General features: G+C 72.3%; 189 protein-coding genes, 1 pseudogene and 1 riboswitch (2 of these 191 only partly in view). Of the genes and pseudogenes, 118 read left to right on the top strand and 72 right to left on the bottom strand.

What is annotated here, in order from left to right:
• Together Dvina_RS05805 and Dvina_RS05810 are read left to right on the top strand one after the other, a co-directional pair.
• Window positions 1-1018: the 3' portion of a nucleotide disphospho-sugar-binding domain-containing protein gene (locus tag Dvina_RS05805; RefSeq protein ID WP_223101311.1), read on the top strand. 209 nt of this gene lie to the left of the window's left edge; the window shows 1018 of its 1227 coding nt (coding positions 210-1227); its start codon lies beyond the left edge, outside the window; it ends in the stop codon at window positions 1016-1018.
• Between the two features lie 174 nt (window positions 1019-1192).
• Window positions 1193-2785, top strand: a complete 1593-nt coding sequence (locus tag Dvina_RS05810) for an MFS transporter (protein ID WP_223101312.1) — start codon at window positions 1193-1195, stop codon at window positions 2783-2785.
• 48 nt (window positions 2786-2833) lie between these two features.
• On the opposite strand, the gene Dvina_RS05815 is transcribed toward Dvina_RS05810, so the two are convergent.
• On the bottom strand, window positions 2834-3133 hold the full coding sequence (locus Dvina_RS05815) for a hypothetical protein (protein WP_223101313.1): 300 nt from the start codon (window positions 3131-3133) through the stop codon (window positions 2834-2836).
• A 153-nt stretch (window positions 3134-3286) separates the two neighbouring features.
• Between Dvina_RS05815 and Dvina_RS05820 the strand changes: the two genes are divergently transcribed.
• Genes Dvina_RS05820 through Dvina_RS05855 form a run of 8 tightly spaced genes read left to right on the top strand, consistent with a single transcriptional unit; the run spans window position 3287 to window position 14255 of the window.
• Complete coding sequence (locus Dvina_RS05820) at window positions 3287-4324, top strand: ketoacyl-ACP synthase III family protein (RefSeq protein WP_223101314.1); 1038 nt, start codon at window positions 3287-3289, stop codon at window positions 4322-4324.
• Window positions 4317-6722 carry a non-ribosomal peptide synthetase gene (locus Dvina_RS05825; protein WP_223101315.1) on the top strand — a complete coding sequence of 802 codons (2406 nt, stop codon included), beginning with the start codon at window positions 4317-4319 and terminating at the stop codon, window positions 6720-6722. Before Dvina_RS05820 ends, Dvina_RS05825 begins: the two co-directional genes overlap by 8 nt.
• A 33-nt stretch (window positions 6723-6755) precedes the next feature.
• On the top strand, window positions 6756-8258 hold the full coding sequence (locus Dvina_RS05830; RefSeq protein WP_223101316.1) for an aldehyde dehydrogenase family protein: 1503 nt from the start codon (window positions 6756-6758) through the stop codon (window positions 8256-8258).
• Window positions 8258-8797 (top strand): flavin reductase family protein, encoded by a 540-nt coding sequence (locus tag Dvina_RS05835; RefSeq protein ID WP_223101317.1) that lies wholly within the window; start codon window positions 8258-8260, stop codon window positions 8795-8797. The genes Dvina_RS05830 and Dvina_RS05835 overlap by 1 nt, the downstream gene beginning before the upstream one ends.
• A gap of 37 nt (window positions 8798-8834) precedes the next feature.
• The gene (locus tag Dvina_RS05840; RefSeq protein ID WP_223101318.1) at window positions 8835-10658 is read left to right on the top strand and encodes a non-ribosomal peptide synthetase; all 1824 of its coding nucleotides are present in this window, start codon (window positions 8835-8837) and stop codon (window positions 10656-10658) included.
• Window positions 10658-11422 (top strand): thioesterase II family protein, encoded by a 765-nt coding sequence (locus Dvina_RS05845; protein ID WP_223101319.1) that lies wholly within the window; start codon window positions 10658-10660, stop codon window positions 11420-11422. Before Dvina_RS05840 ends, Dvina_RS05845 begins: the two co-directional genes overlap by 1 nt.
• Entirely contained in the window at window positions 11419-12636 is a 1218-nt protein-coding gene (locus Dvina_RS05850) for a cytochrome P450 (protein ID WP_223101320.1), read from the top strand. Before Dvina_RS05845 ends, Dvina_RS05850 begins: the two co-directional genes overlap by 4 nt.
• Before the next feature lie 26 nt (window positions 12637-12662).
• Window positions 12663-14255 (top strand): tryptophan halogenase family protein, encoded by a 1593-nt coding sequence (locus Dvina_RS05855; protein WP_223101321.1) that lies wholly within the window; start codon window positions 12663-12665, stop codon window positions 14253-14255.
• Between the two features lie 59 nt (window positions 14256-14314).
• On the opposite strand, the gene Dvina_RS05860 is transcribed toward Dvina_RS05855, so the two are convergent.
• Complete coding sequence (locus Dvina_RS05860; protein WP_223101322.1) at window positions 14315-15484, bottom strand: DUF711 family protein; 1170 nt, start codon at window positions 15482-15484, stop codon at window positions 14315-14317.
• A 128-nt stretch (window positions 15485-15612) separates the two neighbouring features.
• Here Dvina_RS05860 and Dvina_RS05865 point away from each other — a divergent pair, with 128 nt between their 5' ends.
• The 8 genes from Dvina_RS05865 to Dvina_RS05900 all read left to right on the top strand — a co-directional run bounded on the left by Dvina_RS05865 (window position 15613) and on the right by Dvina_RS05900 (window position 25888).
• Entirely contained in the window at window positions 15613-16626 is a 1014-nt protein-coding gene (locus Dvina_RS05865) for a Gfo/Idh/MocA family protein (protein ID WP_246656056.1), read from the top strand.
• A gap of 27 nt (window positions 16627-16653) precedes the next feature.
• Window positions 16654-17889, top strand: a complete 1236-nt coding sequence (locus Dvina_RS05870) for a nucleotide disphospho-sugar-binding domain-containing protein (RefSeq protein ID WP_223101323.1) — start codon at window positions 16654-16656, stop codon at window positions 17887-17889.
• A 74-nt stretch (window positions 17890-17963) separates the two neighbouring features.
• Window positions 17964-19154 (top strand): dTDP-4-amino-4,6-dideoxygalactose transaminase, encoded by a 1191-nt coding sequence (gene rffA / locus Dvina_RS05875; RefSeq protein WP_223101324.1) that lies wholly within the window; start codon window positions 17964-17966, stop codon window positions 19152-19154.
• The gene (locus Dvina_RS05880) at window positions 19151-20353 is read left to right on the top strand and encodes a nucleotide disphospho-sugar-binding domain-containing protein (RefSeq protein ID WP_223101325.1); all 1203 of its coding nucleotides are present in this window, start codon (window positions 19151-19153) and stop codon (window positions 20351-20353) included. The genes rffA and Dvina_RS05880 overlap by 4 nt, the downstream gene beginning before the upstream one ends.
• Window positions 20350-21705 (top strand): lipopolysaccharide biosynthesis protein RfbH, encoded by a 1356-nt coding sequence (rfbH, locus tag Dvina_RS05885; RefSeq protein WP_223101326.1) that lies wholly within the window; start codon window positions 20350-20352, stop codon window positions 21703-21705. The genes Dvina_RS05880 and rfbH overlap by 4 nt, the downstream gene beginning before the upstream one ends.
• A complete protein-coding gene (locus Dvina_RS05890) occupies window positions 21702-22892 on the top strand; it encodes a cytochrome P450 (RefSeq protein WP_223101327.1) in 1191 nt (396 codons plus the stop codon). Before rfbH ends, Dvina_RS05890 begins: the two co-directional genes overlap by 4 nt.
• 17 nt (window positions 22893-22909) lie before the next feature.
• Entirely contained in the window at window positions 22910-24310 is a 1401-nt protein-coding gene (locus Dvina_RS05895; RefSeq protein WP_223101328.1) for an NDP-hexose 2,3-dehydratase family protein, read from the top strand.
• Between the two features lie 126 nt (window positions 24311-24436).
• On the top strand, window positions 24437-25888 hold the full coding sequence (locus Dvina_RS05900; protein ID WP_223101329.1) for a pectinesterase family protein: 1452 nt from the start codon (window positions 24437-24439) through the stop codon (window positions 25886-25888).
• A 55-nt stretch (window positions 25889-25943) separates the two neighbouring features.
• On the opposite strand, the gene Dvina_RS05905 is transcribed toward Dvina_RS05900, so the two are convergent.
• Both Dvina_RS05905 and Dvina_RS05910 read right to left on the bottom strand, forming a co-directional pair.
• Window positions 25944-28490, bottom strand: coding sequence for an ABC transporter permease (locus tag Dvina_RS05905; protein WP_223101330.1), 2547 nt, complete (start codon window positions 28488-28490; stop codon window positions 25944-25946).
• 5 nt (window positions 28491-28495) lie between these two features.
• Window positions 28496-29293: an ABC transporter ATP-binding protein gene (locus tag Dvina_RS05910; RefSeq protein WP_223101331.1), complete on the bottom strand. Its 798-nt coding sequence runs from the start codon at window positions 29291-29293 to the stop codon at window positions 28496-28498.
• 139 nt (window positions 29294-29432) lie between these two features.
• Between Dvina_RS05910 and Dvina_RS05915 the strand changes: the two genes are divergently transcribed.
• From Dvina_RS05915 to Dvina_RS05925, 3 genes are all read left to right on the top strand, one after another.
• Entirely contained in the window at window positions 29433-30635 is a 1203-nt protein-coding gene (locus tag Dvina_RS05915; protein WP_223101332.1) for a sensor histidine kinase, read from the top strand.
• Window positions 30635-31297 (top strand): response regulator, encoded by a 663-nt coding sequence (locus tag Dvina_RS05920; protein WP_223101333.1) that lies wholly within the window; start codon window positions 30635-30637, stop codon window positions 31295-31297. Before Dvina_RS05915 ends, Dvina_RS05920 begins: the two co-directional genes overlap by 1 nt.
• 198 nt (window positions 31298-31495) lie before the next feature.
• On the top strand, window positions 31496-32272 hold the full coding sequence (locus Dvina_RS05925) for an AfsR/SARP family transcriptional regulator (protein WP_223101334.1): 777 nt from the start codon (window positions 31496-31498) through the stop codon (window positions 32270-32272).
• Here Dvina_RS05925 and Dvina_RS05930 read toward each other — a convergent pair.
• Window positions 32262-33134 (bottom strand): metallophosphoesterase family protein, encoded by an 873-nt coding sequence (locus tag Dvina_RS05930; protein ID WP_246656057.1) that lies wholly within the window; start codon window positions 33132-33134, stop codon window positions 32262-32264. The genes Dvina_RS05925 and Dvina_RS05930 overlap by 11 nt on opposite strands.
• 807 nt (window positions 33135-33941) lie before the next feature.
• Between Dvina_RS05930 and Dvina_RS05935 the strand changes: the two genes are divergently transcribed.
• On the top strand, window positions 33942-36536 hold the full coding sequence (locus tag Dvina_RS05935) for an ATP-binding protein (RefSeq protein ID WP_223101336.1): 2595 nt from the start codon (window positions 33942-33944) through the stop codon (window positions 36534-36536).
• On the opposite strand, the gene rfbB is transcribed toward Dvina_RS05935, so the two are convergent.
• Window positions 36525-37514, bottom strand: coding sequence for a dTDP-glucose 4,6-dehydratase (gene rfbB, locus Dvina_RS05940; RefSeq protein ID WP_223105356.1), 990 nt, complete (start codon window positions 37512-37514; stop codon window positions 36525-36527). The genes Dvina_RS05935 and rfbB overlap by 12 nt on opposite strands.
• A 66-nt stretch (window positions 37515-37580) precedes the next feature.
• Between rfbB and Dvina_RS05945 the strand changes: the two genes are divergently transcribed.
• From Dvina_RS05945 to Dvina_RS05955, 3 genes are read left to right on the top strand one after another with little or no spacing between them, the layout of a single operon-like run.
• A complete protein-coding gene (locus Dvina_RS05945) occupies window positions 37581-38636 on the top strand; it encodes a Gfo/Idh/MocA family protein (RefSeq protein ID WP_223101337.1) in 1056 nt (351 codons plus the stop codon).
• 36 nt (window positions 38637-38672) lie between these two features.
• Window positions 38673-39596 (top strand): RNA polymerase sigma factor SigJ, encoded by a 924-nt coding sequence (gene sigJ, locus Dvina_RS05950; RefSeq protein WP_223101338.1) that lies wholly within the window; start codon window positions 38673-38675, stop codon window positions 39594-39596.
• Window positions 39593-40762: a phytoene desaturase family protein gene (locus Dvina_RS05955; RefSeq protein WP_223101339.1), complete on the top strand. Its 1170-nt coding sequence runs from the start codon at window positions 39593-39595 to the stop codon at window positions 40760-40762. The genes sigJ and Dvina_RS05955 overlap by 4 nt, the downstream gene beginning before the upstream one ends.
• Here Dvina_RS05955 and Dvina_RS05960 read toward each other — a convergent pair.
• Window positions 40733-41881, bottom strand: coding sequence for a glycosyltransferase (locus Dvina_RS05960; RefSeq protein ID WP_223101340.1), 1149 nt, complete (start codon window positions 41879-41881; stop codon window positions 40733-40735). The genes Dvina_RS05955 and Dvina_RS05960 overlap by 30 nt on opposite strands.
• Before the next feature lie 177 nt (window positions 41882-42058).
• On the opposite strand from Dvina_RS05960, the gene Dvina_RS05965 reads away from it, so the two are divergent.
• The 13 genes and pseudogenes from Dvina_RS05965 (at window position 42059) to Dvina_RS06020 (ending at window position 64433) form a co-directional block, all read left to right on the top strand.
• Window positions 42059-49600, top strand: a complete 7542-nt coding sequence (locus Dvina_RS05965) for a non-ribosomal peptide synthetase (RefSeq protein ID WP_223101341.1) — start codon at window positions 42059-42061, stop codon at window positions 49598-49600.
• The gene (locus tag Dvina_RS05970) at window positions 49597-54843 is read left to right on the top strand and encodes a non-ribosomal peptide synthetase/MFS transporter (RefSeq protein WP_223101342.1); all 5247 of its coding nucleotides are present in this window, start codon (window positions 49597-49599) and stop codon (window positions 54841-54843) included. The genes Dvina_RS05965 and Dvina_RS05970 overlap by 4 nt, the downstream gene beginning before the upstream one ends.
• Window positions 54840-55028 carry an MbtH family protein gene (locus Dvina_RS05975; RefSeq protein ID WP_223101343.1) on the top strand — a complete coding sequence of 63 codons (189 nt, stop codon included), beginning with the start codon at window positions 54840-54842 and terminating at the stop codon, window positions 55026-55028. Before Dvina_RS05970 ends, Dvina_RS05975 begins: the two co-directional genes overlap by 4 nt.
• Entirely contained in the window at window positions 55025-55321 is a 297-nt protein-coding gene (locus Dvina_RS05980; protein WP_223101344.1) for a phosphopantetheine-binding protein, read from the top strand. Before Dvina_RS05975 ends, Dvina_RS05980 begins: the two co-directional genes overlap by 4 nt.
• Window positions 55322-55331: 10 nt before the next feature.
• Window positions 55332-56378, top strand: coding sequence for a glycosyltransferase family 4 protein (locus Dvina_RS05985; protein WP_223101345.1), 1047 nt, complete (start codon window positions 55332-55334; stop codon window positions 56376-56378).
• Window positions 56375-57250, top strand: a complete 876-nt coding sequence (locus tag Dvina_RS05990) for a thiamine pyrophosphate-dependent dehydrogenase E1 component subunit alpha (protein ID WP_246656058.1) — start codon at window positions 56375-56377, stop codon at window positions 57248-57250. The genes Dvina_RS05985 and Dvina_RS05990 overlap by 4 nt, the downstream gene beginning before the upstream one ends.
• On the top strand, window positions 57247-58188 hold the full coding sequence (locus Dvina_RS05995) for an alpha-ketoacid dehydrogenase subunit beta (protein WP_223101346.1): 942 nt from the start codon (window positions 57247-57249) through the stop codon (window positions 58186-58188). Before Dvina_RS05990 ends, Dvina_RS05995 begins: the two co-directional genes overlap by 4 nt.
• 11 nt (window positions 58189-58199) lie before the next feature.
• A pseudogene (locus tag Dvina_RS55650) lies at window positions 58200-58337 on the top strand (lipoyl domain-containing protein); the annotation flags it as partial.
• A 219-nt stretch (window positions 58338-58556) separates the two neighbouring features.
• Window positions 58557-59291 (top strand): 2-oxo acid dehydrogenase subunit E2, encoded by a 735-nt coding sequence (locus Dvina_RS06000; RefSeq protein ID WP_246656059.1) that lies wholly within the window; start codon window positions 58557-58559, stop codon window positions 59289-59291.
• Window positions 59292-59301: 10 nt separating this feature from the next.
• Complete coding sequence (locus Dvina_RS06005) at window positions 59302-60357, top strand: NADPH:quinone reductase (RefSeq protein WP_223101348.1); 1056 nt, start codon at window positions 59302-59304, stop codon at window positions 60355-60357.
• Between the two features lie 322 nt (window positions 60358-60679).
• Window positions 60680-62539, top strand: coding sequence for an SCO2524 family protein (locus tag Dvina_RS06010; protein ID WP_223101349.1), 1860 nt, complete (start codon window positions 60680-60682; stop codon window positions 62537-62539).
• 2 nt (window positions 62540-62541) lie between these two features.
• The gene (locus Dvina_RS06015) at window positions 62542-63465 is read left to right on the top strand and encodes an SCO2523 family variant P-loop protein (protein ID WP_223101350.1); all 924 of its coding nucleotides are present in this window, start codon (window positions 62542-62544) and stop codon (window positions 63463-63465) included.
• Window positions 63462-64433 (top strand): SCO2522 family protein, encoded by a 972-nt coding sequence (locus tag Dvina_RS06020; protein ID WP_246656060.1) that lies wholly within the window; start codon window positions 63462-63464, stop codon window positions 64431-64433. The genes Dvina_RS06015 and Dvina_RS06020 overlap by 4 nt, the downstream gene beginning before the upstream one ends.
• Here Dvina_RS06020 and Dvina_RS06025 read toward each other — a convergent pair.
• The gene (locus Dvina_RS06025; protein ID WP_223101351.1) at window positions 64430-65365 is read right to left on the bottom strand and encodes an SCO2521 family protein; all 936 of its coding nucleotides are present in this window, start codon (window positions 65363-65365) and stop codon (window positions 64430-64432) included. The two genes, Dvina_RS06020 and Dvina_RS06025, sit on opposite strands and share 4 nt — an antisense overlap.
• Before the next feature lie 176 nt (window positions 65366-65541).
• On the opposite strand from Dvina_RS06025, the gene Dvina_RS06030 reads away from it, so the two are divergent.
• The 14 genes from Dvina_RS06030 (at window position 65542) to Dvina_RS06095 (ending at window position 85997) form a co-directional block, all read left to right on the top strand.
• A complete protein-coding gene (locus Dvina_RS06030) occupies window positions 65542-66516 on the top strand; it encodes an NAD(P)/FAD-dependent oxidoreductase (protein ID WP_223101352.1) in 975 nt (324 codons plus the stop codon).
• A gap of 30 nt (window positions 66517-66546) precedes the next feature.
• A complete protein-coding gene (locus Dvina_RS06035; RefSeq protein ID WP_223101353.1) occupies window positions 66547-70911 on the top strand; it encodes a HEAT repeat domain-containing protein in 4365 nt (1454 codons plus the stop codon).
• Window positions 70912-71237: 326 nt separating this feature from the next.
• Entirely contained in the window at window positions 71238-72002 is a 765-nt protein-coding gene (locus Dvina_RS06040; RefSeq protein ID WP_223101354.1) for an SCO2525 family SAM-dependent methyltransferase, read from the top strand.
• A gap of 386 nt (window positions 72003-72388) precedes the next feature.
• Window positions 72389-72739 (top strand): hypothetical protein, encoded by a 351-nt coding sequence (locus Dvina_RS06045; RefSeq protein WP_223101355.1) that lies wholly within the window; start codon window positions 72389-72391, stop codon window positions 72737-72739.
• Window positions 72736-73740, top strand: coding sequence for a phosphate ABC transporter permease subunit PstC (pstC, locus tag Dvina_RS06050; RefSeq protein WP_223101356.1), 1005 nt, complete (start codon window positions 72736-72738; stop codon window positions 73738-73740). The genes Dvina_RS06045 and pstC overlap by 4 nt, the downstream gene beginning before the upstream one ends.
• Window positions 73741-73742: 2 nt before the next feature.
• Window positions 73743-74966: a phosphate ABC transporter permease PstA gene (pstA, locus tag Dvina_RS06055; RefSeq protein WP_246656061.1), complete on the top strand. Its 1224-nt coding sequence runs from the start codon at window positions 73743-73745 to the stop codon at window positions 74964-74966.
• Window positions 74963-76693 (top strand): phosphate ABC transporter substrate-binding protein PstS, encoded by a 1731-nt coding sequence (locus Dvina_RS06060; RefSeq protein ID WP_223101357.1) that lies wholly within the window; start codon window positions 74963-74965, stop codon window positions 76691-76693. Before pstA ends, Dvina_RS06060 begins: the two co-directional genes overlap by 4 nt.
• Complete coding sequence (locus Dvina_RS06065) at window positions 76693-79353, top strand: hypothetical protein (protein WP_223101358.1); 2661 nt, start codon at window positions 76693-76695, stop codon at window positions 79351-79353. The genes Dvina_RS06060 and Dvina_RS06065 overlap by 1 nt, the downstream gene beginning before the upstream one ends.
• Before the next feature lie 226 nt (window positions 79354-79579).
• Complete coding sequence (locus Dvina_RS06070; RefSeq protein WP_223101359.1) at window positions 79580-80806, top strand: substrate-binding domain-containing protein; 1227 nt, start codon at window positions 79580-79582, stop codon at window positions 80804-80806.
• Between the two features lie 174 nt (window positions 80807-80980).
• Window positions 80981-82273, top strand: a complete 1293-nt coding sequence (locus Dvina_RS06075; RefSeq protein WP_223101360.1) for an Ig-like domain-containing protein — start codon at window positions 80981-80983, stop codon at window positions 82271-82273.
• Window positions 82274-82409: 136 nt separating this feature from the next.
• Window positions 82410-83531, top strand: coding sequence for a WxL protein peptidoglycan domain-containing protein (locus Dvina_RS06080; RefSeq protein ID WP_223101361.1), 1122 nt, complete (start codon window positions 82410-82412; stop codon window positions 83529-83531).
• A complete protein-coding gene (locus tag Dvina_RS06085) occupies window positions 83528-84481 on the top strand; it encodes a sortase (RefSeq protein WP_223101362.1) in 954 nt (317 codons plus the stop codon). Before Dvina_RS06080 ends, Dvina_RS06085 begins: the two co-directional genes overlap by 4 nt.
• Before the next feature lie 14 nt (window positions 84482-84495).
• Window positions 84496-85365, top strand: coding sequence for a phosphate ABC transporter ATP-binding protein (locus tag Dvina_RS06090; protein ID WP_425516529.1), 870 nt, complete (start codon window positions 84496-84498; stop codon window positions 85363-85365).
• Window positions 85365-85997: a hypothetical protein gene (locus tag Dvina_RS06095; protein WP_223101363.1), complete on the top strand. Its 633-nt coding sequence runs from the start codon at window positions 85365-85367 to the stop codon at window positions 85995-85997. The genes Dvina_RS06090 and Dvina_RS06095 overlap by 1 nt, the downstream gene beginning before the upstream one ends.
• A 439-nt stretch (window positions 85998-86436) precedes the next feature.
• Here the strand turns inward: Dvina_RS06095 and Dvina_RS06100 are convergent, their stop codons facing one another.
• On the bottom strand, window positions 86437-86877 hold the full coding sequence (locus tag Dvina_RS06100) for an MSCRAMM family adhesin SdrC (RefSeq protein ID WP_223101364.1): 441 nt from the start codon (window positions 86875-86877) through the stop codon (window positions 86437-86439).
• Here Dvina_RS06100 and Dvina_RS06105 point away from each other — a divergent pair.
• The 4 genes from Dvina_RS06105 (at window position 86870) to Dvina_RS06120 (ending at window position 88639) form a co-directional block, all read left to right on the top strand.
• The gene (locus Dvina_RS06105) at window positions 86870-87010 is read left to right on the top strand and encodes an LPXTG cell wall anchor domain-containing protein (RefSeq protein ID WP_223101365.1); all 141 of its coding nucleotides are present in this window, start codon (window positions 86870-86872) and stop codon (window positions 87008-87010) included. The genes Dvina_RS06100 and Dvina_RS06105 overlap by 8 nt on opposite strands.
• Window positions 87011-87225: 215 nt before the next feature.
• Window positions 87226-87675, top strand: a complete 450-nt coding sequence (locus Dvina_RS06110) for a hypothetical protein (RefSeq protein ID WP_223101366.1) — start codon at window positions 87226-87228, stop codon at window positions 87673-87675.
• A gap of 61 nt (window positions 87676-87736) precedes the next feature.
• Window positions 87737-88201 (top strand): hypothetical protein, encoded by a 465-nt coding sequence (locus Dvina_RS06115; RefSeq protein WP_223101367.1) that lies wholly within the window; start codon window positions 87737-87739, stop codon window positions 88199-88201.
• A gap of 39 nt (window positions 88202-88240) precedes the next feature.
• Complete coding sequence (locus Dvina_RS06120; RefSeq protein WP_223101368.1) at window positions 88241-88639, top strand: hypothetical protein; 399 nt, start codon at window positions 88241-88243, stop codon at window positions 88637-88639.
• Here the strand turns inward: Dvina_RS06120 and Dvina_RS06125 are convergent.
• Entirely contained in the window at window positions 88623-89435 is an 813-nt protein-coding gene (locus tag Dvina_RS06125; protein ID WP_223101369.1) for a heavy metal-binding domain-containing protein, read from the bottom strand. The genes Dvina_RS06120 and Dvina_RS06125 overlap by 17 nt on opposite strands.
• 20 nt (window positions 89436-89455) lie before the next feature.
• On the opposite strand from Dvina_RS06125, the gene Dvina_RS06130 reads away from it, so the two are divergent.
• Window positions 89456-90289, top strand: a complete 834-nt coding sequence (locus Dvina_RS06130; RefSeq protein ID WP_223101370.1) for a TIGR02452 family protein — start codon at window positions 89456-89458, stop codon at window positions 90287-90289.
• Here Dvina_RS06130 and Dvina_RS06135 read toward each other — a convergent pair.
• Both Dvina_RS06135 and Dvina_RS06140 read right to left on the bottom strand, forming a co-directional pair.
• A complete protein-coding gene (locus Dvina_RS06135) occupies window positions 90279-91832 on the bottom strand; it encodes a glycosyl hydrolase family 79 C-terminal domain-containing protein (RefSeq protein ID WP_223101371.1) in 1554 nt (517 codons plus the stop codon). The two genes, Dvina_RS06130 and Dvina_RS06135, sit on opposite strands and share 11 nt — an antisense overlap.
• 41 nt (window positions 91833-91873) lie before the next feature.
• Window positions 91874-93391, bottom strand: a complete 1518-nt coding sequence (locus tag Dvina_RS06140; protein ID WP_223101372.1) for a glycosyltransferase family 39 protein — start codon at window positions 93389-93391, stop codon at window positions 91874-91876.
• Between the two features lie 70 nt (window positions 93392-93461).
• Here Dvina_RS06140 and Dvina_RS06145 point away from each other — a divergent pair, with 70 nt between their 5' ends.
• On the top strand, window positions 93462-94487 hold the full coding sequence (locus tag Dvina_RS06145; RefSeq protein WP_223101373.1) for a glycoside hydrolase family 26 protein: 1026 nt from the start codon (window positions 93462-93464) through the stop codon (window positions 94485-94487).
• Here the strand turns inward: Dvina_RS06145 and Dvina_RS06150 are convergent.
• The 10 genes from Dvina_RS06150 to eccB form a co-directional block, all read right to left on the bottom strand.
• On the bottom strand, window positions 94472-95386 hold the full coding sequence (locus tag Dvina_RS06150; RefSeq protein WP_223101374.1) for a glycosyltransferase family 2 protein: 915 nt from the start codon (window positions 95384-95386) through the stop codon (window positions 94472-94474). The genes Dvina_RS06145 and Dvina_RS06150 overlap by 16 nt on opposite strands.
• Entirely contained in the window at window positions 95383-96759 is a 1377-nt protein-coding gene (locus Dvina_RS06155) for a lipopolysaccharide biosynthesis protein (RefSeq protein WP_223101375.1), read from the bottom strand. The genes Dvina_RS06150 and Dvina_RS06155 overlap by 4 nt, the downstream gene beginning before the upstream one ends.
• A 3-nt stretch (window positions 96760-96762) precedes the next feature.
• Complete coding sequence (locus tag Dvina_RS06160; RefSeq protein WP_223101376.1) at window positions 96763-97560, bottom strand: DUF1616 domain-containing protein; 798 nt, start codon at window positions 97558-97560, stop codon at window positions 96763-96765.
• A 2-nt stretch (window positions 97561-97562) separates the two neighbouring features.
• Window positions 97563-99599 (bottom strand): hypothetical protein, encoded by a 2037-nt coding sequence (locus Dvina_RS06165; protein ID WP_223101377.1) that lies wholly within the window; start codon window positions 99597-99599, stop codon window positions 97563-97565.
• On the bottom strand, window positions 99596-100771 hold the full coding sequence (locus tag Dvina_RS06170; protein WP_223101378.1) for a glycosyltransferase family 2 protein: 1176 nt from the start codon (window positions 100769-100771) through the stop codon (window positions 99596-99598). Before Dvina_RS06170 ends, Dvina_RS06165 begins: the two co-directional genes overlap by 4 nt.
• Window positions 100768-101709 carry a glycosyltransferase family 2 protein gene (locus Dvina_RS06175; protein WP_246656498.1) on the bottom strand — a complete coding sequence of 314 codons (942 nt, stop codon included), beginning with the start codon at window positions 101707-101709 and terminating at the stop codon, window positions 100768-100770. The genes Dvina_RS06170 and Dvina_RS06175 overlap by 4 nt, the downstream gene beginning before the upstream one ends.
• A gap of 5 nt (window positions 101710-101714) precedes the next feature.
• Complete coding sequence (locus Dvina_RS06180; RefSeq protein ID WP_246656062.1) at window positions 101715-102587, bottom strand: glycosyltransferase family 2 protein; 873 nt, start codon at window positions 102585-102587, stop codon at window positions 101715-101717.
• Between the two features lie 201 nt (window positions 102588-102788).
• Complete coding sequence (locus Dvina_RS06185) at window positions 102789-103085, bottom strand: WXG100 family type VII secretion target (RefSeq protein WP_223101381.1); 297 nt, start codon at window positions 103083-103085, stop codon at window positions 102789-102791.
• 19 nt (window positions 103086-103104) lie between these two features.
• On the bottom strand, window positions 103105-103446 hold the full coding sequence (locus tag Dvina_RS06190; protein ID WP_223101382.1) for a WXG100 family type VII secretion target: 342 nt from the start codon (window positions 103444-103446) through the stop codon (window positions 103105-103107).
• 124 nt (window positions 103447-103570) lie between these two features.
• Window positions 103571-104977, bottom strand: coding sequence for a type VII secretion protein EccB (gene eccB / locus Dvina_RS06195; protein WP_223101383.1), 1407 nt, complete (start codon window positions 104975-104977; stop codon window positions 103571-103573).
• A gap of 88 nt (window positions 104978-105065) precedes the next feature.
• On the opposite strand from eccB, the gene Dvina_RS06200 reads away from it, so the two are divergent.
• A complete protein-coding gene (locus Dvina_RS06200) occupies window positions 105066-105797 on the top strand; it encodes an SUKH-3 domain-containing protein (RefSeq protein ID WP_223101384.1) in 732 nt (243 codons plus the stop codon).
• A gap of 498 nt (window positions 105798-106295) precedes the next feature.
• Here Dvina_RS06200 and eccD read toward each other — a convergent pair whose 3' ends face one another.
• The gene (gene eccD, locus Dvina_RS06205) at window positions 106296-107681 is read right to left on the bottom strand and encodes a type VII secretion integral membrane protein EccD (RefSeq protein WP_223101385.1); all 1386 of its coding nucleotides are present in this window, start codon (window positions 107679-107681) and stop codon (window positions 106296-106298) included.
• Window positions 107682-107788: 107 nt separating this feature from the next.
• Here eccD and eccCa point away from each other — a divergent pair, with 107 nt between their 5' ends.
• From eccCa to Dvina_RS06220, 3 genes are all read left to right on the top strand, one after another.
• Window positions 107789-111742, top strand: coding sequence for a type VII secretion protein EccCa (gene eccCa / locus Dvina_RS06210; RefSeq protein WP_223101386.1), 3954 nt, complete (start codon window positions 107789-107791; stop codon window positions 111740-111742).
• Between the two features lie 79 nt (window positions 111743-111821).
• On the top strand, window positions 111822-112463 hold the full coding sequence (locus tag Dvina_RS06215; RefSeq protein ID WP_223101387.1) for a hypothetical protein: 642 nt from the start codon (window positions 111822-111824) through the stop codon (window positions 112461-112463).
• Window positions 112464-112476: 13 nt separating this feature from the next.
• Window positions 112477-114237: a hypothetical protein gene (locus Dvina_RS06220; protein ID WP_223101388.1), complete on the top strand. Its 1761-nt coding sequence runs from the start codon at window positions 112477-112479 to the stop codon at window positions 114235-114237.
• A gap of 62 nt (window positions 114238-114299) precedes the next feature.
• Here Dvina_RS06220 and mycP read toward each other — a convergent pair whose 3' ends face one another.
• Window positions 114300-115625: a type VII secretion-associated serine protease mycosin gene (gene mycP, locus Dvina_RS06225; RefSeq protein WP_246656063.1), complete on the bottom strand. Its 1326-nt coding sequence runs from the start codon at window positions 115623-115625 to the stop codon at window positions 114300-114302.
• A gap of 92 nt (window positions 115626-115717) precedes the next feature.
• Here mycP and Dvina_RS06230 point away from each other — a divergent pair, with 92 nt between their 5' ends.
• The 8 genes from Dvina_RS06230 to Dvina_RS06265 all read left to right on the top strand — a co-directional run bounded on the left by Dvina_RS06230 (window position 115718) and on the right by Dvina_RS06265 (window position 128995).
• Complete coding sequence (locus Dvina_RS06230) at window positions 115718-116152, top strand: YbaB/EbfC family nucleoid-associated protein (protein ID WP_223101389.1); 435 nt, start codon at window positions 115718-115720, stop codon at window positions 116150-116152.
• A gap of 67 nt (window positions 116153-116219) precedes the next feature.
• Complete coding sequence (locus Dvina_RS06235) at window positions 116220-116546, top strand: hypothetical protein (protein ID WP_223101390.1); 327 nt, start codon at window positions 116220-116222, stop codon at window positions 116544-116546.
• 38 nt (window positions 116547-116584) lie between these two features.
• Complete coding sequence (locus Dvina_RS55105) at window positions 116585-125590, top strand: WXG100-like domain-containing protein (RefSeq protein ID WP_223101391.1); 9006 nt, start codon at window positions 116585-116587, stop codon at window positions 125588-125590.
• A 248-nt stretch (window positions 125591-125838) separates the two neighbouring features.
• Window positions 125839-126582, top strand: a complete 744-nt coding sequence (locus Dvina_RS06245; protein ID WP_223101392.1) for a hypothetical protein — start codon at window positions 125839-125841, stop codon at window positions 126580-126582.
• Complete coding sequence (locus tag Dvina_RS06250; RefSeq protein ID WP_223101393.1) at window positions 126566-127168, top strand: HD domain-containing protein; 603 nt, start codon at window positions 126566-126568, stop codon at window positions 127166-127168. The genes Dvina_RS06245 and Dvina_RS06250 overlap by 17 nt, the downstream gene beginning before the upstream one ends.
• Complete coding sequence (locus tag Dvina_RS06255) at window positions 127165-128028, top strand: SUKH-3 domain-containing protein (protein WP_223101394.1); 864 nt, start codon at window positions 127165-127167, stop codon at window positions 128026-128028. The genes Dvina_RS06250 and Dvina_RS06255 overlap by 4 nt, the downstream gene beginning before the upstream one ends.
• A gap of 14 nt (window positions 128029-128042) precedes the next feature.
• Window positions 128043-128516, top strand: a complete 474-nt coding sequence (locus Dvina_RS06260) for a DUF6301 family protein (RefSeq protein ID WP_223101395.1) — start codon at window positions 128043-128045, stop codon at window positions 128514-128516.
• Window positions 128513-128995: a TY-Chap domain-containing protein gene (locus tag Dvina_RS06265; protein ID WP_223101396.1), complete on the top strand. Its 483-nt coding sequence runs from the start codon at window positions 128513-128515 to the stop codon at window positions 128993-128995. Before Dvina_RS06260 ends, Dvina_RS06265 begins: the two co-directional genes overlap by 4 nt.
• Window positions 128996-129076: 81 nt before the next feature.
• On the opposite strand, the gene Dvina_RS06270 is transcribed toward Dvina_RS06265, so the two are convergent.
• Both Dvina_RS06270 and Dvina_RS06275 read right to left on the bottom strand, forming a co-directional pair.
• The gene (locus tag Dvina_RS06270) at window positions 129077-129691 is read right to left on the bottom strand and encodes a hypothetical protein (protein ID WP_223101397.1); all 615 of its coding nucleotides are present in this window, start codon (window positions 129689-129691) and stop codon (window positions 129077-129079) included.
• The gene (locus tag Dvina_RS06275) at window positions 129688-131397 is read right to left on the bottom strand and encodes a right-handed parallel beta-helix repeat-containing protein (RefSeq protein ID WP_246656065.1); all 1710 of its coding nucleotides are present in this window, start codon (window positions 131395-131397) and stop codon (window positions 129688-129690) included. The genes Dvina_RS06270 and Dvina_RS06275 overlap by 4 nt, the downstream gene beginning before the upstream one ends.
• Before the next feature lie 33 nt (window positions 131398-131430).
• Here Dvina_RS06275 and Dvina_RS06280 point away from each other — a divergent pair, with 33 nt between their 5' ends.
• Together Dvina_RS06280 and Dvina_RS06285 are read left to right on the top strand one after the other, a co-directional pair.
• On the top strand, window positions 131431-132345 hold the full coding sequence (locus tag Dvina_RS06280; protein ID WP_223101399.1) for an SUKH-3 domain-containing protein: 915 nt from the start codon (window positions 131431-131433) through the stop codon (window positions 132343-132345).
• Window positions 132342-133202, top strand: coding sequence for an SseB family protein (locus Dvina_RS06285; protein ID WP_223101400.1), 861 nt, complete (start codon window positions 132342-132344; stop codon window positions 133200-133202). Before Dvina_RS06280 ends, Dvina_RS06285 begins: the two co-directional genes overlap by 4 nt.
• Here Dvina_RS06285 and Dvina_RS06290 read toward each other — a convergent pair.
• The gene (locus Dvina_RS06290; protein ID WP_223101401.1) at window positions 133199-134242 is read right to left on the bottom strand and encodes a hypothetical protein; all 1044 of its coding nucleotides are present in this window, start codon (window positions 134240-134242) and stop codon (window positions 133199-133201) included. The genes Dvina_RS06285 and Dvina_RS06290 overlap by 4 nt on opposite strands.
• Window positions 134239-135480: a type VII secretion protein EccE gene (locus Dvina_RS06295; protein WP_223101402.1), complete on the bottom strand. Its 1242-nt coding sequence runs from the start codon at window positions 135478-135480 to the stop codon at window positions 134239-134241. Before Dvina_RS06295 ends, Dvina_RS06290 begins: the two co-directional genes overlap by 4 nt.
• 154 nt (window positions 135481-135634) lie before the next feature.
• On the opposite strand from Dvina_RS06295, the gene Dvina_RS06300 reads away from it, so the two are divergent.
• Together Dvina_RS06300 and Dvina_RS06305 are read left to right on the top strand one after the other, a co-directional pair.
• On the top strand, window positions 135635-136273 hold the full coding sequence (locus Dvina_RS06300; protein ID WP_223101403.1) for a Dps family protein: 639 nt from the start codon (window positions 135635-135637) through the stop codon (window positions 136271-136273).
• Window positions 136274-136295: 22 nt separating this feature from the next.
• The gene (locus tag Dvina_RS06305; protein WP_223101404.1) at window positions 136296-138650 is read left to right on the top strand and encodes an Hsp70 family protein; all 2355 of its coding nucleotides are present in this window, start codon (window positions 136296-136298) and stop codon (window positions 138648-138650) included.
• A gap of 9 nt (window positions 138651-138659) precedes the next feature.
• On the opposite strand, the gene fabG is transcribed toward Dvina_RS06305, so the two are convergent.
• The 10 genes from fabG to hisN all read right to left on the bottom strand — a co-directional run bounded on the left by fabG (window position 138660) and on the right by hisN (window position 149518).
• Window positions 138660-139358 carry a 3-oxoacyl-ACP reductase FabG gene (fabG, locus tag Dvina_RS06310; protein ID WP_223101405.1) on the bottom strand — a complete coding sequence of 233 codons (699 nt, stop codon included), beginning with the start codon at window positions 139356-139358 and terminating at the stop codon, window positions 138660-138662.
• A 2-nt stretch (window positions 139359-139360) separates the two neighbouring features.
• Window positions 139361-140524: a thiolase family protein gene (locus tag Dvina_RS06315; protein ID WP_223101406.1), complete on the bottom strand. Its 1164-nt coding sequence runs from the start codon at window positions 140522-140524 to the stop codon at window positions 139361-139363.
• A 106-nt stretch (window positions 140525-140630) separates the two neighbouring features.
• A complete protein-coding gene (locus tag Dvina_RS06320) occupies window positions 140631-140951 on the bottom strand; it encodes a helix-turn-helix domain-containing protein (RefSeq protein ID WP_223101407.1) in 321 nt (106 codons plus the stop codon).
• Window positions 140948-141373, bottom strand: coding sequence for a type II toxin-antitoxin system RelE/ParE family toxin (locus tag Dvina_RS06325; RefSeq protein ID WP_223101408.1), 426 nt, complete (start codon window positions 141371-141373; stop codon window positions 140948-140950). Before Dvina_RS06325 ends, Dvina_RS06320 begins: the two co-directional genes overlap by 4 nt.
• Window positions 141374-141388: 15 nt before the next feature.
• The gene (locus Dvina_RS06330) at window positions 141389-141805 is read right to left on the bottom strand and encodes a YybH family protein (RefSeq protein ID WP_223101409.1); all 417 of its coding nucleotides are present in this window, start codon (window positions 141803-141805) and stop codon (window positions 141389-141391) included.
• Window positions 141806-141890: 85 nt separating this feature from the next.
• On the bottom strand, window positions 141891-143171 hold the full coding sequence (locus Dvina_RS06335; protein ID WP_223101410.1) for an MFS transporter: 1281 nt from the start codon (window positions 143169-143171) through the stop codon (window positions 141891-141893).
• Window positions 143168-144460 (bottom strand): aminotransferase class I/II-fold pyridoxal phosphate-dependent enzyme, encoded by a 1293-nt coding sequence (locus Dvina_RS06340; protein ID WP_223101411.1) that lies wholly within the window; start codon window positions 144458-144460, stop codon window positions 143168-143170. Before Dvina_RS06340 ends, Dvina_RS06335 begins: the two co-directional genes overlap by 4 nt.
• A gap of 62 nt (window positions 144461-144522) precedes the next feature.
• Window positions 144523-147552, bottom strand: a complete 3030-nt coding sequence (locus Dvina_RS06345; protein WP_343217150.1) for a putative bifunctional diguanylate cyclase/phosphodiesterase — start codon at window positions 147550-147552, stop codon at window positions 144523-144525.
• Window positions 147553-147741: 189 nt separating this feature from the next.
• On the bottom strand, window positions 147742-148617 hold the full coding sequence (locus tag Dvina_RS06350; RefSeq protein WP_223105363.1) for a hypothetical protein: 876 nt from the start codon (window positions 148615-148617) through the stop codon (window positions 147742-147744).
• Window positions 148618-148699: 82 nt separating this feature from the next.
• Entirely contained in the window at window positions 148700-149518 is an 819-nt protein-coding gene (gene hisN, locus Dvina_RS06355) for a histidinol-phosphatase (protein ID WP_223101412.1), read from the bottom strand.
• Between the two features lie 52 nt (window positions 149519-149570).
• On the opposite strand from hisN, the gene Dvina_RS06360 reads away from it, so the two are divergent.
• Window positions 149571-150107, top strand: a complete 537-nt coding sequence (locus Dvina_RS06360; protein ID WP_246656066.1) for a DUF2087 domain-containing protein — start codon at window positions 149571-149573, stop codon at window positions 150105-150107.
• On the opposite strand, the gene rsgA is transcribed toward Dvina_RS06360, so the two are convergent.
• The gene (gene rsgA / locus Dvina_RS06365; protein WP_246656067.1) at window positions 150084-151082 is read right to left on the bottom strand and encodes a ribosome small subunit-dependent GTPase A; all 999 of its coding nucleotides are present in this window, start codon (window positions 151080-151082) and stop codon (window positions 150084-150086) included. The genes Dvina_RS06360 and rsgA overlap by 24 nt on opposite strands.
• Window positions 151083-151089: 7 nt before the next feature.
• On the bottom strand, window positions 151090-152388 hold the full coding sequence (locus tag Dvina_RS06370) for a 3-phosphoshikimate 1-carboxyvinyltransferase (protein ID WP_246656068.1): 1299 nt from the start codon (window positions 152386-152388) through the stop codon (window positions 151090-151092).
• Window positions 152389-152446: 58 nt separating this feature from the next.
• Here Dvina_RS06370 and Dvina_RS06375 point away from each other — a divergent pair, with 58 nt between their 5' ends.
• From Dvina_RS06375 to Dvina_RS06405, 7 genes are all read left to right on the top strand, one after another.
• Window positions 152447-153169, top strand: coding sequence for an SOS response-associated peptidase (locus tag Dvina_RS06375; protein ID WP_223101415.1), 723 nt, complete (start codon window positions 152447-152449; stop codon window positions 153167-153169).
• Between the two features lie 167 nt (window positions 153170-153336).
• On the top strand, window positions 153337-153771 hold the full coding sequence (locus Dvina_RS06380) for a WhiB family transcriptional regulator (protein ID WP_223101416.1): 435 nt from the start codon (window positions 153337-153339) through the stop codon (window positions 153769-153771).
• Window positions 153772-153854: 83 nt separating this feature from the next.
• The gene (locus Dvina_RS06385) at window positions 153855-154397 is read left to right on the top strand and encodes an alpha/beta hydrolase family protein (protein ID WP_223101417.1); all 543 of its coding nucleotides are present in this window, start codon (window positions 153855-153857) and stop codon (window positions 154395-154397) included.
• Between the two features lie 153 nt (window positions 154398-154550).
• Entirely contained in the window at window positions 154551-155420 is an 870-nt protein-coding gene (locus tag Dvina_RS06390) for a sigma-70 family RNA polymerase sigma factor (protein ID WP_271189081.1), read from the top strand.
• Window positions 155421-155426: 6 nt separating this feature from the next.
• Window positions 155427-155711, top strand: coding sequence for a mycothiol system anti-sigma-R factor (gene rsrA, locus Dvina_RS06395; RefSeq protein ID WP_223101419.1), 285 nt, complete (start codon window positions 155427-155429; stop codon window positions 155709-155711).
• Window positions 155712-155959: 248 nt separating this feature from the next.
• Window positions 155960-156175: a biotin/lipoyl-binding carrier protein gene (locus Dvina_RS06400; protein ID WP_223101420.1), complete on the top strand. Its 216-nt coding sequence runs from the start codon at window positions 155960-155962 to the stop codon at window positions 156173-156175.
• A gap of 300 nt (window positions 156176-156475) precedes the next feature.
• Window positions 156476-156964, top strand: a complete 489-nt coding sequence (locus Dvina_RS06405; protein WP_223101421.1) for a GNAT family N-acetyltransferase — start codon at window positions 156476-156478, stop codon at window positions 156962-156964.
• A gap of 201 nt (window positions 156965-157165) precedes the next feature.
• Here the strand turns inward: Dvina_RS06405 and Dvina_RS06410 are convergent, their stop codons facing one another.
• Window positions 157166-157804, bottom strand: coding sequence for a TetR/AcrR family transcriptional regulator (locus tag Dvina_RS06410; protein WP_223101422.1), 639 nt, complete (start codon window positions 157802-157804; stop codon window positions 157166-157168).
• A gap of 98 nt (window positions 157805-157902) precedes the next feature.
• Between Dvina_RS06410 and Dvina_RS06415 the strand changes: the two genes are divergently transcribed.
• A complete protein-coding gene (locus tag Dvina_RS06415; RefSeq protein ID WP_223101423.1) occupies window positions 157903-159456 on the top strand; it encodes an MDR family MFS transporter in 1554 nt (517 codons plus the stop codon).
• Window positions 159457-159582: 126 nt separating this feature from the next.
• Entirely contained in the window at window positions 159583-160611 is a 1029-nt protein-coding gene (locus Dvina_RS06420; protein ID WP_223105365.1) for an SIS domain-containing protein, read from the top strand.
• Here the strand turns inward: Dvina_RS06420 and Dvina_RS06425 are convergent.
• Window positions 160586-161062: a hypothetical protein gene (locus Dvina_RS06425; RefSeq protein ID WP_223101424.1), complete on the bottom strand. Its 477-nt coding sequence runs from the start codon at window positions 161060-161062 to the stop codon at window positions 160586-160588. The two genes, Dvina_RS06420 and Dvina_RS06425, sit on opposite strands and share 26 nt — an antisense overlap.
• A 23-nt stretch (window positions 161063-161085) precedes the next feature.
• On the opposite strand from Dvina_RS06425, the gene Dvina_RS06430 reads away from it, so the two are divergent.
• The 6 genes from Dvina_RS06430 (at window position 161086) to Dvina_RS06455 (ending at window position 166622) form a co-directional block, all read left to right on the top strand.
• Window positions 161086-162582 (top strand): sensor histidine kinase, encoded by a 1497-nt coding sequence (locus Dvina_RS06430; protein WP_223101425.1) that lies wholly within the window; start codon window positions 161086-161088, stop codon window positions 162580-162582.
• Window positions 162583-162993: 411 nt separating this feature from the next.
• Window positions 162994-164679 (top strand): nitrite/sulfite reductase, encoded by a 1686-nt coding sequence (locus Dvina_RS06435; RefSeq protein ID WP_223101426.1) that lies wholly within the window; start codon window positions 162994-162996, stop codon window positions 164677-164679.
• Entirely contained in the window at window positions 164676-164843 is a 168-nt protein-coding gene (locus Dvina_RS06440) for a hypothetical protein (protein WP_223101427.1), read from the top strand. Before Dvina_RS06435 ends, Dvina_RS06440 begins: the two co-directional genes overlap by 4 nt.
• Window positions 164840-165556 carry a phosphoadenylyl-sulfate reductase gene (locus Dvina_RS06445; protein WP_223101428.1) on the top strand — a complete coding sequence of 239 codons (717 nt, stop codon included), beginning with the start codon at window positions 164840-164842 and terminating at the stop codon, window positions 165554-165556. Before Dvina_RS06440 ends, Dvina_RS06445 begins: the two co-directional genes overlap by 4 nt.
• Window positions 165553-166272 (top strand): sirohydrochlorin chelatase, encoded by a 720-nt coding sequence (locus Dvina_RS06450; RefSeq protein ID WP_223101429.1) that lies wholly within the window; start codon window positions 165553-165555, stop codon window positions 166270-166272. The genes Dvina_RS06445 and Dvina_RS06450 overlap by 4 nt, the downstream gene beginning before the upstream one ends.
• Window positions 166273-166307: 35 nt before the next feature.
• On the top strand, window positions 166308-166622 hold the full coding sequence (locus tag Dvina_RS06455; RefSeq protein ID WP_223101430.1) for a TFIIB-type zinc ribbon-containing protein: 315 nt from the start codon (window positions 166308-166310) through the stop codon (window positions 166620-166622).
• Window positions 166623-166707: 85 nt separating this feature from the next.
• Here the strand turns inward: Dvina_RS06455 and Dvina_RS06460 are convergent, their stop codons facing one another.
• Together Dvina_RS06460 and Dvina_RS06465 are read right to left on the bottom strand one after the other, a co-directional pair.
• Window positions 166708-166965 carry a WhiB family transcriptional regulator gene (locus Dvina_RS06460; RefSeq protein WP_190257048.1) on the bottom strand — a complete coding sequence of 86 codons (258 nt, stop codon included), beginning with the start codon at window positions 166963-166965 and terminating at the stop codon, window positions 166708-166710.
• A 381-nt stretch (window positions 166966-167346) separates the two neighbouring features.
• Entirely contained in the window at window positions 167347-168285 is a 939-nt protein-coding gene (locus Dvina_RS06465; RefSeq protein WP_223101431.1) for a diacylglycerol/lipid kinase family protein, read from the bottom strand.
• A gap of 72 nt (window positions 168286-168357) precedes the next feature.
• Between Dvina_RS06465 and Dvina_RS54045 the strand changes: the two genes are divergently transcribed.
• Together Dvina_RS54045 and Dvina_RS06470 are read left to right on the top strand one after the other, a co-directional pair.
• Window positions 168358-168753, top strand: coding sequence for a hypothetical protein (locus Dvina_RS54045; protein ID WP_246656069.1), 396 nt, complete (start codon window positions 168358-168360; stop codon window positions 168751-168753).
• A 137-nt stretch (window positions 168754-168890) separates the two neighbouring features.
• Window positions 168891-169592, top strand: coding sequence for a FadR/GntR family transcriptional regulator (locus Dvina_RS06470; RefSeq protein ID WP_246656070.1), 702 nt, complete (start codon window positions 168891-168893; stop codon window positions 169590-169592).
• A gap of 13 nt (window positions 169593-169605) precedes the next feature.
• On the opposite strand, the gene Dvina_RS06475 is transcribed toward Dvina_RS06470, so the two are convergent.
• The 3 genes from Dvina_RS06475 to sodN are packed head-to-tail and all read right to left on the bottom strand — an operon-like array spanning window position 169606 to window position 171010.
• Window positions 169606-170025, bottom strand: a complete 420-nt coding sequence (locus Dvina_RS06475) for an ATP-binding protein (protein ID WP_223101433.1) — start codon at window positions 170023-170025, stop codon at window positions 169606-169608.
• A gap of 35 nt (window positions 170026-170060) precedes the next feature.
• Window positions 170061-170546, bottom strand: coding sequence for a GNAT family N-acetyltransferase (locus tag Dvina_RS06480; RefSeq protein ID WP_223101434.1), 486 nt, complete (start codon window positions 170544-170546; stop codon window positions 170061-170063).
• A gap of 59 nt (window positions 170547-170605) precedes the next feature.
• Window positions 170606-171010, bottom strand: a complete 405-nt coding sequence (gene sodN, locus Dvina_RS06485; RefSeq protein ID WP_223101435.1) for a superoxide dismutase, Ni — start codon at window positions 171008-171010, stop codon at window positions 170606-170608.
• A 69-nt stretch (window positions 171011-171079) separates the two neighbouring features.
• On the opposite strand from sodN, the gene Dvina_RS06490 reads away from it, so the two are divergent.
• The 3 genes from Dvina_RS06490 (at window position 171080) to Dvina_RS06500 (ending at window position 173648) form a co-directional block, all read left to right on the top strand.
• Window positions 171080-171394, top strand: a complete 315-nt coding sequence (locus Dvina_RS06490; protein ID WP_223101436.1) for a S24/S26 family peptidase — start codon at window positions 171080-171082, stop codon at window positions 171392-171394.
• 80 nt (window positions 171395-171474) lie between these two features.
• A complete protein-coding gene (locus Dvina_RS06495) occupies window positions 171475-172683 on the top strand; it encodes an NAD(P)-dependent malic enzyme (RefSeq protein WP_223101437.1) in 1209 nt (402 codons plus the stop codon).
• A gap of 20 nt (window positions 172684-172703) precedes the next feature.
• Complete coding sequence (locus Dvina_RS06500; RefSeq protein WP_223101438.1) at window positions 172704-173648, top strand: zinc-binding dehydrogenase; 945 nt, start codon at window positions 172704-172706, stop codon at window positions 173646-173648.
• 4 nt (window positions 173649-173652) lie between these two features.
• Here the strand turns inward: Dvina_RS06500 and Dvina_RS06505 are convergent, their stop codons facing one another.
• Window positions 173653-174540 carry an alpha/beta hydrolase family protein gene (locus tag Dvina_RS06505; protein WP_223101439.1) on the bottom strand — a complete coding sequence of 296 codons (888 nt, stop codon included), beginning with the start codon at window positions 174538-174540 and terminating at the stop codon, window positions 173653-173655.
• 54 nt (window positions 174541-174594) lie between these two features.
• On the opposite strand from Dvina_RS06505, the gene Dvina_RS06510 reads away from it, so the two are divergent.
• Window positions 174595-175218, top strand: coding sequence for a Pr6Pr family membrane protein (locus Dvina_RS06510; RefSeq protein ID WP_223101440.1), 624 nt, complete (start codon window positions 174595-174597; stop codon window positions 175216-175218).
• Here the strand turns inward: Dvina_RS06510 and Dvina_RS06515 are convergent.
• From Dvina_RS06515 to Dvina_RS06555, 9 genes are all read right to left on the bottom strand, one after another.
• The gene (locus Dvina_RS06515) at window positions 175177-176706 is read right to left on the bottom strand and encodes an FAD-binding oxidoreductase (RefSeq protein ID WP_223101441.1); all 1530 of its coding nucleotides are present in this window, start codon (window positions 176704-176706) and stop codon (window positions 175177-175179) included. The genes Dvina_RS06510 and Dvina_RS06515 overlap by 42 nt on opposite strands.
• Window positions 176707-176849: 143 nt before the next feature.
• Window positions 176850-177908: an alpha/beta hydrolase family protein gene (locus tag Dvina_RS06520; protein ID WP_223101442.1), complete on the bottom strand. Its 1059-nt coding sequence runs from the start codon at window positions 177906-177908 to the stop codon at window positions 176850-176852.
• Window positions 177909-178381: 473 nt separating this feature from the next.
• Entirely contained in the window at window positions 178382-179389 is a 1008-nt protein-coding gene (locus Dvina_RS06525; RefSeq protein WP_223101443.1) for a S1C family serine protease, read from the bottom strand.
• Complete coding sequence (locus Dvina_RS06530) at window positions 179386-180870, bottom strand: sensor histidine kinase (RefSeq protein WP_246656071.1); 1485 nt, start codon at window positions 180868-180870, stop codon at window positions 179386-179388. Before Dvina_RS06530 ends, Dvina_RS06525 begins: the two co-directional genes overlap by 4 nt.
• A gap of 14 nt (window positions 180871-180884) precedes the next feature.
• On the bottom strand, window positions 180885-181574 hold the full coding sequence (locus Dvina_RS06535) for a response regulator transcription factor (RefSeq protein WP_246656072.1): 690 nt from the start codon (window positions 181572-181574) through the stop codon (window positions 180885-180887).
• A gap of 128 nt (window positions 181575-181702) precedes the next feature.
• Window positions 181703-182341 (bottom strand): PadR family transcriptional regulator, encoded by a 639-nt coding sequence (locus tag Dvina_RS06540; protein WP_223101445.1) that lies wholly within the window; start codon window positions 182339-182341, stop codon window positions 181703-181705.
• On the bottom strand, window positions 182338-183159 hold the full coding sequence (locus Dvina_RS06545) for a DUF4097 family beta strand repeat-containing protein (RefSeq protein WP_223101446.1): 822 nt from the start codon (window positions 183157-183159) through the stop codon (window positions 182338-182340). The genes Dvina_RS06540 and Dvina_RS06545 overlap by 4 nt, the downstream gene beginning before the upstream one ends.
• A 61-nt stretch (window positions 183160-183220) precedes the next feature.
• On the bottom strand, window positions 183221-184054 hold the full coding sequence (locus tag Dvina_RS06550) for a lysophospholipid acyltransferase family protein (protein ID WP_223101447.1): 834 nt from the start codon (window positions 184052-184054) through the stop codon (window positions 183221-183223).
• A gap of 5 nt (window positions 184055-184059) precedes the next feature.
• Window positions 184060-184821, bottom strand: a complete 762-nt coding sequence (locus tag Dvina_RS06555) for a GNAT family N-acetyltransferase (protein ID WP_223101448.1) — start codon at window positions 184819-184821, stop codon at window positions 184060-184062.
• A gap of 92 nt (window positions 184822-184913) precedes the next feature.
• Here Dvina_RS06555 and Dvina_RS06560 point away from each other — a divergent pair, with 92 nt between their 5' ends.
• The 5 genes from Dvina_RS06560 (at window position 184914) to Dvina_RS06580 (ending at window position 191408) form a co-directional block, all read left to right on the top strand.
• Window positions 184914-185315, top strand: a complete 402-nt coding sequence (locus Dvina_RS06560; protein ID WP_223101449.1) for a DUF3052 domain-containing protein — start codon at window positions 184914-184916, stop codon at window positions 185313-185315.
• 60 nt (window positions 185316-185375) lie between these two features.
• Window positions 185376-186314 carry an ABC transporter ATP-binding protein gene (locus Dvina_RS06565; protein ID WP_380028499.1) on the top strand — a complete coding sequence of 313 codons (939 nt, stop codon included), beginning with the start codon at window positions 185376-185378 and terminating at the stop codon, window positions 186312-186314.
• Entirely contained in the window at window positions 186311-187219 is a 909-nt protein-coding gene (locus tag Dvina_RS06570) for an ABC transporter permease (protein WP_223101451.1), read from the top strand. The genes Dvina_RS06565 and Dvina_RS06570 overlap by 4 nt, the downstream gene beginning before the upstream one ends.
• A 240-nt stretch (window positions 187220-187459) precedes the next feature.
• A complete protein-coding gene (locus Dvina_RS06575) occupies window positions 187460-191152 on the top strand; it encodes a multifunctional oxoglutarate decarboxylase/oxoglutarate dehydrogenase thiamine pyrophosphate-binding subunit/dihydrolipoyllysine-residue succinyltransferase subunit (RefSeq protein ID WP_223101452.1) in 3693 nt (1230 codons plus the stop codon).
• A gap of 76 nt (window positions 191153-191228) precedes the next feature.
• A complete protein-coding gene (locus Dvina_RS06580; RefSeq protein ID WP_223101453.1) occupies window positions 191229-191408 on the top strand; it encodes a DUF6104 family protein in 180 nt (59 codons plus the stop codon).
• 49 nt (window positions 191409-191457) lie between these two features.
• Here the strand turns inward: Dvina_RS06580 and glpK are convergent, their stop codons facing one another.
• The gene (glpK, locus tag Dvina_RS06585; protein WP_223101454.1) at window positions 191458-192933 is read right to left on the bottom strand and encodes a glycerol kinase GlpK; all 1476 of its coding nucleotides are present in this window, start codon (window positions 192931-192933) and stop codon (window positions 191458-191460) included.
• A gap of 140 nt (window positions 192934-193073) precedes the next feature.
• Between glpK and Dvina_RS06590 the strand changes: the two genes are divergently transcribed.
• The 3 genes from Dvina_RS06590 to Dvina_RS06600 all read left to right on the top strand — a co-directional run bounded on the left by Dvina_RS06590 (window position 193074) and on the right by Dvina_RS06600 (window position 198347).
• Entirely contained in the window at window positions 193074-196448 is a 3375-nt protein-coding gene (locus Dvina_RS06590) for a cyclic nucleotide-binding protein (RefSeq protein WP_223101455.1), read from the top strand.
• Between the two features lie 262 nt (window positions 196449-196710).
• Window positions 196711-197781 (top strand): hypothetical protein, encoded by a 1071-nt coding sequence (locus Dvina_RS06595; RefSeq protein WP_223101456.1) that lies wholly within the window; start codon window positions 196711-196713, stop codon window positions 197779-197781.
• A gap of 113 nt (window positions 197782-197894) precedes the next feature.
• Window positions 197895-198347: a hypothetical protein gene (locus tag Dvina_RS06600; protein ID WP_223101457.1), complete on the top strand. Its 453-nt coding sequence runs from the start codon at window positions 197895-197897 to the stop codon at window positions 198345-198347.
• A gap of 74 nt (window positions 198348-198421) precedes the next feature.
• Here the strand turns inward: Dvina_RS06600 and Dvina_RS06605 are convergent, their stop codons facing one another.
• From Dvina_RS06605 to Dvina_RS06615, 3 genes are all read right to left on the bottom strand, one after another.
• Complete coding sequence (locus Dvina_RS06605) at window positions 198422-200539, bottom strand: putative bifunctional diguanylate cyclase/phosphodiesterase (RefSeq protein WP_223101458.1); 2118 nt, start codon at window positions 200537-200539, stop codon at window positions 198422-198424.
• 11 nt (window positions 200540-200550) lie between these two features.
• Window positions 200551-201363: an SAM-dependent methyltransferase gene (locus Dvina_RS06610; protein WP_223101459.1), complete on the bottom strand. Its 813-nt coding sequence runs from the start codon at window positions 201361-201363 to the stop codon at window positions 200551-200553.
• Between the two features lie 94 nt (window positions 201364-201457).
• Window positions 201458-203308: a bifunctional metallophosphatase/5'-nucleotidase gene (locus tag Dvina_RS06615; RefSeq protein ID WP_223101460.1), complete on the bottom strand. Its 1851-nt coding sequence runs from the start codon at window positions 203306-203308 to the stop codon at window positions 201458-201460.
• Between the two features lie 225 nt (window positions 203309-203533).
• Here Dvina_RS06615 and Dvina_RS06620 point away from each other — a divergent pair, with 225 nt between their 5' ends.
• The 3 genes from Dvina_RS06620 to Dvina_RS06630 all read left to right on the top strand — a co-directional run bounded on the left by Dvina_RS06620 (window position 203534) and on the right by Dvina_RS06630 (window position 207022).
• A complete protein-coding gene (locus Dvina_RS06620; protein WP_223101461.1) occupies window positions 203534-204460 on the top strand; it encodes a glycoside hydrolase family 16 protein in 927 nt (308 codons plus the stop codon).
• 300 nt (window positions 204461-204760) lie between these two features.
• Window positions 204761-205741 carry an NAD-dependent epimerase/dehydratase family protein gene (locus tag Dvina_RS06625; protein WP_223101462.1) on the top strand — a complete coding sequence of 327 codons (981 nt, stop codon included), beginning with the start codon at window positions 204761-204763 and terminating at the stop codon, window positions 205739-205741.
• Between the two features lie 357 nt (window positions 205742-206098).
• Window positions 206099-207022 (top strand): sigma-70 family RNA polymerase sigma factor, encoded by a 924-nt coding sequence (locus Dvina_RS06630; RefSeq protein WP_223101463.1) that lies wholly within the window; start codon window positions 206099-206101, stop codon window positions 207020-207022.
• 85 nt (window positions 207023-207107) lie between these two features.
• Here Dvina_RS06630 and Dvina_RS06635 read toward each other — a convergent pair whose 3' ends face one another.
• From Dvina_RS06635 to Dvina_RS06645, 3 genes are read right to left on the bottom strand one after another with little or no spacing between them, the layout of a single operon-like run.
• A complete protein-coding gene (locus tag Dvina_RS06635) occupies window positions 207108-207518 on the bottom strand; it encodes an Rv0361 family membrane protein (protein ID WP_223101464.1) in 411 nt (136 codons plus the stop codon).
• A gap of 54 nt (window positions 207519-207572) precedes the next feature.
• Window positions 207573-208406, bottom strand: coding sequence for a methyltransferase domain-containing protein (locus Dvina_RS06640; protein WP_223101465.1), 834 nt, complete (start codon window positions 208404-208406; stop codon window positions 207573-207575).
• 59 nt (window positions 208407-208465) lie between these two features.
• Entirely contained in the window at window positions 208466-209410 is a 945-nt protein-coding gene (locus Dvina_RS06645) for a C40 family peptidase (protein ID WP_223101466.1), read from the bottom strand.
• A 7-nt stretch (window positions 209411-209417) separates the two neighbouring features.
• A riboswitch (cyclic di-AMP (ydaO/yuaA leader) is annotated at window positions 209418-209554 on the bottom strand.
• Between the two features lie 330 nt (window positions 209555-209884).
• On the opposite strand from Dvina_RS06645, the gene Dvina_RS06650 reads away from it, so the two are divergent.
• Genes Dvina_RS06650 through Dvina_RS06675 form a run of 6 tightly spaced genes read left to right on the top strand, consistent with a single transcriptional unit; the run spans window position 209885 to window position 216474 of the window.
• Window positions 209885-210619: an ABC transporter ATP-binding protein gene (locus tag Dvina_RS06650; protein ID WP_223101467.1), complete on the top strand. Its 735-nt coding sequence runs from the start codon at window positions 209885-209887 to the stop codon at window positions 210617-210619.
• Window positions 210616-211383: an ABC transporter ATP-binding protein gene (locus Dvina_RS06655; RefSeq protein WP_223101468.1), complete on the top strand. Its 768-nt coding sequence runs from the start codon at window positions 210616-210618 to the stop codon at window positions 211381-211383. Before Dvina_RS06650 ends, Dvina_RS06655 begins: the two co-directional genes overlap by 4 nt.
• The gene (locus Dvina_RS06660; RefSeq protein WP_223101469.1) at window positions 211380-213173 is read left to right on the top strand and encodes an AMP-dependent synthetase/ligase; all 1794 of its coding nucleotides are present in this window, start codon (window positions 211380-211382) and stop codon (window positions 213171-213173) included. The genes Dvina_RS06655 and Dvina_RS06660 overlap by 4 nt, the downstream gene beginning before the upstream one ends.
• Window positions 213170-214057 carry a branched-chain amino acid ABC transporter permease gene (locus Dvina_RS06665; RefSeq protein WP_223101470.1) on the top strand — a complete coding sequence of 296 codons (888 nt, stop codon included), beginning with the start codon at window positions 213170-213172 and terminating at the stop codon, window positions 214055-214057. Before Dvina_RS06660 ends, Dvina_RS06665 begins: the two co-directional genes overlap by 4 nt.
• Window positions 214054-215154 carry a branched-chain amino acid ABC transporter permease gene (locus Dvina_RS06670; RefSeq protein WP_223101471.1) on the top strand — a complete coding sequence of 367 codons (1101 nt, stop codon included), beginning with the start codon at window positions 214054-214056 and terminating at the stop codon, window positions 215152-215154. The genes Dvina_RS06665 and Dvina_RS06670 overlap by 4 nt, the downstream gene beginning before the upstream one ends.
• An 18-nt stretch (window positions 215155-215172) precedes the next feature.
• Window positions 215173-216474, top strand: a complete 1302-nt coding sequence (locus Dvina_RS06675) for an ABC transporter substrate-binding protein (RefSeq protein WP_223101472.1) — start codon at window positions 215173-215175, stop codon at window positions 216472-216474.
• Here Dvina_RS06675 and Dvina_RS06680 read toward each other — a convergent pair whose 3' ends face one another.
• Both Dvina_RS06680 and Dvina_RS06685 read right to left on the bottom strand, forming a co-directional pair.
• Window positions 216475-217293, bottom strand: coding sequence for a DUF5753 domain-containing protein (locus Dvina_RS06680; protein ID WP_223101473.1), 819 nt, complete (start codon window positions 217291-217293; stop codon window positions 216475-216477).
• Window positions 217294-217371: 78 nt separating this feature from the next.
• Entirely contained in the window at window positions 217372-219513 is a 2142-nt protein-coding gene (locus Dvina_RS06685) for a vWA domain-containing protein (RefSeq protein ID WP_223101474.1), read from the bottom strand.
• A 374-nt stretch (window positions 219514-219887) separates the two neighbouring features.
• Here Dvina_RS06685 and Dvina_RS06690 point away from each other — a divergent pair, with 374 nt between their 5' ends.
• Complete coding sequence (locus Dvina_RS06690; RefSeq protein ID WP_223101475.1) at window positions 219888-222590, top strand: putative bifunctional diguanylate cyclase/phosphodiesterase; 2703 nt, start codon at window positions 219888-219890, stop codon at window positions 222588-222590.
• A 138-nt stretch (window positions 222591-222728) separates the two neighbouring features.
• Here the strand turns inward: Dvina_RS06690 and Dvina_RS06695 are convergent, their stop codons facing one another.
• A complete protein-coding gene (locus Dvina_RS06695; RefSeq protein ID WP_223101476.1) occupies window positions 222729-223361 on the bottom strand; it encodes a hypothetical protein in 633 nt (210 codons plus the stop codon).
• 125 nt (window positions 223362-223486) lie between these two features.
• On the bottom strand, window positions 223487-224221 hold the full coding sequence (locus Dvina_RS06700) for a M50 family metallopeptidase (RefSeq protein ID WP_223101477.1): 735 nt from the start codon (window positions 224219-224221) through the stop codon (window positions 223487-223489).
• Window positions 224222-224233: 12 nt separating this feature from the next.
• Here Dvina_RS06700 and Dvina_RS06705 point away from each other — a divergent pair, with 12 nt between their 5' ends.
• The 3 genes from Dvina_RS06705 (at window position 224234) to Dvina_RS06715 (ending at window position 226833) form a co-directional block, all read left to right on the top strand.
• Window positions 224234-224728, top strand: coding sequence for a GNAT family N-acetyltransferase (locus Dvina_RS06705; protein WP_223101478.1), 495 nt, complete (start codon window positions 224234-224236; stop codon window positions 224726-224728).
• A 90-nt stretch (window positions 224729-224818) separates the two neighbouring features.
• Entirely contained in the window at window positions 224819-226405 is a 1587-nt protein-coding gene (locus tag Dvina_RS06710) for a serine/threonine-protein kinase (RefSeq protein ID WP_223101479.1), read from the top strand.
• A 65-nt stretch (window positions 226406-226470) separates the two neighbouring features.
• Entirely contained in the window at window positions 226471-226833 is a 363-nt protein-coding gene (locus Dvina_RS06715; protein WP_223101480.1) for a DUF1801 domain-containing protein, read from the top strand.
• On the opposite strand, the gene Dvina_RS06720 is transcribed toward Dvina_RS06715, so the two are convergent.
• The 3 genes from Dvina_RS06720 to Dvina_RS06730 are packed head-to-tail and all read right to left on the bottom strand — an operon-like array spanning window position 226819 to window position 229576.
• Window positions 226819-227598, bottom strand: coding sequence for an FAD:protein FMN transferase (locus Dvina_RS06720; RefSeq protein ID WP_246656074.1), 780 nt, complete (start codon window positions 227596-227598; stop codon window positions 226819-226821). The genes Dvina_RS06715 and Dvina_RS06720 overlap by 15 nt on opposite strands.
• Window positions 227598-228182, bottom strand: a complete 585-nt coding sequence (locus Dvina_RS54050) for an FMN-binding protein (protein WP_246656075.1) — start codon at window positions 228180-228182, stop codon at window positions 227598-227600. The genes Dvina_RS06720 and Dvina_RS54050 overlap by 1 nt, the downstream gene beginning before the upstream one ends.
• Window positions 228183-228196: 14 nt before the next feature.
• Window positions 228197-229576: a ferredoxin reductase family protein gene (locus Dvina_RS06730; RefSeq protein ID WP_223101481.1), complete on the bottom strand. Its 1380-nt coding sequence runs from the start codon at window positions 229574-229576 to the stop codon at window positions 228197-228199.
• Window positions 229577-229694: 118 nt separating this feature from the next.
• Between Dvina_RS06730 and Dvina_RS06735 the strand changes: the two genes are divergently transcribed.
• On the top strand, window positions 229695-230219 hold the full coding sequence (locus Dvina_RS06735; protein WP_223101482.1) for a hypothetical protein: 525 nt from the start codon (window positions 229695-229697) through the stop codon (window positions 230217-230219).
• A 181-nt stretch (window positions 230220-230400) separates the two neighbouring features.
• Here the strand turns inward: Dvina_RS06735 and Dvina_RS06740 are convergent, their stop codons facing one another.
• Window positions 230401-230686, bottom strand: the 3' portion of a protein-coding gene (locus tag Dvina_RS06740) for a GNAT family N-acetyltransferase (protein ID WP_223101483.1). 191 nt of this gene lie beyond the right edge of the window; 286 of the gene's 477 nt are visible here — the last part of the coding sequence; its start codon lies off the right edge, out of view — the gene reads right to left on this strand; it ends in the stop codon at window positions 230401-230403.

A 230686-nucleotide genomic window follows, 5' to 3' on the forward strand; every position in this document is an offset into this window, starting at 1 on the left:
CCGCGCGGAGACGGGGGAGGGCCCGGCCCCGACCGGTGACCTGTCCGCCATGTCCCCGGCCGCCCGGCACCGCTACGCCGAGCTGCGCACCGCGCCGCACGTGCGGGCGGCCGCCGCGATGGCCGCCGACCTGACCGGGCTGGCCCGGCACTGGGCCCCCGACCTGGTGGTGTCCGACCCGATCACGATGGTCGCCCCGCTCGTCGCGGGCGTGGCCGGCGCGCCACTGGTGCACCACCTGTGGGGCCCGCAGCCCACGTCGCTGCCGAAGTTTCCGGGCTACGGCGCACCGCTCGAACGCTGGCCGCTGGAGCTGCTGCGGCTGTACCGCGAGCACGGCGTCACGCCGCGCGAACGGCACGGGATCGCCACCGTCGACCCCGGCCCGGCGAGCCTGCAGCCGGCGAGCGTGCCGGACCGGATCGCGGCCCGGTACATGTGCTACAACGGCCCCGGCGCACTTCCGGACTGGCTGCTCGCCCCGCCGTCGCGCCCGCGCGTGGTCATCTCCTGGCTCACCGCCAACACACTTACCGACACGGCCGCCGAGCACCCGGTCGCGGCGCTCGCCCGGGCCATCGGCCGGCTCGACGTGGAGGTCGTCGTGACCGTCCGCGCGGCCGACCGGGCCGCGCTCGACATCGCCCAGGACCGGGTGCGGGTGGTGCAGGACCTGCCGCTCAACGCCCTCATGCCCGGCTGCGCGGTCGCGGTGAACCACGGCGGCACCGGCACGGCACTGACCGCCGCCTGCCACGGCGTGCCGCAGGTCATCGCCCCCTACAACCCCGGCCTCAGCCTCAACGCGGAGGCGCTCGGCGCATCGGGCGCGGCGATCGCGCTGCCGGCCGCGAGCTTCGACCCGCAGGCCGTGGCCGACGCCGTGGCCACCGTCCTCGCCGACGAGGTCTACGCCAAGGCGGCGGACACCCTGCGCGCGGAGAACCAGGCCCAGCCCACGCCCATCGACGTGGTCCGCACCATCGAAGACATGATCCACTCGGAGGCGACGGCATGAGCGGTACGGAGCGAAGCGGAGTGGCCGGTCATCAGAAGCACAGGGTGGAGCTCAGGCCGACGCCGGAGCTTGCGGAGGTGTTGGCATGAGCGGTACGGAGCGAAGCGGAGTGGCCGGTCATCAGAAGCACAGGGTGGAGCTCAGGCCGACGCCGGAGCTTGCGGAGGTGTTGGCATGAGCGTCTGGCAGGCCCGGGCGGCCACCATCGGGGCCGTCATCTCCATGATCCTCGGCATCATCGACACCAACATCGTCGCCACCGCGGTCTGGCCGATCGCCAAGAGCCTCGACCCGGCCCACGGCCTGGAGCGGCTGCCCTGGCTGATCAGCGCCTACGCGCTCGCGGCCACGGTTGTGCAGCCGCTCTACGGCAAGCTGGCCGACCTGTTCGGCCCGAAGCGCATCTACGTCTTCGCGCTCGGCGTCTTCCTGGCCGGCTCCGCGCTCTGCGGCCTGAGCCAGGACATGGGCCAGCTGATCGCGTTCCGGGCGCTGCAGGGCATCGGCGGCGGCGGGCTCATGAGCGTCACGCTGCTCGTCGTCGTCAGCATCTGGCCGCCGAAGGAGGCCGACGCCCAGGGCCGCGGCGGCGGCGCCGGGGCGGGCGCCGGGATGGGCGGCGTCATGGCCGGCATCGGCATCGTCGTCGGCCCGCTGATCGGCGGGCTCATCAACGACCACCTCTCGTGGCGCTGGATCTTCTACATCAACCTGCCGCTCGGCGTGGTCTCCTGGGCCCTGGCCGTCACCTGCCTGCGCCTGCCGGTCCGGGCGACCTCCCAGCGGATCGACTTCGCGGGCGCCGGCCTGATCGCCGGGGCCGCGAGCGCGCTGCTGCTGGTCACCGAGTGGGGCGGGCGGCGCTACGCCTGGGGCTCGGCCACGATCCTGCTTCTCGGCGCGGCCGGTGCGGTGCTGCTCGTGGCGTTCCTGCTGCGCCAGGGCATCGTCCCGCGGCTGCGGAGGTTCACGGCGCCGGAGCCCATCTTCCCGCTGTCGCTGTTCGGCAACCGGGTCTTCCGGGTGGCCAGCCCGGTCGAGTTCCTGGCCGGCATGGTGACCATCGGCGCGGTCGTCTACGTGGCGCTCTACCTCCAGGCCGCCCAGAACGTGGCGCCGACCCGGGCCGGGCTGCACCTCATCCCCCTGGCGATCGGCATGGTCGCCTCGGCGATCGTGGCCGGGAAGCTGGTCGGGCGCTCGAAGCGGTACCGCCCCGTGATGATGGCCGGCATGCTGACCGTCGCCGCCGGGCTGGGCCTGCTCAGCCGGCTCGACGCGGACACGTCGGCCGGCGCGCTCAACCTCTACCTGTTCGTCTTCGGCGCCGGACTGGGCCAGGTGCTCGGTGTGGCCGTGACAGCGGTCCAGCTGACCGCGCCCGAGGGGCAGACCGGCGTGGCGATCACCGCCGTCCGGTTCAGCCAGACGCTCGGCGGCGCGATCGGCAGCGCCGTGCTCGGCACCGTCCTGGTGCGCGCCTACGCCTCCCGGGCTCCGTCCGACGCGGCCGCGGGCGGCGGCGAGGTGAGCGCGACCCAGATCCACCAGCTGCCGGCGAGCATCCGCCCGGCCGCGATCGACGCGCTCGTGTACGCCACCGACCGGGTCTTCCTCACCGGCATGGGCATCGCCCTGCTCGCGGTGGTCCTGCTGGCCTTCCTGCCGCAGCCCCAGCGGGCCCGGGAGCCACTGCCGATACCCGTGAGCCCCGCACCGCAGGGGTGGCTGGCCAAGCGCAGGGAAGCGTTCCAGAAGGCCAGGTAGGCAAAAAGGGCCGGCTCCCTCGGGGAGCCGGCCCTTCACGCTGTGCGCTCAGGCGCGGGAACCGCTGAAAGCACGCCGCCCGTACGCGCCCATGTCGAGCTCGCCCCGGATGCCGTCACCGTCCACAGTGGCCTTGCCCCGGACCTTCACCTTCATCGGCCGGGCGGCCAGCATCGAGACCCAGGTGAGCTCGTTGCCCGCGACGGTGCCCTGCTCGACCTCCATGGAGCCCGACGTGGTCGTCATGGTGCCGTTGAACGCGGCCCCGGCCTCCGTGATGTCGAACTGCCAGTCCTTGACGCCCTTGCCGGTCTCGACCTGGAGCCGGTAGCTGCCATCGATGCTCATGCCTTCTCCTCTGCCGCGCAGTCGGTTGCCGCCCGACACGCTAGGTGCGCGGCCCAAGCACCCGCTAAAGGCCGTCTGACTTGGCAAAGCGTTAGTTCGCCTTAAGTCCGCGCAGACAGGCTCACGGCCGAGTCCAGAGCTGAGGAGGCGGCAATGCGCGTGCAGGACGTGTACGTCAACGGCATCGGAGTGTTCCTGCCGGAGCCGGTGAGCATCGAGTCCGCCGTCCGACAGGGTTTCTACCCGGCCGAGGACGTCGAGCGGTACGGCTGGACCGGCTGCACCATCGCCGGTGACATCTCCGCGCCGGAAATGGCGCTGCGGGCGGCCCGCGACGCCATCGAGCACAGCGGGCGCGACCCGCACTCGCTGGATCTGCTCGTCTACACCGACTGCTGGCACCAGGGCCCGGACGGCTGGCAGCCCCAGGCCTACCTGCAGCACCACCTGGTCGGCGGCGACCTGCTCGCGATCGAGCTGCGCCACGGCTGCAACGGCACCTTCAGCGCCCTCGAGATCGCGGCCAGCTACCTGGCCGTCGACCCGGGCCGCGAGGCGGCGCTGATCGTCGCCAGCGACAACTTCGGCACCCCGCTGCTGGACCGGTGGAACCCCGGCCCCGGCTTCGTCGCCGCCGACGCGGCCGCCGCGCTCGTCATCAGCAAGCGGCCCGGCTTCGCGAAGCTGCTGTCGGTCGGCTCGATCACGATCCCGGACGTCGAGGAGATCCACCGCTGCGGCGAGCCGCTGTTCCCGCCGGGCGCCACCACCGGCCGCGTCGTCGACTTCACCGCGCGCCTGGAGGCGTTCCGCACCAAGCTCTTCGCCGACGGCACCGGCATGGAGGCCGCGGCGGCGTTCCACGAGAAGACCCAGGAGTGCGTCGAGCGCACCCTGGCCGAGGCCGGCATCCAGCTCGACGACGTCAAGAAGGTCGTCATCACCAACAGCTCCCAGGACGAGGCCGAGGTCGAGTTCATGGGCGTGCTCGGCCTGCCGCTGTCGATGTCCACCTGGGACTACGGCCGCACGATCGGCCACATGGGTGCCGGCGACCACACCATCTCGCTGCGCTACCTGCTGCAGTCCGGGCAGGTCGGCCCGGGTGACCACGTGCTGATGATCGGCACCGCCCCCGGCCTCACCTACTCGTGCGCGGTCCTGCGGATCCTGGAGGGTTTCGATGCCTGACCTGAGCCTGTCGACGGCCGTCGAGGACGTCGTCGTCGGCCTGCCGGTCGACCGGCCCGGCCCCGAGGGCTTCGCCCGGGTGCACCGGGAGGCGCTCGTCGGCCCTGCCGCCGGCCGCCCGGCGCACTGGTGGTCGGGGGTGTTCCTGGCGCTGCTGCACCGCTACACCGCGGCCGAGCAGCTGCACCTGCTGGCCGCGGCCGACGCCGACGGCGCCGTCGTCGTGCACGCCTTCCCGGTCGCCGCCGACGACACCGTCGCCGACCTGGCCGCCCGGGTCGCCACCGGCCTGGCCGTGCCGCCCCCGCCGACCCGCCTGGTCGACCGGGTCACCGGGCCCGGGCGCCCGGCCTGGTTCAGCCCCGTCCTCGCCGGCCTGCCGGTCGGCGGCCCGGAGGCGGCCGGGCACGCGGACATCGCGCTGTCCATCGCGGACGGCACCGTACGCCTCCTGGCCAACGCGGCCCGCTGGGACGCCGGCACCGCGGTCCGGATGGCCGGGCATCTCGCCCTGCTGGCCGCGGCCGCCGAGGACGGGCCGATCGGCCGGCTGCCGATGGTCGGCGAGGCCGAGCGGGCGCTGATGCTGACCGGCTGGAACGCCACCGAGGCCGACTGGTCCGACGCCGGCTACCTCACGCTGCTGCGGGCCCGCGTGGCCGCCCAGGGCGCGGAGACGGCCCTGGTCCACGGGGACCGCACAGTCACCTTCGACGAGCTGGAGACCGGGAGCAACCGGGTCGCCAACGCCGTCATCGGCCTCGGGGCCGGGCCCGGCGAGCGGGTCGCCCTGCTGTGCCCGACGAGCGCCGACTTCGTCATCGCGGCCATCGGCGTGCTCAAGACGGGCGCCGCCGTGGTGCCGATCGACCCGGTCAACCCCGACCCGCGGGTCGAGTTCATGCTCGGTGACGCCGAGCCGGTAGCGGTCCTGGCCACCGCGGCACTGCGCTCCCGGGCCACGACCGGCGCGCCGGTGCTGGTGCTGGACGGGCCCGAGATCGCGGCCGCGTCCGCCGAGCCGGTGCTCGCCGCGATCACGCCTGACACCGTGAGCCACCTGATCTACACCTCCGGCTCCACCGGCGAGCCGAAGGCGGTCCTGGAGCGCCACCGCGCGCTCGCGAACCTGGTCCACTGGACGGGAAGGGCCTACGGCGTCCGCCCCGGCGACCGCGCGTCCTGGCTGTCCACGCCGGGCTTCGCGGTGCAGCTGATGGAGTGGATGCCGTACCTCGCGCTGGGTGTCGCCATCCACGTCGGCGAGGCGGCCAACCGCAGCGCCGAGCAGCTGCGCGACTGGCTCGTCGACGAGGGCGTCACGCACACGATGCTCGTGGCCGCCCTGGCCGAGCGGGTGTGGGCCCTGGAGTGGCCGGCCACGGCGCGGCTGCGGGTGCTCGTCACCACCGCCGAGCGGGTGCACAGCTGGCCGCCGGTCGACACCGCCTTCCGGGTCGTCATGACCTACGGCTCCACCGAGACCACAAACGTGCTGTCCTGCCTCGACCTCGGGCTGGCCCAGGACTACACGGCCGCGGCGACCCCGGCCGCGGTGCGGGCGGTGCGCCCGGTGCCGGTCGGCAAGCCGATCGCCAACCTGCGGGTGTACCTGCTCGACCCGGCCGGCCACCCGGTGCCGCCCGGCGTCGTGGGCCGGCTCTTCGTCGCCGGGGCCGGCCTCGCCGCCGGCTACCACAACCGGCCCGAGCTCACCGCCGCGAAGTTCCTGGCGAACCCGCTGCCGGAGGAGCCGGAGCCGATCCTGTACGACACCGGTGACCTCGCCCGCTTCCGCGCCGACGGCGTCGTGGAGCTGCTCGGCCGCTCCGACTCGCAGGTCAAGGTGCGCGGCTTCCGGGTCGAGCTCGGCGAGGTCGAGCGGGCCGTCAGCGCCGCGCCCGGGGTCCGGGAGGCGGTCGTGCGGGCCTACGAGCCCGAGCCCGGCGACACCCGGCTGGCCGCCTACGTCGGCGCCGGCGACCGGGCCGCCGGCCCGGGCGTGCGCACCTACGTCACCGAGCGGCTGCCGCACTACATGGTGCCGGCCGTCATCGTGGTGCTGGACCGGCTGCCCCGGCTGGCCAACGGCAAGGTCGACCACCAGGCCCTGCCCGACCCCGACAGCGCCTTCCGCGACGGCCTCGACACCGACTACGCCGAGCCCGCGACCGCGGCCCAGCGGGCGATCGCCCAGGTCTGGTCGCAGCTGCTGCACCTGGAGCGGGTCGGGGCCAACGACAACTTCTTCGACCTCGGCGGCCACTCCGTGCTGGCGGTGCGCATGATCGCGGCGGTCAACGGGCGCTTCGCCGTCCGCCTGCGCCTGCCCGACCTCTGCGCCCACCCCACGGTCGAGCAGCTCGCCGACCACGTCGCCACCCTTCGTGGCGAGTAGGGAACAACCGACATTCTTCGCGGGGAAGGCATCATGACGACACTCGACATCGGCGCGGCCCACACCCAACACTGGATCGGCGGTGCCTGGGCGCGGTCCGACGCGTCCGGCGGCATCGACGTGATCGACCCCAGCACCGAGCTGGTGCTCGCCACCGTCCCGGCCGGGACCGCCGCCGACGCCCACCGGGCCGTGCGGGCCGCCCGGGCCGCGGCGCCCGGCTGGGCCCGCACCCCGCTGGCCGAGCGGCTGCGCTTCCTGGAGCGGCTCGTGCGGCGGCTGGAGGAGCGCGCGGAGGAGCTGGCCGAGACCATCACCGCCGAGGTCGGCGCGCCGTCGCTGCTGGCCCGCCGGGCCCACGTCGGTCTCGCGACCGGGATCGCCGCCTCCTACCTGGACATCGCCGGCCGCTTCGAGTTCGAGCGCATGATCGGCAACTCGCTCGTGGTGCGCGAGCCCGCGGGCGTCGTCGCGACCATCACGCCGTGGAACGTGCCGCTGCTGCTGACGCTGCAGAAGATCGTGCCCGCACTGATGGCCGGCTGCGCGGTCGTGCACAAGCCGAGCGAGCTCACCCCGCTCAACTCGCTGCTGCTGGCCGAGATCACGGCCGAGTGCGACCTGCCGCCGGGCGTGTTCAACGTCGTCGTCGGCGAGGGTCCGGTCGTGGGCGCGGCCCTGACCGCGGACCCGGGCGTCGATCTGGTGTCGTTCACCGGCTCGGTCCGGGCCGGGCGCCAGGTCGCGCAGGCGGGGGCCGGCGCGCTCAAGCGGGTACACCTGGAGCTGGGGGGTAAGAGCGCGAGCATCGTCCTCGCCGACGCCGACCTCGCCCAGGCCGTGCGGGCCACCGTCGACCAGGTCTGCTTCAACAGCGGCCAGGCGTGCCTGCAGTGGAGCCGCCTGCTGGTCCCGGCCGAGCGCCAGGAGGAGGCGGCCGAGCTGGCCGCGCAGGCCGCCGCCGGATATCGGCCCGGCCCGCCCCGCGACCCCGGCACCGACCTCGGCCCGCTGGTCTCCGCGGCCGCCCTGCAGCGGGTCCGCGGCTACATCACCCAGGGCATCACCGAGGGCGCCCGGCTTGTCGCCGGCGGTCCCGAGCCGGTCGCGGGCCTGGACACCGGCTACTACGTGCGCCCGACGGTGTTCACCGGCGTCAGCGAGTCGATGACCATCGCCCGGGAGGAGATCTTCGGACCGGTGCTGTCCATCATGTCGTACTCCGACCAGGCCGACGCCGTCCGCATCGCCAACGACACCCCCTACGGCCTGCACGGCGCGGTCTGGGGCGGCGACCTCGACCGGGCCACGGCCGTCGCCCGGCAGATCCGCACCGGCCAGGTCGACGTCAACGGCGGCCCGTTCAACCTGCTCGCCCCGTTCGGCGGCTACAAGCAGTCAGGCATCGGCCGCGAGTGCGGCGTCGAGGGCCTGGAGAGCTTCTGCGAGATCAAGTCCATGCAGCTGCCCGACGCGACGAGCGAGCCGGTCGGCCCGCGGCTGCGCGGCGGCGACGACGGGGAAGGCCGGAGCTGATGCCCGGCGCCGGACCGGCGGGGCTCGGCGTCACCGCGGCCGACTTCCGCGCGTTCATGGGCACCTTCCCCAGCGGCGTGGCCATCGTGACGGCCGTGGACCCCGGCGGCCGGCCGTTCGGCCTGACCTGCTCGTCGGTGTCGAGCGTGGCGACGGACCCGCCGACGCTGCTGGTGTGCCTGCGCAGCGCGAGCCCCACGCTCGCCGCGCTGCGGGCCCGCGCCGCGTTCAGCGTCAACCTGCTGCACGACGAGGGCCGGGCCGCCGCCGAGCTCTTCGCCTCCGGCGACCCGGACCGCTTCGAGCGGATCCCCTGGCGCCGCAACGATTCGACAGGCGGCCCGCACCTGACCGAGCACGCCCACGCCATCGCCGACTGCGACGTCGCCGGCACCACCCGGGTGGGCGACCACATGGTGGTCTTCGGCCGGGTGATGCGGGTCCGCTGGGGCGGCGCCGGGCCGGCCGTGAGCCCCTCGCCGCTGCTCTACGGGCTGCGGCAGTACTCGTCGTGGCGCGTCGCCGGCGCTTCCCGATGACCGCGTGCGTGTCCGAGGAGGACGGATGAAAGGCACCATGCCCATTCCCACATCGATCCCCGTGCCGCCCAGAGCTCCGGCCGCAGGCGGCGCCGCCGCCGATACGGCGCGGCCCGGGACCGGCCACCTCGTCGAGGCGGTCGCGACCTGGGCCCGCACGAAGGCCGGCACCCCGGCGGTGACGGCCGCCGACGGCGCGATCACCTACGACGAGCTGGCCGACCGGGCCGCGGCGATCGCCGAGCGGCTGCGGGCCGAGGGCGTCGGCCCGGGCACCGCGGTGGCGCTGCTGACCGGGCGGTCACGGCTGAGCACGCCGTCGCTGCTGGCCGTCTGGTGGCTCGGCGCGACAGCGGTCCTGGCCGACGAGCGGCACCCGGCCGACCGGATCAACCTGGTGCTGCGCGACGCCGGCGCCCGGATCGTGCTGGCCGGCCACGTGCCCGCGGGCGCTATTCCGGCCAAGACGACGCTCATCGATCCCGGCGGTCTCGAGCTGTCGCTTCCCGCCTCGACGTTCATCCCGGCGGTGCCGCGGCCGCAGGACTGCGCCTACATCGTCTACACCTCGGGCACCACGGGCTGGCCCAAGGGCGTCGAGGTGAGCTACGCCAACCTGGACACGTTCCTGACCGCGCTCGGCACGCTCGACTTCCCCCCGGGCGGCACCGGCGTCAACGCGGTCTCCCCGTCCTTCGACGGCTGGCTGTGGTGCACGATGCTGTACCTCACCTACGGCCAGACGATGGCGATCGTGGACCTGGCCGCCCGGGACGCGATCGGGCTGGCCGAGATGATCGAGGTCCACGAGCCGCGGGTCCTCTGCCTCACCCCGACGCTGCTGTCGGCGCTGGAGCGGGTGCCGGCGGCCGAGGCGATCGTCGTCGCCGGTGAGCCCTGCCCGCCGTCGCTGGTGGCCCGGCTCGCCGACGTGCCGCGGGTGCTCAACGTCTACGGGCCGACCGAGGGCACCATCGCCGCCACGTGCGCCGACAGCCGCCGCGGCGACGACCTGACGACGATCGGCCGCCCGCTGCCCGGCTACCGGCTGCGCGTGCTCAACGAGCACCGCTCGCCGGTCGCCCACGGCACCGAGGGCGAGCTGTACATCTGCGGCCCGGCGGTGGCCCTGGGCTACCGCAACCGGCCGGAGCTGACCGAGGAGCGCTTCGTCCCCGACCACATCGCCGCCGACGGCAGCCGCATGTACCGCACCGGCGACCTCGCCCGCTTCCGGCGCGACGGGCAGTACGAGTTTCGCGGCCGCGCCGACGACCAGGTGAAGGTCCGCGGCTACCGGGTCGAGCTGGGCGAGATCGAGCGGATCGCGCTGTCGGTGACAGGTGTCCGGGCCGCGGCCGCGTTCACCAGCGCCACCGGCGACACGCTCGGCCTCGGGGTGACCCTGGAGCCCGGCGCCGAGCCGCACGAGCTCACCGAGCGCCTGCGCCACCGCTGCGCGATGCTGCTGCCGGACTTCATGGTCCCGGCGATCGTGACGGTCGTGGCGGTGCTGCCGAGCTTACCGACGGGCAAGGTCGACCGGGGCGCCCTGGCGCGCACCGGCGGCCCCGCGGCCGGCGGTCAGGCCCCGAGCACGGACCGGGAGCGGCAGGTCTGCGCGGCCTGGGCCGAGCTGCTCAAGCGGCCGGTGGAGGACGTCACCGCCAGCTTCTTCGAGCTCGGCGGGCACTCCCTGCTGGCCGCCCGGGCCGTGGGCGCGCTGCGGCGCAGCACCGGGCTGCCGCTGTCCGTGCACCACCTGCTGCTCGACCCCACCGCGGCCTCGCTGGCCAGGGAGATGGACCAGCTCGCCACGCAGGCCGTGACCGCGGCGCCCGTCGCGGCGGAGCACGCCTGATGGCCGGCCCCTGGCTGGTCGCCTGGCACCCGCGGCCGGCCGAGCGCCCGCTGCTGGTCTGCCTGCCGCCCGCCGGGGCCGGCTGCGTGCAGTTCCGGGCCTGGCAGCACGCGCTCGGCGACGCGGTAGCGGTGGCCGGCGTGCAGCTGCCGGGGCGCGAGACCCGCTGGAGCGACCCGCCGGCCGAGTCGATGGACGCGGCGGTGGCCGCGATCGCCGCCGAGGTCGCCGCCCTCGTGCCGGCCGACCACCCGATCGTGGTGTTCGGGCACAGCTTCGGCGCGCTCATCGGCTGGGAGCTGGTCCGCACGCTGCGGCGGGAGCGCGGGCAGCGGGTGGAGGCGCTCGTGGTGGCCGCGTGCAAGCCGCCGGACCGGTGGGTCGGCGCCGGGCGCGGCCTGGTCGAGGACGACGACGAGCTCGCGACCCTGCTCGACACCCGCGGCCTCGGGGCCGACGACCTCGACGAGGACACCCGGGAGCTGATGCTGGCCGTGCTGCGCCACGACGCCCGGCTGTCGATGAGCTTCACCGGCGCCGGCCTGGCGCCGCTCGACGTGCCGCTGGAGGCCTGGGTGGCCGAGGCGGACCCGACGGTGCCGCCGGCCGACATGACGGACTGGCGCCGCTATGCCGGCGCCGGGTTCACCGCCCGCCGCTTCCCCGGCGGGCACTACTTCTGCCTCGACGACCCGGCGCCGGTGCTGCCGATACTGGCCGCCCGGGCCCGGGACGCGGTCGCGACGAAGGGAACCATCGGATGACCCTCATCGTCCCCACAATCGACCTCACCGACGAGTCCATGTTCGAGCGCAACGAGTTCTGGCCGGCCCTCGCCTGGTTACGCGAGAACGACCCGGTGCACTGGCACGAGGAAGCGGATGGTCCGGGCTTCTGGGCGCTCACCCGATACGCCGACATCGCCGCCGTGTACGCCGACCACGAGGGGTTCAGCTCCCGGTACGGCATGCGCCTGGGCAGCAACGCGGACGCCGTCGCGGCCGTGTCCCAGCGCATGCTGATCGTCTCCGACCCGCCCGACCACACCCACCTCAAGCGGGTGCTGTCCCGCGAGTTCGGCCCGAGCGAGCTGCCCCGGCTGGAGCGCACCGTGCGCCGGGTCGCCGCCGAGGTGATGGACGAGGCAGTGGTCACCGGCGACATCGACTTCCTGGAGATCGCCAAGCTGCTGCCCAACTACGTCGTCTGCGCGGCGATGGACCTGCCGCGCGAGGACTGGGCCTGGCTCGGCCAGATCACCACAGAGGCGTTCGAGGGCGAGGACGAGGTCCGCCGCAGCGGCGCCCACGGCGAGATCTTCCTGTACTTCGAGGACCTCGTGCACCAGCGCCGGGGCGGGGACGGCGACGACTTCGTCAGCCGGATCGCCCGGGCCCGCCGCGCGTCGGAGGTGCCCGGCGAGGAGCGCCTGCTCACCGACGAGGAGATCATCTTCAACTGCAACGGGGTGCTGGCCGGGGCCAACGAGACCACGCGATACTCCACAGCCGGGGGCCTGCTCGCCCTCATCGAGCGGCCGGAGCAGTGGGCGCGGCTGCGCACCGCCGGCCCGGAGGGGATCGCCGCCGCGGTCGAGGAGATCCTGCGCTGGACCGTGCCCGGCGTCCACGCCCTGCGCACCGCCACCCGCAACGCCGAGATCGGCGGGAAGCAGATCCGGGCCGGCGAGCGGGTGACGCTGTGGAACGTCTCGGCCAACCGCGACGAGTCGATGTTCGACGCGCCTGACGAGTTCCGCTTCGACCGCAGCCCCAACCGGCACATCACGTTCGGCGCGGGGCGGCACCTCTGCCTCGGCGCCCGGCTGGCCCGCATCGAGCTGGCCGCGTTCCTGACCGAGCTGATCGACCGGGTCGACCGGGCCGAGCTTCGCGGCACGCCGCGCTACAACGCCTCGAACTTCACCTGGGGACTCAACCACCTGCCCGTACGCCTCGTGCCGAAGCGCGCGGCGTGACCGTGTCCGTGATGGGAGCGTAAGCGATGGACCAACGGATCAAGAACGTCGTCATCCTCGGTGGCGGCACGGCCGGCTGGATGTCGGCCGCCTACCTCGCCAAGGCCCTGCAGCAGACGGTGAACGTCACGATCCTGGAGGCGCCCTCGATCCCCCGGATCGGCGTCGGTGAGGCCACGGTGCCGAACCTGCAGCGGGTCGTGTTCGACTTCCTCGGCATCCCCGAGGACGAGTGGATGCGCGAGTGCAACGCCGCCTTCAAGACGGCCGTCAAGTTCGTCAACTGGCGCACGCCGGGTGCCGGCCAGGCCACGCCGCGGCTGTTCGAGGGCCGCCCCGACCAGTTCTTCCACCCGTTCGGGCTGCTGCCGAGCGAGGAGGAGATCCCGCTGTCGCACTACTGGGCGTCCAAGCGGATCAACGGCGAGACCGACGAGCCGTTCGACTACTCGTGCTACCGCGAGCCGGCCATGATGGACGCCCTGCGCTCGCCGAAGCACCTCGACGGCACGCCCGCCACCTACTACGCCTGGCACTTCGACGCCGCCCTGGTCGCCGACTACCTGCGCCGGCACGCCACCGGCAAGCTCGGCGTGGTGCACATCCAGGACGAGATGACCGAGGTCGTGCAGGACGCCCGCGGTTACGTCATGGCGCTGAAGACCAAGGGCGGCCGCACGCTCGCGGCCGACCTGTTCGTCGACTGCTCCGGCTTCCGCAGCCTGCTGATGAACAAGGCCATGCAGGAGCCGTTCATCGACATGAAGGACCACCTGCCCAACGACAGCGCGGTCGCCTCGGCGGTGCCGCACGACGACGCCACCCACGGGGTGGAGCCGTTCACCTCGTCGATCGCGATGCCGGGCGGCTGGACCTGGAAGATCCCGATGCTTGGCCGGTTCGGCTCCGGCTACGTCTTCTCCAGCCAGTTCACCAAGCGCGACGAGGCCACCCGGGACTTCTGCGCCCTGTGGGGCCTCGACCCGGAGACGGCGCCGCTCAACCAGGTGAAGTTCCGGGTGGGGCGCAACCGCCGGGCCTGGGTCAAGAACGTGGTCGGCATCGGCCTGTCCACCAACTTCCTGGAGCCGCTGGAGTCCACCGGCATCTACTTCACCTACGCGGCGCTCTACCAGCTGGCCAAGCACTTCCCGGACCGGACGTTCGACAAGCGGCTCATCGACCGGTTCAACCACCAGATGGAGACCACGTTCGACGACACCCGCGACTTCATCCAGGCCCACTTCTACTTCGCGCCGCGCAACGACACCCCCTACTGGGCGGCGAACAAGGAGCTGAAGCTGAGCGACAGCTTCCTGGCCAAGCTCGAGATGTACAAGGCCGGCATCCCGGTCAACCCGCCGCTCACCGATGAGGGCGGCTACTACGGCAACTTCGAGGCCGAGTTCAACAACTTCTGGACCAACGGCAGCTACTACTGCATCTTCACCGGCATGAACGTGCTGCCGGAGCGGGCGCTGCCGGCGCTCACCCACAAGCCCGAGGCGATCAAGAAGGCCGAGGCGCACTTCGAGCGCATCCGCGAGCAGCAGGACGAACTCGTGGCGTCGCTGCCGTCCAACTACGAGTTCCTGCGCCGCCTGCACGGCCTCGACTGACCCCCGCACCCACGAGCCGGCCCGCGACGCCCTCACCCCCCGGGGCGTCGCGGGTCTTTCTAGTGGGGCAGCAGGATGTCGATGAGGTACGGGGAGTCGAACGCGGTCCGCTGCCCGGGCTGCAGGCCGGGCAGCGGGAACAGGCGCGCCGACAGGGGCTTGTCCAGCCGGTCGGCCAGCGTCGCGACATCGAGCACCAGCGCTGCGATGTCTTCCACCGGCGTGCTGCCGGGCATCGGGATGGTGTCCAGCCCGGTGCCGCAGATCGCCGAGTAGGCCAGCACGTCGTGGGCCCGGATCCGGCCCTGGGACCAGGCCCAGGCCAGCACCTCGTCCTCCAGCACCGGCAGCATCACGCCGTTGAAGCCGCACGTCGGCAGGTCGGTCTGGCGCAGCGCGCGGGTCACGGCGGCGACCGCGGCGACGGTGCCCGGCGAGCCGAACGGGCCGCCGATGGCCCGGGTCAGCGGGGCGCCGATGCTGGCCGAGACCGACGGCGCCGGCGACAGGTCGATGCCGCCGAAGCGCACGCCCATCTCCGCCGCCGCCCGCCGGGCCAGCTCCACCACGGGGCCGGCCTCGGCCTGCATGCCCGCGCGCACGGCCGCGGTGACCGTCTCCGGGTCCACCGGGCCGGGGCCGCGCGGGATGGCCCGCTCGACGATCTCGGCGCCCTGCAGGCCGATGGTGAGGGCGGCGCGCCCGCGGTGCCGGCTGGCCGGGAAGAACGGGTGGCCGGGGCGGACCCGGGCCAGCGCGGCGAACCGGAAGTTGCCGTTGCCGCCGGGGGTCCGCTCGGCGATGCCGGCCATCGCCCGGGCCGTCGGCAGAACCGCCGCGACCCGCAGCCCGTGCTCCTTGCTCGCGACCTGGGTGCCCCAGCTCAGCGCTGGATAGGCGGCGACGAGGTCGGGCACCTGGTCCAGCCGGGCCAGGTCGAAGGCGGGGTCGTCGGCCGGGGCGGCCCCGACCGAGCAGGAGTGGATGCCGCAGTCGTCGACGTCGGACTGCAGGCGCGCGCAGACGGCGTCGACGGCGGCGGCCGACTCCCAGTCCTGCTCCAGCAGCGACGGCGTCGTCAGCCGGACGGTCTGCACGGCGTAGCCCTCGTGCAGGAAGAACTTGCGGCCCAGTTCGAGTGCGGCCGCCGCCGTGGCCAGCCGCTTGGCCGGCAGCGGGTGCGGACCCGGCACGCCGAGCGTGAGCGTCCGGATGGTCGGTCTGGGCACTGGCGGGCTCCCACGGTTTTCGGGGCGCCGCGGTCGCGACGCCTTACGCGCAGCGTGTGCCGCGGCGCTGAAGTTCCGCTGAAGCGGCGAATTGTCACCGCTTCAGCGACGGCTGGTGTGCTACCAGCGTGCCGAAGTCAACAATAGACCCGAATGGACCGCGGCTGCGCTTCGGCGTGCTGGGCTGCGGTGACATCGCCTGGCGCAACACCGTGCCGGCGATCCAGCGCTGCGGGGCCGAGGTCGTCGCGTTCGCCAGCCGCAGCGGGGATCGGGCCCGCCGCTTCGCCGACCGGTTCGGCGGCGCCGCCGTCGAGGGGTACGAGCGGCTGCTGGCCCGCACCGACGTCGACGCCGTCTACGTCGCGCTGCCGACGGGCCTGCACCACACCTGGGCCCGCCGGGCCCTGGAGTCGGGCCGGCACGTGCTGGCCGAGAAGCCGCTCACCGCGACCCTGGACGAGGCCGCCGACCTCGTGCGGCTGGCCGCGCAGCGCGGTCGCTGGCTGGCCGAGAACTTCACGTTCCCCTACCACTCGCAGCACACCGCGGTGCAGAAGGTGATCGCCGACGGCGAGATCGGCCTGCCCCGCGTGTACGAGATCGTGTTCGGCATCCCGGCCCGGCCCGACGGCGACATCCGCAACGACCCCGAACTCGGGGGCGGGGCGCTGCTGGATCTCGGCGTGTACACGGCCCGGGCGATCCGCCTGATGTGTGAGCCCGCCGACGGTGCCGGGCTGGAGGTGGCCGGGGCGACGCTGAGCATCGCCCCGGCCCTCGGTGTCGACGTCGCCGGCAGCGCGCTGCTGAGCCTGCCGGGCGGCGCCACCGGGCACCTGAGCTTCGGGTTCGGGCTGGCCTACCGCTCCGCGTACGCCGTCTGGGGCAGCGAGGGCCGGGTGAGCCTGCAGCGCGCGTTCACGCCGCCGGCGAGCCTGCGGCCGGTGCTGCGCCTGGAGCGGCAGGACCGGGTCGAGGAGCGCACGCTGCCCGCCGACGACCAGCACGCCAACGTCGTCGCCGCGTTCGTGCGGGCGGCGGTGGGTGGCGCGCCGTTCGGGCCGCAGGGGGAGTCGCTGCTGCGCCAGGCCGCACTGGTCCAGCGCATCCGCGGTACCGCCAAACCTTCTTTTGCTTGAGCAACCCCCGAACGAAAGGGGCTCGCGATGCGCGTGCTCTTCATGCCCATGGCCCAGACCACTCACTACCACCAGCTCGTCGGGCTGCTCTGGGCATTCCGCGCCGCCGGGCACGACGTCCGGGTCATCGCGCAGCCGGGCGTCCTCGACGCGGTCACCGCCACCGGTGTCATCGCTGTCGCGGCCGGCGGCGGCTACGACATCATGGAGGGCGCCGCGGAGATCGTCCGGGCCGGCGCCGACACCGTCCGCCGCTACCCGCCCGGGCAGATGCCGCCCGAGGCCCGGGCCCGCCTCTTCCAGCTGCGCCTGGTGCCGCACATCCGCGGCGCCGAGGACATGGCGGCCGATGTGGCCGCGTTCGCCGAGGGCTGGCGGCCCGACCTGGTCGTCGCCGACCCGCTGGTGTACGCCGCGCCGATCGCCGCCGCGGTGGCCGGCGTCCCGCTCGTGCGCCACCTGTGGGGCCCGGACATGAGCCGGCACATCGGCCTGCCCGGCACCGGGGTCGACGAGGCCGTCGACCCGCGCGGCGCCTGGCCCGACGAGCTCATCGCGCTCTACGGCCGCTACGGCGCCAAGCCGGCCGCCGACGTCGCCGCCCGGACCGTCGACACGACCCCGCAGAGCCTGCAGCTGCCCGGGGTGCCGAACCGGATCGCGACCCGGTACACCTCCTACAACGGCGCGTCGATCGCCCCGGCCCGGCCGGCCGAGCCGCCGCCGGCCGAGGGCGGCCGCTCCCGGGTCTGCGTGACCTGGGGCTCGTCGTCGACCGCGCTGATCGGGCCGCAGGCGTTCGCCGTGCCGAAGATCCTGCAGGCGCTGCGGGGCCTGGACCTCGACGTCGTCGTCGCGGTCCGCCCGGGCGACCGGGAGCGCGTCGGTGAGGTGCCCTCCGGGGTCCGGGTCATCTGCGGGGTGCCGCTGGATCTGGTCCTGCCCGGCTGCGACGCGGTGATCCACCAGTCAGGCGCGGGCACGACGCTGACCGCCGCCTTCTACGGCGTGCCGCAGGTGACGATCCCGCAGGTCGCCGACCAGTTCATGGTCAGCGAGCGGCTGAGCGCCACGAGGGCCGGGGTCGGGCTGACCGGCGAGGCGGCCGGCATCGAGGGCATCCGCGCGGCGACCCAGGAGATCCTCGGCGCGCCCGCGGCGGCCATCGCGGCCGACCGGCTGCGGGCCGAGATGCACGCCCAGCCGGCGCCCGCGGCGATCGTGCCGCAGCTGGTCGAGCTGGCCGAACGCCGCTCGTTTTAGCAGGACTTGGGCCGGGTTTTACGGCCCGCTGATGTGGTGACGGCAACGCGGCGCACGAGATCGAGGAGTCTTCCGTGGTAGTTGCGAGTACGAATGCGATCCCGTTCAACCGGGCCTATCTGACGGGTGCCGAGTCGGCTCTGATGGAGACGGTCCTCAACGGCGGTCTGCTGGAGGGTGACGGGCCCTTCACCGCCCGGGCCTCGGCGCTGCTCACGGAGATGATCGGCGCGGTGGCGACACTGCTCACCACGTCGTGCACCCACGCGCTGGAGCTCAGCGCGCTCGTGCTGGACCTGAAGCCGGGCGACGAGGTGATCATGCCGTCGTTCACGTTCCCGTCGACCGCCAACGCCTACGCACTGCGCGGTGCGGTACCGGTCTTCGTCGACTGCCGGCCCGACACGCTCAACCTCGACGAGCGCCGGATCGAGGCCGCGATCACCAGCCGGACCAGGGCCATCGCGCCGGTGCACTACGCGGGCGTCGGCTGCGACATGGACGCGATCGGGGCCATCGCCCAGCGCCACGGCCTGGCGATCGTCGAGGACAACGCGCACGGGCTCGGCGGCTACTACCGCGGCCGCCCGCTCGGCTCGTTCGGTGCGCTGGCGACCCAGAGCTTCCACTCGACCAAGAACGCGCACTGCGGCGAGGGCGGCGCCCTGGTCGTCAACCGGGCGGACCTGGTCGAGCGGGCCGAGTACATCCGCGAGAAGGGAACCAACCGCACCCAGTACTACCGCGGCGTCGTCGAGCGCTACCGCTGGGTCGACATCGGCTCCAGCTACCTGCCCTCGGAGCTGCTCGCGGCGTTCCTGACCGCGCAGCTGGAGCACTTCGGGCAGATCCAGGCCCGGCGCCAGGAGGTGTGGGCGGCGTACCACAGCCGCCTGGCCGACTGGGCCGCCGAGGCCGGCGTCATCCAGCCCACCGTGCCCGACGAGTGCGTGCACCCGGCCCACATCTACTACCTGCTGCTGCCGGACCTGGGCACCCGCCAGTCGTTCCTGCGCCACCTGCGCGACCGCGGCATCCAGGCGACGTTCCACTACCAGCCCCTGCACGACGCCCCGGCCGGCCTGCGCTACGGCCGCACCGGCCCCGGCGGCTGCCCGGTCACCGAGCGCATCGCCGATCAGCTGGTCCGACTGCCGATCTACACCGGTCTGGGCGACGACGACCTGGACCAGATCATCGACGGCATCACCAGCTTCCGGCCGGCCGTGCGCCAGGTCGCGATGGCGTGGGGGTCGCGGTCATGAGGGTGCTGTTCCTGCCGTGGTCGCAGCCGACGCACTACATGCCGATGGTGCCCCTCGCCTGGGCGCTGCGGGCGGCCGGCCACGACGTCCGGGTCGCCGCCCAGGAGCACACCGCCGAGGCCGTGCGCCGCTCCGGGCTCACGGTGCGCACGATCGGGGCCGGCTACGACTACCTGGAGGGCTTCCAGCGGCTGCACGAGGAGGCCCTGCGGCACCAGCGGGAGAACCCCGGCCGGGCGAAGACCCTTGACCAGCGCGGTGACATGCCGCCCGAGCAGCGCCGCAAGCTGATGGAGGCGCGCTCGGCCCCGTTCGTCAAGACGGCCGAGGCGATGGCCCCGGACCTGGTCGCGCTCGTCGAGGACTGGCGGCCGGACCTGGTCATCGCCAACCCGTTCGCGATGGCGGCCCCGGTGGCCGCGACGGTGGCCAAGGCGCCCCTGATCACCCACCTGACCGGCCCGGCCTTCGAGCGCAAGATGGGCCTGTTCCCGATGAGCGGCGCCACCCCGGACGTCTGGCCCGGGGACCTCCGCCGGCTCTACGACGAACACGGCGTCGAGCCCGTCGCGGAGCTCGCCGACGCGGTCGTGGACCCGTGCCCGCAGAGCCTGCAGTTCCCCGGCATCCCGAACCGCCGGCCCATCCGGTTCGTGCCCTACAACGGACCCGGACCGGCCCCGGCATGGATCGACGCGCCGGCGACCCGCCGGGTCTGCCTCACCTGGGGCACGACCACCACCGGGCTGGCCGGCACCGATGGCTTCCTCGTGCCGCGCATCCTCTCGGCACTGGAGGCCGTCGACGACCTCGAGATCGTCGTGGCCGTCACCGCGGCCGACCGGGCGCTGCTGCCCGGCCTGCCGCAGCGGGTCCGGGTCGTGGAGGGGCTGCCGCTGCACCTGCTGCTGCCGTCCTGCTCGCTGGTGATCCACCAGGGCGGGAGCGGTACCGCGCTGACGGCCGCCGCCTGCGGCGTTCCCCAGCTCATGGTGGCCGGGATGCCCGACCAGGTGGTGACGGCCAACATGGTGGTCAAGGCCGGTGCGGGCGTCTCGTTGGAGTCGGTCGACGCGATCGCCGAGGCCACCCGGGCCGTGCTGGGCGACGCGGCGCTGCGATCCGGCGCCCGCGATCTGCGGGCCGAGATCGACCGCCAGCCGACGCCGGCCGAGGTCGCCACGGAGATCGCGCGATGAGCGACGTCAAGGCGCGGCTGCTGGACCTGGTCGCCGAATACCACCGCGAGATGACCCCGGAACCGCGGTTCGTCCCCGGCCTGACCCCGCTGCTGCCGGCCGGGGCGGTGCTCGACGAGTCCGACCGGCTCGCCGTCGTGGCGGCCGCGCTCGACCTGCAGATCACCTCCGGGGCGGCCTCCCAGCAGTTCGAGCGGCAGATGGCCCGCCACCTCGGGCTGCGCAAGGCCCACCTGACCAACTCCGGCTCCTCGGCCAACCTGCTGGCCCTCTCGGCGCTGACCTCACCGCTGCTGGAGGACCGGCGGCTGCGGCCGGGCGACGAGGTCATCACCGTCGCCGCCGGCTTCCCGACCACCGTCAACCCGATCCTGCAGAACGGGCTCCTGCCGGTCTTCGTCGACATCGAGCTCGGCACCTACAACACCTCCCCGGAGCGCATCGAGCGCGCCATCGGCCCGAAGACCCGGGCGATCATGATCGCGCACGCGCTCGGCAACCCGTTCGCCGCGACCGAGATCGCCCGCCTGGCCGACGAGCGCGGCCTGCTGCTCGTCGAGGACAACTGCGACGCGCTGGGCAGCACCGAGGCGGGCCGGCTGACCGGCACGTTCGGCGACCTCAGCACGATCAGCTTCTACCCGGCCCACCACATCACCACCGGCGAGGGCGGCTGCGTGCTGACCGACAACCTGGCCCTGGCCCGGATCGTCGAGTCGATGCGCGACTGGGGCCGCGACTGCTGGTGCGAGCCGGGCGAGGACAACCGGTGCCGGAAGAGGTTCAGCTGCCAGCTCGGCCGGATGCCCTACGGCTACGACCACAAGTACGTCTTCTCCCACGTCGGCTACAACCTCAAGTCGACCGACCTGCAGGCCGCGATGGGCCTCACCCAGCTGGCCAAGGTCGAGGACTTCGGGGCGGCCCGCCGGGCCAACTGGCGGCAGCTGCACGACCGGCTGGAGGGCCTGCCGGGCCTGCTGCTCCCGCGGGCCACCCCGAACAGCGACCCGAGCTGGTTCGGCTTCGTCATCACGGTGCTGCACGACGCGCCGTTCGCGCCGGGCGAGCTCGTGGACTTCCTTGAGGCCCGGCGCATCGGCACCCGGCGGTTCTTCGCCGGCAACCTGACCCGGCACCCGGCGTACCTCGACCGGCCCATGCGCATCGCCGGTGACCTGGACAACAGCGACATCGTCACCGACCGCACGTTCTGGATCGGCGTCCACCCGCGGCTCACGGCCGAGATGGTCGAGTACATGGCCGCCTCGATCGAGGAGTTCGTCCGGCAGCGGTACCACCGGCCCGGCCCGACGGTGACCAATCTTCAGCAGTCAGGAGCTCTCGCATGACGCAGACGCAGCAGCCGCCGCTCGAGCACATGCCGACCCGGCGCTCGTGCCCGTTCGACCCGCCCGACGAGTTCGCGGCGATCCGGGCCGAGGCGCCGATCGCCCGCATGACCTACCCGGACGGCGCCACCGGCTGGCTGGTCAGCAGCTACGAGCTGGCCCGCGAGGTGCTGGTGCACCCGCAGGTCAGCGCCCGCCACGAGCTGCGCAACATGCCGGTGCCGTTCCCGGTGAAGCTCGGACCGGCCGCGCCCGGCCTGTTCTTCGGCATGGACCCGCCGCAGCACACCCGCTACCGCAAGCCTCTCGCGAAGGCGTTCACCGCGACCCAGGCGGCGGCCTACGAGCCGATCATCGAGCGGATCACCGAGGACTGCCTCGACGAGCTCGAGGCGGCCGGCAGCCCGGCCGACCTGGTCGCGCTGTTCGCGATGCCGCTGCCGATCCGGGTCATCTCCCACCTGGTCGGCGGCGACGCCGCGGTGACCGCCGAGTTTCAGCGCCTGCGGGTGCCGGTGCTCACCCCGGGCACGCCGATGGACGAGATCCGCGCGGCCGTCGTGCGCACCGACGCGCTCATGCACGAGCTGGTCGCGGCCAAGCGGGCCGAGCCCGGCGGCGACGTGCTCAGCACGCTCATCACCGACGGGCAGTTCAGCGACGTGGAGCTGGCGAACATCGCCCTGCAGATCCTCGGCGCCGGCCACGAGACGACAGTGCACATGTTCGCCCTCGGCACGTTCCTGCTGCTGCAGCACGACGAGCTGCGGGCGGCCTTCGACGTGGACGGCTACGCGGACTCCTCGGCCGTCGACGAGCTGCTGCGGTACCTCTCCATCACGCAGTTCATCACCCGCGCGGCGCTCGACGACCTCGAGATCGGCGGCGAGCGGATCGCCAAGGGCGAGCCCATCACGATCTCGCTGGCCGCGGCCAACCGCGACGGCCGGCGCTTCGACGACCCCGACACGTTCGACCCCGCGCGCCCGCGCAACTTCCACCTGACCTTCGGCCACGGCGTGCACAAGTGCCTCGGCAACCACCTCGCCTCGACCGAGCTGCGCATCGGGCTGCCGGCGCTGCTGCGCCGCTTCCCGAAGCTCCGCCTGGAGATCGACCCGGCCGAGGTCCAGACCCGCGCCGCCATGACCACCTACGGCGTGCACAGCCTGCCGGTCGGTTGGTGACGTTCTCAGGAGGTCCCATGGTCACATCGGATGTGGCGGCCCGGTTCGCCCGGTCCGCCACCGAACGCGACACCGCTGTCCTGTCCACCGCCGAGTTCCACCGCTGGTGGGCCCGGCGCTGCGAGGTCGACCAGTTCCAGGTCACCCCCATCCCGTTCGCCGAGCTCGACGGCTGGCACTTCGAGGCGGCCAGCGGCAACCTCGCCCACGACAGCGGGCGGTTCTTCACCATCGAGGGCCTGCGCTGCCAGGGCGACGCCGGCCGGGAGTGGACGCAGCCCATCATCAACCAGCCGGAGATCGGCATCCTCGGCATCGTGGCCAAGGAGTTCGACGGCGTCCTGCACTTCCTCATGCAGGCCAAGATGGAGCCGGGCAACGTCAACCGGCTGCAGCTCTCCCCGACGGTCCAGGCCACCCGCAGCAACTACATGCGGGTGCACCAGGGCAGCCGGACCCGGTTCCTGGAGTACTTCCTGGAGGCCAAGCGCGGCCACGTGCTCGTCGACGTGCTGCAGTCCGAGCAGGGCGTGTACTTCTGGCGCAAGCGCAACCGCAACATGGTCGTCGAGGTCACCGAGGACGTCCCCGAGCACGAGGACTTCTGCTGGCTGACCCTGCACCAGCTGCTCGACCTGCTCAAGGTCGACAACCTGGTCAACATGGACGCGCGCACCGTCATGGCCTGCATGGCGCTGAGCTTCCCGCCCGACCGCCCGCCGGCCCCGACGCCGTTCCAGGAGGCGCTGCTGCGCTCCTACGACCCGGCGTACGGCGGGGTGCACACCCCTACCGAGATCATCAGCTGGTTCAACGAGCGCAAGGCCGTCTCCGACTGGCGCGCGCACCGCATCCCGCTGCGCGACGTGGCCCAGTGGGCCCGCACGGCCGACGAGATCGCCGACGCCGACCTGTCCCGGTTCCGCATCATGGCCGTGCGCGTCGGGGCCGGCAACCGCGAGGTCACCCGCTGGTCGCAGCCCCTGCTGGCACCCTGCCACGACGGTCTGGCGGCCTTCTTCACCCGCAATATCGGCGGTGTACTGCACCTGCTCGTCCAGTCGCGCTCGGAGCCCGGGCTCCTGGACATCATCGAGATGGGCCCCACCGTGAAGCTCCCGGCCGTCCAGGACGGCGGCGCCGATCGCGAGGGCCACAGCGTCCCCTTCGCCGCCGAGCTGGCCGCGATGGAGCCGGAGCGCATCCGGTTCAGCGCCCTGCTGTCGGAGGAGGGCGGCCGCTTCTACCACGCCCAGACCCGATACCAGATCATCGAACTCGATGAAAGTTTCCCGCTCGACGTGCCGCCGGCCTACTGCTGGCTGACGGTGCACCAGCTCATGGACCTCGTCCGCCACGGGCACTATCTCAACGTCGAGGCCCGCAGCCTGCTGGCCTGCCTGCACGCCGTGAGCTGAACGCGTTTCCCTGGGGAGCCGGTCCTGCCGACCGGCTCCCTTTTTCTGTAATTCGGGTGCTTCCCGGACATCTACCCGGAGACAGCCAGGTCCCCGACCCCTGGCGAATCTCAGGAAGGTGTTCCGATGTCCGTGCACCCCCGGCGATCGCTCGTCGCCCTCGTGGCCGCCGCCGTCCCTGTCGCCGTGCTCGCCGTCGCCTGGCCGTCCGAGGCGGCGACGACCCCCGTCTCCGGCGGCGTCTACACGCTCGCGTCCGGCGCGAGCGGCAAGTGCGTCGAGGTGGCCGGCGCCTCCACCGCCGGTAGCGCCCTGCTCGTGCAGCTCGCCTGCGACTCCGCCGCGACCGACCAGCAGTGGACCGCGAGGCAGCTCAGCTCCGGGCGGTTCCAGCTCGTCAACGGCAACAGCGCCAAGTGCATCGACGTGCCCAGTTCCTCGACCACGTCCGGCACCCGGCTCCAGCAGTACAGCTGCGGCGACAGCACCAAGAACAACCAGCTGTGGACGTTCGCCGCCTCCACCGCGACCACCGGGAAGTACCTGGTCAAGAGCGTCGCCAGCGGCCTGTGCATCAGCGACCGGGATGGGTCGACGGCGGGCAACAACCCGATCGTCGAGGAGACCTGCTCCGACATCGCCCGGATGCAGTGGTCGTTCAACTCCGTCACCGGCTCGACCACCGCGCCTTCCGGGAGTGCGGTCGTGGCCAAGGACGGCAGCGGGCAGTACTCGACGATCCAGGCGGCGGTCGACGCGGTGCCGGCCGGCAACACCACCCGGCGCGTCATCACCATCAAGGCCGGCACCTACCGGGAGAGCGTCGTCATCCCCGCGAACAAGCCGTACATCACCTTCCAGGGCCTCGGCTCGGGCCCGTCGAACACCGTCATCGTGAACGACAAGCCCGCGTCGACGGCCGGGACGACCGGCTCCGCGACGGTGTACGTGCAGTCCAGAGACTTCCAGGCGACGAACCTGACGTTCAGCAACGACTACGACGAGGCCGCCAACGGCTCGTCGCAGGCGCTCGCCCTCGCCCTCTACGGGGACCGGGCCGTCCTGAAGAACGTCCGGGTGACCGCCGACCAGGACACGCTGCTGATCTACAACAGCGCCCGGGCCTACGTCGCGAACTCCTACATCGAGGGCACCGTCGACTTCATCTACGGCAACGGCCAGGCCGTGTTCAACGCCTGCAGCATCTACGAGAAGCGCAGCACGGGCGGACCGCTCACCGCGGCCAACACGCCCTCGACGCAGACCTACGGCTTCCTCGTCTACAGGTCCACGATCACCGGCGCGACGAACAACACCACGCAGCTGGGCCGGCCGTGGGGTGCCGCCGCGCAGGTGACATACCGGGAGTCGTCCCTCTCGGCGACGATCGCGACGGCCCAGCCGTGGATCGACATGTCGAGCAACTCCTGGAAGAACGCGCGGTTCTACGAGTACCGCAACACCGGCGCGGGCGCGACGGTCAACGGCAACCGCAGGCAGCTCAGCGACGCCGAGGCGGCCAACTACACGCCGCAGAAGTACCTGGCCGGCTCCGACGGCTGGAACCCGATCGGCTGACGCGGTGGAGCCGGCCGGGATCGGGTCCCGGCCGGCTCCTGCGTGTCGTAGGGGGTCACTGCGTGGCGATCGCCCGCAGCACGTTCAGCCGGGCCGCGCGCCGGGCCGGCCAGAAGGCGGCCAGGACGCCGATCACCGCGCCGACGAGGACGTAGGCCAGGAGCCGCCCGACCGGGATCTCGAGGTGGTCGATGCCCGTCGAGCGCAGCGCCGACTGTACCGCGCACCCCGCCCCGACCCCGATGAGCAGCCCGAGGATCGAGCCGTACACCGCGATGACCACGGCCTCGTAGCGGATCATGCGGCGGACCTGGCGGCGCTGCATGCCCACCGCGCGGAGCAGGCCGATCTCCCGGGTGCGCTCGATCACGGCCAGGGCCAGCGTGTTGACGATGCCGATGGCCGCGATGACGACGGACAGCACGAGCAGGACGAGGACAAGCGACAGCACCAGGTCGATCGTGCTGCGGAAGCTGTCCTTCACGGCCTGCTTGTCGAACAGCTGCAGGGTCGGCCACTGCGCCAGTTTCGCCTCGATCGCGGCCCGCGTCGCGGCCGGGTCGGCACCGAGGTCGGTGATGATTGCCACCTGGTCGATCACGTCGCCGGCGTCGTGGGGGGCGTAGGCGGACCTGGAGACCACCAGGTGCGGTACCGCGTCCACGACCGTCTTCACGTCCGTGTAGATGCCCCCGACCCGCAACGTCACAGTGGTGCCGTCCTGGAACTGCGCGGTGACCGGTGAGCCGAGTGTCCAGCCGGCGTCGCGGGCCGTCGTGGCGTCGGCCAGGAACTCGTCGTCGCGCAGGCCGGAGCTGCCCTGGCCCACGGTCAGGCCGTAGAGCGCGACAACCGCCGCCGGGTCGGCCGCGACCACCGGGCGGACCGTGCCGCCCAGCTTGATCTGGCCGTTGCGGACGCCCACCGCGGTGTGCACACCGGGCACGCCGGCCACCGCATCGCGGACCGAGCCGCTGAAGGAGGTGGCGTTCGGCCCGGTGATCTGGAAGTCGGTGTGCACGGCGCTGTCCAGTTGGCGGTCGACCGAGGCGGCGGCTGACGCGCCGAGGACCGTCACCGCGCCGACCAGGGTGAGGCCGATCATCAGCGCGGAGGCGGTGGCCGCGGTGCGGCGCGGGTTGCGGCGGGCGTTCTCGCGGCTCAGGCGGCCGACAGTGCCGAACACCGTGGCGAGCGGCCAGCCGAGCACACCGGCCAGGGGGCGGGTGATGGCCGGGCTGAGCACGACGACGCCGGCGAAGCCGAGGACGACGCCGCCCGCGAGCTTCGCTAGGGGGGCCCCACCCAGGCGGAGCTCACCGGCGATGACGAGGGCGAGGCCGGCCGCGAGGAGCACCGAGCCGATGATGATCCGGACCCGCAGCGGGCGCTCGGTGCCGCCGGCCTCCTCGCGCAGCGCCGCGACCGGCGGGATGCGCGAGGCGCGGCGGGCCGGGACATACGCGGCGAGCAGGGTCACCGTGACGCCGATGACGAGCGGCACCCAGAGCGCCGTGGCCGGGATGACCAGGCCGTTGGCGGGCAGCTGCGGGCCGATCGCGCCGAGCAGGTCGCGCAGGCCGATCGCGAGCAGCACGCCGCCGCCGACGCCGAGCACCGAGCCGAGCACGCCGAAGACCGTTGCCTCGCCGAGGATCAGGCGGATCACCTGGCCCCGGTTGGCGCCGACCGCCCGCAGCAGGGCCATCTCGCGGATCCGCTGCGTCACGAGCATCGAGAACGTGTTGAAGATGATGAACGAGCTGACGAGGACCGCGATGAGGGCGAACGCCAGCAGGAACGTCTGCAGCAGGGTGATGACGTCCTTGACCGAGGCCGCGTCGTCGTCGATGGCCTGCTGGCCGGTGATGGCCTCCAGCCCCGCCGGGAGCCTGGTGGCGATCGCGTCGCGCAGCCGGGTCTGGGTGACCCCCGCCTTGGCGTGCACGTGGATCTCGCCGTAGGTGCCGGGCCGGTCGGTGAGCACCTTGCCGGCCGTGGCCGGGTCGAACGCCGTGATCGTGGTGCCGCCCACGGTGCCGCTCTGGCCGAATCGGAAGATGCCGGTCAGGGTGTACGTCTGCACGCCGTCCTTCGTCGCGACCTTGATCTGGTCGCCGACCTTGGCGTTCACCTTCTTCGCGCTGGCCGCGTCGATGGCCACCTCGCCCGCGGCGGCGGGTGCGTGGCCCTCGCTGAGGCGCATCTGCGTGAAGTCGCCGTCGTCGGTCCAGTCGTTGCCGACCTGGCTGGAGCCGATCGCCTTGCCGTCGCGGTCGAGGATGGCCGCGAAGCCCTGGACGGTGCCGTGCACCTTGTCGACCCCGTCGACGCCCTGCACGGTGTCCAGGACCGAGCCGGCGACCGGCTGCCCGAGCCCGACGTTGTTGCTGAGCTGGTCGCCGAACGCCTTCTGCGGGCGGACCACCACGTCGGTGCCGGCCCCGGACGCGGCGAAGACGCCGTTGATCGTCTGCTGGACGGTGGCCGCGAACATGAGCGTGCCGGCCACGAACGCCACGCCGAGGATGATGCCGAGCATCGTGAGCCCCAGGCGGAGCTTGTGCGCGGCCAGGCCGCGCCGGATCAGCTTGCCGATCACCGGTTTCACCCCTCCTGGGTGGTGGTGGGCTCGAAGTTCTGCATGCGCCGCAGGACCTTGTCCGCGCTCGGGTCGGCCATCCGGTCCACGATGTGGCCGTCGGCGAGGAACAGGACCTGGTCGGAGTAGCCCGCCGCGGCCGGGTCGTGGGTGACCATGACGACGGTCTGGCCGAGCTCGTGGACGCAGTCGCGCAGGAAGCGCAGGATCTCGGCGCCCGCGCGGGAGTCGAGGTTGCCGGTGGGCTCGTCGGCGAAGATGAGGTCGGGCCGGGCGACCAGGGCGCGGGCACACGCGACGCGCTGCTGCTGGCCGCCGGAGAGCTGGGCCGGGCGGTGGCCGAGGCGCTGGCGCAGGCCGACGGTGTCGATGACGCGGTCGAGCCACTCCGGGTCGGGCCGGCGCCCGGCGATCGCCATCGGCAGCGTGATGTTCTCCAGCGCGGTGAGCGTCGGCACCAGGTTGAACGACTGGAAGATGAAGCCCAGCCGGTCGCGGCGCAGCTTCGTCAGCCGGTTGTCGTTGAGCTTCGTCAGGTCGGCGTCGCCGATCCAGACGTGCCCGGCGGTGACCGAGTCGAGGCCCGACAGGCAGTGCAGCAGCGTCGACTTGCCGGAGCCGGACGGGCCCATCACCGCGGTGAAGCGGCCGGCCTCGAGCTCCACGCTGACGTCGTCGAGGGCGAACACCTTGGTGTCGCCGCTGCCGTACACCTTGGAGACGTGCTCCAGGCGGGCGGCCGCAGTGGTGCGGGTGGGGACGGCCAGGTCGGCCGCCGCGCTTGCGGGGATCGTCTCGGTCATGCCGTCAATTGAAGTCGCGGCCGGGGTCCGGCAGCAGCTGACAACGATGCTCCCGGACACCCACCAAAGTAGGTATCGCGTTGTGGAGCACCGACTTTGGTCGGGTCCGCATCGACGCGCGGCACCGTACTGTTGAGGCGTGACATTCACCTGGCGCCCTCGAGACATCGCCGCCGACATCGCGGTGGTCGCGCTGCCGGCCGTCCTGAGCGCCGGCGTCGCCCTCGACTCGGCGCTGCTGCGCCCGTATGGCGGCGCTGCCTTCGCGGCCCTCGTCGTGGTCGCCCTGAGCCTGCTGGCCCGGCGCCGGGCCCCGCTGGCCGTCGCCTGGGTCTCGGTGGTCGTGACCGTGATACCGGCCGTCGCGCCCGCTGCGCTCGTCAACGACGCCGCGCCCGCCAATCCGGTGCTGTGGTGGGCGCCGACGGTGCCGTTCGCGGCCTACAGCGTGCTCGCGTACGCCGACCGCCGCATCCACGCCTGGATCGCGGCGCTCGCCCTGGCCGCCGCCCCGCTGCTGTTCTCCGTGGCGGTCGGGGAGGGGTTCGGCATCGCCTACCGCACGGCCCTGTTCACCGGCGGCTTCGCGGTCTTCGGCATGTACGTCTACACCCGCCGCCGGCTGACACAGGGCCTGGTGGAGCGGGCCGAGCGGGCCGAGCGCGAGCGGCACCTGCTGGCCGAGCAGGCCCGGGCCGAGGAGCGGGCCCGGATGGCGGCCGAGATGCACGACGTCATCACCCACCGGGTGAGCCTCATGGTGGTCCAGGCGGGCGCGCTGAGCGTGGCGACCGCCGACGAGGCGACCCGGGCCGCCGCCGACGAGCTGCGCGCGATCGGGTGTCAGGCGCTCGAAGAGCTGCGGGATGCGGTACACCTGCTGCGGTCTGCGTCGGCAAAGCCCTCGGACACCGTCGCGGAGGCGTCGGCCGATCCGCCGGTGCCCGACCTGACGGCGCTCATCGCCGAGTCCGAGTCGGTCGGCATTCCGGTGGAGCTGGTCGAGGAGGGGCGGGCCGGGCTGGCCGCGCCAGTGGTGAGCCGGACCGCCTACCGGGTCGTCCAGGAGGCCCTGACCAACGTGCGCAAGCATGCGCCGGGGGCCACCGTGCGGCTCTCGGTCCGCTACGCTGCCCAGGGCGTGCGGCTGACCGTCCACAACTCACCGCGGACCCGGGAGGTCGACGACATGCTCACCGCGGCCGGCTCCGGCTCCGGTCTGCTGGGCCTGCGCGAGCGGGTCGAGCTCGTCAACGGCACCCTGCGGGCCGAGTCCGACGGAGAAGGCGGCTTCGTGGTCGAGGCCCAGCTGCCCACCTCGGGGCCGGCGGCGCAGCGCTGATGGCCCGGGCCACGATCCGGCTGCTGCTGGTGGACGACGAGCCCATGGTGTGCGCCCATCTGCGGACCATCTTCGGCACGGCCGGCGACATCGACGTGGTGGACGTCGCCCACGACGGCGCGGCGGCGGTCGAGGCCGTGGTCCGCCACCGGCCCGACGTGGTGCTGATGGACCTGCGCATGCCCGGTGTCGACGGGCTCACCGCGACCGAGCGGATCTGCACGTTCAAGCAGCCGCCGGTGGTCGTCGCGCTGACGACGTTCGACGCTGACGAATACGTGATCCGCGCGCTGCGGGCCGGCGCGGCCGGGTTCCTGCTCAAGTCGACCCCGCCCGAGGACCTCATCAACCTGGTCCGGGTCGCCGCCGACGGGCACACGGTGCTCTCCGCCGCGGCCACCCGGGGGCTGCTCGGCTCGGCGGGGGAGCGCCAGACCGGCAAGGACCGGCGGGTTGCGCTGGTGGCCGACCTGACCGACCGGGAGACCGAGGTGCTCGCCTGCCTCGGTGCGGGCCTGTCCAACGCCCAGATCGCCAAGCGCCTGCACCTGACCGAGACGACGGTCAAGGGGTACGTCTCCCGGATGCTCGTGAAGCTGCAGTGCGAGAACCGCACCCAGGCGGGCCTGCTGGCGTACGAGGCCGGGCTCATAGCCCGCTGATGACAGTCCGCTGATCACACTCCGCCGAAGCCCCTACTGCCTAGGGGTCGGGTCGCGCCCTCCACCGGTACCAGGTCAGGGGGTTCTTAAGGGTGTCCAGGACGTTTGGCCGGTCCGTAATGTTCGGCTCAGCCAAGGGAAGCCGATCGATCCACATCGCGACTTGGCGGCAATCTCGTCGATGAATGGGGGAGCGACATGAGGTACGAAATCCTGGGCCCGCTACGGGTCGTCGACGCCAAGGGTGTCACGACCATCAGCGCACCGAAGATCGAGGTCCTGCTCGCCGCGCTGCTCATCCGGGCCGACCACCTGGTCGCGGCCGAGCACCTGATCGGCGAGATCTGGGGCGACCAGCCGCCGCGGCGGGCCACCGCCGGCCTGCACGTGTACATCTCCGAGCTGCGCAAGTTCCTGACCCGCACGGACCGCCCGGAGGGCCGCATCCAGACCCGGCCGCCCGGCTACGTGCTGGAGCTGCGCGGCGACCAGACCGACGTGCAGGAGTTCCTGAGCCTTGTCGACGAGGGCCGCAGCCGGCTGCGTGAGCACCGCCTCGACGAGGCGATGGCGGCGCTGGAGCGGGCGCTCGGGCTGTGGCGCGGCGCGCCGCTCGGCGACCTGCTGAAGGGCCCCTCGGTGGAGGCGTTCGCGACCTGGCTCAGCGAGGTCCGCATGGAGGCCACCGAGCTGCTCATGGACGCGCAGCTGCAGCTGGGCATGCACCGGCAGCTGGTGAGCCGGCTGTTCCTGCTCACCGCGGAGCACCCGCTGCGGGAGAGCTTCTACAAGCAGCTGATGCTCGCCCTCTACCGCTCCGACCGGACCGCTGACGCGCTCAAGGTGTTCCAGACCGCCCGCCGGACCCTGCACGCCGAGCTCGGCCTGGAGCCGTGCCGGGCGCTGCAGGAGGTCCAGCGGGCGATCCTGACCGCGGACGACCGCGTCCTCCGCGATCTCGTCGTCACTGAATAGCGTCAGGCCGCGGCTGCTCGCAGTGCGGCCGAATCTCGCGGGGCATCGGCAGCGTGCCCCGCTGGCGCCACTCGCGCGGATACCCCACGGAGACCTCCTCGAACGGCACGCCGTCGTGCCAGGAGAGCCGGGGGATGTGCAGGTGGCCGTAGACGACCGCGGCCGCGTTGAAGCGCCTGTGCCAGTCGGCCGTGCGCTCCGTGCCGCACCACTGGGCGAACTCGGGGTAGCGCAGCGCCCGGGTGGGCTCCCGCACCAGCGGATAGTGGTTGATGAGCACCTTGGGCAGCGCCGGGTCGGCCGCCGCGAGCCGATGCTCGGTGAGCCGGACCCGCTCCTGGCACCACGCCTCGCGGCCCGGGTACGGGTCCGGGTGCAGCAGGACCTCGTCGGTGCAGACCACGCCGGTGCGGTAGGCGTAGGCCAGCGACTCCTCCTTGTCCCGGGTGCCGGGCGCCCGGAACGTGTAGTCGTAGAGCAGGAACATCGGGACCACCTCGACCGGGCCGTCCGGCCCCGGCCAGATCTCGTAGGGGTCCTCCGGCGTCACCACGCCGGCGTCGCGGCACATGCGCACGAGGCGGCGGTACCGCTCCTCGCCGCGCAGCTGGATCGGGTCATCGGGGTCGGTCCACAGCTCGTGGTTCCCGGGCGTCCAGACGACCTTGGCGAACCGTCGCCGCAGCCATGTGAGCGCCCACTCGACGTCCGTGTAACGCTCGGCGACGTCGCCCGCGACGATCAGCCAGTCATCGGCCGAGCGGGCGCGCAGCCCCTCGACCAGCTCACGGTTTTCGCGGAACGAGATGTGCAGGTCGCTGATCGCGAACAGCCCCGGCCCGCGTGGCTCTGGGTTGTGCACGGCACTGCCTCCGTTGATCCTGGTTCGGGTCGGGTATGTGGACCCCTGCAGCGAACCAGTGCGCCCTGAAGCCGCAACAAGGCCGCGGCAAGTTGCCCGGTTGCGGGCAGCGGCGTCCGGTTTCCGGCGTTTGCCGGGGCATGACCAGGGTCGCGGGCGCTCGAAAATTTCTCGGATATAAATGAGCGTCATTGTTCTTATTTGTTGCCGGGGACCACTTTTCCCGTTTCTTGCACGAATTCAACAGGCGGCATTACGACAGTTCAAGATGTCCTGTTCGCGGAGTTTATGGGGCTTCGCTACGATCACCGAGCATCGCTGCTATGTACATCGCCGGTGCGGAATGTTGTGTAACAACTGTGCGAACATCGGGCTGCTGGAAGGTGCCGTCACAGGCCCTCTTTCGGCAACCTCCGAGCGGATTCCCAGGTCCCGGCGGTGTGACGCGCGAAAGACCGCGGCGGATTGTCCGCTTTCAGGGGTAGTAGATCCTCGCGAATGCCATCGAATCCGGCAGGACCGTCCAGGGTGCAGAAGGCAACGTTACTGTTGCGTTCTTGAGGAGAAGTTGAGGATTCGACGCCACCTGAGCCCTAATACCGCACTTGGGAATGCCTCTTGTGTGCCACTAGGCGTTTTGGCAAACTCGTAGCCGCGCTGAGAGCAAGTGTTTCGATCTAGTTAAATGTCTCCTGTTCCGGTGATACGGTCACCTCGCCGTTGCGATCCGGGCTGTCGTGCGGGGTGGGCCACCGCGCGACGACAGGAAACTTCGAGCGCGGCGTAAGGCAACGGGGAGGCGACGCAATGTCGCTTGTGGAGCGCGACGCGGAACTGGAAATCTTCGAGGAGGCCCTTGCTGCGTGTAGTGCGGGCACCGGTGCCGCACTCCTGGTCAGCGGGCCCGTAGGGGTCGGCAAGACGGAGCTGTTGCAGGCGTTCGCCCGCCGGGCGACGGACGCCGGCGCAACGGTGCTGTGGGCGACGGCCTCGCACGCCGAGCGGTCGATGGCGCTCGCGCTGCTGGGGCAGTTGCTGTCCAGCGCGCGCCTGCCGGCCGAGCACAACGACCGGCTGAGCCGGTTGGTCAACGCCGGCGCGTCGACGCCGGGCAGCGAGGGCGGCCAGGCACTGCCGGCCGCGTTCCTGCGCGACCTCACCACGATGCTGCTGGAGCTGGCCGAGCGCACGCCGGTGCTGCTGGCCGTCGACGACGCCCACGTGGCCGACGAGGCGTCGCTCAACTGCCTGCTGTACCTCTTACGGCGTTCGGCCCGCAGCCGGCTGCTGGTGGTGCTCAACGAGGCCGTCCAGCCGCGCCGGCCCGTGCACGGGTTCCTGGCCGACCTGATCAGCCAGCCCCACGTCCGCCAGATCTGGCTGCGCCCGCTGTCGACCTGCGGCGTCGCCCAGGTGCTGGAGGACCAGCTCGACATCGGCGAGGACGCCTCGCTCACCCACGCGTTCCACCACATCAGCGGCGGCAGCCCGATGCTGCTGGCCGCCCTCGTGCGCGAGCACCGCGCGGCCGAGACGTCGAAGCCCGAGGCGCCGGTCGTCGGCGACCTGTTCGCCCAGGCCGTTCTCACCTGCCTGCACCGCAGCGACCCGGGCGTGCTGGAGCTGGCCCGGGTCCTCGCGGTGCTCGACGAGCCGGCCACCCCGCAGCTGCTGGCCAGCCTGCTCGACGTCGACACCGCCGCCGTGCAGCGGGCCCTGGACACGGCGGGCGAGGCCGGCCTGCTCGACGGCGTCCGGTTCCGCCACCCCCGGGCCGCCCGCGCGGTCCTGGACGGGCTGACCACCGAGGACCGGACCGCGATCCACGTCCGGGCGGCCTCGCTGCTCTACCGCAGCGGCGCTCCCGCCATGGCCGTGGCCCGCCAGGCCATCGCCGGGCACTACACCGGCGACCCGTGGTCGTCATCGGTCCTGCGGGCCGCCGCCGATCACGCCCTGGAGCGCAACGACACGGCGCTGGCCCTCGACTGCCTGCACCTGGCCGAGCGCGGTGCGGCCGACGAGGGCGAGCTGCTGCGGATCAAGTCGGCGATGCTGCGGGTCCAGTGGCGCATCGACCCGGCCAACTCCGAGCGCCTGGTCGACGACCTCCTCGACGGCGTGCGCCGCGGCGTCCTGCCGATCCGCCAGTCGCTGCAGGTCGCCAGCTCACTGCTGTGGTACGGCCGCACCGAGGAGGCGGTCGAGGTACTCGACCGCATCGACGAGGACGCCGCGGCGAGCCCGGCCGGCGCCGGCCTGACGATGTACGGCAGCCGCTCGTTTCTGGCCCTGACCTGCCCCGGCCTGCTGGACCACAGCACTGTCCAGAAGCCACCGCCGCCGCGGGCCGCCCTGCTCGGCGCGGCCGCCTCCCCGTTCACCGCGGAGATCGCCGAGATCGCGGCCGGGCTGTTCAACCCGGCCAAGGCCGACGAGGCGACGAGCGCGGCCGAGCGCCTGCTGCAGGTCCTGCGGCTCGACGACGAGACGGTCGGGGTGCTGATCATGGCCCTCGGCATCCTCATCACCGCCGAGAGCTACGAGATCGCCGCCGCGCGCTGCGACGCGCTGCTGGCCTATGCGGGCGAGCGTGGCGTACCCACCTGGACCGCCATCTTCTCCGCCCTTCGCGGCGCGATAAGCCTGCGCTGCGGTGACCTGGCCGAGGCGGAGCGCCTGGCCCGCACGGCGCTGCGGCTGCTGCCTCCGCGCAGCTTCGGCATCTTCATCGGGATGCCCCTGTCGGTGCTCGTCTTCTGCGCCACCCGTGCCGGGCGCTATGAGGAGGCGATCGAGTATCTGGGCGTCCAGGTGCCCAACACGCTGTTCCAGACGACGTTCGGCCTGCACTACCTGCGCGCCCGCGGCCACCTGTATCTCGCCGTCGGCAACCACCGCACGGCCGTCGCCGACTTCGAGACCTGCCGCGACCTCATGCAGCGCTGGAGCCTGGACGTGCCCGGCCTGGTGCCGTGGCGCATCGACCTGGCCGAGGCCTACCTGGCCGCCGGTGACCCGGACCGGGCTCGCGAGCTGGCCCAGGACCAGATCGAGCGGCTCGGCCCGCAGAACCGCCGCACCCTGGCCCACTCGGTCCGTGTCCTGGCCGCCTGCACCCCCGCCGGCGAGGCCGTCGACCTCCTGGGCCGCCCGGCCGAGTTCACCGCACCCCTGCCCGAAGCCACTGAGCCAGCACTGGTGGGAGACGACGACGTGGAGGAGCTGAGTGAGGCCGAGCGCAGGGTCGCGATCCTGGCCGCGGCCGGCCACACCAATCGCCAGATAGCGCTGCAACTGCACGTCACCGCGAGCACTGTCGAGCAGCACCTGACGCGGGTGTACCGCAAGCTCCGCGTCAGCCGCCGCTCCGACCTGCCGTCCTCGCTGTCAGCGCCCTAGCTCGCGGTAGCGCCGCTCGGTGGCCTCCTTGCGGGGCTTCCACCACCACTCGTTCTCCCGGTACCACGCGATCGTCGCGGCGAGCCCGGCCCGGAAGTCCGCATACTGCGGCACCCAGCCCAGCTCGCCGCGGATCTTCGTGGTGTCGTTGGAGTACCGCAGGTCGTGCCCGGGCCGGTCGGCGACGTGCTCGAAGTCGTCGGCGCCCCGGCCCATCAGCTCCAGCAGCAGCCGCATGATCTCCAGGTTGCCGCGCTCGTCGCCGGAGCCGATGAGGTACGTCTCCCCGATCCGCCCCTTCGCCAGGATGAGGTGCACCGCCGCGTTGTGGTCGTCGACGTGCGTCCACTCCCGCACGTTGCGCCCTTCGCCGTAGAGCTTCGGCATCGCCCCGACGAGCACGTTGGTGATCTGCCGCGGGATGAACTTCTCGACGTGCTGATACGGCCCGTAGTTGTTGGCGCAGTTCGAGATGGTCGCCGCCACGCCGTAGGAGCGGGCCCAGGCCCGCACCAGCATGTCCGAGCCCGCCTTGGTGGCCGAGTAGGGGCTGGAGGGGTCGTAAGGGGTCTCCTCAAGGAACTGCTCGGTGCTGTCGATCGGCAGGTCGCCGAACACCTCGTCGGTCGAGATGTGGTGGAACCGCTTCCCGTGCCGGCGGACGGCCTCCAGCAGCGTGAACGTCCCCATGAGGTTGGTCCGCACGAACGGTGCCGGGTCGTGCAGCGAGTTGTCGACGTGCGACTCGGCGGCGAAGTGCACGACGACATCGGTGCCGGCGACCTCGCGCTCGACCAGGTCGGCGTCGCAGATGTCCCCGTGGACGAACCGGACCAGGTCCCGCACCGGCGCCAGGGACGCCTCGTCCCCGGCGTAGGTGAGCGCATCGAGGACCGTGATTTCGAACTCGGGGTGCCGCTGGGTCGTGTAGTGGACGAAGTTCGCCCCGATGAACCCGGCACCACCGGTAACAAGCATCCGCGTCATAAGCGTCTAACTTAGCCATGTCAGCTTAGGTGATGCTCTATTTGTAAGACTTGGCGCATGAGCGACACCACCCTGCGCGTCGGGCTGATCGGCTACGGTCTGGCCGGGTCGGCGTTCCACGCGCCGCTGATCAGCACCACGCCGGGCCTCGACCTGGCCGCCATCGTGACCGCCGATCCCGGGCGGCGCCAGGCGGCGGCGCAGCGGTACCCCCACAGCCGCATCGTGGAGCGGGCCGAGGACCTCTGGGCCGCCGGTGACCTGGATGCGGTAGTCATCGCCGCGCCGAACCGGACCCACGTGCCGCTCGCCCGGGCGGCGCTGGAGGCCGGGCTCGCCGTCGTCGTCGACAAGCCGTTCGCGCCCTCGTCGGCCGACGGCGAGGAGCTGGCCCGGCTGGCGGCGGAGCGTGACCTGCTGCTGACGGTGTATCAGAACCGCCGCTGGGACGGCGACTTCCGCACCGTGCGCAAGCTGGTCGAGGAGGGCGCGTTCGGGCGGGTGCTGCGGTTCGAGTCGCGGTTCGACCGCTGGCGGCCGGTGCCGAAGGGCGGCTGGCGGGAGAGCGGTGACCCGGCCGAGGCCGGTGGGCTGCTCTACGACCTCGGGAGCCACCTGGTCGACCAGGCGTTGCAGTTGTCCGGACCGGCGATCGAGGTGTACTGCGAGCTGCACACGCGCCGCGCGGGGTTGAGCGTCGACGACGACACGTTCGTCGCGCTCCGGCACGACGGAGACGTCCGGTCGCACCTGTGGATGAACGCGCTCGCGGCCGCGCCCGCGCCGCGGCTGCGCGTGCTGGGTGACCGCGGGGCCTACACCAAGTACGGCCTCGACGTGCAGGAGGACGCCCTGCGGGCCGGTCGCCTGCCGGGCGAGCCGGGCTGGGGCCAGGAGCCCGACGGCGCGTTCGGCGTGTTCACCGACTACGACGGGCAGAGCCGCACGGTGCCGACGCTGCCGGGGGCGTATCCGGACTTCTACGCCGGCCTCGCGGCCGCGCTCGCCGGGGACGCGCCGGCGCCGGTCGACGTGCACGACTCGATCGCCGTGCTCAAGGTGCTGGAGGCGGCCCGCCGCTCGGCGCAGGACCGCGAAGTCGTCCGCCTCTGATGTCACGAAGCCGGCGGCGGTGACGTCTTGACGCGCATGGGCTCCGATGACTTCACCCCACACCGCCGCCGGCTGCTCGACGTCGCCTACCGCATCCTCGGCACGGTCACCGACGCCGAGGACGTCGTCCAGGAGGCGTGGCTGCGCTGGTCGGCCGTGGACCGCTCTGAGGTCGCCAACCCGCAGGCGTTCCTGGTCACGGTGACCACCCGCCTCGCGATCGACCGGCTGCGCCAGGTCCGGGCCCGCCGCGAGGCCTACCCCGGCCCCTGGCTGCCCGAGCTCATCAGCACCCGGCCCGACCCGGCCGACCGGGCCGAGCTGGCCGAGAGCGTCGAGCTGGCGCTCCTGGTCGTCCTGGAGACGCTGTCGCCGTTGGAGCGGGCGGCGTTCGTGCTCCACGAGGCGTTCGGCTTTTCGCACGCCGACATCGCCGGGGTCATCGGCCGCAGCGAGGCCGCCACCAGGCAGCTGGCCCGGCGCGCGCGGGACCACGTGCGCGCGGCCCGCCCGCGCTTCGAGACCGACCGCGGGCAGCGCCGCCGCCTCACCGAGCGGTTCCTCGCGGCCTGTTTCGGCGGTGACCTCGACGGCCTCGTCGAACTGCTCGCCGCCGACGTCCGGCTGGTCAGCGACGGCGGCGGCCGGGCCAAGGCGCCGCTGCGGGTCATCGAGGGCGCCGACCGGGTCGGCCGGTTCCTCACGTCGATCTCCAACGACGACGGCGCCCAGCGCTTCCTGGTGTCGATCGGCCTGCCCACCCCGGCCGAGTTCGCGATCGCGGTCGAGGACGTGAACGGCGGGCCGGCGATCGTCGTGCGGGTCGGGGCGAGGGTCGTGCTGGTCTTTGCCGTCGAGGCGGTGGACGACCGGATCGGGACCGTATTCCTGGTGGCCAACCCCGAGAAGCTGGCCGCGATGTCACGCCCGGGGGAGGGCGCCGCGTCCAACCCGGCATGAACAACTCCATCACCATCGTCGGCGGCGGGGTGGCCGGGCTGACCGCCGCCATCGCGTGCGCCGAGCGCGGCCTGCGGGTCACGCTCCACGAGGCCCATCGGACCCTGGGCGGCCGGGCCAGGTCCACGCCCGGCCCCTACGTCGCGAACGACGGGACGCACGTGCTCTACAGCGACGGGGAGCCCTTCCGCTGGCTCGCCGCCCGGCGCCTGGTCCAGCCCTTCGCCCGCCCCACCGTGGGCGAGCTCGCGCGGCTGCGGTTCCGGCGGGACGGCCGGCTGCGCGCGCTGCCGCCCGCGGCGCTGCTGCGCGCGGTCGCGCACCGCCGCCTGACCGCGCCCGTCGACGAGTCATTCGGCGACTGGTCCGGCCGCCGGTTCGGCCCCGTGGCGACCCGGGCCGCCTGCGGACTGGTCGGCGTGATCACGTACGCCGCCGACCCCGGCGCGCTTTCCGCCGCCTTCGTGTGGGAGCGCGTCCTGCGCGCGACCCGGCCCGGCCGGCCCGCGGTCCGGTACGTCCGCGGCGGCTGGTCGGCGATGGTGGACCGGATGGCCGCCCACGCCCGCTCGCTCGGCGTCCGGATCGCGACGGGCGAACGCGTGGACGCCCGGCCGGCCGGCCCGGTCATCGTGGCCACCGGCCTCGACGCGGCCCGGACCCTGCTCGGCGACGACTCGCTGCGCTGGCCGAGCGGCCGCGCGGTGCTGCTGGACCTCGGGCTGCGGGCCGATCGCCGCGACCCGTTCATGGTGTCGGACCTCGACGCGGGCGGGTTCGTGGAGCGCTACTCGATGCCCGACCCCTCCCTGGCCCCGCCCGGCCACTCCCTGGTGCAGGCCGAGCTGCCGGCCGGCGCCGACGAGCCCCGGCCGGCCGCGACCGCGCGGCTGGAGCAGCTCGTGGACGCCGCGCTGCCCGGCTGGCGGGGCCGGGTCACCTGGCGCCGCGACGCCTTCGCCGGCGCACGCACGGGCGCGCTCGATCGGCCCGGCTCGTCCTGGCGCGACCGCCCGGCGATCGAGCGCGGCGACGGCGTGTGGCTGGCCGGCGACAGCGTGGCCGCACCGGGGATGCTGGCCGAGGTCGCGATCAACTCGGCCCGCACGGCCGCGGAGCTGGCCGCGGTGAAACTTTCAGTTTCGGGTATCGACGCCCTGCGATAGCTGGTTTTCCAGGAAGTCGGCGGCGCGGGCCGGCGCGGCCGCGGTCGACGGCTCGGTGAAGGCGGCCGTGCGGGTGCGGTAGCCCGTGTCGGTGAGCGCCGCCCACAGGCGGTCGGCCACGGACTCGGGGGTCCAGGCGTCGGCCGGCAGCCAGCGGGCCAGGTCGTGGCGGGCCAGGCGGGCGGCGATGTCCGGGCGGTCGGCGCCGTGGGCCAGCAGCACCTGGGGGGTGCCGGAGAGCAGGGCGCGGGCCGCCGTGCCGATGCCGCCGTGGTGCAGGATCGCGCCGCACTGCGGCAGGGCCGACGGGAACGGCAGGCGGGGGTACCACTCGAAGCCCGCGGCCGCCGCCGGGACGGAGGAGGGCGAGACGACCACGACCGGGTGGTCGACAAGGGTCGCGGCGGCCAGGGCGACCTCGTAGTACCGCGGGTGCAGCATCTGGCCCGTCCCGCCCGTGACCAGGATCGGGCGCCCCGGCAGGGCGACGGTGCCGCCGTCCTCGTCGCCGCAGACGAAGCCGGCCAGCGCCGCCTTCGACCGGACCCCGGCCGCGTCGAACCAGCCCGGCCACAGCCCGAGCACCGGCATCCGCAGGAACCCGGGCCAGTCGGCGACCGGCGGCAGCCCGACGCCGGCCCGCACGGCGTCGATGCCCGAGGCCAGGCCCCGGCGGGCGTGCATCGCGGCGATCGGGGCGACCATGACCTGCACCGGAGCGACGGCGACCCACACGGCCGGGGCGCCGAGCAGGTCCGCGGCGACGGGGACCGAGAGGGCCGACGTATGACGACCCACGAGCACCGTTTCGCCGGGTCGGTGCAGCGCCGACAGCAGCGCCACCTCGCGGGCCATCTCCGTGAAGAGCCCGCGCTCGTCGTAGTACCGGCGCAGGTCCTCGGAGCGGCGCACGGCCAGCAGCTCGGGCGTGTGGGCCTGGGTCTCGCGGTAGCGCTCCTCGGTGTCGATGGGCGCGAAGCCGTACGGGGCGTGCCGGGCGAACGGCGCGTGGCTGATGAGGGTCACGTCGTGGCCGCGCCCGGCGAGCTCGGCGCCGATGCGCGCGAAGGGCAGCACGTCGCCGGCCGTGCCGTGCGCGACGAGCAGGAAGACGGCCATGGCGGTGGAGTATGGCCGGGCTCCGGCGGGCCGATCAAGACTGACTTTTCGAGAGATCGAAATGCGTGCACCTTGACGGTCCGTGGCCGCCGTGGTTAGCGTGCCGTCAACTGGAAGCGCTCCCATGACCGCCAAATGCGAGTATTCCGGACTAATCATTCGCGGGGGAAACGATTGATGGTCACGCCTGCTTTAGCGAGCCTTGATCCGGACCGCCGGGCCGCGCTCGACCGGCTGGTCGCCGCCAAGCGGGTCGCCGCCAACGACCCCGTCCCGGTCCGGCCGCGCCCACTCGACGGGCTCGTCCCGTGCTCGCCCGCGCAGCGGCGGATCTGGGTCGCCGACCGGCTCGGCGCGGCCCCGCCGGCCACGTTCGGCCTGCGGCTGCGCGGGCGCCTCGACGTGGCCGCGCTGCGCCGGGCGTTCGCCGTGGTCGCGGACCGCCACGAGGTCATGCGCACGGTGTACGAGGTGGTGGGCGACGGGCCCTGGCAGCGCGTCGGCGGCCGCACCGAGGTCCGCCTGGACGTGCGCGCGGGCGACCCGCACGCGATCGCCGCCGAGGCCGTCCGCGAGCGGTTCGACCTGGCCGCCGGCCCCATCTTCCGGGTCACGCTGATCGAGCAGGGGCCCGACGACCACGTGCTGCTCTTCGTCGGGCACCACATCGCCTTCGACGAGCAGTCGGTCGACCGGGTGCGGCGGGAGGTCGCCCGGGCGTACGCGGGCGAGGACCTCGGCGCCCCGCCCGCGCTGCAGTACGCCGACTACGCCGCCTGGTCCGCCGCCGCGCCCGCGCGCCCGGAGCGGGTCCGGTACTGGCGCGAGCGCCTGGCCGGGCTCGGCGACACCCGCCTGCCATTCGTCCGCGAGCACGCACCGGGCGCCCCGACGCGGGCCCTGCGCCTGCGGCTCGCCCCCGGCACCCTGCAACGGGGGACCACCCCGTTCGTCGCCGTGCTCTCCGCGCTGTCGTGGGCCGTCTCGCAGTACACCCGGGAAAGCGACGTCTGCATCGGGACGGTCTTCTCCGGGCGTCCGCGCCCCGAGCTGGAGCCGGTGGTCGGGTGCTTCCTGAACCCGGTCGCGCTGCGCACCGACCTCGCCGGGGTCCGCGACCTGGCGGAGGTGGTGCGGCGGGTCCGCCGCACGGTCGCCGGGGCGCTGGCGAATGAGACCCCGTTCGAGCTTGTCGGCTCGGGCCGCCCGCTGTTCCGGGTGGCCCTGCACCTGCACCAGCCGCCCGGCGCGGGTGTGCAGTGGCCGGGGCTGCGCAGCGAGGTGTGGCACCACGACGTGCCCGGCATCGCGCCCGACCTGGTCGTCGAGGCCACCCCGCACCCCGACGGGGGCGCCGAGCTGGCGTTGCGCTACTGCGACCTCGAACCGGCCACCCTGGAGCACTTCGCCGCCCGCGTCCGCGCGCTGGCCGAGGGGCGCCCGGCCGAGTCGCCGCGGGTGACGTACTGGCGCCGGGACCCCCGCACCGTCCTGGACCTGATCGACGCCCAGGCCGCCCGCACGCCGGGCGCCGTCGCGCTGGAGACGGCCGACGGGCAGACCCGCACCTACGCCGAGCTCATGGCCAATGTGGACAGGCGCGCGGCCGGTGTCACCGAGAAGCTCACGACAATCGCCCTGCGCCGCACGCCCGAGCTGGTGGAGGAGGTGCTGGCGGTCTGGCGGGCCGGTGCGGCGTACGTGCCGGTCGACCCCGACTACCCGCCCGCGCGCCAGGAGCTGATCCGCGCGGACGCGCGCGCCGGCGACCCGGGCGCGGGCGTGGCGTATGTGCTGCACACCTCCGGCTCCACCGGCCGGCCCAAGGGCGTGATCGTCGAGCACCACGCGCTCACGAACTTCGTCCTGGACATGGCCGCGCGGCTGGAGTCGCGGCCCGAGCACCGCTGGCTCGCGGTCACCTCGCTCAACTTCGACATCGCCGGCCTGGAGCTGTTCCTGCCGCTCGTCACCGGGGGCCGTATCGTCCTGGCCGATGAGGAGGCCCAGCGCGACGGGCACCGCCTCGACGCGCTCATCGCCCGGGCCGGCGTCACGCACGTGCAGACCACGCCGTCGCGCTGGCGGCTGCTGCTGGCCGCGGGCTTCGACCGGCCGGACGTGACGGCGCTCGTCGGCGGCGAGGCACTCCCGCTCGAGCTGGCCCGGGAGCTGCGGGCGAAGAGCCGCTCGACGCTCAACGTCTACGGGCCGACGGAGACCACGATCTGGTCGGCGGCCTGGCCGGTCCCCGCCGACCCGGGCGAGGTGCTGATCGGCGGGCCTGTCGCCTACACCCACATCCGCATCTGCGACGAGGACGGCCACGAGGTCCCGACCGGCGCCATCGGCGAGCTGTGCATCGGCGGGCTCGGCGTGGCCCGGGGCTACCTCGGCCGCCCGGCCCTGACCGCCGAGCGGTTCCGGCCCGACCCGTGGGGCGCGCCCGGGAGCCGCCTCTACCGCACCGGCGACCTCGCCCGCTGGGCGTTTCCGGCGACCGGGGCCTCATCGGGGCGGACGCCGCCGGCGGGCGGCGGCCCCGACGCTCAGCTGCGCTTCCTGGGCCGGGCCGACAACCAGATCAAGCTGGCCGGCCACCGCATCGAGCTCGGCGAGATCGAGGCCCACCTGGCCGCGCTGCCGGGCGTGCGCCAGGCCGCGGTCGCGGTGCGCGGCGACCGCCTGATCGCCTATCTGGTCGGCGCGCCCGAGCGCAACGACCTGGCCGAGAAGCTCCCCGGCTACATGATCCCGAGGGTGTACCGCCAGATCGATGCGCTGCCCCTGACGCCCAACGGGAAGCTGGACCGGGCCGCGCTGCCCGACCCCGAGCCGGTCACCGGCACCGGGGTGGCCCCGCGGACCCCCACCGAGCGCCTGGTCGCCGAGGTCTGGGCGGCCGCCCTCGAGCGCGCCGACATCGGCGTCGACGACGACTTCTTCGCCCTCGGCGGCCACTCACTGCCGGCGATGACGGTGGCCGCCCGGCTCTCCGTCGCCTGCGGATACGAGGTCGCGGTCCGCACCGTGTTCGCGAACCCGACGGTGGCCGCCCTCGCCGCCGCCGTCGACGAGCTCCTCGACGCGCCCGACCGCACCCGCGACGTCCCGGTCGAGCCGCGCCCCGATCCCGCCGCCCCGGCCCCGCTCTCGCCGGCACAGCTGCGACTGTGGTTCCTGCAGGTCCTGCAGCCGGACGACGCCGCCTACAACATGACGCTCGTCTACCGCCTCCGCGGCCCCCTCGACCCGCACCGCCTCCGGTCCGCGCTGGAAGCGGTCGTCGAGCGCCACGACACGCTGCGCACCCGCTTCTTCGAGCGTGACGGCGAGCCCGCGCAGGCCGTCACCGATCGCCGCCCGGTCCTCGAGCTCGGGTCGCTCGAGGACGTACCCCAGTGGACCAATCGCCCCTTCGACCTCACCTCCGGCCTGCTCCTGCGGGCCGGGCTGGTGGTGGAGGGCCCCGAGCGGCACGTGCTCTGCCTCGTGATGCACCACATCGCCGGCGACGGGCGCTCGCTCGGCATCCTCACCGAGGAGCTCCGGGCGGCCTACGCCGGCGGGCAACTGCCGAAGCTCCCGGTCTCGTACTGCGACTTCGCTGTCTGGCAGCGCGCGCGGGGCGATGCGCGGGACCTGGCGTACTGGACCCGGCGGCTGCGGGACGTGCCCCACCTCGATCTGCCCACCGACCGTCCCCGCCCGGCCGTGCAGACCTCGCGGGGCGCGTTCGCCCGCCTCCGCCTCGGCCCGGCCCTCGTCGCGGCCCTGGACCGCCTCGGCGGCGAGCACGGCTGCACGCCGTTCATGGTGCTGCTCGCCGGCTATCAGGCGCTCCTCGCCCGCCACACCGGCCAGACCGACATCAGCGTCGGCACCTCCGTCTCCGACCGGGCCCGCCCGGAGCTGAGCGGGCTCATCGGGATGTTCGTCAACACGCTCGTCCTGCGCACCGACCTCGGCGGCGACCCCACGTTCGCCGAGCTGCTGGGCCGGGTCCGGGAGGTCGCCCTCGGCGCGTACGCCCACCCCGAGATCCCGTTCGAGCGCCTGGCCGCCGAGCTCGACCTGCCCCGCGACCCGTCCCGGACCGAGCTGTTCCAGACCATGCTCATCCTGCACACCGAGGAGGGGGCGGGCACCGACCTGCTGCCCGGCCTGGTCGCCGACTACGCCGAGGACGGGGTGGCCCAGGCGAAGTTCGACCTCATGCTCGACGCCTGGCGCGAGCCGGACGGGCTGCAGCTCTCCCTGAACTACCGCACCGACCTCTTCGACGCCGCCACCGCCACCCGGCTTCTGGACCGCTTCTCGCGCCTGCTGACCGCGGTCGCCGCCGCCCCGCAGCGCCGCCTGTCCACTGTGGACCTGCTGGACGACGGCGAGCGGAAGGCGTTGCTGTCGCTCGGCTCCGGGCCCGCGGGTGACGCTCCGGACGTGGTGGCGCTGGTGGCGGGTCGACAGCCGGCCGCGACCGCCGTCTCCTGCGGCGACGGGCACCTCTCCTACGGCGAGCTCAACGATCGGGCGGCGCGCCTGGCCGGTTGGCTGCGCGGGCAGGGTGTGCGCCCCGACGATCGCGTGGCCGTGCACATGCCCCGGTCCATCGACCTCATCGTCGCCCTGCTCGCCGTCCTGCGGGCGGGAGCCGCCTACGTCCCCATCGACCCGGGCTACCCCGCGGCCCGAAATGCGCTGCTGGCCGACGGCTGCGTGCTGACCATCACCGAGGCCGAGGTCCGCGCCGCGGTCGGGGCCGGTATGCCACTGCGGCTCGACGAGTCCACTGTGGAGCCCGCGAGCCTCGCCTACGTCATCTACACGTCCGGCTCGACCGGCACGCCGAAAGGCGTCGGGATCACCCGCGGCGCCCTGAACTCGCGGGTCGCCTGGATGCGCGCCCGCTACGCGCTCACCCCCGCCGACGCCGTCGCCCAGTTCGCCACCGTCAGCTTCGACACCCACATCGAGGAGGTGTGGCCGACACTCACCACCGGCGCGCGCCTCGTGCTGCTCCCGCCCGGCGAGGACCTCCCCGAACTCCTCGCCCGGGAGCCCGTCACCGTCCTCGACCTGCCCACGCCCTACTGGCACGAGCTCGTCGGCACCACACACTGGCCCGAAACGCTGCGGCTGCTCATCCTCGGCGCCGACACCGTCCGCGCCGACAAGCTCGCCGCCTGGCACGCCGAGAACGGCGACCGGGTCGAGCTGCTGAACACCTACGGACCCACGGAAACCACAGTCATCGCCACCACCGGCGCCCTCGGGCCCGGCGAAACCTCGATCGGGACGCCGATCGCCGGCACCCGCGTGTACATCCTCGACGAGCACCAGCGGCTCGCCCCGGCCGGCGTGGCCGGCGAACTCTGCATCGCCGGCGACGGCGTGGCCCGCGGCTACCTCGGCGATCCGGGGCGCACGGCGGAACGGTTCCGGCCCGACCCGTACGGGCCGGCCGGCCGCCGCCTCTACCGCAGCGGCGACCGGGCCCGCTGGCGCCCCGACGGGCGGCTCGAGTTCCTCGGGCGGCTCGACGACCAGGTGAAGATCCGCGGCTACCGGGTCGAGCCCGGCGAGGTCGAGACGGTGCTCGGCGGCCGGCCCGGCGTGCGGCAGGCCGCAGTGGTCGTCCGCGACGGCGCGCTCGTGGCCTACGCGGCCGGTGAGGGGCTCGAACCGGCCCGCCTCCGCGCCGACCTCGCCGAGCGGCTGCCGGCGTTCCTCGTGCCGACACACCTCGTGGTGCTGGAGCGGATCCCGCTCACCGCCAACGGGAAGGTCGACCGGGCAGCGCTGCCCGCGCCGGTCGCGGCCGGCGGAGGGTACGTCGCCCCGCGCACACCCGCCGAGGACCTCGTCGCCCAGATCTGGGGCGGCGTCCTCGGCGTCGAGCGGGTCGGGGCGCTCGACGACTTCTTCGCCCTGGGCGGGCACTCGCTGCTGGCCATCGCGGCCGTCGCCCGGCTCTGCGCGGCCACCGGGCGCGACGTGCCCGTGCGGGCGCTGTTCCTGACCCCCACCGTCGCCGGGCTCGCCGCCGAGCTCGACAGGTACCGGGCCGAGGCGCCGGTGACCCGGCTGGGCCGGCGCCGTGGGCCGCTCTCCTACGGCCAGCAGCGGCTCTGGTTCCTGCACCAGCTCGACCCGGCCGACGCGTCCTACAACATCGCCGTCGCCTACCGGCTGCTCGGCCCGCTCGACCGGGAGCGGCTCGAGGCGGCGCTCAACACCGTCGTCGCGCGCCACGAATCCCTGCGGACCCGGTTCCTCGCCGGGGACGACGAGCCGGTCGCCGAGGTCACCGACGCCCGGCTGGAGCTGCGGCCCGCGAACGACATCGCGGCCCTGACCAACGCGCCGTTCGACCTCGAGTCCGGGCTGCTGCTGCGGGCCGGGCTCATCGCGAACGCACCCGACGACCACGTGCTGTGCCTGGTCGTCCACCACATCGCGGCCGACGGGCGGTCCCTCGGCGTGCTCGTCGACGAGCTCCGCGGCGCCTACGCCGGCGACGAGCTCGAGGCGCTGCCCGTCCAGTACGGCGACTTCAGCGTCTGGCAGCGGCAGCGGGTCGAGAGCGACATGCTCGAGTACTGGCGCGGGCAGCTCGCCGGCGCCCCGATCCTCGACATCCCCACCGATCACCCGCGGCCCGAGATGGCGGCGTCCGGCGGTGACTTCGTCGTCCACGACCTGCCGGCCAGCCTCGCCACCGGCGTGCGCCGCATCGCCGCCGAGGCGCACTGCACGCCGTTCATGGTGCTGCTGTCCGTGTACGAGGTACTCCTCGCCCGGCTCACCGGCCAGGACGACTTCTGCGTCGGCACGCCCATCGAGAACCGGCCCCGGGTCGAGGTCGCCGATCTCATCGGGTTCTTCGTCAACACGCTCGCGCTGCGGGCCGACCTGGCCGGCGACCCGACGTTCCGGGCGCTGCTGGGGCGGTCCCGGGACACGGCGCTGGCCGCGTACGCGCACCAGGACGTGCCGTTCGACAGGCTCCTCGCCGCCGTCGACGTGCCCCGGCGGCTCGACCGGACCCCGCTGTTCCAGACCATGTTCACCCTGCACACCGAGGAGGCGGCCGGCACCGACGTGCTGCCCGGCGTCACGGCGACCTTCCACGATCCCCGGGTGCGCCAGGTCAAGTACGAGCTCAGCCTCGACCTGTGGCGCAGCGCCGACGGGCTGCGGATCGTCCTGGGGTATCGCACCGACCTCTTCGACCGCGCCACCGCCGAGCACCTCGCCCACCGGTTCGAGGCCCTCGCCACGGCGCTGCTGTCCAACCCCGACCAGCCGCTGTCGAGCGTCGACGCCGGGGGTGACGCCGACGCCCGGGCCGCCCTGCTGCGCTCGGTCCGCCGGCCGCGGACCGCGGACCCGACGACCGGCGCGACAGCATACGTCCCGCCGCGCGACGCCGCGGAGGAGCTCGTCGCCGGGGTCTGGTGTGAGGTGCTCGGGGTCGACCGGGTCGGTGTGCACGACGACTTCTTCACCATCGGCGGGCACTCGCTGCTGGCGATGAAGGTCGTCGGGCGGCTGCGCGCGGCCACCGGCACGGCCGTCCCGCTGCGGACCATGTTCAGCCACCCCGACCTGGCCGGCCTGGCCGCCGCCGTGGAGGAGCTCATCGTGGCCGACCTCGACGCGCTTTCCGACGACGAGGTGGCCGCGCTGCTGGCGACCGACGGGGAGGGTACATGACCACGCTGTCCGCCGACCGCCGGGCGCTGCTGGAGCGGCGGCTCAAAGGCCGCGCCACGAACGCCGTCCCCGCGCACGACGGGCCGGCGCCGCTGTCGTTCGCACAGGAGCGGTTCTGGTTCCTGGAGCAGCTCGCCCCCGGCAACACCGCGGCCGTCATCCCGATCGTCATGCGCCTGCACGGCGCCCTCGACGCCGAGCGCCTGGCCGCCGCGATCACCGGGGTCGTGGCCCGGCACGAGCCGCTGCACAGCCGGTTCGTGGACGCGGGCGACGGGAAGCCGCAGCTGTGCATCGACCCGCCCGGCCCGGTCGCGCTGCCGACGATCCCACGCGCCGGCCTCGAGGCGTTCCTGGCCGAGCCGTTCGACCTGGCCACCGGCCCGCTCATCCGCCCGGCCCTGGTCGCGCTGGCCGCGGACGACCACCTGCTCGCCATCGCCGTGCACCACATCGCCACCGACGGCTGGTCGATGGACCGGTTCGCGGCCGAGGTCACCGCGCTGTACGCCGGGGAGGCCCTGCCCCCGCTGCCGGTCCGCTACCGGGACTTCGCCGCCTGGCAGCGGGCGAACACCGGCCTGGGTGCCGACGTCGAGTTCTGGCGGACCACGCTGGCCGGCGTCGAGCCGCTCGACCTGCCCACCGATCACCCGCGCCCGGCCCGGCAGACGTTCAACGGGGCCGAGCACAGCTTCGCCGTCGGCCTGCGCGACGAGCTCCACGCGCTCGCCCGCGACAACGGCGTCACGCTGCACATGGTGCTGCTGGCCGCGTTCCAGGCGGTGCTGGGCCGGCTGACCGGGCAGACCGAGTTCGCCGTCGGCTCGCCGGTGGCCGGGCGGCAGCGGCCGGAGCTGGAGAAGCTCATCGGCATGTTCGTCAACACGGTCCCCGTGCGCGCGCCGCTCGGCGGTGACCCGACGTTCGCCGAGCTGCTCGGGCGGGTGAAGGACGTGTGCCTGGACGGGTACCAACACCAGGATCTGCCCTTCGAACAGCTGGTCCAGGAGCTCAAGGTCCCGCGGGACGTGCGGCGCTCGCCGGTGTTCCAGGCGCTCTTCGCGCTGCAGAACTACGACGAGCACGAGGGCCGGACAGCTACCGGCAAGGACCTGGGCGGGCTGACCCTCGGCCACTGGCCCGCGCCGGTCTGCGCGACCCGGTTCGAGCTGGAGCTGTACGTCAAGGAGGCCTCCGGAGAGCTGTGGGCGACTGTCGTCCACAACACGGACCTGTTCGCGCCCGACACCGCGATCCGCCTCGCCGGGCACTTCCGGCGCTTCCTCGCGGCGGTGGTCGCCGACCCGCGCCAGCGACTGTCCGATGTAGACCTGCTCGACCCGCAGGAGCAGGCGGTGGTACTGCCGCCGCCCGAGCCGATCGACCTGCCGCCGACCACGGTGCCGGCGCTCATCGCGGCGCGGATGGCGGCCCAGCCGGGCGCGGTCGCTGTCACGTTCGGCGGCAAGCACCTGACCTACGGCGAGCTGGACGAGCGCTCGGCCCGCCTCGCCGCCCGCATCCCGCGCGGAAGCCTCGTCGCGGTCACCGCCCAGCGCTCGTTCGACCTCGTCGTCGCGCTGCTGGCGATCCTGCGGGCCGGGGCCGCCTACGTGCCGCTGGACCCCGAGTATCCGGCCGAGCGCCTCGAGTTCATGCGGGCCGACTGCGGTGCGCGGCCCCTGGAGGAGCTCACCGCGGAGGGCGACGGCTTCACCGGGCCCGGCCTCGACGACATCGCGTACGTCATCTACACCAGCGGCTCGACCGGGCGGCCCAAGGGCGTGCCCAACACCCACCGCGCCCTGCTCAACCGGCTCGACTGGATGCAGCGCCGGTTCGGCCTCGGCCCCGGCGACGCGGTGCTGCAGAAGACCCCGGCCGGCTTCGACGTGTCGGTCTGGGAGTTCTTCTGGCCGCTCATGGCCGGGGCCCGGCTGGTGCTGGCGGCGCCGGGCGGGCACCGCGACGCCGAATACCTGCGCGACCTGATCCGGGCCGAGCAGGTCACCACCGTGCACTTCGTCCCGTCGATGCTCGCCGTCTTCCTGGCCACCGAGGACGTCGCCGACTGCACCTCGCTGCGCACCATCGTCTGCAGCGGCGAGGCGCTCCCGGCCGACCTCGCCCGCCGCTGCCTGGCCACGTTCCGCGCCGGACACCCAGTCTCCCTGCACAACCTCTACGGCCCGACCGAGGCCGCGATCGACGTCTCGGCCTGGCACTGCGACGGCGACGCCCTGGCCGGCCTGGCCCGGGTCCCGATCGGCGCCCCGATCCAGAACGTCGCCCTGTATGTCCTCGACGACCACCTGCGCCCCGCGCCCGTCGGCGTCCCCGGCCAGCTGTTCATCGCCGGGATCGCCCTCGCGCGGGGGTACCACCGCCGCCCGGCCCTGACCGCCGAGAAGTTTCGGCCCGACCCCTACGGCCCGCCCGGCGCCCGGATGTACGCCACCGGCGACCGCGCCCGCCGCCGGCCCGACGGCACCATCGACTTCCTCGGCCGCCTCGACACCCAGGTCAAGCTGCGCGGCCTGCGCATCGAGCTCGGCGAGGTCGAGGCGGCCATCCGCTCGGCGCCCGCGGTGCAGGACGCGGCGGTCGTGGTGCTCGACGACCGGCTCGTCGGCTACGTTGTCGGCGCCGACCCCGGCCTCGACCTGCGGGCGCTGCTGCAGAAGACCCTGCCCGACTACATGGTGCCGTCGGCGTTCGTGCCCCTCGACGCGCTGCCGCTCACCCCGAACGGCAAGCTCGACCGCGGGGCCCTGCCCGCCCCGACCGTCACCCGCCGGGCCGGCGTCGAGTTCGTCGAGCCGGCCACCGACGCCGAGCGGATCGTCGCGGGCGTCTGGCAGGAGCTGCTCCCGGTCGAGCGGGTCGGGGCGGCCGACGACTTCTTCGACCTCGGCGGCCACTCGCTCATCGCCACCCAGGTCGTCGCCCGGCTGCGCCGGCACGGGGCGGCGGTGTCGGTGCTCGACGTGTTCCAGTACAAGACCGTCCGCGAGCTGGCCCGGCTGCTGTCGCCGGACGCCGACCGGGGCCCGCGGCGGCTGCTCTACGAACTGACCAAGCCGCAGCCGCCGCAGGTGCGGGTGGGCTCGATCGTGGCGGTGCCGTACGGCGGCGGCAGCGCCGTCGTCTACCAGCCCCTGGCCGACGCGCTGCCGGCCGGCTGGGCGCTGCACGCGGTCGCCATCCCCGGCCAGGACATCGGCGTGCGCGAGGAGGCGCTCCCGTTCGAGGAGCTGGCCACCCGGCTCACCGCCGAGGTCCTGGAGCGGGTCGAGGGGCCGCTCATCGTCTACGGCCACTGCGGCGTCGGCTCGTCGGTCGCGGTCGAGCTGGCCCGGCGCCTGGAGGCGGCCGGCCGGACCGTCGACGCCGTCTACATCGGCGCCGTGTTCCCGTTCGCCCGCCCGACCGGCCGGTTCAGCGGGCTGCTGGCCAGGCTGGCCGGGCGCGAGGCGCTGCTGTCCAACCGGGTGTACGAGAACTGGCTGCGCTCGATGGGCGTGGAGATGGCCGAGTTCGACCGGGACGAGGCCGACCTCATCATCCGCAACATGCGCGAGCACACCCGGCTGGCCGAGGAGTACTTCACCGGCCTGTTCGCGTCGCAGGCCGCGCCGATCAGGGCGCCGATCGTCTCCGTGGTCGGCAGCCAGGACACCCAGACCGAGTTCTACCAGGAGCGCTACCGGGAGTGGCACTTCCTGACCGGCGACACCGCGCTCGTCGTGCTCGACGAGGCCGGCCACTTCTTCCTGAAGTACCGCGCCGAGGAGCTGTCCCGGATCGTCACCGAGGTGCACCGCACCGGTGAACAGGTGCGCGACCCGGACGGCGGCTGGGAGGTGGCCGCCCGGTCCTCCACGCTCGAGCGGATCGACGGGCCCGAGCCGTCACTGGGGCGCTTCATGGCGGTCGCGGCCGGGCAGCTGGTCTCGATCATCGGGTCCGCGCTCACCGAGTTCGCACTGCCGCTCTGGATCTACCTGCAGACCGGCTCGCTCGTGCGGTTCGCGGTCTTCGCGGTCCTCGGCCTCGTCCCCGGCATGCTCGTCGCCCCCTTCGCCGGGGCCGTCGTCGACCGCTTCGACCGCCGCAAGGTCATGCTGGCCGGCGACCTGGGCGCCGGGGCCAGCCAGGCCGTGCTGCTCGCGCTCGCGCTGGCCGGCTCGCTGCGGGTCGGCCACGTGTACGTCCTGCTCGTCGTGCTGTCCGTGGCGCTCACGTTCCAGCGGCTGGCGTTCTCGTCGGCGGTGCCGCAGCTGGTGCCCAAGCGGTATCTGGGCCACGCGAACGGCATGGTGCAGCTCAGCTTCGGCGCCGGGCAGTTCCTGGTCCCGCTCGTGGCGGCCGGGCTCATGGCGACCGTCGGGCTGCGCGGCGTGCTGCTCCTCGACGTCGTCAGCTACGTGGCCGCGGTCGGTGTCACGCTCGCCGTGCGGTTTCCGAAGACCCTGGCCTGGGCCCGGCGCGAGTCGTTCTGGCAGGAGGTCGTGGGCGGATGGCGCTACGCGCTCGGCGCCGGCGGCCTCCGCCCGGTCCTGGTCTTCTTCGCCGTGCTCAACCTGTTCATGACCCCGCTGTTCCTGCTGATCTCGCCGCTGGTGCTGTCGTTCGCCGACCTCGGCGCGGTGGCCCGGGTGAGCATGGCCGGCGGCCTCGGCGCCGTCGCCGGCGGGCTGCTCATGAGCTTCTGGGGTGGGCCGCGCCGGCACCGGGTCCGCGGGATGCTCCTGGTCGTGCTCGGGCTCGCCCTGTGCAGCGCCCTGCCCGGGCTGCGGCCGAGCGAGATCCTGGTCGCGGCGGGCGCGCTCGGCATGTCGCTCGGGCTGACCCTGGCCAACGGCGTCTACACGACGATCGTCCAGGTGAAGGTGCCGCAGCGCTTCCACGGCCGGGTCTTCGCGGTCAACACCGTCATCGCCTTCTCCACCATCCCGATCGGCTACGCGGTCGTGGCCCCGCTCGGCAGCCGCCTGCTCGACCCGCTGCTGGCTCCGGGCGGCGCCCTCGCGGACAGCGTCGGCGCGCTGATCGGCACCGGCCCCGGGCGCGGCACCGCGCTGCTGTTCCTGGTGCTGGCGGCCGTGATGGTGGGGCAGGTGCTGGTGTCGCTGCGGCTGCCGAGCCTGGCCCGCTTCGACGAGCGGGTGCCCGACGCGGCCCCCGACGATCTGATCGGCGCGCAGGTCCGACGAGCCCGAAAGGAGCAGAGCCAGTGACGAACCCGGATGAATACGTCGTCGTGCTCAACGACGAGGAGCAGTACTCGATCTGGCCCGCCGACGACGCCCTGCCCGCGGGGTGGCGCGCGGAGGGCATGCGGGGACCGAAGCAGGAGTGTCTGGAGCACATCGACGCGGTCTGGACCGACATGCGACCGGCCAGTCTCCGGGGGCGACAGTGACACCTGACGAGACAGCCGTCGCGCGGATCTGGACCGACCTCGGGCTGCGGCCGGCGACGGTCGAGGACGACTTCTTCGACCTGGGCGGCGAGTCGCTCGTGCTCGTCGGGTTCCTGGCCCGGGTGCAGGCGGAGATGGGCCTGGAGCTGCCGGTCGACGAGCTGTTCGACGAGGACCTCACGGTCGCGGCGGCGGCCCGGGCGATCGAGCGGACCCGGCTCGCCGCGGCCATGGCCGAGCTCGACGGGATGAGCGACGCCGAGGTGGCCGCGCTGCTGAGCCGGGCCGAGTGACATGCGGGTCATGCTCGCCCAGAACATGCCGTACCGGCCCGGCCACGGCGGCGCCACGAAGTCCAACCGGCTGCTGCTGGAGGAGCTGGCCGCGCGCGGGCACAGCTGTGTCGCGGTGACCCGCGGCGAGCCGGGCGTGCGCACCATCGCCGGCGTCGAGGTGTTCGCGGAGGCCGGGCCCCGCCTGCCGCGGCTGGTGCGCGAGGTCGCCGGGGCGCGGGAGCCGGACTGGGTGCTCGTGCCCTCGGACGACCCGGGGCTGATGGTGCTCGGGTCGGCGCTGCGGGCGGCCCCGGAGCGGGTGGTGTACCTGGTGCACACCCTGCAGCAGCTGCCGTTCGGGCCGCGCACGTTCTACCCGAGCGGGTCCGGCCGTCGCCTGGTGGCGCGGTGCCGGGGGCTCGTGTCAGTGAGCCAGGCCGCGCGGGACTACGTGCGCGAGCACGGCGACCTCGATTCGACGGTGCTGTATCCGCACGTCTACGGCAGCCCCCCGTTTCCGGAGCTGGCGGACAGGTCCGGGCCGGTCACCATGGTCAACCCGTGCGGGTTCAAGGGGCTGCCGATCCTGCTCGGCCTGGCTGACGCCCGGCCCGATCTGCGCTTCCGGGCCGTGCCCACGTGGGGCGGCGTGGCACCCGAACTCGCCACCCGGCCCAACATCGAGATCGTCCCGGCCGCGGAGGACATCACCGAGGTGCTGCGGGGCAGCCGGGCGCTGCTGATGCCGTCCCTGTGGGACGAGACGTTCGGCTACACGGCGGTGGAGGCGATGCTGCACGGCATCCCGGTGCTGGCCGCTGACGTGGGCGGGCTGCGCGAGGCCATGCTCGGCGTGCCGCACCTGCTGCCGGTCAACCCGATCGTGGCCTATGAGCCGCAGCGCCCGGGGGAGGCGTATCCGCGGCCGGCGGTACCCCCGCAGCAGCTCGGGCCTTGGCTCGATGCTCTCGACCGCGTCGATGCCGCCCTGTCCGCCCGGGCCCGTGCGGCCGCGACGGCGTTCGTGGCCCGGATCGATCCCGGGGCGCTCGAGAAGTACCTGGTGAACCTGTGAGCGACGACCTCCGGATGCTGCTGCTGATCCGGCACTTCGAGCGTGCGCTGCTTGACCTCTTCGCGCAGGGGCTGCTGCACGGCACCACGCACACGTGCCTCGGGCAGGAGCCGGTGCCCGTCGCGCTCATGCCGCTGCTCGACGCCGACGACTTCGTGTTCAGCAACCACCGCGGGCACGGGCACTACCTCGCCCGGTTCGACGACCCGGCCGGCCTGCTCGCCGAGATCATGGGGCGGGACGGCGCCGTGTGCAACGGCGTCGGCGGCAGCCAGCACCTGCGGCGCGGCCGCTACCTGTCAACGGGCGTGCAGGGGGAGAGCCTGCCCCTGGCCGCCGGGGCCGCACTGCACCTGGCCCGGTCGGAGCCGGGCCGTCTGGCCTGTGCATTGATCGGCGACGGTACCTGGGGCGAGGGCGCGGTGTACGAGACGCTGAACCTCGCCGCGCTGTGGCGCCTGCCGCTGCTCGTCGCCGTGGAGCACAACGGCATCGCCCAGAGCACCCCGTCGGCGGAGGCGATGGCCGGCACGATCGCCGGCCGGGCCGCCGCGTTCGGCATCGCGCACGTGAGCGTCTCCCTCACCGGGGGTGATGCCGAGGGTGACGTCGCCGCCGCGCGGGCGATGCTCGAGGAGCCGCTCAAGCACGTCCGTGACGGCGCCGGCCCGCTCGTCGTCGAGTTCGCCACACACCGCCTCGGCCCGCACAGCAAGGGCGACGACACCCGTGCGGCCCATGCGGTCGCGGAGCTGCCGGACTGGTACCCCCGCCATGCCGGCTCGGCCCTTGATCGGCAGCAGCGGGACCGGGTCGCGGCCGTCGTCGCCGACGTCACCGCTCGCCCGCCGTCCACCTGGGACCCCCGATGACCGCGCGCGTGGCCGACGCCCTCAACGCCGCCCTGGGCACGCTGCTGGCCGAGGATCCGACCCTGTATCTGCTGGGCGAGGACATCACCGACCCCTACGGCGGCGCGTTCAAGGTCACCCGCGGCCTCTCCACCCGCTTCCCCGACCGCGTGCTCGGCACCCCGATCAGCGAGTCGGCGATCGTCGGCGTCGCCAACGGGCTGGCCCTGGCCGGCGACAAGGCGATAGTCGAGATCATGTTCGCCGACTTCGCACTGCTCGCCTTCGATCAGATCGTCAACGTGGCGGCCAAGTCGACGGCGATGTTCGGCCGCCCGGTCCCGATGCCGCTGATCGTCCGCTGCCCCACCGGCGGCAACCGCGGCTACGGCCCCACGCACAGCCAGAGCCCGCAGAAGCACTTCCTCGGCGTGCCCGGCCTCGACGTCCACGAGCTGAGCCCGTTCCACTCACCGCTGCCCGCGCTGCGGTCGATGCTCGGCTCCGGCCGCCCGGCGGTGCTGTTCGAGGACAAGGTGCTCTACGGCCGCCCGCTCGGCGTGCCCAGGCTGTTCGCGCTCCGGGAGGACACCGTGGTCATCGACGGCGCACCGTGCGACGACTACCTCATCGTCGCCCCGGGCGGCCTGGCCCACCGCGCGCTGGAGGCGATGGAGACGCTGCTGCGGCGTTACGAGCTGTGCGGCGCCCTGCACGTGCCGACCCGGCTCTACCCCTGGGACCCGGCCCCCGTCCTGCGCCACCCGGCCCGGCGGATCCTGGTCGTCGACGACGGGCCGCCGGGCGCGTCCTGGGCCACCGAGGTCGCCTATCGACTGCGGGACTGCGGCCGGCCGGTGCGGGTGCTGCACGCGGCCGACACCGTGGTGCCGACCGCGGCCCATCTGGAGCGCTCGGTGCTCGTCCAGGCCGCGACGATCGTGGGAGCGTTGAGGTGACCGAGATCCGGGTGCCGAAGCTGAACAACAACGACACCGAGTACACGCTCATCGAGTGGATCGCCGCGCCGGGGTCGCTGGTCCGGGCGGGCGATCCGGTCGCGACGGTGGAGACGTCGAAGGCGGCCGAGGAGTTGCCGAGCGCGGGGGAGGGGTACCTCCGTCAGCTTCTGCCGGTGGGCTCGTCGTGCGCGGTGGGAGCGGTGATCGGGCTCCTGGAGAGTTCTCCTGCCCTTGCTTCGGCGGCCCTCACTTCTCCGGCACCCGCTTCTTCGATACTTGCCTCGCCGGCACCCGCTCCTTCTGCCTCTGCTTCCCCCGCCTCTGCTTCTCGCTCTTCCGCTTCTCGTGCAACCGACATTTCGAATATGTCGGATATTGTGATCACCGAACCGGCGCTGCGGGTCATGGCCGAGCGTGGCATCTCACGGGCTGACGTGGAGGCGCTCGGGCGCAAGGTGATCCGGGTGGCCGACCTCGAAGCGCCGCCCGCCGATGAGCGGCTGCCGGCCGTCCAGCGGGCGGTCGCCGCGGTCGTGACGGAGTCGCTGGCGATCCCGCAGGCGTACGTGGCGCTGCGGGTGCCGGCGGACCCTGCTGTGGGGCGGGAACTTTCCCGGAAGTACCACCGGATGATCGGTCTTGTGGAGCTGACCGTCGCGGCCATCGGTGCGGTCGCGGCCGAGCATCCGGACTGCTTCGCGGCGTTCGTCCCACCGGACCGGGTGCGCCGCCACACCGCTGTCGACGTCGGCGTCACTGTCGACGTCGGGCGCGGCCTGCACGTGCCGGTCATCCGCGACGTGCCGGCCCTGTCGGTGGCCGACATCGCGGGCCGCCTGATGGAGCTGCGCACGACCGCCCTGCGCGGCCAGTTCCGCCCGGCCGACCTGGACGCGCCGGCCATCCTGCTGGCCCTGCACACCGACCCCGACGTGACAGCCGCGGTACCCCTGGTCCTGCCGGGCACGACGTGCGCCGTCTCGCTCACGGCCCGGGTCGGCGGCCACGTGGCGCTGGGGCTGGCGTACGACCACCGGGTGATCAACGGCCGCGGCGCCACGCTGTTCCTCAAGGCGGTGGCCGCCCGCCTGGCGTCATAGCCTGGTGGTCATGACTGGAAAGAACAGGGCGATCGTCTACTCCGAGTTCGGCGACGCCGGCGTGCTGCGCGAGGCCGAACGGGACATCGTCGAGCCGGGCCCGGGCGAGGTCCGCGTCCGCGTCGTCGTGTCCGGCGTCAACCCGACCGACTGGAAGACCCGCACCGGCGCCACCGCCATGGCCCCCGTGGCCGACGAGGGCCAGGTCCCCAACCAGGACGGCGCCGGCGTGATCGACGCCGTGGGCCCCGGCGTGACGGGCCTGCGCACCGGCGACCGGGTCTGGCTGATCATGGCCGCCTACCAGCGCCCGGCGAGCGGCACCGCCCAGGAGTACACGGTCGTCCCGGCCGACCGCGCGGTGCCCCTGCCGGACGGCGTGGGGTTCGAGGCCGGCGCGAGCCTGGGCGTCCCCGCGATGACCGCCCACCGCGCCCTGACCGTCCACGAGGGCGCGCCGCCCCGCCTGGCCCCCGGCGCCCTGGCCGGCCTCAACGTCCTCGTCGCGGGCGGCGCGGGCGCCGTGGGCAACGCCGCCATCCAGCTCGCGGTCTGGGCCGGCGCGACGGTGGCGGCCACCGTGAGCGGCCCGGAGAAGGCCGACCTGGCCCGGCGGGCCGGCGCCCACCACGTCGTGAACTACCGCGACGAGGACGCCGCCGCCCAACTCCGCAGCGCCGTCCCCGCCGGCATCGACGTGGTGGTCGAGGTGGCCGCCGCCCACAATGCCGAACTGAACCTGTCGGTACTGCGCCCGGGCGGGACCATCGCGATCTACGCCAACGACAGCTCAGGCGGCCCGCTCGCCGTCGACGTCCGCCGCAACATGGTGCTGAACGCGCGCTACCAGTTCGTCCTGCTCTACACCGTCCCGCGCCCGGCCCTGGCCGGAGCCGCCACCGCCGTGAACGCCGCCCTGACCGACGGCGCCCTGCGCTTCGGCCCGGAGGCCGGCATCCCGCTGCACGAGTACCCCCTGGCCGCCACGGCCGCCGCCCACGCCGCCGTCGAGTCCGGCACGGTCGGCAAGGTCCTGATCCGAGTGGCCGACAGCCGGAACGAGTAGGGCGTTCGGCCGATATCTGGAGTTTCTGCCGGGCCATCGTTCAGATATCGGCGAAGCACGATGTCATCCTGTCCCCGCGGAGCGCATAATCGGCAGGAGGGCGACGACGCCGGGCTGGGGGTGCGATCACTCGCGGAGCAGCGCATACGGAGATCATTATCGGTATTGCGGGCGGTTGCTCACGCCTTCGAGGAAAGATCGAGGTCGGCGCTCCGGCAAGAACTAGTCGTGAGGGTCATGGTGGCACCTTGGTGGCGCCGTTCATAATCGTCAGCGAGTAACGTCTGCGGTTGGTCGCCGGTAGTGGATGGTGGGGCGTTCGATGAAGGTTCATCCGCGGCAGGAGCTGTTGTCGATCTGGCGCGCCGTCGTGCGCAACTCATGGCGCAACGGCAAATGGAAGTGGGGCGGCCGGGAGAAATCCAACTCCATCAGCGACGCCGAACAACTCCTGTGCATCCTGCTGCCGGCCACCCAGCTCGACGAGTTCCGGCTGGAGCGCCCCAACGAGACCGACAACGAGATGGCCGACATCCTCAAGCCGCTCGGAGGAGTCCTCGACATCCCACCCATCCTGGTGAAGCTGCTGAACGAGTACTTCACCACCTACCGGGACTCCAGCGGCGCACCCACGTTCTCAGGCGGCTCGTACTTCGTCGCCGAGTCGGGTGAGAAGCCCGTCCCCGAGCAGTTGTCACTGCCGATCGTGGACTCGTACGCCATCTCAATGGTCCTGTCACTCGCCGCCCTCGGTTTCGCGCGCGTCTACCGCTCGTCCGCGCAGCGCAGCGAGACGTTGGACGACCTCGATAGACTGGAGCAACTTGCATCGACCCGGCTGAGTGCGGCAATGGTCGGGCTCCTGCGCAGTTTCTCGGTGAACGTCTTCGCGTACGAATCGGAGGACGGCGAGAATCTGGTCAAGACCCTCAATCAGGAGGGCATCGCCCCGAGCCGGCTGGTCGAGCGGCTGCGCCGCGAACTTCGCGAGACGCTGGCCAGCTTCAACAACACGGTCCTGATCGGCTCCGGCCGCCGTTCACTCGAGGAGCTCACCCTTCCCGACCGGCTCTTCGAGTGCGGTTGGTCGTGGGGGGTCGTCGAAGGCGCACCGGATATCGAGGTGGACGACCAGAAACTCGAGGCGAAGATCGGCGAGCAGCCGAAAGGCTATGCGCTTGACAAGCCGTATCTCTACTTCACGGTGACGGCGCTCGACGCGATCGAGGATCTGCTGTCCGAACGTACCCGGACCCTGAGCCTGCTCAATGAGGAGCAGCAGCGTCTGGCCCAGGCCCTCCAGCTGCGCTACGACCTGACCCGGACCTACTGGGCAACTGTCGCGACCTTCGGCGCCGGCCGCTGGCCGCTGGAGGACATGCCTTGGAAGACGGTCGACGGCGTCGAGTCCATCTATTTCACGCTCCTCGTGACCTCGCTGGCCGTGAAGGGCTTCACCCGTGAGCGGGGCTCCGACGCCGAGCTCGTGCGGGTCGGCGCCGTGCTGGAGGACCTGGCCGAGCGCGCGCTCATCACGTCGCGGGCCGTCGCGGGCGATCCGATGCTCAACCTCCACGACCCCGGCGTCATGCTGCTGCTGGAGGGCGCGGAGGTGGGCGGAGGCCCGACACTGCGCTGGCCGATCACGGAGTTCGCGGCCCTGCTCATGCAGCGCACGCACGTCATCGCCCAGCTGCTGACGGACGGCGAGCGCCGCTCGGACCTGATCGGCCTGGCCGACCGGGTGTGGAGTCACATCAGCGCCCGCCGGCTGCGCGACGAGACGACGGGGCGTGGCCTGTGGGACCAGCCCTCGCTGGTGTTCCCCAGTATCAAGACCCTCTATGAGGACACCTCGTGGTACTACACCGAGCGTGTCGTGCTGGCGCTCATCGCCGCGGCCCGAACCGTGCAGCGGCCGACGCTGCGCAGCAACATGCTGCACGGATATGCGCTGGAGCTCGTCATCGAGGCCGAGCACCTGCTCGACAAGGAGTTGTTGGCCGGAGCGGTGGAGGGCAGGGGGCCGATGGGCCGTTCAGTACAGCGCATCCGGGCCGATCTCTCCCGCGCCCGGCGATACGCCGGTGAGCGGCCGGCCACGTCGACCGCGCTGGCGATCGAGGCGCTGCAGAAGCTCGACGAGCTGGCTGCCGCCCGTATGAATGTGGCCGAGGGCTGACGATGCTTGTCTTCGCGGCGTCGGACAAGGGCGGCACCGGCCGATCGGTGACGAGCAGCAATGTGGTGTACCGCAGCGCGCTCGACGGCAATGACGTGTGCTATTTGGACTTCGATTTCGGCTCGCCGACGGTCGGCGCGATATTCCAGATCACCTCGGTCGCGCGCGGGACGAAGGACGGTGGTCTGCACAACTACCTGCTCGGCCGGAAGCCGGAGGCCCAGCGGCTGGACGTCTGGAACACCTCGGAGCGGACCATCCTGCGCGACCGTCCGGCCCGCGCCGGGCGCCTGCTGCTGTATCCCGGCGACGCCGGCATGGGCGAGTTCATGGCGGAGCACCGCGACTCCATCATCGATGCCTGCGTGAGGCTGTTCCTGCGGCTCGAAGAGGAGTTCGAGCTGACCCTCGTCGACCTCAGCGCCGGCCGGTCGTTCGCGACGGAGCTGGTCCTGGCGGCCACCGCCCGCCCCGAGCTGCAGAACGTCAAGCAGCGGTGGCTCGTCTTCCACCGCTGGACCAGTCAGCACGTGGTTGCCGCGTCCAGCCTGGTCTACGGGGCCGGCGGCATTCGGGAGACCGCGAAGAAGTACAACCATGACCCGGCCAAGATGACCGCCGGGCTGCGGTTCGTGCGAACCGCCGTCATCAACCCGGACTCCACCCACACCGAGGGCCTGACCCCGGCGCAGGACGCCTGGCTCAAGCGAACGCACCAGGACCTGCTGGAGTTGGCCGGCGCCAACCAGGTCGGCCGCAACGTCCTGCTCGGCGAGATACCGCTCGATCCGGTCCTGCAGTGGCACGAGCAGCTCATCTCCGATGACGACGTCCTGGCCTCGGGCATCGCGCGGCAGGCCACGGCCGATGCGTTCGCCGAGTTGGCCCTGTCCCTGATGGACGACTCCCGCTGGAGGGAGTCATGACGACCACCGCCGAGATGCGTTTCCGCGAGACGGTCGCCGAGCGAGGTGTCGCGTCCGTGCCCCTTTCACACGTGTCGATCGAACTCGGCCACTTCTATGCCGAGGACTTCAAGGAATTCCGAAATGACCCCGCCCTGCTGCGACGGCATTTCGAGCGGGTGGCACCCAGGGTCCAGGCGGCTCGCCTCGACGCGCAGCGGCGGTCGGGCTCCAAACGCCTCCGGGTCAGCACGTGCTTTCTCATCGACGACTACTTCACCCCGTTCGGCAGCCCGTCCGAGGTCATCCCCCTGCTGATCAAGGAGGCGTCGCACAGCGGCCTCACGATCGACTACCTGGCCCGGGAGTCCGGCTGCGCCGTCGCCGACGGGGTGCCGGTCGCGGATCTGGTCATGGCCCGCATCGTCGACGACCCGCCGCCGGGGACCAACGGTTCGCGGCCGCCGGCGTCGCTGAGCGGCTGGCTGTGCAACGGCCAGCGCTCGCCGTCGTTCGGCCTGACGGCGATGGACAGCGAGCCGGATGAGTGGCAGCCGCCGACGGAGAACGCGGCCAGCCGGCACGCGATCTTCGTGGACGTGCAGCTGTGGAGCAGCGGCAACGGCAAGCGGCTCTGGTCGTGCCCGTTCCTGGCCGCGGTGTGGCAGCTGCTGCGTCTCGGGCTCCTGCGCGATCAGGGCCTCAACGTGGCGCAGCCGAGGCTCTGGACGGGTGATCTGCCGACGGACTGGTCGCAGCTGCCGGCGGTCACGCAGCTGAACGAGGACGCCGACCCGTTCGCCGCCTACCGGACCGAGTCGGTGCTCGGCTCCGGCTTCCTGAGCGTCGAGCTTGCGGTGCGGACGATTCTGAGCCAGGTGTCGGTCGAGAAGGCGGTGCAGGAGCTTGTCGCCGGGCGGGCCCGGAAGGAGGGGCTGGACCTGCCGGACGACGTGGTGGACCGGATCGGCTACGCCTTCCACTCCTAGGCGGCCGAGCGTACGGCCTCCTGCATGAGCAGCATCGCGCTGAGCGTGATCTGATCCCGGACCCGGTTCACCGACAGGTCCCACTGCCGCGTGAAGCCCGGGCGGCGCTCCAGCGCGTCCCAGACCGGCAGGACGGCACCGTCGAGGCGGGCCGCGGGCATCCAGAGCGGCAGCAGATACTCGACGGCCGGTTGCAGGCGGCGTGTGCGCTGCATCGTCTCGGATGCGGTACTCATCGCGGTCTCGGTGATCGACAGCAGGGTGGTCAGCAGCCAGTCGTGCAGCGCGAGATCCTCACAGAGATCCAGCATCGCCTCGCGGTGCTCCTCCGGCCCGCGCAGCTGCAGGGTGCGCCGCGTCTCGGACTCGATGGCGAACGCGCCGACGATCTTGTCGTCGGGGGCATGCTCGATGACGCACCGCAGCTTGGTGCGCCGTGACCGGAACGGCGAGCGCCGGTCCAGGTCGGGCCGGCCCTGCACCGCGTCCAAGATGTGCGCGGCGATGCCTGCCACATCGAGCCGGTCCTCGGAGCGGTGGTTGGCCAGGAACCCGTCACGAAGATCTTCGAGCTTGGCGCGTCCGACGAATTCGATCCGGCCCGGATGCGACAGGTAGTGCGACCACGGCAGGCGGTGGCTCTCAGGGCTGCGGACGAGTGTGGTGAACGCGGAGCCCTGGAGGATGTGGCCCCCGGTGAGGGAGGCATGGGCGGAGACCGTGCCGATGGCCCTGACCTTCGCCCCGCTCGATGCGGGCAGCGCGCAGTCGACGCCGGTGAGGCGGTCGGGCGAGACGGCGTAGGCGATCGGGCGCTCGGACCGGCGGACGCGGGCACCCGGCGAGAGGTCGAGAAGGCGGGCCGCCTTCTCGCTGGAGACCGGCGTGGAGTGCTGTAAGAGGCCGGTGTGCACCTCGCCCAGGGTGAGCATTGTTCCTCCGTGGCTCTTGCCGCGGTCCTCCGTGAGGACCGCGAGGTCACTTTACCGATCGGACCCGCCCAATTCGCACGAGTGGTCAACTGATGGGGTCGGCGCCGGCGCGGTGCTGGCCGCACCACTGTCAGATCAATACGTACATCGATCTGTTGAGCGTCTATCTTATTGGGGTGGGCAGCTTCTCTGACGAGGTCGTGGTGGTCGGCGCGGGGGTCACGGGCTTGACGACCGCGGTGCATCTCGCCGAAAACGGACTATCTGTTGTTGTGTACAGCCGGGATCGCCCCGGCGAGACGACGTCGTGTGCGGCGGCGGCCTTTTGGGGCCCGCACATGGTCGACGACGATCGGGCGAAACGGTGGGGTCTGTTTACGCTGGAGCGGCTCATCGAACTGGCGGCGCGGCCGGGTACCGGAGTCGAGATGCTCTGGGGAGTGGAGGCCGAGCGGGTCCCGGGCTTGCCGTCGGGATACCTTTCCTGGCTGCCGGACGTCCAGGATTGTGGCCCACGCGAACTGCCGGATGGGTTTCGTCGCGGATGGCGATATGAGACACCGGTCGTCGAGATGCCGGAATATCTCAGCCATTTGGAGGAGCGATTCCGGCTGGCCGGTGGCCGCATCGAAATCGCCGAGGTCGCATCCTTGTCCGAGCTCGCGGACACGGCCGCTGTGATCGTCAATTGCGCAGGTCACGGCGCCGGGGTGCTGGCGTCCGACGGTGAGCTGGAGGCCGTGCGCGGCGAGATCGTGGTTGTCGAAATGCCTGGCCTGTCGGAGTTTTTCATCGAGCTCGACGACGGATCGAACGAGCTGACGTACTTTGTGCCCCAGGGTGATCGCGTCGTGCTCGGAGGGACCTGGTATCCGGGTCGGGCCGATACCGCAGTCGACTGGTCGGCCGCAAGGGAAATCGTCCGAAGGTGTGCCCGCATCGAGCCGCGACTCAGTGATGCGAAAATTCTCGACGTCCGCGTTGGCATTCGGCCGGTACGATCGAAAGTGCGATTGGAGCGCGTCGATCTTGATGGCGCCATCGTGATCCATAACTACGGTCACGGCGGCGGTGGTGTGGGCCTGTCGTGGGGCTGTGCGCGGGATGCATTCGAGCTCGTGACCGCGAAGGCCCCGGTCGGCGGCGCCTGAGCGCGTTTGGTGGTTTCGACAGGAGCGACTGTGGTCAGCGTCTATGTGTCCTCGACATTTGAGGACCTCAAGGATGAGCGACAGGCGGTCGTCACTGCGGTGCTGCGCCTGCGCGGGCAGGTGCGCGCGATGGAGCACTATGTCGCCGACTCCGCGCCCGTCGTCGCCGTGTGCCTGGAAGACGTCGCTCGCTGTGACGTCTACGTCGGCATCTTCGCCTGGCGTTACGGCACGATCGTCCCGGACCTGGACAAGTCGATCACCGAGCTCGAGTACCGCCAGGCCGTCGACACCGGCAAGCCGTGCCTGATCTTCCTGCTGCATCCCGACGCGCCGTGGCCGCGCTCGCGCATGGACTACCCCGATGCCGAGCGGATCGTCGGGCTGCGCGAGGAGCTGAGCAAGAGCGGGGATCGCATCGTCTCCTTCTTCAAGTCGAAGGACGATCTGGCCGCGCAGGTGACGGCCGCGCTGGCGCACGAGATGATCCGGATCGGCAGCATGCCGCCCAACCGGCACACCCTGGACGGCGAGATCGTGCAGGTGTACCTGCGCCGCCTGGAGCACCGCTACAGCCGGCTGAACCTCAACAGCATCGCGCTGCCCGAGCGTGAGGACCGGTTCGAGGTCACGCTGGCGGACATCTTCGTGGAGCAGTCGGTCCGCCGGGAGCCGCCGCCGTCCGAGCTGCCGCGCGACTGGCTCATGCGGATGGTCGACGAGGGGCAGATCGCTCCGGAGAACCTGCAGCACCACAAGGCCCCGGACGAGATCGCGCACCTGCGGGAGCTGTACTTCGCCCGGCCGCGCCAGCGCCTCTTCGACGCGGTCTGCGATCCCGGCCACCGCACCATGGTGCTGCTGGGCGATCCGGGAGCGGGCAAGTCGACGGTCGCCGGCTATCTGATGCTGGTGCTCGCCCGGGCGCGCAGCGACGATCGGCTGTCCGAGCTTGTCGATCACCTCCCGCTGATCGTCGAGCTGCGCGAGTACGACCAGATGCTGAGCCGCCGTGAGTGCGACGACTTCCTCAGCTACCTCGACCAACTGGCCGAGCGTAAGGGTCTGGGCCTGCCCAAGCGGGATCTACGGCAGTACCTCGACGCCAGTGGGCGGACGCTCGCGGTCTTCGACGGGCTCGACGAGATATTCGACCATGCCCGCCGGGACGCCGTCGCCCGCAGCATCGCGGAGTTCGCCGACGCATTTGCGTCGGCCCGGGTCATCGTCACGTCGCGGATCATCGGATACTCCCGCGGCACGCTGACGGGCGCCGGATTCGCCCACTTCGCGCTGCAGGACCTCGACGACGGACAGATCGAGGACTTCCTGGGCCGCTGGTTTCCGCGCATGCTGTCCGATCAGGTCGACGAGCCGGCGCACCGCCGCAGCGTGCTGATGACCATCCGGGAGTCGAACCCCATTCGCGAGCTGGCCGGCAACCCGCTGCTGCTGACGATCCTGGCAATCATCAGCCGGGTCAGCAAACTGCCGGGCGAGCGCTGGAAGCTGTACGACCACGCCACCGACGTCCTGGTTGCGCGCTGGAACACCGATCGCGGGCCGGTCGGCCGGCTGCCGGCGGGTGTCGACCTGAACGCGACGAACAAGAAGGAGATGCTGCAGCGGCTCGCCCGACGGATGCAGGGCGACGGCAGTGCGGCCGCCGTCAACTATGTCGGACCGGCCGCGCTCGGCGAGGTGTTCGCGGAGTACCTGGTCGACGAGGTGGCCGTCGACGCGGCAGTGGCCCGGGAGCACGCGGAGGCGATGGTCAGGCAGCTGCACGAGCGCGACTTCATCCTGAGCCAGTTCGGGCCCGATCTCTACAGCTTCGTGCACAGAGCATTTCTGGAGTTCTTCTGCGCCGAGTCGATCATCGGGGACTTCGGGCTCCGCCGCAGCATGTCGTTCGATGCACTGCACGAGCTGTACCTGACGCACTGGACCGACGCGTCCTGGCGTGAGGTCCTGCGGCTGGTCGCCAGCAAGCTCTACGGACCGCACGTCGGCGACATCATCACCCAGCTCATCAACCTGCCGGGCGAGCGGTGGCCGGCCCGCGAGTTCGCGAGCGCGCCGTGGAACCTGGCGCTGGCCACCCAGTGCCTGGCCGAGATGGACAAGCCGAGCCAGGCCGGCGCCGCGGCGGCGCAGCTCCTGGACCGGCTCATCATGCTGCTCGAGCACTGTGTGGCAATCGACGACCGGGACACCCTGCGGCTCATCGAGGACGAGATCCTGCCGGCCGCGCGCCGGATCGGGCCGGACTGGCCGGGGCGGGACAACTACCGCACCTGGTACGTCCGCCGCGGTGGCCGGCTGCTGTGCAGCCCGGTGACCGAGTACGCCGCGCGGTTGGCGGCGATCCTGTCCGGCCCGGACGACGACATCGGCAAGCTGTTCTCCGGCCTGGAGGGTCTCGGGGACAGCCGGGCCGCCTACGCGCTCGTCGCCGGGCTTTCCGAGCTGGCCGTGCGGGCCCGTCCGTCGACGCCCGCGGTCTTCACCGAGTCGCGTGTGGTCGTCATTCGCGACCAGCTGATCGGCCAGGCCCGCAGCGGCCCGTTCGGTCTCGTGCGGGTGGCCGCGGTGCACGCGCTGGGCGAGAACTTCGACTTCGAGCGCCACCCTCAGGTGGTGACGGTGCTGCGGACGCTCGCCGCCGACACCGCGGAGCCGCCGGCCATTCGAGCGGCCGCGATCCGCGAACTGCGGGCCGCCTTCAGCACCGACGCGCAGGTCAGGCCGGCGGTGATCGACTGTGCCCGGGCCGACGCCCCGTCCGTGCGGCGGGCCGCCCTCGAACTGCTGGGCCGGCTGGGCGGTGCGGACATCGCCGAGCTGCTGCTGGAGCGGGTGCGCGAGGACGACGACCCCGAGGCGGTGCGGCTCGCGGTCGAGGCGCTGATCGAGCGGTACACCGGCGGCGACGACGTGTTCCGGGCTCTGGTCGGCCGCCTCGGCCCCGAGCAGCCGGCCCCGCTGCGGCGTATGGCGGTCCAGCTGCTGGACGAGGTCGCCCGGCGGCCCGAGATCCGGGGGCCGCTCGAGCGGCTGGTCCGCGAGGATGCCGACGCCACGGTGTTCCGGGCCGCCGCGGACGCCCTGGCCGAGTTCGGCGATGCGGCCGCGACGGTCCGCGACGCGGCGATCGACCGCGCCCGGGGGGACCGCTACGACGCGGTCCGGCTGGCCGCGATGCAGGTGATCGCGGCTCGATATGCCACGGACACGGCGGCCCGCCAGATGCTGCTCGAGCGGGTGGCCCAAGACGCGAATCCGGTGGTCCGGGAGACGGCGGTGCGGATCCTCGGTGAGATGGCCGTCGGTGATGCCGCCATCGGGGATGCCCTCGAGAAGGCCCTGTTCGGTGACACCAGCCCGGAGGTGCGCCGGGCCGCCATGCAGGCGCTGACCATCCGTCTCGGGCTCAACCCGGCGAGCCGGGTCGACATCATCGGCCGTGCGCGGCTCGACGAGGACCCGGGTGTGCGCCTGGCGATCGTGCAGGCGATGAGCCAGCGGCGGGCGATGACCCCGCAGGCGCAGCGGCTCTTCCTGAACCGGGCCCGGCACGATCCGAGCGAGCGGATCCGGCTGGCCGCGGTGCGTGTGCTGGCGCCGCAGCACGAGGATCTCGAGACGTTCCACATGCTCATCGACATCGTCCGGACCGACCTCGACGGCGACGTGGTGCGGGCCGCCGTCCGGGCCGTCCGGGGCGTCGCTGACGAACGGGTGCGCAAGGCCCTCCTGTCGCGGTTCCGCACACCCCGGCTCGACAGCGACCGGCCGGCCGGCAACTCGGCGGTGCGGCGGGTCGTGGTGCAGATTCTGGCCGACGAGTTCGCGACGGCGCCGGATGTGCGCCGAGAACTGGCCAATCGCGTGGCCGACGACCCCGATCCCGGCGTCGTCGAGGCCGCGGCCAGTGGCCTGGCCCAGTCCGGCGGGCCCAGTGCCGACCTGGCACAGCGGCTGGACCGGCGGCTCGCCGACCCGGCCGTCCGGCGGGTGGCCGCCTGCAGCCTGATCCGATGGTTCGGCGACGACGTCGAGATCCAGCGGCGGGTGGCCGGGCTCTTCAGCGACTTTGACGCGGAAAGCCGGAGGGAGGTGTTGGCGGCACTGATCGAACTGCCGGAGCCGGCGCCGGAAGTGTGCGCCACGCTGGAGGACGCCACCCGCGATAGTGACTGGACGGTGCAGATCACAGCAGTCCGAGCGCTTGGAGAGCGGTTCGGAGAACGGCCGGGTACCGTCGAATTACTGAAGAGTATGGCCAGAGCGGACCCCGTCGGGGAACTCGGGCTGGTTGTCGGCCAGGTGATTACCTGCCTGCCCGGCTCGGTGCCCGGTGATCTCCCGGACATCCCGGACCGTAGAGACTAGGGGGATGCCCGAGAGGGTTGGGCGGGTGGACGACGGCAGCACTCCGGACGAGTGATCGCCGGTCCCTCGAAGCGTTTAAGGCTCCCTACCAGGGGCACCCCGGCCGAACGGTTCGTGTCCATTGGTTCGAGCAGACGTTAGGTGACTGGCAGGGGTGGCGGCCTTGGTGGCGTAGTGCATCATTAGCCGTTGACGGGAAGGGATCCTCCATGAGGCGACGGCCAGGGAAGCCGCCGCGCCCACTGGCGCGGTCGATCAACGTCGCCCAGACCAAAGTTTCCGCCCGTCGCGAGCGCCGTCACCGCCGTCGATTCCAGCCTACCTCCGTGGCGGAGTTGGTGCTCAATCATCAGGTCGACTGGACGCGGTTCGACAGTAAGCGCTACCACGACAAGAATTACCGGACGCTGCGTGCCGACGATGCTCTTATCATTCGTATCGTTCGTGATTTCTTTTCGCAGGCCATGGACGGTCGACCACCCGGGCGCGGCATTGACGTCGGCACTGGCACGAACCTATACCCGGCATTCGCCATGTTACCCTTCTGCGACAGTCTCGACCTGATCGAGTACTCGCCGAACAACATAAAGTGGCTGGAACGGCAGACTCGCGGCTTTGACGTTACCTGGAATCAGTTCTGGACGCTTTATAGGGATAGCTCCGCTTATGCGAAGATGGATGCCGATGCGGCCCGAGATGCATTGCGTTTGCGGGCCAGGGTGAAGCGCGGCAGTGTCTTCGACCTTTCGACCAGTGACGAAAGCATTGCCCGGTGGGACATGGGCACCATGTTTTTCGTCGCATGCTCCATCTCGGCCACCGATAGGCAGTTCCGTACCGCACTGCGCGGGTTCGTCCGCTCTCTGCGGCCGGGTGCTCCGTTCGCCGCGGGCTTCATGAAGCACTCCAAGGGCTACGCGGTGGGGCGGCACTCGTTCCCGGCGGCGCCGGTGGGGCCGGTCGAGGTGCATCAGACCATCGCGGATCTCGTCGACCGCATCGTCATCTACGACGTCTACTCGCCCGACCCGCTGCGCGAGGACGCGGCGATGATGGTCGCCACCGGAACGGTCCGCCAAGACCTCGCGTAGCGCGTTTATCCGGCACCGTCGCGGCAATCACCCGTTCGCGGCCGAAAAGGGCCGCGGGCGTTTTTTTGCCCGTGACGCGGTAGTTCAAGGGTGCCCGCCGTATTTGTGCCGGCCGGCGAATGCCGCGCGGCCGGGGACATCGGCGGAACGGTTGATGTCATGGTGGCGGTCCATGCAATTTCTGGCTGCCGAAACGGCTGCGATCCACTCGCGGCGATCCACGCTTCGTTCGGCGTTCACTATCTCTCCCTCGGCGCTTGGCTCGGCCTTGCGAGGTTCAGCTCTGCGCACCGGCGGTTCGAGCCCGCCATCGAGGCTGGAGATGGTTCATGCCCCAGGTACGGATTCAGGTCCTGTGCGGACCGGCGGCGGTCCATCCGCACCGTATGGGTCGGTCGGCGCCCGGCGGGGCGGGCGACTGGTATGCCTGGCGGCTCATCGGCGCGAACAATCATGAGCTGGGGCGCAGCGCGCGCAGCTTCGGCAGTTACCGGCAGGCGCTCGACGCGTTCGCCGAGCTGCGGGCCGGCGCCGATCGGCTGGTGCGCCGGCCGGTGCACGACAGGCCCACCGGGCGCTGGGGATGGCGGCTGGAGCTGGGGGGCGTCGCCGTCGCCGCCAGCGGGCGCTGGTATCAGCGCGATCAGGACAGTCTGCTCAGTGCGGCCAAGTTCGTCGAGCTGACGGCCGGTGCCGAGCCGGCCGAGAGCGTCGTCGCCCTGCAGAGCCGGCGATGAGCGTCGAGACGGAGCCGGTCGCCCGGCCGCAGCGGCGCCGGCTCGTCGACAACGCCGGCCCCGGTGACCGGGTGTTCCTCGGCCTGGCCCGCGGCGGCGGCAGCCTCGTGCTGGTCCTCATGGTGCTCGTCGGCACGTTCCTGGCCTATCGCGCCTGGGACGCCCTTGACCAGGCCGGGTTCTCGTTCGTCACCACCGAGCAGTGGAGCCCGGACGGCGGCGGCTTCGGCATCGCGGCGGTCATGGTCGGCACCGTGCTCATCGCGGTGGTCGCGATATCCGTTGCGGTACCGCTGGCCCTGGGCGCCGCGCTCTACATCTCCGAATACGCGCCGCGCTGGCTCAAGCGCACCCTGATCGCGATGGTCGACCTGATGGCGGCCGTGCCGAGCGTCGTGTTCGGCCTGTGGGGCTTCTTCTTCCTGCAGTGGAAGATCATCGATCTGTCCCGGTGGATCTCCGACTGGTTCGGCTGGATCCCGGTCTTCTCGGTCGCGGGAGTCCAGCGGCACGACCCGCTGGCCACCCCGACCGCCTACACCGCCTCGACGTTCATCGCCGGCGTGGTCGTGGCGCTGATGGTGGCCCCGATCGCCTGCTCGGTGATGCGGGAGGCGTTCGGCCTGGCCCCGGCGGGCGAGCGGGAGGGCGCATACGCGCTCGGGGCCACGCGCTGGGGCATGATCCGCAGCGTTGTGCTGCCCTTCGGCCGCGGCGCAGCGATCGGCGGCACGATGCTCGGCCTGGGCCGGGCGCTGGGCGAGACGATCGCCGTAGTCATGATCATTTCGCCGCGCTTCGAGATCCAGCCGCACGTGCTGGAGCACGGCACCAGCTCGGTCTCGTCGCTCATCGCGCTGCGCTACGGCGAGTCCAGCCCGTTCGGCATCTCGGCGTTGATGGCCGCCGGTGTCGCCCTGTTCGTGCTGACGCTGCTCGTCAACTTCATGGCCGCCTGGGTCGTCTCGCGGTCCCGCTCCGGCGCCCTGAGCGAGGTGTGACGGTGACCGTGCTTGACCGGACCGCCGCGGAGCCCACCGCCGCCACCGTCGTGCCCGGCCGGCCCGGCGGGTCGAACGCCCAGCCGCGCCGGCGCACCAGCGGGCTGCGCCGCACCGACGTCTACGCGGTCACCGGCGCCCTCGCCGCCGGCGCCGCCTTCACCCTCGTGCTGTGGACGCAGCTCGGCCCGTTCACCGGCGTGCTCGGGTGGGTCGTCACGACATGGTCAGTGGTCGTCGTCTTCTATGCGGTGCTTGTCTCGCTCGACGAGAACCGCGCCGCCATGCGCGACCGGATCAGCGCGTTCGTCGTGCACTCGCTGGCGGCCGTGCTGCTCGCCGCGCTCTTCTTCGTCCTCGGCTACACGCTCAGCCGCGGCTGGCGCGCGATCATCCACCTGAACTTCTACACGCAGGATGTGAGCTCGACCCTCGCGACCGACCCGCTCACCAAGGGCGGCGTGCTCCACGCGATCTACGGCACGCTCATCGAGCTCGGCATCGCGCTGGGCTTCGCGGTGCCGCTGGGCCTGCTCGCCGCGGTGTACCTGCACGAGGTGCCGGGTCGGTTCACCCGGTTCATCCGCACGGTCGTGGAGGCGATGACCGCGCTGCCCGACATCATCGCCGGGTTGTTCATCTACGCGACCCTGATCCTCATCTTCCACTGGGGACCGTCGGGGTTCGCGGCCGCGTGCGCACTGTCCGTGACGATCTTGCCGATCATCATCCGGGCCTCCGACGTGGTGTTCCGGCTGGTGCCCGGGTCGCTCAAGGAGGCCTCGCTGGCCCTCGGCGCGAGCCGGTGGCGGACCACCTGGAACGTGCTGCTGCCGACCGCCCGCTCGGGCCTGGCCACGGCCGTCATCCTGGGCGCCGCCCGGGCGATCGGCGAGACCGCGCCCGTGCTGCTGACCGCCGGGGCGACCGGCTACATGAACCTCGATCCGTTCCGCGGCGCCATGATGTCGCTGCCGCTGCTGGCCTACACGCAGGTCCAGTCGCCGGAGCCGAACGAGATCGCCCGCGGCTTCGGCACCGCGTCGGTCCTGCTCATCCTCGTCGTGCTGCTGTTCATCGTCGCCCGCGCGATCGGCGGGCGCGGACCCGGCGAACTCACCAGGCGCGGCCGGCGCCGCCGCGCGGCCGCCTCGGAGCGCGACGTACGCCGCATGACGCGCACCGATCCGACCACCGTTGCGTCAAGAGAAGAGGCCGCACCATGAACACTCGCCGGATCCGATGGCGACGCCGGACGGCGGTGCTGATCACGGCGCTCTGCGCGGCGTTCGTGAGCCTCGTCCCCGCGAACCCGGCCCGCGCGGCCGATTTCGTGCCGATCTCGGGCGGCGGCTCGACCTGGTCCTACAACGCGTTCCAGGCGTGGATCACGAACGTGAAGCAGTACCAGATGCGGGTCGACTACGAGCGGACCGGCTCGACCGTAGGCCGCAACAAGTTCCGCGAGGGCACGCTTGACTGGGCGGCGTCCGACATCCCCTACGGCGTCAAGGACGGCATCAACCCGGACCCGCCGCCGGCCCGCGGATACGTCTACATGCCGGACACCGCCGGCGGCACGACGTTCATGTACAACCTGAAGATCGGGGCCAGCCGGGTCACAAACCTGCGGTTGTCCGGCGAGAACATCGCCAAGATCTTCACCGGTGTGATCACCAGATGGAACGACCCCGCGATCAAGGCCGACAACCCGGGCCTGAGCCTGCCGGGCATCACGATCGTCCCGGTGGTCCGCTCGGACGGGTCCGGCTCCAGCGCCCAGTTCACCCAGTGGATGGTCGCGCAGCAGCCCGCACTCTGGACGGCGTACTGCGGCAAGGTCCACCGCGACCCGTGCACGCAGACCTCGGCCTACCCGGTCCTCGGCGGTTCGGCGATGATCGGCCAGGCGGGCGACCTCGGCGTCTCGGGCTACGTCGCGCAGGCCGACGCGGTGGGCTCCATCGGCTACGTCGAGTACTCCTACGCCCTCGCCGCCCGGTTCCCGGTCGCCAAGGTGCTCAACAAGGCCGGCTACTACACCGAGCCCACGGCCGGCCACGTCGCCGTCTCGCTGCTCAAGGCGAAGATCAACAATGACCGGAACGACAGGGCCACGTACCTGACCCAGGACCTGACCGACGTCTACGCGAACACCGACCCGCGCACCTACGTGCTGTCCTCGTACTCGTACATGATCCTGCCGACGACCAACGAATACGGCTTCACGAACCAGAAGGGGTACACCCTCGGGGAGTTCGGGAAGTATCTGCTGTGCCAGGGCCAGAGCCAGGTCAACGCGCTCGGGTACTCGGCCCTGCCGATCAACCTGGTCCAGGCCGGCTTCGGCCAGCTGTCGCAGGTGCCCGGCGCCCAGGTGCCGGCGACGGACATCAGCAAGTGCAACAACCCGACGTTCTCCACGGACGGCACCAACACCCTGGCCAAGAACGACCCGAATCCGCCGGCCTGCGACAGGCAGGGATCGACCCAGTGCACCACCGGCACTGGCGGCACCGGCACCGGTACCGGCGGCAACAGCAACGGCAATGCCAACAACGGCGGCACGGGGAACAACGGCACCAACGGCGGGACCACGAACACGGGCGGCACCGGGAACACCGCCGGCAACGGCACTGGCACCGGTACCGGCACCAATGCTTCGGGCGCCCCGACCGGTGCCGCCGGCTCCACCCCGACCTGCGACCCCGACACCGGCATCTGCTCGGGTGGCGACGGCGCCGGCGGCGGGGGACAGGGCGGCGGTAGCGGTACGGCAGGCCAGGTCGACGCGGCGGCGGTGGAGACGTCGCCGGCCCTCGGCAACGGCATGGAACTCGCCTTGATGGTGGTCGCCGCGGCCCTCCTGCTCGGCCTCGGCCTGATCCCGCCGCTGACCGCGCAGTACGGCGCGAACCGGCGGGCCCGGCGCAACCGGACGGAAGGCTTCTGATGCGGCCCGTCCTCGGCCCGGACGGCCGCCGGCGCGTCGCCGGCGGCCTGGCCGCGGCGCTCGCCGCCCTCGGCCTGGTCGCGCTCGGGCCGGTCGGCCCGGCCCGGGCGGACACCGTCGACCAGATCAGCGGCAACGGCACGACCGACTCCGCCGTCACCGTCCGCTGGGACAAGGGCCTCCTCGGCCGGGACAACACCACTGTCGTCAAGCCGCGCGACCCCGCCGACCCCTACGCCTTCATGCACAAGGACTTCCAGAACCTCGAGGTCACGGTCGGCCAGACCCGGAGCCTGGTGCACCAGGCGGTCAAGGTGACCTGGAAGGGCTTCAAGCCGACCCTCGGGGCGTACCAGGCGAACTACCTGCAGGTCATGGAGTGCTACGGCGACACGGACGCCGGCCCCCAGCCCGAGAACTGCCAGTACGGCAGCCTCGGCATGCGCCAGAGCGGCTCCGGCGGCTCGTACACGGGCGTGCGCAACGGCACGCTCTGCGCGAGCCACACGCCCAGTGCCACGAGCCCGGTGCCGACGGCCGACGGCAGCGTGGCCGGCCTCGGCTGCGACCCGGCCGAGGACCCGTCCGCGCCCGGGTTCTCGCACCGCGGACCGACCGACTCCACGTCCGTCTACACGGTGCCCTTCGTGCCGGTCGGGACCACGACCAAGATCTACGATCCGGCGCTGTACCCGTTCAAGGCGAGCAACACCAACGAGATCCAGCAGGCGGGCACCCGGGCCGACGGCACCGGCGACCTGTACTTCAACACGCTCACCCGCACGGAGGCGCCCGGCCTCGGCTGCGGCGCGGTGCTGACCGACGGCCGGCCGCGAGACTGCTGGCTGGTGATCGTGCCGCGCGGCGAGTACGAGCCCAACGGCTGGAAGATCGAGGGTGACGGCCCGGCCGGCGCGATCCAGGAGTCGCCGCTCGGCGCCGGGTCCTGGGCCCAGCGCCTGCAGATCCACCTCGGCTACAACCCGCTCGAGCAGGACTGCCCGATCGGGTCGGCCAAGGAGCGCCAGACCCAGGGGACCGAGCTGGTGTCCCACGCGGTCGTCTCCTGGCAGCTCGCGCTGAACGCCGCGGCGAACTGCAAGCGGATCTACGGCTACTCCACCACGCCCGAGGGCTCGAACACCACCCAGCTGGGCAGCCCGGACTCCGAGGCCGGTCTCGCCTTCACCAACGTCGTGGTGGGCAGTGAGGCGGTCCGCAACGGCTCGCCGGCGCCGGCGCTGCCGCCGATCGTGTACATGCCCGTCGCGGTCTCGGCGGCCGCCTTCGCCTTCAACGTCAACCTCAGCAAGGGGTACGTCACCACGCCGATCAAGCTCACCCCGCGGCTGCTGGCCAAGGCGCTTACCCAGTCCTACCAGAGCGACCTCACGGAGTACACGAGCACCGGCTCCCTGCCCGCGTGGGCCCGGCAGAACCCGGACTTCCTCACCCGGGACAAGGAGTTCATCAAGCTCAACCCCGACATCGGCGACCGGGCCGGCGCCAATCTCACGTCACCGCTGCTGACGGCCGAGCACTCCGGTGTCATCCGGCAGATCTGGGCCTGGATCCTGACCGACCAGTCGGCCCGCGACTGGCTGGGCGGCAAGCCGGACGAGTACGGCATGGTCATCAACGACGTCTATCAAAACCTGAAGTTGGGCAAAGAGCCGCTCGACGCGTTCCCGCGCCCCAACGTCTGCTTCGACACCAAGCAGCCGGGCGAGCCGAAAACCGGCCGCTGCACGCTCGACCTGCTGCCGTATCTGGAGAACTTCGACGAGAGCGCCAGCCACATCCGGGCCGCCAACAGCCCGCACGGGGCCGACTGGGACCCGAACGCGACGGCGCCGGGCGGCACGGCCGGCTGGTGGAAGGTCGCCAACCCGATCCAGTTCCCGGGGCAGACGCTGATGTGGGGCGTCATGGACACCGCCAGCATGGCCAACTACGGCCTCGTCGGCGCCGAGCTGTGCAAGGCCGACGGCACGGGGTGCGTGGCCCCGACCACCACGTCGGTCGGCACCGCCGTCGCCAACTGGAAGCGCGACGAGTTCGGGCTGCCCCAGGTCGACCCCGCGAACCCGGGCGCCGGCGGCTATCCGCTGAGCTCGGTCACCTACGCGGCGGTCCGCCTGAACCTCGACCTGGCGGCGCGCTCCGACTACGCCGCGTTCGTCAAGTACGCCGTGAACGAGGGCCAGCAGCCGGGCGTGAACCCCGGTCAGCTGCCGCACGGGTATCTGCCAATCCCCGCGAGCCTGCGCACGATCGCCATGGCCGGCGCCGATCTGCTGCTGCTGCCCGACCCGCTGGCCCGCCCGACGCCGACCGCGACGGGGGGAGCCGCGATCACCGGCAACGGCAACAGCAGCGGCAACGGCACGTCCGGCAATACCGGACACTCCGGCAACACGGGGGCCGGCTCGACGGCGAGCGGCGTGCCCGACACCGGCGCCCGCCCGTCGGCGTCGGCCCCGTCACCGGCGCCCTTCACCACCACGTCGGCGAGCCCGGTCGCGGCGGCGCAGACCACACCGGCCCTGGCGATCGGCGTGATCCGGTGGGCGCTGGTGATCGTGCTCGTCGCGGGCCTCGGCGGGGCGGTCGGCGGTCCGCTGCTCCGGCTCGTCCTCAGCCGCCGCCCGGAGCCGTGATCCCGCGGCCCGCGCACTGCGACCGGCCGCCGGCATGAACACCAGGCGACAGCCGGGGAAAGACCCGGCCATCAACCGTAACCGCTCCTTAAGTCCGGCGTACCCGCACGTATCGCGAGCCTCCATGCACTTCCGGTTTCGACCCCGCCCCGCATGTACCCAGGATGGTGTCGCCCGCCCCGAGTCGGGACAGGCATTGCGGCCACCATCGCAGGAAAGGACGCACATGATCAACACGAAGCGGCTCGTGCGCAGGCTGCTGGTCGGCGGTATCGCCACCGCGACCGTCGCCACGGGTCTCGTCGCCGGCGTCGCCGGGCCCGCCTCCGCCGACCCGGTCGGCGCGCTGGCGGGTGTCGGCTCGGATACCACCCAGGACGTGCTGAACGGCGCCGCCGACAGCATCGGCAACGGCATCGTCGGCTCCTGGGACGCCGTCGACCCGATCACCAAGACCCAGCACCTGGTGTTCAGCCCGAAGCGCAGCTGCACCCTGAACCGGCCGAACGGCTCGGGCCAGGGCGTCACCGCTCTGCGTCAGTCAGGTGGCGTGGCGGCGGCCATCGCCGCGCCGTTCGCCGACGAGGTCGACCAGCCCGAGGCCGGCTGCATCGACTTCGCCCGCTCCTCGGGCGACCCGGGCACCTCGCAGGCCAACGGCGGCCGCTGGGTGTACGTGCCGTTCGCGCTGGACGCGGTGACGGTCGCCTCGAAGCACTCCGGCGACGCCACCGCGACGAACTACAACGCGCTCAGCTACGACCCGGCCAACGCCACCACCGGCGCCGGCACCCTGCAGAAGCTGTACCGTGACGGCGCCCAGGTCACCATCAACGGCGTCACGTACGACCCGCAGTGCGCCGCCACCTGCTCCGGTGGGGCGACCCCGATCCACCTCTACATCCCGCAGAGCGGCTCGGGCACGCGCTCCTTCTGGCTGACCAAGATGGGCATCACCACGGTCCCGACCTGGGTCCACGACCGTGCGTTCAACGGCACCGACTTCTCCGGCGCGCTTGTCGAGGAGCACGACGGCACGGTGCTGCAGAACGACGCCCTGGGCCTCGCCCCGTTCTCGATCTCCCAGTGGGTGGGCCAGCGCAACAACCACGGCGACCGTCGCAACGGCGCGCACCTGCACAGCCTGGTGAACACCGCGACGGGCACCGTGATCAACCCGCTCACCGGCGCCTTCCCGACGGCGGAGACGGGCAACCTCAACACCTCCTTCATCATTCGCCGCGAGGTCTACAACGTGGTCGAGTGGAAGAAGGTGAACGTCGGCAACGCCGACTTCGACGCGCAGCTCTACTCGGTCTTCGGCCCCGGCCAGGGCCTGTGCAGCAAGTCGACGGTCATCCTCAACTACGGCTTCGGCCTGCTCAACAGCTCGCCGCTGGGCCACACCTGCGGCCAGATCGTCGACGGCCTCCGCGCCTTCGCGACCGACTGAGCACCTGAATCCGGACCGGTACCTGGCCGGCGGAGCGCGGGCCAGGTACCGGACCTTCGCACAGCCCTTGGGCATTGATCCAACACCCACAGTCGCCCGGGGGGCCATCCCCGGGGTCGTCCAGGGCTGTGCAGCGGGCATTGCCCTCTATGAGAAAGGTCAGTGTAGCCCCTGATGAAGACCACTTCCCTGCAGCGCCGGGCCGTCATGGCCGGTGTGGTGCTCGGGGCGATGGGAGCGACACTGCTCGCCCCCGCGATCGCCGACGCTCAGGTCCCCAGCCCGCTGCCCGCGGGCATCAACCTGGGCGGCCTCCACCTCACCCCGACCTCGGGCGACGGGTCCGTCGTGCCGAACTTCGTCGCCGACAGCGCCTGCGCCGCCGGCACCAACCTGGCGAACGTGAACACGATCGACCTGGCCGGCACCGAGCAGACCGTCTCCAACAACGTGTCGGGCGCGGTCGCGGTGGGCGGGCACTTCGGTGCCAAGTTCAACACCGACATGGCGACCGTCCAGGCGGCGGCCGGCAACGGCACCGCGGAGTCGTTCCTCTTCCTGGTCGACTGCCGCACGGGCGCCGGGCACGGCACCTACACCGACGCCGTCATCGTCGACTTCGCGGCGGACGGCACCTGGCAGGTCCACGCCGACGTCCAGCCGGCGGCGGACACGACCACGACGCTGGCCCCGGCCGGCCAGACGGTCGCGCCCGGCACCAACGTGACCCTCACGGCGACGGTCTCCCCGGCCGCCGCGACGGGCACCGTCGAGTTCAAGGAGGGCGGCACCACGCTGTTCACCACCCCGGCGGGCAGCGGCACCTTCACCTACTCGACGACGGCTCTGACGAACGGGTCGCACAGCATCACCGCGACCTTCCACTCGGCCAACACCGCCGCCTACAAGGACTCGACCTCCTCGGCGGCGACGGTCACGGTCGCCAGCGACACCTCCACGGCCACGGAGACCATCCAGGTCGCGGTGCCGCAGGAGCAGGGCGTGTTCACCATGACGGTGGACCCGGGCATCGTGGACATGGGCACCGCCCACCTCACGGGCACGGGGAGCGACAGGCATTTCCACGCCGACGGCAACCTGAAGAACGTGAACGTCTCCGACGGTCGCGACCAGACGATCCCGGGCTGGTCGGTCACGGGTCAGGTCGGCAACTTCACCAACACGGCGGACACCACCAAGTCCTTCTCCGGCAACAGCCTGGGCTGGACGCCGGCCGTCGTGCAGCAGAACGCGGCCGGCAACGTCACCGCCGGTGCCGCCGTCGCCACCAACGCCTCTCCGGGCCTGACCAGCGCCAGCACGCTCGGCGGGGCCAAGGCCGGCAAGGGTCTCGGCGACAGCAAGCTCGGCGCTGCCCTGGCCCTGGACTTCCCGAAGGGGACCACGCCGGGCACCTACGCCGCGACGATCACGATCACCGGCCTCGGCGGCACCCCGCTCGCCTAGGTCGTCCGAAGGGGAGGGGCGTCCGGACTCCGGGCGCTCCTCCTCGAGGTACCAGCCGAATGTGAATGGATGTAGTGACATGACCACACCGCGCCTCCCGCGCCGATCGAGCGCGACCAATGTCGTGTTTGGCCTCGTGATCGCCTTTGTGATCATGATGACGGGGAGCCGGGCCGTGGCCGCGCCCACGCCGACGCCGACGCCGCCGGCCCCGGCGACGAGCGATGCCGGCAACACCGTCGAGCCCGCCCCGCCCGGCTCGATCCGCTGGTCCGTGCAGCCGGCCGGCGCCAACGGCCCCGACGGCCGCAAAGAGTTCTCCTACCGCGACCTCGCGCCCGGCACCGTCGTGCACGACTACGTCGCGGTCACCAACTTCAGCCAGATGCCGGTGACGTTCACCATCTACGCCGCCGACGCGCGCAACGGCAACGGCGGCGTGCTGCAACTGCAGCCGGCCGCCGAGAAGCCGACCGACATGGGATCCTGGGTCGCACTGTTGAAGACCTCGGTCACGCTCAAGCCGAACGAGCGGGTCAACGAGCCCTTCACGCTGACGGTGCCGGCCTCGGCCACGCCCGGCGACCACACCGGCGGCATCCTGGCCTCCATCGGCGTCGAGGAGAGCGGCGCCACCGGCCCGGTCAAGGTCGACCGCCGGCTCGGCGTCCCGATGTACCTGCGGGTGACCGGTCCGCTGACCGCGGGCGTCGCCGTGCAGTCGGTGAGCGCCGGCTACCGCGGCACCTACAACCCGCTGGGCGGCGGCAGCGCCGACGTGACACTTATCGTGCGCAACACGGGCAACGTCCGGCTCAACCTCAGCCCCGAGATCTCCGTCAACGGCCTGTACTGGGTGAAGGTCGCCGGCACCGACCCCCAGGCGCTGCCCAGCCTCCTGCCGGGCTCGACCGTGCAGTTCACCGTCCACCTCGACGGCGTCTATCCGCTCGGGCCGATGACCGTGAAGGTCCGCGTCACGCCGAGCCAGATCACCTCGCTCGGCCTGCCGGCGGCCCCGAACACGCCGGCGGCCGTCGAAGGCGAGGCGTTCATGTGGGCCACGCCCTGGATGGTGATCCTCCTGCTGATCCTCGGCACCGGCGCGTTCTTCCTCGTGCGGTGGCTGCGCCGGTCGCGCCGCGGGCGCCAGCAGCGGGTGGTCGCCGACGCGGTGGCGAAGGCGCGCAAGGAGACGGTGGAGGAGCTGAAGCAGAAGGCGCTGGCCGCGAAGGCCGCGGCCGGGAGCTCGACGTGAGCGCGCCGGCGATCGCGCCGCCGCCGGAGGCGCCGCCGATCGACATCACGCCGGGGCCGGTGCCGTACGAGCCGCCACGGCGGCCGCGGCGCCAGGCCACGCCGGCCGTCCAGGTGATCACGACCGCGATCACCCTGCTCTCGCTGACCCTGCTGGGCTTCGGCGGCTACGCCGGCTTCCTCTCGCGGCTGCACCACGACCGCGAGCAGCTCACCGCCTACGCCGACTTCCGCAAGGACCTCGCGCTGGGCCTCGCGCCGACCGGGCAGACGCAGCCCGAGCATCCGGAGAGGCTGCTGGAACTGGGCACACCGGTCGCGGTCATCGACATCCCGAAGCTGCACCGCAAGGAGGTGGTCTTCGAGGGGACCACCGGTGCGGTCCTGCAGAAGGGCCCCGGGCACCGGCGCGACACGCCGCTGCCCGGGCAGGCCGGGGTCAGCGTGATCATGGGCCGGGCCACGACCTACGGCGGGCCGTTCGGCGGCCTGCAGACGCTGCTGCCGGGCGACGAGTTCACGGTGGTCACCGGCCAGGGCGAGCACCGCTTCACGGTGCTGGGCGTGCGCCACGGCGGCATGCCGGTCCCGCCGGCGCCCGCGGCGGGCAAGGGCCGGCTGGTGCTGACGACGGCCTATGGCGGGATGTTCGCGCCGACCGACGCGCTGCGGGTCGACGCCGACCTGACCTCCGAGCCGAAGCAGTCGCCGAGCCGGCGGCTGGCGACGTCGCAGCTGTACCCGGCCGAGCAGGTCATGGCGATCGACACCGGGGTGTGGTTCCCGCTGGTCTTCGTCGGCGAGGGGCTGCTGCTCGCGGTCGCGCTGGTCTCCGCCGCCCGCGCCTTCTGGGGCGTCTGGCAGGCCTGGATCGTGGCGGTCCCCGTGGTCGGCTACCTGGGCATCGCGACCGCCGACTACGTCTCCCGGCTCCTGCCGAACCTGATCTGAGAGGAGGTGGCCCGGTGACCGGACCGGCCATCGACGAACCCTGGACGCACACCCGCGAGGCCATCGCCGTCTACGACGACTACCTCGGCGGCCACCGCCGGCTGCCATCCCTGGCCGGGCTCGACGCCCGCGAGATCAGCGCCTGGTTCGGCGAGCGCCAGGTGCTGGACCGGGTGTCGCTGGACATGAAGGCCGGCCGGGTCACCGCGCTGATCGGCCCGTCCGGCTGCGGCAAGTCGACGTTCCTGCGCATCCTCAACCGGATGCACGAGCTGATCCCCGGCGCGACACTCGCCGGCGAGGTGCTGCTCGACGGGGTCGACATCTACGACGCCGCCCACCGCCTGACCGACGCCCGCCGGCAGGTCGGCATGGTGTTCCAGAAACCCAACCCGTTCCCGGCGATGTCCATCTACGACAACGTGGTCGCCGGGCTGAAACTCACCGGCCGGCGGGCCGGCCGTGCCGAGAAGGACGCCCTCGTCGAGGAGTGCCTGACCAAGGCCGGACTGTGGCGCGAGGTGGCCGACCGGCTGCGCCAGCCGGGCGGGGCGCTTTCCGGCGGCCAGCAGCAGCGGCTGTGCATCGCGCGGTCGCTCGCGGTACGCCCCCGGGTGCTGCTCATGGACGAGCCGTGCTCGGCCCTCGACCCGACCTCGACCCGGGTCATCGAGGAGACCATCAAGGAGCTGGTGGCCGAGGTGACGATCGTGATCGTCACGCACAACATGCAGCAGGCTCAGCGGGTCAGCGACCACTGCGCGTTCTTCCTGGCCGAGCAGGGCCAGCCCGGGTACATCGTCGAGCACGGACCGACCGACGCGATGTTCCACACTCCGCAGGACCCGCGGACGTCCGACTACGTCAACGGCCGGTTCGGCTGATGGCGGCCCGGACCCGCTGGGCCGCGCTCGCGCTCGCGACGGCCCTGGCTGCCGGGTCGGCCCCCGCCCCGGCCGGGGCCGCGGTGCCGGACCCCCTGCCGAAGGCGATCCATCTGGGCGGCCTGCACCTGACCCCCGGCTCCGGCACCGGCGCCGACGTGCCGTCGTTCACGGCCGAGCACCCCTGCCGCGCCGGCACTCACCTGGCCAACGTCAACGCCATCGACCTGAACGACGTCGAGCAGACCCTGTCCCGGAACGTGGAGGGCGACGCCCTCGCCGGCGGCGGCTTCGGCGCCGCGTTCCTGGTCGACATGGCAACGGTGCTGGCCGCGCTCGGCACGCCCGGCCGGGCCGAGTCGTTTCTGTTCCTGGTCGACTGCCGGACCGGGGCCGGGCACGGCAGCTACACCGACGCCGTGATCGTGGACTTCGATGCCGGCGGCGCCTGGCGGGTTCGCGCAGCGCCGGAGTCGCCAGGGTCGTCCGAGTCGAACCCGATCGCCATCGCCGGCATCGCGGCCGCGCTGATCTGCCTCGGGGCCGCTCTGTGGCTCCTTCGGCACCGCCGTCGCCCCGCCGTTCGGTCACGCGCCGTGCGAAATCAGAAAGGTATGCGTATCCCCTCATGAAGACGACGTTCTCGAAGCGGCTGGGCCTCGCCCTCGCGGCGGCCGGTGTGATCGGGGTAGGCGTGCTCATTCCCACGATCGGCCGGACCGCCGTGCCCGACCCGCTCCCGGCCGGTGCCACCCTCGGTGGCCTCCATCTGCACCCGGTCTCCGGCGACAGCGACACCGTCCCGAGCTTCACCGCGGACAACGCCTGCGGGCCCGGCACGACCCTGGCCAACGTCAATACCATCGACACTGCGGGCACCGAGCAGACGGTCTCGAACAACGTTGCCGGTGCGGTCGCGGTGAGCGGGCACTTCGGCGCCACGTTCAACGCCGACATGTTCACGGTCCAGGCCGCGGCCGGCAACCCCGGCACCGCCGAGTCGTTCCTGTTCGTGGTCGACTGCCGCACCGGCGCCGGCCACGGCTCATACACGGATGCGCTGATCGTCGACTATGCGGCGGACGGCACGTGGCTCGTCCGCGGCGCCACCCAGGCCTCGCCGAGCCCGTCGAGGTCGGCCTCTGCGTCGCCCTCGGCCTCGCCCTCGGCGTCCGCGTCGCCCTCGGCCTCGCCCTCGGCGTCCGCGTCGCCCTCGGCCTCGCCCTCGGCGTCCGCGTCGCCCTCGGCCTCGCCCTCGGCGTCCGCGTCGCCCTCGGCCTCGCCCTCGGCGTCCGCGTCGCCCTCGGCCTCGCCCTCGGCGTCCGCGTCGCCCTCGGCCTCGCCCTCGGCGTCCGCGTCGCCCTCGGCCTCGCCCTCGGCGTCCGCGTCGCCCTCGGCCTCGCCCTCGGCGTCCGCGTCGCCCTCGGCCTCGCCCTCGGCGTCCGCGTCGCCCTCGCCGTCGGTGTCGGAGAGCGCCTCGGCGTCCGCGTCGCCCACGCCCTCGGTGTCCATCTCCACGACCCCGGTGGCCGGCACCGGCAACCTCCCGGTGACCGGCACCGACGTGGCCTCGCTCGTTTGGGTCGCGGCCGGGTTGATCGCGCTCGGGGCGACGATGCGGTACGGCGTGCGCCGCCGTCCGTAGATCCGTCGCGCCGGGCGCAGCGGGCATTGGCGATCAAAGCAGGCTGAATGGATTGCGGGACGTTTCTTGATGTTCATCTCGTGCATGTCCGTTGTGTGGGCAGAAACGCGTGAGGCGTCATCGCCGATATCGAGGGTCAGCACGGTGGCTTACGCGCCGGTAGGGCTGCGGCCCGATCGGCGCGCCGGCCGAAACATTCGGGGAGGAATGTCCAAATGCTGCCGCCGCGGTTCATTTTTCTGGCGATCGTCGCACCCGACGATGACGACTCCGGTGCCGGCCCGCAACAGCGGGCCGCATGGGTACTCTGCTCGCCCAACAACCGCATCCTGGGCCGGGGCGAGCACGCCTTCGCCACCGAGGCCGAGTGCCGGGAGGCCGTGCTCGCCGTGGTGGCCGGGGTCGACCGGCTCACCGCCGTCTCGACGGCCCTCGGCACCAGCGGCCACTGGGTCTGGCGGGTCGAACTGGACGGCGTGCCCGTGGCCGTCTCGCACCGCTCCTACCTGCGGGCCCGCGAATGTCAGTACAACGTCGGGCGGTTCCTGGCCGCACTGCCGGCCGCCCTGCTCACCGAGGGCCGCCGCTTCCTGCGCGAGGCCCCCCGCGCGGTCGAGCGCCTGACCCGCGGTCAGACGTCCTTCCGGGCGGCCTCCACCGCGTGATTCCTCGAATGTCGCGATTCGGCACCCGGTCGTGCTCGATGCCATCTCGAGTATTTGCCATATGGGGAACTTCGTCAATGCGACAGAACCGGTCCGGCGCATCCGCGGCAAGTTCACCGGTTGGCCCGCCGAAGTGCCGGTCGGCGACACTCGGCCGGGCCAGGATAATTCGATGTTCGCCGGCAGAACGGACAATTCATTGAAGTCACTCCGCACACACGGGCGGCCGCTGTGTCTGGCCGCGGTGTCCGCGACGTTGATCACCCTGCTCCTGACCGGCGCGCCGGTGCGGGCCGAGGGCGGCGACGACGGCGGTATGCCGATCCAGGTGGTCGTGAGCGCCAACCCGGAGGCGACCACGAACCCGCCGAACGGTGGTGGGGGCGGGGGCGGTAACGGTGGCCTCGCGGTGACGGGCCTCGACGTCGTGCTCATCGCGGGCGTCGGCGTGGGCCTGGTCGCCGCGGGCGCCGCGGTCCTGATCGCCACCCGCCGCCGCAACGCCCGCGCCGCCGCCCGGACCTGAGCCGGCCCCGGCGCCCGGCTCCCGCCGTACCATCGGGCCATGGACGACGTGGAGCTGGTCGCCGCGCAGCTGCGGCGGTGCACCGACGACCTCTCGCTCTACGGGGGGATGCTCCTGGCGACGCTGGCGGAGGCGCTGCCGGCGCACCTGGTCGCGGTCCGGCGGGAGGGGCGGCTCCGGGCGCGTCTCGGCGGCCGGGAGCCGGCGCTGCTGGGGCTGACGGTGAGCATGGGCGGGCGGCGGTTCGAGCTGGACCGTGACGCCGTCGGTGGGCGGCCGGTGACCGTCGTCCGGCACGAGTCCCGCGGGGTGGTGCTGTCCTCGGAGACGGTGAGCGCCGACGAGTGGTGCCGGGCGCTCACCGCCGAGCTGGTGGCCGCCGCGGGCGCCGACTCGGCGGCCGCGCGGGCACTGCAGAGGTTCACGTCAACGGCATGACCATCGTCGGGTGCTCGGGCTGCGCATCGGGGTGGAGGCGGGCGACGGCGGTACCCATGGCGAAGAACTCGATCGCGTGCTGACCCCACTCCCAGGCCGACTCCTCGACCGTGACGCCCACGATGCCGTCGGCCTGGAGCAGCTGGCCCTCGTACTGCATCCGGTCCATCGCGATCTCCCGCGCGTCGTAGGCGGCCTGTGAGAAGTTCGTGAGCTCGACGTTCTGCCCGGCGTTGGCCAGCATCTGGCGGAACGTCAGGTGCGCGATGTGGTAGACGCACGTGCCGAGCACCAGCCCGCGCGGCAGCCACCCGTGCCGGTGCAGCGTCCAGAAGTCCTGCCCGCTGAGGTGCGACGTGAACGGCCGCCCGTGCGGCGTGCGGTAGCCCTGTCCGTCGGTGCCGCGCACCGCCGTTCCGACCGCGACGAACTCCAGCACGTCGGAGGCGAACTGGTAGTTCAGCGACCGGATCCGCACGCCGATGACCCCGTCGGCCCCGAGCGCGTCCGCCTCCGACTCCATGCGCGCCATCGCCAGCTCGCGGCAGTTGTACATGGCCTGCGACAACACCTGCAGCTCCTGGCTGACGCTCCACCGCGACTGCTGCAGCCCGACGTGGTAGATGCAGGTCCCCATGACGAGCCCGAGCGGCTCGAACCCGGCCTGCGTGGTCAGCACGAACTCGTTGACCGATAAGTCCGACGTGAAGAATGGCTTGCCCTGCTGTGTGCGGCCGAGCCGCGCCCGGGCGCTCTCGGGCAGTGGCTGGGGCTGCTGGGACACCGGTTCCGTCATGAACCCCGACAATAGAGCCCGTGAGCGCGAGACTGCGGGAGATCGCCCGCCAGACCGTGGAGATCGCCGACCGCGGCACCTACGTCAACCCGGCCGGCGCCGAGATCGACATCGCCGCCGCCGTGGCCGCCGCGAAGGCCGGCACCCGCCTCTACACCCCGGACGACCCGCTCCCGCCCGGCACACCGGACGGCCTGCTCCCGCCCGGCCCGCCGGCCCCGGCCGTGACCGTCGAGGTGACCCGCGAGTCGACGCTTGCCGCCGCCCGCCGCGTCGGCACCGCCGCCACCCTGGTCTTCGCCTCGGCCAAGAACCCCGGCGGCGGCTTCCTGGGCGGCGCGCAGGCCCAGGAGGAGAGCCTGGCCCGCTCCTCGGCCCTCTACGCGTGCCTGCGCACGGCCCCGGAGTTCTACGACTTCCACCGCCACCAGCACGACCTGCGCTACAGCGACCGCGTCATCTACTCGCCGGCCGTGCCGTGCTTCCGCGACGACCGGGCCGGCCTGCTCGACGCCCCGTTCCGCACGACGTTCCTGACGGCGGCCGCCCCGAACCTGGGCGCCATCCTCACCAGCCAGCCCGAGGACGCCGCCGACGTCCCCGCGGTCCTGCGCCGCCGCGCCACCCGCGTGCTGGCCATCGCCGCCGCCCACGGCCACCGCCGGCTGGTCCTGGGCGCCTGGGGCTGCGGCGTCTTCCGCAACGTGCCGGCCGAGGTGGCCCGCGCCTTCGCCGAGGCCCTCCGGGCGGTCCCCCGCTTCGACCGCGTGGTCTTCGCCATCTACGACCGCCTGCCCCGCACGCCGGTGTACCAGGCCTTCGCCGACGCCTTCCCCTCCGCCGTCAGAGAGTGATCAGGGCCGCGCTGCCGCCGGGGAGGGTCAGGGTCAGGCCGGCCCCGGTGGTGGTGGCGAGCTCGGCCGGGCCCTGGGTGAAGGTGCCGTCCGGCTTGACGGTGGCGCCGGCGAGGGTGATGTCCTCCGGGGAGTCCAGGGCGGAGCCGGCCAGGCGGATGACCGAGGCCTTCGTGCCCGCGGGCTGGCCCGTGTTCAGGGCCACCGTCGCCGCCGCGGCGGTCGTGGGCTCCTTGTTCACCAGCATCACGCGGGTCTTGCCGTCGCTGCCCTTCACCGCGTAGGCGGTCAGGTTGTGCTGGGTGCTCACCGTCGCCGGGAGGAACGTGCCGGTGCCCATCAGCGCGACCATCAGCATCCCGTAGTAGAGCGGGCGCGGGGCGAGCCGGCCCGCCTGGCGGTCCGCGTCGGTGAGGGCGCACATGGCCGTGTAGATGCGGGGGCGGCCGTCCTGCTCCTTGCGGTCGCACACGCCGAGGGTGCTGTGGAAGTTGAGGCCGGAGACGCCCGCCTGGAGCTGGCTCAGCGTGTAGTCCACCGCCCACAGCGACGTGCCGTAGACATCGCTCACGCCGGCCAGGCCGCCCAGGTTCACCGAGTTGGTCTCGTCGTGGCGCAGCGGCAGGCCGTACTGGCGGGCGGCGGCCAGGGCCGGGGCCATCGCCGTCACGTCGTTGCGCAGGTTCTCCGGCGCGAGCAGGCCCGTGATCGTGTGGCCGGTGTTGTTGTGCTGCGACAGCGAATACGGCTGGTCGGTCAGGAACACCACGCGCGAGTGCCGGTCGCGGGCGAAGTCGCCGATCCACACGTTGTTGTAGGTGTTCGGGCCCGCGATCGGCACCCCGGCCCCCGCCATCGCGTTCGTGCAGGCGTCCCAGTCGGCCAGGTACTGCGCATAGCCCCAGTCGGCCGGCCGCGAGTATCCGGGGTAGCCGTTGGGCTCGTTGCCGCACTCCATCGCCAGCAGGTTGGAGCCCAGCCGGGCCTTCACGTACTGCGCCTCGTCAGCGATCCGCGCGACGTCCAGGCGGGCCAGGTTGGCGCCCAGCTCCACCGGCCAGCCGGTCGCGGACGACAGCAGCGCCACCCGGTCGATCTCGGCGTGCCCGATGGGCGCCTTGGCCCAGCCGGGCACGGCGTCGCCGGCCGGGTTCCAGAAGGTGTAGGAGTCGAGCGCGTTCGCGCCGATCTTCAGGTTGCCGACGCCCAGCGTGCGCATCAGGTTCTTCAGGTTGCCCTGGTCGGGGGCGAAGCCGGGGGACAGCACGAGCTGATCCGCCTCGTACGACAGGCCGAGCGCGTTGGCCGGCAGCACCCCGGCGACGCCGTTGCGGTCCACGGTGACGGTGGCCGACACGGGAGCCCGCGACGGCGTCAGCGACGGGGTCGGCGACGGCGACGGCGAGGCACTGGCCGCGGGCGAACCGGACTGCGCGGCGGCCGGTGGGCGGCCCCTGTCGCGCTCACCCCAGGCGGCGGCGAACGCGCCGGTGCACAGGATCGTGGAGAGCACGACGACGCCGATGAGCCACAGCGGCGGCATCCGGAAATGGCGCCCGGGCGTGAACGAGGGCTCCGCCACCGTCAGCCCTCGACCTCGGGGTGGCGCAGCAGCAGCGCCACCTGCAGCCGCCGGAACCGCTGGGTGCCAGCGACGCTGAACTCGCCGGTGAGGTACGTCCGCTGCGCCTCCGGGAAGTCGTGCAGCGGGTCGTCGGCCGGGGCGTCGACGGCGACGACCCACATCCGCTCGGTCGAGCCGACGCACTTGGCCGGGTCGGTGCAGGCGATGCCGCCGTAGGAGCCGACGGCCGCACCGCTTGTCTTCTGGAACACCTCGTGCGGGTGGGAGCCGGCCGTGCGCAGCTCGTAGGCGAACGGGAGGCGGCCGTTGGCCCGGCCCGCGGGGGCCGAGTAGGCGATCGCGTCGCCCGCGCGCAGCTGGGTGCGCACGTAGGCGGCGGCCGCGTGGTAGTCGGGCTCGCCCAGGGTGTCACCGTCGCGGTACTGCACCTGGGCCGGCCAGCCGAGCGCCAGCACGACCAGGACGGCCGCCGGCAGGGCGAACCGGCGGTACCGCAGCAGCCGCGGCCCGGGCCGGTCCAGCGGCACGACGATCGCCGCGGCCGCCAGCAGTACCCACGCCGGCAGTGTGTACAGGGCATATTTGGCCAGGAAGATGTGCATGGCCGGGTAGACCGCGTAGCTGACCAGCGGCGGCAGGAGCGCCCACACGAGCAGGAACGGGACGATCCTGCTCCGGTTCTGCCAGAGCGCGACAGCGCCGTAGGCCCCGGCGATCATGACGGCCCAGGCGACGGCGTGGCTGCCGAAGAGCTCGGTGGGGTACCCCGCCACCTTCGCCTCGTCGCGCCCGATCCACGACACCTGGTCGTCCTGGCCCTTCGCGAACCAGGCCATGGGCGCCGCGAGCACCGCCGCGATCCCGACCGTCACCAGGAACGCCCGGCCCGTCGAGCGCCGCCGGTACCAGACCAGCACCGCGTGCGCCGGCACCACCAGCAGCGCGACGAAGTGCAGGTACGTCAGCGCGACCAGGCCGGCGCCGTAGAGCACCCAGCGCCGACGCCGGGGATCGCGCACGGCGCTGGTGAGCCCGAGCGTGCTCAGCAGCACGAGCGCGCTGACCCAGGCGTAGGAGCGGGCCTCCTGGGCGTAGCGCGAAACCGCGGGAACGACAGCGAACAGCACGCCGGCGAGCACCCCGGTGGGCGTCCCCGCGAGCCGCCGGCCGAGCACGGCGAGCGTCCCGGCCGCGACCGCCATGGCGATGACGGACGGCGCCCGCAGCGCGATCTCGGAGACGCCGAAGACGTCCACCCACAGGTGCATGACGAAGTAGTAGAGGGCGTGGACGAGGTCGATGTTGCGCAGGAGCCGGAAGAGTTCGGTCCAGGACAGCTGGGCCGCGTAGGCGGTGACGTACTCGTCGGTCCAGAGCTTGCGGCCGGACGGCAGGATCGCGCCCGCGATCAGGGCGGCGACGGCGGGTGCGGCGGCGACGCGCCACCAGTCAGGTGTTCGGCGCGCCGGCTCGTCCGTCGCCGCCGCCGGGCGCGCATCAGCGACGGCGGTCGACATGCGGCCGAGGTTAGCACCGGCGCGCGTCCGACGTAGGATGGCCTGCGTTCCGCCCGGGGGAGGGGAGCCCATGCACAAGGGATTGCGCCTGCAGGCCTGCGTGATCGTGCTGTTGCTCCTCGTGACGGGCTGCGATCGGCTCTCCGATGAGGTGCAGCCGGGCGCGACCGGCGCGGACCGCAAGCCGGGCGCGACGGCCACCAGATCGTCGGCCGCGCCGCACGCGTCGGTCGCCGCCGCCGTGGCCGCCCGTCAGGGGCCGCCGGTGGTGCCGGGCAAGGTGATGCTCGGCGCCTTCGTGAGCATCCTCGGCCAGGCCACCCAGCCCTCGCTCCAGCTGCGCCGCGACCAGCTCGGCCGGGACTTCCGGATCCTCCACTTCTACTACGAGTGGAACGATCAGCTGCCGACCGCGATCCCCTCGGTCGGCGCGGGGCAGTATCCGCTGCTGTCGTGGCGCGGGCCCTCCTACAGCCAGATCCTCAACGGCTCCCAGGACGCCTGGATCGGCAAGGAGGCCGACCGGCTGGCCCAGTACGGCAAGCCGGTGTTCCTGCGCTGGGCGTGGGAGATGAACGGCAGCTGGTACGTCTGGGGCGGCGCCCACAACAACAGCCGCCCGCAGGACTTCATCGCGGCCTGGCGGCACATCCACGACATCTTCCAGGCCCACAACGCCAAGAACGTCGGGTGGGTGTGGGGGCCGAACTGGTACTCCAAGCCCGACCTGCCGTGGAACGCGATGGGCAACTACTACCCCGGCGACGACTACGTGGACTGGGTGGCCATCTCCGGCTACGGCGACAGCGGCCTGAGCCCCAACACCCTCTACGACGCGTTCTACGACCAGTTCGCCTCGCGCAAGCCACTGATGATCGCCGAGACCGGCGTCGAGGACCGCGGCGGCACCACGAAGCCGGACTGGATCGGCGCGCTGTCGGACTGGACGAAGAAGCACCCGGCGATCGCGGCCGTGGTCTGGTACGACACCGACCACAGCCCCGGCACCAAGGAGAACTTCCGCCTCGACAGCACGCCGGCCTCGCTCGAGGCGTTCAAGACGAAGCTGTCGAGCGACCCCTACTTCGCCGGCTGAGCGGCCGCCGCCCGGAAGCCCCGGCCCAGCTCGACCTGGCGCAGGACCCGCGCGCCGGCGGTCTCCAGGCCCCAGGCGTGCGCGGCCCCGGCCACCCGCACGGCGCTCTTCAGCAGGCCGGGCACGGGCAGGAAGAGCTTCACGAAGCCGGGCACCTCCGTCAGCGGGTCGACGGCGGTGACGTACTCGGGGAACATCGTGGCCAGCCGGTGGCGGGCCCGGCCCTGCTGGTGGAACTGCCTGACGAAGGCGGCCGGTGACTGGGTGTGCAGGTGGGTCGCGCGCAGCGAGCGGTCGAAGACGCCGGTCAGCCCGGCCCGGGCGAGGCGCAGCCCGAACGCCCGGTCCACGTGCCGCTCCAGCTCCGGGTCCTCGCCGGCGGCGAGCGCGTCGACCCGGTGCAGCGACATGTTCCCGGCCCACAGCTGCGTGACGACAAGGCTCGGATCGGCCTCGTACGCCGCGCACGCCCGCTCGTAGTCCTCGCCGTAGAGCAGCGTCGTGTAGTCGCCGGGCCGCCGCGGCGACGGCGCCCGGGTCGGCATGTAGCCGAGCACCACCGCCCGCTCCACCCGGGCGTGCACCCGCGCGTGCCCGGCGGCCAGCCCCGGCCCGGCCAGCACGTCGTCGTCGAGCAGCAGCAGCAGGTCGCCCGTCGCCCGCTGGATGCCGGCCCACCGCGCCGCGCTCTGCCCCCGGTTCTCCTGCCACACCGGGACCAGCCGCGGCTCGTCGGCGGCGAGCCGCTCCAGCAGCTCCATCGACCCGTCGGTGGAGCCGTCGACGACCACCACGATCTCGCGGGGATACGGGTCGCGGGTGACCGCGCCGACGATCTCTTCAAGGACATGGCGGCGGTTGTACGTCTGGATGATCACGGAAATCGAGGGCGTGCTCATTGGACCGGCCTCCGTTGGCTCGGGATGCGATGACGGCCGTGACGGCCCGGTGCGTGCTTCCAGGCGTCCGGGCGCCGCAGAGCCACCCGGAGCACGGTCGGGGCCGTGTACAGCCCCTGCAGTACCCACATGGCGGCCAGCCACAGCGCGAGCCCGGTGAGGCCGTTGTGCGAGCCGCCGTACCAGGACGCGCCGAGCTCGGCGACGCCCGCGACCACCGCGAACACGCTGGCCTGGGGGACCCGGCCGCGGACGCGGGCGATGGCGAAGTAGAGGGGACGGAACAGCAGCGCCGAGTAGGTGAGCGCGAGGATCGCCAGCGCGGTGCCGGCCAGGTTGACGTATGTCGCGCCGAACAGGCCCATCACCGGCCGGGCGATCAGGGCCAGCACCACGCTCGCGGGCACGCCGAGCCCGACGGAGAGCAGCAGCGCCATGCGCACCTTCGCGCGCAGGGCGGCCATGTTGCCGGCGGCCGCCGCGAAGAGCGTGGTGGCCAGGTTGTTGGGCAGCATGGTGAGGAACGAGAAGATCATGTACATCGTGTAGAACGCGGCCGTCGCGGCGGGCGAGATGACCGCGGCCACCACGAGCGGCTGGACGGTGCGCGGCACGAACAGGGCCAGGTTGAGCGCGTTGTGCTCCAGCGCCTGCCCGAGCCGCCCGCGCAGCATGGACCAGGCCGGCCGGGCCGACGCGGACAGGCCGCGGCGGCGCAGCGAGAACGCCAGCAGCAGCACCGACAGCAGGCCGCCGACGACCCAGGTGGCCAGCAGGTGGCCCGGGCGGACAACGATCGGCAGGAACGGCAGCGCGGCCAGCAGCAGCAGCTTGCCCAGCGCGAAGTACGTGTTGCGCAGCAGCTGCAGCGGGCCCGCCATCAGGCCGAGCAGCCCGTCGTCGAGCACCAGCGTGGTCGCGGTGACCACGACCCCGGCCAGCAGCATGAGCGTCATCGGCCACGAGCCGACCGAGTGGCGCAGCCCGGGGATGGCGAAGCGGGCCAGGCCGACGTAGACGAGCCCGCCGACCGCGGCCGCGGTGGTGGCGACAAGCAGGCAGGTGACGATGAAGTTCCACCGCTTGCCGGGGTCGGGCAGCCGGGGCAGCTCGGAGATGAGCAGCGTGCCCATCCCGAACATGCTCAGCGTGCCGACGAGCGTGAGCGCGGACACTGCGGCCGACGCGCTGCCGACGACCTCGGCCGGCAACACCCGGGCCGCCACCCACCAGTAGGCGAAGCCGAGCACCGAGGTGACGACCGTCGTGCCCATGAGGGAGCCGGAGTTCATCAGCAGGTCGAAGTGGCGGCGCGCGGCCCGGCCGAACCGCCGGTCCGGGCGGGCCGCGCTGGTGCCCTCGTAGACCGTCATGGGCTAGCTCAGATGGACCGAGCGATAGGGCGTCTTGTCGCCCTCGCGGTACAGCTCGGCCACGACGACCCCGGTCGCGGGGACCTTCGCGGTGACGGTCCAGGTCGCGTCGTTGCGGACCCGCGGCGTGAACGAGGCCTGGAAGCCCTCGCTGTTGTGGACCTTCACGGTGTACTGCGTCGTCTGCTGCTCGTGGCAGATCACGCCGATCACGACCTCGCGCTCGGCCGCGCCCTGCGCCACCGGGCCGGCCGGCACGATGGAGAGCTCGGTGAACGCGACCGCGTCGGCCCGGCTCGCGCTGTGCCAGCTCACGGCCGCGGCCCCGGCGACGAGCAGCACGGCCAGCCCGAGCGGGGCGAGGCGCAGCAGCGCCGTGCGGGTGCTCAGCGCCATCGGGTGCTTCGGCACGGCGCCCTGCTCGGTGGTCTCGGCGGTCGACCAGTTCCTGTCGCTGCGGCGGCGCTGGCGGAGGTACCCGACGAGCGCCGACACCACCGTGACGCCCACGCCGAGCTCGGCCCAGGACAGCCGGCTCAGGCGGGCCCCGCCGGCGAACATGCCGATGCCACCCAGGGCGAGCGCGGCCAGGCTCAGCGTGACGGCGAGCGTGCCCCGCTCGATCCGGCTCAGCGAGCGGCCCGGGAACAGCCCGCGGGTCATCGCGTAGCCGGGCAGGACGAGCGTCAGCAGGAGCCCGGCGACCACGGCCGGGGCCCCGCCGAACTGCAGCACGACGGCGAGGGCGGCCACCGAGGTGAGGCCGAGCAGGACGGCCGACGTCGCGGCGCGGGTGGGCATGCTCAGCTGTCCCTGAGGTCGTAGATGCGCACGGTGCCGTTGTCGTACACCCGGTCGGCCCCGTTGATGCCGTCGAACTTCGTCAGGCCGTCCCGGGCGATGGGGCCCGCGCGCTTGCCGGCCTCGGGGTCCTGCGGGAAGTACGACCCGGTGATCGGCAGTTGATCGGCGAGGCGGATGTCGACGTAGACGAACTCGACCGAGCGGGCCTTCACGAGCTCCTGATCGGCCAGGCCCCACGCGGGGGAGTAGAACAGCGGGGCGGTCTCGCGCACGATGCGCTGCCCGCCGTAGGTCGAGACGAGGTTGAACCCGGTGGTGTCGGCCGCGAAGCGGTGCCCGGTGCCGAGGTAGGCCCGGCTCCACCGGGCCGCCGTCACGCCCTTCGGGTCGACCGCCAGCTCGAAGCCGGAGACCACGAAGCCGCCGGGCAGCCGGCCCCAGAACGACGGCCAGCCGCCGACCCGGGAGTTGACGAGCAGCAGCACCGTCAGGCCGGCGGCCAGCGACCACGTCACGGCGGTCCGGGTCGGGGTGATCGAGATGTGCCGGCGGGTGCGCAGGCCGCCGTTGCGCCGCCAGGCCAGGATCGAGCTGGCCACCAGCAGCGACACCGGCACGTAGGTGAAGGTCGCGGCCCGCCCGGCCAGCTCCGGGCCCTGCGAGCCGATGAAGCGCATCCCGGCGGTGGCGAAGAAGACGAACGTGCCGGCCAGCAGCGACCAGTGCCACACGTCCTTGGAGCGGGTCCGGATCGCCGCCCGCAGCTGCTGGACGAACAGCGCGAACAGCGCGAGCACGGCCAGGCCGGAGACGGCGGTCTCCCACAGCGGGGGCCGGGCCGCGCCGGTCGCCGCGCCGCCGAGCTCACCGTGCAGCACGCGGATGCCGGAGCGCCACAGGCCCTTGGCGGCGGGGGTGAGGTACGTCGTGACGTCCGACGCCACGAACGCGAACCAGCCGGCGGTGGCCAGCGCGGCCGCCCCGCCGAGGATGAGCGCACCGTAGCGGCGCGGCCGGCTGAGCACGAACTCGCAGACGCCGATCAGCAGCAGCGTGCCGACGGTCATCATCGCGGTGATGTGGTGCGTGACCACGACGCCGGCGATCGCGAAGGCGCCGACCGCGAGGTGCGCGAGGGTGCGCCGCTCGTACTGCCAGCAGATCGCCGCCCACACCGCGAGCATCAGGAACGGCAGGGCGCCGGTCTGGTACACGTACATCGAGTCGAAGAACAGGTAGTGCAGCGAGGTCGCGTAGATGACGCAGGTCAGCCCGGCCAGCCGCGGCGAGCCGCCGACCCGGCGCACCACCGCGAACAGCAGGCTCACGAAGGCCAGGTGTGCGACCCCGGCCACGATCAGCCCGGCCGCGGTCACCGGCAGCCCGGTCAGCAGCGCGACCGAGCCGCCCATCTCCTCCAGCCCGGGGAAGTGCTCGGCGACCGGCAGGCCGTGGTCGGGCTCGTAGAGGTGGGCGGTGCGCACCAGCGTCGAGGTGGCCGCCCAGTGCTGCAGCTCGTCGGGGAAGCGGAACTCGTCCGGGCTGTACATCCACTTCTGCAGGTACTGGTTGACGGCCAGGCCCACGACGAGCGTGTACGCCTCCGCGGTGCCGGCGAGCCGGGCCAGCAGCCGCACCGCGACCGGCGCGAAGACCAGGAACTGCCCGAGCCAGTAGGCGGCGGTGGCCCAGCCGGCGCCGGTGCGCCCGCCGGAGTACGACAGGGCGACGACGGCGACGCCGGCCGCCGAGATCGCGAGGATCCACGGAGCCTGGCCGAGCCGCGGCACGAACTCGGCGAAGTGGTTGACCGGCTCCGGCTCGAGCTCCGGCCGCTCGACGACACTGCGGCTGACCTCCACCGTCTCGTCGTCGGCGGGGGTACGCGGGGCCGGGACCGACGGGCGGCGCACGCCGGGGCGGCGCTGGGGCCGCAGCGCGGCCGCGTCGAACTCGACGGTCTCGTCGGCCGCCGGGCGGTACGGTGCGGGCGCCGTCCCCCGGCGCACTGTCGCGCGGCGCATCGGTGAGGTCATGACCGCACCGCCCGCTGCTGCCGGCGGCCGCGCAGGTAGGCGGCCGGGCCGCGGAGCATGCCCCGGCGGTTGCCGGCCAGGATGTGCATCGGGAAGTCGGGGCCGATGCTCGCCAGCCGGTCGCCCTGCGGGTTGCGCAGGTCGCGCAGCGCGGTCGGGGCCAGGGCGAGCAGCCGGGGGATCAGGGAGGGCCGCTGCAGCACCAGGCTCGTGTACGCGGCGGTGAGCCCGACGCCGTAGCCGTAGAGCTGGCGCTCCAGGCCGGCCAGGTCGCGGCGGTGCACGTGGCGGGTCAGCGCGGCCGGGCGGTAGGCGATGGTGCCGCCGCGGAGCAGGACCTTCGTGAACGCCACGGTGTCCTCGCCGCCCATGGCCGGGGTGCCGGCGCCGAGCGCGGGGTCGAAGCCGCCGATCGCCCGGGCCGCCGCCGCCTTCCAGGCCATGTTCGCGCCGGCACCGAAGGGCGGGAGGGGGTACAGCGGGCTCTGCACCTTGCGGGTGGCGGGGGAGAAGACGGCGGCGGTGAAGCCACGGCCCTTGCTGTGCCCGCCGAACTCCTCGAACCACACCTGCGCGTCGGTGGCCAGCTCGGCCGGGACGACCACGCCGGTGACCACGTCGGCCTCGGGGTGCTCGGCGAAGCCGCGGGCGATCTCGGCGAGCCAGTGCTCGTCGGCCACCTCGTCGTCGTCGAGCCAGGCCAGGATCTCGTCCCCGGTCTCGCGCAGCGCACGGTTGCGCGCGTTGGAAAGGCCGGGGCGAGGTTCGCGGGTGTACCGGACCCCGCGCCCGCGGGCCACCTTCTCCGTCGCGTCCGTGGCCGGGGCGTTGTCGACGACGAGTACCGCAAAGTTGGGGTAGCGCTGGGCGAGCACGCTGTCCAGCGCGGTCGCGAGGGCCTCGGGCTGGTCGCGGGTGCAGATGACGACGGTGATCGGCGGTGCGCTGCCGAGCACGGCGTCCCGTCCGCGCAGGAAGCCGCCGTCGAGCTTGGCGGCGATCGTGGGCCCGAACTTCGCGTGGACCGCGGCCTCGACGTCGGTGCCGGGCTCGGCGATCAGGGCGCCGATCGGTTCGGTGTGGACCCGGACCAGGAGCCATGACTTTTCGGATATGTCGGGCTTCATGGCGGCCGGGAGGTTGTAGTCCGCGACCGTCATCGGCTGGGTCATGCGACCGCGGGCTCCATCGCCTTGGGCCGGCGGGCGCCGAACGCCCACTCGTAGCCGGCGCCGACACCGGCCGCGCCCGCGCCCGCGACGAGCGCGAACGACCGGCTCACGCGGCCGCTCAGCAGTGCCCGGACGGCGGCTCGGGGCAGCTCCCGGGCGTAGCTCTGCTCCGCGCCGAGGCTCTCCTGGCCCGGATTGAGCCTTGCCATCTCGATCTTGCCCCGGCCCTCGTTGGCCGAGCGGGTCACGAAGAACCGGAACGTCGAGCGGCCGGCCGGGACGAAGTGGTCGATGACCGCGGCCGGGTTGTACATCCAGCGGCCGCCGCCGTACCCGTTCCCCGGGCGGCCCATGCGCAGGCAGAGCTCGGTGTCCTCGGGGCGGGCCCGCTCGCCGACCTTGCCGAAGCCGACCCGGAACCCGCCGACGGCCAGGAACGCCTCGCGGCGCACGGCCATGCTCTCCGACCACACGTTGCGCACGGGCGCCAGCTCGGTCGGCATGCCGGTGTAGGAGGCGCCGACCACCCACAGGAACTCGTCCGGGAACCAGCCGGGGCGGCCGCGCTCCCAGGCCGGGGCGATCGCGCCGCCGGTGCCGACGACCGACGGGTCGGCGAACGGCGCCAGGAGCCCGGCCAGCCAGCCCGGCCGGGCGGTGGCGTCGTCGTCGAGCAGCGCGATGAACGGGCTCGTGGTGTGCTCGACGCCGGTGTTGCGCGCGCCCGAGGCGCCGCGCTCGGACGCGTTGGCCACGACCGTCGTGCCGGGCAGCTCGCGAGTGGCCCGCTCCAGCAGCGCCGGGTTGTGGTCGACGACCACGACGACCCGCTCCGGCCGCGGCTCCTGCGCCCATGCCGAGGCGACGGCGGCCTTCAGCTGCTCCCACCGCTTTTCCGAATAACAGGGAACAACGACACTGGCCCGCATGTCCGTCATGTCGGTCACGTCGCCGTGTTTCCGGCGTACGTCTCGTCGGTGCGCTGGCGCGGAACGACGCCGGCGCCCGGGACCTCGTGGCGGGCGACGAACCCGGTCGCCGCGGGGCGCGGGCGCGGCACCGTCGGCAGCTCCTGCGTGGCCGCCATCATCGCCCGGCGAGCCGCCGCCTGCGTGAGCTTCTTGCGCCGGTACTCGTACAGGATCGTCCGCAGCACGCGCAGACCGTCGCGGGGCGCGTTGAGGTTGCTGACACCGTGGATTCGCTCGCCCTCGACGCTGCCGACCTCGGCGATCTTCAGGCCGCCGACGACGGCCCGCACGTTGAGCATTGTCTCGATCTCGAAGCCGTCGCCCCAGAGCTTGCTGCCGTCCGCCGGGGCGGGCAGCGCGGGGTCGGGCAGGTCGAAGCCGGGCAGCACGCGGGTCCAGAACGCGTTGTAGCCGTAGCAGAGGTCGGAGTACTGCGTGTGGAACAGCACGTTGACGAAGAGGTTCAGCCCGGCGTTGCCGAGCCGGCGGAACCGGGTGATGTCGTGGCTGTCGCCGCCGTTGCGAAACCGGGTGCCCTTGGCCAGGTCGGCCCCGCCGAGCAGGGCGTCGATGAAGCTGGGGATCTCGGCCGGGTCGGTGGAGCCGTCCGCGTCGATCATCACCACGATCTCGCCCGTGCAGTGGGCGAAGCCGCACGCCAGCGCGTTGCCCTTGCCCCGGCGGGTCTGCTGCACGACGACGATGTCCGGGCGCAGTTCGCGGGCGACCGCGACGGTCCGGTCGCGGGAGCCTCCGTCGACGAGGACCACCTCGTGCAGCCCGGCGGGCAGCCGCTCGAACACGTATGGCAGGTTGCGTTCCTCGTTCAGCGCCGGAACGACCACGCTGATCAATGGCCAATCGGTCGCGGCAGCCATCGCCGAGTGATCCCCCCGTCTCTGCGGTTCCGCCTTGGTTCCCTGCGGTTTGCCTCTGAGTCAGGGGAGCACGCTAGCAGGCTCGGCCCAGCCCTGTGCACCCACGGAGTCGCGAATGTGAAGAGCGGCGCGCGTTCGCCGATCCTCAGGGGCCGGGCCGCTCCGGGCTCAGCGCTGGAACTTTGCGAGGTTGGCCTGCTCGCGGGCCTGCATGATCTCCGCGGCCTTGAGCACGGCGCCCTTGATGCCGTTGAGCAGCTGGTGCAGGTCGTTGGCGGCGGTTGTCCACTCGTTCTTGCGCTGGTGGAACGCCTCCTGCGCGTCGCTCTGCCAGCTCGCGAGCAGCGGCTGCACCTGATCGTTGACGGTGTCGAGCTCCGACTGCATCGACGACAGTGCGGCGCTGATGTCGGCCGCGGCCTGGTTCAGCGCGGCGAATTCGACGACGATTTCGTCACCGGCCATGGTCTTCCTCCCCGTCGTCTCAGTTGATCATCAGGGCGCGGGTGATCTCACCGGCGCTCGCTCCGGCCTGCTGCATCTCCTGGCGCATCTCGTCGTCGCTCAGGGTGTAGTCCCGCCCGGCCGTCGACACCGCCTGCGCGATGCTGCGCAGCGCGACGTTGAGGTTGGCGACGTCCGTGTCGAAGCGCTCCTTGATCTGCGTGAACGAGGAGCCGCCCGCGCCGACCCAGGACGACTGCAGCGGCGTGAGCTCGCTCATCAGCTTGTTGAACATGCCGGTGAGCCGGTCGGCGGCCCCGTCGATGTCCGTAGCGGTCTTGGCCATGACCGCGGCATTGGTGGTTACGCCCTTGCCAGCCATCGTCAGACCCACCTCCATTCGGATGCCACGCCCTCGCGGGGCGGCGTTCGTACATACCACCGTATCGAAGTTTGCTCACTTCCAGCAGTGGCTGCCGGTGCCGGTATCGGCGAGGACGCCCAGATCAGCCGGTCACCGGACGCTGGGCCGCCCTCGGGTCGAGCCCGGGGCCCGCGGGGATCCGGGCGACGACGAACGAGGGCAGCTCGATCGGCTTGAGCGCACCGTAGCCGAACCATGCGAGCTGCGCGGGGCTCATGAGCGCGTAGCGGCGCCCCTGGTCGGTGACGAAGAACACCTGGCCGGACTCGGTGTCGGCGGACTGGGCGGCCCGCACGATCGCGCCGCTGCCGGACGGCACCACGACCCGGGTCGCGACCTGCTCGGTGCCACCGCCGCCGCTCGTGGCGATGCCGGCGTTGTCCGGCTGCGGGTCGGCGTTGATCAGGAACCCGGGGGCGGCCTGCCCGTCGGCGAACGTCGTGCACAGCGTGCCGGCGGTGTCCGCATCCGCCATCGACGGCACCTGGGCCGGCGGGTCGAGGTCGGACTTGGCCCGGCCGGCCTTGGGGGTGTTGGCGACCTCGGCCGCCTGGATCGGCCTGGCCTGCGGGGTCGAGCCCGGGTAGGCCGCGGCGGTCCCGGGGTCGGCCAGGATCAGCGCCTGCTCGATCGGGGTCACCGGCACGACGTCCCTGTCCCGCACCAGATAGCCGGTCGTCGACCCGCCGACGCTCACCGTGAGCACCTGGCCGATGAGGTAGTTCTTCAACGCGGTGGACGTCTTGCCCCGGTTGTCCACCTGTGGCTGCGTGATCGGCAGCCCCTGCGGCACGGTGTCGAGCCACGCCTCGTCGACGAGCAGCCGCGGCTGCGCGTCGATGCCCATGGCCGCGAAGGTCTGGCGGGCGTCGACGCGATACCGGTGCGCGTTCCAGACCAGGTACGACTTCTGGCTCAGCGCCTCGCGCACCACGATCGCCGAGTCGCCGAGATCGCGCCCGCCGTCCGGCTTCGTGCCCACCATGATCTGACTGGACACCGTCGCCCCGCCGCTCGAGTCACGGCCGGGCACCGCGCACATCGACCACGCGGCGCGGCTCATCCGGCCCGCCGGCGGCAGCGCGTCCGGCGCACCGGTGATGCCGATCAGCGGCCCGCGCCGGGCGCCGGTCAGCGACTCCCGCGACACCGACACCGTGGTGGCCGGCTGCCCGATCACCAGGACCGCCGAGGAGTAGTTCGCGACCGGATAGAGCACACCGTCGCGGTACACGTACCGCGTGCCGGTCTCCTTCTCGATGACTATCGCGCCGCCGTCCTGCCAGCTCGTGTTCCCGCCGTGCTTGACCAGCCCGATCACGCCGAACACGGTAAGCGCCAGCACGGCCGCCATGACGCTGGCGAACCCGGCCCCGGCAAGGCGGCGGGTCGGCGACATCGACGGGTCGGCCTCACCGGACACGAACGCATTGACCACACGCTGCGTCAGGTACTGGTACGACTGGATCTGCTCCCGGCGCGACGGCATGTCCGGTGGGTCCCCTCCCCGCGGCCCTGGCGTTCGTACTGCATCCGGCTGCATACGATAGGCCAGCGAACACGGAGGTGCGGCATTGGTGACGCCTGATGAAGCCACACAGATCGCCCGGCCCTGGGCCCTGACCAGCCTTCCCGTGAGCGAGGGAGAGGTCGGGCTCTATGAGTTCGCGCACGGCTACGTAGCGTGGGCCCGCGTCCCGGCCGGCGACCCCGACCAGCCCCCGGAGATCATCGGCGCGCCGCTGGCCGTGATCGACAAGGAGTCCGGCGAGCTGTCGACGTGGCCGTCACTGTCACCGCAGGGCGTGGCCGAGCTGTACGAGCTGGAGCTGGCCGCCCGGCAGCGCTTCCCCGAGGACGTCCGCACGGTCCTGACCGCGGCCGGCTGGCGCTCGGACCGCAACGTGGGCGCCTGGATCGAAACCTGGAGCGCGACAGTGCCGCTCCCCCTCTTCCCGGCCGCCCGCCGCATGCTCGAGGAGTTCGGCGGCCTGAAGTTCCGCCAGCGCAAGCCCCCGGGCCGGGCGACGGGCAACTTCGACGTGCAGTTCTGGCCGGCCGAGGCCCGCGTCGTCGCCGACCTGTTCGCCGAGCACGCCGCCGACCTGGGCCTGCCGGTGTACCCGGTGGCGATCTACGAGGACGGCCCGAGCGACATCGCCATAGCCGCCGACGGCCGCGTCTTCCTCCTGCACGAGGCCGGCGAGTTCCTGATCGGCCCGACCCCCGACGAGGCCATCGTGACCCTGGTCCGCGGCGAGCCCTTCCCCGAGGTCGACGCCCACGGCGACCCCATCACCCCCACCTGACCCGCTCCGCGCCCGTCGGCCGCGCTCGATGCTCGTTCCCGCGCCCCGCAATCGTTCTCCGCGCTTCGCACCGTTACTCCGCACCGTGACCGCTCCGTTCGCGTCTCTTGCTTCGAGGTCATTCCGCGCCCTGCGCTCCTATTCGCACCCGCGCTCGCTCCCTGTCCCGCGCTTCTTGGCGCGCCCCCTTACGCAGGAACGAACCGATGCCGAGGAAGTGGTATGGGATCGCGTACCCCTTGCCGCGCTGGTTCCTTGTGAGCACACCCGACCGGGCGTGCATGAACGTCCGGGATCTGCCAGGTCCTCGCCCCGTGCCACTTTTCGCGCGCTGCGCGTGTTTTCCCGTTCCCCAGCCGATCCGGCTTAACGGAAAAGTCGGGCGCTCCGCGCCCCGCTGCGCTCGACTTTTCCGACTTATGCCCTGCCAGGCGAAAAATCGGATATGTCGGGTTAGCGAAGCGCCCGACATATCTGCACCAAAGACGGCAGCCGAGATCAGCCGGCCAGCCCGCGGACCCAGGCGTACAGGCCCAGGACCTGGCAGACGATCGGGATCGTGGCCAGGACGAGCAGTACGTCGAGGATGTCGGCCAGGCGGCCCAGCTGGACCGAGGGCGGCCGCGCGGCGTAGCGCATCCCCGCCGCCACCGCCAGCCCGGCCGTCAGCAGCAGGCCGGCGCCCACGCCCACCTGCACCGGCAGGCCGGCCCCGGCCAGGCGGGCGGTCAGGAGCAGGAGGCCGGCGAGCCCGGTCAGCAGCAGCGGCAGGCGGTGCCGCACGGTGCTGAAGAGGCGGGCCCGCAGCAGGTTGGCCGCGGCCACCACGGCGATCAGGATGCCGGCCGCGACGCCCGGTTCGCGGCTGATCAACCAGAACGAGGCCACGTTCAGCACCGCGAACGCGAAGAGCAGGCCGGTGAAGATCTCGTCGGCCCGGGCGACCGTCGCGTAGGTGGTCGCGGCGGGCGGGATCGGGTCCTGCTGGAGGAGGTCGTCGGTGGTGCGGGGCAGCTGCGGCACCGGTACCTTGCCCATCCGCACCGAGGCCAGCGGCAGGGCGGGGGCCAGCAGGATCAGCAGGCCGACCACGCAGGCGGCGCACTCGGGGCCGCCGAGCGAGGTCAGGCCGAGCAGGCCGGCCGGCACGCCGACCGCGCCGATGACGATGCCGGCCACGAACAGGCGGAGGCCGGCGGCGACCGCGAGGTATCCGGCAAGCGCGGCCACCAGCAGCGCCCCGGCCCCTGTGAGCAGGTGCGGGGCGCCCAGGCGGGCCAGCGGCTCGGAGCCGCCCAGGACGAGCAGGCCGCCCGCGAAGGCGTAGACGAGGCCGGCCGCGCCGAGCGTCGAGCCGGCGGACGCGTCGGACATCGCCCGGGACATGACGAAGCCCGCCGTGAGCAGGCCCGCGGCGACCACGAGCGCGACCGCACCGGGGACGGTCCAGGCCGGGCCGGCGACGAACAGCAGGGCGAGGACGCCGAAGAGCAGCAGCAGGCCGGTGGCCAGGCCGGTGATCCGGGTCGCCGCGGGGGTCCACGCGGCGCCGTGGCGGCGGGCGCCCGCCGCGATCGCGTCGACGACGTCGTCGTACTCCAGCTCCGGCCACTCCTCGTAGCGCGGCGCGAGGTGGAGGATGTCGCCGTCGTGCACGTTCTGGGCGGCGAGCGTGCGGCTCATGTCGAGCGTGCTGCCGTCGGTGCGCCGCAGCACCCAGCCGCCGTGGTCGAGACCGTCGTCGGCCAGGGACTCGCCGGCTCGTGGCAGTACTCCCGGAAGCAACATCGCCAGCGGGATCTGCTCGGGCAGTGCCAGATCGAGCCGGCGCTTCGGCGCGGCCAGCACCACCCGGGCCAGCCCGGCACCAACGTTGTCGGCCATGCTCCCGTGCTCCCCGCCCGCCGCAGCCATCGAGACTGCCCAACCTAGCAGCCCACTGGTTAGCATTGCTGTTCGAACGGGGTCGCAACGGGGAGGTCGAGCTCGACGTGAGCACTGTCCTGCGCCGCCGGCCCGCCCGTCGGCCCGAGCCCGAGTACCCCTCGGGCGAGGTCCTGCTGGAGCCGCCGCCCGAGGTGCCCGCGCCCACCGGCCGCGGCTGGGCGCAGATGCTCATGATGATCCCGATGCTGGCCGGCTCCGGCTCGATGGCGCTGATGTTCGCGGGGCAGCGCGGCGGCCCCCTGGCCTACATGACAGGTGCGATGTTCGGCCTGTCCGCGATCGGCATGCTCGCCTCCCAGCTCGGCCAGAGCGCCGGGCCGGGGCGCCAGGAGATGCTCCTGGCCCGGCGCAACTACATGCGCCACCTCGCGCAGCGGCGCCGCCAGGTGCGCCGGGCCGGGCAGAAGCAGCGGGCGACGCAGCTGTACCGCTACCCCGACCCGGACGCGCTGTGGTCGATTCCCGCGGGGCAGCGGCTGTGGGAGCGGCGGCCCGGCGACGCCGACTTCGGCATGGTCCGCATCGCGCTGGGCCCGCAGGATCTGGCCACCCCGCTGGTGCCGCCGGCGAGCCGGCCGCTCGAGGACCTCGACCCGATGTGCGCGGTCGCGCTGCGCCGGTTCATGACGACCTACGCGTCGGTCGACGACCTGCCGATCGTGATGGCGCTCGACGGCTTCGCCCGGGTCTACATGCAGGGCGACATCGAGCAGACCCGCGGCCTGGCCCGGGCGATCGTGGCCCAGGCGGCGGCGTTCCACGCGCCCGACGACCTGATCGTCGCGGTGTGCGCGGCGCCCGCCACCACCGCGCAGTGGGAGTGGGTGAAGTGGCTCCCGCACGGGCTGCACCCGAGCCGCCACGACGCGCTGGGGCAGCTGCGCCTGGTGTCGACGAACGTGCCCGGGCTGGAGGCGATGCTCGACGACGTGCTCGGCGCGCGGCCGCGGTTCAACCCGGTCAGCGGCGGGGAGCGGGTCGGCGGGCCGCACCTGATCGTCGTGCTCGACGGCGGCGACGTGCTGGGCTCCGACCATCTCATGACGGAGGGCGGCGTCGAGGGCGTCACCGTGCTTGACCTGTCGAGCCCGCCGCCGCGGCTGCTCGACCCGACGGCGCTCGTGCTGTCGATCGAGCCCGGCGGCGTGCTGTCCAGCAGCACTTTCGAGGGCCGGGCCGAGGTCGGGAAGGCGGACCGGCTCAGCCTGGCCGAGACCGAGGGGCTGGCGCTGCAGCTGGCGCCGCTGCGGCTCTCGGCGGCCTCGCGCACCGAGCAGCGCGCGGGCGGGGTCATGGACCCGTCCGACCTGCTGGAGATCGGCTCGCCGGACGAGTACGACCCGCAGCGCCACTGGGTGCCGCGCCCCCAGCGGGACCGTCTGCGGGTGCCGATCGGCTGGTCGCCCGATGGGCAGCTCGTCGAGCTGGATCTCAAGGAGTCGGCGCAGGACGGCATGGGCCCGCACGGGCTGCTGATCGGGGCCACCGGCTCCGGCAAGTCGGAGCTGCTGCGCACGCTGGTGCTGGCCCTGGCCGTCACGCACAGCTCCGAGGTGCTCAACTTCGTCCTGATCGACTTCAAGGGCGGCGCGACCTTCACCAAGCTCGACGTGCTGCCGCACACCAGCGCGGTGATCACCAACCTCGAGGACGAGCTGCCCCTCGTCGACCGCATGACCGACGCGATAAACGGCGAGCTGCTGCGCCGCCAGGAGCTGCTGCGCAAGGCCGGCATGTTCGCCAACCAGCGCGACTACGAGAAGGCCCGCACCGCCGGCGCCCCGCTGCAGCCGCTGCCCAGCCTCCTGATCATCTGCGACGAGTTCAGCGAGCTGCTCACCGCCAAACCCGACTTCATCGACATGTTCGTGCAGATCGGGCGGGTCGGCCGGTCGCTCGGCGTGCACCTGCTGCTCGCCTCGCAGCGGCTGGAGGAGGGCCGCCTCAGGGGCCTCGACACGCATCTGTCGTACCGCATCGGCCTGCGGACGTTCTCAGCCGTCGAGAGCCGCATCGTCCTGGGCGACGTCGCCGCGTTCGAACTGCCCCGGGCGGCCGGCCACGGCTATCTGCGCAACGGCACCGAGCCGCTCGTGCGGTTCCGCGCCGCATACGTCTCGGGTGTGTACCGCCGCGACGCCGCCGTCGCCATGAGCGCGGCCGGTGGCGGGCCGGTGGTGCGCGACTACGTCAGCGGGTACGTCGCCCCGCCGGTGACCGAGGAGCCGGCGGTCGTGCCGGAGGACGAGCACGCGGTCGGCGACACGTTCCTCGACCTCCTCGTCGACCGGATGCGCGGCAAGGGCGTCCCGGCCCACCAGGTCTGGCTGCCGCCGCTGGCCGAGCCGCCGACGCTCGACGCGCTGCTGCCGGCCCGCCTCGTCGACCCGGAGCGCGGCCTGACCGTGCAGGTCCCGGAGCTGCAGGGCAGCCTGCACGCCGTCGTCGGCATCGTCGACCGCCCGCTGGACCAGCGGCGCGACCCGGTCTGGTGGGAGCTGGCCGGCTCGGCCGGGCACGCGGTCGTCGTCGGCGGCCCGGGCAGCGGCAAGAGCACCGTGCTGCGCAGCCTGATCCTGAGCCTGGCCCTGTCCCACACCCCGCGCGAGGCCCAGTTCTACTGCCTCGACTTCGGCGGCGGCGCGCTCGGCACGCTGCGCGAGGTCCCGCACGTCGGCGGCGTCGCCACCCGGCTCGACCCGGGCGCGGTGCGCCGCACCGTCGCCGAGCTGTTCGTGCTGCTGGGCGAGCGGGAGCGGCGCTTCACCGCGGCCGCCGTCGACTCCATGGCGACCTACCGCCGGGCCCGCCGCGCCGGGCAGTACGCCGACGACCCGTTCGGCGACGTGTTCCTGGTCATCGACGGCTGGTCGACGATCCGCTCCGACTTCGAGGACCTCGAGGGCACGATCAACGAACTCACCAACCGCGGCCTGACCTACGGCGTGCACGTCATCGCCTCGGCCACCCGCTGGAACGACGTGCGGCCCGCGATCCGTGACCTCTTCGGCAGCCGCCTCGAGCTGCGCCTGGGCGACCCGGGCGACTCGCAGCTCGACCGGCGGGCGGCGATGAACGTGCCCGACCGCACCCCGGGCCGCGGCGTCGTCCCCGGCGGCCTGCAGTTCCTCGGTGCCCTGCCGCGCCTCGACGGGCAGCCGACCACCGAGGACCTCGCCGACGGCGTCGAGAAGCTGGTCGCCGAGATCCGCCAGGCGTGGCCCGCGGCCGGCGCCCCGCCCGTGCGGCTGCTGCCGGCGACGCTGCCGTACGAGAGCCTGCCGGTCACCGATCGCGAGCGCTCCGGCCTGCCGATCGGCATCGCCGAGGCCGACCTGCGCCCGGTCTGGGTCGACTTCGACGCCGACCCGCACTTCCTGCTCTTCGGCGACTCGGCGTCGGGCAAGAGCGCGTTCCTGCGGGCGTTCGGCCAGGCGCTCATCGACCGCTATGAGCTGAACGAGGCCCGGATGATCGTCATCGACTACCGGCGCAGCCTGCTCGGCGCGTTCGACAGCAAACACCTCATCGGCACGGGTACCTCCGCGCAGACCGCCCAGACGATCATCACCGAGGTCGTGTCGGTCCTGAAGGCCCGGCTCCCCGGCCCGGACGTGACGATCGAGCAGCTGCGCACCCGCAGCTGGTGGAAGGGCCCGGAGCTGTACGTCCTCGTGGACGACTACGACCTCGTGGCCGGCGGCAGCACCAACCCGGTGACGCCGCTGCTGGAGTTCCTCAGCCAGGCCCGCGACGTGGGCCTGCACCTGATCCTGACCCGGCGCACGGGCGGGGCCAGCCGGGCGCTCTACGAGCCGGTGCTCATGCGGCTGCGCGAGCTCGGTTCGCCGGGCGTGCTGCTGTCCGGCGAGCGCGACGAGGGCGCGCTGCTGGGCAACGTGCGCTCGTCGCACCAGCCGCCCGGCCGCGGTTACTACGTGACCCGCAAGGCGGGCGGCCGGCTCGTCCAGCTCGCCTGGCGCCCGCCGCCGAGCTGATGAACCGATGTTTTCGATGGTGCGTGGCAAGTATGATGATTGAGTTCGATGGATCTGGTCCGGCCGGCGGGGAGGGCGAATGACACACGACGGCGACGGGTGGACACCAGGGCACGACGGCTGGACTCCGATCGACCATTCCCCGGTCAAGGTCAACGTGGCGAGCCTCGGCGACTACGTCAGGCTCGTCAGCAAGGAGATCGAGGACTTCAACTCGAACCTCAAGGACGGCGTCCTGCCGATGGCCAGGGTCCAGTCCACGTTCGCCGGCTTCGGTGAGGCCAAGCTCTACCGCGGGGTGCACGCCAACGTGCTCGCGGCGCAGAACGAGATGCTCAAGGACGTCTCGCTCAGCCTCCAGGCCATCGCGCAGGCGGCGCTGGGGATCTACTACGAGTACCTCGGCGGCGACGACCTCGGCAAGGCCAACGTCGACGACGTCTACGACGTGTTCTGGCCCACCGACGGCAGGACGCTGCAGGACGAGGTCAACGCTCAGCAGGCCCAGCCCGGCACGACCGAGGGCGCCTTCACCGGCTCGGCCAACGCCGCCGAGCACCGCGCGGAGGTGGAGGGGACGATCCCGCCGGTCGACGGCTCGTCCTACTTCAACACGTGGGACCAGGGCTTCACTGTCGGCGAGGGCGGCCACACCTACCAGGTGTACGACAACGAGAGCAACGCGATGGCGGCCCCCGAAGACCCGCTGAAGCAGAAGTGAGACGGGGGCGGTCATGAGCGACACGTACTACGGATACGTCAAGTACACGCTGCCCCCGAGCGTCTCGCAGTACGACAACTACGGCTCCTCGAACCAGATCGTCGACTACAACCCGACGGACTGGGACGCCGAGTCGACGACCATCGAGCTGATGTGGCCGTGGATCCAGATCGACTCCGACGCCCGGGCGACGGCCCTGGCCGACATGTGGCGGCGCATCCACACGCTGCTGGACAACACCAGCCGCAACCTGAAGCGGTACACCGACGAGCTGGCCACGAAGTGGGACTCGGACGCGGCGAAGGTGTTCCTGCGCGAGATCGGCGCCTCGCTCTCCTCCATCGATGAGTGGAAGGAGGTCGCCAACACCAACGCGACAGGGCTCGACGTCATCGCGAGCACGATCAAGTACAACCAGAAAAAGGCCCTTGCCGTCTGGAACGAATATGTCCAGGCGATCAACCACCCGGGCAGCGTGCCGGGCTCGGCCGCGGCCGTCTCGCTGCAGAGCTCGGGGGTCGCCTACGGCGGCATGGTGACCGAGACCGAGCCCGAGAACGACCGCAAGAAGCGCCTGATCAAGGCGTACACGGCGCAGATCAAGCCGTACGTCAAGGATCTCGCCGACACCTACCTCAACGTCTACTACACGTTCCTGACGCACGGCTCGCGGTACAAGGGCCCGACGAACGCGGCAGTGGCGGTGGCGCCGACGATCCACAACGGCGGCCCCGGCGGCAGCATCCCGCCGCCGCCGATCCTCAGGCCGCCGTCGATCCCGCACATCGACCCGGCCGAACCCGGCGCGCAGCCGCAGCCCTCGCTGCCCGGCCTCGGCGTGCCCGGCTACGACCCCGACCACCGGCTCACGCTGGCCGGCGGCGCTGTCGCCCCGCCGGTGACGCCGCTGCCGGAGCTGCACCTGCCGCCCGCACCGGGCCCGGGTGTCCCGACCGGCCTGCCCGGCCTGCCGGGAATGCCGGGCTTCCCGGGCGGCCCCAACCTGCGCACGCCCGGCGGCCTCGCGAACCTCGACCCGGCGCAGACGGCTCAGCGCCTGGGCCAGAGCGGCCCCGGCAGTCTGCGCCCGCAGCTCCCGGGCCGCCCGAACCTGTCCGGCCTGCGCCCGCCGCCCGGCGCCAGCGGCCGCCCGCCGCTGCCACCCGGCCGCGGCAACCCCGACCTGCGCGGTGCGAAGGGCCGCCTGCCGGGCGGTACGCGCGGCCCGGCCCTGCCGGAGGAGACCCCGCGCACCGGCGCTCCCCGCAGCCCGCAGCTGCCCCGGCTGAGCGGCCGCCGGGGACGGTCCGGCCCGGCGGGCCACGTCGGCCCGGAGCACGAGCGCCTGGGCGGTCGTGGCAACGGCCTGCCCCAGGGTCCCCGGGGCGCGGGCCGCGGCGCCGCTCCCGGCGAGAACCTCAGCGGCCGCCGCGCGCCCGGGCTGCCGATCGAGGAGCAGGAGGCGTTCAAGCGCCAGGCGGGCCGCCCCACCCTGGAGGGCCGCGGCGGCCTGCGCAACCCGGCGGGCCCGGTACCGGAGGGCGAGGGCCGCGCCCCGACCCTGCGCGGCCGCGGCGGCGAGTCGCCGTGGGGCCCGAACGCCCGCCCGCCGGCCCAGCGCCGCGACCACCACACGACCGACCACGACCACGACGTCGAGGCGGGGGAGGACGAGCTGTGGGCTGTCGAACGCCCGAACCAGCCGGTCATCGACACTCCGCAACGCCCGGCCCCACCGCCTGAGCAGGGCCCGGCCATCGGCCGCACCGCCTGACGCACCGCCCGGGCCGTGGTGGCCGGGCTCCTCGGCGTGGGGGAGCGGTGTGCGGCGTGCGGTCAGTCCGGGTGGGAGCGGGTGGGGAGCGCGAAGAACACGTCCTCCGGCTCGATGTCCGGGTCGCGGTCGGGGCGCGGGGCCTGGCGCACCGTGCCCGGGTGCCACCGGCGCGCGCGGCCGCGGCGGACGGCGGTGCGCATGGCGAAGGTGAGCAGGGCGGCGACGAGGACGGCCGCGCCGATCAGGGCGGCGATGCGGCCGGTGGTCGCCCACCGGTTCGCGCGGGCCGCGGCGGCCGGGTCGTGGGCGGCCGCGGGGATCGGGGCGGGCGATGCGCCGGTGTCCTTCGGCAGCGTCTCGAAGACCGCGCGGAACGGGTCGACCAGGCCGTAGCCGAACTCGTTGCTGCGGTTCGATCCGGCCATGCGGTCGGCGGTGATCTGCAGGCGCCAGGCCACGTCGGCGTTCTTGAGGCCCGGCTGGGCCGCCCAGACCAGGGCCGCGGCCGCGCTGACGATCGGGGCCGCAAAGCTGGTGCCCTTGTAGTACTGGTGGCCGTGGTCGCGGGCGGCGGCCAGCACCAGGTTGCCGGGGGCGGTGATGTCGACGTAGTTGCCGACCTGGGAGTCGTCGACCCGCGTGCCGTCCTGGTTGATCGCGGCGACGCCAAGGACGTTGGCGTAGGCGGCCGGATACGACGGCGGGTCGCTGGGGATCGCCGGGCGGTCGGAGCCGATCGGCGGCGGGGTCGGGTCGGCGTTGGCGTGGTGGTTGCCGACGGCGGCGACGATGAGCGCGCCCTTGGTGTTGGTGGCGTAGTCGACGGCCTGGGCGACCGCGGGGTAGTCCGTGTCGAGGCTGAGCGAGATGTTGATGATGCGGGCGTTCTGGTCGGCGGCGTAGCGGATCGCCTTGGCGAAGACCTCAGGGGTCACCGCCTCGCCGTTCGTCCCCTCCTCGTGGTCGGAGACGCGGATCGGCAGGATGCGCACGCCCGGCGCGAGGCCCTCGAAGCCGACGCCGTCGGCGTGCTTCGCCGCGATCAGGCTGGCCACCGCGGTGCCGTGGGAGGTGCAGTCGAAGTCCGCGCCGGCGGCGTTGCGCAGGAAGTCGAAGCCGGGCAGGACCTGGCCCGCGAGCTGCGGATGGGCGCCGTCGACGCCGGAGTCGACGACCGCGACCGTGAGCCCGGCGCCGGTCGTGGCCGGCCAGATCCGGTCGACGTCGAACGTCTGCTGGGCCCAGGGCGTCTCCTTGACCACCTCACCCGCTTTGGCAGGGTTGTTGCAGACGCCGGCCGGGGGAGGGGCCGCCCGCGCCGGCAGCGCCACCGCGAGCGGCGCAACGGCCGCGGCGAGCGCGGCGAACCATCCCCTGCGCTGCACGTCGGAGCCCCTCTGCCGGATCGATCGCACTGGTGGCGAATTGCCGTCGGCGGCTATCGTACGGTTGAAAAGCCGGCTGCGGGGAGGGCACCATGGACAACCGTGCGCTCCGGGGACGCGCCGACGAGCTGCTCGGCGAGCTCGACCGGATGCGCGGCGGCCTGGCGGTGCTGCAGCAGAAGCTCCAGACGATCACGGCCACGGCGAAGTCGGACGACGGCTTCATCACCGCCGTTGTCGGGCCGCGCGGCCAGCTGATCCGCCTCGACATCGACGCGCGCGTCTACCGCCGGCCCGACTCGCGCCACCTCGCCCAGTCCATCACCAAGGCCGTCCAGGCCGCCGCGGCCGACGCGATGCGGCAGGTCACCGACGCCTGCAAGCCGTTCATGGCCGAATCCGAGGTCCAGGCCCACCTCGCCTTCGACCTGCAGGGCATGACCCATCGGCTCGACTCGGAGCTCGACCTGCTGGCCGAGGACCAGGATCGGCGGGACGGGGAGAGGGCCGGCGGGGAGCGGCGATGAACGCATCCGCCGTAAAATTCGTGGACGTGGATATGGGTACGGCGTTCATCGGCGAGCAGGAGCAGCGATGACGGACAGCACCGCGGTCAACCCCACCCAGGCGCTCAACGGCGCGGCCCAGATGAGCTCCGCCGGCGACGCGATGCTGAAGCGGTGGCGGGCCCTGCGCGCCCGCATCGACCACCTCAACGCCTCGCAGCCGTGGGGCAACGACGAGCCCGGCCGGAACTTCAACAAGAACTACCTGGAGGGCGACAATCCGCCCTGCACGAGCGTGCTCGAGGGCGGCGAGAGCATGGTCATCGCCGTGTCGAAGCTCGGTGAGCAGATCCGGGAGGGCGTCCAGGGCGTCGTCGACGTCGACGACCTCACCGCCCAGTGGTTCAAGAAGTGACGCGGTCCCGGCGGGACTGAGGCGGGGAGCCGTCCAAGTTGGCCATTGAGAAGCCCGACCTCCATCCCGTCGATTGGCTGTGGGACGCCGTCTGCATCATCGGCGGCGGTTCGGCGTGGCCCGAGGGCAACGAGGACCACCTGCGTGACCTCGCCCGCGCCTGGCAGGATCTGGGCACCGAGCTCAACGGCCTGCTGAACAACGCCGACACGATCGCGATGCAGGTCGCGCAGGCGTGGGGCGGCGACGCCGGCGAGGCGTTCAACACCTACTGGAACGCGCTCGCCGTCGGCCCCGAGCACGGCCTGCCGCAGGTCGCCGACATCGCCATGAACTACTCCGCGGCCGCCGAGAACGCGGCCATGGAGATCGAATACGCCAAGCTCGTCCTGATGATCACCCTCGTCGTCACGGTGATCACGATCGTCATCTGCCAGATCCTGGCCGCGTTCACCTTCGGCGGCTCCGAGGCGGCCGCCGGGGCCGCGGTCGCCACCGCCCGCACCATCGCCGGGCGCGTGCTCCAGCGGCTCATCGCGTGGGTGGGCAAGGGGATCGTCCGCAAGCTGTTCGTGAAGTTCGTGATCCACGAGGTCCAGCAGATCGCATTCTCGGTCGGCACCGACTACCTGGCCCAGCAGATCCAGATCGCCGAGGGCACCCGCCGGGAGCTCGACACCCACTCCCTGCTCAACAGCCTCGTCTCCGGGGCCATCACCGGCGCGCTGACCTTCCCCCTCAACTTCGTCCACCTGCCGGTCAAGAACGCCCTTCCCCGGGTCGCCGCCAACGCCGCCGTCCACGGCGCGTCCAACGCCCTGATCATGCCGGCCTCGATGATGCTCACCACGGGCTTCATGACCGGCGACTGGAGCTGGGAGAACATCACCCAGGGCATCTCCCTGGAGACCTTCCTCGCGGGCGCGGCGATGGGCGGCACCATGGGCGGCATCGGCGCCGTCCGCGCCCCGGGAACCGGCGCCCACGGCGTCGAGACCACGCACGTCGACGGCGACCCGGCGGCCGCCGCGGGTGAGACGGGCGCGCACGGCGTCGACACGAGCGCACCCGCGGGCCTGACCGGCGACCCGGTCATCGCGACAGGCGAGACCGGGCCGGGCGCCGACGGCTTCATCGCGACCGGCGACCACGCCGGCGTCGACGTGGCCGGGGCGGGCTTCACGCCGGGCGACGGGCAGTCCCTGGCCCCGGCCGCCGACCACGCGACGGGCGGCTCGATCACCACCACCCTGGAAACCGCCACCGGTGCCCCGGTCCGCGGCGCAGCCGACCCGGTCGTCACTCAGCACGCGAACGGCGGTGAACCGGTCAGCACGCAGCACGGCAGTGGCGAGCCGGTCGGGCAGCGGGCCGGCGAGGGTGTCCACAGTGGATTCGAGATCGACACGAAGGTCCACAGTGGATCCGAGGTGGTGGCCGAGCACCCCGCGGCGTTCGTGGGCGCGGACAGGCCGGCCGCAGCAGTTGACGGCATCCGCACCACCGAGTCAGGACCCCGCACCGCCGAAACAGGACCCCGTACGACCGAGTCAGGACCCCGTACGGCCGAAACAGGGCCCCGCACGGCCGAGACCGGCACTCGCACCACGGACGCGGGAACCCGCACCGCAGAGAGCGGGGCCCGCACGAATGAAACCGGCGGGCGGACAGCGGAGACCGGCGCGCGCACGGCCGACGGCGCGGGGCGGGCAAGCGACGGCGCCGGGCGCGGGAGCGAGAACACCCGGTCGAACGACGGCGTGCGCACCACTGACGGCGGACGTACGCGGGAGCAGAACCAGACAAACGGATCCTTCCGCGCACCCGAGAAGAGCGGCGAGCCGGCCCGCGACGGCGGTGGACAGCCGGGACGCGGGGAGGCGGGCGGGCGGCACCGGGCCGAGGAGCCGGTCGCCCTGTTCGTACCCCGGCCGCGCCTCGACGACATGCCCGTGCGGATCGGCGGCGGGGAGCAGCCACCCGGCGCGGTGCCCACGCGGCCCGTCCCGGTGCATGAGGCGCCGGCCGGGCACACCGGCGGCGGCCACGGGGCGGAGCCGGCCGGCCCGGGGCGCGACCACGGGCCCGGGGGCGGGCGCGGCGACGGGCCGGCCGGTGGGGGCGACGACCCGCCACCGCCGCCCGGGGACCGGCCCGGCGGTGGGGGCGACGAGCCGGCGTCGAAGCTGTCGGGCACCCGCACGGCCGACGGAACCCGCAGCTACGAGGGGCCGCCGCGGCACTTCGAGGGCGAGCCCGGCAGCCGGGAGGGCAAGGTCGCGACCGACGCGTCCGCGCGTGACCTCGCCGACGCCGTCCAGCGCCAGGCCGACGGCGAGGGGCTCGGCCGCAAGAACCGGGTGCGCGTCGCCGCGGCGATGCTGACGCCCGACGAGCCGACGATCCGCAGCCACACCAGCACGCGGCCGATGAAGGCGGCCGACGGCTCGGTCCGCCACCTCGAGCTGCACCCCGAGGCCGCGCGCGTCCTCGACGAGATCAAGGCCGCGGCCGCGCGGGACCCGGACGGGCGGACCGGCATCAACCACGGCCGGTGCGCCGAGGTCGTGCTGGTGTCCGACAAGCTGTACGAGCTCGAGGCGCAGTGGCGGGCGACCGGTGAGCCCGGGGACTTCCCGGTGTTCGCCCGCGAGCAGCTCCGCGACGGCGTCGTGGGCACGCACTGGATCGGCGAGGGCACGTATCAGGAGCACGGCGACTACGCGCCGCCCTGTGACACCTGCGGGCCCTTCATCGAGGACTTCGGCATCCACTCGATCGACCCGAGCGAGATCGCCGCCGCCCACGAACCGGCCACCGGCCCGCACGCTCCCGCGGCCGGCGCCCACGACTCCCCGGCCGGCCCGCACGAACGGCCGCCCGAGTCGCTCGGGCGCGTCGACGAGCAGACCGTCGCCGACACCCGGACCGCCGACGTGCGCGCCCCCAGCGACCGGGACGTCCAGGCCCTCAACGACAAGTTCCCGCGCGACGAGCACGGCAACCCGCTGCGGCAGCCCGACGTCCGCCGGGGCGACTTCGCGCACGAGTACAACGACGGCGGCCACAAGGTGCCCGGCCGCAACAACAACTGCGGCGAGGTCTCCATGGCCACGCTGGCCAACCACCGCGGCGAGCCCACCGTCGCCGGCTCCATGCGCGACCCGCTCGCCGGCGGTGAGCACGGCGCGGCCGACCGCATCTCGCGGTGGACCGGCGGGCAGTGGGAGATGCAGGGCGGCGACGTGCGCGGCTTCGACGGCGTCGAGCGGCAGCTGCGTGAGGCCGGGCCCGGCTCGGGCTCGATCGTCGTGGTGAAGTGGAGCGACTCCGCCGAGGGCCACGCGTTCAACGCGTTGAACATCCACGGTGACATCGTCTGGGTGGACATGCAGCGCGGCCTGATCTCGGACGACGGGCCGATCTACCACGACAACGTGGCCGGCGTCTGGTCGATCACCGTCGACGCGCACGGCGACCCGCTGGTGCCGCTGGACCACGCGACAGGCCTGCACCACGCGGCCGCCGAGGAGGGCGCGCCGGCCCGCCCCGACATGGCCGGCGAGGACACCCGCACCCACTTCTACGACACCTACGACCTGTCCGACGAGGTCACGCACCGGGGCACGACGGTCAAGGTCGACATGTACACCGGGATCGCCGACGGGAAGTACCACATCCACGGCGACCCGAAGGGCACCTGGCGCATCGCCGAAGGCAATCTGGTCGACCGCGCGGGCTTCGCCACCGACTGGCACACGGCCGAGCGGCAGGACCTCCAGGCCCGGGCCGTGCAGCTCGATCCCGCCGCGCACCCGGTCCGGCCCGACGACGCCCTGCCCAAGGACCCGGTGAAGGGGGTCCACGACGCCTCGCAGGCGTACTACGAGGCGCGCGACGCCGCGGACCTGGAGCGGGTCCGGCGCAGGGAGCTGCTCGGCCGGATCGAGGAGCTCCTCGGCCCCGGGTCGAAGACGGAGGAGGACCTGGAGCCCGGCGCGCGCTGCAGGCGCACGATCGCCGAGCTGAGCCGATTCCCGGGCACCGAAGACCTCATCCGGGCGGTGCAGTCGAGCGTCGACACGTACCACCGCGACATGAACGGCGTGCGCATCGCCAGCGGCGAGGCGGCCATGCACGCCGGCCTCGGGGTGGCCCACCACGAGATCATGCACCCGTCGGGCGAGCACGCCGGCCTGGTCGTCGACCCCGAGCACGTGACGGTGCACGGCGACCCGGTCTCGGCCCGGCCCAACGAGCTGGACATCATCGCGCTGCGCTACGACGAGTCCCGCAACGGCGAGCCGGGCTACAACCGGCTCGACATCTGGGAGGCCAAGGGCGGCTCCAGCGGCCTCGGGACGCGCTACGACCGCGAGCTCGGGGGCCGGGTCGAGCAGGGCACCGGACCCTACCTGAAGTGGATGCTCGAAAACGATCCCACGATGCTGCGACTGTACGTCAGGCACCCGAGCCTCCTCGAAGCGATCCACCGGGGCCACGTCACGATCGGGTACCACAAGGTGACCACCACCGTCCTCGACCGGCCGCCCCCGCTCGTCCCGGGCGACGCCGCCACGCACCCCCGGGACCCGCGCACGGGCCGGCCGGCGGTGATCGACGGGACCAGCACGACCCACGTCCGGGAGTTCTGGTTCGTGCGCGGCCCGGACGACGGCACCCACAACTTCTTCGAGCAGGACGGGCTCCGGCCCAACTTCAAGGTGCTCGACCTGCTCGCCGAGCGGGCGGCGGCCCGCGGTGAGCTGCCGCCGTCGCTGTCCGGGCCCGACGACCCCGAGGCCGTGCACGGCGTCCTCAGCGGCGCCGGCGGCCGGGTCTGGCACGCCGAGCTCCCGCTGCCGATGACCTTCCACGGCGCGGAGCCGCACGCCGTCGAGGCGCACGTGCGCGGGCTGCTGCGGGGCGCGGCCGACCCGCGGACCTGGGTCGACGGCGCGCCGCCGCGGATCGTCGTCCACGCCGGGCCCGGGATCGACGCGGCCACCGCCCGGCTGATCGAGCACACCCGCATCGACTTCACCCAGCCCGATCCGGCCCACCCGGTGCCCGAGCCGCGGATCACCGTCGAGGGCCCGCGGCTGCACGACCCGGCCGCCGCGCTCGGGCTGACGCCGGAGATCCTCGCCGAGGACCGGCGCGACCGCGTGCCCTACTTCAACGCGCAGGAGCAGGCCCGCAGCGCCGTCCGGTGCACCGGGGGCCGGCTGTACGACGCCGAGGGCCTGCCGCTGCACGGCGAGTACATCTACGCCGTCGACCCGAGCACGCAGGAGATCCACGCGTACCCGTTCGGCGCCGACGAGACCCGCCACTCCAGCCTGTTCGCCGGCGGCCGGGTCGACGGGGCCGGCACGCTGAACGTCGAGCACGGCCGGGTCACGGGCGTCGACAACGCCAGCGGCCACTACCGCCCGGTCGCCGACCACGTCGCCGCGGCCCGGGACGCGCTGCTGCTGCACGGCGCCGACCTCAGCGAGGCCGAGTTCCGGGCCGGGGCCGGCCGCGGCCCGACCGCGCACTCCACGGCCCGCGGCGCGGCGGCGTTCGACCGGGCCCTGGCCGAGCTCGACCGGCCGGGCGCGATCGACGGCGTGGCCGGCGTGCGGCTCCTGGACGTGGCCGAGGGCGGCGACCGGACCGGCGCCCCGGCGATCGTGGAGGTACGGCTCAACGGCGGCGCGGTGCTCCACGTCGACGCGGCCGGGGTCCGGGACTTCCTGCAGGCCCCGCGGGCCGACGGGCCGGACGCCGGGCTGCCCGAGTTCGCCCGCCACCCGCACACCACCGGCGACGCCGACCTGGCCTATCAGGGCGCGGACCACCTCCGCGACCGCATCACGGGCGAGCTCGACCGGCTGCGCGGGCCGAGCGCGGGCAGTGCCGAGCCGGGCGCCGCGGTGCGTGCGCCGCGACCGGCGGCGCGGCCGGACCACGTGCTCGTCGAGCTCGACCGGCTGCTGGCCGAGCGGGTCGGGGCGGCGCCGCTGCATGACGTGAGCGGTGAGCCGCTCCACGGCCCGCGCGATCACCACGAGGCGACGGCCGCGCTGCGCAGCCTGTCGGACGAGCACATCGCCGCGCTCGTGGCGGCGGGCGGGCTGACCGGGGAGCCGGCCGCCCGTCTGGCGGCCGAGCTGGCCGGGCGGCGGGACCTGGCGATCGAGCGGCACTGGCGCCCGCCGATCCCGCCGGAGATCGAGCGGATGGCCGGGGCGGTCCGCAAGGAGCTCGGCTACTACCGGGAGGGCCCCGACGGCCGGGAGCTGTACGACATCCTGCGCCGGCGGGCCCACGAGCACACCGGCGGCCTGGCGCACGGGATGACGGTCCACGAAGCCGCCCGGGCCGTCGACGCCGCGGTCGTGGCGGCGGGCGGGACGCCGCGCTACGAGCGGATGCTCGGCGAGTACCTCGGCTCGCCCGACGGGCGGGCGCACCACGCGGCGGTCACCGAGCTCGACCTCGCCACGATCCGGCGGCCGCGCTTCGAGCTGGAGGACCCGCGCTTCGCCGAGCCGGCCCCGCAGTACGCGGCCGAGCAGGCGGCCGGCCACGCGGACCTGTGGAGCGGGGCGCAGCGCAGGGCGCTCACGCAGTACACCTCGGGAATGGGTCGAGAGGCGGTCGAGCACTTCCTGCGCACCGGCGAGGCGCGCACCGCCGACGCCCGCACCGACGCCTACCGCATCCAGGGCGCCATGCGGGAGACGACCGGCGACCTGCGCCTGCACGGCCGGGTCGACCTGCGCGACCTCGGCATCGCCCACGCCGGCGAGCTGCCGCGGCTGGTCGACGGGCACGTCACCCTCGACACGTTCACGCACCTGGACGGCGACGCCGGCGCGCGGCCGCACGCGGAGCAGGTCCGGGTCGTGGTGGAGGCACCGGCGGGCACCCCGATCGCCTGGGTCGCCCGCGCGGGCGAGCGCGGCCCCGAGGTGCACGCACTGCTGGGCGCGGGCGCGCGGCTCCACGTGGCCGAGCTCCGCCGTATCGAGTTCGGCCGCTACGAGCTCCACCTGCGCTACGAGGGCTACGAGGACCCGGCCGCCCTGGTCGCCCGCCTGCACGCGGCCGGCCCGCCACCGCGCGACGTCCGGCCGCCGCACGACGACCTCCGGCCGCCGTACGACGACGTCCCGCCACCGGACGACGGTGGCCCGCGACCGGGCGATGTCCGGCCTCAGCACGACGGTGGCTCGCGACCGGGTGGCGTCCGGCCGCCGTACGACGGTGGGCTGCTACCGGGCGATGTCCGGCCGCCGTACGAGGGCGGATCGCCGTCGGGTGGCGTCCGGCCGCCGTACGGGCCGGTCCGGCCGGTCGGTGCCGGCACGGTGCAGGCGATCGCACGGGCGGCGGGGATCGACACGGCCGGGGTCGAGGTGTGGGTGGCCGGGGACGCGGAGCTCGGGCGCTACCTGGACGAGCAGGGCGTCGTCGCGATCCGGCCGCCGGAGGCGGGCGGCCGGGTGCTGGTGCTCGGCCCGGCCGCGCTCGCCGACCCGCGCACGCTTGCCGCGGCACTGCGCGAGCACGAAGGGGGCGCCGATGATCCGGATCGTGGTGGAGAAGGTGTTCGACTGGCCGGGCCGGGGGCTGATGGTCTCGGGCTTCCCGCTCGGGGGGATCATCGAGCCGGGGATGCGGCTGGGCAACGGGGCCGGGGCCCGGGCGACGGTGCTGGCGGTCGAGGCGCAGAGCCCGCGGGACCGGCGGGAGGGTTGGGTCACCGTGGTGCTGGAGCACACGACACCGACCCCGGCGGCCGAGGGCGTGATGCTCACGGTGGAGCAGAGCCCGCCGGTGCCGTACACGTATCACGTGACGCCGGACCCGGAGGCGCCGGAGCAGGTGACGATCGCGGAGGCCACCCCGGGGACGATGCGAGCGGCAGTTATATCGCTGCGGACCTCACGGCGATCCTGGGCGGCCGGTCCGCCGCCGGGCTCGCAGGAGATCACCCGGGAGCAGGCCCAGCAGATCCTGGAGTCGGCGCGCACGATGATCCCGTCGGACCCGGAGCTGCGCCGGATCCTGCTGCGGCGACTCTAGGGGCGCAGCGCCTCGGCAAGGAGCGGGCCGCGCGGCACTCGCCGGAGCTGGCGGGCGTGGTCGGCCGGCTGCTCGACGACCCGCACGCGCTCGGCGGCACCGGCGTCCTGCGCGACCCGGCGCTGCGCGCGCTCGTGCTGTGGCACATCGAGGAGCTGGCCGCCGGCGACGCCCTGGCCCCCTACGGCGGCAGCCTGGAGCTGTTCCTGGCCGACCACCCGGGCCGCGGGCCGCTCTACGCGCAGGTCCCGCGCTGGGTCAACCGGGTCGCCGTCGACGGCGTCGAGCGCACCCGGGTGGAGGTCCACGTCGCCGGGCTCCAGGCGGCCGACCCGGCCCTGACCGTGGGCGCTGACCCGACACCGGCCGAGCGGGCCCGGGTGCAGGACTACGCCGAGCGCCTCCGGACCGCGCTGCAGCCCGCCGTCGACCGGGCGCTGTGCGAGATCACGACTGCGGTCCGGGGCGGCGCCGACGGGCCGGTGACGTACAGCAGCCGGGTCGAGGACGCCGCCGGCCTCATCGACAGGGTCGCCCGCCTGAGCCGGGGCCGAGGGCACACGCCCGGCCGTCCGGGGTACCGCGTCGGCGATATCCTCGACGCGGTGAGCGCCCGGATCACCGTGCCCGACACCGTGAGCCTGTGGCGCGCCCTGGAGCTCGTCAGCGAGCGCTTCGGCGTGGGCGACGGCGGGCGGATCCTGAAGGTGCGCAACATGTACGCCTCGCCGGAGCCCGAGCACCCGCAGCGGCGCGCCATCCCGCTCACGATCGGCATCGACGCCGACGGCCGCCGGTACGCGTTCGAGCTGCGGCTCGCCACCCTGCGCGCGTCGATCGCGGCGGACATCGAACACCACTCGCTGTACAACCCCTCCGTCGCCATCTCGGCCGCCGAGGCCGAGGCCGTCCGCCGGGCATCGCGCGAGGCCGCCGCCCGCGACCAGCTCGAGGACGTCCCATGACCGGTCCGGAGCGAAGCGGAGGGGCCGGTCATCAGGGGTGCAGTTCGACGGTCGGGCGGCCGGAGCGAAGCGGAGGGCGCATGACCGGTCCGGAGCGAAGCGGAGGGGCCGGTCATCAGGGGTGCAGTTCGACGGTCGGGCGGCCGGAGCGAAGCGGAGGGCGCATGACCGGTCCGGAGCGAAGCGGAGGGGCCGGTCATCAGGGGTGCAGTTCGACGGTCGGGCGGCCGGAGCGAAGCGGAGGGCGCATGACCGAGCGTGAGACGCTGCACGTCTTCCTGATCGGGGAGGCGTACGACGATGTGCGGCCCGTCTTCGCCGTCGACGGCCGCGACTACCCCGACGAGCAGAGTGTGCGGGCCGACGTCGAGGCCGGCTGGCGGGCCCTGCACGACCTGCGGCTCATCGGGGAGGTGGAGTCCTCGGCGGTACTCCCCGAAACCCCACGCCCCCGGCTGCCCTCCTGGCCCGAGTGGCGGGCCCGGCACATCGAGCGCGGCGAGCCGATCGGCGTGCGGCCCCGCCCCGACGGGTCCCCGGGCCCGGCCGGTCAGGAGGAGCTGCGGCGCTGGCTGGAGCAGGCCAAGCCGTGGCTCGACGCCCAGCTCGCCGCGGCCGCGGCGGCCGTCCCCGGGGCGCGGGTCGTGCGGACCCGCGAGCCCGCCGTGCACCGGATCGGCCCCGGCTCCGTCGTGCCGGCCGAGGAGCGGTTCCGCCTCGACGCCGGCTACCTCGCCGTCCCGCCCGCCGGGGCCGGGCCCGACGCGGCGCTGCTGCCGGTCGCGGACTGGCTGCGGGCCAACGGGTGGGCCGTGGCGGCCCCCGAGGAGTCGCCGTCCTACGTCACGTTCTCGGCCACTTTCTCGCAGTACACGATGAGCGTGGCCTGGAATCGTCGCGATCGCGCGCTCAACCTCTCGGGCTCGTCGCCGGAGGTTGACACCACGACATTCGACCCGCAGGGAGGCTCCGGCGATGCTGCGCACGTTTGACGGTTCGGCCGGCTGGCCGGCGCTGAGGTCGCGATTCGCGGGGCGCCTCCCGGAGACCACGCTGGCCGGGCTCGACGCGGCCGTCGAGTTCGCGGTGCAGCGCCACGGTGAGCAGCGGCGCCCGGCCGGGGAGCCGTACGCCGAGCACCTCCTGGAGGCCCTTGACGTGCTCGTCGAGGCGGTCGGCGAGCGCGACCCGGACGTGCTGCGGGCGGCGGTGCTGCACGACGTCGTCGAGGACACCCCGACGACCCTCGACGAGGTGCGGGAGCGCTTCGGCCCGGGGGTCGCCGAGCTCGTCGGCTGGGTGACGAAGGAGGGCGACCGGGCGGCGTACCTGCAGCGGCTGCGCGGCGCCCCCGACGCGGCCCTGGCGGTGAAGCTGGCCGACCGGCTCAGCAACGTCCAGCGGCTGCGCACGCACCCGCGCCCGGCCAAGCGGGCCGCCTACTACCGCGAGACGGTCGCCACCATCGTCCCCCTCGCGGCCGGCCGCGGATGGTTCGAGGAGTGGTATCGCCAGTGGCAGGCCGACCACGCCGACCTGGACACCACGGACCCGGACACCACGGACCCGGCCGTATGAACGTCGATGCGTCAGGTGAGCCGTTCCGGTTCGTCGTCCTCGGCGCGCAGACCGGCGGCGAGCTGGTCCCCGGCCAGATCACGGCGGCCGGCAACCGGCGCCACGCCCGGATTCTGCGCTACCTGCGCAGCGGGTCCTGGGTCATCCGCGACCCCCTCACCAGAGGCCGCGACGCGCTCGACCCCGGCGCGGAGCCGGCGGTGCCGCGGGGGTACCGCACCGACGGCATCTGGATCTGGCCGCTCGCGCTGGAGTACTACTACGAGCGCCACGGCGTCGCCCCGCCCGCGGACCTGCTCGACCTGATGGCCCGCAGCGGCCACTACCCGAGGCGTATCCGGGCCGATCGGTGCGGCCAGGCCCACCAGGCGCTGCTGGCGCGGGCGCCGGGGCCGTTCGAGCCGGCCGCGCCGATGCAGTTCCGCCTGCCGCCCGACGTCTTCGACTTCCTGCTGACCGTCGGCTGGGTGCCCGGCCGCGAGATCGCCGTCGACCCGGCGCTCGACCCGCAGCGCCGGGCCGTCCTCGCGGAGTTCGGCGACCTGGCGTTCCCGGCGTACGGGTACGCCCGCGACTGGCGCGTGACGGGCTTCCTGACCCGGCCGAAGGGCGAGCCCAGCGACCCGGCGCTCATCGCGGCCGCGCAGCGGCGGCTGGGCGGCCCGCTGCTGCCGATCGGCTCGGTCCCGCAGTGGGCGGCCGAGATCGTGCTGCACCCCGAGGCGGGCATCGGCACGGTCTGCGCCGACCCCGAGCACGAGCGGTTCCTGGGCCGGGACATCGACGAGGCGCTCACCTCCCTGATCCGCGGGGCCGCCGTCGACCCGGCGCTGCGCGCCGCGGCGGGCTGGGTCCGGTAGCTATGGTGGAGCGCATGGTGACCGACGTGCGGGCGCTCGACGGCGACGAGGTCGTCGCGCTGGCCCGCAAGCTCCTCACCGTGGCGCCGCTGCTGCGCCGGGTGCAGCCCGAGCGGGTCCTGCTGGCGCTGGGCTATCCGCAGCTGGAGACCGTGAACGAGTTCTCCCGCTTCGGCGACGCGGGCCTCGGCGTCGGGCCGGCGAGCGTGGGCCTGGCCGCCGACGGCTCGGCCGAGACCGTCGCGGTGCCCGTCCACGCGCCGCTGCCCCGGCCGCTCGGCCCGGAGCACCGCGACTTCGTGCAGGACGTGTTCTCGATGGCCGGCCGCGCGCTCATCGCCCACTTCGGCGAGCCCGCCGGCCTGTCCGGGGGCGGCTCACCGGCGCTCAAGTGGCACTTCGGCGAGTCGGCGCTGACGCTGGTGCGCGGCGGCCTCGACGTCGCGCTCTACCTGTGGCGCACGATCGACCTGGAGGGCGACGAATGACGGCCCCGACGCCGGCGTGGGACGAGTTCGCGGCGGCCCTGCGCACCGAGCTGAGCCGCCTGGGCGACGGCATGACGGTCGTCATCGTCTGGAAGGAGCGGTCCTGGCTGTCCGCGCAGTTCGCCCAGGGGCGCCAGTCGCTGTGGGCCGAGGTGTCCGGGCAGCGGCTGGGGGACGCGGAGTACACCCGGGCCGACACCCCTGAGGACCGCCGGATCCTGGGGTCGCACGGCTGGCTGCCGCCCGACCCCGCCGAGACCTTCTGGTGGCACCGGACAGTCGCCTACCCGCCGACGAGCGCGGAGTACCGCGAGATCGTCGCCGGGGTCGTCGCCGCCCTGCGCGACGTGAACGGGGTGCCGGGCCCGGAGCACCTGGGCTACCGCGCCTGGGAGGCCCTGGAGGGCAACCGCTACCGGACGCTCGACCTGCCCGGCGTCGAAGCGCTGCCGCTGCGCGCACCCGGGGCCCCGGCCTAGCGCGGCCGGCTCAGCGTGGGCCGGCTCAGCGTGGGCCGGCTTGGCGTGGGCCGGCTTGGCGTGGGCCGGCCGGGCGCCGGACTAGGGCAGCAGGCCGGGGCGGTAGTGGCGGAGCCAGTCGCCGATGCGGCCCGCGGTCCAGGCCCGGTCGATCAGGATCAGGCTCATGTGCACCGTCTGCGGGTCGGCCATCGCCACCCACGCCGGGCCGAGCTGCCGCTGCCGAGCGGCCTGGTCGGCGCTCAGGATCTCGCCGACCCCGGTGAGGCCCGGGCCCGTGTTGGCGTCGGCGAACATGTCGGCGCCCGCCTGTGCGGCGGCCCGGCCCACGCCGTAGGGGGCGATGACCGTGCCGGAGCGGCGGTTGATGACGACCACGCCCTGGATGTCGGGCCAGCGCATGCGCACGACGACGCCGTCGCGGCGCAGGAACTCCACGCCGGTCGGGGACAGGCGCAGGCCGTGGCCGCGGCTCGCCACCCGCTGCAGCAGCGTCACGCCGCCGACCACGGCGACCGGCAGCAGGACGCAGCCCACGTAGCCGCCGACGACGTAGCCGATCATGAAGCACAGCAGCGCGACGACGACGTTGGCGGCCAGGAACGGCTTGGCGTAGTTGTGCCAGGTCTGCGCCCAGGTCGCCCGGAACTCCTCGGGCTCGCGCAGCTGCGGGCCGGGCATCCGCGGCCAGGTCATGAGCCGGCGGTCCCGACCACGGCCTCCAGGTCGGCCCGGTGCAGGAGGCGCAGCTCGTCGAGGGTGGGCCGGCGACCGAGCACCCGCAGGCGCTGGGCCTGAGCCTTGCGCATGCTCTCGAAGAGCTTGCGGGCGTCGCGGGCGTTGCCGAAGCCGGCGTCCCGCTCGACCGCCGCGAAGTGGCGCAGCAGCACCGGCTCGACGTCGTCGGCGAGGGCGTAGTCGTCGGCCGCGCACATGCGCCGCACGATGCGGACCAGGTCCTCGGGTGAGTAGTTCTCGAAGACGATCGTCTTGGTGAAGCGTGACGCCAGACCGGGGTTGGCCGCGATGAACTCGTCCATCTCGGCGGTGTAGCCGGCCGCGATCACCGCGATCTCGTGCCGGTGGTCCTCCATGAGCTTCACGAGCGTGTCGATCGACTCCTGGCCGAAGTCGCCGCCCGAGCCCATGGTCCGCGACAGCGTGTACGCCTCGTCGATGAACAGCACCCCGCCGCGCGCCTCCTCGAAGGCGGCCGACGTCTTCTCGGCGGTGTGGCCGAGGTACTGCCCGACCAGGTCCCGCCGCGAGACCTCCTTGAACGCGCCCATCGGCAGCACTCCGAGCGCGGCCAGCAGCTTGCCGTAGATGCGGGCGACGGTCGTCTTGCCGGTGCCGGGCGCGCCCGCGAAGACCAGGTGGTGACCCGTCGCGCCCACCGAGAGCCCGGCGCTGCGCCGCCACTCGTTGACCTGGATCTCGTCGATCAGCGCCCTCACCTCGTCCTTGACCCCGGCCAGGCCGACCATCGCGTCCAGGTCGGCCAGCAGCGCCTCGACGGCGGCCGCGTCACCGCCGGCGGCCGGGGCGCCGTCGCCGATCGTCAGCGGCGCCGCGTCGGGCCGGGCGCTGACGAGCGTGGTGGTCGCGCCCTCGGCGATGTCGACGGCCGGCACGCCGGTGTTCTCGATCTGGCACTCCTCGATCGCGCCGCCGCAGCCGCGGGCGACGGTGATGCCGGCGCCCCGGGTGTCGTGAATCCTGGAGCGGCGGATCGTCGGCGCGCTCTGGTGGGCCACGGCGATCCCGGCGTCGCCGGTCTGCGTCACCTCGCAGCCCTCGATCGTCGGTCGGCCGAACTGGTACACGTACACGCCCCGCCGCCCGCAGCCGCGCACGACGGTTCCGGTGATCACCGGGTCGGCCCCGATCCGCACGATGATCCCGTCCTCGGCGACCTCGCTGATCTGGCAGTCGTCGATGGTCCCCGGTGCGTCCTCGACCACCACGCCGTACTGCGCGCCGGTGACCGTGCACCGGCGCATCTCGATCGAGCCGCCGGCCAGGTCGACGCCGGGCCCGAAGCCGGCCGTCAGGGCGCAGTCGTGCAGCGCGAGCTGCGTCCCGCGGGCCGTCACCGCCGGCGCGTCGGCGGAGCGCAGCGTGAAGCCCTCGATCGTCAGGGCGGCGTTGCGGGCGCTGACGGCCGGGTACGGGATCGCCGCCGCGTCGAGCGTGACGGCGCCGCCGGCCGGGTCGGCACTGACAAGCCTCAGCCGCTTGCCGGTGACGAATATCGCCTCCGCATAGGTGCCCGGGGCGACAGCGATCACCGAGTCGTCGGTGGCCGCGGCGAGCGCGTCGCCGATGGTGGCGTACGCACCTCGCTGCTGCGGTGCGACGAGAAGTGTGCGAATCGTTGCCCCCGGTGATGAGGTCGGCAAATGCCCTCGCATTATCGCTTTATGATGTCCGGCATGACCAGGGCGACTCCGGGCCGCCGGCTGCCGCTGACCGCGGGCGCGCTGCTGGTGGGCGACACGGTGTACCGGCACACCTCGGTCCGCGGCGACACCCCGCCCGAGCTGCACGCGCTGATCCGCCGGTTCCTGCACGAGCTGCCGGTCGGGTCGCGGGAGCGCTACGCCGGCAACTGCGCCGAGATGGTCCTGGTCTCCGACCGCCTGCACGCGGCCGAGCGGCTGGCCGGTGGCGCGCCGCTGACCCCGGCGGCGGCGCGGGCGCAGCTGTGGGGTGCCCGCCTGTCGCTCGTGCACATCCGCGAGCACGGCGACCCGAAGCACGCGACGGCGGCCGCCCCGTGCCGCACGTGCACCGCGCTCCTGGACTGGCTGGGCATCGAGATGGACGACACCGCCGGACCCGAGGCCGTCGGACCGGACACCGACGGACCGGCAACCGACGGACCGGCAACCGACGGACCGGCAACCGCCGCAGCGATCGGCGGCGAGAGGGCGCAGCGCGCGCGGATGTGGGGGCTGGCGCTCGCCTCCCACGCCTCGCCCGCCGGGCACCAGCACCCGGTCGCGGCGGCGGCGATGGCCGCGTTCACCGAGTTCGGCGGGCAGACGGTCCGAGGCACGGGCGCCGGGGCCGAGGTGGCCGGGGTCGGGATCGTCTTCGACCCGCTGCGCGGGCTGCACGCCGCCTCGACCCTCGCGGAGCTCGGTGCGCTGCTGGGGGCCCGGCTGACGCCGATCGGTGAGCAAGACGACGGGGCCGGGCTGCTCGCCGTCGACGAGCAGGGGCGGGTGTTCGTCGTCGACCACACCGCGGACTGGTACGCCGGCGCCTCCGTCGGCGAGGCGATCGCGACGCTGCTCGAGGGGCGGCGCCCGGCGCGGGTCACCGATGCCGGGGCGTGGGCGTGAGCTGGCGGCCCACGACCGAGGCCGAGGAGGGCATGGCGGCGGCGGCCGGCGCCGGGGACGAGCTCGCGTACCTCAGGGCGCTGTCCGCGGAGGCGCTGTACCTGCCGGTCAGTCCGGCCGCGGCGGCCGGGCGGGAGCCGGTGACGCTGGCGACGTCCCGGGCCGGTGGCGTCACCTACGTGCTCGCCTGGACCTCCGGCAGCGTGCTGCCGCCCGAGATCCCGGCCGTGCGCCGGACCCCCCTCTTCGAGCTCCTGCCGGTGATCGCGCCGCTCGGCTGGGGCATCGCGGTGAACCCGGGGCGGCCGCTGCAGGCGTTCCTGTCGCCGGACGCGATCCGGACGCTGCCGCCGTGGGAGCCCGAGTGGTACCCCCTCGACGACCGGCTGCGGCGGGCCGTCGCCGCCGAGGACCGGGAGGCGTCGATGGCCGCCCTGCTGGAGGCCCACCTGCTCCTGCCGCTGCCGACGGAGGAGGAGCTGACCACCGACGCACCGGGCGGCGGGGAGCCGGGCGACTACTGGACCGCCGTGCGGACCGACCGGATCGTGGCCACCGTCTCCCGCGACATCACCGACCCCGAGTTTCCGTGGTGGCGCACCGAGCGGGCCGACGGGCTGGAGGTCATCCTCGCGTTCACGTCGGTCGCGAGCATGCAGGCCGAGCTCGGCGACCGCGAGTGGATCTCGGTGCCGTTCGTCGACATCGTGGTGGCCTGGCCGCAGGACGGCGGCGCGCTGCGGGTCAACCCGGGCGGCGGCAACGGGATCGAGCTGCCGGCCGAGGCGCTGCGCGCGATGTATCAGCTCGTCCTGGCCGCGCTGCACGAGAAGCACCGGCCCCGCGAGGGTCCCTAGCGCTGCGGCGGGCCGTGGTACTGCTGCTCGACGCTCGTGGGGGACAGCCAGACGTAGCGGTTCGCGCCGCCGCCCATGAGCGCCAGCATCTCCGGGGTCATCTCCTGCAGCAGACCGGCCCCGTTCGCGGGCAGGTTCAGCGCCTGACCGGCCACCGCGGCCTCCTGCGCGTTGAGCGTCTGCAGCATCACCAGGTCACAGCCCTGCAGCGTGTGCGCGTGCTCGGCGCTGAGGCGGCGGATCGCCGTCACCTCGGTGCGCCACGGGCCGAGCTCGGGGCGGGCGCCGAAGGCGGCCTGGCTGACGTCGGTCACGACGAGCAGCGGCTGGCGGGCGGCGGCCGGGGCCCTGGGCGGGCGCGGATCGGTCCACACCACCAGGCGGTCGCTCAGGCCGGTGGCCCACTCGCCGAGGCCCTGCCACGGGCGCGGGTCGCCGGTCAGCACGATGACCCGGGCCCCCAGGGCCAGCGCCCGGAAGACCAGGATCCGCTGCGCCCACAGCCCGGCGACGAGCGTCACCCGGGTCGGCTCGGGCCGGAACAGCCGGATCGGCACCGGCCGGCGCTGGTAGTCGACGCCGAGCATCAGGCCGGTGGCGCCCGTCCCGCCGCGCATCTGCTGCAGGGCCGCCGCGCTCACGTCGTGCCAGTCGATGCGCAGCCGGGACAGGCTCGCGGCGAGCGGCCGGCCGGGCGGGGCGGCGGCGGCCTCGGCGGCCGGCCGGGCGGGGCCTTCCGGGCGGGCGGGCCGGCTCGGTGCCTGCGGCTGGGCGTCGCGCTGCGCCTGCTGCCACGGGAGGTCCGGCGCCGCCGTCCGGGACAGCGAGGTCTCGAGGTCGAACTGCGGCGGCGCGGCGCCCGGGCGCACCTCGGTGGTCACGTGCGATCGGGCCTGCGCGTGGGCCTGGGCCTGCTGGGCGGCGTGCCACTGGGCCAGCTGCGCCGGTGTGGGTGGTGCGGAGGCCGGTGGCTGCGGCTGCGGCTGCGGTTGGTAGTAGCCGAGCTGCTCCGGTGGCGGCGGCTGGGCGCTGTGGGTCATGTCGCACCCCCGCCGGTCGGGGCGCAGGCGTACATCCCCGGGCCGTGCTCGCCGTCGAGCCGGACCAGCTCGGCGTGCGCGGCCGCGGCGGCCTCCTCGACGGCCCGGGCCGCGGGCTCCAGCGCGGCCGGCGCGGCGGACACCCGGACCAGGCCGCGCAGGGCCAGGCCGGCGCCGTCGCGGGTCAGGACCAGCGCCGCCGCCGAGGACGACGACGGCAGCGAGAGCAGGTGCTCCAGCAGCGCGGACGTGTTGTCCAGGCGGGGCCAGGTGCGCAGCCAGAAGACGGTGTGGGCCAGCTCGCCCGCGCGCCAGGCGGTCCACTCCTCCTGCGGCCGCGCCGCCTCGCCGCGCCCAGACGGGTCGAGCTCGCAGGCGCGGGCGACGGCTTCGGTCAGCTCGTCGCCGGTGAGGATGCGGTGCTCGAGGCCGCCGTCGCGCAGCAGCCGGCCGACCTTGCGGATCAGGGAGGCGACGAGGGCCGGGGCGTGCTCGGCGTCGTAGCTGCCGGGCAGGCCGGCCTCGGCCCGGGCGCGGGCGTCGAGCCGGACGGCGACCCAGGTGGTGCGGTCGGCCGGCAGGGCGGAGCCGGGCTGCAGGTGCTGCAGCTCGCGGTAGGAGCGCGCGGCGAACTGGTTGGCGTCGACCTGCGGCCAGGGCGCGGGGACGGTGACCGTGCTGACCTGCACGACCGCGCCGGGGTGCTCGGCCTCGTCCAGGACCCGGGCCAGCAGACCCAGCGGTACCCCCGGCTCCGCATCGCCGCGCAGGGAGTCCGCGCTGCCGAGCAGGGCCGCGGCGTACCAGCCGGCGGCGTCGCACCCGACCCCGATCTTCGGCCCGTCCGCGGTGGCCCCGGCGACCTCCCGGACCTCCAGGCCGGGGGCGAGCGCGCGCAGCATCGCCAGGCGCCGCTCGGCCGGACCGCCGGCATCGGAAGGCGAAGGGCCGGGCCCGGCCCGGCGGCGGCGGTTGTGCTCCCGGCTCAGCGCCCGCCGCTCCAGCCACCAGCGGCCGCGGCTGCGCAGCAGGGCGACCAGGAGGATCAGCAGGCCGGCGAGCGCGGTGACCCCGGCGACGACGGGCCCGTGCGGGACCATGGCGGCGATCACGAGCAGCACGGCCTCGATCAGCACCAGGCGGCCGATGTGGACGCCGCCGAGGTGCCCGCGACGACGTCTGAGCTGCGGCCGGTCGGCGGTTTCGGCGGGGCGCGAGGGCGCCGGCGTCTGTGTCATCAGACCGGCACCCCCCGTAGCATCCGCCGCTCAACCCCGTTGTCCGGGATCGCAGCTTACCTATCCCCATCATCCTCTGTCCGCGCCGATCTTGAAAAATGGCTCATCGCACAAGGTGAGGGTAGGACCGGTTGACGGGGGCACTCGGCCGGTCATGCCAGCGACGAAGAAGAAGGACACGGGGAAGACCTCCAGCCAGCCGTGGCTGCACCAGCAAGGTCGGGAGATCCAGCGATTCGGGCAGATCCGGCAGTTTCCGGTCGCACTGTCCTACGAGGCCCGGCTGTACTCCTGCGAGCGGCTCAACCAGGTCCTCGCCGACACCCAGATCCTCTATGCGCTGTACAAGAAGCACCACTGGCTCATGCGCGGCCCGACCTTCTACCAGCTGCACCTGCTGCTCGACAAGCACGCCGGGGAGCAGTTGGTGCTCGTGGACACCCTGGCCGAGCGGGTGCAGACGCTCGGCGGCATCGCGGTCGGGGACCCGCGGCACGTGGCCGAGCTGACCCGGGTACCGCGGCCGCCGGACGGTGCCGAGGAGGTCCCGGCGATGCTTTCCCGGCTGCTGGAGGCCCACGAGATGATCCTGATCGAGAGCCACGACGCCGCCGCCCGGGTGATGGAGCAGGGCGACGACGGCACCAACGATCTGCTGGTTTCCGACATCATCCGGACCAACGAGCTGCAGGCGTGGTTCCTGGCCGAGCACCTGGTCGACACGCCCCTCATCAAGGCCACGGGTGGGAGCACCGCGGGGGAGGTGAAGGCGGCCGCCAACGGACGACGTTGAGCGGAGGCGCTACCGTGTCGGCGTGACGAGGCATATCGAGTCGCAGCTGGGCGTCGACCTGGGCACCACGCACACGGTCGCCGCACTGACCGCCGCCGACGGTCGTAGCCAGCCGCTGCTGTTCGACGCCAGCTTCCTGCTGCCGTCGTCGGTGTACGCCGAGGTCGACGGGCACCTGCTCGTCGGCAGGGATGCCGAGCGCAGTGCCCGGCTCGACCCGTCCCGCTTCGAGCCCAACCCGAAACGGCGGATCGACGACGGCACCGTGCTGCTGGGCCAGCGCGAGTACGCCGTGTCGGACCTGCTGGCCGCGCTGCTGCGGCGCACCGCCGACGAGGCGTCGCGGGTGCTGGGGATCATGCCGGTGCGCACCGTGCTGACCTACCCGGCCAACTGGGCGACCCACCGCCGCTCGGTGCTCGCCGACGCGGCGGCCCGGGCCGGCATGCCGTCGCCGATCCTGGTGCCGGAGCCGATCGCGGCCGCCGCCTACTTCACCACAGTCCTCGGGCGCAACATCGGCCCCGGCGGCGTGCTGGTGGTGTACGACTTCGGCGGCGGCACGTTCGACACCACGATCCTGCGCCGCCGCCCCGACGGCGGCTGGGACGTGCTGGCCAGCGACGGCCTGCCCGACGTCGGCGGGGTCGACCTCGACGCGGCGATCGTCGGGCACCTGGGCCAGACGCTCACCACGACCGACCCGGACCGCTGGCGGCAGCTGGTGGAGCCGGCCGACGACGCCGCCCGCCGGCGCAACCTGCTGCTGCGCGACGACGTGCGGGCGGCCAAGGAGCAGCTCTCGCGCGCCTCCACCGCGAGCATCCACCTGCCGCTGTTCGAGACGGACATCCACGTCACACGAACCGAATTCGAACAGCTTTCCCGGTCGTACCTCCAGCGCACGGTGGACCTCACCGCCGGCACGCTGCAGCGAGCCGGGGTGCGCACGGACCAGATCGGCGGGCTGTTCCTGGTCGGCGGCTCCAGCCGCATCCCCATGGTGAGCACGCTGCTGCACCAGCGGCTCGGGGTCGCCCCCACGCTCATCGAGCAGCCGGAGCTGGTCGTGGCCCTGGGCAGCGTGCTGGCCGCGATGCCGTCGCGGCCCGCCCCGTTCCCGCAGCCGCCCCCGCCGCCCGGCCCGCGCCCGCCGGTGATGAACGCCCCCGTCTCCGGCCCGATCGGCATGCCCGTCTCGGGCCCGGCGGCACCGGTCTCGGCCCCGCCGCCGATCCCGGTCTCGCCCGCCGCGTTCCAGTCGGCCACCACACCCATGTCCCCGCCGACGAGCGCCCCGCCGAACCCGCACCCGACCGCCGCGTTCGGCGCGCCGCCGCCGATCGCGCCACCGTTCCGGCCGGTCCAGCCGGTGCGCCCGGCCCGCTCGGGGATGAACGCGGGCGTGCTCGTCGCCATCATCCTGGCCTGCGTGCTGCTGCTGGGCGTGGGCGGCGTGGTGGCCTGGAACGCGGTGAGCGACGACAAGCCGGACACCGGCCGGACCGGCAACGCCGGCAGCGGCAACGGGGTGAACGGCGGCAACCGGAGCACGGCGGGCGCCGGGGCCGGTGCGGTCGGCGGGACCAAGGACGCCCGGCCGGGCGCCGAGCAGCAGAGCGCCGACGTGAACAAGACCATCTGGTACGCCCAGTTCAAGATCACCGTCGGCAAGGTCACCTACGACGCCAAGGCGAGCTCGCACCAGCTCTCGGCCGAGATGATCGTGGAGAACCTGGGCACCGACAACGACACGCCATACCTGCCCACGGTGTTCAACGTCGGCGGGCAGCAGTACACGGGCTCGTTCCGGGAGAGCACGACAGTCGCGGCCGGGCAGAAGAGCAACTACAACATGGACTTCAGCATCTACGACCCGCTGAAGGCCAGCATCGCCACCGGCGAGTTCATCTTCGGCGAGGGCGACCGCGAGCAGCCCAAGATCTCGCTGGCCACCGGAGAGGTGAACGCGTACGAGCCGGCCAACCTCGTCAAGGACAAGAAGGTCACGGTGCACGACGTCACCGCGACGTTCACGACGTGCGACGTGCGCGGCGGCTTCTTCGACTACAACGGGCAGGCGAAGAAGGGCTACCGGGTCGTGATGTGCAAGGTCGACATCCAGTACACCGGCAAGTCGAGCCTGTACGTCGGGCAGGAGCACTTCCGCCTCGGCGCGCCCGACGGCACGGAGATCGGGCCGCTCACCGCCCCGAACGAGGCGCTCTCGAGCGGGCAGAACGCGGTAGGCGACGATCTCGCTTTCCAGGTGAAGAAGGACCTGGCCGGGGCGTACAAGCTGCGGGTGGTCGACCTCGGCGATCACAAGGAGCGGCAGGCCGGCGACGTCGCCGAGGTCGACCTCGTGCTGAAGTAGCGCCCGGCGTTACCGGGCGCCGCCGTTGACGTAGAGGGTCTGGCCGGAGACGTACGACGCCTCGTCGCTGGCCAGGAAGGCGATGACGGCGGCGACCTCCTCCGGCTGCCCGACCCGGCGCAGCGGCGTGCGCTCGGCCACCTGGGCCTGGTGCTCCTCGGCGGTGCTGCCGACCCGCTCGGCGGTGGCCGCGGTCATCGGGGTGGCGATGTAGCCGGGCGCGACGGCGTTGACGGTGATGTTGTACGGCCCCAGCTCGATCGCGAGCGTGGCCGTGAGCCCCTGCACGCCCGCCTTCGCCGCGGCGTAGTTGGCCTGGCCGCGGTTGCCCAGGGCCGAGCGGCTGCTGAGGTTGACGATCCGGCCGTAGCGCTGCGGCACCATCACCTTCTGCGCCGCCTGCGTGCACAGGAACATGCTCGTCAGGTTGGTGTCGAGCACCGCCTTCCACTCCTCGAACGGCATCTTGAACAGCAGGTTGTCGCGGGTGATGCCGGCGTTGTTGACCAGGATGTCGATCCGGCCGATCCCGGCGAACACCTCGTCGACCTGCGCCTTGTCGGTGACGTCGCAGGCGGTGACCCCGTCGGCCGCCCGCAGGTCGAGCACGTGGACCGTCGCGCCCTGCTCGCGCAGGAGCGCGGCGGTGGCCGCCCCGATGCCCTGCGCCCCGCCGGTGACGACGGCCGTCCTGTTGGTGAACCGCATTGTCAGACCCTCTCCACGAGTACCGCTGATCCCTGCCCGACACCGACGCACATCGTCGCCAGCCCGCGTACATCTCCCGTGCGCCGCAGCCGGTGCAGCAGCGTCGTGAGGATGCGCGCGCCCGAGCAGCCGAGCGGGTGCCCGATGGCGATCGCCCCGCCGTCCGGGTTGACCAGGTCCGGGTCGAGCCCGAGCTCGTCGGTGCAGGCCAGCACCTGCGCGGCGAACGCCTCGTTGAGCTCGGCCTGCTGCACGTCGCCGACGGCCCAGCCGGCCCGGGCGAGCGCCTTGCGGGTGGCGGGGACCGGGCCGATGCCCATGACGTCGGGGTGCACGCCGGCCGAGGCTCCGGCCACGTACCGGCCGAGCGGCTCCAGGTCCAGCTCCTCCAGGGCTTGTTCGCTGACGAGGAGTACACCCGCTGCACCGTCATTCAAAGGGGAGGCGTTGCCGGCGGTCACGGTGCCGCCCTCGCGGAACACGGGCTTGAGCTTGGCCAGCTTCTCCAGGCTGCTGTCGGCCCGGATGCCCTCGTCGGCGCTCACGCCCTCGACGGGCAGGATTTCGGCGGCGAAGTGCCCGTGCTTCGTGGCCTCGGCGGCCCGCTGGTGGCTGCGCAGCGCGAAGGCGTCCTGGCGCTCCCGGCCGATGCCGTAGCGGGCCGCCACCTCCTCGGCCGTCTCGCCCATGCTCAGCAGGCCGTGCAGCTCCTGCATGCGCGGGTTGACCAGGCGCCACCCGAGCCGCGTGTCGGCGATGGCCATCGCGTGCGGCAGTGCGTCGTCGGGCCGCGGCAGCACGAACGGCGCCCGGCTCATCGACTCCGACCCGCCGGCCACGACGACCTCGGCCTCACCCGCGGCGATGGTGCGCGCGGCGACTGTCACGGCCTCCATCCCCGAGGCGCAGAGTCGGTTGACGGTGGCCCCGGGCACGCTGTCCGGCAACCCCGCCAGCAGCACCGCCATCCGGGCCACGTTGCGGTTGTCCTCGCCGGCCTGGTTGGCCGCGCCCCAGTAGACCTCGTCCACGCGCGCCGGGTCGATCCCCGACACCAGGTCCTTGACCACGGCCGCCGCGAGATCATCGGGCCGGACATGGCTGAGCGCGCCACGGAGCCGTCCGATCGGCGTGCGCCGGGCGGCGGCAAAGTACACGGTTCGCATGCTTAAAACTAACACTGTAAGTCGGGTTTGCTGTACATCCGCCGGCCCGAGCGCCCTGTTCCCGCCCGCCACGAACCAGGACCGACGGCCGCGACCGCCTCACCTGCTATGACGTCTTGGTCCGCGCGGTCAGCAGCGGGAAGCGGTGGTGCCCCTGCACCGCGACGATCTCGATCATGCCGCCGGGCAGGATCGCGCCGACGTAGCGCTCCAGCAGATCCAGGGTGATGTTCGAGGAGCGCTCGATCGCGGCCACGCGCGGCTGGGAGACGCCGATGCGCTCGGCGAGCTCGGCCTGGCTGAGGCCGGCCTGCTCGCGCAGCGCCGTCAGACCGGCGGCCAGCCGCAGCTCTTCCTCGACCGCGGAGACCCGCTCGGCCGCGCCCTCGACCGCCAGGACCCGCTGCTCCCAATCCTTCAGACTCATCGCCGTCTCCTTCGCTGGGCGCCCGCGCTCCCGCCGCGCGGCCGTGCCGGTTGGCTCCGCTGTGCTCCGAGCGTCGCCTGGTGCTCGCTGAACCGTTCATCGGCAAGGGGAATGGCTGTCGCATACAAGCCGGACCAGTTGCCGCGCTTGTCACCGCCGACGAGCAGGATGGCCGACCGTTGCGCGTCGAAGGCGAAGAGCACCCGGATCTCGATCCGGCCGGTCGAGCCCGGCCGGAGCTCCTTCATGTTGGCGTGCCGGCCGCCGTGGATGGCGTCGACAAGTGGCCGGCCCAGCGCGGGGCCGTGGTCCCGGAGAATTCTGACAGCGGCCAGCAGTGCCTCGGCGTCCGACTGGTCCAGGCTCTCCGCCCACTTTTCACACTCGGCATGGAACTCCACCACCCAGCCGCCCGGCGTCACGCCATAACAATAGCGTTATCGCCAGTCCGCGGCAACGCCCGGTCCGGGCTGGGTGGGTTCTGAGCCCTGGACGGCGCGCCAGAGCCAGGCGCCCGAGTTGCGGCGGCTCAGGAGGCCGGTGATGCGGTACGGGAACGGCTCGACGGTGCCGTCCGCGGTGTGCTCGGCGCCGTCGGCCTCGGCGATGATGAAGGCGCCGCCCGGCAGGGTGTGGACGGTGGCGGAGGTGGCCTGCCAGGTGTACGCCGCGGGCCGCGCGAACAGCTCCGCGAGGAGCTCCCGCACGGCCGCACGCCCGGTTGCGCTCTCGCCGGCCTCCGAGCCGACGTACGTGATGTCGTCCTCCGGCACGAAGCAGGCCATGACGCCCTCGAGGTCGCGGGCGAGAAACCCCTCCCCGAGCCGATCCACCATGGCGACAACATCGCTCATGCCGGCACCTCCGCAGGCTCCGGCGCCGGCCTGAGCTCCGAGCTGTGCCTCTGATGAGCGGCCACTCCGCTGCGCTGCGTACCGCTCATGCCGGCACCTCCACCAGCTGTTTCGGGGAGCGCATGCCCGGCAGGTACAGGAACGCGAGGGTCACCACGGCCCCGAGCACGCCGGCGCCGATAAGCGTGTTCTGGATGCCGATGGCGTTCGCGACGGGCGCGGCCATGGCGTAGCTCAGCGGTACCAGCGAGATGGAGATGAACCAGTCGACCGATGAGACCCGACCCATGAGCTCCTCCGGCACGAGCCGCTGCTTCGCCGTCGCCCAGGCGATGGTGCCGGCCGCCTCCAGGCCGTTGACCAGGGCGCACGCGATGGCCAGCGTCCACGACGCCGTGGCCAGGCCGTAGCCCGCCACCGCCAGTGTGGCGAGCGTCCAGCTGCAGTAGATGAACTTCATGTACTCCTTGGGTACTCCGCGCTGGCCGACGATGAGCGCCGCCGCGATGGCGCCGACCCCGCCGCTGGCCAGGATGAGCCCGAGGTCACCCGCGGTGCCGTGCAGTTCGTGCTTGACCACCAGCGGCAGGAGCACCTCGGTGGGGCCGATGAACAGCAGATAGGTGAAGGTGGCGGCGACGAAGGTGCCCCAGAGCCACACGTTGCCCCGCACGTAGTCCATGCCCTCCTTGAGCTCGGTCCACACCGACCCGCCCACGGTTTCCTCCCTCGCCGTCTCCCGCGGGCGCATGAGGACGAGGCAGGCCGCCGAGACCGCGAACGTGGCCGCGTCCACGGCGAAGGCCAGCCCGCTGCCGCCGGCGGCGATGAGCACGCCGCCGAGCGACGGCCCGGCCATCTGCAGGGCGGCCGGCCGGACGAACTGGTCGATTGCGTTGGCCTGGACCAACTCGTCCCCGTCGACGAGGGTGGGCACCAGACCGTCGAACGCCGGGCCGAAGAAGCCCGACGCCGCCCCGTACACCGCGACGAGCGCCACGATGTGCCACACCTGGATCGCGCCGCTGAGGCTGAGCGCGGCGAGGACGGCCAGCACCGCCCCCCGCACCACGTCCATCGCCAGCATGATCTTGCGCCGGTCGAACCGGTCGCTGACCACACCGCCGAACAGCAGGGTGACGACCTGGGGCAGGGTCAGGGCGAACCCGACGACGGACATCGCCGCCGGCGCGTCGGAGAGCCCGTACACCTGCCAGGCCATGGCGACGAGGAGGATCCCGTCGCCGATGAGCGAGCCGCTCATCCCGGTCCAGAGCAGCCGGAAGTCCCGGTTGCGCAGGGGGATCAGCAGGCCCGGCGGTTGCCGCCGGGCCCGGTGCCGCGCCTGGAAGGCGTGCTCGCTCAAGCCGCTCTCCCGAGGGTGTTCACGTCCGTCCGCAGGAGTCGGCCGGCCCCGGCCAGCTGGGTCAGCACGCCGTTGAGCTGGTCGATCTCCGCGTCGGTGTTGGCCGCGGTGACCTGGACGCGGAACCCGACCTGGTCGCGCGGGACCAGCGGGTAGGCGGCCAGGGTCACGTACGTCTCGTGGTCCCACAGGTACTGCCCGACCGCGGCGATGTCCTCACCCGGCGCGAGCGGCAGCTCGATGATCGGGGTGGTGCCGGTGTTCGGGGTGTGGACGCCGAGGCTGCGGACGTGGTCGAGCACGCGCATCGTCTTGCGGTACAGCTCGGCCCGGATCTCGTCGCCGCGCTTCTCGTTGACGTCGAGGCCGGCCATGACCGTGGCCAGCGACGCCGTGGGGGAGGGGCCGGAGTAGAGGTACGGCGGGGCGGCGACCTTGAGGTGGTTCTTGAGCCACGTCGGCAGGGCCAGGAACGCCATCAGCGACGAGTACGACTTCGAGAAGCCGCCGACGAGCACGATGTTGTCGTAGGTCTCGCCCGCATACTTCACGATCGCGTTGCCGCGCGAGCCGTAGGGCGAGGTCTCGTCCTCCCGGCGCTCACCGATGACGCCGAAGCCGTGGGCCTCATCGACGTACAGCAGCGCGTCGTACTGCCGCGCGACCTCGGCGAAGCGGGCCAGGTCGGGCGCGAGGCCGGTCATGCTGTTCACGCCGTCCATCGCGATGAGCTTGGCCTTGCCGGCCGGGGCCTCGGCGAGCAGCTCGGCCAGGTGCTCGGGGTCGTTGGCCCGGAAGCGCTTCACGGTGGCGCCGAGGCCCTTGGCGTACATGCAGCCGTCGTAGATGGTCTTGTGCGACTGCGCGTCCAGGAAGATCGTGCCGTCGCCGGCCAGGATCGGGATCACCGACATGTGGATGTGCGTGATCGTCGGCAGCAGCAGCGTGTCGGGGGCGCCGAGCAGCTCGGTGAGCCGCTCCTCGATGTCGATGTACGGCCGGGAGTTGCCCAGCAGCCGCGACCAGCTGGGGTGCGTGCCCCAGGTGCGGATGTACGGGTCGACGGCGTCCATGATCTCCGGCTCGAGGTCGAAGCCGAGGTAGTTGCACGAGGCCCAGTCGGTCAGCCAGTGACTGCCCACCCGGATCCGACGGCCGTCGATCTCCTCGACGACGGCGTCGTACATCGGGCTGGTCGTGCGCAGGCGCTCCAGGTCGTCCCAGCGCCCGTCCTTGCGGACGTAGGTGCCCTGGGTGCCCTGGTTGCTGTGCAGCGGGTGGACGGTCATGCGGGTCTACCTTCCTTGGTGGATGAAATCCTCGTTGCGGAGCCGGGATTGTCCGGACGCGGTCACGCCATCGCGGCGAATGGCGCGGTCTTGGGGATGAGCGCGAACGCGTCGGGCTCACTCAGGGGTTTGGCGAACAGGTAGCCCTGGCCGTACGGGCAGCCGATCTCGTGCAGCGCCTCGCGCTGGCCCGGCTGCTCGACGCCCTCGGCGACGACCGAGAGGTTGAACGTCTGCGCGAGCTGCACGATCGCGGTCACGACCGCCCGCTGCTGGGCCGAGGACAGCATGTCGTCGATGAACGACTTGTCGATCTTCAGCACGTCGATCGGCATATGCTGCAGGTACGACAGCGACGAGTAGCCGGTGCCGAAGTCGTCGATGGCGAGCCGGATGCCCATCGCCCGCAGCGCGTCGAGGTCGGCCCGGACCGTGTCGTCGTTGCGCAGCAGCAGGCTCTCGGTGATCTCCAGCAGCAGCGTGCCGGGCTCCACGCCGGAGGCGCGCAGCATCTGGCGCACCTCTTCGACGAAGCCGGGTGTGCGGAACTGGCGGGCCGAGACGTTGACGCTGATGTAGCGCAGCGCGCCGGGCGCGGTCGAGCGCTGCCAGCGGCCGGCCGTGTTCAGGGCCTGCTGCAGGACCATCCGCCCCATCGGCACGATGAGCCCGCTCTCCTCGGCCACCTCGATGAAGTGGCCCGGCGCGATCATGCCCCGGGTCGGGTGGTTCCAGCGCACGAGCGCCTCGAAGCCCAGCGGGACGCCTGTCTCAAGATCGACGATTGGCTGGTACTGCAGCACGAACTGACTTTCCTTGACCGCCTGGTCGAGCGCGGCGCGCAGCTCCAGGCGCTCCAGCACCGCCGTGTGCAGGTCCGACTGGTACCGCCGCCACTGCCCCTTGCCCGCGCCCTTCGCCACGTACAGCGCCAGGTCGGCCTGGCGCAGCAGCTCCTCGGCGGAGTTCGCGTCGATCGTGGTGGACAGCCCGATGCTGCTGATGCCGTTCACCGACTCGCCGGCCACGGCGAACGGCTCCGCGAGGGCGAGGTTGATGCGCTCGGCGGCCAGCTCGAGGTCGGCGATGGAGTCGGCCTCGATGAGCGCGGCGAACTCGTCGCCGCCGAGGCGGGCCACGGTGTCGCTCGGGCGCAGCTCGCCGGTGATCCGCTTGCCGACGGCCTTGAGCAGCTCGTCGCCGATGCCGTGGCCGAGCGTGTCGTTGACGATCTTGAAGTCGTCGAGGTCGATGAACAGGACGCCGACGAGCGAGCCGTCGCGCTGGCCGCGGAAGACGGCCTGCTCGACCCGGTCGCCGAAGAGGACCCGGTTGGCCAGCCCGGTGAGCGCGTCGTGGAACGCCTGGCGGATCAGCTGCTCCTCCATGCGCCGGCGCTCGGTCACGTCCCGCACGGTCAGCACCAGGCCGCCGACGGTGGTGTCGGCCCGCAGGTCGCGGCAGTCGATCTCGACGAGCAGCCCGGAGCCGTCGACCCGCTCGGCCCGCACGTCCATCACGTCGTGGGCGTGCAGGCCGGCCCGGACCTGGCCGAGCAGCTCGGCCAGGCGGGCGCGCTCGTCGCGGGCCAGGAACTCCCACAGCTCGTAGCCGGCGATGCGCTCGTCGCCGAAGACCGTGCCGGCCGCCGGGCTGGCGTACTGGATGACGTCGTTGTCGTCGATGATCAGGATGACGTCGGACGTGTTGTGGATCAGGGTGCGGAAGTACGCCTCGCTGCTGCGCCGGTTCACCTCGGCGGCCAGCGTGATGCGCTCCAGCGCCATGGCGGCCTGCCCGGCGAGCACGTCGAACGTCGGCTGCAGCAGCTGCAGGGTCTCCGTCGGGGCGGCCAGGTACAGGGTGTCGTCGGTGGCGGCCAGCGGGTGGCGCAGGGTCGAGCTGAACTCGCGCAGCCGGGCCCGCACGTCCGGGGCGAGCCCGGAGACGCGCACCAGGCCCGGCGCCGGCAGCTCCTCCTCGTCACCGACCCGCACGAGCGCGACGACGTGCGGGGTGTCGGCCGGAAGCAGGCGCTCCAGCGTGGTCTGCACGGCGGCCAGGGCCTCGCCGGTGTCGGCCGCGGCCACGAGCGTGGTGGTGACCTCGCGCAGTTCGCGCTCGCGGGCCAGGGACTGGCGGTGGTTGCCCATCACGCCGGCCAGCCGGGTCAGCACGAGCGCGAACATGACGCCCGAGGCGGCGGCGATGACCGCCGCGTCGCGGACGGTCTCGAGGCTCGCCTCGATCAGCAGGACGCCGGGCGCGATGAGCGAGGCGAGGCCGAGCAGGACGATACGGCGCCCGTCCAGGTCCGTGGCGGCCGAGCGGGTCGGCTCCGTCATCGCGACCATCGACGGGTGCAGCGCGGCCGCGGCCCAGGCCGAGTAGCACAGCACCCAGCCGAGGTCGGTGGGGCCGCCGACGTGCCAGGAGCCGTTGAGCTGGATGAGGCCGTAGACGACGTCGGCGGCCAGCAGGCCGGCGGTGCCGAGACCGAGGAGGTTGATGGTGCCGTTGCGCCGCACGCCGCCGGTGAGCAGGCGGACGAAGACGGCAAGCGTCAGCACGTCGCCCAGCGGGTACGCGATCGAGACCAGCTTCTGCAGCAGCGTCAGCTCGGTGCTGCGCACATACGGGTCGATCAGGAAGATCCAGGACAGCAGGGCCAGCCCGATGGTGAAGGTGGCCGCGTCGATGAGGCTGTCGCGGTTGCTGCGCCCGGTGCGGGAGCGGATGAAGCCGAGCAGGCCCCCGGCGAGCAGGGGGTACATCGCCAGGTACAGCACGTCGCTTATCGACGGGAACGGGTTGTCGACCGCGAACACGTCGGTGAGCAGGTTGTACAGGAAGTCCCCGGCACCGAAGCAGGCCAGCGCGGCGGCCAGCAGCAGCCACGGCCAGCGCCGGCTCGGCCGGTGCACCAGGACACCCACGACGACCCCGGCCACGCTTGACAGGCCGATCGCGCCCCACCAGAGCATGTGCTGATCGGGCCACAGGTAGAACGCGACGGTGAGCAGCCCCATCCAGACCGCGAACCAGGCGCTGAGCCTGTTCTTCAGCACGTGTTCCGCCTCCTCGCCGCTCACCGGATTTCGACCTTTGCGAAATCCCTGATCGGTCAGGCGGCGGGAGTCTGAAGTGGGAACCGGGTGCGTCTAGGGTCGGCCGAGTTGCCGAAGGGTTCCCCCAATCGGAGGACGTCCCGTATTCGCATCATCACAGCGCGTACTGTGGGGTGCGCAGCAGCCGACATATCACGCAGACAGCCACAGTGTTCAGCGGCGAGCGGGCCGCCGGGCCGCGCTCAGCGTGAGGCCCGGCGCGGCGTGTTTCGGCTCGGGCCCGGTCTCGTGGTGGTGCTGCGGCTCGGCGTAGAGGCTCAGCCCGATCACGCCGGCCAGGGTCACGACGAAGCCGACGGCCACCAGCCACTCGCGGCCCGGCCACACGCCGTCGCCGAGGAACACCAGCCCCACCAGCGCTGCCGGCACCGCCCCGGCGGCGTCCATGGCGGCCACCGCGGCCGTCGTCGAGCCGCGCTGCATGGCCAGGCCGAGCAGCAGCTGGCCGACGAGCGAGTGGGCGATCAGCAGGTACGACAGCGGGTCGGTGGCGAACTGGCCGAACGAGTCGGCCGAGGCCAGCGGGCGGGAGGCGACGGCGGCGGCACCGAAGGCCACCCCGGACAGGGAGCCCAGCACGACCGAGCCGGGCGACCCGCGCAGCCGGCCCGCGAAGAAGCCCAGCACGGCCAGCGCGCCGAGGACCGCCACCAGGCCGATCACGCCGCCGGTGCCGAGCTGGCGCGACGGTGCCGGCTTGGCCGCCACGACCAGGGCGGCGATACCCACGATCAGGGCCAGCAGCAGGGCGACCTCGGCCCGCGGCAGCTTCCACTTGAGGATGAGCACGCCCAGGATCGTCGTCACGCCCAAGCCGGCCGCCATCGCCGACTGGACGAGGAAGAGGGGCAGGTCGCGGCGGGCGAAGAAGGCGAGCGCGAACCCGGCGCACTGGCAGGCCACGCCGACCAGGTAGGACTTGTGCCGGCCCAGGCGCAGCAGCAGCATCGGCTGGAAGCCGTGGTGCAGGTCGGTGCGGGCGGCGGCTACGGACTGCAGCAGGTTGGCCACGCCATAGGCGGCGATCATCGCCCCGAGGAAGAGCCAACTCCAAGATGCCACCCGGGCAGGATAGACCCCGCGCGGGTGCTGGGCATACGGACCTTTGGGTTCAGCCGGACAATCCGGACAGTCGGGTACTGCCCAAACGGGTGAGCACGTCCTCGTGGAGCAGGCCGTTCGTGGCCACGGCGCTGCCGCCGCCCGGCCCCGGCGTGCCCTGCAGGTCGGTGAACGTGCCGCCGGCCTCGGTGACGATCGGCACCAGCGCGGCCAGGTCCCACAGCGACAGCTCCGGCTCCACCATGATGTCCACGGCGCCCTCGGCCAGCAGCATGTACCCGTAGAAGTCCCCGTACGCCCGCTGCCGCCACGTCCGTCGGCTGATGTCCAGGATCGCGCCCAGCCGCCCGGCCTCCTCCCAGCCGCCGAGCGAGGAGTAGCAGAACGACGCGTCGGCGAGCCGGTTCACGCTCGACACCCGGATCGGCGTCGCGGCGGCGGTGTGCCGCCCGGCGTACGCCCCGTGGCCGACCGCACCCCACCAGCGCCGCCCGAGGGCCGGCGCCGAGACCAGGCCGACGACCGGCTGGTCGCCCTCCATGAGCGCGATGAGGGTGGCCCAGATCGGCACCCCGCGCACGAAGTTCTTGGTGCCGTCGATCGGGTCGATGACCCACTGGCGGCTTCCGGGGCCCGCGGCGGCCTCGGTCGCGCCGTACTCCTCGCCGAGCACGCCGTCGCGCGGGCGGGCCCGGCCGAGGGTGGCCCGCAGCGCCTTTTCCACCGCGGTGTCCGCATCGGTCACCGGCGTGAGGTCGGGCTTCTCGGAGACGTGGAGATCCTGGGCACGGAAGCGCGGCACGGCGATCGCGTCCGCGGTGTCGGCGAGAAGATGAGCGAGGGCCAGATCGTCCGCGTAGCGAGCCATGCGCGGAAACTTAGCCGACGATCGCCACCTTCTGGCAGTACTGTCGCCGTTTGTGACGCCCACAGCCCTCTGCGGTCTGCTCGCCGAGTCCGACCGCCTTCAGGTGTTCGCGGCGGTTGTCCTGGGCGCGAGCACGCCCAGCGCCGTCGAGTCGGCCACCGGCCTGCCCGCCCGCGTCGTCGAGCCGGCGATCCGGCGGCTGCAGCAGGGCGGTCTGCTCACCGTCGCCGACGGCGCGCTCGCCGCATCGGCCGGCACCTTCAAGGAGGCGGTGCGCGCGTCCGCCACCCCGGCCGGGCCCCAGCCGCAGCTGGACCCGGACCGGCAGCGCGACCTCATCCTGCGCACGTTCATCACCGACGGCCGGCTGGCCCAGATCCCGGCCGCCCAGGCCAAGCGCCTGGTCGTGCTCGAGCACATCGTGTCGTCGTTCGAGCCCGGGGTCCGCTACCCCGAGCGCGAGATCGACGCGATCCTGCGGGCCTGGCACGACGACCATGCGGCGCTGCGGCGCTACCTCGTGGACGCCGGCCTGCTCTCCCGGGACAGCAACGTGTACTGGCGCTCAGGCGGCCCCGTCGTCGTCTGACGGCGTCCCCTCCTTGGAGGCCAGCAGCCGGCGGAACGAGGCCAGCCGGCGCGCGTCGGCGCCGCCCTCGGCCACCAGCTTGTCCAGCCCGCAGTCGCCGGCCGTGCCCGTGTGGTCGCAGTTGGGTGGACAGCGCGTCGACGCCTCCACGAGGTCGGGGAAGCCGTGCAGCAGGCTGTCGGCCGACACGTGGGCCAGGCCGAAGGAGCGAATGCCGGGCGTGTCGATGATCCAGCCCGGCGCCGCCCCCGCCTCGCCCGGCAGCCGCAGCGCCAGCGCACTCGTCGACGTGTGCCGGCCCTTGCCGATCGCGCTGACCGAGCCCACCGCGCGGTCGGTACCGGGCACCAGCCGGTTGACGAGCGTGGACTTGCCGACCCCGGAGTGCCCGATCATCACCGAGACCCGGCCGGCGAGCTCGGCGACGAGGGTGTCGAGCGGCCGGTCGGGGTAGCACAGCACATATGGCAGGTCGAGCTCGGCGTAGTAGTCGAGCACGGCGTCCGGCGTCGCCAGGTCGCCCTTGGTCAGGCACAGCAGCGGGTCGATCTCGGCGTCGTACGCCGCGACCAGGCACCTGTCGATGAACCCGGTCCGCGGCGGCGGGTCCTGCAGCGAGTTGACGATGACGAGCTGCTCGGCGTTGGCCACCACCACGCGCTCGAAGCGGCCCTCGGTGCCGCCCTCCTCGTCGTCGGCGGTACGCATCAGCACGGACGTGCGCTCGTCGATGCGCACGATGCGGGCGAGGGTGTCGGGGCGGCCGCTCACGTCGCCGACGATCTGGACGTGGTCGCCGACCACGACACCGCGCCGGCCCAGCTCGCGGGCCCGCATGGCGGTCACCGTCGCGTCCGTCTCCGAGACGTGGCAGGTGTACCGCCCCCGGTCGACGGCCACGACGAGCCCCTCGACGGCGTCGTCGTGCTTCGGGCGCTGGCGCGTGCGAGGGCGCGAGGACCGGCTCGGGCGCACCCGGACGTCATCCTCGTCGTACTCGCGCTTGCGACTCAGCCGACCCTCCCTCGTAGCTCGACACCATCGTCGACCATAGCCGGGGGAAGTCGGGCAGCGTCTTCGCGGTACATGCCACATCGTCCAGACGGAGTCCCGGAACGGCCAGCCCCAGCACCGCACCGGCGTGCGCGAGGCGCCGATCGCCGTGCGTGCGCAGCGTCGCGCCCCTCAGGGGCCGGGGGCGGATGTGCAGTACCCCACCCTCAAGAGTGATGTCGGCACCCAGGGCGGTAAGCGCCGCCGCCAGCCGGGCCAGGTGCTCGGGCGGCTCCGGGCTGCGCAGCCGCGACGGCGAGCCGGCCAGGGCGGCCACGGCGGCCAGCACCGCCGTCACGTCGGCCAGTCCGGTGAGGTCGGCGGTGATCCCGCGCACCGTCCCCGGGCCGCGCACCACCAGGCCGCCCGAGGTCACCATTGGCTCGCCACCCAGCTGGCGCAGCACGTCCAGCAGGTGCCGGGTCGGCTGCCCGGTCGCGACCGGCCAGCCCTGGACCGTCACCGTGCCGCCGGCGACGAGGGCGGCGGCCAGGAAGGGCGCGGCGCAGGCCAGGTCCGGCTCGATCGCCCACGCGCGGCCCTTGAGCCGGCCGGGCTCGACCGCCCACACGTCCGGGCGGGTGTCGTCGATGCCGGCGCCGGCCGCCCGCAGCATCTGCACGGTCAGGGCCAGGTGCGGCTTGCGGACCGGGGGGCCGACGTGGCGGACCACCACCCCGCGGTCGTAGCCGGCCGCCGACAGCAGCAGCCCGGAGACGAGCTGGCTGGAGGTGGAGGCGTCGATCGTCACCGGCCCGCCGTCGATGCGCCCGTGGCCGTGGACGGTGAACGGCAGCCCGTTGTCGGCGTCGATCCGCGCGCCGAGGGTCCGCAGCGCGCCGATCAGCGGGGCCATCGGCCGGCGCCGGGCGGCGGGCTGCCCGTCGAACGCGACAGCGCCGGTGGCCAGGCCCGCGACCGCCGGCAGGAAGCGCAGCACCGTGCCGGCCAGGCCGACGTCGACGCGGGCCGGCCCGGCCAGCGGGCGCGGCCGCAGCAGCCACAGGTTGTCGTCGGCGGTCGACACGTGGCAGCCCATCGCGCGCAGGCCGGCCGCCATCAGCTCGGTGTCCCGGGCCCGCAGCGGCCCGCGCAGCGTGGTGGAGCCGGTCGAGACCGCGCCCAGCACCAGCGCCCGGGCCGTCATCGACTTGGAGCCCGGCAGGCGCAGGCTCGCGTCGAGCGGGCCGGCGGTGCTCGGGGCGGGCCACGGTAAGTGCGTATCCACGCGCTCAGTGTGAGGTCCACATCGATACGGAGCGAGCGCGGGGCTTTAGGCTTGGCCCATGTGTGGCCGATACGCGACCTCGCGCAGCAACGTCGACCTCAGCGCCCTGTTCGAGGCGGCCGACGAGACGGACGGGCTGGAGCCCGACTACAACGTGGCGCCGACGGACCCCGCGCCGGTGGTGCGGGTCTCGCAGTCGGGCGGCGGCCGGGTGCTCGAATCCGCCCGCTGGGGCCTCGTGCCGTCGTGGGCGAAGGACCCGAAGGTCGGGGCCCGCATGATCAACGCCCGGGTGGAAACCGTCACGTCCTCGAACGCGTTCGCTCAATCATTCGCCAAGCGTCGATGCCTGGTGCCGGCCGACGGCTGGTACGAGTGGGTCCGCGGAGAAGACGGAAAAACGAAGCAGCCGTACTTCATGACGCTCGGCGACAGCGAGCCGTGCGTATTCGCGGGCCTGTGGACCGTGTGGGGCAAAGGCGACGCCCGGCTGCTCACGTGCAGCATCATCACCACGCCGGCCGTCGATGACCTGGCGCTCATCCACGACCGCATGCCGTTGCTGTTGCCGGCGCAGCGATGGGACGCGTGGCTGTCCGCCGAACCGGACGCCAGCCTCCTGTTACCGACGCCATCGTCGCATGTCGCACGGCTCGAACTACGCCCCGTAGGCGCTCGCGTCGGTGATGTACGCAACGACGGCCCTGACTTGGTCGCGAAAGTTCCGGCGCCCGCGCTGCGTTCCGTCGATGTCGAGCCGATCGATCTGACCCTTTTTTAGGCTGAAAGTCCAGATAAAAATCGAGAAGCTTTTGCAAATTGGCGGAACACTCTTGAATTTGCCGGCGCTGGTGCGATACAACACAGCGCCGGTGGGTCTATGTCGGATGGGGGCATCCCGACATCTATCCACTTTGCGTTCGTTTGACCCACGGGGGAGGTGGGTGTATGACCCGGGCGAGGATGCCACGCCCTCACGAAGTTGCAGCCGCGAAACGAGACCCGCGACTGCTTCGAGCCGTCAAGGAGCAGCAGGGCGACGGAGCCTGGCGTATCCGCGGCGCGTGCCAGACAGTGGACCCAGAGACGTTCTTCCCGGCTCCGACGGAGCCGGCGGACGCCGCGGTGGCCCTGTGCCGTACATGCGATGTCCAGGGAGCCTGCCTCGCGTGGGCGCTCGACGTCGGTGACTGCCACGGTGTGTGGGGAGCCACAACACCGCGTGAGCGGCGTGCGATGCTCGTCGCATGGCGCAGCGAGGGGCAGGGGCCGACGGGGATACCCGGACAGAGCGACCCACGGTTCGGCGCGGTCGCGTGCCTACCGATCCTGCCGTTGCAGCGACAGGAGCGCCCCGACCCGGTCGGGGCGGGGGTGCAGTAGCAGCGAAGGCCGCCGCCCGTCCCCGGACGGGCGGCGGCCGCTCGGTCGCCACACCCTTCGGGCCCGCGCGCTACCAGCTCGAGGTGCCCGACAACTTCGGCGGGACGCTGCTCATGCTCGGCCACGGCGCCGGCGGTGACGTCGACGCGCCCGACCTGCAGGCCGTGCGGGCCGCCGTCCTGCCCCGCGGGATCGCCGTCGCGCTCGTCACCCAGCCCTACCGGGTGGCCGGCCGCCGGGCCCCCGCACCAGCCGTGCAGCTCGACGCCGCGTGGCTGGCCGTCGTCGCCCGGCTGCGCAAGAACCTCGCCTTCACCGCGCTCGTCGTCGGCGGCCGCTCAAGCGGTGCCCGGGTCGCCTGCCGGACCGCCGTCGCGGCCGGGGCCGACCGGGTCCTGGCCCTCGCCTTCCCGCTGCACCCGCCCGGCAAGCCCGACCGGTCCCGGGCCGACGAGCTGCTGACCGGCGTGCCCACTCTCGTCGTCAACGGCGACCGGGATGCCTTCGGGGTGCCGCGGGAGTCTGAGGCGGTACACGTGAAAAAGCTTGTAGGGGAGACCCATGCGCTCTCCAAACGCCCCGCAGGGGTGGCGGAGGCGGCCCTGGAGTTCGTCACCGGTCTCTAGGCTCGGTCGTTGGTGGCGATGTGACCGAGTGCATCGGGTCACACTGCCACAACTCCCAGGCCCTTCCTGTTCCGGCGGCCGGTCCGGTCCCAAAGTGGACCGGTCGCCGGGGCAGGCCGGAATGACGGGACACCCCCCGGCGTTACACCGACCGTGCGGCGCTCACGATGGCGCCGACGGCGGAGGGAAACCCAGAGCGTGGCAACACTTGAGCGTGACGACCTGAGGATTCGCGAGCTCCTGTTCAGCCCCGAGTGGCCGGCCAAGACCGACGCGGAGCCCGACTCGGCGTGGCAGCCGATCGCCCGCGAACAATTGACGGGCGCCACTAACACCGATCTCGCTCAGCAACTCGGCGTATCCTCGACCGGACGTGTCTCGCGCGAAGCGCGGGGACGCTCCAGGGTGGGGGTCGCACGAGTGGTCAGCAGCGAGAGCGCGGAGCAGCAGCGGGTCCGGTTCGAGCATGACGCGCTGCCCTTCATCGACCAGCTGTACGCCGCCGCGCTGCGCATGACGCGCAACCCGTCCGACGCCGAGGACCTCGTGCAGGAGACGTTCCTGAAGGCGTACGCGGCGTTCCACCAGTTCGAGACGGGCACCAACCTCAAGGCGTGGCTGTACCGCATCCTGACGAACACGTACATCAACTCGTACCGCCGCCGGCAGCGCCAGCCGATCCAGGCGCCGACCGAGGAGATCACCGACTGGCAGCTCGCCGAGGCGGAGTCGCACACGTCGAGCGGCCTGCGCTCGGCCGAGACCGAGGCCCTCGACCGCCTGCCGGACTCCGACGTCAAGGAGGCCCTGCAGTCGCTGCCCGAGGAGTTCCGCCTCGCGGTCTACCTCGCCGACGTCGAGGGCTTCTCGTACAAGGAGATCGCCGACATCATGAACACGCCGATCGGCACCGTGATGTCCCGTCTGCACCGCGGACGGCGCAACCTGCGCAAGCAGCTGGAGACGTATGCCGCGGACCGGGGCTTCACCCGCAACCCGTCCGCTGAGCCGAGCGAGGTCTGAAATCCGATGAGCTGTGGAGACCCGCACGAGACCGACTGCAGCGACGTGCTTGCCGAGGTGTACCTCTACCTGGACCTGGAGTGCGCGGACGACCGCCGCACCCTGATCCGCGACCACCTCGACGAGTGCTCGCCGTGCCTGCGCGAGTTCGGCATCGAGCAGGAGGTGAAAGCTCTGGTGGCCCGCTGCTGCGGCTCCGAGCTGGCCCCCGCCGACCTCAAGAACCGCCTGCGCGCGAAGCTGTCGGAGCTGGTCCTGAACGCCGACTCGCGCGAGCTGCGCACGGACTAGCACGCCGCCGGCCGCCGGCTCGCCCGGCGTAGGATGACGCGGGATAACGTAGGGTGATGCTCGCGTCGCTGTGGGGAGCGTAAGATCGTCCCATTTGGATGGGCGGGCTAGGATAAGGTTTGGAACAGCGCGCGACCGCCGGCTCCACGCCCTCTCTCGCACCCGCTGAGGTGGAGGCGTAGGACTCCGACCCGCCGCTCCCGCGGATATGCTGCGAACGCAACGATGCAGCCACGAGGGAGCCCGGAATGTCCGACGAGATCCGCGCCGAGATGGTCGCCAACGTCTGGAAGATCACGACCGAGGTCGGAGCCGAGGTCGCCGAGGGAGACACCCTGGTGATCCTGGAGTCCATGAAGATGGAGATCCCGGTGACCGCGGAGTCGGACGGCACGGTCAGCCAGATCGCCGTCAACGAGGGCGACGTAGTCCAGGAGGGCGACCTCATCGCCGTCATCGGCTGAGGGGGCGGTCCACATCGGGTGGTGGTGAGCGGACCGGCGTTCGCCCACCCGCCCGGGCGCGGCGTTGCCCGCCACTCGGGACGCCGAGCCGATCAGATCCCGACCGGGCGCCACGGCGGTGACGCAACGCGGCGGCCCATGGCGCTGACCGGCCTCTGCGCTCGGCCCGCGACTTCGGGCCGGGCGTGACGGCACTGTCGGCCCTTGCTGCTCTGTCGGTCCTCGCCGCTTCGGTGGGTCGCCGCTTCGGTGGGTCGGCGCTTCGGTAGTGGCTCATGGTTCGACGAGGTTGGAGGCCGGGTGGCGCTGCAGGTCCGGTTGATCACGGCCGCTGACTATGACGACGTCGCCCGGATCACCGTTGAGGCGTATCGGGCCGACGGGCAGCTGCAGGTGTCGCCCGAATACGCCACGGTGCTCGCCGATGTCGCCGGCCGGGCCGCGGCCGCGGACATCCTGGTCGCCGAGGACGGCGGGGTGCTGGTGGGGGCGGTGGCGTTCACGCTGGCCGGTGGCGAGTACGCCGAGGTCGCGCGGGATGGCGAGGCGGAGTTCCGGACCCTGGCTGTCGATCCCGCGGCTCAGCGGCGAGGGGTAGCTCAGGCGCTGGTGCAGGCGTGTGTCGAGCGGGCGGTCGGGCTCGGCTGCCGGGCGGTGGTGATCGGGGTCCGGCATACCAATTCGGGGGCTTTTGCGCTATATGAGCGGCTTGGGTTCGAGCGGGACGCCTCGCTCGACTGGTCGCCGGCGCCGAGGGTCAACTTGCTTGGGCTTCGCCTTCGGCTTTGACCCACCCCCGGGCGGCCGCGAGCCTGGACGCGCCTGGACGCGCCTGGACGCGCCTGGACGCGCCTGGACGCGCCGACCGTCGGGCCTCAGCCTACGCCAGCTGATCGGATAAAATGCGATTTGTCCGGATTTTGGAAACTTAAACGGATAAATCGGTCAACAGCAAAGCGGTACGTCGTGGCGGGCGAAGGCGGGGCGCGCTCAGTGCGCCCTGGGTGACGGGTCGCCCGCGGCGTGGTCGTCGGCGCTTGTCAGCAGCTCCAACGCCACCTCCAAAGCGGCCGCCCGGCGCTCGTCCGCAGTGCCGGGGCGTTCGCGCAGCATGAACCAGCTCGCGTGGATCGAGAACAGCGCCATCGTCCGGCGCAGTTGCTGGGCCAGGGGCTCGTCCGGGTCGGTCAGGAACTCGACGACCCGGCCCATCTGCTCGCGCATGCGCTTGCCGGCGGCCAGGGTGTTGACGAGCGTCTGGTTGCGCTCGAAGAAGCGGATCACGTTCTCGTGCGCGAACTCGTTGTGCAGCACCGAGTAGCGCTCCAGGAACTTCATCCTCGTCCCCGTGTCGCGCGGCTGGTTGGCGGCCCACTCCAGGAGTTCGTCGACGGCCTCGATGCGGCGTTCGATGAGGCTGGAGACGATGTCGTCCTTGGTGGGGAAGTGGTAGTACAGCGCCGCCTTCGTCACGCCCAGCTTGTCGGCGATCTCGCGCAGCGACGTCTTGTCGTACCCCTCCTCGATGAACAGGTCCAGCGCGACCCGCTGGATCTCGGCGCGGGCGTCCGCTCCCGCGGACTCGCCGGACCCGATGCGGTTTCGTCCGCGTACGACCTTTGGCTCCATCGCAACCATCCTACTTGACGATCGGCTAGTAATCAGCTTACCGTGCGGCTAGTAAGCAAAACTAGCCGGTCGACAGGTAAGTTCGGGGGCAACGAGAAATGTCCGAAACGTCAGACCGCAGCCAGCTGAAGGTCGTCCTTCCCGGGCTGCTCATGGCCATGCTGCTGGCCATGCTCGACAACGTGATCGTGGGTACCGCGATGCCCCGCATCGTCGGCGACCTCGGCGGCGTGGATCACCTCTCGTGGGTGGTCACCGCCTACGTGCTCGGCACGACGGTCTCCACCCCGCTCTGGGGCAAGCTCGGCGACCTCTACGGCCGCAAGACCGTCTTCATGACCTCGATCGTGCTGTTCCTGATCGGCTCGGCGCTGTGCGGGTTCGCGCAGAACATGCCCGAGCTCATCGGGTTCCGGGCATTCCAGGGGCTCGGCGCCGGCGGTCTGATGGTCGGGGCGATGTCGGTCCTCGGTGAGCTGGTGCCGCCGCGGGAGCGGGGCAAGTACCAGGGGCAGTTCGCCGCCGTCATGGCCGTGGCGATGGTCGCCGGGCCGCTCGTCGGCGGCTTCATCACCGACCACGCGGACTGGCGCTGGGCGTTCTTCGTGAACCTGCCGCTCGGCGGGCTGGCGCTGGCCCTGCTGGCGCTGCGGCTGCACCTGCCCAAGCGGCGCACCGAGCACCGGATCGACTGGCTGGGGGCGGCTCTGCTCTCGATAGGTGTGACGGCGCTGGTGCTCATCACGACCTGGGGCGGCACACAGTACCCGTGGAGCTCCGCCGAGATCCGGGGGCTCGCGGTCGCCGCCGTCCTGACGCTCGCCGGCTTCGTGTTCGTCGAGCGGCGCCACCCCGAGCCGATCGTCCCGCTCTCGATCTTCAAGAACCGCAACTTCACGCTCGTGGCGCTCGTCGGCTTCCTCGTGGGCTTCGCGATGTTCGGCGCGATCACCTTCCTGCCGCTGTACCAGCAGATCGTCCAGGGCGCCTCGGCGACCAACTCCGGCCTGCTCCTGCTGCCGATGATGGCCGGGCTGCTGCTCACCTCGCTGGTGGTCGGCCGGGCGATCACGAAGACCGGGCGCTACCGCATGTTCCCGGTCATCGGCGGCGTCGTCATGGTCGGCGGGATGCTGCTGCTGGCCCAGCTCGACGCGCACACCTCCAAGCTCGCCTCGGGCGCCTACATGGCGGTGCTGGGCCTGGGCATGGGCTTCCTGATGCAGACCACGATGCTCATCGCGCAGAACAGTGTCGAGATCAAGGACCTCGGCGTGGCCAGCAGCACCGCCACGTTCGCCCGGTCCATCGGCGGCGCGTTCGGTGTCGCGGCCTTCGGGGCGATCTTCAACCACCGGCTGCACGCGCTGCTCGGTGAGCGCCTCGGCACCGCCGCCGCGGGCCGGCTCACCAGCGGCAGCGGCGGGGGTGCCCGGATCGACCCGACGACCCTGGCGCAGCTGCCGGCGCCGGTGCGCACCGCGGTGGTCGACGCGATCGCCGGCGCGACCTCCGGCGTGTTCCTGTGGTCGGTCGCCGCGGCTGCTCTGGTGCCGGTCCTCGCCTTCTTCATCAAGGAGGTGGCCCTGCGCGGCGGCCCGCCGGCGGCCGAGCAGCCCGCCGAGAACACGCTGGTTGCGCAGGAAGGCTAGTTTCGCGCACGAACTGCGCAAAGTTTCCCCGAAACTGGCAATCGGTGCGCGAAACTGCCATGCTGTGAGCAGTTACGCGCACCGATTGCGCAGTTGAAAGGGATGGGGATCATGACCGGCGCTGGGATGAAAGCCGACATCGCCGAACAGCCGGAGGTGTTCGCTCGCCTGCTCGACGAGCGCGCCGCCCAGATCGCCGAGGTTGCCGCCAGGATCGTCGAGTGGAAGCCGCGCAGCGTGGTGTTCACCGCGCGCGGCACGTCCGACCACGCGGCCCTGTATGCGGCCTACCTCACCGAGATCCGCCTCGGCCTCCCCGTGGGCCTGGCCAGCCCGTCGGCGGTGACCGTGTACGGCGCCCGCCCCGACCTGCGCGACACGCTCGTCGTCGGCGTCAGCCAGAGCGGCGGCTCGCCCGACCTGCACGAGGTGCTGCGGGTCGCACGCGAGCAGGGTGCGCACACCCTGGCCGTGACCAACAACGCCGAGAGCCCGCTGGCCCGGGCGGCCGAGCTGCACATCGACGTGGCGGCCGGGCACGAGGTGGCGGTGGCGGCCACGAAGACGTACACCGCGGAGCTCCTGGCCCTGCTCATGCTCGTCGAGAGCGTCCGCGGCGGCGGCACCCTGCCGGCCGGCGAGCTGGCCGCGCTGCGCGAGCTGCCGGGCCACGCCGCGTCCGTGCTGGCCGACGACACCGTTGTCGACCTCGCCGCGCGGTACCGCTTCGCCGACCGCCTGGTCACCACCGGCCGCGGCTACGCCTACCCGACCGCCCGCGAGACGGCGCTCAAGCTCATGGAGACCTGCTACCTGGCCGGTCTGGCGTTCTCCGGCGCCGATCTGCTGCACGGCCCCCTGGCCATGGCCGACCCGGACGTCCCGGTGCTGGCCGTCGTCGGCAGCGGCCCGGCCGGGCAGTCGATGCGCGACGTGGTCGCCCGCCTCGGCGAGCGCCGCGCGGACACTGTCGTGTTCGGCCCGGCCGCGGTCGAGGGCGCCTCCGGCTGGGTCCGCACCCCGGACGTCGACGAGCGCTACGCCCCGCTGCTGGACATCCTGCCGCTCCAGCGCCTGGCGCTCTCCCTGGCGCTGCTGCGCGGCGAAGACCCGGACGCCCCCCGCGGCCTCAAGAAGGTGACGTCGACGCTCTGACCGCGTCGGTCACCGGGACGACCGCGGGCTTGCCCTCGGCCAGCTCCTTGGTCGTGAACGTCAGCGCCGGGCGGCCGCCGACCGAGATCTGGTAGGCCGCCCGGCCCCCGGACGCGTTGCGCAGCTCGAAGGCGAAGTTGCAGTCGAACCCGGTGCCGTCCGAAGCCAGCACGCCGCCGGCGAGCGTGGCCGCGGCGATCGTGCGGCCCTGGTCGTCGGCGATGCGCACGTTGCCGCCCTCGTGGATGTCCGGGGCGGACGGCGGGGCCAGACAGGCGGTGCCTGTCACTCCCGCGGACGCGCCGGGCACGCTGACGTACCCGTGCAGCAGGAAACCGTCGGGCTTCGCGGTCTCGTCGTGGCGGCTCGCCCAGCCGCAACCACCCAGCGAGGAGACCAGCGCAAAGACCGGCAACGAACTCAGGAGCAGGGGAACCGCCAAACGCCGCACCCGGCAACCTTAGTCTTAACGGCGTGTCCACCCTGCGCGACCTCGTCGAGGAACACACGAGCCTCGAGCCCGATGACATCGAGCACCTGCACCGGCTCGCCGGTGACTGGCAGATCGTGTCCGACCTCAGCTTCGCCGACCTGCTCATGTGGGTGCCGATCGAGGTGCGCGGCGAGTACATCTGCGTGGCCCAGGTGCGCCCCACGACGGCCGGCACCGCCTACCAGGACGACCAGGTCGGCCGGATCGCCGGCGGGCCCGAGGTGGCCCACCTGGCCATCGTGCGCCAGCAGGGGCGGATCTGGCGGGAGGGCGACCCGGTCTGGTACGGCGACATGCCCGCCCGGCACGAGGCGATCCCGGTCCGCCGCCCGGGCCAGGCCAAGGTCATCGCCGTGGTCGGCCGGGACACCAACCTGAGCACCGCCCGCACCCCGGCCCAGCTGGAGCTCAACTACCTCACCACGGCCGACGACCTGGCCCAGATGATCGCCGACGGCAGCTGGCCGCCGCCGCGGCACCCGGGTGAGACGACGAGCGCCCCGCGGATCGGTGACGGGCTGGTCCGCCTCGACGCCAGCGGGAAGGTGACATACGCCAGCCCCAACGCGCAGTCGGCGTACCGGCGGCTGGGGCTCGCCGCCCACCTGGTGGGCGAGAGCCTGGCCGAGACCACGGGCCGGCTCGTCGACGACCCCCTGGAGGGGGCCGACGCGACCGACCGCATCCAGCAGGCGCTGCACGGGGAGGCCCCGGCCCGCAAGGAGCTGGAGGCCCGGGGCGCGACGGTGCTCATGCGGGCGCTGCCGCTGATGCCGGCCGGCGTGCCCATCGGGGCGCTGGTGCTGGTCCGGGACATCACCGAGGTCCGGCGGCGGGACCGGCAGCTGATGACCAAGGACGCCACCATCCGCGAGATCCACCACCGGGTCAAGAACAACCTGCAGACCGTGGCCGCGCTGCTGCGGCTGCAGGCCCGGCGGGTCGGGGTCCCGGCCGCCCGGCATGCGCTGGAGGAGTCGGTACGGCGAGTGGCGTCGATCGCCCTGGTGCACGAGACGCTGTCCATGTCGTCGGAGGTCTCCGACGAGGCGGTGGAGTTCGACGGGATCGTCGACCGGGTCGCCGCGGCCGCCGTCGAGGTCGGCGCGGCCGGGTTCAGCGTCGCCGTGCGCCGCGAGGGCGACTTCGGGGTGCTCCAGGCCGAGATCGCCACCCCGCTCGTCATGGTCCTCAACGAGCTGCTGCAGAATGCCGTCGAGCACGCCTTCGAGCCGGTCGCCCCGGACGCGCCCGAGGTCGTCGTCTCGGTCCACCGGTTCCGCAAGCAGCTGCACGTCACCGTGGCCGACAACGGCTGCGGGCTGCCGGAGGGCTTCGATCTGGACAGCAGCGAGCGGCTCGGGCTGCAGATCGTGCGGACCCTGGCGACGGGGGAGCTGCGCGGCACGATCGAGCTGCGGCGGCGGGCCGGGGGCGGCACCGAGGCGGTCATGGTGGTACCGCTGGCCAAGCGGTAAACCAACCGGAGTGTGGGACGGGATCGGGTCACGCGGCGCGACAGCGCGCAACAGTGACCCTTAATTCCTATCGCCTGAGTGTTATTCCGGTTACGCGTTTGTCAAATCGCGTTGAGAGAACCCTCACGCGGACGTGGCGTAAGGACCGCTCTGCGTGGAAGACTATGGCCTATGCACGCTGCTTCTCTGCGGCTCGTCAGCCGCCGACACGTCGACTACGGTCGCGTGCGCAGCGCCATGTGTCCGGCTTGCTGAACGCCGCCCGCCGAACTTTTCCCGGGTGCGCGACTTCGCGCCGGAACATCTGATGACATCGACGTCATTCGTTTCCAGCTCCTGAGGGACCCTTCCCGAGGGGCCGGGAGCGACCGGCGCAAGGTTGCGTGCTCTCAATCTTGAGAGGACGCCGACATGTCGGTGAACGCTGTCCGCGGACGCGGTGCGAACGGTCGCCCGCGTGGTGAGGGGCAGTGGGCCCTGGGGCACCGCGAGCCGCTCAACCCGAATGAGCGCAGCAAGAAGGACGACAACCCGCTCAACGTGCGGGCCCGCATCGAGAACATCTACGCCCGCGGCGGCTTCGACTCGATCGACCCCGCCGACCTGCGTGGCCGGTTCCGCTGGTTCGGGCTCTACACCCAGCGCCGCCCCGGCATCGACGGCGGGCGCACCGCCGTGCTCGAGCCGGAGGAGCTCGACGACCGCTACTTCATGCTGCGCATCCGCAGCGACGGCGGCCAGCTCTCCCTCGAGCAGCTGCGCACGATCGCCTCGATCGCCCAGCGCTTCGCCCGCGACACCGCGGACGTCACCGACCGGCAGAACATCCAGCTGCACTGGATCGAGATCGAGAACGTCCCGACGATCTGGCAGGAGCTCGAGGCGGTCGGCCTGTCGACCACCGAGGCGTGTGGCGACACCCCGCGCGTCATCCTCGGCAGCCCGATCGCCGGCGTGGCCGAGAGCGAGGTGATCGACCCGACGGAGGCGATCACCGAGATCAACCAGCGCTTCGTCGGCGACCCGGAGCTCTCCAACCTGCCGCGCAAGTTCAAGACCTCCATCTCCTGGCTGGCCGACACGCCGTACGAGGCCAACGACGTCTCGTTCGTCGGCGTCATCCACCCGGAGCACGGCCCCGGCTTCGACCTCTGGGTCGGCGGCGGGCTGTCGACGAACCCGATGCTCGCGCAGCGCCTCGGCGTCTGGGTCCCGCTGCACGAGGTGCCCGAGGTGTGGCACGGCGTCATCCGGGTCTTCCGTGACTACGGCTACCGCCGGCTGCGCGCCCGGGCCCGGCTCAAGTTCCTGGTCGCCGACTGGGGCGTTGACCAGTTCCGCCAGATCCTGCAGAACGAGTACCTCGGCCGCCCCCTCATCGACGGCCCGGCCCCCGAGCTGCCGGAGAAGCCGGTGGACCACGTGGGTGTCCACAAGCAGTGGGACGGCCGTTACTACGTGGGCGCCGCCCCGATCGCCGGGCGCAGCTCCGGCACGCAGCTCGCGGGCGTGGCCGACCTGGCCGAGGCGCACGGCTCGGCGCGGATCCGCCTGACGCCGTACCAGAAGATCCTGATCCTGGATGTCGAGCAGGACCGGACCGAGTCGCTGGTGGAGGGGCTGCAGAAGATCGGGCTGGAGGCGCGGCCGTCGGCCTGGCGCCGCAGCACGATGGCGTGCACCGGCATCGAGTTCTGCAAGCTCGCGATCGTCGAGACCAAGGCCCGCGCCGCCGACCTCATCGCGCACCTCGAGAAGACGGTCGCCCACCTCGACGCCGACATCTCGATCCACCTCAACGGCTGCCCGAACGCCTGCGCCCGCACGCAGGTCGCGGACATCGGGCTCAAGGGCATGCTCGTGCGCGACGAGAGCGGCGACATGGTCGAGGGCTTCCAGATCCACCTCGGTGGCGGGCTCGGAATGGCCGCGGGGCAGACGGCCGGCTTCGGCCGGAAGCTGCGCGGCCTCAAGACGACCGCCGCGGACCTGCCCGACTACGTCGAGCGGATCACCAATCACTACCTGGCCGGGCGCGAGTCCGGCGAGTCCTTCGCCCGCTGGGTGATGCGCGCTCCCGAGGAGGAGCTGCGATGAGCGGCGGCGAGCGGATGGCGCCGCTGCACTGCCCGTACTGCGGCGAAGAGGACCTCCGGCCACACGAGGACGCGCACGGCGCATGGGAATGCCGCAGCTGCGCCCGCGTCTTCTCACTGAAATTCCTGGGACTGGCGGCGAACGCTTTGGAGGCGAAGCGATGAGCAGCACGACCGTTGCCCGAACCGCACAAGAATCCATCGAACTGGCTCGAGCCGCGTCGGCGCAGCTCGAAGGCCAGTCGGCCGAGAAGATCGTCGAGTGGGCCGCCGGCCAGTTCGGCGAGCGGTTCTGTGTGACAAGCTCGTTTGCCGACGCCGTGCTCGCACACGTCGTGTCGAAGGTCGTGCCGGGCGTGCCCGTCATCTTCCTCGACACCGGCCTGCACTTCGCCGAGACGCTGCGGGTGCGCGACGTCGTCCAGCGCACGCTGCCCGTGACCGTGCGCTCGATCCGGCCCCGGCAGACGGTCGCCGAGCAGGACGCCGAGTTCGGGCCGCGGCTGTACGCCCGCGAGCCCGACGAGTGCTGCTTCCTGCGCAAGGTCGAGCCGCTGGAGCGGGCCCTGCAGGACTACGACGCGTGGGCCGCCGGCCTGCGCCGGGACGAGTCCCCGAGCCGGGCCAACACCCCGGTCGTCGGCTTCGAGCGGGCCCGCGGCAAGTTCAAGGTCTCGCCGCTGGTGCTGTGGACGCAGGCCGACGTGGACAAGTACATCTCCCGCTACAACGTGCCGGTGAACGCGCTCATGCGGCAGGGGTACGCCTCGGTCGGCTGCTGGCCGTGCACCCGGCGGACGCCTCCGGGCGGCGACCCGCGCTCCGGCCGCTGGGCCGCGTTCGACAAGACCGAGTGCGGGCTGCACACGTCCGGATGACCGCGGTCCTCCTGGTGGCCCACGGGTCTTCGGACCCGCGGGCCGCCGCGGCCACCCGGGCGCTGGCGCGGGCGGTCGCGGCGCAGCGTCCCGGCCTGGACGTGCGCTGCGCGTTCCTCGACCACGCCGGGCCGCGCCCGGGCGAGCAGCTGGCTTCGTTCGCCGCGCTCGGGCACCGCGCGGCGACGGTCGTGCCGCTGCTGCTGACCAACGCCTACCACGGCCGGTTCGATTTGCCGGCTGCCCTCGACCAGGCGCGAGCCGACACCGACCTGGACATCACCGCCACCGAGGTGCTCGGGGCCGGCGCGCCCGCGCTGCTGCTCTCGGCGCTGCGCCGGCTGCTGCCGCCGGTCGACTACGACGGGGTGGTGCTGGCCGCCGCCGGCACTCGCGACGACACGGCCCGGCACTCCGTGGACGAGGCGGCCGCCGCGCTGGGGGCGACCCTGGCCGTGCCGTGCGCCGCGGCCTATGCGTCGGCCTCACCGATCACCGGCGCGGTCGCCGTGGCCGCGCTGCGGGCCCAGGGGTGCCGGCGGATCGCTGTCTCGTCCTACTTCCTGGCCCCCGGCAAGCTGCACGACATCGTGGTCGCCTCGGCGGTGCAGGCCGGCGCGCTCGAACCGGTCGCAGCGCCGCTCTGCGCCCACGTGGACGTCGCCCGGCTGGTCCTGGCCCGAATCGACGCGTTCGGGCCCGCACGGGCCGCCTAGACCGTCTAGTGGCACGTTGCGGTTACCGTTGACGGATGATGACATGCCCCAAGTGCCGCGGCGAGATGCGCCAGTTCGAGCGCAGCGGTGTCACCGTCGACCAGTGCCTCGAATGCCGTGGAATCTTTCTCGACCGCGGTGAGCTGGAGCGGCTGATCGACGCCGAGCAGGCCTGGCAGGGCCGGCAGACGTCACACGGTGGCCACCCGCAGCAGCCCTATCCGCAGCAGCCCTATCAGCAACCGTACCCGGCGCAGCACGGCGGATATGGCGGTTACGGTCATTACGGTCACCACAAGAAGCACAAGCGGCATCACCGTGAAAGCTTCTTCGGCGAGCTCTTCGACTGACGGCGAGTCGTCCGTCGGCAAACAACAACGCCCCGGCCTGTCGGCCGGGGCGTTCGTCGTCTAGATGCGTATGTGTGATTAAGGCTCAGGCAGAGTGAGCGCGGACCCGGAGGCCGCCGCGACGCTTCATGAGGCGACGCTCGTCTTCGCTCATTCCGCCCCAGACGCCTGCATCCTGACCGGAGTCGAGCGCCCACTGGAGGCACTCGGAGGTCACGGAGCAGCGCTGGCAGACCGCCTTCGCCTGCTCAACCTGCAGCAACGCCGGGCCGGAAGTCCCAATGGGGAAGAACAGCTCCGGGTCCTCGTCGCGGCAGAGGGCATGGTGGCGCCAGTCCGACATGGCGGCAACACTCCTTGTTCTTTTCGCGGATCGTTGTTAATGATTCCCGTTATGCATCTCATGTAACGGTTCGGCTAGGCGGAGCCTGAAGATCCGAAACATGTGTGCGGGCAACGCTCAGTGGTCGTTTCGCTTGTGAATGCTTTCACGAACTACCGCGATGTCAAGGGGTCCAAACCAAAAAAATCCAAGTCGGTGAGCAAGCTCACGCACTGTTTGTCCGATTTTATGGCGGCTGGTGACCCTGGATCGCAACAGTCAGTGACCAATGTAGTACGGCTTGGTCAACGACCGGAGGGCTTTCGGAGATGCGGTCGCGGTGTCTCTGTCGCGACTCTCTGCAACTTTCTCCCCCTTCGGTGGTTGATCGCCGGGGGTGACTCAACACACTACGCGTAACGCCCCCGGCACGGACGCGAAATCCAACTTGTCGACCTCGCCGAGGTACTCCCCGTCGACCTGATAGGCGATCGGTTTGGCGGCGGTCAGCGTGAAACCCGGCAGATCGTGCAGGCGCAGGACCTGCTTTCCTTTCGGCTCCCGGCGGGCGGACAGCAGCTGCGACACGGTGCGCGCCGTGCCGGCCACCGGCAACTCCCGGAGCCCGAGCGCATCGAGGCCCGTGTCGAACGAGGCGCGCGGATTCGGATTGACCGGCCGCTCACCGATGTACGTCCACGGTGCCGTGTTCTGTACCAGCATCCACGTTAGCCCGGTCGTGGCCGGTTCGCCCGGTAACTGGATCGTGAGTAGCGGCACGCGCCGATTGGTGACGGCGAACTGCGCCGAGAATGCGCGCAGATAGAGCAGGGGAGTGGACGTCGAACCCTTGTGCCGGAACTGATCGACCCGGCGCACGACCTCCGCGTCCAGGCCCAGCCCCGCACAAAAGGTGAAATAGCGGTCATCGGCGCGGCCGAGCCCGATCAGCCGCTCGCGGCGGTCCCGCAGCGCCTCGAGGATGGCGCCGGTCCCCTCGGCCCAGTCGCTGGGCAGTCCGAGCGCCCGGGCGAACACGTTGGTGGAGCCGCCCGGCACGACGGCGAGGGCCGGGCGCTCGTGGGCGCGGTCCGCGGCGGGCCCCTCGTCGAAGGTCATCAAGCCGTTGACGGCCTCGTTGACGGTGCCGTCGCCGCCGAGCGTGACGACGAGGTCCAGGCCCTCGCGGGCCGCGTCGCGGGCCAGGTCGGAGGCGTGACCGCGGCGCTGGGTGTAGGCGACATCGAGATCGACCTGGCTGCGCAGAGCCCGCACCAGGATGTCCCGCCCGCGTTCGGTGGTGGTCGTCGCGTTCGGGTTGACCACCAGGAGGGCTCGCACGCGCAGCACTGTACCCGCATCCGCGCGCGATAAGGTGGGACCCGCACAACCGGAGAACGGAAGGATGCGCAGGTGAGCGGGTCGCAAGCCCCTGAGCGGACCCCGGCGACCCTGCGCTGGGCGGTGCGTCTGCTGCTGGTGGAAGGCGCGGGCCTGGCCGCGGTGACGCTGTGGCTGATCTACCTGGACCTCACGTCGGACGCCGCCTCGGTGCCGGGGGCCGTCTCGGTGACGGTGTACCTCGCGCTCATGACCGTGTGCTTCCTGGGCGTCGGGCTCGCGCTGCAGCGCCGGCGCCGATGGGCCCGGGGCCCGGGCATCGTGGTGTCGATGCTGCAGATGCCGATCGGCCTCACGATGATGCAGACCGGGTCGGTGTACCTCGGCGCGCCCCTCTTCGTCCTCGGCCTGATCGGCGCCGTGCTCCTGTTCGCGCCCTCGACGCGCATCGCTCTCGGTGTTCGTTAGATAGACGGCGGTGCTCCCGGCGCTCGCCGGGCGGACATCGCCTGCGCACCTGGTACAGCGTTTCGTGTCGCACAGATGGTCCGTTATCTCTGTGTGACGGGTCCGCAATCGGTTTCGGTGCTCTACGCTCGGTGGTCGTGACGGTCGCTCCCGCATATCAGGTCCTAGCCGAGCGCATCCGCGACGACATCATGTCGGGTGTGCTGCGCCCTGGGGAGCGTCTGCCCACCGAACCGCAGCTCTGTGAGCAGTCGGGCCTGAGCCGCTCGACCGTCCGCGAGGCGCTGCGCCTGCTCAGCAGCCAGCACCTGATCGTCACCATGCGCGGGGTCAACGGCGGCAGCTTCGTCGCCGAGCCCGACGCGAGCGCCCTCGGCGCGACGCTCTCCGACGGCGTCGGCCTGCTGCTGGCCAGCGGCGCGGTGACCGGCGACGACTTCCTCGAGGTCCGGCGGATGCTGGAGGTGCCGGCCGCGGGCCTGGCCGCCGCCCGCCGCGAGGCCCACCACCTGGCCGAGCTCGAGCGGGCGATGTTCGACCCGGAGCACGACGACCTGGCCCGGCGCATCGAGGCGCACGCGGCGTTCCATCTGACGATCGCCGCGGCCAGCGGCAACTCGCTGCTCAGCCTGGTCGTCCGCCCGCTCTACAGCCTGGCCAACCGCGACGCCGTCGAGCGGGCCGCCCGCCCGCCGTTCTGGCACGCCGTCGACCGCGACCACCGGGCGCTGCTCGGGGCGATCCGGGCGCAGGACGTGGCGCGGGCGATGGAGCTGGCCCGGCAGCACATCGACAACATCCGCCCGGCCGAGCACATGAACGTCGTGGCCGGGGTCTGACCGGCCGGCCGGATCAGGTCGGGCGCCGCTTCGTCAGGCGGATGCCCGCCTGGTGCGCGTCCACCGTGGCCGACACCTCGTCGGCGAGGGCGCTGAGCACCTGCCAGGCGAACGACTCGCCCCCGGGCAGGCGCTCGTCCGCGGAGCCGAGGGGCACCGTCGTGTACACCGTCAGCGCGTCGCTCGTCACGGTGAACCGGCAGGACAGCTCCACGGTGTCACCCAGCTGCGGGGTGTCCGCGGCGACGGCGAGCAGCATCGCGCACGCCTCGTCCACCGCGATCCGCAGGTCCTCGATCTCGTCCAGGGTGAACTGCAGGCGCGCGGCCAGGCCGGCCGTGGCCGTGCGCAGGACGCCGAGGTATGCGGGCGACGCCGGCACGGCCAGCAGCACCACGTCGTCCCCGTCGGAACCGGACCTCTTCGGAACCACCTGAGTCACGAAATCGAACCCCCTCGCCCGCGACTCTACGACGTCGAAGCACCTGCTGCCGCGGCGAGTGCTTCCAGCGGCGCGCCGGTGAGCCGATAGGGCAGCCAGTCACGCTTGTGGGCGGCCCCGAGGTGCTCGTAGAAGGCGCGGGCCGGGTTCCAGTCCAGCACCGCCCACTCCAGGCGCCGGTAGCCGTGGGCGACGCAGTGCGCGGCGAGCGCGGCGAGCAGCGCCTTGCCCGCGCCGGTACCGCGGGCGGCGGGGCGCACGTACAGGTCCTCGAGGTACACGCCGTGCGTGCCCTCCCAGGTGGAGTACGTCAGGAACCACAGCGCCATCCCGGCCGCCCTCCCGTCCTGCTCCGCGACGTGGCAGAACACGGCGGGGGCGGGGCCGAAGAGCGAGGCGTGCAGCTGCGCCGGTGTCAGGTGGCACTCGTCGCGGGCCTGCTCGAACTCGGCCAGCTCGTAGACCATCGCGACGAGCTCGGGCACATCCTCGGGTGCGGCGGGACGGATCATGGGCAAAAGTTTCCCCCACCCCGCTGGTGCGGGATGGGGGAGGGTGCGATGCCGCAGGCTCAGGCCTGCTTGGTCTCCCAGAAGATCTTCGCGATCTCGTCGATCTTCGCCAGGAGCTGCTCGGCGACGGCCGGGTCCGCGGAGCCCTTGGCGCCGGAAGCGCCCGCGAGCTTCGTGGCCTCGTTGAACAGGCCGTGCAGCTGCGGGTACTTCTCGAAGTGCGGCGGCTTGAAGTAGTCGGTCCACAGCACCCACAGGTGGTGCTTGACCAGCTCGCTGCGCTGTTCCTTGATGATGAGGGCACGCGTGCGGAACGCGGGGTCCTCGTTGGCCTGATACTTCTCGGAGATTGCCTTGACGGACTCGGCCTCGATTCGGGCCTGCGCCGGGTCATAGACACCACACGGCAGGTCGCAGTGGGCGCTCACCACAGTGCGCGGGGTGAATAGCCGCGACAGTCGCATCGAACCCTCCAGGGTGATTTGCGATGATCCTCAGTACTGACCCTACTCCTGTCCAAGTTCGGGGATTTCATGCGGCTGCCGTGGTTTGCGGCACTCGTGTCCGGGCCGTCCATGGTGCCGGCGCTGCGCTCCGGCGATCGCATCCTGGTGCGCCGCACGAGCACGGCGGAGCCGGGCGACGTGGTGGTCGCCGAGTTTCGCAGCCGGCCCGGTCTGCTGGTGGTCAAACGGGTCGAGCGAGCCGACGGGGACGGCTGGTGGGTGGTCGGCGACAACCCGTTCGGCAGCGACGATTCGATGCGGTACGGTCGCGCGGACATCATCGGGCGTGTGACATTTCGCTGGTGGCCACAACCGGTGCGCCTGCGCCGCGCCCCACGCTAAGGTGATGCGGATACGGGAGACCCCCGGGCCGCATTTCGCAATTCTTTCGCGCTTTCACCCGCGCCGCGCGTCCTCCCTGTATGACAAGCCGTGGCAAAGGAGCCCCCGTGCTTACATCCGTGTCCGATTCTGTTGCAGATCCCGTCTTCGAGCTGCACAGCGGCGGCAAACTCTCGGTGCAGTCGACGGTCCCGCTGGCCACCCGCGAGGACCTTTCCCTGGCGTACACCCCCGGCGTCGCCCGCGTCTGCGAGGCCATCGCCGCCGACGAGTCGCTCGTGCACTCCCTCACCTGGGTCGGCAAGGCCGTCGCCGTCGTCACCGACGGCTCGGCGGTGCTGGGCCTGGGCAACATCGGCCCGCGCGCGGCGATGCCGGTCATGGAGGGCAAGGCCGTGTTGTTCAAGCAGTTCGGCGGCGTGGACGCGGTGCCGATCTGCCTCGACACCCAGGACCCCGACGAGATCGTGCGGATCGTGACAGCGCTGGCGCCGTCCTTCGGCGGCATCAACCTGGAGGACATCTCGGCGCCGCGCTGCTTCGACATCGAGCGGCGGCTGGAGGCGGCGCTGCCGATCCCGGTCTTCCACGACGACCAGCACGGCACCGCGATCGTGGTCCTGGCCGCCCTGCGCAACGCCTGCCGGGTGCTCGGCCGCGGCCTGGGCGACCTGCGCATCGTGGTCAGCGGCGCGGGCGCGGCCGGCGTCGCGGTGACCCGGATGCTGATCAGCGGCGGCGCCGACGCGGGCGAGATCATCGTCCTGGACTCCCGCGGCTGCCTGCACGGCGGCCGCACCGACCTCAACCCGGCCAAGGCCGCGCTCGCCGCGGACACCAACGCCGGCGGCGTGACCGGCGACATCGCCTCGGCCCTGCGCGGCGCCGACGTCCTCATCGGCGTCTCCGGCGGCACGATCGGCGAGGCCGCCCTGGCCGGCATGGCCCCCGACGGCGCCATCTTCGCCCTGGCCAATCCGACGCCCGAGGTCCACCCCGAGATCGCGGCGCGCTACGCCGGCGTCGTGGCCACCGGCCGCAGCGACTTCCCGAACCAGATCAACAACGTGCTGGCCTTCCCCGGCATCTTCCGCGGCGCACTCGAGGCCGGCGCGACCCGGATCACCGACGGCATGAAGGTCGCCGCGGCCGCGGCCATCGCGGCCGTCCTCAGCCCGGGTGAGCTCGCCCCGGACACGATCGTGCCGAGCGCGCTCGACCCCCGGGTGGCCCCGGCGGTGGCGGCCGCTGTCGCCGAGGCGGCCCGCCGCGACGGCGCCATCCGTTAACGAGCATTAAGGTCACGGATATGCGTGCCGCATTCGCAACCGCGTTCAACGATGCCGACCCGCTTTCCGTGCTCGAGGTCGGCGAGGCCCCGGAGCCGGCGCCCCAGGACGGCTGGGCCGTGGTGGACGTGCGCGCCAGCGCGCTGAACCACCACGACCTGTGGTCCCTGCGCGGCGTCGGCCTCCGGGCGGAGCAGCTGCCGATGATCCTCGGCTGCGACGCCGCCGGCATCGGCCCGGACGGCGCCGAGGTCGTGGTGTACCCGGTCGTCTACACCGACAAGGGCGCCTTCTCGATCCTGTCCGAGTACTACCCCGGGACTGTCGCCGAGCGCGTCACCGTCCCCGCGTACAACCTGGTCCCCAAGCCCGTCGAGCTCAGCTTCGCCGAGGCCGCCTGCCTGCCCACGGCCTGGCTGACGGCCTATCGGATGCTCACCACCAAGGGCCGGCTGGAGTCCGACGGCGCCGTGCTCGTGCAGGGCGCGGGCGGCGGCGTGGCCACGGCCGCGGTGCTGCTCGGCCGGGCGCTGGGGGCCCGGGTGTACGCCACCAGCCGCGACGCCGCCAAACGGGAGCGGATCGCGGCCCTGGGCGCCACCGCGTTCGAGCCGGGCTCCCGGCTGCCCGAGCGCGTGGACGTGGTCATCGAGACGGTCGGCGAGGCGACGTTCGAGCACTCGATGAAGTCGACGAAGACCGGCGGCCGGATCGTGGTCTCCGGCGCGACGAGCGGCCACCTGCCGAAGGTGGACCTGCGCCGGGTCTTCGCCCTGCAGCTGGAGATCCTCGGCACCAGCATGGGCACGCCGGAGGAGCTGGCCGCCCTGATGGAGCTGCTGGCCCGCACCGGCATCCGCCCGGTCATCGACTCGGTGGTCCCGTTCTCCGAGGCCCGCAAGGCGTTCGAGCTGCTGCACTCGGGCGACGTGTTCGGCAAGGTGGTCCTCGACCACACCGCCTGATCCGCTACAGGTGGGCGTCGAGCTGCGCGGTCGGAGTGAACGCCGACCGCGCGGCCGCGTCGCCGTAGAGCTCGAGGCGCAGGAACTTCAGCACGGCGCCCGTCGCCGCCGGCCGCTCGAACGGCGCGTTGTGGTCGCCGCCGGGGATGGTCAGCATCGCCTTGGACCACGGCACCAGGTCGTAGGTGCTCCGGCCGCTCGCATAGGGCACCAGCTGGTCGGCGTCGCCGTGGACGAAGAACAGTGCGGCCGGGGTACCGCTGAAAGCCGTGCCGACACCGAGGCCGCTCCCGGCCAGGATCACCCCCGCCCGCAGACGGGCGTCGCGAGCCGCCGTGAACAGGCCCACGGTCGTGATCGCCCCCGCCGAGTGGCCGGCCGCGGCCAGCCGGTCGGCATCGATGCGCTTGCCGAGCGGCCCGGCCAGCACCTGGGACAGCACGAAGCCGGCGTCGGCCGGCTGGTTGAGCACGTCGTACACGTCGAACTTCGCCGCACCCCGGGTCGTGTTGGGGTAGGCCGGGGCGATGACGACGAACCCCGCGCCGGCCCAGCTCTTCAGCAGCGGCGCGAACGCCTCCGGCGACCCGTTGAGGCCGTGGCTGAACAGGACGGCGGGGTAGCGCCCGGCCCGGTCCGGCGTCCACACGATCGTCCGCAGCGTCCTCCCTTCGCGCCTGTACGTCACCTCCTGCGACGACACCGACAGCCCGGACGGCGGCAGGGCCAGGGGCGCCGGCAGCTGGACCGCAGCCAGCTGCGTGACGACCGACGGCGCGACTGACGCAGCGACCGCCGGCGAGGTGGCCGGGGCCGGCGCGGTCCGGGCCGGCGCCGGGGTGGAGCAGCCGGTCAGGGCGACCAGACAGGCGGCGACGAGCAGCAGGCGCATGGCATCAACGGTACGAGCTTCCGCAGCGGACGATTTGCGGCTACCTTCCGGCCCATGAGAGTCGTCTTCCGGGCGCTCACCGCGCTCTCGGCGGTGAGCGGGATCGTCGCCCTGATGGTGTGGAACCACGGGGATCTCACGTCGTTCGTGTACTTCACCGTGCAGAGCGCGCTCATCATCGCGGCGGTCTCGGTCGTCGCCGTGCTCCGCGAGGTCCCGGCCTGGATCCGCGGGGCGGCGACGCTCTACAGCTGCATCACCGGCATCGTGTACCACGCGCTGCTGGCCAACCCGTCGAGCCCGTTCTACCAGGTCGACGAGGGTGCGCATGCGCTGCACAACCTGCTGCTGCACACGGTGACGCCGATCCTGGCCGCCGTCACCTGGCTGATCATCGAGCGCGAGCGGGTGCGCTGGTGGTATGCGGCGGCGTGGCTCGCGTACCCCCTGGCGTACCTGGTGTTCGCGCTGGTCCGCGGGGCGTTCGTGCACGAGTACCCGTACCCGTTCATCGACCTGAACAAGCTCGGCGCGCTCGGCGTGACCGAGACCTCGCTCGGCTTCACCGTCGCGTTCTTCCTGCTCGGGCTGCTGCTGATCGGCGTCGGGGTGGGGCTGCGGCGGGTGCTGACCCGCTCAGACCAGGACGCCCGGGTTGAGGATCCCGCCGGGGTCTAACGTCCGCTTGGCCGCCCGCAGGGTGGCCCGCAGCAGCGGCGAGTGCTCCTCGTCGTACCAGGGGCGGTGGTCGCGGCCCACGGCGTGGTGGTGGGTGATGGTGCCGCCGTTCGCCGCTATCGCGTCGCTGACCGCGGCCTTGATCCCGTCCCAGATCGGCACCTCGGCGCCGCGCCGCCCGGGCGTGACGATCGTGAAGTACGGCGCCGGCCCGTCCGGGTACACGTGGGTGAACCGGCAGGTCACGACCGCTACCCCGGCCGGGGCGGCGGACTGCGCGGCCGCGAGCACCGCGGCGTGCAGCGCCTCGAAGCGGCTCCACCGGCACGCCGTCTCGACGGTCTCGACGACCAGCCCGAGGCGCACCAGCGCGTCGCGCGTGTAGGGCAGCCGGAAGAACGCTTCCCGGAACGACCCCGGTGGGCGCGGGATCTCGACGCCGCCGTGGGCCCGCACGATCTCCAGCGCGGCGGGCAGGTGCACGGCGTCGGGGCCCTCGAAGCCGAGCATCAGCCGGGCCCGGCCGTCGGTCGCGCCCGCGTTGAGCATGGCCTCCATCGGGTCCAGGAGGCGGCAGTTCGTGGGGCGCAGCCCGGACTGGACAAGCTCTCGGGTGGCGGCGAGGCTCTGGGAGTACCCGGGAAAAGCGATTGTCGCCTTGGCTCGTGCCGCCGGCTTGCGCTGCACCCGCAGCCACGCCTCCACGATCACGCCGAGCGCGCCCTCGGAGCCCAGGAACAGGGCGTTCGCGTCGGGCCCGGCACCGCTGGCGGGCACCCGCGGCGACTCGACGGGCCCCCGCGGGGTCACCACCCGCAGCGCCTCGACGAAGTTGTCGATGCGGGTCGGCCCGGTGGCGAAGTGCCCGCCCGAGCGGGTCGCCAGCCAGCCGCCGACCGTGGAGAACTCGAAGCTCTGCGGGAAGTGCCGCAGCGTGAGGCCGTGCGGCTCCAGCGCCGCCTCCAGCGCCGGCCCGAACACGCCGGCCTGCACGCGCACGACCCGGTTGACGTCGTCGACCTCGGCGATCCGGCTGAGCCGGCTCAGGTCGAGGCAGACCCAGGGGCCTTCTCCGCGGTACTCGACCCCGCCGACGACCGACGAGCCGCCCCCGTAGGGCACGACCGCCGCGCCGGCCGCCTCCGCCCAATCGAGCGCCGCGACCACGTCGGGCTCCGAGCGCGGCCGGCACACCAGGTCGGGCGGGTTCGGCAGGTCGCCGTGGAGGGCGCGGACGACGTCGCGGAACGCCTTGCCGTAGGCGTGGGAGGCGCGGCTCATCGAGTCGCCCAGGAACGTCTCGGCCAGGGCCGGGGGTGGGGTCAGCCGCGGCGCCGGCAGGAGCGGGTCGGGCGGCGGCGGGATGACCGAGCCGTCGATCGGCAGCCATGGGCGCAGCGCCCGCTCGGCGAGCCGGCGGCAGGCCGCGTCGTCGAGGGCCTCATCGGCGTGGCCCCAGCCCCACCACGAGCGTTCGCGGTAGCCCATGCGGGGGAGAGTGCCACAATCCGACACTGTTCGGCCACTGTCGGATGTCGCACCCTCGGTAATGTGGCGCGCATGCCCGATGAGCGTATTGACCCAAGTCAGAACACTCAGGCTTTTCAGGCGTGGGTGGACACCAGCAACAGTCAGCGGGACGAGCCGGCCAGGTCCAGATCCTTACTCTGGGTCGGCGTCGGCGTGGCCGTCGTCGTTGTCGTGGCCGTCGTGCTGTTCGTGGCACTCGGCTGACTCTCGGGGTAGATCCCGACCGACTCGAAGTGCGTGAAGCCCGGCAATGTGGCGTCGCTCGGCAGCCGCATCCGGGCCACGTCATCGCCGTTGAACGCGTAGTCCAGGAAGTCCAGCAGCGTGGCCAGCACCTGCACGTGGCCGCGCTCGGGGTCGTTGGTCCCGGCGCCGTGCTCGCCGCCCTCGATGGTCAGGAACGCCTTCGGCCACGGGTCCTTGCCGTACGACTCGCGCCCCTGACTGTAGGCGACCACCGGGTCCTTGTCCCCGTGCACGAACAGCATCGGCACCGGGCTGCCCTTGTAGGCGCCGGTCGGCCGCCCCGCGAAGATCACGCCGACCTTGAGCCGCGGGTCCCGCTTGCCGGTGAACAGCCAGTCGGTAGTCGTCCCGCCCCCGGAGTGCCCGATCGCGCCGAGCCGGTCGGAGTCGATGCTGGCGGCGAGCGGGCTGCCCGGCTTCATCAGCTCGCTGATCACGAACGACGCGTCGAGGGCCTGGTTGGGCACGTCCGTCTTGTCGAACTTCGGCCCGTCCTTCTTGGTGAACGGGTAGGCGGGGGCGGCGACGATGTACCCGGACTCGGCCAGGAACTTCGTCATGCCCTCCTGCATCTGCGGGTTGCTGTAGAAGCCGTGGCTCCACAGGATGAGCGGAAACTGCCCGGGCAGCGGGGTGGCGTCGTTCTGCTCCCGGCCGCGGGTGAGCCGGGCCGAGCCGCGCACCGGATACCACACGGTGGTCGGCAGCGGCCGATCCTTGCCCCGCGCGAACGTGAAGTGCCGGACCCCGACGGCGTGCGACGAGGGCACATTCGACTGCGCGGCCGCCCCGACAGGCGTCGTGAAGGGCGTGCCGCCGTCGTCGCTGCCGGACGCGGCAAAAGCGCCGCCCAGGATGAGCAGGGCGGCGGTCAGCAGACTGACGGTTGCAGTTCGGGTGCGGGGAGCGGGCACGTCAAGAATGTAAGGGGCCGATGTGCTACGCCCATATCGCCCGACTGGGGACTTTCGAATGTCTTGCCGGACTACATACGTTTCACCGAGTTTGCGGAGTCGATGATGCCGCAGCCAGGCGGGTTGACGTGCTCACGGTGAGCAATGTCCGTATTGCGTCTTTCGCGGGCTTATTGTGACCCAGTGGACGCTCGGAATGGCGGTGCGGCCATCGGAAATCCCCGGTTATCGGACAAGAAGGATATGTCGGTAAAATGCCGGGGGCAGTAGTTAGCCGTCGCTGATAATAATTTTTCGGACTTGTCGGATTTGCCGATTGCTCGCGATTGTGCGCCTCACCGCTGGGCGGACCGGGTGGCGCCGTCCCGGTAGCGGACCCGGGAGCGTCGCGGCGACGACGCCGGAGCGCAGGAAGAGGCGGCCCCCTCCACCAAGGGTGCCGCCTCTTCCCTTACAGGGAGGGAATCAAGGTCTCAGCTGAGCAGCTGCTGGGCTACGGTCTTCGCGGTGTTGCTGGAGATGGCGAAGCCGACGCCGATGTTGCCGGCGGTCTCGCTCGTCGAGGCGATCGCGGTGTTGATGCCGATGAGCTGGCCCGCGGTGTTGACCAGGGCGCCGCCCGAGTTGCCGGGGTTGATGGCGGCGTCGGTCTGGATGGCGCCGGTGATCTTGGCGCCGGCCGTGGCCTGGGTGCCGCGGGTACCCTGGCCGCCCTGGCCGCCCGAGTCGGAGCCCTCGTCGATCTCGCGGTTGAGGGCGCTCACGATGCCGGAGGTCACCGAGGACTCCAGGCCCAGCGGGCTGCCGATGGCGAGGACCGTGTCGCCCACCTTGACGGCGGAGCTGTCGGCGAAGGCCAGGGGCGTGTAGGTGCCGCCGCCGGTGAGCTTGATGACGGCCAGGTCGGTGCCGGGGTCGGTGCCGACGATCGCGGCGGTGCCCGACTTGCCGTCGGAGAAGGTGATCTGGACAGTGGTGCCGCGGGCGGTCGCGACCACGTGGTTGTTGGTGAGGATCGAGCCGTCGGTCGTGATGATCACGCCGGAGCCGACGGCGGAGCCGGTGTTGATGGAGACGACGCTCGGCCGGACCGCGGCGGCGACGTCGGCCAGGTTCGCGGTGCCCGTGCTGGAGCCGCTGGAGTTCTGCGCGGTGACGACGGTGCTCGTCGCCGTCGCCGGGCGCAGCTCCAGGGCGGCCACGCCGCCGCCGACGGCCGAGGCGATGGACAGCGCGGCCGCGGCGACCACGGCGACCACCCCCTTGCCCAGCCGGCGGCTCCTCAGCGGCGCCGGCACGGCGGTGGCGCCATCCGGCGACGTAGGGTCAGACCGCCATTGCGGCGTCACATAGGGTGGCGACGGCGGGTACCACTGCGGCGGGTGCTGCATGTGCGGGACGTGCGGCGGGACGTTGTTCGTCGGCATGTGCTGCTGTGCTGCGGTGTTCGGCGTCTGCGCCCATCCCTGCTGTTCGCTCATGATTTGAGCTTGCCGACGGCAGCTTGCGGGCTACCGGGAGCGGCCTGGGAACCGGCTGTGAGAGGAAGCCGAACCTGAAAAGTCGCCCCGCCACCGGGAGTGACGAAGACGGAGACCGTGCCGCTGTGCACGGCGACGAGTGCGGCGACGATCGCGAGGCCCAGCCCGCTGCCGCTGTGGGAGCCGCCGGCCTGCTTGCGGGTGCGCGCCTTGTCGACCCGGTAGAAGCGCTCGAACACCCGCGACGCCTGCTCATCGGTGAGACCGCCGCCGTGGTCGATGATCTCCACAAGCGCATCGGTACCGTCGCGCCGCAGCCGCAGCTCGACGGGTGTCCCGGCGGGCGTGTGGGTGAGCGCGTTGGTCATGAGGTTGCCGACGACCTGGCGCAGCCGGGCCTCGTCGCCGTGGACCTCGATCGGCTCGTCCTGCTCCAGCTCCAGGCTGATCTCGCGGTCGGGCGCCACGGCCGAGGCGGCCGCGACCGCGTCACCGGCGATGACCCGCAGGTCCATGTCGGCCAGGCTGAGCGGGCGCTCCTGATCGAGCCGGGCCAGCATCAGGAGGTCCTCGACGAGCAGCCCCATCCGGGCGGCCTCGTCCTCGATGCGCCGCAGCAGGGCGGCCGTCTCCTCCGGTGCCCGGGCCGCGCCCTGGCGGTACAGCTCGGCGAAGCCCCTGATCGTGGTCAGCGGTGTGCGCAGCTCGTGCGAGGCGTCGGCGATGAACTGGCGCATGCGGTCCTCGGACGCCTCGCGCACCCGGAAGGCGCCCTCGATCTGGCCGAGCATCACGTTGAGTGCCCCGGCGAGGTGGCCCATCTCCGTCTCCGGCGGGCTCTCCGGCACCCGTTTGGTGAGGTCGCCGGCGGCGATGGCGGCCGCGGTGCGCTCGATCTCGCGCAGCGGCTGGAGGCTGGTCCGCACGATGGTGACGCCGACGGCGGCGATGACCACCAGGACGCCCGCGCCGATGAACAGCTCGGCCGCCACCAGTTCGTCCACCGCGTTGTCGATCATCGAGAGGTTTTCCGCCACCCCGAGGATGTTGATGCCGGTGCTGCTGGTGCTGGCCCGCTGGATGACCAGGACCCGCCAGCGCTCGCGGGTGCCGGAGGCGCGCACGGTGTACGGCTCGCCGACGTGGTCCCACAGCTCCTCGCTGGAGGTCGGCAGCGGCGGGCGGGCGCCGCCGTCGGGCAGGCCGACGGTGCGCAGCTCGAGCTGCTTGTCGGCGCCGACGGCGAGCCAGAAGTAGAAGTAGTTGCTCTGCACGACCGAGGACCCGGCCGGCTGCTGGGCCAGCCGGCCGATGTCGACGGTGCCGGCGAGCTGGCGCAGCTGGCCGTCGACCTTGTCGATCATCGAGCTGCGCATGACCAGGGCGCTCGCGACGCCGATGACGAGCAGCGCCATCGTGACGAGGCTCAGGACGGCCGCGACGAGCTTGACCCGCAGCGGTACGTCGGCGATGAACCGCACCGGAGAGCCGGGGGTCAGACGGGCAGGCGCAGGACGTACCCCACGCCCCGCAGCGTGTGGATCAGCCGCGGCTCGGCGATGTCGACCTTGCGGCGCAGGTAGGAGATGTAGGACTCCACGATGCTGTCGTCACCGCGGAAGTCGTAGTTCCAGACGAAGTCGAGGATCTGCGCCTTGGACAGGACCCGGCCGGCGTTGAGCATGAGGTAGCGCAGCAGCTTGAACTCGGTCGGGGACAGCGCGATGGTCTGCCCGGCCCGGCTCACCTCGTGCGTCTCCTCGTCGAGCTCCAGGTCGTGGAAGACCAGCCGGTTGGGCCCGGGGTCGCCGGCGGTGCGGCGCAGCACGGCCCGGATGCGGGCGGTGAGCTCTTCCAGGCTGAACGGCTTCGTCACGTAGTCGTCGCCGCCGAGCGTGAGGCCGCGGACCTTGTCCTCGGTGCCGTCGCGGGCGGTCAGGAAGACGACGGGGAGCCGGACGCCGCCCTCGCGGAGCCGCCGGATCACCTCGAAGCCGTCGAGGTCGGGCAGCATCACGTCGAGCACGACGAGATCGGGCTTGCTGTCGCGGGCCGCGGTGACCGCCTCGCTGCCGGTGGTCACCGCGTCAACCGCAAAACCGGCGAAACGCAGGCTGGCCGAGAGCAGCTCGCGGATATTCGGGTCGTCCTCGACCACGAGCAGCTTCGCCTCAGCCTGCGCCACGCCTGGCGACGATGCACCCCCGGATTGTGCGACGCCGCCTCGTACCCCCATGCGCATATCTTGCCGCCCTCCGCTGGAGTAGGGCTGGTGGTTGCCTGGGAAGTTCCTGGGCACCCCGACCGTATCGGTCAGCGCAGCAAGCGTCGCACCTGATCGATCGCGCCGTCCAACACCACCAGGGTGGCCCGCATGGTCTCCTGGCTGGCCCGCCCGGTCCGGGCCAGGCGGCGCACCTCGGCCAGCAGCTGTGCGGCCTTCTCCTCCAGCTCGTCCACCGCGCCGGCGGGCGGCGGCGACGCCGGGCGGGTGCCGGCCGCCCCGGGCCGCGGCGGGTAGCCCCAGCCGAACGAGGACGGCCCCGGCGGTGCGCTGCGCGCCTGGCGGCTGGCCTCCTTCAGCTCCTTCTTGAGGTCGCGCACGGAGCCGCGCACGCCCTGCTCGACCTCGTCGGCCAGGGTGGAGAGGTCGGCCAGCGAGGCGTTGATGTCGGCCTCGAGCGCCTCCAGCTCGCGGGCCCGCCGGTCGAGCTCCTCACGGCCGGCGTCGGCGATCTCGTAGACCTTCCGCCCGCCTTCGGCCTTGTGGGTGATCAGACCGTCGGCCTCCATCCGCTGCAGGCGCGGGTAGATCGTGCCGGCCGACGGCGCGTAGAGCCCGTGGAAACGGTTCTCGAGCAGGCGGATGAGCTCGTATCCGTGGCGCGGGCCCTCGTTGAGCAGCTTGAGGAGGTACAGCCGCAGCCGCCCGTGACTGAAGACTGCACTCATCGGGACACGTCCTCCTCGTCGTCCACCGGCCGGCGTAGCAGGGAAATGCTCCCAGACGTCGCGCTGGCGGCCAGCTGCCCGCCCGCCCCGGTGCCGATGCGCCCGGTGACGCTGTTGCGGCTGTGCTGGTCGAGCTCGGAGAACGCGCTGATCACGTGGCCGGAGACGGCGTGCAGGCTGACCCGCAGGTCGCTGTCCTCGCGGACCCGGGCGGTGATCTCACCCGACACGGTGTCGAGGTGCACCGCGGTCCCGGCCGGCGGGTTGTCGAGGTCGCAGGTCACCGAGCCGGAGATCGTGCGGGCGGTGACCTTGGCGGCGGTGGAGTCGGCCACGACGATCTCGCCGGACACCGTCTCGAGCTCGACCTCGCCGCCGAGCGTCAGCCCCTCGATGGAGCCGGACACGATCCGGCCGGTCACCCGCCCGTCGAGGCCGAGCAGCGTGATCCGCCCGCTCGTGACGTTGACGCTCGCCCCGTTGCGCAGGGAGGAGGCGATGATCGTGCCGGAGGCGACGTGGAGCCGCACGGTGGCGCCGGTCGGCACGACGACCGACACGTCCACCTTGAACCGGGCGCTGAACAGCCACCAGAGGAACCCGGGCCAGCCCTTGGGGAAGTCCTGGGACACGTCGAGGCGCCCGTTGCCGAGCTCCACGCTGACGGCCCGGTCGCCGATCTCGGCCACCTCGACCCGCGCGGGCCCGTCGTCGGACCCGACGACGTTGAGCCGCCCGGCCACCAGCGACACGTTGAGGTCGACGACCTCCTCGTCGAATGCGAGCCGCTCGGGCTCGCCGATCTTCCACGCGGTCATACCCGACAGCGTAGCGCTAAACGCGATACATCGCGATAGTATCTTCTGTGTCGCGACCTTTCTAGGCGGCCGGGGCGACCACCGCGGCGGCCGCCTTGGCCAGGACCCGGCGGGGGCTCGTGGGCCCGTCGCAGGGGGCGGGGTGGATCTTCGGATGGGCCCGCAGGCCGACGGACAGGTCGCGCGCGGCCAGCACCCGCCGCAGCGAGACGGCGAGGCTCTCGTCACCGATGAAGGCGGCGACCGTGGACACCGCGCCGTGCTGGGCGAACGTGAGGCGGACGGGCACGACGGGGACACCGGCGTCCACCGCGGCCTGGAACATCGCCGGGCGGAAGGTGCCGCCCATGCGCCCGCACCACGTCGTGCCCTCCGGGAAGACCGCCACCACACCGCCCGCGGCGAGGTTGCGCCGCACCTCGCCGATGGTCGCCGGCAGGCTCTTCGGGCGGGAGCGGTCCACGAACACGGTGCCGAGGGTCGCGGCCAGGCGCCCGATGAGGGGCCAGGCCCGGACCTCGCGCTTGGCCAGCAGGCGGGCCGGCGCGTGGGCCAGGATCACGATCACGTCCAGCCAGCTCACGTGGTTGGCCACCAGGAGCGCTCCCGACTGCGGGATCTTCCCGGCCGCGGCGTGCTTGACGCCCAGGCCGGCCAGCACCGCGCGGGCCAGGATGCGCTGCGCCTTGATCAGCTGCCGCTGCGGCAGCACGGCCAGCACCGGCACGGCCAGCCCGGCCAGCAGCAGCACGAAGCCGGTGACCAGGACGCGCTTGGCCATCAGCAGGGAGGAGACGGGCCGGGCCGCCGCGCCCGCCAGGCACTCGGCGCCGCAGGTCGAGCGGGGCAGCCAGAGGCTGTCCAGGACCCTCATGGGTGTCGCGGTCACGGTCATCGCCGTCACTCCTGACCGAGGAAGTGGCGCATGTAGCGCGGGTTGATGCGGTCCAGCGAGAGCAGCACGTAGAAGTCGGCGCAGTCGAAGTCGGGGTCGTGGGCCGGCGGGCCGGCGATCCAGGCGCCCAGCCGCAGGTACCCCTTCAGCAGCGGCGGCACCGTAGCCCTGGCCGGGGCCGGGACCGGCGGGGTCCACGGGTTGCGGGGCCGGACGGTCCAGGCGCTCGGCACCAGGTGCTTGCGCCGGGCCAGGTCCCACACGCCCGCGGCCTGCTCGCCGCCGTCGGCCAGCGGCACCGACGCGCAGCCGCCCAGCCAGCGGTGGTTGTGCAGGTGCATGTAGCGGGCGATGCCGGCCCACATCAGGTTGATGACCGCGCCGCTGCGGTGGTCCGGGTGGACGCAGGAGCGGCCGGTCTCGACCAGGCCGCCGCGCAGCTGGGCCAGGCCCGCGAGGTCGAACTCGGTGTCGGCGTAGAGGCCGCCGGCCCGGGCCGCGCGGTCCGGGGGGAGCATGCGGTAGGTCCCCACCACCTGGCCGGTGGACTCCTCGCGGATGATCAGGTGGTCGCAGTACTCGTCGAAGGGGTCGACGTCGATGCCGTCCTCGGTGCTGTGCAGGGTGGCGCCCAGCTCACCGGCGAAGACCTCGTGGCGGAGCCGTTGTGCGGCCCGGACCTGGGCGCCGTCGGTGGCCACCAGCAGGGTGTAGCGCTGCAAGTCGCCCAGCTCTTGCGGGCCGGCGGCGACGGCGAGAATCGTCATGCGTTCGGTGTAAGCGTCGACCCCTGCGGATGGCTGACGCTCACAGGTTCCGCCGATGGCGTGCGGATGAACTGTCGTTACCGTGATCAGCCATGGCGGGATATTCAGGCACACCATTGCCCAAGAAGCTCGGGATACATGCGGGAAACCGGGTGCTGCTGGACGGCGCGCCGGCCGGGTTCGCGCTCGACGAGCTCCCGGCGGATGTGGTACTCCACCGGCGCAACGCACCCGGCCTGTACGACGTCATCGTGCTGTTCTGCCCGAACTCCGCCCGGCTGCGGCGCCGCTGGCCGGCGCTGCACCGGTTGACCCCGCCGGCCGGCGCGCTCTGGGTGGCCTGGCCGAAGCGCGCCTCCGGGCTCACCACCGACCTCGACGAGGCCGGGGTGCGCGAGTTCGCACTCGCCAACGGCCGGGTCGACGTCAAGGTGTGCGCGATCGACGCAACCTGGTCGGGCCTGAAACACGTCATCCGAGTGCAAGATCGATAGGCTGCCGGACAACCCGAGATCACCGGTACTTGTCCGGACATGTCATATTGACGCCTTCACCTGTCTGCAGAAGGGAGCGGCGCGTTGTCCAACAACGGACAGATCGTCGTCTCCGGCCTGACGAAGCAGTATCGCAACGTCAGAGCCGTCGACAATTTGTCGTTCGTGGTCGAGCCGGGCCGCGTCACCGGGTTCCTCGGGCCGAACGGCGCGGGCAAGACCACCACGCTGCGCATGGTGCTCAACCTGGTCTCACCCACGTCCGGCACCGCGACGATCAGCGGGCACCGCTATGCGGACGTCGCCGAGCCGCTGAAGCTGGTCGGGGCGATCCTCGAGGCGTCGGCCGCGCACAAGGGCCGCACGGCGCGCAACCACCTGCGCTGCGTGGCCGCGGTCGGCGGTTTTCCCACGTCCCGCGTCGACGAGGTGCTGGAGCTGGTCGGGCTCACCACCGCGGCGAAACGGAAGTTCCGCGGATACTCCCTCGGCATGAAGCAGCGCCTCGGCATCGCCCAGGCGCTGCTGGGCAACCCGCAGGTGCTGATCCTCGACGAGCCGGCCAACGGCCTGGACCCGGAGGGCATCCGCTGGATGCGCGGGCTGCTGCAGGGCCTGGCCCAGCAGGGGCGCACGGTGCTCGTCTCCAGCCACCTGCTGTCGGAGATGGAGATCCTCGCCGACGACGTGGTCATCATCGCCGCGGGCAAGCTTGTCACCCAGGGCCCGATGGAGTCGATCGTCGGGCAGGGCACGACCCAGGCCGCCGTCCGGGTCCGCACGCCCAACATCCAGGAGCTGGTGGCGGCGGTCCGCGAGGCCGGCGGGGCGATCAACCCCGGCAGCAACGGCGCGCACCTGGTCACCGGCCTGGACGCCCCGGCCGTCGGCAAGCTGGCCCTGCAGTCCGGCGTCGAGCTGCACGAGCTGGTCGCCGAGAAGCCGGACCTGGAGCACGTGTTCCTCGAACTGACTCAGGGAAGGGCGGCCATCCGATGACGCGGCTCATCAAGGCCGAGCTGATCAAGCTGCGCACCACGAACATGTGGTGGATCTTCCTGATCTGCTCGGTGGCGTTCGTCGGGCTGGCCCTGCTGATCAACACCGCGCAGGCCCACTCCCAGCTGCACATTCCCGAGTGGGCCGACGAGCCCCCGCGCCCGGGGATGTCGGAGGAGGACAAGGCCGCCTTCCTGGCCGACCAGCAGCACGAGAAGGACCAGATCGCGCAGGCCCGCACCGCGGCCGGCGTGGCCAAGATCGCCGCGAACATCTACACGTCGGGCCAGTTCTTCGGCCTGATGATGGTCATGCTCCTGGCGATCCTGCTGATCACGAACGAGTTCTACCACCAGACGGCCACGGCGACGTTCCTGGCGACGCCGAAGCGGACAAAGGTCATCGTGGCCAAGCTGATCACCGGCGCGGCCATGGCGTTCGGGTTCTGGCTGCTCGCCACCGTGATCAACCTGATCGCCGGCGCGATCTTCTTCTCCGCCGAGGGGGTCGGCAACGCCCTGGGCCAGTGGGACGCGCAGCAGGCCATCCTGCTCAACCTGCTGGTGTACGCACTGTGGGCGGTCTTCGGCATCGGCATCGGCGTGCTCCTGCGCAGCCAGATCGGCGCGACGATCACCGCGGCGACCGTCTACACCATCGGCACCTACGCGGCCCTCATCGTCCTGGCGCTCATCCGCGAGTACCTGATCAAGGACGACTGGGTGCTGCAGGCGGCGGTGTACATTCCGCCACTGGCCTCCGAGCACGTGGTCGGCTCGCTGCAGAACCAAATGGGCGACACCCATCTGCCGGCCCGCTGGATCGGGGTCGTGGTGCTCGTCGGCTGGGCGCTCGTGCTGGGCGGCATCGGCACCCTGATCACCCGCAAGCGCGACATCGCATAAGCGGAGCGTGACCGCCCCGCTCAAGATAACTGCAAGATCTTGGACAACTGTGGCCGCCGCGAGGCGGCCACAGTTGTAAGGGTTGAACCACAATCCGCTCATCGACAACGTCAGACCCGCGCGTCTACATGGTCACTCCGGCGGCGTCGACGGCGAACGAGCGTTAGGCAGCGCGTAGCCTAAAGGACCGGACATCCGTAACCCCTAGCAACTCGCGTTTGGAAGAGGCGATCAAGAGCCGTGTCGACCCAAGCGACCAACTCGCAGGAGAATCCGCTGGCGGGATTTGGCCCGAACGAGTGGATCGTCGAGGACATGTACCAGCGGTACCTCGCCGACCCGGCCAGCGTGGACTCTGCGTGGCACGACTTCTTCACGGACTACAAGCCGGCCCCGGACGCCGAGGCCGCCGCCCCGGCCGCCGCGCCCGCCACGCCCGCACCTGCGAAGGCCGCCCCCGCGAAGGCCGCTCCGGCCAAGCCCGTGGAGAAGCCCGCCGCGAAGCCGGTCGAGAAGAAGGCCGTCCCCGCCAGCAAGCCCGCACCGACCAGGGAGGCGCCCGCCTCCGCCGGCGGCGCGAAGCACGTTCCCCTGCGCGGGGTCGCCGCCCGCATCGTGCAGAACATGGACCTCTCGCTCGAGGTGCCGACCGCCACCAGCGTGCGCGCCGTGCCGGCCAAGCTGCTCTCCGACAACCGGATCGTGATCAACAACCACCTCGCCCGCGGCCGCGGCGGGAAGGTGTCGTTCACGCACCTGATCGGATACGCGCTGGTCCGGGCCCTGGCCGTGCACCCGGAGCTCAACAACAGCTTCGCCGAGGTCGACGGCAAGCCCAACCTGGTCGAGCCCGAGCACGTCAACCTCGGCATCGCGATCGACCTGGCCAAGCCGGACGGCTCGCGCACGCTCGTGGTGCCCAGCATCAAGGGCACCGAGGCGATGGACTTCCGCCAGTTCTGGTCGGCCTACGAGGACGTCGTGCGGCGGGCCCGGCGCAACGAGCTGACGATGGACGACTACGCCGGCACGACCGTCTCGCTGACCAACCCGGGCGGCATCGGCACCGTGCACTCGATGCCGCGGCTGATGGCCGGGCAGGGCGCGATCATCGGCGTCGGCGCCATGGAATACCCGGCGCCCTACGCCGGCATGTCCGACGAGACCCTGGCCGAGCTGGGCATCAGCAAGATCATCACGCTCACCAGCACCTATGACCACCGGATCATCCAGGGCGCCCAGTCCGGCGAGTTCCTCAAGGTCATGCACGAGCTGCTGCTCGGCGAGCACGGCTTCTACGACCAGATCTTCACCGACCTGCGCATCCCCTACGAGCCGGTGCGCTGGGTCCGCGACGTGGCCCGCACCTCCGAGGGGCAGATCGACAAGGCGGCCCGGGTCGTGGAGCTCATCCACGCCTACCGCGTGCGCGGCCACCTCATGGCCGACACCGACCCGCTGGAGTTCCGCATCCGCCGCCACCCGGACCTCGACGTCCTGGAGCACGGCCTGACGCTGTGGGACCTCGACCGCGTCTTCCCGGTCGGCGGGTTCTCCGGCAAGCAGAAGATGAAGCTGCGGGCCGTCCTCGGCGTGCTGCGCGACTCCTACTGCCGGCGGGTCGGCGTCGAGTACATGCACATCATGGACCCGGAGGAGCGGCGCTGGATCGCCGAGCGGGTCGAGAAGCCGTACGAGAAGCCGACGACCGAGGAGCAGAAGCACATCCTCAACCGGCTCAACGCGGCCGAGGCGTTCGAGACCTTCCTGCAGACCAAGTACGTCGGCCAGCGGCGCTTCTCGCTGGAGGGCGGCGAGTCGCTGATCCCGCTGCTCGACGAGATCCTGCAGAACTCGGCCGAGGGCGAGCTCGACGAGGTCGTCATCGGCATGGCCCACCGCGGCCGGCTCAACGTGCTGGCCAACATCGTCGGCAAGCCCTACGAGAAGATCTTCTCCGAGTTCGAGGGGCACCTGGACCTCAAGTCGGCGCACGGCTCGGGCGACGTCAAGTACCACCTGGGCATGACCGGCAAATACACGCACCCCAACGGCGAGCACGCGACGACCGTCTCGGTCGTCGCCAACCCGTCGCACCTGGAGGCGGTCAACCCGGTGCTCGAGGGCATCGTGCGGGCCAAGCAGGACAAGATCGACCTCAAGCTCGAGGGCTACACCGTCCTGCCGCTGCTCATCCACGGCGACGCGGCGTTCGCGGGCCAGGGCGTCGTGGCCGAGACGCTGAACCTGTCGCAGCTGCGCGGGTACCGCACCGGCGGCACCGTCCACGTGGTCGTCAACAACCAGGTCGGCTTCACCACCGCCCCGGAGTACTCGCGCTCGTCGCTCTACTCGACCGACGTGGCCCGGATGATCCAGGCGCCGATCTTCCACGTCAACGGCGACGACCCCGAGGCCGTCGTGCGGGTGGCCCGGCTGGCGTTCGAATACCGCCAGGCGTTCAACAAGGACGTCGTCATCGACCTGGTCTGCTACCGCCGGCGCGGCCACAACGAGGGCGACGACCCCTCGATGACCAACCCGCTGATGTACGCGATCATCGACCAGAAGCGCTCGGTCCGAAAGATCTACACCGAGGAGCTGATCGGCCGCGGCGACATCCCGATCACCGAGGCCGAGGCCCTGCTCAAGGACTACCACGAGCAGCTGGAGACGGTGTTCAAGGCGACCCGCGACGCCTCCTCCACGCCGGCCGCCCGCCTCACCCGGCTGCGCGCCCCGGAGGCCGAGCCGGTGGTCGAGACCAAGATCGACGAGTCGGTACTGCGGGCGATCGGCGAGGCGCACGTCAAGCTCCCCGACGGCTTCACCCCGCACAAGCGCGTCCAGCAGCTGCTCGACCGCCGCGCGAAGATGGCCGTGGAGGGCGACATCGACTGGGGCTTCGGCGAGATCATCGCCTTCGGCGCCCTGGTCCACGACGGCGTCACCGTGCGCCTCTCCGGCCAGGACTCGCGGCGCGGCACCTTCGTCCAGCGCCACGCGGCGATCGTCGACGCCGAGACCGGCACCGACTACTTCCCGGTCAACGCGCTGCTCAAGGACAACGCGAAGTTCTTCGTCTACGACTCGCTGCTGTCGGAGTTCGCGGCGATGGGCTTCGAATACGGCTACTCGGTCGAGACCCCGGACGCGCTCGTCATGTGGGAGGCGCAGTTCGGCGACTTCGTCAACGGCGCCCAGTCGATCGTCGACGAGTTCATCTCCTCCGGCGAGGTGAAGTGGGGCCAGCTGGCCTCGGTCACCCTGCTGCTGCCGCACTCGCACGAGGGCCAGGGCCCCGACCACACGTCGGGCCGCCTGGAGCGCTACCTGCAGCTGTGCGCCGAGGACAACATGCGCGTCGCGGTCCCGACGACCCCGGCCAACCACTTCCACCTCCTGCGCCGCCAGGCCCTGTCGCCGAAGAAGAAGCCGCTCGTCGTCTTCACGCCCAAGTCGCTGCTGCGCCACCGCCTGTGCGTCTCCAGCGTCGAGGACTTCACCACCGGCACCTTCCAGACGGTCATGCCCGACCCGGGCGTGAAGGGCACCGCCCTCGACCCGGCCGCCGTGAAGCGGGTCCTGCTCTGCTCGGGCAAGGTCTTCTACGACCTCCTCCAGGCCCGCACCGACCGCGGCATCACCGACACCGCGATCCTGCGCGTCGAGCAGCTCTACCCGATGCCGATCGAGGAGCTCACGGCCGCGCTGGAGCAGTACCCGAACGCGGAGGACTTCGCCTGGGTCCAGGAGGAGCCGGCCAACCAGGGCGCGTGGTCGTTCATCGCGCTCAACCTGCTGGAGCAGCTGCAGGGTGTCGGCCTGCGCCGCATCTCCCGCCCGGCCGCCGCCGCCCCCGCCGTCGGCTCGACCAAGCTGCACGACGCCGAGCAGCAGGCCCTGATCGAGGCGGCTCTGCCCAAGCCCTGACCTTTGGGTGTACTTCGAGGGGGCACGGCGATTCCCGCCGTGCCCCCGCTGTCTCTCTCCCTGGAGCTGGTTCGCTATGTACTTCACGGATCGCGGCATCGAGGAGCTCGACACGCGTCGCGGTGAGGAGGAGGTCACGCTCGCGTGGCTGGCCGAGCGCCTCCGCGACTTCGTCGACCTCAACCCCGAGTTCGAGACCCCCATCGAACGCCTGGCCGTCTACCTGGCCCGCCTGGACGACGAGGACGAGGACTAGGCCCGGCGCGACGCCTCGGCCGGTGCGCTCGCCCCCGGCCGGGGCCGGCTCAGTCGGCCCAGCCGAAGGAGCGTTCGACGGCGCGCAGCCACAGGGCGTGGCCGCGGTCGCGCTGGTCGGCGGGCATGGAGGGCTCCCAGCGCCGGTCCACGTGCCACTTCGCGCGCAGGGTGTCGGTGTCGGGCCAGAAGCCTACGGCCAGGCCCGCCGCGTACGCGGCCCCCAGCGCCGTCGTCTCGGCGACCGTCGGGCGGACCACCGGGACGTCGAGGACGTCGGCCTGGAAGGCCATGAGCAGGTCGCTCGCCGTCATGCCGCCGTCGACCTTCAGGGTTTCCAGCGGTACCGCGGCCTCCGCCATCATCGCGTCGACGACGTCCTTGACCTGCCAGGCGGTGGCCTCCAGGGCGGCTCGGGCCAGATGGCCCTTGGTGACGTAGCCGGTGAGGCCGGTGATGACACCGCGGGCGTCGGGGCGCCAGTGGGGGGCGAAGAGGCCGGCGAACGCGGGGACGATGTAGCAGCCGCCGTTGTCCTCCACGGTGGCGGCCAGCTCGTTGATCTCGGGGGCGGAGGCGATAAGGCCCAGGTTGTCGCGCAGCCACTGGACGAGCGAGCCGGTGATGGCGATCGAGCCCTCGAGGGCGTAGACCGGGTCCGCGTCGCCGATGCGGTAGCCGACCGTGGTGACCAGGCCGCGCTCGCTCGAGACCGGGCGGGTGCCGGTGTTGAGCAGCAGGAACGAGCCGGTGCCGTAGGTGCACTTGGCCTCGCCGGGGGAGAAGCACGCCTGGCCGAAGAGGGCCGCCTGCTGGTCGCCGAGCGCGCTGGCCACGGGCACGCCGTGGAGCATCGTCCTCGCCTCGCCGTAGACGTACGACGAGGAGCCGATCTCCGGCAGCATGACCCGCGGGATGCCGAACGCGGCAAGCAGCTCGTCGTCCCAGTCCAGCGTGGTCAGGTTCATGAGCATCGTCCGGCTGGCGTTCGTCACGTCGGTGACGTGGCGGCCGGTGAGCTTCTCGATCAGCCACGTGTCGACGGTGCCGAAGCGGATCTCGCCGGCCTCGGCCCGGGCGCGCAGGCCGGGGACGTTGTCGAGCAGCCAGACCACCTTGGGGGCGGCGAAGTAGGTGGCCAGGGGCAGGCCGCAGCGGTCGCGGAAGCGGTCCGGGCCCGCGTCGCCGGCCAGCGTGCGGATGAGGGCGTCGGTGCGGGTGTCCTGCCAGACGATGGCCGGGTGCACCGGTTCGCCGGTGGCGGCGTCCCACAGGATCGTGGTCTCGCGCTGATTGGTGATGCCGATGGCGGCGACGTCGGCGCGGCTGAGCCCGGCCTGGTCCAGCGCGCGGGTCGACACGGCCTGGACGTTGTGCCAGATCTCGACCGGGTCGTGCTCGACCCAGCCGGGGCGGGGGAAACTCTGTCGGTGTTCGCGCTGGTCAAGCGCCACGATGGCGCCGTCGGCGTCGAACACGATCGCACGGGTGGAGGTCGTGCCCTGGTCGATGGCGAGGATGTACACAGTGCCATCTTCGCCGAAGCTCTGTCACGTTCGGGACGGAACCTTTTCCGGCATCTGTCGCACGGCCTAGAGTCCGGGGCCGGAACCCTGCCCGAACCCGCGCCGCGGGCCGGCACCCACCTCGCCGACCTGGAGCAATAGTGTCCGTCATCGAGACGCGCATCAGTGTCTGGGAGGCGCTGGCCGGGCGTGCCCCCGGTGCGCCGCTCGGCCCGGCCGACATCGGCCTGTGGCACGCGGTGACCGACCGGCTCAACCCGGCCCGGGCCCGGCCCGTCCTGCGCGAGGGTGTCGAGGCGGTCACGCTCACCTCGGCCCGCGGGGTCGACTACGTCATGCTGCGCTCGCCCGATCGCGCGGAGTCGAGCTACCTGCGGCTGACGCCGGAGGAGTGGCGGCTGGCCCAGTTCATGGACGGCAGCCGGACCGTGGCCCGCCTGGTCGCCGAGTTCGCCCGCATCTGCGGCCGGCTCGCGCCCGACCAGGTGACCCGGATCGTCGCCGACCTCGCCGGCAACCGGATGCTCGCCGAGCTGCCCGTCGACGCGTTCAGCAAGCTCCAGCGGGTGCACCGCCGGCCCTGGCCGCTGCGCCTGGGCAAGGCGATCCTGGCCACCGCCCAGGGCCGCCGGGTCGTGCTGGCCCGGGTCGACCCGATCGTCACGTTCCTGTACAAGGCGGGCGGGCGGCTCTTCTTCACCCGGGTCGTCGCCGTGCTCTGCGGCCTGCTCGCGCTGGCCGGCCTCGGCGTGTTCGTGTGGAACTGGTTCCGCGCCGACCAGTCGGTCTTCCTCACCGGCGACTCGTACTTCGCCGGCGCTCTCGTGCTGCTCGGCCTCAACGTGCTGGCGCTCGGCTGCCACGAGCTCGGGCACGCGCTGGGCGCCAAGCACGCCGGGAGGCGGGTGCCCGTCGCGGGCTTCCTGGTGTACTTCGGCATTCCCTCGGTATTCGTCGACACCACCGACGTGTGGATGGCCGGGCGCCGCGCCCGCCTGGTGACCACGATCGCCGGGCCGGCGACCGGCCTCATCCTGGCGGGGGCCTGCCAGATCGTCGGCGTGTTCGTCCCCGAGCTGCAGCCGTGGACGTTCAAGCTGGCCTTCGCGTGGTATCTCAACGCGCTGTTCAACCTCAACCCGTTCATGGCGCTCGACGGCTACTACCTGCTCATGGACTGGCTGGAGGTACCCAATCTGCGGGCCCGTGGTCTGGCCTGGGTCCTGGCCCGGCTGCGCCGGCGGCCGCCGCGCTTCTCCGAGCTGGACCGGGAGGGGCGGCTCGTCGCGCTCTACGGGATGCTCGCCGTCACCTGGATCGCGATAGCCGTCAACCTCGTCTACCGCGTGTACACCGACCGCGTCGCCGGGGTCGTCACCGGCCTCTGGAACGCGGGGTGGGCGGCTCGCGCCCTGCTCGCCGTGATCGTCGCCGGGCTGCTGGCGCCGGTCGTGTACCTCTTCCTCGGCTGGCTGCGCCGGCGCGGCCGGCGGCTGCGCGACCGGCTGGGCGAGCGCAGGCTGGTCCGGGACGAGCCGCGCCGGTTCGCCGCGCTGAGCTCCTCGGCGCTGTCCAACCTGCCACCGGACGCCCTCGCCCGGCTGGCCGCCGACGCCCGCTGGGTCCACCCGCGCACCGGCGAGCAGCTGGTCTTCGCCGGGGCCGCGCAGCCGTCGGTGTTCGTCGTCGTCGACGGGGCGCTGGAGGCCAGGCGGCCGGGCGATCCCAGCGGTACCGTCCGCGAGCGCGTCGGCCGCGGCGGAGTCGTCGGGCTGGCCAACGCCCTGACCGGTGCTCCGGCCGCGCTGGGCTGGCTGACCGCGGGCACCACGCTCCTGGCCGTCCCGTCCTCCACGGTCTCGGCCGCCATCGGCCCGCTGCCCGGCCCGCCGCCCGTCGAGCGGGCCGAGCTCGAGGCGCTCATGACGCAGACCCCGGCCCTGGCCGCCCTCGGCCCCGAGGACCGCCTCGGCCTGCTCACCCGGGCCCGCCCGATGCACCTCGGCCCGGGCGAGCCGGTCGTGCTGCGCACCGGCAACGACGCGCTCGTGGTGGCGTCCGGCTCCCTCCAGCTGCCCGAGGGCATCGAGCTGCACCGCGGCTCCATGATCGGCCCCTACGGCGACGGCTCGCCCGGCCAGGTCGCCACCGCCCGCACCCCGGCCCGCGCCTGGCTACTGCCCGCGGTCGCCGGCCTGCCCCTGCTCCTGGGCCGCCCGGCCGACTCCGTCGCCGCCGGTGGCCGGCGCCCGGTGCACGGCGCCCACCCGATCTCGAACTACCCGCCGCTGGCCTCCCCGCCCGGCCCGCCGCCGCCCGCCGACGACAGCGTCGACCGCCGCTTCGAGCGCCGGCTGTGGTGGCTGCTCGTCCTGCTCCTGCTGTTCGCGGTGTTCCTGACCGGCGCGAACCTGTTCACCGGCCCCGTGTGGGCGGAGATGCCGACCGACAGCGCGCTCGTCACCGTCACCCGCGGCGATGCGACAGTGCGCATCAACGGCCTGGAGCGCACACTGTCGCGCAACGCCAAGGTGTACGTCCAGCAGGGCGACGCCGTGCACATCAACGTCAAGTCCACCGCTTCCCTGACCTTCCGCGGCGGCAGCGCCACGGTCCTCTGCGCCGGGGCCGACGTGCGGATCGGCACCCTGGTCAGCGGCCAGCAGACGCCGATCGAGCCGACCGCCGCGCTGACCCTGGACCGCGGCCGCCTGCTCGTCGACACGACGAGCACGACAACGGCCTTCAAGCCGCTGCGCCTGGCCGTCGGCGACGTGACGAATGAGGGCTCGGCCCGCTTCGCGCTTGCCGCCGGCAACGACCCCGAGGTCGGCCGGGGCGTGGTGAAGCAGGACGGCGCCGTGGTGGACCCGGCCGCGACGGCCGACCTGACCTGTGGCGACGGTGTCGCGCTGCCCAAGCCCGGCGGGACTCCGACGGTCGTCCCCTCGGCCACCGAGACGCCCTCGGTCCTGCCGTCCCCGAGCGACTCCCCGTCCGCCTCGGCGTCGGCCACGAACACGCCGGAGGCGACCCCGAGCCGCACCACGGGCCGCCCGACGGCCACGCCGACCGCCACGCCGCCCACGACGACCGCGGGCCCGCCGCCGACCACTGCCGCCCCGACGACGTCACCGCCGGACACGACTGTCCCGACGACCCGCCTGACCTCCTCGGCTGCGCAGTTCTACCGCTCGTTCGTCGTCGAGGGCACCCGGCAGCCCTGCTACTGGGGGGACCCGATAAGCGGGGACCCGACCTCGTCGACGGTCACCGTCAACATGATCGACGCTGGTGGCACCGCGGGGTCGCGGCTCGTGTCGCTGACCGTGGACGGCAAGGCGGTCTCCGGGTCGGGCGGCAACGGCAAGTGGACGACGGTCATCGGGCCGGTCTCGGACTACGGCGACGAGCACACGTACACCGTCTCGGCCGTGACCGCCGACGCCGCCGGCAACCGGTCGGGAGAAGCATCGACAAAGGTGACCGTCCGCGGTTGCCAGATCATCGGATAGGTTGGAGCTCAGGTGCTTTGTTGGTTCTGTGCCAAGGCGGCGCGGGGGTCGTGCCGGTTCTGCGGCCGTGGGCTGTGCGAGGACCACGCGAAGTTCGGCCCCTACCTGCTGGAGGTGCACCGCTCGCAGCGCCGCGGACGGGCGGAGGGGCTCGTCGTCGAGGATGCGGTGCAGTGCGGGACGTGCCGTCCACGGCCGCAGCCGATTCCGATGCCCGAGCTCGACTGAGCGCCGGAAGTACCAAATCTGGGGGGTAGTGACAATGTCCGATTTCGACGAGGTGCTCGAGCGGCTGCTCGGCGATCCCGGGTTCAAGGCGCAGCTGGCGGCCGACCCGGGCCGGGCCCTGGCCGGGTATCACCTGAGCCCGGACGAGCTCGACATCCTGCAGACCCAGCTCGGCGACGCCGGCGGCCAGCGCCACGTCGAGCAGCGCACCAGCAAGGCGAGCATGTTCGGGGTGTTCTCCTCGATCGGCTCCGGCCTCGGCGACGTGCTGCACGGCGGCCACGGCGGCGGGGTCGCGCATACCCTCGGCTCCGGCCCGGGCGCGCCGGGGGGCGGCGCCGGGGCCGACATGGGGCAGCGGATGCACGAGGTGGTCGAGCAGCAGTACGGCGGCCGCCACGCCGCCGTCGAGCCCGCCGACGTCGGCCCGGGCTCCTCGATCGACCACGCCGTGCAGGACGTGGGCTCGGGCCGCCACGCGGTCTCGGAGGTCTCGTCCTCGTCCTCCTCGCACCACACGGAGACGTCCGGCACCGTCTACCGGGCCAGCACCTACACGGGCGGCCTCCCGCAGGAGCCGTCGGGGGCGGCGGGCGCCGCGGCCGGCCTGGCCGGTCACCACGAGGGCGGCCACGGTTCCGGGCTCGGCGCCGGCCTTGACGACATCGGCCGGCAGCCGGGCCAGGGGGCCGGGGCGGTCGACGGCCCGGCCGGTCACTACGAGGGCGGCCACGGTTCGGGGCTCGGCGCGGGCCTGGACGACATCGGCCGGGAGCAGGGCCAGGGGGCCGGGGCGGTCGGCGGCCTGGCCGGACGGGTCCACGGCCAGGTGCCGGGGGCCGCACCGACCGACGGCTACCACACGCGGGTCGACTGGGACGGCGACGGGCGCTGGGACCAGCACACCTACGTCAACCGCCCCGACGGCGGCGTCGACATCGTGGTGGACGCCGACGGCGACGGCCGCGCCGAGTTCATCGGCCACGACACCGACCGCGACGGCCTGATCAACTCCTCCGAGGTCGACACCGACCGCGACGGCACGATGGACGCCCGCTACGAGGACGTCAACGGCGACGGCTGGCTGGACCGCCGAACCCGCTGAGCGGTTGCCCGGCGCGAGTGGCACGTTTCCGGGAGCCGCCCGCGCCGCCTGTTCCCTACCGTTCTAGATGTACCGCGGGGCAGCGGTACGCCGAAGAAGACCGGGAGCAGGTTATGAGCGACTTTGACCTCGACTGGGGCATGGAGCACGAACTCCACGTCGACCACGACGGTGGAGTCGATCACGCCCTGGCCGACGACCACGCCTACGACGCACACGACATCTCGGGCACGCACGACATCTCGGACACGCACGACGCCCTCGACTCGCGCGACTCCCTGGACTCGCACGAGGGGCACGAGGGGCACGACGCATACAGCGACGGCCACGAGGCCCACGCCGACACCCACGACTACGCGGGCGAGGCCGACCTCGACACCGCCGCCCACCACGACGACCAGCCGGCCCTTGACGAGCCCGACCTGGACCTGCCCGACTGGCAGCTGGACACAGACTTCCTGGACGGACACTACGACCTGGTCGGCGCGGACCCGCACGAAGGCGACATGTGGTCGCAGTTCATGACCGACATGCACGAAGAGATCAACCCGTACGCCGCCAACTGATCCCGGGCGGTGCGCTCCGGAGCGCACCGCCCTTCGGCGCGCCCGACGTATCCGGCGCGCCGGGGGGTGCCGGGTCAGAGCTTGATCGCGCTCGCCGGGCCGGAGCTCGCGTAGTACCAGCCCTGCGCCGTGTCACAGCCCAGCTCCAGCAGGCGGGTGGCCTGCTCGGCGGTCTCCACGCCCTCGGCCGTCACGCTCAGCTTCAGCGTGTGGGCCAGGCCGATCACGGCGGCGATGATCTCCTGGTCGACCGGGTCGGCGCCCTCCGGCGGCCGTAGGCCCGCGACGAACGAGCCGGCCAGTTTCAGGCTGTGGACGGGCAGGTTGCGCAGGTACGCGAAGTTCGAGTACCCCGTCCCGAAGTCGTCGATGGCGATGCGCGGGCCCAGTGCCGCGAGGGCGTTGAGGTCCTCGATGGGGTCGCCGCCGGTACCCATGACGGCACTTTCGGTCAGCTCGAGCTGCAGCAGCTCCGGCGGCAGACCCGTCTGCTCCAGGATCGCGCGCACGTCCCGCACGATGGTGCGGTCGCGCATCTGGCGGACGGCCAGGTTGACGCTCATGATCGGGGCGCGGTCGCCCACCGTACGGCGCCACTCGGCGGCCTGGCGGCACGCCTCGTGCAGGACCCAGCGGCCCAGGGGCACGATGAGGCCGGTCTCCTCGGCCATGCCGATGAACGCGTCCGGGCCGAGCACGCCGAAGCGCGGGTGCCGCCACCGGACGAGCGCCTCGACGCCGATGGTCACGCCGTCGCTCAGTCGGACCAGCGGCTGATACTCGACGAAGAACTCCCGCCGCTCCAGCGCCGCGGGCATGGAGGCGGACAGCTCGTAGGCGGTGACCTCGCGCGTGTGGCGCTCGGCGTCGAAGAGGGCCAGGCGGTTGCGGCCGTCGGCCTTGGCCCAGTAGAGCGTGGTGTCGGCCGCCTTCATGACCTCGGCCGCGCTGGTACCGCGCAGCGGCTGCTCGACCACGCCGATGCTGGCCGAGATGCTGATCTCGTGGCCGCCGACGTGGACGGGGGCGCGCACGGTGTCGAGCGCCTTCTCGGCCACCGCGACCACGTCCTCGACCCCGCCGCACTGCTCGACGAGCACCACGAACTCGTCGCCGCCCATGCGGGCCACCAGCTGGTGCTCGCCGCTGATCGAGCGGGCCAGGCGGCGGGCGACGGTCTGCAGCAGCTGGTCGCCGACGTCGTGACCCAGGGTGTCGTTGATGACCTTGAATCCGTCGACGTCGAGGTAGCACACACCGATCCGGGCGTCCTCGTGCCCGGTGTCGCCGGCCGCGTCGAGCAGGGCGTTGAGCCGCTCGAAGAACAGCGTGCGGTTGGGCAGCTGGGTGAGCGGGTCGTGGAGGGCCTGGTGGCGCAGGCGGACCTGGAGGAGGTACCGCTCGGTGATGTCCTCGAACATCGCCACCAGCCAGCGCGCCCGCCCGTCCTCGTCGCGGATGATCGAGGCGACCAGGTCGGTCCACACCCGGTGGCCGTCCTTGTGGACATAGGGCTTCTCGATGCGGAACTGGTCGCGCCCGCCCGAGAGCACCTCCTCGAACATGGCCCCGGCCGACGGCGGGTCCTCGGGCAGCACGAAGTCGTCGAACGACATGGCTCGAAGCTCGTCCGCGGTGTACCCGAGCATGTCGCACAGCGCCTGGTTGACCTCGATCACCTGGCCGTCGATCGTGCTCACGCTCATGCCGATGGCGGCACCGGCGAAGATGGCCCGGAAGCGGGCCTCGCTGACCCGCCGGCCCTCCTCGGCCCGGGCCCGCGCCCAGAGCGCCGCGGTGCGGATCTCCTCCTGCTCGTCGAGGACGCGGTCGCGCAGGGCGAGCGCATAGCCGGAGGCGAGCGCACCCTGGATCTGCGCACACCGCTTCGAGGGCGCGTTGCCGAACTGCTCGGCCAGCACCGCGAGCGTGCGCTCCAGCGTCGTGGGCTCGGTGAAGTGGGCGGCGACGAGCGTCGAGCCGACCTCCCGCACGTCGGTCGGGTCGAACGTCTCGGCGGTCAGCGCGTGGATGAGCCGGGTCGAGAGGCTGGTCAGGAAGTCCTGCACCTCGAGGCCGTTCATCGACACGTAGCTGGTGCCGGCGATGGCCAGCGACCAGGCGCGCGCCATCCGTTCGGCGGCGCGATGCGGGCGGTCCCACGAAGTCGGCGTGGGGCTGATGGCGGTCATGGTGGGCCGGGCTAATCCTTACGGGCGACGGCCGCGCAGCCGACCGCGGTGCCCTCGGATGGTGGCTCCTCCTCGTCGCCGTCGGGGCGCCATTCGTGCGGCGCCACGATGCCCGGCGACAGCGGGGTCAGGTCGCCGAGCAGCGCCGCGACCTGGTCTTTCGTGCGCAGGATGAGCGGTGTGGGCGACCGGCGGTACATCTCCCAGGCCTCTTCCTCGGGCGGTGTGAGGGGCCGGTCGAGGCCGGCGTGCGAGAGGACGACGTGGCTGCCGGGCACGGCCGCGGCGGCGTAACCCGCGACGATGTCGGCCGGGCGCTGATCGTCGGGGACGAAGTGCAGCACCGCGGCGAGCAGGAAGGCGATCGGGCGGCCGAAGTCGACGAGGCCCTGCACCTGCGGGTGGGCCAGCACCTCGGCCGGCCGGCGCAGGTCGGCCGCGACGACGCCGGTGCCCGGGACGTCGGCCAGGATGGCCCGGCTGTGCGCGACCGCGACGGGGTCGTGGTCGACGTAGACGACCCGGGCGTCGTCGATCCCGGAGTCGAGGAGGAGCTCGTGCACGTTGCCGACGGTCGGGATGCCGGAGCCGAGGTCGACGAACTGGCGCACGCCCACCGCGGCGAGCTCACGCACCGCCCGGCGCAGGAACGCCCGGTTGCTGCGGGCCAGCGCGGCGACGGCCGGCATGACCTTGAGGACCTGCTCGGCGAAGGCCCGGTCGGCCGCGAAGTTGTGCGATCCGCCCAGGTAGTAGTCGTAGACCCGGGCCACGCTGGGACGGTCGAGGTCGACGTCGGCCGGGGCCCAGCTCGGGCGGTCCACAGATCAACACCTCTCGACCTTGGTAACTTTCGGGCCTGAGCATACGTGTGGGCGGGCGGCGAGAGAACCCGCCGCCCGCCCAGACGAGTATCGATTAAGCGATCTTCGTGTAGCGGTCGGCCGGGCCGGGAGCAATGGGTCCGGTGCCCAGGTAGGCGGTCAGAGCATCGACGTCGAAGCCCGGCGCGGTGACCCGGCCCGTCCCCTTCGCCAGGTTCAGGAAGCCGTCACCCCCGTTGGCCAGGAAGTCGTTGGTGGTCACCTTGTAGCTGGCGGCCGGGTCGAGCGCGACGCCGTTGAGCTTGATGTCGCTGACCTTGGACCCGACGGGTGCCGAGGCGCTGTAGGTGTACGTGAAGCCGGCCGACACCTGCAGGAAGCGCTGGACGGTCTGGCCCTGGAAGCCCACGAACTGCTGCTCGAGGACGTCCTTGATCTGCGCGCCGGTGAACGACTGCGTGACCACCAGGTTGTTGAACGGCTGGACGGTGAACGCTTCGCCGTACGTGACCTGGCCGGGCGCCTCGCCGCCGGGGGAGTTGGCGTAGGTCAGCGAGGCCCGGATGCCGCCCGGGTTCATGAACGCGATCTGCGCTCCCGCACTGGCCTTGGTGTAGGCCAGCTGCGCGTCGGCGATGACGTCGCCCAGCGGCGTCTCACCCGACGCGACCTGCGTGGTGGTGATGTCGGCGGTGATGCTGCCGACGACCTTGTTGGCCAGCGGCGCCACGGCGACGCGGTACTTGTCGGCGATCTTCTTCACCTTCGGGTCGACAAGTGCCGGGTTGCGCACCGGGTTGCCGGCCGCGTCCCTCTGGTAGGTCCCGTCGGCGTTCTTCACGCCGTTCTCGACGATCACGTTGGTGGCCGACGCGTCGACGAACTTGCGCGTCTTCTTGTCCAGCGTGACCCGGATGTCGCTGATCAGCGTGCCGGCCGTGCCCGCGCTCGTCACGAGCGAGTTCTGGCCCGAGGAGTTGGGCAGCTCGCAGCTGTAGAAGCGGTGGGTGTGGCCGGAGACGACGACGCCGTAGGCCGGGTTGAGGCCCTTGGTGATGTCGGTGATCGGGCCGGCGAAGTTGGCGCAGCCGGACGGGTCGAGCGGCGCGGGCGGGCTGCTCTGCGCGCCCCCCTCGTGGATCACCAGCACCATCGACTTGATGCCGAGCCAGTTGAGGATGGTGGCGTACTTGTTCGCCGTCTCGACCTCGTCGTGGAAGTCGACGTTCTTGATCCCGGCCGGGTTGACGATGCCGGGGGTGCCCTCGAGCGTCATGCCGACGAACGCGACGGGCACGCCGTCGTAGAACCGGATGGTGAACGGCAGCAGGATCGGCAGGCCGTTCGACTTCTGGGTGACGTTGGCGGCGAGGTAGGGGAACTTCGCCCCGGCGAACCCGTCGCCGTCCTGGCAGCCGTCGGTCGGGTGGCAGCCGCCGAACTGCATCCGGTAGAGCTCGGTGACGCCCTCGTCGAACTCGTGGTTGCCCACGGAGGCGAGGTCGACGCCCATGGCGTTGAGGACCTCGATCGCCGGCTCGTCGTGGAACGCGGCACTCACCAGCGGCGAGGCGCCGATGTTGTCGCCGGCGACCACCGTGTCGCTGTACTTGACGCCGGCCTTCTTGGCGTCGTCGCGCAGCTTGGTGAGGTATGTGCTGAGGTATTCGGAGCCACCCGCGGGAATGCCGTTGATGAGCCCGCCACTGCCGGTCGGCGGGTCGATGTTGCCGTGGAAGTCGTTGAAGCCGAGCAGCTGCGCGGTCGTCGTCGGCCCGGTCTTCGTGGCGAACGAAACCTTGGCCGGGGTCAGTGGCGTCCACCGATCCTGGGTCTGCGTAGCGCCGGTCTTGGCCAAGGGCAGCAGTGCGACGACCGCGACGGCGAGCGCGGGCACCGCGAGGTGCTGCGCGATCCGCCAGCCGCGGGCGCTTGGCTGGGCCATGATCTCTCCTTCAGAAGGACACATGCGTCGATCGCCATCCTTGTCGATCGCACCGACCGTGCGCGAGCAGGACCGGCAGTCGGGTAAGTGTCTTGCGGGTGAAGGCGAGGGTTATACGGAATGGGCTGTCCGAACGGGCAGTGCACGCCGGGCAACGCTGCGCTACCCACAGGTATCGAGTACGTTCGCCGGGAAAGCACACCGTGTGTTTCGGAGGCGGTCACCATGCTGAGGCGGTTCACGGCCGGGCTGGCCGTCGTCACAGCGGCCGCCGTGAGCCTGTTGATCTTCCCCGAACGGGTGAACGCCGCCGATCCGCCCGGCTGGCGGCAGGTCTTCTCCAGCTCCTTCGACGACCCCGGCCGGCTGCCCCTCGGCTGCTCGGCCTACGACGGTGCTCCCGAGGGCGCCCAGGCCAGCTACTTCCGGCCCGAGGCGGTCACCGTGTCCGACGGCCACCTGAGCCTGGCGCTGCACCGGCGCACCTATGGCGGCAAGCCGTTCGTCACCGGCGAGCTGCGCTGCGTGGGCGCGGCCCAGCAGTTCGGCCGCTACGAGTTCAAGGCCCGCGCCCCGGTCGGCGCGGGCATCGAGTCGGTCGCCCTGCTGCGCCCGGTCGACGGCGCCGCCGCGCAGCACGACTCCCAGCTGGAGATCTCCGCCAAGCCCGGCGCCGAACAGGCTGTCGTCACCAACTCCGACGGCCGGGGCACCACCACGAACACGCTGACTGGCGCGTTCCGGGACTGGCACACGTACATCATCGAGTGGGCCCCCTCCGGCTTCCGCGTCTTCGTCGACGGCGCCCAGCGCTCCCTGGACCCGGCCGTGTCGACCGAGCCGCGCTGGTTCGGCTTCGCCGTGACCACCGGCGACCGGGCCGGCACCCCGGGCTCCTCGACCGCCCTGCCGGCCGAGTTCCAGATCGACTACCTGCGCATCTGGTCCTTCGCCCCGAACGACTCCGCACCCCCCGCCCCGGTCGTACGGCCGTCCACAGTGGACGCCGCCGCCCCGGCCTTCCCGCCGCTGAACCGCCACTGGTCCCTGTGGCTCGCCGTGGCCGCCGTGGTCACGGCCGCGCTGGCGCTCTTCGCCTTCGTCATCCACAAGACCAGGCCGCACCGCCCGCCGTCCTCGCACCGGGCCTGAACCGCGCGCTTCCGGCAGTCCGGGCGCTTTGCACCGCAGTCCTCGCATCGGGCTCGACCTGCGCTCTTCCGGCAGGTCGAGCGCATCGCGCCGCTGTCTCGTGTCGCCGTCTCGCGCCGCGCGTGAACTGCGCTGATTCCATGGGTCGGCGGTCGCGCAATGCGGCTTAACGGATTTATGCGGCGACAGGGTATAAGTCCGAAATATCTGTTGCGGAGCGGCGGATATTTCGTCTCTCAGCGGATCCGCCGAGGGCGAACGGGCACCAAGAAGTGCCGGCGGACCGCTCATCATCGGCCGATGAGAATGCTTGTGCTCGGTGGGACCGTGTTCCTCGGCCGGGCTGTCGCGAGGCAGGCCCTTCAGGCCGGCCACGAGGTCGTCTGTGCGGCCCGGGGCGAGTCCGGCGCACCCGTCGCCGGGGCGCAGTTCGTGCGGGTCGATCGGGACGACGCCGACGGGCTCGCGGCGGTCACGGGAAACTTCGACGCCGTCGTCGACGTCGGGCGGCATCCGCGCCACGTCCGCCACGCGGTGCAGGCGCTGCGCGGGCGGGTCGGGCACTACACGTTCGTCTCCAGCTGCTCCGCCTACGCCGACGCGGCCACGCCCGGGCAGGTCGCCACCACGGCGCCGCTGCTGCCGGCCGACTTCGACGGAGACCCCTGGGCCGATGCCGAGACCTACGGGCGGTGCAAGGTGGCGTGCGAGGAGCTCGCGGCCGAGGGGTTCGGGGCGCAGCGGACGTTCCTGCTGCGGGCCGGGATGATCGTCGGGCCGGAGGACCCCACGTACCGGTTCGAGTACTGGGTGCGCCGGGGGCTGCGGGGTGGCGAGACGCTGGCGCCGGGCGGGCCGCAGGAGGCCGTGCAGCTCGTGGACGTGCGAGACCTGGCCGACTGGATCGTGGCGGCCGGCGGGAGTGGGCTGGCGGGGGCCTACGACGGGATCGGGGCGCCGATGACCCGGGCCGAGTTCCACGCCGCGTTCGCCGACGAGCAGGAGCTGACCTGGGTCGATCAGGATTTCCTGCTCGCCAACGGGGTAGCGCCGTGGAGCGGGCCGCGGTCGCTGCCGTTCTGGCTGCCGCTGCCCGAATACGCGGGGTTCCTGTCCCGGGACGTCACCCGGTCACTGGCGGCCGGACTGCGGACGCGGGCGCTTCGGGACACCGTTCGGGACACGGCGGAGTCAATTCGTGACGCATCCCACATCGATGCGAAGAACGGCTTGGGCATCGACGAGGAGGCTCAGTTGTTGCGTGATTGGCGCCATCGTTAGGGAAAAGGCTGTCGCGTCGCCGACTGTTGCCGATGAACAACCGTGCTCACGCAGCGCGCAAGGCCCCCCGGCCGGGCGTTCCCAGGGAACTCACAGCGAATTCAGGCGTCTGACGGGCAGGTAGACCACGTATCACTTGTTGCAACCGAAGCGAACCGGAGCAGTCTCCCGAGCGTCTAGGTAAGTGGTGCAACTCTCAGAGGTCGTCACCGAATCGCCCCCGCGGGCGGAATTCGGAACGGCGTTTGACCGTTGTGTAGGGGGCATACCCGGGGGGCACCCGTTTTAGCAGGGTGAAACGGGGAAGGCGAAGGATGGAGCGGGGAGGGGCCCGAAGTGGAGAACGTGAAAGTGGAGATGCGACCCGATACAGGTGCCGAGGAGCGTGACCTGGTCGGCGTGTACCTGCATGAGATCTCCCGCACGCCGCTGCTCGACGCCGCTTCTGAGGTCGAGCTGTCCAAGGCGGTCGAGGCGGGGCTCTACGCCGAGCACCTGCTTGACAGCGACGAGATCCCCGACGGTGTGACAGCCCAGGAGCTGCAGAAGCTCGTGGCCGACGGCGAGCGGGCGAAGGACCGGTTCATCCGGGCCAACCTGCGCCTGGTGGTGTCGATCGCGCGGCGTTACGTGCGCTCCGGCATGCCGATGCTCGACCTGATCCAGGAGGGCAACACCGGTCTGGTGCGCGCCGTCGAGAAGTTCGACTACGTGCGCGGATACAAGTTCTCGACCTACGCGACGTGGTGGATCCGCCAGGCGATCAGCCGGGCGATCGCGCAGCAGGAGCGCACCGTGCGCCTGCCCGTGCACCTCGTCGAGGACGTCAACCGGATGCGCAACGTCGCGCGTCAGCTCACCCGCGAGCTGGGCAACGAGCCGGAGCCGGAGCAGCTGGCCAACTCGCTCGGCGTGCCGGTCGAGCGGGTGCACGAGCTCATGCGCTGGTCGCAGGACACCGTGTCGCTCGACACCCCCGTGGGTGACGACGGCGACACGAGCCTGGGTGACCTGGTCTCGGACTCCGACGCGCCGTCGCCGGAGGACGTCGTCCTGGCCGCGCTGGAGCGGCAGCGGATCGAGGGCCTGCTCAACCACCTCGACGACCGGTCGGCCGGCATCATGCGGGCCCGCTACGGTCTCGAGGACGGCCGCGAGCACTCGCTGACCGAGGTCGCGTCCCGGTTCTCGCTGTCCCGCGAGCGCATCCGCCAGCTGGAGATCCAGGCGCTCGGCCGCCTGCGCGAGCTGGCCCGCGCCGAGGGACTCGCCGCGGCATAACGACAAACTCCCCCAAGAGCCGGCAAAGCCCCAGGTCGATGAGGACCTGGGGCTTTTTCACGCGCCGGCGCTTCGCGATCGCGCACTAGTACGGGTTGCTGCACTGCTTCCAGGCCCCGCGCTCCTTGACCAGCTGGAAGTCGTGCTTCGAGGTGCCGTTCTTCGTGGTGACGGAGCCGCTGATCGTCGCCTCTTCGTAGCCGCCGTTGTTGCTGTAGGAGCCGCCCCACTCGAACTTGTGCGCGGTGGGCGCGTTGTTCTCCACATACGCCGCAAAGGCCGCCGAGTCGTACCGCTCCTGGACATCCGTGCACAGCATGCCGTACGCGGCCGTCACGTTGCCGCCCTCCAGCGCGCTCAGGAAGTCTGCCGTCGCCGCCTTGGGCGCGTCGGTGGCCTTGCCGATGACAAAGAAAATCCCGCCGACGAAGCCTGCGACGCAGAGCACGAAGACGCCGATCGCCGAGAAAAGAATGATCTTCCAGGTTCTACTCACGCGCGCCAGCGTAGGGAGCTTCCACAGCCGCCGATGTAAAGCACCCGACGCCGCTCATGCCCTATGTGCGACCACGAACAGGCGTGGGAAGGGCAGGACGGTGCCGAAGGGCTCCCGGGGGTAGCGCCGCCGGAGGTACTGCCGCATCTGCGTCGTGAACGCCTCGAGGTCCGCGCCGGCCAGGGCGTCGAGGTAGGGCCGCAGCCCGGTGCCCTTGAACCACTCGTACACCGGGTCGTCGCCCGGGAGCACGTGGTAATAGGTCGTCTCCCAGGCGTCGACGGTGAGGCCGGCTGCGGAGAGCAGCCGCACGTACTCGGCCGCCGGCAGCACGGGGCTGGCCGAGCGCGGCCCGGTGGCGTCCGTGGCGCCGGCAAGCGTGGCCGCCCAGGGCCCGGACGCGGCGACCTCGGCGAACACCTCAGCCGACACGGGCCGCGGGGTCGAGACGCCGTCGGCCGGTGGCCGGCTTCGATCGGACGTGGAGACCGGCACCTGGAAGGCGAGCGTGCCGCCGTCGTCGAGCGCGGCCGCCCAGTGGGGGAGCAGCGTCTCGTGATCGGGCACCCACTGCAGCGAGGCGTTGGCCACGATCACGTCGACCGAGCCGCGCTGCGGGCGCCACGCCCCGGCGTCGGCCAGCTGGAAGCGCAGCTGCGGCGTGGCCAGCCGGGCGGCCGCCTCGATCATCGCCGGCGAGGAGTCCAGGCCGAGGACGGCGGCGTCGGGCCAGCGCTCGGCGAGGGTCGCGGTCATGGTGCCCGGGCCGCACCCGAGGTCGACGACGGCCACCGCCGACGTGGTGGGGATGCGAGCGACGAGCTCGCGGAACGGGCGGGCGCGCTCCTCGGCGAAGCGCTCGTACTGCTGCGGATCCCAGGACGCCATGCCCCAATGATGCGGGGCCGCCCTTCGCGGAGAAGAGCGGCCCCGCAGAAAACCCGGAACTACTTGACGCGGCCGTACCCGTAGATGCTGTCGACGCTTACCGATGCGTATCGCACGACGTCTCCGGTGTGGGGCGCATGGATGATCGTGTCGTTGCCGACGTAGATGCCGACGTGGCCCAGGCCGTTGTAGAACACGAGGTCGCCCGGGGCCAGCGCGCTGCGCGGGATATGGGCCACCTTGCTCCACTGGCTGGCCGCGTTGTGCGGCAGGCTGACACCCGCGGCCGCCCACGCGGCCATGGTCAGGCCGGAGCAGTCGAACGAGTTGGGCCCGGCGGCGCCGTAGACGTAGGGCTTGCCGAGCTTGCTCTTGGCGTAGTTCACCGCGGCGCCGGCGTTGCCGGAGACGGCCGGCAGGGTGCCCGGGTTGTAGCTCGCCCCGGTGACCTTGGTGCTGCCGGCGTTCTTCGCCTTCTTCTGCAGATCTTCGAGCTTCTTGACGTCGCCCTCGATCTTCTTGCGCTGGTTCTCGTAGTCGGCCTTCTGCGTGTTCTGGGCCGCGATCGTCTGGTCCAGGGTGGCCTTGGCCGCCCGGTACTCCTCGATGCTCTTCTGCTGCTGATGGGTGATCTGCTGCAGCATCGACATCTGGTCGATGAGCGAGCCCGAGGACGTCGCGTTGAGCATGGCGTTGAGGTTGCGCAGCTTGCCGTTGCTCTTGAACGCCTCGATCGCGATGGCCTGGACGCCGTCGTTCGCCTCGTTGACGTGCTTCTCGAGCTCCGCCGCCTTGGCCTGCGAGTCGGCCATGTCGATGTTGAGCTTGTTCCAGTTCTCGATGGTGAGCTCGAGATCGTCGTTCTGCTTCTTGAGCTGGGCCTCGATCTCGGCCAGCGTCGGGTCGGCGTGTGCGACCGTCGCGGGTGCGAGCACGGTGAGTGAGATGAACCCGATCAGCAGGGTCCGCAGCACCGACCGGCGGGCACGATGTCCAGTGGACAAGGAAAGACCCTTCATGCACCGACCGCCTACCGGGTTAGCTGACGGGTTCGGGCGAGAAGAGATAGCGCCCTACCGCAGCGTTGCGGATTCACCCCAGGAAACATGGGTCCCCGGTTCGATGCGCGCGCCCGGAGGGGTTGGGTGCGCACAGCTCGATTCGGCGGCGCTTGCCCGGCGCCATCCGGGGTGGACGGCGGACTGCCGAGCAGGCCAGAGCCTAACTTAACGTGATCATCCGCTGGGCGAAAGGCGTGCGTCCCGCTCGATATCTATTACACCAAATGTCCGGATTACTGGTGGTTGGATCCCGGTACCGCACCGTGACTTCGGTGCCGGACGGTTACGCATTCGGGACTTGATTTTGCACAGAGAGACGGTTAAATACACGTAACTTCATACACCGCCGGTGCAAATAGTTTCGGGGGTTCACGCGTGCTACGGGTCCAGAACCTCGAAGTGGTCTATGACGATGTGATGCTCGTGTTACGGGGCGTGAGCCTCGACGTGCCGGAGGGCCGGATCGTCGCGCTCCTCGGTGCGAACGGCGCCGGCAAGACCACCCTGCTGCGGGCCCTGTCCGGGCTGCTCGGCGTGCACGACGGCGCCGTCACCCGCGGCTCGGTGACGCTTGACGACCGGCCGATCCACCGGCTGCGGCCGGCCGCGATCGTCAGGCGCGGGGTGAGCCAGGTGATGGAGGGCCGGCGCACCTTCGCCGAGCTCACCGTGGAGGAGAACCTGCGCCTGGGCGCACACACCCGCCGCCGGGGTGTGGCCACGGCGATGGAGCGCATGTACACGCTCTTCCCCGTCCTCAAGCAGCGCCGCGGGTCGATCGCCGGCTACCTCTCCGGCGGCGAGCAGCAGATGCTGGCGATGGGCCGGGCGCTCATGTCCGAGCCGAGATACCTGCTGCTCGACGAGCCGAGCCTGGGCCTGGCCCCGCGCATGGTCGAGCAGGTGCGCGACCTGATCACCGAGATCAACCGGGCCGGCACGGCGGTGCTGCTGGTCGAGCAGAACGCGACGATGGCGCTGTCCGTCGCCGAGCACGGCTACGTCCTGGAGAACGGCAAGGTCGTGCTGGACAAGCCGGCCGACGAGCTGCTCGCCGACGACGACATCCGCGAGTTCTACCTGGGCTCGCACGCGGCGCACTCGTTCCGCGACGTCAAGCACTACAAGCGCCGGAAGCGGTGGCTGTCATGAGCGATGTGCTGCAGTTCAAGGACGTGAAGCTGAGCTTCGCGGGTGTCAAGGCCATCGACGGCGTGGACTTCACGGTCGGCGCCGACGAGCTGTTCGCCGTGATCGGGCCCAACGGCGCCGGGAAGACGTCGATCTTCAACGTGATTTCCGGGGTGTACCGCCCGCAGCAGGGCCGGGTGCTGCTCGCCGACACCGACATCACCGGCCGGCGCCCGGACCGGGTGGCGCGGCTGGGCGTGGCCCGGACGTTCCAGAACGTGGAGCTCTTCCGCCAGCTCACGGTCGTGGAGAACCTGATGCTGGGCCGGCACCACCACATGCGCTACGGCACCCTCGCCGCGATCGCCTGGGTCGGCCGGGCCCGCCGCGAGGAGCTGGCCAACCGGGCCCGGGTCGAGGAGATCGTCGACTTCCTGGAGCTGGCCCAGTGGCGGCGGATGCCGGTCGGGCTGCTGCCCTACGGGGTGCAGAAGCGCGTCGAGCTCGGCCGGGCCCTCGCGATGGAGCCGAAGCTGCTGCTGCTCGACGAGCCCGTCGCCGGCATGAACCTGGAGGAGACCGAGGACATGGCCCGCTACATCCTCGACATCCGCGAGGAGCTGGGCATCCCGATGATCCTGGTGGAGCACGACATGGGCCTGGTCATGGACCTCGCCGACCGGGTGCTCGTCGTCGACTTCGGCGTGCCTGTCGCCTGCGGTACCCCCAAAGAGGTCCAGCAGAACCCCGACGTCATCCGCGCCTATCTCGGGGAGAGCGCATGACGATCGCCGAGCTCGTCCGCGACCGCGCCGAAGCCGGCCCCGACACGGTGGCGATGCGGGAGAAGCACCGCGGGATCTGGCGCGAGATCACCTGGCGCGAATACTGGGCCACCGCCCGGCGGGTCGCCCACGCGCTGCGCGGCCTCGGCGTCGGGCCGGGCGACCGGGTCGCGATCCTGTCCGAGAACCGGCCCGAGTGGCTCTTCGCCGACGTCGCCACCGTGGCGCTGCGGGCCGCGACCGTCGGGCTCTACCCGACCAGCCCGGCCGGTGACGTGCGGTATCTGCTCGCCCACTCCGGCGCGAAGGTGCTCATCGCCGAGGACCAGGAGCAGGTCGACAAGGCCCTCGCGGTGCTCGACGACTGCCCGGACCTCACGCGGATCGTGTACCTCGACCCCAAGGGCATCCGGCGGCGGTACCGGCACGAGGCCCTGCTGTCCTGGGACGACATGCTGGCCGGATCGTCCGACGACCCGCTCGACCTCGCGGCCGCGCCCGACGACCTGGCGGCGCTCGTCTACACGTCCGGGACCACCGGCCGGCCCAAGGGCGCGATGCTCACGGTCGCCAACGTGGACTTCGCGATCGGCGTGCTGCGCGGTGACGGGGGCCTGACCGACCCGCCGCCCGGGCCGCGCGACCTGGCGCTGTCGTACCTGCCGCTGTGTCACGTCGCCGAGCGCGTCTTCACGGTCTGGCTCGGCGCGGCGTCGGGCGTCGTCGTGCACTTCGGCGAGTCCATCGCCACCGTGCAGGCCGACCTGCGCGAGGTCCAGCCGACGATCCTGTTCGGCGTCCCGCGGATCTGGGAGAAGATGCTCGCCGGGGTCACCACCCGCGTCGCCGGGGCGTCGCCCGTCAAACGGGCCGGCACCAGGTTCTGGCTGCGGGTCGCCGACGGCATCGGCGCGACGCTGGCCCGGACCGGCGGGCGGCACACGCTCGGCAGCCGGCTGCGGTACACCCTGGGCTGGCTCTGCTGTTATCGCGCGCTCCGGGAACGCATCGGGCTGCGGCGCGTGCGATATGCGGCGAGCGGCGCCGCGCCGGTCGCCCCCGAGGTGCTGCGCTTCTTCATGGGCATCGGGGTGCCGATGCACGAGGTCTACGGCATGACGGAGAACGCCGCCATCGCCACCGCCAACCAGCCGGGGCGGGTCCGCCTCGGCACCGTCGGCGAGCCGCAGCCCGGGGTCGAGGTGCGCATCGGCGACGGCGGGGAGATCCAGACCCGGCACGCGGGGACCTTCGCCGGATACTTCCGCGACGAGGCCGCCACCGGCGCCGCCCTCACCGCCGACGGCTGGCTGCGCACCGGCGACATCGGCTCGCTCGACGGCACCTACCTGCGGATCACCGACCGGGCCAAGGACATCATCATCACGGCCGGCGGCAAGAACATCGCGCCGAGCGAGATCGAGAACGCGCTCAAGGCATCGCCGTACATCAAGGAGGCGGTCGTCGTCGGCGACCGCCGGGCCTACCTCACCGCGCTCGTCGGCATCGAGCTGGAGACCGTCGGCGAGTGGGCCCAGCGCCGCGGCCTGGCCTACACCACCTACCGCGACCTGTCCGGCAAGCCGGAGGTGCAGGCGCTCGTGCGCGGCATCGTCGACGGCGTCAACGCCGGCCGCGCGCCGGTGGAGCAGCTCAAGGCGTTCCGGATGCTGCCGAAGGAGCTCGACCAAGAGACCGGCGAGCTGACCGCCACCCAGAAGGTCCGCCGCGCCGCCATCGCGGAGGCGTTCCGGACCGACATCGACGAGATGTACCGGAGTCCCGCGTGAAGGATCTGCTGGAGAGCGTGCTGCGGGGCGTCGGCACCGGGAGCGTCTACGCGCTGCTGGGCCTCGGCTTCGTGATCATCTACAAGGCGACCCGGGTGATCTCCTTCGCCCAGCCGTCGTTCATGCTTGCCGGGGCGGTCCTGGTGACATACCTGGTCGGCCCGCTCGGCTTCTTCCTGGCCCTGATCGTGGCGGCCGCGGCCACCGGCGGCCTGGCGCTGGGCGTCGAGCGGCTCGCGGTCCGGCCGATGATCGGCCGCCCGGTGTTCACCGTCGCCATCATCACGCTGGGCATCGACGTCGCCGTGCGGGTCGTCGACAACGCCTTCATCGGCCTGGACGTGCGCCACGTCGGCGACCCGTGGGGGCTGAAGGTCCTCACGCTGCCCGGCGGCATCATCGTCGAGCAGCGGCACATCGCGATGGTCGTCACGACCGCCGTGCTCATCGCGGCGCTGTTCGCCTTCTTCCGATACACCAGAACCGGTCTGGCCATGCGGGCCGCCGCCTACGACCAGGAGGCCGCCCTCGCGCAGGGCGTGAGCGTCGGCTCGGTGTTCGCGGTGTCGTGGGCCCTCGCCGGGGCCCTCGCGGCCGTCGCCGGCACCTTCGCCGCTGTCGGTGGCAGCGTGAGCGAGTCGCTGTGGCTCGTCGCGCTGACGGCGCTGCCGGTCATCATCCTCGGCGGCCTCGACTCGCTGCCGGGCGCCGTCATCGGCGGCCTGGTGGTCGGCGTGGTCCAGGAGGTCACCGCCACCTACCAGGGCCACCTGTCGTGGCTCGGCGGCAACTTCTCGGTGGTCACGCCCTACGTGGTCATGCTCCTCGTCCTGCTCGTGCGCCCCTACGGCCTGTTCGGCACCCGGGAGGTGACGCGGGTATGAGAAACCGCCCGCTCCTGCACACCGCGTACGCCCAGGACATCGCCCTGTTCGGCAGCACCGTGCAGCGCTCGTTCGTCGCGCTGGGGCTGCTCGTCGCATTGGCGATGCCGTTCCTGGTCCAGGACGACGTGCTGCAGCTGCTCGGCCTCGCCTGCGTCACCGCGGTCGGCGCGCTGGGGCTCAACATCGTCACCGGCCTGGCCGGGCAGGTGTCGCTCGGCCACGCGTTCTTCCTGGCCATCGGCGCCTACACGGCGGCCGCGCTGGCCGGCGACCCGGACGGGCGCACGATCGGCTTCGGCGTCACCGAGATCCTGATCTGGCTGCCCGCCGCCGGCCTGGTCGCGGCGCTGGCCGGGATACTCGTCGCGCCGCTGGCGACCCGGCTGCGCGGGCTCTACCTGGCCGTGGTCACGCTCGGGCTGGTCTTCATCGGCGGGCACGTCATCAACGGCTGGTCCGAGCTGACCGGCGGCCCCGGTGTCGGCCGGCAGCCACCGGCGCCGAGCCTGCTGGGCTACGACCTCAACACGGCCGACGGATGGCTCACCAGGGACCAGAAGTTGTACCTCCTCATGCTGGTCCTGCTGCTCATCGGCGCGCTGGCGGCCCGCAACCTGGCCCGCTCCCGCGTCGGGCGGGCGCTCACCGCCATCCGTGACCGCGACATCGCGGCCGGGGTGATCGGGGTCAACCTGGCCCGGTACAAGACGGTGGCCTTCGGGGTGTCGTCGTTCTACGCGGGCTGCGCCGGTGCGCTGCTCTACGTCGGGGCCGGGTACTTCGACCCGACCTCGTTCGACCTGCTGCTGTCGGTGCAGTACATCGCCATGATCCTCATCGGCGGCGCGGGCACCGTCAGCGGCGCCGTCCTGGGTGCCTTCCTGATCACGCTGCTGCCGCGGCTGACCCGGGAGCTGCCGGCGCTCCTGCCGTTCATCAGCTCCTCCCCGGCCGAGTCACCGAACGCCTATCAGCTCGAGACGGTCCTGTACGGCGTGCTGATCATTGTCTTCCTGATCTTCGAGCCGCGCGGGCTGTTCGGGATCTGGATACGCCTGCGCAACTACTGGAAAGCCTGGCCCTTCTCGTACTAGATCGTTTAAGGAGCCGCAATGAAAAGGTTGGGTGCCCTCACCCTGGCCGCGGTACTCGCGGTCGGGCTCACAGCCTGCCGGGGCGAAGACAACAGCGACGCCCCGAAGGCCGGCGCCGGTGGTGTGAAGACCGATACCGGCATCACCAAGGAGCCGTGCCCGAAGTCCGAGCACAAGGACCGCGGCTGCATCTACCTCGGCATCATCTCGGACCTGACAGTCGGGCCGTTCCACGCGCTCGCGGTGCCCATCACCGAGGCCCAGAAGGCGTTCTGGAAGCGGGTCAACGCGCAGGGCGGCATCGGTGGCTACGACGTCGACGCCGAGACCTACGTGCGCGACAACAAGTACAACCCCCAGACCCACAACGAGGTGTACCAGGAGATCAAGGGCAAGGTCCTGGCCCTGGCCCAGTCGCTGGGCTCGCCGACGACGGCGGCCATCCTGCCCGACATGAAGCAGAACAACGTCCTGGCCGCCCCGGCCGCGTGGACGTCGGCCTACGCGTTCGAGGACAACATCCTGGAGTCCGGGGCCAACTACTGCTTCGAGTCGATGAACGCCGTCGACTACGCCAAGGACGCCTTCAAGCCCAAGACCGTCATGGCCGTGCACCTGGCCGGTGACTACGGCGACGACGCCGCGGCCGGCGCCAAGATCGCCGCGGAGAAGAACGGCCTCACGTTCATCGACGTGAAGACCGACTCCGGCACCGACAAGCAGGCCGGCGCGGTCACCGCGATCGTCACGCAGAAGCCCGACCTGGTCATCATCACCACCGGGCCGGCCGACACCGCCGCGGTCGTCGGCGGTGCCGCCCAGCGCGGCTTCACCGGCAAGTTCATCGGCACCAGCCCGTCGTGGAACCCGGGCCTGCTGCAGAGCCCGGCCGCCCCGGCGCTCAAGGCCCTCTACCTGCAGTCCGGCCCCTGGAAGACGTTTTCCTCCGACACGCCCGGCCACAAGGCCATGCGGGACGCGCTCGGCTCGTCGGTCACCCCCAACGACGGGTACACGTCCGGCTGGGTCTGGTCCTACCCGCTGCTCGCGGCCCTGAAGGCGGCCCAGGCGAGCGGCGACCTGACCCGCGCCGGCCTGGTCAAGGCGGCCAAGTCCCTGACCAAGGTCGACTACGAGGGCATGCTGCCCGAGGGCGCCGGCAACTACGCCGGCGGGGTCGACGGGCAGATCCGCCAATCGATCATCTCCAACCCCGCCGCCGGTAACGGCACCACCGACGTGCCGCTGGTGAAGGACTTCTTCGTCGGCCCGACGGCGAAGGACTACAAGCTCGACAAGCCCTGCTACGAGAAGCTGTAGCTATTTGAGCTCGCTCACCACCTGGCGCAGGAGGTCGAGAGTGGCCTCCTGCGACAGGGCCCGGCCGACGAGGCTCTCCAGCGTGTTGCGCCCGGCCGCGACGAGCTCCGGCTCCTCCCACAGCAGCCGGCCCCGGTAGAGCACGCTGTCGTCGATGCCGAAGTCCAGCACCGCGAACTCGCCCTCCCAGCCCGGGTGGTAGCCCGCGCTCAGCGGGACGACCCGCACGTCGGCGTACGGCCGCTGGGCCACCTCGATCGTGTGCTCCAGCTGGTCGACGAGCAGCGCGTCGTCGCCCGGGATCGGGTTGCGCCGCAGCACCGTCTCGTCGAGCAGCAGCTGCAGGCGCGGCGGCTCCTCACGGGCGAACAGCTCCTCCTGCCGCCGCGCCTGGAACTCCACGCGACGGGCCGACTCGGGCTCGCCGGTGGCGTCACTGTAGCGGCGCGTCTGCAGCAGCGTCGGGAACATGATCGGCGACCACTCGCCGACCTGGGCCGCCTCGGCCTCGAACCCGACATAGTTGACCAGTTGTCCGGACAGTGTGGGCCGGAACTCGTCCCACCACATCCGCCGCTTCGCCGCGCGGGCCAGGGCCAGCAGGTCGTCGACGGTCCGCGGGTCATGCACCCGGTAGTACGCCAGCAGGCTGCGCAGGTCGCTCACGGATATGGCGACAGTGCCGTTCTCGATGCGGATGAGCTTGGACAGCGACCACTCCATCTCGGCCGCCACCAGGTCCTGCGTCAGCTCCCGCTCGCGCCGTAGCCGCCGCAGCTCGGCCCGCAGGCGGCGCTTGCCCACGATAGGCCCGCTCATGGCCATCACCCCAATCGCGTACACATGGTCGCCCCGGTCGAGGGCTGCGCATGTCTACCCGGATTACGGCGAATGCACCTATCTCGGAGCGTGGGCAGCGAGAAAGATTTTGGCCATGGCGCTCGCCAGGTCTCCGGGGTCGTTGGAGGCCACCGCCTGACCCCCGGTGGCCTGCGCCATCTCGCGCAGCACAGTCATGTCGGCGTCCCCGCCGTAGCCGATGGCGAAGACCACGACCGGCCGCCCCGGATCGCGCAGCTCACCCAGCCTGACCAGGAACCGGTCCTTGGGCATGGAGAACCGCGAGTCCTGGTCGCGGCCGTCGGTGAGCACGACGACGAGGTTCACCGCGCCGGCCGCGAACCGGTTCTTCATGTCGCCGACGCCCTGCAGCACCGTTTCGAACAGCGGCGTGCCCGCCTTCGGATACGCGGTGTACTGCTCGGCCACCCGGCGCATGGCCTCGCGCCGGGGCACGTCCCCGACCTTCTCGTCCATGGGGCCGAACGGCAGCACCACGGTGAAGGGCGGCGCCTGGGCGGCGGGCGAGGCGAACATCCACACCCCGAGACTCGTCTCGTCACCGAACAGCTGCGCCGCCTGTACTCCGGCCGAGCGCAGCAGCCCCGCCTTGGTCGTCGTGTTGCCGGCGCGGTCGTGCACCTGATCGTTCATCGAGGCGGAGGCGTCGACAAGCAGGAGGGTGTGGTACTCCTGCCGCTTGTACTGCGCCCAGGTCGCGGCCCACTCGACCAGGTTGTCCGGCAGCCCGATCGCCGCCTGGTACGTGGCCACCAGCCCGTCCCCGCTCGGCGCCGCGCTCTTCTGCGTCTCGCTCGCCGGCCGCAGCCCCCGCCCTGTCAGCTGGGCCGCGAACTCCGGGCTGTGCATCCGGTCGCTCAGCCGCTTGGCGAGCGCCTTGAGCTCGTCGTCGGCCGCCGCCTTCGGGGTGAGCAGCAGCGGATAGTCGGCCTCGAGCAGGGCGTCGCTCGGATACAGGGCGGCCATCGCGACGGGGTGGCGGGTCTGCTGATACTGCCACAGCTCCTGCTCGGTCACCGTGAAGAGCCCGACGTCCTTGAGCGCCTTGCTCGAGTCGGTCTGCTGGGCCATCTTCTCGAACAGCTTCGCCGGCACCGCCTCGGCGTCGCTCAGCCGGGCGCGCACCGACAGCGCCCGCATCTGGGCGATGCCCGGGTCGGTCGTGGTGCGGGCCATCGCGCTCTGGATCTCCATGGCGGCCAGCAGCCCGGCGGTGTCCTTGAGCGGGCTGCCCATGCTGACCTTCGGGCTCTGGCCGTTGTTGAGCGCGGCGCCGAGCCCGGCCCAGGTCGGCTGCTTGCCGGGCCAGCCGGACGACTCCGCGTAGGCCCGGGGCGCGGCGATGACGACGGGGGTGCGGGCGAGCGACACGGGGTCGGGCGCAAAGTCGATCTTGGCCAGCCGGGCCCAGCCGGCCGTGGCCGGGACCCACGCCTCGCCGCCCGCGTAGGTGTCGGTGGCGGTGACCGCGACGAGCTTGCAGCCGCCGTCGCTGTTGACGCCGATGTCGGCCGCGGCCTGCTCGACGACGGGGGCGAGCTCGGGGGTGACGGTGGCCCGCAGCACCCCGCGCCCGCCGCACTGCTCGGCCGCGGCTCCGGCCGCTCCCTGCGGCTGCTCGTGCTCGCCGCTGCGCGAGGCCAGGTTGAGGCCGACGGCCACACCGGCGGCCACCGCGAGCGCCACGATCACCACGCCGACCGCGATCCACACCCTGGTCCCGGACGGCGCGTGGTCCTCGTCGCGGAGCCGGGGCGGCGGCGGAGGCGGTGGCGGGGGTGGCGGCGGCCGCTCGGGCTGCCGGGTGTCGACCGGCCACTCCTGCGGGTACAGCGGCGGGAGCCAGTCCTCCCGGGCGGGTGCCTTGGCGGCCGTATGCGCCGGCGGGGGCGGGGGGACGTCCTCCGCCGGCGCATACGGCTCTTCCTCCTCGTACTCCGCGGGGTGGTCGTCGGAGTACTCGTCACCGTCGGCCGGCGCCCAGGGGGAGGGGCGAGCGGCCCACGCCGACGATCGCGCGTGGCCGGGGTGCTGCGAGGGCCCGCCGTCGGTCCGATCGGTGCGGTCGCTCCGGTCGGATGGCGGCGCCGGTGGGGGTCCGTCCGGCGCCGAGGGTGCCCACGGGGAGGGGGCGGCGGCGGGCGGAGGGGGCGGCGGCCAGTCGACCGGCTCGGACACTCGGGGCGGTGGTGCCGGGGGGCGGGGCATCTCACGCGGGGGCGGGACATAGATCCCGTCTTCCGTGAGGTCGTCGTCGTCACGACGCCTGTGATGCCGTCCCTCCGTCATGGCATCCCTTTCTCTCTTCTGCAGTCCCGCTACGTTGCGCGAGGGTGAGGAAGCGCGATGCGGTCAACCTAGCACCGGAGACCATCGATGTGTGACTGCTTGACTACCTAGTGATCATGACCTTGCCTCGCAGCATTCGGGATTCCAAACATTCCGCTCCTATGCACCAAAGTGTGCGTATCGCCTCATCTCTGGCGCTTAACTGAGGGTGAATCGAGCCGATTCCTTGCTCGGCGACATCTTTGTGCAAGGGGACTTCTCGGGTGGACGTACGGCTGCTGCGCTGGACGGTGGGCCTCGCGGTGCTCAGCGTGGCCTGGCTGGCCGCCCAGTGGCCCGGCCCGCTGCTGCACCCGGCGCTGGGCTGGCTGCCGCCCCCGGCCTGCGCGGCGCTGACCGTGGCCGTCCTCCTGCGCACCGCCCGGGCGGCCCCCGACCGCCGGTCCGGCCGCTTCTGGCGCCACCTTGCGCTCGTCCTCGCGCTGATCCTGGCGGCGATGGTGAGCAGCGCCTACGACTCGCTGCTCGGCCCGGACGCGCCCACCCAGCACTCCAGCGGGCTGACGATGGTGCTCTACCTGGTGCCGGTCGGCATGGTGGTGTACGCCCTCCTGCGCCTGCCGATGGGCCTGCGCAGCCGCCGCGCCCTCGTCACGTTCGGCCTGGACATGGCCGTCGTCATCGCCGCCGCCATGCTCGTCGCCTGGTACTTCGCCGCCCGCTCCTCGGTCAGCCTGACCCACGTCACCGGCACGTCCTGGACCCTGTTCGGCATCCTGCTCATGCTGTTCGCCGCGATGCTGGCCCTGGCCAAGGTGGCCCTGGCCGGCGCCGGTGCCCTCGACCGCCGCGCCCTCTGGATCATGGGCGGCACCCTGCTGCTGGCCGCTCTGACCGGCGCCTCAGCCCCGCTGCTGGAGTCCCGCCCGTACCTGAACAACGTCCAGATGTCGATCCCCGTCTGCTGCATCGGCCTCGCCCTGGCCGCCGTACACCAGGGCCGCGCCTTCGCCGAGCCGGCCGCCGCGCTCACCCGCCGCCGCACCCGCCCGTTCAGCCTCGTGCCCTACGCCGCCGTCGTGGTGGCCGACGCCTTCGTCCTGGCCGGCATCAACGACGACCCGCGCGACACCCGCATCCTGGTCGGCGGCTCGGTCCTGCTGACCCTCCTGGTCGTGGCGCGGCAGCTGATCTCCCTGTACGACAACTCCCACCTGCTGACCCGGGTCGACGCGAGCATGCTCGAACTGCGCCGCCACGAGCGCCGCTTCCGCTCCCTGGTCCAGCACTCCTCGGACATGTCGGCCATCTGCGACGCCGGCTTCCACGTCACCTACGCCAGCCCCAGCCTCCTGCGCTTCACCGGCGAGCAGACCGCCGCCGCCATCGACCTCCGCGGCCTGGTCCACCCGGCCGACCTGGACCACTTCTCCCGGTCCCTGACCGCCCTGGCCGCCGAGGGCAGCACGACAACGCTCCAACTCCGCCTGGGCCACGCGGACGGCACGTGGCGCTGGTTCGAGGTGGTGACGACGAACCTGCTGCACGACCCGAGCGTCAACGGCCTGGTGGCCAACGCCAGGGACATCACCGAGTCCCGCCGCTACCAGGACCAGCTGAGCTACCAGGCCAGCCACGACAGCCTGACGGGCCTGGCCAACCGGGCCCTGTTCGCCGCCCGGACCCGCGACGCCGTGGGCGAGTCGCGAGGGGGCGCCCTGCCGTCCGGCCTGGCCCTGGCGCTCATCGACCTGGACGACTTCAAGGCCATCAACGACCGCCTGGGCCACGCCGTGGGCGACGCCCTGCTGGTCGAGGTGGCCGAGCGCCTGCGCGCGACGGTCCGCCCGGGCGACGTGGTGGCCCGCCTGGGCGGCGACGAGTTCGCCGTCCTCCTGCCGGCCGCTACCCGCCCCCAGAGCGCCGCGATAGCCGAGGCCTTCATCGACGCGCTGGCCGCGCCGGTGCAGGCGGCCGGCTACGAACTGCTGATCCAGGCGAGCATCGGCGTAGCCGCCCACACCCCCGACTGCGACGCCAGCGACCTGCTGCGCCGGGCGGACATGGCCATGTACGCCGCGAAGGAGCTCGGCAAGAGCCGCTGGGTGGAGTACGGCCCCGAGCTTGACGCCCACGCGGTGGAGCACGCCCAGCTGGCCGCCGACCTGAGCCAGGCCCTGGAGCGCGACGAACTGAGGCTCGTCTACCAGCCGATCGTCGGCCTGCCGGGCGGCGAGATCCGGGGCGTGGAAGCCCTGGTCCGCTGGCACCACCCGACCCGCGGCGTCGTGAGCCCGGCCCAGTTCATCCCGGTGGCCGAGCGGACGGGCCTGATCGTGCCCATCGGCGCCTGGGTCCTGCGCGAGGCCTGCCACCAGGCCGCCGAATGGACCCGCGCGCTCGGCGCCGCGGCCCCCGCGAAGATCAGCGTCAACGCCTCGGCACGGCAACTACTGGAGCCGACCTTCACCGACACGGTGAGCATGGTGCTGCAGGAGTCGGCCCTACCGGCGAGCCGCCTGAACATCGAAATCACGGAGACGGCGGTCTTCGGCGGGGGTCGGGCCCTGGACACCGTGCGGGCCCTGCACGCCCAGGGCGTCAAAATCGCCCTTGACGACTTCGGCACCGGCCATTCGAGCCTGGGCCTGCTCAGAACCTGCCCGGTGGACGTCCTCAAGGTGGACAAGTCGTTTGTGGACGGCGTGACCGGCACCGTGGAGCAGGAGGCGATAGCCACCTCGATCCGCGAGATAGCCCGGGCCCTGCGCCTGGAGGCGGTGGCCGAGGGCGTGGAGACGCAGGCCCAGGCCACCCGCCTGACGGAGCTGGGCTACACCCTGGCGCAGGGCTTTTACTTCTCCCGCCCGAGACCGCCGGAGGAGATCCCACCCCTCTGCACGCCACGCGCGGAAGCGGGCGCAGCCACCGGGGGGATGGAAGGCCGCGCCCGCTTCCGCACTTGAGGGGCCGAATAAAGCTAAAAAGAGTTTTCCACCGCCCAGCCCCTAACCAACCTCAGCCGGGGGCAGGGGGTGAGGACACATTCCCCCCCCGGAGGAAAGGCTTGAAGCCCCCGGAGGAGAAGGCTTGAAGCGCAACCCTCAAGAAGCCCACATGGCCGAGAACGCCGCCGCCTCTCCGGCCAGCCAGCGCTCCGTCTCCGCGGCCTTGAGGCCCGACGGGCGCAGCACGTCGCCGCGCCGCAGGTCGACGAGCACCGGCGACGCGTTCGGCAACACCAGATCCATGTGCCGCGACATCAGGAACAGCGCCGCCGTGGCCGCCTCCTCCTGCGGCGGGTCCTCGTCGAAGTGCAGCCGCACCGCCTCGCCCCGCCCGTCCGGGTAGCGCAGGCCGAAATGCGGGTTGATCTTGACGGGCAGCGAACCCACCATGCACAGCGCGTCGCGCGTCGGGGTCACCTCGACCGGCGTCTCCAGCGACTCCAGGTAGCGCAGCGCACCCGGCACCACTGACTCGTAGAGCGGCTTCCACCGCGGATTGACCTGGTCGACGACGGCGTTGAGGTAGGTGCCGCCGGTCCGGAACTGGATGTCCGCCTTCAGGGCCTTGACGAGCTGCCCGTGCGGGTTGAAGCCGTGCCCCGACTCGCGCTGCTTGCGCAGGCCGCCGACGAAGCTCGCCTTGCGCGGGCCGGTGCGGCCGACGTAGCGAGTGAAGCTCAGCAGGGTCGCATAGGGGACGGAACCGGTGGTGGTTGCGGGCGCGGTCACTGGCGCTCTCCTCCCAGGTCAAGAGCGTCTTTCGTACATACATTCTAATGGATCCGCGCAACGATGCCCACCCCGAATGCACGCAGGGTGCAGTGATGACCGACGCTATGTGAGATCGAGGACTGTCAGCCGACGAGGCTCTCGACCGGGCCCAGCATGAGGCGGACGCCGAACGCGAGGCAGCCGAGGACGACGAGCACGAAGAACCCGACGTACACGATCGCCGGGACGCGGGTGAGGCGGGCGATCTGGTCGGCGTCGGAGTTGGGGGCCTGCCGGCGGAAGCGGGACTGCTGCAGCTCGAACACCGCGCGCACGCCGCCGACCAGCATGAACCAGGCGAACGCGTACGCGAACGCGCCTTGGATCTCGGCGTCGGCGAACCAGGAGACGGCGAAGATGATCGCCCCGGCCACGACGACCGAGAGCACGCCGTAGAAGTTGCGGATCATGATGAGCATCGCCACCAGCAGGACCAGCAGCAGCCACAGCAGGATGGTGATCCGCCCGGCGCCCAGGATCGCGGCGGCGGCCAGGCCGAGCAGCGACGGGGTGATGTAGCCGGCCAGGCCCGTGATCACCATGCCGGGGCCGTTGGGGCGGCCGCGGGACAGCGTCAGGCCCGAGGTGTCCGAGTGCAGCCGGATGCCCGACAGGCGGCGGCCGCTGAGCACCGCGGCGAGCGCGTGGCCGCCCTCGTGCGCGATCGTGACGAAGTTGCGCATGATCTTCCACAGCGGGCGGATCAGCACCGCCAGCAGGGCGGCCACGGCGGTCGCGATGACCACCTCGCGCGGCGGGGACGGCTGACGGCCGAGAGCGTCGTGCAACACGTCGAACACGAATGCAGAGCCTGCCATCTCGCGTGTTGAATGAACAGCGTGGAGATCAGGCGCTTTGCGGACAGTGACTGGCCGGGTGTGTGGGACGTGTGGCACGAGGTGGTCGCGGCCGGTGAGAGCTACGACAACGCGCCGGACTCGACCGAGGCCGACGCGCGTGGGCACTGGCTGCCGGCGCCGCCGTGGGAGCAGTGGGTCGCGGCCGAGGACGGCGCCGTGCTCGGGACATACAAGATCGGGCCGAACAAGCACGCGCTCGGGGCGCACGTGGCAAATGCGAGCTTCATGGTCTCGTCCCGGGCCCGCGGCCGCGGCCTCGGCCGCACGCTCGGCGAGCACTGCCTGGACCGGGGGCGCGCCCTCGGGTACAGCGCCATGCAGTTCAACGCCGTCGTCTCGACGAACACCGTCGCCGTGCGGCTGTGGCGCTCACTCGGCTTCATCATCGTCGGCACCGTCCCCGACGGTTTCCAGAGCACCCGGCACGGGTTGGTCGACTTCCATATCATGCATCGGTACCTGTGATGGCTTGCAAACGCGAGCGGTTCCCCCGTGGGGGTCGTATATGCGGGTACAGCTTGTGACCATCGGCGTGCGTTATGTACCAATACCCCGATGCGTACTCCGCCCGAACTGCGCTACGACACGGATGACCACCGCAGCGGTGATCTGACCGGCTACCGCATCGGTGACGCGTACGAGCTGGTCGAGCCCATCGGCGGCGGCGGTACCGGCACCGTGTGGCGGGCCCGGGCGCTGCACGGCGACGAGCAGGTCGCGGTGAAGCTCCTGCGCGAGGATCTGATGGCCGAGCCGAAGGCCGTGAACCGGTTCGTGCAGGAGCGCGCGATCCTGCTCATGCTGCGCCACCCGCACATCGTGCGCGTGCGCGACCTGGTCACCGTCGGCACGTCCCTCGGCCTGGTCATGGACCTCGTCGAGGGCGGCAGCCTGCGCGACTACCTCCACGAGCGCGGCACCCTGACCCCGGCCGAGGCGGCCACCCTGCTGGCCCAGGTCGCCGAGGCCCTCTCGGCCGCCCACCGCCGCGGGGTCATCCACCGCGACCTCAAGCCGGACAACATCCTGCTCGACCGCGTCGACGGCGAGCTGCACTGCCGGCTCACCGACTTCGGCATCGCCCGCGTGCTGGACACGCCGAGCATGACGACGCCCGGCGCGCTCGTCGGCACCGCGAACTACGTCGCCCCCGAGGCCGTCTACGGCGGCCGCCCGGCCCCGCCGGCCGACATCTATGCCCTGGGGGTGGTCCTGTTCGAGCTGACGACCGGCCGCCCGACCTACGCGGGCGGGCCGGCCTGGGCCATCCTGCGCCGCCACGTCGACGAGTCCCCGCGCCGCGTCCACGGCATGCCGGACGCCGTCTGGCAGGTCGTCCAGGAGTGCATGGACAAGCGCCCGGGCCGCCGCCCGACCGCCCGCGACCTGGCGACAACCCTGCGCAACGTGGCCCGGCGCACCGCCGACGAGCCGGCCCTGCCGCCGCAGTCGGTCGACGAGCGCCTGACCACCCTGCACCCGCCGGTGCCGCAGCAGCGCCAGGCGCCGACCCGCTCGAGATGGGCGATCGCCGCGGCGGTCCTCGCCGTGCTCGGCCTGCTGGCCCTCCCCGTCTGGCAGTACCTGCATCGTGACCACGTGAACGGCACCGCCGAGGGCACGCGGGCCACCCTGGCCCCGGCGCCGCCCCCGTCCGCCGAGGTCCGCAGCACCGCCCCCGCCGCGACCGCGACCAGCCGCAGCCCGGGCGCCCTGCGGGCCGGTGACCCGAGCCCGGCCCCCTCCGTCCAGCCGGGCGCGCACGCCGAGGGCTCCCCGATCTTCGGCCCGTGGATCTGCGGCAAGCAGTACACGTGGGATCTGGGCCACCCGGTCCTGGCCAACCCCTGCCACGCGCTCGCCGACAACCGCGTCCGGATGGTCGCGCACCTGCAGAGCATCCCGCCGGTGCAGGCCGACGTCAGCCTCAGCGTGGTCGACGCCGACACCGGGGAGCCGGTGGACGGCCCCCACGAGTGCAACGGCGTGGTCTTCACCGACTTCGCCCCCAACCACGACTGCGGACCGTTCGAGGCCGGCCTGCCGCGCGGGCACCGCTATGTGGTCGTGCTGCGCTGGGTCTACACGAGCCGGGCGCTGCTGCCGGGCGGCGAGGTCAAGGGCGAGCCCTTCGACTGGTAGCCCGCCGTCCTGATTGGTGGGAATGGACGCGAAAAAGTGTCGTACCCCTGTGATGGGGTGTGGGTATGACGGGTGACGGGGAGCCCTCGGGGTTCGAGGAGCTGTTAGCGGAGCATTGCGCCAGCATCGGAGCCCTGACCCGCCATCTGCGCGAGGTCATCCTCGCCGCCCGCCCCGACCTGACCGAGCGCGTCTACCGCGGCTGGCCCGGCCTCGGCTTCCACCATCCGTCCCGGGGCTGCATCGCGGCCGTCTACCCGGCCCGTGACCACGTCTCGGTGGGCTTCGAGCACGGCGCCGACCTCCCCGATCCCCACGGGCTGCTGGAGGGGACGGGGCGGCGGCTGCGATACCTGCGCTTCAAACCGGACGACAGCGCCCCGACGCATGAGCATCTGATCGAATACCTCGCGCTAGCGACGGCCTGACGCCTCCGGATTCGCGGCGACCGGGAGGTTGTCGGAGCGCAACGCCTCGCCCGACTCGGTGACCACCGCGCTCTCGTGGCCCGGGAGCGCGGCCAGCCAGTCGATGCCGGCCCGCCCCATGGCCAGCGCAGCGGTGGCGTAGGCGTCGGCGGTGCCCAGCTCGGGGCCGACGACGGTGACCGAGCGCAGGTCGTTCACCGGCCGGCCGGTGAAGGGGTCCACCACGTGCAGGCCCCGCTCGTACGTGCCCGAGGTCGCGACAGCGGTGTCGGTCACCTCCAGCACCCAGGCGACGGACATGGCCTCCCACGGGTGCCGGATGCCGACGCGCCACTTCTCGCGGCCCAGCGGGGCGCCGCGCACGAAGATGTCGCCGCCCGCGTTGAGGCAGTGGTTCGCCGAGCCGGCCTCCAGGAGCCGGTCGCAGGCGCGCTGGACGGCCCAGCCCTTCACGTAGCCGGACGGGTCGAGCCGGCCGCCCGCGTTGATGTCGAAGTAGCCGTCGGTCTCGTCCCACAGCTCGGCGCAGCGGTCCAGGACCTCGCCGACCTCGGGCGCGCACTCCTCGCGGCGCAGCTCACCGCGGGCCAGGCGGCTGATCTCGCTCTCCGGCCGGTAGGTGCTGAAGATCTCGTCGACGGTGCGCAGCCACGCGAAGACGCCGTCGGCCAGGCGCTCCAGGTCGGGCACCGGCCGGTCGTCGTCCAGGTCGAGGCTGACCGCCATGCCCATGACGTGCTCGACCCGCACCAGGCTGTGCGTCATCAGCCCTGAAACGCGCGGTCGATGGCGGACTGGAGGGAGAGCTTGTAGCCGCTGCTGGTGTACGTGGCGCCGGAGACGGTGTCGATGTCGGCGCTCTGAGCGGCCAGGGCCTCGCTGCGCAGCTTCGGCAGGGCGGCGTTGTTGATCTGCACGGACCGGGACGCCTCGGACGGCTTGTCCAGCACCTTGACGTCGGTGATCTTGCCGCCGGCCACCACGATCGACAGCTCCACGTTGCCGTACTCGACGTAGATCGGGTTGCCGTTGAAGGTCCCGTCCTTCATCGTCGTGCGCGGCGGCTTCGCGGCGGTCGTGGTCGGCTTGGTGGCGGGCGCCGTGGTCCGGGTACCCCCGGCCGGTGTTGTGGCTTTGGCTCCTGGGGTCTGTCCCGTCCCGGCGGCGACGTCGGCCGGGGGAGCGCCGCCCGGCGCCACCGAGCCGGCCGATGACGTGGCCGGGATCGGCCCCTGGGCCGACTGCGGCTGCAACGGCTGGTCGCTGGAGCTGCTGAAGCCGGCTTTCGCGCCGACCAGCAGCACCGTGCCCGCCGCCGTGCCCATGAGGGCCATCAGGGCGCGTCGCATGCGGTTCAACTCCTCTAGAACTCGAAGGGGTCCAGGTGGACCTGGCGGCGGGGGACACGCAGGCGGCGCAGGACGGCCAGGGACTGCTGGATGAGGCCGTCCGGGCCGCAGAGATACACGTCGCGCTCCGTGACGTCGGGGACCAGGTCGCGCAGGCCGGCCGGGGTGAACAGGCGGCGCGGGCCCGGGGCGCGGCGGTCGCCGACCACGAACCACAGCTGGGCGTGGCGCAGCTCGGACAGCTGCTCCAGCTCGTGGCGCAGGTGCAGGTCGTGGACGGCGCTGGCGCGGTAGATGACGATCGCGCCCGGCGGGAGCTCCTCCAGCAGGGCGCGGATCGGGCCGATGCCGCTGCCGGCCGCGATGAGCAGGGCGCGCTGCTTGATGCGGCGAGCGGCGGTGAAGTCGCCCCACGGGCCCTCGACGAAGATCCGGGTACCCGGGCGCATGGCGCGCAGCCGCTGGGTGTGGTCGCCGACGGTCTTCACGGTCAGGCGCAGCCAGCGGCCGTTGGGTGCGGCCGAGAGGGAGAACGGGTGCGCCTGCCACCACAGGCCCCGGCCCAGGAACCGCCAGCGGAAGAACTGGCCGGCCTTGGCGTCCAGGTCGTGCAGCCGGGCACCGGTGATGTAGATCGACACCATGTTCGGGCCCTCGGCGACCACGTCGGCCACGCGCAGGCGGTGCCGGAGGTTGAGCCAGAGCGGGCCCACGATCCGGCCGAGGACGACGGCGGCGATCGTGACGACGTAGAACCCGATCCACGCGGTGCGCCCGAGGCCGGGCTTGTACAGCTCCTGGCCGTCGGAGAACTGGTGCGCGAAGCCGAGCAGCAGCGCCAGGTAGGAGGTGAGGTGCAGGAAGTACCAGAGCTCGTAGGGCAGGGCCCGGCGCAGCCGGCGGATGCTCAGCAGGCCGATGCACACCAGCATGCCGGCCGCGATGAACGCGGTGACCATGTCGTCGTACTGGGTCAGCAGGACACCGAGTTCGCTCGTGGCGGTCTTGCTGTCGGCGTACGCGTAGCCGACCGTGATGAGCGCCCCGTGCGCCAGGATCATGACAAGCACCGAGCCGCCGAGCTCGCGGTGCCACAGGCCCAGGTGCCGGGCGCCGATCCAGCGCTCCAGGAAGCCCAGCCGGCTCATGAGGATGACCTGCGTCAGCAGCAGGTAGCCGGCGATCAGGCCGGTGACCCGCCCGGCCGCCTGGAAGACGTCGGCCGAGGTCTCGATCGAGCCGGCCTTCGTGCCGAGCCACCAGGGGAGCACGGCGAGCGCGAGGCCGCTCCAGAAGAGGGTACGGAGGATGAACCGTCCGGCGGTGTGGTGCTCGACGGGCCGGGCGGCCGGGGCCGCGAGCGAGCTCGCCTGGCGCTGTCTCGGGACGGTCATCGTTGTCTCGGCGTACTGGGCATGTGGTTCCACCGCTGTCGTTGGTACCAGCGCCACGGGGGGCCAGGCCACGGGCTTAATCGAGACTTCAGGTTGAGCACAGCCCTACACTGCAGCGATGCAGCGGCTCTGGCGAATTGTCCTGATCTCGGCGGCCGTCCTGGCGGCGGTGGCGGCGACCGGGCTGGGCACGGCGTACTCGCTCGGCCTCTTCGCCGAGGCCGGCCGCTTCACGTCGGTGCCCGGCTGCGGGATCATGGACGCGTCGACGTTCGCGCCCGTGCTGAGCGCGCCAGGGGTGGAGACCGACGGCGACAACTGCACGGCGTCGGACGGGCAGCTGCAGGTCAACGTGGGGTACACGATCGTCACGAAGCACGGCACCGTCGGCGGGCCGCAGCTCGCGTCGCGCTACCTCATCGCTGTCGCCGGCGGGGACACCGAGACGCTCCAGGGCGTTGGCGAGCAGGCGATCCGGCAGCGGACCAAGGCGATCGGCGCCCCGCAGGTCATCAGCATGCGGGTCAGCAACCTCATCGTGGTGCTCTCGGTCGTGAACCTCGGCGGCGGCGACATCCCGGCGGGCGCGCAGGACGGTCTGGTGAAGGTCGCGACGGCGCTCGGCACTCGCCTGGGTGCGTGAGCGCACCCGATCGGGTGCCCGGGGCGGCGATCTTCTTTCGCTCGGCCTGCACGAAGTCACAAATCGGGCGGAACGCGACGTATGCCCCGTCGGGCGATACGTCAGAAAGGTCGCGGCACGCAGTGCCCGACTTTTCGTATGGCCTGCCCGCCCGGCGGTGGCGCTGCTCCGGGCGGTCGGATCAGGGGAGGCGGCGCTGGAAGCGGCCGGCGGCGTCGGTGCGGTCCTGGTAGCCCAGGGCGCGGTAGAAGGCGTGCGCGCCCTCGCGGGTGCGCAGGCTGGTGGCCTCGACGCTGGAGCAGCCGCGCATCAGGCCGAACGTCTCCGCCGCGGCCACCAGGCTCGTGCCGATCCCGCGGCCGCGGGCCGACTCGGCGACGGCCAGGGCGACCACGCGCAGCCAGGCGCCGTCGACCTCGAACGAGGGGATCACGTGGGCGGCGATGACGCCCAGCAGGCGGCCCCGC

The sequence above is a fragment of the Dactylosporangium vinaceum genome, assembly GCF_019904175.1.
In the GTDB taxonomy this organism is placed as follows: domain Bacteria; phylum Actinomycetota; class Actinomycetes; order Mycobacteriales; family Micromonosporaceae; genus Dactylosporangium; species Dactylosporangium vinaceum.

Coding starts and splice junctions, on each gene's coding strand:
- Dvina_RS06630 (WP_223101463.1), top strand. CDS start 206,099: ATGCGACCCGATACAGGTGCCGAGGAGCGTGACCTGGTCGGCGTGTAC.
- Dvina_RS05880 (WP_223101325.1), top strand. CDS start 19,151: ATGAGGGTGCTGTTCCTGCCGTGGTCGCAGCCGACGCACTACATGCCG.
- Dvina_RS06445 (WP_223101428.1), top strand. CDS start 164,840: ATGAGCAGCACGACCGTTGCCCGAACCGCACAAGAATCCATCGAACTG.
- Dvina_RS06095 (WP_223101363.1), top strand. CDS start 85,365: ATGGCGGCCCGGACCCGCTGGGCCGCGCTCGCGCTCGCGACGGCCCTG.
- Dvina_RS06000 (WP_246656059.1), top strand. CDS start 58,557: ATGTCGGATATTGTGATCACCGAACCGGCGCTGCGGGTCATGGCCGAG.
- Dvina_RS06605 (WP_223101458.1), bottom strand. CDS start 200,539: ATGACCGCCATCAGCCCCACGCCGACTTCGTGGGACCGCCCGCATCGC.
- Dvina_RS06005 (WP_223101348.1), top strand. CDS start 59,302: ATGACTGGAAAGAACAGGGCGATCGTCTACTCCGAGTTCGGCGACGCC.
- Dvina_RS06660 (WP_223101469.1), top strand. CDS start 211,380: ATGACGATCGCCGAGCTCGTCCGCGACCGCGCCGAAGCCGGCCCCGAC.
- Dvina_RS06440 (WP_223101427.1), top strand. CDS start 164,676: ATGAGCGGCGGCGAGCGGATGGCGCCGCTGCACTGCCCGTACTGCGGC.
- Dvina_RS06615 (WP_223101460.1), bottom strand. CDS start 203,308: ATGGCCCAGCCAAGCGCCCGCGGCTGGCGGATCGCGCAGCACCTCGCG.
- rfbH (WP_223101326.1), top strand. CDS start 20,350: ATGAGCGACGTCAAGGCGCGGCTGCTGGACCTGGTCGCCGAATACCAC.
- Dvina_RS05910 (WP_223101331.1), bottom strand. CDS start 29,293: ATGACCGAGACGATCCCCGCAAGCGCGGCGGCCGACCTGGCCGTCCCC.
- Dvina_RS06235 (WP_223101390.1), top strand. CDS start 116,220: ATGACGGACAGCACCGCGGTCAACCCCACCCAGGCGCTCAACGGCGCG.
- Dvina_RS06410 (WP_223101422.1), bottom strand. CDS start 157,804: ATGGAGCCAAAGGTCGTACGCGGACGAAACCGCATCGGGTCCGGCGAG.
- hisN (WP_223101412.1), bottom strand. CDS start 149,518: ATGGCTCGCTACGCGGACGATCTGGCCCTCGCTCATCTTCTCGCCGAC.
- Dvina_RS06270 (WP_223101397.1), bottom strand. CDS start 129,691: ATGACCTGGCCGCGGATGCCCGGCCCGCAGCTGCGCGAGCCCGAGGAG.
- Dvina_RS06060 (WP_223101357.1), top strand. CDS start 74,963: ATGAACACTCGCCGGATCCGATGGCGACGCCGGACGGCGGTGCTGATC.
- Dvina_RS06300 (WP_223101403.1), top strand. CDS start 135,635: ATGCCAGCGACGAAGAAGAAGGACACGGGGAAGACCTCCAGCCAGCCG.
- Dvina_RS06175 (WP_246656498.1), bottom strand. CDS start 101,709: ATGACGGACATGCGGGCCAGTGTCGTTGTTCCCTGTTATTCGGAAAAG.
- Dvina_RS06320 (WP_223101407.1), bottom strand. CDS start 140,951: ATGAGTCTGAAGGATTGGGAGCAGCGGGTCCTGGCGGTCGAGGGCGCG.
- Dvina_RS06280 (WP_223101399.1), top strand. CDS start 131,431: ATGACCAGGGCGACTCCGGGCCGCCGGCTGCCGCTGACCGCGGGCGCG.
- Dvina_RS05870 (WP_223101323.1), top strand. CDS start 16,654: ATGCGCGTGCTCTTCATGCCCATGGCCCAGACCACTCACTACCACCAG.
- Dvina_RS05935 (WP_223101336.1), top strand. CDS start 33,942: ATGTCGCTTGTGGAGCGCGACGCGGAACTGGAAATCTTCGAGGAGGCC.
- Dvina_RS05820 (WP_223101314.1), top strand. CDS start 3,287: ATGCGCGTGCAGGACGTGTACGTCAACGGCATCGGAGTGTTCCTGCCG.
- Dvina_RS06045 (WP_223101355.1), top strand. CDS start 72,389: ATGGGTCGGTCGGCGCCCGGCGGGGCGGGCGACTGGTATGCCTGGCGG.
- Dvina_RS06160 (WP_223101376.1), bottom strand. CDS start 97,560: ATGCCCACCCGCGCCGCGACGTCGGCCGTCCTGCTCGGCCTCACCTCG.
- Dvina_RS06455 (WP_223101430.1), top strand. CDS start 166,308: ATGATGACATGCCCCAAGTGCCGCGGCGAGATGCGCCAGTTCGAGCGC.
- Dvina_RS06500 (WP_223101438.1), top strand. CDS start 172,704: ATGCGTGCCGCATTCGCAACCGCGTTCAACGATGCCGACCCGCTTTCC.
- Dvina_RS06700 (WP_223101477.1), bottom strand. CDS start 224,221: ATGGCAGGCTCTGCATTCGTGTTCGACGTGTTGCACGACGCTCTCGGC.
- Dvina_RS06515 (WP_223101441.1), bottom strand. CDS start 176,706: ATGGGCTACCGCGAACGCTCGTGGTGGGGCTGGGGCCACGCCGATGAG.
- Dvina_RS06115 (WP_223101367.1), top strand. CDS start 87,737: ATGGGGAACTTCGTCAATGCGACAGAACCGGTCCGGCGCATCCGCGGC.
- Dvina_RS06570 (WP_223101451.1), top strand. CDS start 186,311: ATGACGCGGCTCATCAAGGCCGAGCTGATCAAGCTGCGCACCACGAAC.
- Dvina_RS06015 (WP_223101350.1), top strand. CDS start 62,542: ATGCTTGTCTTCGCGGCGTCGGACAAGGGCGGCACCGGCCGATCGGTG.
- Dvina_RS05810 (WP_223101312.1), top strand. CDS start 1,193: ATGAGCGTCTGGCAGGCCCGGGCGGCCACCATCGGGGCCGTCATCTCC.
- Dvina_RS05985 (WP_223101345.1), top strand. CDS start 55,332: ATGCTCGCCCAGAACATGCCGTACCGGCCCGGCCACGGCGGCGCCACG.
- Dvina_RS06525 (WP_223101443.1), bottom strand. CDS start 179,389: ATGAGCGAACAGCAGGGATGGGCGCAGACGCCGAACACCGCAGCACAG.
- Dvina_RS06620 (WP_223101461.1), top strand. CDS start 203,534: ATGCTGAGGCGGTTCACGGCCGGGCTGGCCGTCGTCACAGCGGCCGCC.
- Dvina_RS06380 (WP_223101416.1), top strand. CDS start 153,337: ATGACCCGGGCGAGGATGCCACGCCCTCACGAAGTTGCAGCCGCGAAA.
- Dvina_RS05945 (WP_223101337.1), top strand. CDS start 37,581: ATGAGCGACACCACCCTGCGCGTCGGGCTGATCGGCTACGGTCTGGCC.
- Dvina_RS06065 (WP_223101358.1), top strand. CDS start 76,693: ATGCGGCCCGTCCTCGGCCCGGACGGCCGCCGGCGCGTCGCCGGCGGC.
- Dvina_RS06245 (WP_223101392.1), top strand. CDS start 125,839: ATGACCGAGCGTGAGACGCTGCACGTCTTCCTGATCGGGGAGGCGTAC.
- Dvina_RS06250 (WP_223101393.1), top strand. CDS start 126,566: ATGCTGCGCACGTTTGACGGTTCGGCCGGCTGGCCGGCGCTGAGGTCG.
- Dvina_RS05960 (WP_223101340.1), bottom strand. CDS start 41,881: ATGGCCGTCTTCCTGCTCGTCGCGCACGGCACGGCCGGCGACGTGCTG.
- Dvina_RS06100 (WP_223101364.1), bottom strand. CDS start 86,877: ATGGACACCGAGGGCGTGGGCGACGCGGACGCCGAGGCGCTCTCCGAC.
- Dvina_RS05920 (WP_223101333.1), top strand. CDS start 30,635: ATGGCCCGGGCCACGATCCGGCTGCTGCTGGTGGACGACGAGCCCATG.
- Dvina_RS06150 (WP_223101374.1), bottom strand. CDS start 95,386: ATGAGCACGCCCTCGATTTCCGTGATCATCCAGACGTACAACCGCCGC.
- Dvina_RS06550 (WP_223101447.1), bottom strand. CDS start 184,054: ATGACCGTGACCGCGACACCCATGAGGGTCCTGGACAGCCTCTGGCTG.
- Dvina_RS06600 (WP_223101457.1), top strand. CDS start 197,895: ATGAGCGACTTTGACCTCGACTGGGGCATGGAGCACGAACTCCACGTC.
- Dvina_RS06595 (WP_223101456.1), top strand. CDS start 196,711: ATGTCCGATTTCGACGAGGTGCTCGAGCGGCTGCTCGGCGATCCCGGG.
- Dvina_RS06120 (WP_223101368.1), top strand. CDS start 88,241: ATGGACGACGTGGAGCTGGTCGCCGCGCAGCTGCGGCGGTGCACCGAC.
- sigJ (WP_223101338.1), top strand. CDS start 38,673: ATGGGCTCCGATGACTTCACCCCACACCGCCGCCGGCTGCTCGACGTC.
- Dvina_RS06315 (WP_223101406.1), bottom strand. CDS start 140,524: ATGCGAACCGTGTACTTTGCCGCCGCCCGGCGCACGCCGATCGGACGG.
- Dvina_RS06340 (WP_223101411.1), bottom strand. CDS start 144,460: ATGACCGTCCACCCGCTGCACAGCAACCAGGGCACCCAGGGCACCTAC.
- Dvina_RS54050 (WP_246656075.1), bottom strand. CDS start 228,182: ATGCGACGCGCCCTGATGGCCCTCATGGGCACGGCGGCGGGCACGGTG.
- Dvina_RS06020 (WP_246656060.1), top strand. CDS start 63,462: ATGACGACCACCGCCGAGATGCGTTTCCGCGAGACGGTCGCCGAGCGA.
- Dvina_RS06290 (WP_223101401.1), bottom strand. CDS start 134,242: ATGACCCACAGCGCCCAGCCGCCGCCACCGGAGCAGCTCGGCTACTAC.
- Dvina_RS06450 (WP_223101429.1), top strand. CDS start 165,553: ATGACCGCGGTCCTCCTGGTGGCCCACGGGTCTTCGGACCCGCGGGCC.
- Dvina_RS05840 (WP_223101318.1), top strand. CDS start 8,835: ATGCCCATTCCCACATCGATCCCCGTGCCGCCCAGAGCTCCGGCCGCA.
- Dvina_RS06145 (WP_223101373.1), top strand. CDS start 93,462: ATGCACAAGGGATTGCGCCTGCAGGCCTGCGTGATCGTGCTGTTGCTC.
- Dvina_RS06375 (WP_223101415.1), top strand. CDS start 152,447: ATGTGTGGCCGATACGCGACCTCGCGCAGCAACGTCGACCTCAGCGCC.
- Dvina_RS06260 (WP_223101395.1), top strand. CDS start 128,043: ATGGTGACCGACGTGCGGGCGCTCGACGGCGACGAGGTCGTCGCGCTG.
- Dvina_RS06650 (WP_223101467.1), top strand. CDS start 209,885: ATGCTCGTGTTACGGGGCGTGAGCCTCGACGTGCCGGAGGGCCGGATC.
- Dvina_RS06190 (WP_223101382.1), bottom strand. CDS start 103,446: ATGGCTGGCAAGGGCGTAACCACCAATGCCGCGGTCATGGCCAAGACC.
- Dvina_RS06460 (WP_190257048.1), bottom strand. CDS start 166,965: ATGTCGGACTGGCGCCACCATGCCCTCTGCCGCGACGAGGACCCGGAG.
- Dvina_RS06505 (WP_223101439.1), bottom strand. CDS start 174,540: ATGCGCCTGCTGCTCGTCGCCGCCTGTCTGGTCGCCCTGACCGGCTGC.
- Dvina_RS05855 (WP_223101321.1), top strand. CDS start 12,663: ATGGACCAACGGATCAAGAACGTCGTCATCCTCGGTGGCGGCACGGCC.
- Dvina_RS06215 (WP_223101387.1), top strand. CDS start 111,822: ATGACACACGACGGCGACGGGTGGACACCAGGGCACGACGGCTGGACT.
- Dvina_RS06025 (WP_223101351.1), bottom strand. CDS start 65,365: ATGCTCACCCTGGGCGAGGTGCACACCGGCCTCTTACAGCACTCCACG.
- Dvina_RS06720 (WP_246656074.1), bottom strand. CDS start 227,598: ATGACGCACAGCCTGGTGCGGGTCGAGCACGTCATGGGCATGGCGGTC.
- Dvina_RS06540 (WP_223101445.1), bottom strand. CDS start 182,341: ATGAGTGCAGTCTTCAGTCACGGGCGGCTGCGGCTGTACCTCCTCAAG.
- Dvina_RS06555 (WP_223101448.1), bottom strand. CDS start 184,821: ATGACGATTCTCGCCGTCGCCGCCGGCCCGCAAGAGCTGGGCGACTTG.
- Dvina_RS06560 (WP_223101449.1), top strand. CDS start 184,914: ATGGCGGGATATTCAGGCACACCATTGCCCAAGAAGCTCGGGATACAT.
- Dvina_RS06480 (WP_223101434.1), bottom strand. CDS start 170,546: ATGATCCGTCCCGCCGCACCCGAGGATGTGCCCGAGCTCGTCGCGATG.
- Dvina_RS06680 (WP_223101473.1), bottom strand. CDS start 217,293: ATGAGCGGGCCTATCGTGGGCAAGCGCCGCCTGCGGGCCGAGCTGCGG.
- Dvina_RS06495 (WP_223101437.1), top strand. CDS start 171,475: ATGACAAGCCGTGGCAAAGGAGCCCCCGTGCTTACATCCGTGTCCGAT.
- Dvina_RS06400 (WP_223101420.1), top strand. CDS start 155,960: ATGTCCGACGAGATCCGCGCCGAGATGGTCGCCAACGTCTGGAAGATC.
- Dvina_RS06415 (WP_223101423.1), top strand. CDS start 157,903: ATGTCCGAAACGTCAGACCGCAGCCAGCTGAAGGTCGTCCTTCCCGGG.
- Dvina_RS06220 (WP_223101388.1), top strand. CDS start 112,477: ATGAGCGACACGTACTACGGATACGTCAAGTACACGCTGCCCCCGAGC.
- fabG (WP_223101405.1), bottom strand. CDS start 139,358: ATGCGGTTCACCAACAGGACGGCCGTCGTCACCGGCGGGGCGCAGGGC.
- rfbB (WP_223105356.1), bottom strand. CDS start 37,514: ATGCTTGTTACCGGTGGTGCCGGGTTCATCGGGGCGAACTTCGTCCAC.
- eccB (WP_223101383.1), bottom strand. CDS start 104,977: ATGCCGTCGCGCCGGGAGCAGATCCAGTCGTACCAGTACCTGACGCAG.
- Dvina_RS06125 (WP_223101369.1), bottom strand. CDS start 89,435: ATGACGGAACCGGTGTCCCAGCAGCCCCAGCCACTGCCCGAGAGCGCC.
- eccD (WP_223101385.1), bottom strand. CDS start 107,681: ATGGCCGACAACGTTGGTGCCGGGCTGGCCCGGGTGGTGCTGGCCGCG.
- Dvina_RS05925 (WP_223101334.1), top strand. CDS start 31,496: ATGAGGTACGAAATCCTGGGCCCGCTACGGGTCGTCGACGCCAAGGGT.
- Dvina_RS06735 (WP_223101482.1), top strand. CDS start 229,695: ATGCAGCGGCTCTGGCGAATTGTCCTGATCTCGGCGGCCGTCCTGGCG.
- Dvina_RS06580 (WP_223101453.1), top strand. CDS start 191,229: ATGTACTTCACGGATCGCGGCATCGAGGAGCTCGACACGCGTCGCGGT.
- Dvina_RS05830 (WP_223101316.1), top strand. CDS start 6,756: ATGACGACACTCGACATCGGCGCGGCCCACACCCAACACTGGATCGGC.
- Dvina_RS05835 (WP_223101317.1), top strand. CDS start 8,258: ATGCCCGGCGCCGGACCGGCGGGGCTCGGCGTCACCGCGGCCGACTTC.
- Dvina_RS05895 (WP_223101328.1), top strand. CDS start 22,910: ATGGTCACATCGGATGTGGCGGCCCGGTTCGCCCGGTCCGCCACCGAA.
- Dvina_RS05825 (WP_223101315.1), top strand. CDS start 4,317: ATGCCTGACCTGAGCCTGTCGACGGCCGTCGAGGACGTCGTCGTCGGC.
- Dvina_RS05850 (WP_223101320.1), top strand. CDS start 11,419: ATGACCCTCATCGTCCCCACAATCGACCTCACCGACGAGTCCATGTTC.
- Dvina_RS06110 (WP_223101366.1), top strand. CDS start 87,226: ATGCTGCCGCCGCGGTTCATTTTTCTGGCGATCGTCGCACCCGACGAT.
- Dvina_RS05900 (WP_223101329.1), top strand. CDS start 24,437: ATGTCCGTGCACCCCCGGCGATCGCTCGTCGCCCTCGTGGCCGCCGCC.
- Dvina_RS06295 (WP_223101402.1), bottom strand. CDS start 135,480: ATGACACAGACGCCGGCGCCCTCGCGCCCCGCCGAAACCGCCGACCGG.
- Dvina_RS06070 (WP_223101359.1), top strand. CDS start 79,580: ATGATCAACACGAAGCGGCTCGTGCGCAGGCTGCTGGTCGGCGGTATC.
- Dvina_RS06490 (WP_223101436.1), top strand. CDS start 171,080: ATGCGGCTGCCGTGGTTTGCGGCACTCGTGTCCGGGCCGTCCATGGTG.
- Dvina_RS06135 (WP_223101371.1), bottom strand. CDS start 91,832: ATGCCGCCGCTGTGGCTCATCGGCGTCGTCGTGCTCTCCACGATCCTG.
- Dvina_RS06155 (WP_223101375.1), bottom strand. CDS start 96,759: ATGACGGTCTACGAGGGCACCAGCGCGGCCCGCCCGGACCGGCGGTTC.
- Dvina_RS05955 (WP_223101339.1), top strand. CDS start 39,593: ATGAACAACTCCATCACCATCGTCGGCGGCGGGGTGGCCGGGCTGACC.
- Dvina_RS06170 (WP_223101378.1), bottom strand. CDS start 100,771: ATGACCCAGCCGATGACGGTCGCGGACTACAACCTCCCGGCCGCCATG.
- rsrA (WP_223101419.1), top strand. CDS start 155,427: ATGAGCTGTGGAGACCCGCACGAGACCGACTGCAGCGACGTGCTTGCC.
- Dvina_RS06420 (WP_223105365.1), top strand. CDS start 159,583: ATGAAAGCCGACATCGCCGAACAGCCGGAGGTGTTCGCTCGCCTGCTC.
- Dvina_RS06140 (WP_223101372.1), bottom strand. CDS start 93,391: ATGTCGACCGCCGTCGCTGATGCGCGCCCGGCGGCGGCGACGGACGAG.
- Dvina_RS06715 (WP_223101480.1), top strand. CDS start 226,471: ATGACGGGTGACGGGGAGCCCTCGGGGTTCGAGGAGCTGTTAGCGGAG.
- Dvina_RS06655 (WP_223101468.1), top strand. CDS start 210,616: ATGAGCGATGTGCTGCAGTTCAAGGACGTGAAGCTGAGCTTCGCGGGT.
- Dvina_RS05995 (WP_223101346.1), top strand. CDS start 57,247: ATGACCGCGCGCGTGGCCGACGCCCTCAACGCCGCCCTGGGCACGCTG.
- Dvina_RS05965 (WP_223101341.1), top strand. CDS start 42,059: ATGGTCACGCCTGCTTTAGCGAGCCTTGATCCGGACCGCCGGGCCGCG.
- Dvina_RS06255 (WP_223101394.1), top strand. CDS start 127,165: ATGAACGTCGATGCGTCAGGTGAGCCGTTCCGGTTCGTCGTCCTCGGC.
- Dvina_RS05845 (WP_223101319.1), top strand. CDS start 10,658: ATGGCCGGCCCCTGGCTGGTCGCCTGGCACCCGCGGCCGGCCGAGCGC.
- Dvina_RS06675 (WP_223101472.1), top strand. CDS start 215,173: ATGAAAAGGTTGGGTGCCCTCACCCTGGCCGCGGTACTCGCGGTCGGG.
- Dvina_RS06730 (WP_223101481.1), bottom strand. CDS start 229,576: ATGACCGTCCCGAGACAGCGCCAGGCGAGCTCGCTCGCGGCCCCGGCC.
- sodN (WP_223101435.1), bottom strand. CDS start 171,010: ATGCGACTGTCGCGGCTATTCACCCCGCGCACTGTGGTGAGCGCCCAC.
- Dvina_RS06545 (WP_223101446.1), bottom strand. CDS start 183,159: ATGACCGCGTGGAAGATCGGCGAGCCCGAGCGGCTCGCATTCGACGAG.
- pstC (WP_223101356.1), top strand. CDS start 72,736: ATGAGCGTCGAGACGGAGCCGGTCGCCCGGCCGCAGCGGCGCCGGCTC.
- Dvina_RS05815 (WP_223101313.1), bottom strand. CDS start 3,133: ATGAGCATCGATGGCAGCTACCGGCTCCAGGTCGAGACCGGCAAGGGC.
- Dvina_RS06165 (WP_223101377.1), bottom strand. CDS start 99,599: ATGACCTCACCGATGCGCCGCGCGACAGTGCGCCGGGGGACGGCGCCC.
- Dvina_RS05890 (WP_223101327.1), top strand. CDS start 21,702: ATGACGCAGACGCAGCAGCCGCCGCTCGAGCACATGCCGACCCGGCGC.
- Dvina_RS06350 (WP_223105363.1), bottom strand. CDS start 148,617: ATGATCGCCGCCTATGGCGTGGCCAACCTGCTGCAGTCCGTAGCCGCC.
- Dvina_RS06625 (WP_223101462.1), top strand. CDS start 204,761: ATGAGAATGCTTGTGCTCGGTGGGACCGTGTTCCTCGGCCGGGCTGTC.
- Dvina_RS06710 (WP_223101479.1), top strand. CDS start 224,819: ATGCGTACTCCGCCCGAACTGCGCTACGACACGGATGACCACCGCAGC.
- Dvina_RS06075 (WP_223101360.1), top strand. CDS start 80,981: ATGAAGACCACTTCCCTGCAGCGCCGGGCCGTCATGGCCGGTGTGGTG.
- Dvina_RS06670 (WP_223101471.1), top strand. CDS start 214,054: ATGAGAAACCGCCCGCTCCTGCACACCGCGTACGCCCAGGACATCGCC.
- Dvina_RS06010 (WP_223101349.1), top strand. CDS start 60,680: ATGAAGGTTCATCCGCGGCAGGAGCTGTTGTCGATCTGGCGCGCCGTC.
- Dvina_RS06185 (WP_223101381.1), bottom strand. CDS start 103,085: ATGGCCGGTGACGAAATCGTCGTCGAATTCGCCGCGCTGAACCAGGCC.
- Dvina_RS06640 (WP_223101465.1), bottom strand. CDS start 208,406: ATGGCGTCCTGGGATCCGCAGCAGTACGAGCGCTTCGCCGAGGAGCGC.
- Dvina_RS05970 (WP_223101342.1), top strand. CDS start 49,597: ATGACCACGCTGTCCGCCGACCGCCGGGCGCTGCTGGAGCGGCGGCTC.
- Dvina_RS06435 (WP_223101426.1), top strand. CDS start 162,994: ATGTCGGTGAACGCTGTCCGCGGACGCGGTGCGAACGGTCGCCCGCGT.
- Dvina_RS06265 (WP_223101396.1), top strand. CDS start 128,513: ATGACGGCCCCGACGCCGGCGTGGGACGAGTTCGCGGCGGCCCTGCGC.
- Dvina_RS06330 (WP_223101409.1), bottom strand. CDS start 141,805: ATGAGCGATGTTGTCGCCATGGTGGATCGGCTCGGGGAGGGGTTTCTC.
- Dvina_RS06230 (WP_223101389.1), top strand. CDS start 115,718: ATGGACAACCGTGCGCTCCGGGGACGCGCCGACGAGCTGCTCGGCGAG.
- Dvina_RS06705 (WP_223101478.1), top strand. CDS start 224,234: ATGAACAGCGTGGAGATCAGGCGCTTTGCGGACAGTGACTGGCCGGGT.
- Dvina_RS06510 (WP_223101440.1), top strand. CDS start 174,595: ATGAGAGTCGTCTTCCGGGCGCTCACCGCGCTCTCGGCGGTGAGCGGG.